At 52.5% G+C, this 183,922-nt stretch carries 172 protein-coding genes, 11 pseudogenes and 1 riboswitch; of the genes and pseudogenes, 38 read left to right on the top strand and 145 right to left on the bottom strand.

Translation table 11 applies throughout. From position 1 onward, the window contains the following. Nucleotides 1-302: 302 nt before the first annotated feature. Complete coding sequence (locus NLX71_RS08445) at nt 303-545, top strand: type II toxin-antitoxin system HicA family toxin (protein ID WP_309248928.1); 243 nt, start codon at nt 303-305, stop codon at nt 543-545. 29 nt (nt 546-574) lie between these two features. Beyond that, complete coding sequence (locus tag NLX71_RS08440) at nt 575-991, top strand: type II toxin-antitoxin system HicB family antitoxin (protein ID WP_254363145.1); 417 nt, start codon at nt 575-577, stop codon at nt 989-991. A 251-nt stretch (nt 992-1,242) separates the two neighbouring features. On the opposite strand, the gene NLX71_RS08435 is transcribed toward NLX71_RS08440, so the two are convergent. The 9 genes from NLX71_RS08435 to NLX71_RS08395 all read right to left on the bottom strand — a co-directional run bounded on the left by NLX71_RS08435 (nt 1,243) and on the right by NLX71_RS08395 (nt 7,482). Next, nucleotides 1,243-2,202, bottom strand: coding sequence for a SpoIIIAH-like family protein (locus NLX71_RS08435; protein WP_254363144.1), 960 nt, complete (start codon nt 2,200-2,202; stop codon nt 1,243-1,245). 63 nt (nt 2,203-2,265) lie between these two features. Continuing rightward, nucleotides 2,266-2,898 carry a stage III sporulation protein AG gene (gene spoIIIAG, locus NLX71_RS08430; protein ID WP_254363143.1) on the bottom strand — a complete coding sequence of 211 codons (633 nt, stop codon included), beginning with the start codon at nt 2,896-2,898 and terminating at the stop codon, nt 2,266-2,268. Nucleotides 2,899-2,903: 5 nt separating this feature from the next. Beyond that, nucleotides 2,904-3,638: a stage III sporulation protein AF gene (spoIIIAF, locus tag NLX71_RS08425; protein WP_254363142.1), complete on the bottom strand. Its 735-nt coding sequence runs from the start codon at nt 3,636-3,638 to the stop codon at nt 2,904-2,906. Nucleotides 3,639-3,667: 29 nt separating this feature from the next. Then, on the bottom strand, nt 3,668-4,894 hold the full coding sequence (gene spoIIIAE, locus NLX71_RS08420) for a stage III sporulation protein AE (protein ID WP_254363141.1): 1,227 nt from the start codon (nt 4,892-4,894) through the stop codon (nt 3,668-3,670). A gap of 63 nt (nt 4,895-4,957) precedes the next feature. After that, nucleotides 4,958-5,347, bottom strand: a complete 390-nt coding sequence (gene spoIIIAD / locus NLX71_RS08415) for a stage III sporulation protein AD (protein ID WP_254363140.1) — start codon at nt 5,345-5,347, stop codon at nt 4,958-4,960. Nucleotides 5,348-5,362: 15 nt separating this feature from the next. Then, nucleotides 5,363-5,566 carry a stage III sporulation protein AC gene (spoIIIAC, locus tag NLX71_RS08410; RefSeq protein WP_010499062.1) on the bottom strand — a complete coding sequence of 68 codons (204 nt, stop codon included), beginning with the start codon at nt 5,564-5,566 and terminating at the stop codon, nt 5,363-5,365. A 34-nt stretch (nt 5,567-5,600) separates the two neighbouring features. Further along, nucleotides 5,601-6,119 carry a stage III sporulation protein SpoIIIAB gene (gene spoIIIAB / locus NLX71_RS08405; RefSeq protein ID WP_254363139.1) on the bottom strand — a complete coding sequence of 173 codons (519 nt, stop codon included), beginning with the start codon at nt 6,117-6,119 and terminating at the stop codon, nt 5,601-5,603. Nucleotides 6,120-6,153: 34 nt separating this feature from the next. Next, on the bottom strand, nt 6,154-7,140 hold the full coding sequence (gene spoIIIAA / locus NLX71_RS08400; protein WP_254363138.1) for a stage III sporulation protein AA: 987 nt from the start codon (nt 7,138-7,140) through the stop codon (nt 6,154-6,156). Between the two features lie 69 nt (nt 7,141-7,209). Beyond that, nucleotides 7,210-7,482 carry a YqhV family protein gene (locus NLX71_RS08395; RefSeq protein ID WP_254363137.1) on the bottom strand — a complete coding sequence of 91 codons (273 nt, stop codon included), beginning with the start codon at nt 7,480-7,482 and terminating at the stop codon, nt 7,210-7,212. 136 nt (nt 7,483-7,618) lie between these two features. On the opposite strand from NLX71_RS08395, the gene comA reads away from it, so the two are divergent. From comA to NLX71_RS08380, 3 genes are read left to right on the top strand one after another with little or no spacing between them, the layout of a single operon-like run. Then, nucleotides 7,619-8,458: a phosphosulfolactate synthase gene (gene comA, locus NLX71_RS08390; protein ID WP_254363136.1), complete on the top strand. Its 840-nt coding sequence runs from the start codon at nt 7,619-7,621 to the stop codon at nt 8,456-8,458. Between the two features lie 21 nt (nt 8,459-8,479). Then, nucleotides 8,480-9,229 (top strand): 2-phosphosulfolactate phosphatase, encoded by a 750-nt coding sequence (locus NLX71_RS08385; RefSeq protein WP_254363135.1) that lies wholly within the window; start codon nt 8,480-8,482, stop codon nt 9,227-9,229. 60 nt (nt 9,230-9,289) lie between these two features. Further along, entirely contained in the window at nt 9,290-9,754 is a 465-nt protein-coding gene (locus NLX71_RS08380) for a DUF441 domain-containing protein (RefSeq protein ID WP_254363134.1), read from the top strand. Nucleotide 9,755: 1 nt separating this feature from the next. On the opposite strand, the gene NLX71_RS08375 is transcribed toward NLX71_RS08380, so the two are convergent. The 3 genes from NLX71_RS08375 to NLX71_RS08365 all read right to left on the bottom strand — a co-directional run bounded on the left by NLX71_RS08375 (nt 9,756) and on the right by NLX71_RS08365 (nt 11,946). Next, complete coding sequence (locus tag NLX71_RS08375) at nt 9,756-11,012, bottom strand: aspartate kinase (RefSeq protein ID WP_254363133.1); 1,257 nt, start codon at nt 11,010-11,012, stop codon at nt 9,756-9,758. A gap of 120 nt (nt 11,013-11,132) precedes the next feature. After that, nucleotides 11,133-11,417, bottom strand: a complete 285-nt coding sequence (locus tag NLX71_RS08370) for a hypothetical protein (protein ID WP_254363132.1) — start codon at nt 11,415-11,417, stop codon at nt 11,133-11,135. 25 nt (nt 11,418-11,442) lie between these two features. Then, the gene (locus NLX71_RS08365) at nt 11,443-11,946 is read right to left on the bottom strand and encodes a GNAT family N-acetyltransferase (RefSeq protein WP_254363131.1); all 504 of its coding nucleotides are present in this window, start codon (nt 11,944-11,946) and stop codon (nt 11,443-11,445) included. Nucleotides 11,947-12,056: 110 nt separating this feature from the next. Between NLX71_RS08365 and NLX71_RS08360 the strand changes: the two are divergent. Then, nucleotides 12,057-12,445 (top strand): annotated as a pseudogene (locus NLX71_RS08360) (MerR family transcriptional regulator). Nucleotides 12,446-12,553: 108 nt separating this feature from the next. On the opposite strand, the gene NLX71_RS08355 reads toward NLX71_RS08360, so the two are convergent. Together NLX71_RS08355 and tnpA are read right to left on the bottom strand one after the other, a co-directional pair. Then, on the bottom strand, nt 12,554-13,660 hold the full coding sequence (locus NLX71_RS08355) for a transposase (RefSeq protein WP_254363158.1): 1,107 nt from the start codon (nt 13,658-13,660) through the stop codon (nt 12,554-12,556). 28 nt (nt 13,661-13,688) lie between these two features. After that, a pseudogene (tnpA, locus tag NLX71_RS08350) lies at nt 13,689-13,964 on the bottom strand (IS200/IS605 family transposase); the annotation flags it as partial. A 168-nt stretch (nt 13,965-14,132) separates the two neighbouring features. Between tnpA and trxA the strand changes: the two are divergent. Then, nucleotides 14,133-14,447: pseudogene (gene trxA / locus NLX71_RS08345) on the top strand (thioredoxin); the annotation flags it as partial. Nucleotides 14,448-14,633: 186 nt separating this feature from the next. Here the strand turns inward: trxA and NLX71_RS08340 are convergent. The 14 genes from NLX71_RS08340 to NLX71_RS08275 all read right to left on the bottom strand — a co-directional run bounded on the left by NLX71_RS08340 (nt 14,634) and on the right by NLX71_RS08275 (nt 34,291). Further along, the gene (locus NLX71_RS08340; protein WP_254363129.1) at nt 14,634-17,765 is read right to left on the bottom strand and encodes a glycoside hydrolase family 2 TIM barrel-domain containing protein; all 3,132 of its coding nucleotides are present in this window, start codon (nt 17,763-17,765) and stop codon (nt 14,634-14,636) included. A 104-nt stretch (nt 17,766-17,869) separates the two neighbouring features. Continuing rightward, entirely contained in the window at nt 17,870-18,679 is an 810-nt protein-coding gene (locus NLX71_RS08335) for a carbohydrate ABC transporter permease (RefSeq protein ID WP_254363128.1), read from the bottom strand. Between the two features lie 25 nt (nt 18,680-18,704). Then, nucleotides 18,705-19,667, bottom strand: coding sequence for a carbohydrate ABC transporter permease (locus NLX71_RS08330; protein WP_254363127.1), 963 nt, complete (start codon nt 19,665-19,667; stop codon nt 18,705-18,707). A gap of 35 nt (nt 19,668-19,702) precedes the next feature. Beyond that, nucleotides 19,703-20,986: an ABC transporter substrate-binding protein gene (locus tag NLX71_RS08325; protein ID WP_254363126.1), complete on the bottom strand. Its 1,284-nt coding sequence runs from the start codon at nt 20,984-20,986 to the stop codon at nt 19,703-19,705. Between the two features lie 165 nt (nt 20,987-21,151). Beyond that, nucleotides 21,152-22,342, bottom strand: a complete 1,191-nt coding sequence (locus NLX71_RS08320) for a response regulator transcription factor (protein ID WP_254363125.1) — start codon at nt 22,340-22,342, stop codon at nt 21,152-21,154. After that, complete coding sequence (locus tag NLX71_RS08315) at nt 22,339-24,192, bottom strand: sensor histidine kinase (RefSeq protein WP_254363156.1); 1,854 nt, start codon at nt 24,190-24,192, stop codon at nt 22,339-22,341. Before NLX71_RS08315 ends, NLX71_RS08320 begins: the two co-directional genes overlap by 4 nt. Before the next feature lie 43 nt (nt 24,193-24,235). Beyond that, a complete protein-coding gene (gcvPB, locus tag NLX71_RS08310) occupies nt 24,236-25,834 on the bottom strand; it encodes an aminomethyl-transferring glycine dehydrogenase subunit GcvPB (protein ID WP_254363124.1) in 1,599 nt (532 codons plus the stop codon). Between the two features lie 34 nt (nt 25,835-25,868). Continuing rightward, entirely contained in the window at nt 25,869-27,260 is a 1,392-nt protein-coding gene (gcvPA, locus tag NLX71_RS08305; protein ID WP_254363123.1) for an aminomethyl-transferring glycine dehydrogenase subunit GcvPA, read from the bottom strand. 23 nt (nt 27,261-27,283) lie between these two features. After that, complete coding sequence (locus NLX71_RS08300; protein WP_254363122.1) at nt 27,284-28,066, bottom strand: SDR family NAD(P)-dependent oxidoreductase; 783 nt, start codon at nt 28,064-28,066, stop codon at nt 27,284-27,286. A gap of 45 nt (nt 28,067-28,111) precedes the next feature. Next, the gene (locus NLX71_RS08295) at nt 28,112-29,806 is read right to left on the bottom strand and encodes an amylo-alpha-1,6-glucosidase (protein ID WP_254363121.1); all 1,695 of its coding nucleotides are present in this window, start codon (nt 29,804-29,806) and stop codon (nt 28,112-28,114) included. A 289-nt stretch (nt 29,807-30,095) separates the two neighbouring features. Beyond that, nucleotides 30,096-30,869 carry a DeoR/GlpR family DNA-binding transcription regulator gene (locus NLX71_RS08290; protein WP_254363120.1) on the bottom strand — a complete coding sequence of 258 codons (774 nt, stop codon included), beginning with the start codon at nt 30,867-30,869 and terminating at the stop codon, nt 30,096-30,098. Nucleotides 30,870-31,014: 145 nt separating this feature from the next. Continuing rightward, on the bottom strand, nt 31,015-32,100 hold the full coding sequence (locus NLX71_RS08285) for a CapA family protein (RefSeq protein ID WP_254363119.1): 1,086 nt from the start codon (nt 32,098-32,100) through the stop codon (nt 31,015-31,017). Between the two features lie 86 nt (nt 32,101-32,186). Beyond that, nucleotides 32,187-33,146 (bottom strand): NAD(P)-dependent oxidoreductase, encoded by a 960-nt coding sequence (locus tag NLX71_RS08280; RefSeq protein ID WP_254363118.1) that lies wholly within the window; start codon nt 33,144-33,146, stop codon nt 32,187-32,189. Beyond that, entirely contained in the window at nt 33,143-34,291 is a 1,149-nt protein-coding gene (locus tag NLX71_RS08275; protein WP_254363117.1) for an aminotransferase class I/II-fold pyridoxal phosphate-dependent enzyme, read from the bottom strand. The genes NLX71_RS08280 and NLX71_RS08275 overlap by 4 nt, the downstream gene beginning before the upstream one ends. 168 nt (nt 34,292-34,459) lie before the next feature. On the opposite strand from NLX71_RS08275, the gene NLX71_RS08270 reads away from it, so the two are divergent. After that, nucleotides 34,460-35,563, top strand: coding sequence for a UDP-N-acetylmuramoyl-tripeptide--D-alanyl-D-alanine ligase (locus NLX71_RS08270; protein WP_254363116.1), 1,104 nt, complete (start codon nt 34,460-34,462; stop codon nt 35,561-35,563). 115 nt (nt 35,564-35,678) lie between these two features. Here the strand turns inward: NLX71_RS08270 and NLX71_RS26540 are convergent, their stop codons facing one another. The 5 genes from NLX71_RS26540 to NLX71_RS08250 all read right to left on the bottom strand — a co-directional run bounded on the left by NLX71_RS26540 (nt 35,679) and on the right by NLX71_RS08250 (nt 38,065). Next, the gene (locus tag NLX71_RS26540) at nt 35,679-35,804 is read right to left on the bottom strand and encodes a hypothetical protein (protein ID WP_302058129.1); all 126 of its coding nucleotides are present in this window, start codon (nt 35,802-35,804) and stop codon (nt 35,679-35,681) included. Continuing rightward, nucleotides 35,789-36,445, bottom strand: a complete 657-nt coding sequence (locus NLX71_RS08265; RefSeq protein WP_254363115.1) for an HAD family hydrolase — start codon at nt 36,443-36,445, stop codon at nt 35,789-35,791. Before NLX71_RS08265 ends, NLX71_RS26540 begins: the two co-directional genes overlap by 16 nt. Further along, a complete protein-coding gene (locus tag NLX71_RS08260) occupies nt 36,435-37,079 on the bottom strand; it encodes a GNAT family N-acetyltransferase (RefSeq protein ID WP_254363114.1) in 645 nt (214 codons plus the stop codon). The genes NLX71_RS08265 and NLX71_RS08260 overlap by 11 nt, the downstream gene beginning before the upstream one ends. Before the next feature lie 211 nt (nt 37,080-37,290). Then, the gene (locus tag NLX71_RS08255; protein WP_254363113.1) at nt 37,291-37,710 is read right to left on the bottom strand and encodes a ribosomal maturation YjgA family protein; all 420 of its coding nucleotides are present in this window, start codon (nt 37,708-37,710) and stop codon (nt 37,291-37,293) included. Then, entirely contained in the window at nt 37,697-38,065 is a 369-nt protein-coding gene (locus NLX71_RS08250; protein ID WP_254363112.1) for a winged helix-turn-helix transcriptional regulator, read from the bottom strand. The genes NLX71_RS08255 and NLX71_RS08250 overlap by 14 nt, the downstream gene beginning before the upstream one ends. Before the next feature lie 207 nt (nt 38,066-38,272). Between NLX71_RS08250 and NLX71_RS08245 the strand changes: the two genes are divergently transcribed. The 3 genes from NLX71_RS08245 (at nt 38,273) to NLX71_RS08235 (ending at nt 40,491) form a co-directional block, all read left to right on the top strand. Beyond that, nucleotides 38,273-38,833 (top strand): NAD(P)H oxidoreductase, encoded by a 561-nt coding sequence (locus NLX71_RS08245; protein ID WP_254363110.1) that lies wholly within the window; start codon nt 38,273-38,275, stop codon nt 38,831-38,833. Between the two features lie 314 nt (nt 38,834-39,147). Further along, nucleotides 39,148-39,732 carry a LysE family transporter gene (locus NLX71_RS08240; RefSeq protein WP_254363108.1) on the top strand — a complete coding sequence of 195 codons (585 nt, stop codon included), beginning with the start codon at nt 39,148-39,150 and terminating at the stop codon, nt 39,730-39,732. A 162-nt stretch (nt 39,733-39,894) separates the two neighbouring features. Next, nucleotides 39,895-40,491 carry a pentapeptide repeat-containing protein gene (locus tag NLX71_RS08235; RefSeq protein WP_254363106.1) on the top strand — a complete coding sequence of 199 codons (597 nt, stop codon included), beginning with the start codon at nt 39,895-39,897 and terminating at the stop codon, nt 40,489-40,491. Between the two features lie 149 nt (nt 40,492-40,640). On the opposite strand, the gene NLX71_RS08230 is transcribed toward NLX71_RS08235, so the two are convergent. From NLX71_RS08230 to tnpB, 9 genes and pseudogenes are all read right to left on the bottom strand, one after another. Next, the gene (locus tag NLX71_RS08230) at nt 40,641-41,195 is read right to left on the bottom strand and encodes an O-acetyl-ADP-ribose deacetylase (protein ID WP_254363104.1); all 555 of its coding nucleotides are present in this window, start codon (nt 41,193-41,195) and stop codon (nt 40,641-40,643) included. 55 nt (nt 41,196-41,250) lie between these two features. Further along, on the bottom strand, nt 41,251-42,015 hold the full coding sequence (locus tag NLX71_RS08225; RefSeq protein ID WP_254363102.1) for an SMI1/KNR4 family protein: 765 nt from the start codon (nt 42,013-42,015) through the stop codon (nt 41,251-41,253). A gap of 32 nt (nt 42,016-42,047) precedes the next feature. Next, nucleotides 42,048-42,620 (bottom strand): DMP19 family protein, encoded by a 573-nt coding sequence (locus tag NLX71_RS08220; RefSeq protein WP_254363100.1) that lies wholly within the window; start codon nt 42,618-42,620, stop codon nt 42,048-42,050. Between the two features lie 427 nt (nt 42,621-43,047). Next, the gene (locus tag NLX71_RS08215) at nt 43,048-43,260 is read right to left on the bottom strand and encodes a helix-turn-helix domain-containing protein (RefSeq protein ID WP_254363098.1); all 213 of its coding nucleotides are present in this window, start codon (nt 43,258-43,260) and stop codon (nt 43,048-43,050) included. 390 nt (nt 43,261-43,650) lie between these two features. Further along, the gene (gene efp, locus NLX71_RS08210; RefSeq protein ID WP_254363096.1) at nt 43,651-44,208 is read right to left on the bottom strand and encodes an elongation factor P; all 558 of its coding nucleotides are present in this window, start codon (nt 44,206-44,208) and stop codon (nt 43,651-43,653) included. Nucleotides 44,209-44,266: 58 nt separating this feature from the next. Beyond that, the gene (locus NLX71_RS08205) at nt 44,267-45,340 is read right to left on the bottom strand and encodes a M24 family metallopeptidase (RefSeq protein ID WP_254363094.1); all 1,074 of its coding nucleotides are present in this window, start codon (nt 45,338-45,340) and stop codon (nt 44,267-44,269) included. Nucleotides 45,341-45,343: 3 nt separating this feature from the next. Further along, nucleotides 45,344-45,790, bottom strand: coding sequence for a type II 3-dehydroquinate dehydratase (gene aroQ / locus NLX71_RS08200; protein WP_254363093.1), 447 nt, complete (start codon nt 45,788-45,790; stop codon nt 45,344-45,346). Nucleotides 45,791-45,988: 198 nt separating this feature from the next. Next, a complete protein-coding gene (locus NLX71_RS08195; RefSeq protein ID WP_254363091.1) occupies nt 45,989-46,498 on the bottom strand; it encodes a YqhR family membrane protein in 510 nt (169 codons plus the stop codon). Between the two features lie 341 nt (nt 46,499-46,839). Further along, nucleotides 46,840-47,950, bottom strand: a pseudogene (tnpB, locus tag NLX71_RS08190) (IS200/IS605 family element RNA-guided endonuclease TnpB). Between the two features lie 212 nt (nt 47,951-48,162). Between tnpB and NLX71_RS08185 the strand changes: the two are divergent. After that, a complete protein-coding gene (locus NLX71_RS08185; protein WP_254363089.1) occupies nt 48,163-49,089 on the top strand; it encodes a DUF1385 domain-containing protein in 927 nt (308 codons plus the stop codon). A gap of 23 nt (nt 49,090-49,112) precedes the next feature. Then, nucleotides 49,113-49,385: a hypothetical protein gene (locus NLX71_RS08180; protein WP_254363088.1), complete on the top strand. Its 273-nt coding sequence runs from the start codon at nt 49,113-49,115 to the stop codon at nt 49,383-49,385. A 47-nt stretch (nt 49,386-49,432) separates the two neighbouring features. On the opposite strand, the gene NLX71_RS08175 is transcribed toward NLX71_RS08180, so the two are convergent. Next, a complete protein-coding gene (locus NLX71_RS08175) occupies nt 49,433-50,422 on the bottom strand; it encodes a patatin-like phospholipase family protein (RefSeq protein WP_254363087.1) in 990 nt (329 codons plus the stop codon). 100 nt (nt 50,423-50,522) lie between these two features. After that, nucleotides 50,523-50,945, bottom strand: a complete 423-nt coding sequence (gene mntR / locus NLX71_RS08170) for a transcriptional regulator MntR (RefSeq protein WP_254363086.1) — start codon at nt 50,943-50,945, stop codon at nt 50,523-50,525. 241 nt (nt 50,946-51,186) lie between these two features. On the opposite strand from mntR, the gene splB reads away from it, so the two are divergent. Continuing rightward, nucleotides 51,187-52,248, top strand: coding sequence for a spore photoproduct lyase (splB, locus tag NLX71_RS08165; RefSeq protein WP_254363085.1), 1,062 nt, complete (start codon nt 51,187-51,189; stop codon nt 52,246-52,248). 3 nt (nt 52,249-52,251) lie between these two features. Here the strand turns inward: splB and NLX71_RS08160 are convergent, their stop codons facing one another. From NLX71_RS08160 to NLX71_RS08105, 12 genes are all read right to left on the bottom strand, one after another. Then, a complete protein-coding gene (locus tag NLX71_RS08160; RefSeq protein WP_254363084.1) occupies nt 52,252-52,959 on the bottom strand; it encodes a cytochrome c biogenesis CcdA family protein in 708 nt (235 codons plus the stop codon). 35 nt (nt 52,960-52,994) lie between these two features. Further along, on the bottom strand, nt 52,995-53,798 hold the full coding sequence (locus tag NLX71_RS08155; protein ID WP_254363083.1) for a metal ABC transporter permease: 804 nt from the start codon (nt 53,796-53,798) through the stop codon (nt 52,995-52,997). A 54-nt stretch (nt 53,799-53,852) separates the two neighbouring features. Continuing rightward, on the bottom strand, nt 53,853-54,629 hold the full coding sequence (locus NLX71_RS08150; protein WP_254363082.1) for a metal ABC transporter ATP-binding protein: 777 nt from the start codon (nt 54,627-54,629) through the stop codon (nt 53,853-53,855). Between the two features lie 32 nt (nt 54,630-54,661). Beyond that, nucleotides 54,662-55,639, bottom strand: a complete 978-nt coding sequence (locus NLX71_RS08145; RefSeq protein ID WP_254363080.1) for a metal ABC transporter substrate-binding protein — start codon at nt 55,637-55,639, stop codon at nt 54,662-54,664. Between the two features lie 168 nt (nt 55,640-55,807). After that, complete coding sequence (locus tag NLX71_RS08140; protein WP_254363078.1) at nt 55,808-56,881, bottom strand: Gfo/Idh/MocA family protein; 1,074 nt, start codon at nt 56,879-56,881, stop codon at nt 55,808-55,810. Nucleotides 56,882-56,931: 50 nt separating this feature from the next. Beyond that, nucleotides 56,932-58,926, bottom strand: coding sequence for a methionine--tRNA ligase (gene metG / locus NLX71_RS08135; RefSeq protein WP_254363076.1), 1,995 nt, complete (start codon nt 58,924-58,926; stop codon nt 56,932-56,934). 363 nt (nt 58,927-59,289) lie between these two features. Next, the gene (yidD, locus tag NLX71_RS08130; protein ID WP_025847146.1) at nt 59,290-59,499 is read right to left on the bottom strand and encodes a membrane protein insertion efficiency factor YidD; all 210 of its coding nucleotides are present in this window, start codon (nt 59,497-59,499) and stop codon (nt 59,290-59,292) included. 175 nt (nt 59,500-59,674) lie between these two features. Continuing rightward, nucleotides 59,675-60,136, bottom strand: coding sequence for a hypothetical protein (locus NLX71_RS08125; protein WP_254363075.1), 462 nt, complete (start codon nt 60,134-60,136; stop codon nt 59,675-59,677). Between the two features lie 93 nt (nt 60,137-60,229). Continuing rightward, nucleotides 60,230-60,907: a hypothetical protein gene (locus tag NLX71_RS08120; protein WP_254363074.1), complete on the bottom strand. Its 678-nt coding sequence runs from the start codon at nt 60,905-60,907 to the stop codon at nt 60,230-60,232. 111 nt (nt 60,908-61,018) lie between these two features. Beyond that, nucleotides 61,019-62,089, bottom strand: a complete 1,071-nt coding sequence (mreB, locus tag NLX71_RS08115) for a rod shape-determining protein (RefSeq protein ID WP_254363073.1) — start codon at nt 62,087-62,089, stop codon at nt 61,019-61,021. Then, complete coding sequence (locus NLX71_RS08110) at nt 62,073-63,542, bottom strand: sensor histidine kinase (protein WP_254363072.1); 1,470 nt, start codon at nt 63,540-63,542, stop codon at nt 62,073-62,075. Before NLX71_RS08110 ends, mreB begins: the two co-directional genes overlap by 17 nt. Next, nucleotides 63,542-64,240 carry a response regulator transcription factor gene (locus tag NLX71_RS08105; protein WP_254363071.1) on the bottom strand — a complete coding sequence of 233 codons (699 nt, stop codon included), beginning with the start codon at nt 64,238-64,240 and terminating at the stop codon, nt 63,542-63,544. Before NLX71_RS08105 ends, NLX71_RS08110 begins: the two co-directional genes overlap by 1 nt. A gap of 286 nt (nt 64,241-64,526) precedes the next feature. Between NLX71_RS08105 and NLX71_RS08100 the strand changes: the two genes are divergently transcribed. Next, a complete protein-coding gene (locus tag NLX71_RS08100; protein WP_254363070.1) occupies nt 64,527-64,868 on the top strand; it encodes a hypothetical protein in 342 nt (113 codons plus the stop codon). Continuing rightward, a complete protein-coding gene (locus NLX71_RS08095) occupies nt 64,855-65,322 on the top strand; it encodes a type II toxin-antitoxin system VapC family toxin (protein ID WP_254363068.1) in 468 nt (155 codons plus the stop codon). The genes NLX71_RS08100 and NLX71_RS08095 overlap by 14 nt, the downstream gene beginning before the upstream one ends. An 81-nt stretch (nt 65,323-65,403) precedes the next feature. Here NLX71_RS08095 and NLX71_RS08090 read toward each other — a convergent pair whose 3' ends face one another. The 6 genes from NLX71_RS08090 to NLX71_RS08065 all read right to left on the bottom strand — a co-directional run bounded on the left by NLX71_RS08090 (nt 65,404) and on the right by NLX71_RS08065 (nt 70,667). Continuing rightward, nucleotides 65,404-66,204 carry an inositol monophosphatase family protein gene (locus NLX71_RS08090; protein WP_254363154.1) on the bottom strand — a complete coding sequence of 267 codons (801 nt, stop codon included), beginning with the start codon at nt 66,202-66,204 and terminating at the stop codon, nt 65,404-65,406. A gap of 39 nt (nt 66,205-66,243) precedes the next feature. Beyond that, the gene (locus tag NLX71_RS08085) at nt 66,244-66,771 is read right to left on the bottom strand and encodes a hypothetical protein (protein WP_254363066.1); all 528 of its coding nucleotides are present in this window, start codon (nt 66,769-66,771) and stop codon (nt 66,244-66,246) included. 11 nt (nt 66,772-66,782) lie between these two features. Further along, nucleotides 66,783-68,069, bottom strand: a complete 1,287-nt coding sequence (locus NLX71_RS08080) for a transglutaminase-like domain-containing protein (RefSeq protein ID WP_254363065.1) — start codon at nt 68,067-68,069, stop codon at nt 66,783-66,785. Between the two features lie 25 nt (nt 68,070-68,094). Continuing rightward, nucleotides 68,095-69,252, bottom strand: a complete 1,158-nt coding sequence (locus NLX71_RS08075; RefSeq protein ID WP_254363064.1) for a DCC1-like thiol-disulfide oxidoreductase family protein — start codon at nt 69,250-69,252, stop codon at nt 68,095-68,097. A gap of 273 nt (nt 69,253-69,525) precedes the next feature. Continuing rightward, a complete protein-coding gene (locus NLX71_RS08070) occupies nt 69,526-70,212 on the bottom strand; it encodes a DUF5819 family protein (protein WP_254363063.1) in 687 nt (228 codons plus the stop codon). 125 nt (nt 70,213-70,337) lie between these two features. Then, nucleotides 70,338-70,667: a hypothetical protein gene (locus NLX71_RS08065; protein WP_254363062.1), complete on the bottom strand. Its 330-nt coding sequence runs from the start codon at nt 70,665-70,667 to the stop codon at nt 70,338-70,340. Between the two features lie 336 nt (nt 70,668-71,003). Here NLX71_RS08065 and NLX71_RS08060 point away from each other — a divergent pair, with 336 nt between their 5' ends. Further along, entirely contained in the window at nt 71,004-71,738 is a 735-nt protein-coding gene (locus NLX71_RS08060) for a WecB/TagA/CpsF family glycosyltransferase (protein WP_254363061.1), read from the top strand. 118 nt (nt 71,739-71,856) lie between these two features. On the opposite strand, the gene NLX71_RS08055 is transcribed toward NLX71_RS08060, so the two are convergent. From NLX71_RS08055 to NLX71_RS08045, 3 genes are all read right to left on the bottom strand, one after another. Further along, nucleotides 71,857-72,651 (bottom strand): ABC transporter ATP-binding protein, encoded by a 795-nt coding sequence (locus tag NLX71_RS08055; protein WP_254363060.1) that lies wholly within the window; start codon nt 72,649-72,651, stop codon nt 71,857-71,859. After that, complete coding sequence (locus NLX71_RS08050) at nt 72,651-73,568, bottom strand: ABC transporter permease (RefSeq protein ID WP_254363059.1); 918 nt, start codon at nt 73,566-73,568, stop codon at nt 72,651-72,653. Before NLX71_RS08050 ends, NLX71_RS08055 begins: the two co-directional genes overlap by 1 nt. A gap of 78 nt (nt 73,569-73,646) precedes the next feature. Beyond that, on the bottom strand, nt 73,647-74,699 hold the full coding sequence (locus NLX71_RS08045; RefSeq protein WP_254363058.1) for an ABC transporter substrate-binding protein: 1,053 nt from the start codon (nt 74,697-74,699) through the stop codon (nt 73,647-73,649). A gap of 253 nt (nt 74,700-74,952) precedes the next feature. Here NLX71_RS08045 and NLX71_RS08040 point away from each other — a divergent pair, with 253 nt between their 5' ends. Next, nucleotides 74,953-75,135: a hypothetical protein gene (locus NLX71_RS08040; RefSeq protein ID WP_254363056.1), complete on the top strand. Its 183-nt coding sequence runs from the start codon at nt 74,953-74,955 to the stop codon at nt 75,133-75,135. A 250-nt stretch (nt 75,136-75,385) separates the two neighbouring features. On the opposite strand, the pseudogene NLX71_RS08035 reads toward NLX71_RS08040, so the two are convergent. The 5 genes and pseudogenes from NLX71_RS08035 to NLX71_RS08020 form a co-directional block, all read right to left on the bottom strand. Beyond that, a pseudogene (locus tag NLX71_RS08035) lies at nt 75,386-75,888 on the bottom strand (ABC transporter ATP-binding protein); the annotation flags it as partial. A 132-nt stretch (nt 75,889-76,020) separates the two neighbouring features. Further along, a pseudogene (locus NLX71_RS27275) lies at nt 76,021-76,113 on the bottom strand (hypothetical protein); the annotation flags it as partial. A 949-nt stretch (nt 76,114-77,062) separates the two neighbouring features. Next, nucleotides 77,063-78,652 carry a phosphoenolpyruvate carboxykinase (ATP) gene (pckA, locus tag NLX71_RS08030; RefSeq protein ID WP_254363054.1) on the bottom strand — a complete coding sequence of 530 codons (1,590 nt, stop codon included), beginning with the start codon at nt 78,650-78,652 and terminating at the stop codon, nt 77,063-77,065. A 223-nt stretch (nt 78,653-78,875) separates the two neighbouring features. Then, on the bottom strand, nt 78,876-80,504 hold the full coding sequence (locus NLX71_RS08025) for a glycosyl hydrolase family 18 protein (protein WP_254363052.1): 1,629 nt from the start codon (nt 80,502-80,504) through the stop codon (nt 78,876-78,878). Nucleotides 80,505-80,687: 183 nt separating this feature from the next. Next, nucleotides 80,688-80,834: a DUF4023 domain-containing protein gene (locus NLX71_RS08020; protein ID WP_254363050.1), complete on the bottom strand. Its 147-nt coding sequence runs from the start codon at nt 80,832-80,834 to the stop codon at nt 80,688-80,690. A 199-nt stretch (nt 80,835-81,033) separates the two neighbouring features. Between NLX71_RS08020 and NLX71_RS08015 the strand changes: the two genes are divergently transcribed. The 7 genes from NLX71_RS08015 (at nt 81,034) to NLX71_RS07985 (ending at nt 88,927) form a co-directional block, all read left to right on the top strand. Beyond that, on the top strand, nt 81,034-82,980 hold the full coding sequence (locus NLX71_RS08015) for a RiPP maturation radical SAM C-methyltransferase (protein WP_302058126.1): 1,947 nt from the start codon (nt 81,034-81,036) through the stop codon (nt 82,978-82,980). A 128-nt stretch (nt 82,981-83,108) separates the two neighbouring features. Beyond that, entirely contained in the window at nt 83,109-83,279 is a 171-nt protein-coding gene (locus NLX71_RS08010) for a hypothetical protein (RefSeq protein WP_254363048.1), read from the top strand. Between the two features lie 116 nt (nt 83,280-83,395). Continuing rightward, a complete protein-coding gene (locus NLX71_RS08005) occupies nt 83,396-84,646 on the top strand; it encodes a M16 family metallopeptidase (protein WP_254363047.1) in 1,251 nt (416 codons plus the stop codon). 16 nt (nt 84,647-84,662) lie between these two features. Then, the gene (locus NLX71_RS08000; RefSeq protein WP_254363046.1) at nt 84,663-85,214 is read left to right on the top strand and encodes a MarR family transcriptional regulator; all 552 of its coding nucleotides are present in this window, start codon (nt 84,663-84,665) and stop codon (nt 85,212-85,214) included. Further along, on the top strand, nt 85,211-86,512 hold the full coding sequence (locus tag NLX71_RS07995; RefSeq protein WP_254363045.1) for an MFS transporter: 1,302 nt from the start codon (nt 85,211-85,213) through the stop codon (nt 86,510-86,512). Before NLX71_RS08000 ends, NLX71_RS07995 begins: the two co-directional genes overlap by 4 nt. Nucleotides 86,513-86,514: 2 nt before the next feature. After that, on the top strand, nt 86,515-87,756 hold the full coding sequence (locus NLX71_RS07990; RefSeq protein WP_254363044.1) for an aKG-HExxH-type peptide beta-hydroxylase: 1,242 nt from the start codon (nt 86,515-86,517) through the stop codon (nt 87,754-87,756). Nucleotides 87,757-87,991: 235 nt separating this feature from the next. Next, nucleotides 87,992-88,927: an MraY family glycosyltransferase gene (locus NLX71_RS07985; RefSeq protein WP_254363043.1), complete on the top strand. Its 936-nt coding sequence runs from the start codon at nt 87,992-87,994 to the stop codon at nt 88,925-88,927. A gap of 192 nt (nt 88,928-89,119) precedes the next feature. Here the strand turns inward: NLX71_RS07985 and NLX71_RS07980 are convergent, their stop codons facing one another. The 6 genes from NLX71_RS07980 to NLX71_RS07955 all read right to left on the bottom strand — a co-directional run bounded on the left by NLX71_RS07980 (nt 89,120) and on the right by NLX71_RS07955 (nt 96,588). Next, entirely contained in the window at nt 89,120-89,500 is a 381-nt protein-coding gene (locus tag NLX71_RS07980; protein WP_254363152.1) for a YmaF family protein, read from the bottom strand. A 104-nt stretch (nt 89,501-89,604) separates the two neighbouring features. Beyond that, complete coding sequence (locus tag NLX71_RS07975) at nt 89,605-90,720, bottom strand: aminopeptidase (protein ID WP_254363042.1); 1,116 nt, start codon at nt 90,718-90,720, stop codon at nt 89,605-89,607. 141 nt (nt 90,721-90,861) lie between these two features. Next, nucleotides 90,862-91,305, bottom strand: a complete 444-nt coding sequence (ndk, locus tag NLX71_RS07970; protein WP_254363041.1) for a nucleoside-diphosphate kinase — start codon at nt 91,303-91,305, stop codon at nt 90,862-90,864. 183 nt (nt 91,306-91,488) lie between these two features. Then, complete coding sequence (gene ppdK / locus NLX71_RS07965) at nt 91,489-94,197, bottom strand: pyruvate, phosphate dikinase (protein ID WP_254363039.1); 2,709 nt, start codon at nt 94,195-94,197, stop codon at nt 91,489-91,491. 343 nt (nt 94,198-94,540) lie between these two features. Then, nucleotides 94,541-95,833: a UDP-N-acetylglucosamine 1-carboxyvinyltransferase gene (gene murA / locus NLX71_RS07960; RefSeq protein ID WP_254363037.1), complete on the bottom strand. Its 1,293-nt coding sequence runs from the start codon at nt 95,831-95,833 to the stop codon at nt 94,541-94,543. A gap of 29 nt (nt 95,834-95,862) precedes the next feature. After that, nucleotides 95,863-96,588, bottom strand: a complete 726-nt coding sequence (locus tag NLX71_RS07955; protein WP_254363036.1) for an FHA domain-containing protein — start codon at nt 96,586-96,588, stop codon at nt 95,863-95,865. A 200-nt stretch (nt 96,589-96,788) separates the two neighbouring features. Here NLX71_RS07955 and NLX71_RS07950 point away from each other — a divergent pair, with 200 nt between their 5' ends. Further along, nucleotides 96,789-98,351: an LTA synthase family protein gene (locus NLX71_RS07950; RefSeq protein WP_254363034.1), complete on the top strand. Its 1,563-nt coding sequence runs from the start codon at nt 96,789-96,791 to the stop codon at nt 98,349-98,351. Nucleotides 98,352-98,491: 140 nt separating this feature from the next. Here NLX71_RS07950 and NLX71_RS07945 read toward each other — a convergent pair whose 3' ends face one another. The 7 genes from NLX71_RS07945 to NLX71_RS07915 all read right to left on the bottom strand — a co-directional run bounded on the left by NLX71_RS07945 (nt 98,492) and on the right by NLX71_RS07915 (nt 105,551). Then, the gene (locus NLX71_RS07945; protein WP_254363032.1) at nt 98,492-99,574 is read right to left on the bottom strand and encodes a VanZ family protein; all 1,083 of its coding nucleotides are present in this window, start codon (nt 99,572-99,574) and stop codon (nt 98,492-98,494) included. Between the two features lie 179 nt (nt 99,575-99,753). After that, nucleotides 99,754-100,197: a GNAT family N-acetyltransferase gene (locus NLX71_RS07940; RefSeq protein ID WP_254363030.1), complete on the bottom strand. Its 444-nt coding sequence runs from the start codon at nt 100,195-100,197 to the stop codon at nt 99,754-99,756. A gap of 18 nt (nt 100,198-100,215) precedes the next feature. Next, the gene (locus NLX71_RS07935) at nt 100,216-100,905 is read right to left on the bottom strand and encodes a metal-dependent hydrolase (protein ID WP_254363028.1); all 690 of its coding nucleotides are present in this window, start codon (nt 100,903-100,905) and stop codon (nt 100,216-100,218) included. A gap of 131 nt (nt 100,906-101,036) precedes the next feature. After that, entirely contained in the window at nt 101,037-101,405 is a 369-nt protein-coding gene (locus tag NLX71_RS07930) for a response regulator (protein WP_090667018.1), read from the bottom strand. A gap of 96 nt (nt 101,406-101,501) precedes the next feature. Next, nucleotides 101,502-101,586, bottom strand: a riboswitch (cyclic di-GMP riboswitch). A gap of 126 nt (nt 101,587-101,712) precedes the next feature. After that, nucleotides 101,713-104,145, bottom strand: a complete 2,433-nt coding sequence (locus NLX71_RS07925; protein WP_254363026.1) for an EAL domain-containing protein — start codon at nt 104,143-104,145, stop codon at nt 101,713-101,715. 190 nt (nt 104,146-104,335) lie between these two features. Beyond that, nucleotides 104,336-104,755: a DoxX family protein gene (locus NLX71_RS07920; RefSeq protein ID WP_254363024.1), complete on the bottom strand. Its 420-nt coding sequence runs from the start codon at nt 104,753-104,755 to the stop codon at nt 104,336-104,338. Between the two features lie 34 nt (nt 104,756-104,789). After that, the gene (locus NLX71_RS07915) at nt 104,790-105,551 is read right to left on the bottom strand and encodes a DODA-type extradiol aromatic ring-opening family dioxygenase (RefSeq protein ID WP_254363023.1); all 762 of its coding nucleotides are present in this window, start codon (nt 105,549-105,551) and stop codon (nt 104,790-104,792) included. Nucleotides 105,552-105,698: 147 nt separating this feature from the next. Between NLX71_RS07915 and NLX71_RS07910 the strand changes: the two genes are divergently transcribed. Further along, entirely contained in the window at nt 105,699-106,043 is a 345-nt protein-coding gene (locus tag NLX71_RS07910; protein WP_254363021.1) for a winged helix-turn-helix transcriptional regulator, read from the top strand. Nucleotides 106,044-106,097: 54 nt separating this feature from the next. On the opposite strand, the gene NLX71_RS07905 is transcribed toward NLX71_RS07910, so the two are convergent. The 5 genes from NLX71_RS07905 to NLX71_RS07885 form a co-directional block, all read right to left on the bottom strand. Beyond that, on the bottom strand, nt 106,098-107,345 hold the full coding sequence (locus NLX71_RS07905) for an MFS transporter (protein WP_254363019.1): 1,248 nt from the start codon (nt 107,343-107,345) through the stop codon (nt 106,098-106,100). Between the two features lie 362 nt (nt 107,346-107,707). Next, the gene (locus tag NLX71_RS07900; RefSeq protein ID WP_254363017.1) at nt 107,708-108,484 is read right to left on the bottom strand and encodes an SDR family oxidoreductase; all 777 of its coding nucleotides are present in this window, start codon (nt 108,482-108,484) and stop codon (nt 107,708-107,710) included. A gap of 34 nt (nt 108,485-108,518) precedes the next feature. Beyond that, on the bottom strand, nt 108,519-109,016 hold the full coding sequence (locus tag NLX71_RS07895) for a secondary thiamine-phosphate synthase enzyme YjbQ (protein WP_254363016.1): 498 nt from the start codon (nt 109,014-109,016) through the stop codon (nt 108,519-108,521). A 16-nt stretch (nt 109,017-109,032) separates the two neighbouring features. Continuing rightward, nucleotides 109,033-109,740, bottom strand: a complete 708-nt coding sequence (locus NLX71_RS07890) for a triose-phosphate isomerase (protein ID WP_254363014.1) — start codon at nt 109,738-109,740, stop codon at nt 109,033-109,035. 8 nt (nt 109,741-109,748) lie between these two features. After that, nucleotides 109,749-110,552, bottom strand: a complete 804-nt coding sequence (locus NLX71_RS07885; protein WP_254363011.1) for a sugar phosphate isomerase/epimerase family protein — start codon at nt 110,550-110,552, stop codon at nt 109,749-109,751. A 253-nt stretch (nt 110,553-110,805) separates the two neighbouring features. Here NLX71_RS07885 and NLX71_RS07880 point away from each other — a divergent pair, with 253 nt between their 5' ends. Continuing rightward, complete coding sequence (locus NLX71_RS07880) at nt 110,806-111,861, top strand: LacI family DNA-binding transcriptional regulator (protein WP_254363009.1); 1,056 nt, start codon at nt 110,806-110,808, stop codon at nt 111,859-111,861. After that, on the top strand, nt 111,858-113,357 hold the full coding sequence (locus NLX71_RS07875; protein WP_254363008.1) for an FGGY-family carbohydrate kinase: 1,500 nt from the start codon (nt 111,858-111,860) through the stop codon (nt 113,355-113,357). Before NLX71_RS07880 ends, NLX71_RS07875 begins: the two co-directional genes overlap by 4 nt. A 79-nt stretch (nt 113,358-113,436) precedes the next feature. On the opposite strand, the gene NLX71_RS07870 is transcribed toward NLX71_RS07875, so the two are convergent. The 5 genes from NLX71_RS07870 to NLX71_RS07850 form a co-directional block, all read right to left on the bottom strand. Beyond that, nucleotides 113,437-114,789, bottom strand: a complete 1,353-nt coding sequence (locus tag NLX71_RS07870) for an extracellular solute-binding protein (RefSeq protein WP_254363007.1) — start codon at nt 114,787-114,789, stop codon at nt 113,437-113,439. A 45-nt stretch (nt 114,790-114,834) separates the two neighbouring features. Then, a complete protein-coding gene (locus NLX71_RS07865) occupies nt 114,835-115,659 on the bottom strand; it encodes a carbohydrate ABC transporter permease (RefSeq protein WP_254363006.1) in 825 nt (274 codons plus the stop codon). Between the two features lie 17 nt (nt 115,660-115,676). Further along, a complete protein-coding gene (locus tag NLX71_RS07860; RefSeq protein ID WP_254363005.1) occupies nt 115,677-116,543 on the bottom strand; it encodes a carbohydrate ABC transporter permease in 867 nt (288 codons plus the stop codon). Nucleotides 116,544-116,789: 246 nt separating this feature from the next. Continuing rightward, the gene (locus NLX71_RS07855; protein ID WP_254363004.1) at nt 116,790-118,625 is read right to left on the bottom strand and encodes a sensor histidine kinase; all 1,836 of its coding nucleotides are present in this window, start codon (nt 118,623-118,625) and stop codon (nt 116,790-116,792) included. A gap of 22 nt (nt 118,626-118,647) precedes the next feature. After that, complete coding sequence (locus tag NLX71_RS07850) at nt 118,648-120,240, bottom strand: response regulator transcription factor (protein WP_254363151.1); 1,593 nt, start codon at nt 120,238-120,240, stop codon at nt 118,648-118,650. A gap of 233 nt (nt 120,241-120,473) precedes the next feature. Between NLX71_RS07850 and NLX71_RS07845 the strand changes: the two genes are divergently transcribed. Genes NLX71_RS07845 through clpP form a run of 3 tightly spaced genes read left to right on the top strand, consistent with a single transcriptional unit; the run spans nt 120,474 to nt 122,020 of the window. After that, entirely contained in the window at nt 120,474-121,085 is a 612-nt protein-coding gene (locus tag NLX71_RS07845; RefSeq protein ID WP_254363003.1) for an ArsR/SmtB family transcription factor, read from the top strand. Continuing rightward, a complete protein-coding gene (locus tag NLX71_RS07840) occupies nt 121,085-121,411 on the top strand; it encodes a hypothetical protein (RefSeq protein ID WP_254363001.1) in 327 nt (108 codons plus the stop codon). Before NLX71_RS07845 ends, NLX71_RS07840 begins: the two co-directional genes overlap by 1 nt. 30 nt (nt 121,412-121,441) lie before the next feature. After that, nucleotides 121,442-122,020 carry an ATP-dependent Clp endopeptidase proteolytic subunit ClpP gene (clpP, locus tag NLX71_RS07835; RefSeq protein ID WP_254362999.1) on the top strand — a complete coding sequence of 193 codons (579 nt, stop codon included), beginning with the start codon at nt 121,442-121,444 and terminating at the stop codon, nt 122,018-122,020. 125 nt (nt 122,021-122,145) lie between these two features. On the opposite strand, the gene NLX71_RS07830 is transcribed toward clpP, so the two are convergent. From NLX71_RS07830 to solA, 3 genes and pseudogenes are all read right to left on the bottom strand, one after another. Then, on the bottom strand, nt 122,146-123,729 hold the full coding sequence (locus NLX71_RS07830) for a DNA-binding protein (protein WP_309248927.1): 1,584 nt from the start codon (nt 123,727-123,729) through the stop codon (nt 122,146-122,148). Between the two features lie 263 nt (nt 123,730-123,992). Beyond that, a pseudogene (locus tag NLX71_RS07825) lies at nt 123,993-124,709 on the bottom strand (tetracycline resistance protein); the annotation flags it as partial. Nucleotides 124,710-124,884: 175 nt separating this feature from the next. Beyond that, nucleotides 124,885-126,087, bottom strand: coding sequence for an N-methyl-L-tryptophan oxidase (gene solA / locus NLX71_RS07820; RefSeq protein ID WP_254363150.1), 1,203 nt, complete (start codon nt 126,085-126,087; stop codon nt 124,885-124,887). 93 nt (nt 126,088-126,180) lie between these two features. Between solA and NLX71_RS07815 the strand changes: the two genes are divergently transcribed. Then, on the top strand, nt 126,181-127,041 hold the full coding sequence (locus tag NLX71_RS07815) for an aldo/keto reductase (protein WP_254362998.1): 861 nt from the start codon (nt 126,181-126,183) through the stop codon (nt 127,039-127,041). Here the strand turns inward: NLX71_RS07815 and NLX71_RS07810 are convergent. From NLX71_RS07810 to lpdD, 16 genes are all read right to left on the bottom strand, one after another. After that, nucleotides 127,038-128,201, bottom strand: coding sequence for an amidohydrolase (locus NLX71_RS07810; RefSeq protein WP_254362996.1), 1,164 nt, complete (start codon nt 128,199-128,201; stop codon nt 127,038-127,040). The genes NLX71_RS07815 and NLX71_RS07810 overlap by 4 nt on opposite strands. Before the next feature lie 18 nt (nt 128,202-128,219). Beyond that, nucleotides 128,220-128,720 carry a GNAT family N-acetyltransferase gene (locus NLX71_RS07805; protein WP_254362995.1) on the bottom strand — a complete coding sequence of 167 codons (501 nt, stop codon included), beginning with the start codon at nt 128,718-128,720 and terminating at the stop codon, nt 128,220-128,222. 26 nt (nt 128,721-128,746) lie between these two features. Further along, the gene (locus NLX71_RS07800; RefSeq protein ID WP_254362993.1) at nt 128,747-129,499 is read right to left on the bottom strand and encodes an amino acid ABC transporter ATP-binding protein; all 753 of its coding nucleotides are present in this window, start codon (nt 129,497-129,499) and stop codon (nt 128,747-128,749) included. Then, on the bottom strand, nt 129,496-130,206 hold the full coding sequence (locus tag NLX71_RS07795; protein ID WP_254362992.1) for an amino acid ABC transporter permease: 711 nt from the start codon (nt 130,204-130,206) through the stop codon (nt 129,496-129,498). Before NLX71_RS07795 ends, NLX71_RS07800 begins: the two co-directional genes overlap by 4 nt. A 33-nt stretch (nt 130,207-130,239) precedes the next feature. After that, a complete protein-coding gene (locus NLX71_RS07790) occupies nt 130,240-130,941 on the bottom strand; it encodes an amino acid ABC transporter permease (RefSeq protein ID WP_254362991.1) in 702 nt (233 codons plus the stop codon). Nucleotides 130,942-130,974: 33 nt separating this feature from the next. Beyond that, nucleotides 130,975-131,829: a transporter substrate-binding domain-containing protein gene (locus tag NLX71_RS07785; RefSeq protein WP_254362989.1), complete on the bottom strand. Its 855-nt coding sequence runs from the start codon at nt 131,827-131,829 to the stop codon at nt 130,975-130,977. A gap of 45 nt (nt 131,830-131,874) precedes the next feature. Next, on the bottom strand, nt 131,875-133,224 hold the full coding sequence (locus NLX71_RS07780) for an LLM class flavin-dependent oxidoreductase (RefSeq protein WP_254362987.1): 1,350 nt from the start codon (nt 133,222-133,224) through the stop codon (nt 131,875-131,877). A gap of 26 nt (nt 133,225-133,250) precedes the next feature. Beyond that, nucleotides 133,251-134,264, bottom strand: coding sequence for an LLM class flavin-dependent oxidoreductase (locus NLX71_RS07775; RefSeq protein ID WP_254362986.1), 1,014 nt, complete (start codon nt 134,262-134,264; stop codon nt 133,251-133,253). 151 nt (nt 134,265-134,415) lie between these two features. After that, entirely contained in the window at nt 134,416-135,306 is an 891-nt protein-coding gene (locus tag NLX71_RS07770; protein ID WP_254362984.1) for a LysR substrate-binding domain-containing protein, read from the bottom strand. A gap of 211 nt (nt 135,307-135,517) precedes the next feature. Then, a complete protein-coding gene (locus tag NLX71_RS07765) occupies nt 135,518-136,534 on the bottom strand; it encodes an acyltransferase family protein (RefSeq protein WP_254362982.1) in 1,017 nt (338 codons plus the stop codon). 198 nt (nt 136,535-136,732) lie between these two features. Continuing rightward, complete coding sequence (locus tag NLX71_RS07760) at nt 136,733-137,146, bottom strand: EamA family transporter (RefSeq protein ID WP_254362980.1); 414 nt, start codon at nt 137,144-137,146, stop codon at nt 136,733-136,735. A 173-nt stretch (nt 137,147-137,319) separates the two neighbouring features. Then, a complete protein-coding gene (locus NLX71_RS07755; RefSeq protein WP_254362978.1) occupies nt 137,320-138,087 on the bottom strand; it encodes a DeoR/GlpR family DNA-binding transcription regulator in 768 nt (255 codons plus the stop codon). 280 nt (nt 138,088-138,367) lie between these two features. Beyond that, nucleotides 138,368-138,877, bottom strand: coding sequence for a C40 family peptidase (locus NLX71_RS07750; protein WP_254362977.1), 510 nt, complete (start codon nt 138,875-138,877; stop codon nt 138,368-138,370). Nucleotides 138,878-139,103: 226 nt separating this feature from the next. Then, nucleotides 139,104-140,216 (bottom strand): RNA polymerase sigma factor RpoD, encoded by a 1,113-nt coding sequence (rpoD, locus tag NLX71_RS07745; RefSeq protein ID WP_254362976.1) that lies wholly within the window; start codon nt 140,214-140,216, stop codon nt 139,104-139,106. Nucleotides 140,217-140,563: 347 nt separating this feature from the next. Further along, nucleotides 140,564-141,640, bottom strand: a complete 1,077-nt coding sequence (locus NLX71_RS07740) for a bifunctional 3-deoxy-7-phosphoheptulonate synthase/chorismate mutase (RefSeq protein WP_254362974.1) — start codon at nt 141,638-141,640, stop codon at nt 140,564-140,566. 455 nt (nt 141,641-142,095) lie between these two features. Further along, entirely contained in the window at nt 142,096-142,461 is a 366-nt protein-coding gene (lpdD, locus tag NLX71_RS07735) for a prenylated flavin chaperone LpdD (protein WP_254362972.1), read from the bottom strand. 412 nt (nt 142,462-142,873) lie between these two features. On the opposite strand from lpdD, the gene NLX71_RS07730 reads away from it, so the two are divergent. Beyond that, on the top strand, nt 142,874-144,046 hold the full coding sequence (locus tag NLX71_RS07730; RefSeq protein WP_254362970.1) for a hypothetical protein: 1,173 nt from the start codon (nt 142,874-142,876) through the stop codon (nt 144,044-144,046). A 67-nt stretch (nt 144,047-144,113) separates the two neighbouring features. After that, the gene (locus tag NLX71_RS07725) at nt 144,114-144,530 is read left to right on the top strand and encodes a hypothetical protein (RefSeq protein WP_254362968.1); all 417 of its coding nucleotides are present in this window, start codon (nt 144,114-144,116) and stop codon (nt 144,528-144,530) included. Between the two features lie 192 nt (nt 144,531-144,722). Here the strand turns inward: NLX71_RS07725 and NLX71_RS07720 are convergent, their stop codons facing one another. From NLX71_RS07720 to NLX71_RS07590, 27 genes and pseudogenes are all read right to left on the bottom strand, one after another. Then, nucleotides 144,723-145,550, bottom strand: coding sequence for an undecaprenyl-diphosphate phosphatase (locus NLX71_RS07720; RefSeq protein WP_302058122.1), 828 nt, complete (start codon nt 145,548-145,550; stop codon nt 144,723-144,725). Nucleotides 145,551-145,674: 124 nt separating this feature from the next. Next, entirely contained in the window at nt 145,675-146,064 is a 390-nt protein-coding gene (locus tag NLX71_RS07715) for an ABC transporter permease (protein ID WP_375377902.1), read from the bottom strand. Next, a pseudogene (locus tag NLX71_RS07710) lies at nt 146,057-146,268 on the bottom strand (ABC transporter ATP-binding protein); the annotation flags it as partial. The pseudogene NLX71_RS07710 and the gene NLX71_RS07715, both read right to left, overlap by 8 nt. A gap of 317 nt (nt 146,269-146,585) precedes the next feature. Continuing rightward, nucleotides 146,586-146,747 (bottom strand): hypothetical protein, encoded by a 162-nt coding sequence (locus tag NLX71_RS07705; RefSeq protein WP_254362966.1) that lies wholly within the window; start codon nt 146,745-146,747, stop codon nt 146,586-146,588. 157 nt (nt 146,748-146,904) lie between these two features. Next, entirely contained in the window at nt 146,905-148,257 is a 1,353-nt protein-coding gene (eat, locus tag NLX71_RS07700) for an ethanolamine permease (RefSeq protein ID WP_254362964.1), read from the bottom strand. Nucleotides 148,258-148,289: 32 nt separating this feature from the next. Then, entirely contained in the window at nt 148,290-149,645 is a 1,356-nt protein-coding gene (locus NLX71_RS07695; RefSeq protein ID WP_254362962.1) for an HAD family hydrolase, read from the bottom strand. 170 nt (nt 149,646-149,815) lie between these two features. Then, complete coding sequence (locus NLX71_RS07690) at nt 149,816-150,835, bottom strand: LacI family DNA-binding transcriptional regulator (RefSeq protein WP_254362960.1); 1,020 nt, start codon at nt 150,833-150,835, stop codon at nt 149,816-149,818. 177 nt (nt 150,836-151,012) lie between these two features. Further along, on the bottom strand, nt 151,013-151,684 hold the full coding sequence (pgmB, locus tag NLX71_RS07685) for a beta-phosphoglucomutase (RefSeq protein WP_254362959.1): 672 nt from the start codon (nt 151,682-151,684) through the stop codon (nt 151,013-151,015). A gap of 40 nt (nt 151,685-151,724) precedes the next feature. Next, a pseudogene (locus NLX71_RS07680) lies at nt 151,725-152,780 on the bottom strand (glycosyl hydrolase family 65 domain-containing protein); the annotation flags it as partial. 208 nt (nt 152,781-152,988) lie between these two features. Beyond that, the gene (locus NLX71_RS07675; protein WP_254362957.1) at nt 152,989-153,168 is read right to left on the bottom strand and encodes a CopG family transcriptional regulator; all 180 of its coding nucleotides are present in this window, start codon (nt 153,166-153,168) and stop codon (nt 152,989-152,991) included. 76 nt (nt 153,169-153,244) lie between these two features. After that, on the bottom strand, nt 153,245-155,218 hold the full coding sequence (locus tag NLX71_RS07670) for a hypothetical protein (protein ID WP_254362955.1): 1,974 nt from the start codon (nt 155,216-155,218) through the stop codon (nt 153,245-153,247). Between the two features lie 219 nt (nt 155,219-155,437). After that, a complete protein-coding gene (locus NLX71_RS07665; RefSeq protein WP_254362954.1) occupies nt 155,438-155,800 on the bottom strand; it encodes a GIY-YIG nuclease family protein in 363 nt (120 codons plus the stop codon). A gap of 65 nt (nt 155,801-155,865) precedes the next feature. Beyond that, nucleotides 155,866-156,345, bottom strand: coding sequence for a DUF6530 family protein (locus tag NLX71_RS07660; RefSeq protein ID WP_254362952.1), 480 nt, complete (start codon nt 156,343-156,345; stop codon nt 155,866-155,868). A gap of 285 nt (nt 156,346-156,630) precedes the next feature. Next, a complete protein-coding gene (locus tag NLX71_RS07655; protein ID WP_254362950.1) occupies nt 156,631-158,007 on the bottom strand; it encodes an extracellular solute-binding protein in 1,377 nt (458 codons plus the stop codon). A gap of 165 nt (nt 158,008-158,172) precedes the next feature. Beyond that, a complete protein-coding gene (locus NLX71_RS07650; protein WP_254362948.1) occupies nt 158,173-160,542 on the bottom strand; it encodes a hypothetical protein in 2,370 nt (789 codons plus the stop codon). A 27-nt stretch (nt 160,543-160,569) separates the two neighbouring features. Then, entirely contained in the window at nt 160,570-162,135 is a 1,566-nt protein-coding gene (locus NLX71_RS07645; protein ID WP_254362947.1) for an extracellular solute-binding protein, read from the bottom strand. 28 nt (nt 162,136-162,163) lie between these two features. Next, a complete protein-coding gene (locus NLX71_RS07640) occupies nt 162,164-163,051 on the bottom strand; it encodes a carbohydrate ABC transporter permease (protein ID WP_254362945.1) in 888 nt (295 codons plus the stop codon). A 13-nt stretch (nt 163,052-163,064) separates the two neighbouring features. Further along, nucleotides 163,065-164,024 (bottom strand): ABC transporter permease, encoded by a 960-nt coding sequence (locus NLX71_RS07635; RefSeq protein WP_254362943.1) that lies wholly within the window; start codon nt 164,022-164,024, stop codon nt 163,065-163,067. A 15-nt stretch (nt 164,025-164,039) separates the two neighbouring features. After that, nucleotides 164,040-165,068, bottom strand: coding sequence for a zinc-dependent alcohol dehydrogenase (locus tag NLX71_RS07630; protein WP_254362941.1), 1,029 nt, complete (start codon nt 165,066-165,068; stop codon nt 164,040-164,042). A gap of 199 nt (nt 165,069-165,267) precedes the next feature. Then, nucleotides 165,268-167,382, bottom strand: coding sequence for a hypothetical protein (locus tag NLX71_RS07625; RefSeq protein WP_254362939.1), 2,115 nt, complete (start codon nt 167,380-167,382; stop codon nt 165,268-165,270). Nucleotides 167,383-167,618: 236 nt separating this feature from the next. Continuing rightward, nucleotides 167,619-168,665: a serine hydrolase domain-containing protein gene (locus tag NLX71_RS07620; protein ID WP_254362937.1), complete on the bottom strand. Its 1,047-nt coding sequence runs from the start codon at nt 168,663-168,665 to the stop codon at nt 167,619-167,621. Between the two features lie 583 nt (nt 168,666-169,248). After that, nucleotides 169,249-169,653 carry a GNAT family N-acetyltransferase gene (locus tag NLX71_RS07615; protein WP_254362936.1) on the bottom strand — a complete coding sequence of 135 codons (405 nt, stop codon included), beginning with the start codon at nt 169,651-169,653 and terminating at the stop codon, nt 169,249-169,251. A 26-nt stretch (nt 169,654-169,679) separates the two neighbouring features. After that, on the bottom strand, nt 169,680-170,267 hold the full coding sequence (locus NLX71_RS07610) for a DUF1349 domain-containing protein (protein ID WP_254362934.1): 588 nt from the start codon (nt 170,265-170,267) through the stop codon (nt 169,680-169,682). A 27-nt stretch (nt 170,268-170,294) separates the two neighbouring features. Next, nucleotides 170,295-170,900 carry a sugar O-acetyltransferase gene (locus tag NLX71_RS07605; protein ID WP_254362932.1) on the bottom strand — a complete coding sequence of 202 codons (606 nt, stop codon included), beginning with the start codon at nt 170,898-170,900 and terminating at the stop codon, nt 170,295-170,297. 124 nt (nt 170,901-171,024) lie between these two features. Further along, a complete protein-coding gene (locus NLX71_RS07600) occupies nt 171,025-171,912 on the bottom strand; it encodes a GNAT family N-acetyltransferase (RefSeq protein WP_254362930.1) in 888 nt (295 codons plus the stop codon). Nucleotides 171,913-171,948: 36 nt separating this feature from the next. Continuing rightward, a pseudogene (vat(I), locus tag NLX71_RS07595) lies at nt 171,949-172,585 on the bottom strand (streptogramin A O-acetyltransferase Vat(I)). A gap of 415 nt (nt 172,586-173,000) precedes the next feature. After that, nucleotides 173,001-173,879 (bottom strand): LysR family transcriptional regulator, encoded by an 879-nt coding sequence (locus tag NLX71_RS07590; protein WP_254363147.1) that lies wholly within the window; start codon nt 173,877-173,879, stop codon nt 173,001-173,003. Between the two features lie 153 nt (nt 173,880-174,032). Between NLX71_RS07590 and tkt the strand changes: the two genes are divergently transcribed. Together tkt and fsa are read left to right on the top strand one after the other, a co-directional pair. After that, nucleotides 174,033-176,027: a transketolase gene (gene tkt, locus NLX71_RS07585; RefSeq protein ID WP_254362929.1), complete on the top strand. Its 1,995-nt coding sequence runs from the start codon at nt 174,033-174,035 to the stop codon at nt 176,025-176,027. A 25-nt stretch (nt 176,028-176,052) separates the two neighbouring features. Then, complete coding sequence (fsa, locus tag NLX71_RS07580; RefSeq protein ID WP_254362928.1) at nt 176,053-176,721, top strand: fructose-6-phosphate aldolase; 669 nt, start codon at nt 176,053-176,055, stop codon at nt 176,719-176,721. 129 nt (nt 176,722-176,850) lie between these two features. Here the strand turns inward: fsa and NLX71_RS07575 are convergent, their stop codons facing one another. Together NLX71_RS07575 and NLX71_RS07570 are read right to left on the bottom strand one after the other, a co-directional pair. Further along, on the bottom strand, nt 176,851-177,852 hold the full coding sequence (locus NLX71_RS07575; RefSeq protein WP_254362927.1) for a hypothetical protein: 1,002 nt from the start codon (nt 177,850-177,852) through the stop codon (nt 176,851-176,853). A gap of 109 nt (nt 177,853-177,961) precedes the next feature. Beyond that, nucleotides 177,962-179,437: an amidase family protein gene (locus NLX71_RS07570; RefSeq protein WP_254362926.1), complete on the bottom strand. Its 1,476-nt coding sequence runs from the start codon at nt 179,435-179,437 to the stop codon at nt 177,962-177,964. A gap of 303 nt (nt 179,438-179,740) precedes the next feature. Between NLX71_RS07570 and fabZ the strand changes: the two genes are divergently transcribed. After that, on the top strand, nt 179,741-180,166 hold the full coding sequence (gene fabZ / locus NLX71_RS07565) for a 3-hydroxyacyl-ACP dehydratase FabZ (protein WP_254362925.1): 426 nt from the start codon (nt 179,741-179,743) through the stop codon (nt 180,164-180,166). 55 nt (nt 180,167-180,221) lie between these two features. Here fabZ and NLX71_RS07560 read toward each other — a convergent pair whose 3' ends face one another. The 4 genes and pseudogenes from NLX71_RS07560 to NLX71_RS07545 form a co-directional block, all read right to left on the bottom strand. Further along, on the bottom strand, nt 180,222-182,342 hold the full coding sequence (locus NLX71_RS07560) for a thioesterase domain-containing protein (protein ID WP_375377903.1): 2,121 nt from the start codon (nt 182,340-182,342) through the stop codon (nt 180,222-180,224). Nucleotides 182,343-182,347: 5 nt separating this feature from the next. Continuing rightward, complete coding sequence (locus NLX71_RS07555; protein WP_254362921.1) at nt 182,348-182,797, bottom strand: cysteine peptidase family C39 domain-containing protein; 450 nt, start codon at nt 182,795-182,797, stop codon at nt 182,348-182,350. Next, nucleotides 182,797-183,261: a lanthionine synthetase LanC family protein gene (locus NLX71_RS07550; protein ID WP_254362920.1), complete on the bottom strand. Its 465-nt coding sequence runs from the start codon at nt 183,259-183,261 to the stop codon at nt 182,797-182,799. The genes NLX71_RS07555 and NLX71_RS07550 overlap by 1 nt, the downstream gene beginning before the upstream one ends. 466 nt (nt 183,262-183,727) lie before the next feature. Beyond that, nucleotides 183,728-183,922: pseudogene (locus NLX71_RS07545) on the bottom strand (IS1634 family transposase); the annotation flags it as partial.

Genomic DNA, 183,922 nt, shown 5'->3' with positions numbered 1-183,922 from the left:
ACGCTCTTACACCTCACACACAACCAGAATAAATGAAGACTCTTTCCATGGAACAAGTTTACAAAAAAATCTCCGCCACGTACAGCAGAGATTTTGGGCGTTTATAAGATACCTGAATAGTTACATTTATTTTTCGTAATTTTTCATGTGCTTAAACTGATTTTGTGAGCAAATTTGTGAGCAGAAATAACAGTTAATCTAAAAGATCCCTTACCAGTTTTTTTGACTTGGAATAAGGACTATTTTTTCGAGACATTAATTACCTTGAACAATACACATGCATTAATTATGCGCATTTTTTATTGACGCTCATAATTAATGCATGTTATAATAAAGACAAGAAAGGAGGATATCGCTTGAAAAGTTACTCTTCTAGGGATTTAATCAAAATGGCTAAAGAGCGAGGTTGGTATTTCGATTCACAAGAAGGTAGTCATCATCATTACAAGCATCCAACATACAAACACAAACTAACGATACCACACCCTAGAAAAGACTTGAAGCCAAAAACTCTGCGTAATATTCTAAAGGACATGGGGCCGTAAGGCTCCTGTCCGAAAGGAGAGAATATAGATTGGATAGATACGTATTTCCTGCTTTGTTTGAGTCTGAGGAAGGAATCGAAGGCTATACGGTTTCGTTTCCCGATCTGTCTGGATGTCACACTGAAGGGGATTCATTGGAAGACGCCTTAACCATGGCTAAAGAAGCGCTTGGCCTCCACCTCTATAGTATGGAGGAAGATGGCGATAGCATACCAGTGCCATCCAACATCGCCAGCCTACCGTCCGTAGAAGATGGGTTTTATACGTTGATTGAGGTCAGGACAGGACCGATCCGGGATAAACAGTTAAATAGGTCTGTCACCAAAAACGTAACATTGCCCCGTTGGCTGGAGCTTGAGGCCACGGCTGCACAGCTCAACTATTCTCAGGTGTTACAACACGCATTGAAACAGGAACTTGGCATTGTGGAAAAGCAACAAAATTAACCTTTAGACTTAGTTCGAATTTTTACGAGAGCTAAATAAAGTACCGCCTAACGATGCCTGCGCGGAACAATTTCCTTCTCTGGGAAGAGCGCGCCGTATCCGGTCCCGTCCGGAAGACGGAAAAGTCCCGCGAATAAGAAAAGTAAATGCCGAAAGCAGTCGAATAATGCAAAAAAAGAAGAGCCGGGTTTCATTCATTCCGGACTCTCCTTACATGCAGATTCTTCTTGTCTACCCGCTTCAGATTCCGGTTAAGGAATCATTTGCACCGATACGCTGTCAGGACCAACGCTCAGTTCTTTGATTGTTTTGTCAATGATGCTGAGCGCTTGGCTTTTCTCCAGCTTGCCTGCTTGGACGGTGACCTTCCACTTGTTGGAATCTTGTGTGACAACAGCCTGCGGGAAATCTTTCGTCAAGCTTTCTTCGAGATTCGTGACTTTGGCTTCCATATCTTCGATTTTTCGCAGCTCTTCCTGCGCCTTGACGGCAGCTTCGGACGTCTGTTTCGGGTCCGCGATAATCGTCAGGAGCTGCTCAGCTTTCTTAGCCATCTCTTCGTTGCGCTTCAACTGAAGGTTTACAAAATAGTCCTTCCCCGATTGGGCATGGGCCTGCGCTTGCACCTGCTGCAGCACTGCGGCGTCCGTTTTGTTTTTGGAGACCGGCTGAGCGGCGATCGACGACGTCTCCGCTCCCGCGCTGCCGGGTTTTTCACCCTTTCCAGGCTTTTGCTCCGGTTTGCCTTCGGGCTTCATCTCGGGCTTCTGTTCGGGCTTCATCTCAGGCTTCATTTCCGGTTTTTGCTCCGGCTTCATCTCCGGCTTTTGTTCAGGCTTCATTTCCGGTTTCATCTCGGGCTTCATTTCCGGTTTTTGCTCCGGTTTCATCTCCGGCTTCTGTTCGGGTTTTATTTCGGGCTTTTGCTCGGGCTTGATCTCGGGCTTCTGCTCCGGTTTCACCTCAGGCTTCTGTTCGGGCTTCACTTCCGGTTTTTGCCCCGGCTTTTGCTCGCCTCTCGGACCGGCGTTCGCATCCGTCGCTGCGGGATGCGTCGCGTCCGTTTGCCCGGCGCTGATCGTCATTTCCTTCGGCGTCGTTCCCGTCACTTCCACGTTGCCCACGTCTTCCGTAAACAGGTAGTAGGCGGACAGCACCACCATCAAACTAAGCATGGATACAAGCCAAATGGTTTGTCTTTTCGAATTCATTGTATATCCTCCTTAACGTTTATCCTTGTTTAAATTGAATGTATCGCACCGGCCTCGTACGGCTTACTGCTTGCGAGGCTGGATCGATATCCGGTGGGCAGGTACATCCAGCCCGCGTTCTACCGCTTCGGTAATCATTTTTTTCACCGTCAAATTTTCCGCGCCCTTGGCGACGACGAGCACGCCGCGGATTTTCGGCTTGATCGTCTTGACGACTAGCGGCTGCTTGCCGCCCGAGATTTCGTAGAGCACAACTTCGCCGTTACGGGTCACGTCGGTGATATGTCTCGTGGCCCCCTGCGGATCTTTTTCATTGGTAATTTGCTGCGTTTCCTTGGTGTTGCGCTCGACGTTCAGTTCCTCCGTCGACTCAATGGTCACAAGCACTTCCACATCGCCCACTCCGACAATTTTCGATAAGACGTCTCTGAGCTCGGTTTCATACGTTTCCTCATAATCTTTGAACAGGCTCCGCTCTTTGCTGCCCTGACCGAAGGCCGGCTTGGTCTGATCGGGAGGAGACGCCCGTCCCGTGCCGATGGGGTCTACCTCCTTCACGGTGATAAACGAGTTCAGAATCATAAGCGCGGCGCCTACGAGCCCGAGCAGCAGCACCCATCGGAACGCCTGCACCCGCTTAGGACGGCCCGGGCCGCCGCCAAGCCACGATTGCATCCTTCTCCGCATCTCTCCCATCCGCATCACCTCCCCACCGCCAGCTCCAGCCGGATTTGCTCTTCGCCTACCTGCCAATCCTGCTCCAACATCAGTAATATTTGCGTCTTTTTCTGCATCCATTCAGGCGGCAGCTTATTTTCATCCGATTCCCTGTTGCTCATCCGGGAAACAGGCTTCGATTGCGGCTGTCCGATGCGGATATCGACACCGGCAACGGGCTCGACCGGTTTGACCGGCTCGATCCCTCTGCCCGGTCTTGAAGCCGTATCCGTAACGGACGTAACCGGCGGCTGCGGCTCCAAGGCAAGGGAGACGCTGCGGATGACAAGCTGGCCTTCGCGATCGGCGGCGGTCTCCACCTGAATGCTTCGCACCTTCACACCGGCCTTCTGCTCGATGCTTCGCTTCATTAGATCGGCAGCTTGCGTCTCCACCAGCTTGCGCGATTGCTCCTGCTGTTTGGCTTTCAGCGCTTCGGCCCGCTGCAGGGTGACGGGCAGCGACTCGACCTCTCCGCCCGCCATCCGTTCCGGGCTCGCGGCTCCGCTTTTGAACAGCGCATCCTTGACGCGCTCATCCAATTGGGAGCGCTGGCCAAGCAGTGAAAAGAGCGGCTGCAGCAGCGTAAGCAGCAGGAACAGGCCGATCACGGTTTTGACGTAGCGCTGCATCGACTGGTTCGGCAGCAGCAGGTCGACAAAGGCGGCAAGCAAGATGACCATGACGATCGACTTGAGCCACCCGCTCAGGAAGTCCAATCGTCATCCTCTCCTTCGTGGGGCGGGGTTCAGCGCATCATGACGGATACGTTGCCGGCGGCAATGACAATGGTGATTGCCAGGAAGAACATCAGTCCGACGACGGCAAGCGCCGCAAATACGAAAATCAAGCTTTTTCCGATGGTTTCCAAACACGAAATCATCGGGTTATCTCCCAAGGGCTGCATCACCGCGGCCGATACATTATAAATGAAGGCAAGCGCCAATATTTTGAGCGCCGGGAACGCGCAGAGCACCAGAAGAATGACGACCCCCGCCAGCCCTACCGCGTTTTTCACCAGCAGCGAGGCGCCGATCACGGTCTCCGAGGCGTCCGAGAACAGCCGCCCGACCACCGGTACGAAGTTGCCTGCAATATACTTGGCCGTCCGGATCGTCACCCCGTCCGCCGCGGCGCTGCCGATGCCTTGTACCGAAACGACCCCCAAAAATACCGTCACGAAAACTCCAAGACATCCTACGCTGACGTTTCGCAGCAAATTGGCGAGCTGGGTCACCTTGTATTTGTCCGACAGCGAGCTGACAATATGCAGCACCGCCGAGAAAAACAGCAGCGGAAATACGATGAAGTAGATCGCCGTCCCGACGGCGTGGATCATGAACACGATCAGCGGGTGCAGGACGGTGACCGACACCACGTTGCCCATCGAGGCGAGCAGCGTAAGCATCAGCGGCACGACGGCAATCATGAAGTGGATCATATCGGTGATCGCCGATTTCGCATAGCCGATCGCGACGCTGAAGCTGTTGACCGCCATAATCATCAGGACGAGAAACGAAATGGCGTAGGCGATCTTGCTGACGTTATTTTTCTCGAAGGAGCTTTGCAGCGTTTCCAGCAGCATGCTGAACACCGTAAGAATGACGATGGAAACGAGCAGCTTGCCATTGTAGAGAAGCTCGTGAAACAAATATTTGAACAATCCCGAGAAAACAGAACCGAGGCCGAAATCCTTGGCTCCGAGCAGCAGCTCCATGAAGCTCGGGGCCCGGCTGTCCGGAAAATATCCGCCGTACTGCCGGGTCAGCCGGCTCCAGAATTGCTCGACCTGATCGAGCGGCAGCCGCTGTGCCTGCTCCCGGATCAGCTCTTCCGCCGGTACGGCGGCATACGCGGCGCCGCAGCAGCCCGCTCCCCCGTCCAGCATGAGCGCCAATGCCATACCAAGCAGCAGTCCGAGCCGGAGCGTGCCACTGGCGGCCAATCTGCCGCACGAATGTCGGAACCTTTGCATCCAGCGCCGCCTCATCGCTTCGCCTCCACCCGCTTTTTCATGCCGAGCCGCCCGTCTCCGGAGCTACGCGGGAAGCAGCTTGACGACCGTTTCGATGATCGCCGAGACGATCGGAATCGCCATCACCATAATGAGAACTTTGCCGGACAGCTCGATTTTGGAGGCCATCGCTTCCTGACCTGCGTCCCGGACGATCTGAGCGCCGAATTCGGCAATGTAGGCGATGCCGATGATTTTCAGAATCGTCTTTAGAAAGATCAGGTTGATATTCGCCTTGTTAGCCAGTTCCTCCAGCACTCCGATCACGCCGGATATTTTGCCGATCAGGAACAGGAAAATCGTAATGCCGGTGAAGGCCGTCAGCAGGAAGGCGAACATTGGCTTTTGCTCCTTGATGATTAGCACCAGCACGGTCGTCACCAACCCGAGCCCTACGATTTGTATGATCTCCACGGGCTTCACCTGCTTTTATTGGAAGAGAAAAATCGTCTTGATCTCTTTAAACAAGCTGTCCAGCAGCCGGACCACCATAAACAGCACGACGACGAAGCCGATCACGGTGACCCAATGCGCCATATCTTCTTTGCCCATCTGCTTCAGCACGGTATGAATCATTGCGATAATGATGCCGATGCCGGCGATCTGGAATATCGCGTTTACGTCCACGTTCATTGGCGGCACCTCACCCTTAAGCCTGGCTCTGCTTCTAATACATTAAAATGACGACTAACGCGCCCATCAGCAGGCCGAGGCTTTTCCACATCCGCTCGTACCGCTCCCGCTCGTCCCGCGCAATGTCCGCTTCCCCTTGCAGGCTGCTGACGGCGAGTCTCAGGTGCTTCACCTGATCATCGCGGTCCGTCAGCCCCAGCGTAGAGCCAAGGTGCAGCAAAATGTCCCGCTCCGCCGCTTTCATCGACGTCGTCTTCCATCCCCTGCTCACCATCAGCTCCCAAACGGCCTGTACGGAACGGCCGCCAGGCTTACCGAGTTCCTCCGCTGCGGCCGCAAACAAAGCGCCCACCGGGGAGTCGTCCGCTCTTGCGGCGCGTCGGAGCGCGTCCGGCAGCGGCGTGAAGCCGTAGACGATTTCCGTTTCCAACCGCTGGAGCATGCGGATCAGCTCGGCGATTTGCCTCGGTCGGCGCGACAATTGGGAAGCTTGGTAAAAGCCGAACAATGTGCCTGCCAGCAAAATCAGCATGGCGCCAAGCAGCTTCAGCATGCGGGCTCCTCGTCCTCTTCGCCGGTTCGTCTCATCAGCTCAGCCCCCCTCTCCAAGCCAGCCTGTCGTCCAGCCGTTTACCCTGCTTGTCATAGACGGCCGTTTCCGGACCCGCTCCTGGCGGTCTGGCCAGCACCACGAAGCGGTCGAACACGCCGTCTTCGAGCAGCTCGCGCAGAATCGGACGACGCCTGAGCTCCGCAGCATCCCGGCCATGGGCGGTAGCGATGACGCCGACTCCGGCGTGCAGCGCTTCGTGGATCGCAAGCGCGTCCTCGGCCCGGCCGATCTCGTCGGCAATCAGCACCTCCGGCGACATGGAGCGAATCATCATCATCATGCCTTCCGCCTTCGGGCAGCCGTCCAGCACGTCCGTCCGGTACCCGACATCGAAGCGGGGCACCCCTTTGACGCAGGCGGCAATCTCGGATCGTTCGTCGACGATGCCGATCTTGAAGGACCGGCGCAAGCCGTTGTCCGCTCCTCCCGTGGCAAGCATGCGGGCCAGATCGCGGATCAGCGTCGTCTTTCCCTGCTGCGGAGGGGAGACAATCAGCGTGCGGTACACCCGCTCGCCGCCCGGTTCGAGCAGATAGGGAAGGACCGGCTTGGCGGCATGTTTCCATTCCCGCGCCAGCCGCACGTTGAAGCCGCTGACATCCTTGATGTACTTCACCTTTCCCTGTTCGAGGACGGTTCGTCCGGCGAGGCCGATCCGGTGTCCGCCGAAGACGGTAATGAATCCCCGCTTCAGCTCTTCCTCGAACGTGTACATCGAGTGCTGCGTCAGCTGCTCCAGCAGCTCGGCGCAGTCCCGGCGCGTCGGCCGGTAGGCTTGCCCGGGATCGGCGCACAAGCCGCCCTTGTCCGATACGAAGCCGCAGCCCGAAGCCCAGACAACTTCCAGAGGCCTCTCTTCGCGGATTCGGATTTCTTGCAGCTCGGCTGCAATGCGGGTTGGTAGAGTTGCTAGGATCTGCCGCATATCGGCAGAGAAGAACGGCAGCAGCGACCGGATCATGGCTATCCCTCCCAAGCTGTCCATCTTTTACAATCATATGTATGATGCAATCTACTGAACTATGACCGATTACTTTTTTAAGATTCCAATAAAAATGCAGCTTACGCCGATAAGCACCCATAGCATTTTGCCCGCCGACAGCTTATCGGCCATGCCCACGAGTCCGATCGTCGTTGTCGTAAGCAGCACGAAAGGCCCGACCAGCGCCAGTCCCGAATTGATCAGGAGCGCTTTCTCAATCTGGTTATAGCGCAGCATAAGCAGCCCCGCCATGATCTCGATGCTCCCCGAGAAGATTCGGATCAGCGCCATGCTGAGGACGATTTTGTTCATGACCGACATGCGTTTCCCCCCTTCGCTTTCCTTATCTCATGTTATGCGGGCTCGTCTCATTTTAGGCTTGCTGGGCACACCATTCGCCCAAAATGCATATGATGACACCGTAATTCAACTTTAAGTTACTGCGAGGCGATAAAAGATGGAGGTTACATCACCGCTGCAGTGGAACACCCTGCTCAGCGATCCGACCGGGCGTCGTACGGATAAGCCGCGAGCCTTAGGCAAAACGATGGTGATCGACAAGGGCCTTGGGCTTCATGCGCTTGAGGATTTGTTGCAGACGGCCGGCGTCTATATCGACATGCTGAAAATCGGATTCGGCACTTCGCCGCTTTATAAGACGGGATTGCTTAAGCGCAAAATCGAAATGGCCAAAGCCCACGACATTATGGTCTATCCCGGAGGCACTTTTCTGGAGGTGGCGATCCGTCAGGATGCGGTCGATCATTATTTTGATATGGCAGCTTACATGGGCTTCAGCGGGGTGGAAGTGTCGGACGGAACCATCGAGATGCCTCGAAGTCTGCGCAGCGAGCTGATCTCCCGAGGCGTGGATGCAGGGCTCACAGTCATCACCGAATACGGGAAAAAAGGGTGGGGCTCCACCATCGAACTGGACGAATTGATTGAAACGGTGATCGTGGATACCGGACTTGGCGCTGCGCTTGTCACGATCGAAGGCCGGGAATCCGGCAAAGGCGTCGGCATCTACGACGCTCAAGGCGCTTGCAAGGATAAGGAAATCGCGCAGGTACTGTGCCAGGTGCCGAGTCCGGGCGTTCTGCTCTGGGAAGCGCCGCAAAAGGAGCAGCAGGTGCATCTGATCCAAATGCTGGGAGCCGACGTTCATCTCGGCAACGTCGCTCCTTCGGAAGTCATCTCGCTCGAAGCGCTCCGTCGCGGGCTCCGTTCGGATACGATGCTAGCCGAAGGGCTGCAGTCCGTTGCCGTCGGCCATTCGTGGGATTGGCAAATTTGAAGCGGAGGAGGTCCGGTTTCCATGAATATTCAAGTGATCGCCTCCATTAACGAAGCGAGGTCCGACGATCTTCAACACAAAACCGTTATTGTCATTGATGTGCTTCGTGCGACCTCTACAATGCTGACAGCGCTAGCCGGGGGATGCCGGACGCTCATCCCGGTGGAAACGGTGAGTCAGGCGAAAAGCTTGCAGGGCCCCGGGAATTTGCTAGGGGGTGAACGTTCGTGCAAAAAAATTCCCGGCTTCGACTTCGGCAATTCTCCGCTTGAGTATACGCCTGATGCCGTGTCCGGAAAAACGTTAATCATGACGACGACAAACGGCACCCGGGCGATTCATAAGGCCCGGAAGGCGGATCACGTACTAATCGGCGCTTTCCTGAACGCCGGGGCCTGCGCCCGCAAGGCGGCTTCGCTGGATCAGGAAATCGTGCTGGTCTGCTCGGGAGCCCAAGACGTATTCTCGCTGGAAGACGGCCTCTGCGCCGGTCTGCTTGTGCGCGAATTGCTCGGGCTGTCCGGCTGCGACCCGGACAGTCCGGCCGCCGCACAGGCGGTCGGCGATTTCGGCCTGGCGATGCTGCACGCCTACCGGCGGGTGCAGGATCGTCTGACCGAAACGCTGCTCTCCTGCGCCGGCGGACGACGGCTGACCAAGCTCGGCTTCCGTGACGATGTGACGTACTGCTCGCAAATCGACGTCTTGTCCTTGGCCCCTATCGTACGTACCGGGAAGCTGGAGCCGGAGCAAGCCTCCGCCTTGCTCTAGTTCTAAACTAAGCCCTCATTCATACACTGGAAAAGAAACCAATGGACAAGGGGCCTGACCATGAACGGAGACATTTTGCTGGTGGCGCTGATCATCATCGGTCTGATCGGCCGCTCCCATATTATTACAACAGCCGCCTGCGTGCTGTTGATTATTAAGCTCATCAGTTTGGAACGGTATTTGCCTACCATCGAACGGCGAGGGCTGGAACTGGGGCTGCTGTTTTTGACGATGGGGGTGTTGGTTCCGTTCGCCAGCGAACGAATTTCCATTAAAGACGTGACGTCGATGTTCACCACTTGGCCGGGGATCTTGGCCTTGGTCGGGGGCGCAATCGCAACGTACATGAACGGCAAGGGCTTGGAGTTATTAAAAATAGACCCACAATTGATTGTGGGTCTTGTCATTGGTTCCATCTTCGGGATTATTTTCTTGAAAGGCATTCCGGTCGGACCGCTGATGGCCGCTGGCATTACCGCTTTTCTGTTTAAGCTGTTTACGTTCATTTTCGATAAGCTGCGTTAGCTCATCTTCTATCGGAAGGACCGCCCACGAATACGGTCTGATCCGTATCGAGGCCGTAAGCGCTGTGCAGCGCCGCGATCACTTCGTTCAAACGGTCGTTTTCAATGACGCAGGACGTCTTGATTTCGGACGTGCTCACCAGCAGGATGCTGATCCCGAGCTCGGAGATGACCTCGAACATTTTGGCCGCGACGCCCGGCGTGCTGACCATGCCCGCGCCGACGATGGATACTTTGACCAGATTGGTTTCCGAAGTCACTTGACGGAAGCCGATTTCCGGACGAATCCCTTCGATGACTTGAAGCGCCTTTTCTTGATCGGACAGCGATACGGTGCAGGAGAAATCGGCGAGACCGTTCTGTACGCCGCTTTGGACGATGATATCCACATCGATTTGCGCATTAGCCAAGGCGGTGAACACTTTAGCCAGTTGCCCCGGCTTTTCTTCCACTCCCAAAATACTGATTCTCGCCACGTTTTTGTCGTAAGCAATGCCGCGTACTACGATGCCTTGTTCCATCGCCGCTTCCTCCTTCACATTCGTGCCCTCATTATGATTGAAGCTGGATCTGACGACCAGCTGTACGTTGTAATTTTTGGCGTATTCCACGGCGCGCGGATGCAGAACCGCTGCCCCGAGGTTAGCAAGCTCCAGCATTTCGTCGTACGAAATTTCGCTTAGCTTGCGCGCGCACTTCACGATCCGCGGATCGGTGGAATAGATGCCGTCCACATCAGTGAAGATTTCGCAGACGTCCGCTTCAATGGCAGCCGCCAGCGCTACGGCCGTCGTATCCGACCCGCCGCGTCCAAGCGTCGTAATCTCGCCTTCCTCCGTCATGCCTTGGAAACCCGCAACGATGACGATTTTGCCGGCTGCGATCGCATTGCGGATACGATCCGGGCGGATATCGGTAATGCGCGCCTTGCCATGAAGCGCTTCCGTGTACATGCCGGCTTGCCAGCCCGTAAACGAAACGGCTTCATGCCCGAGGCTGTGGATCGTCATCGCCAGCAGCGCAACCGAAACCTGCTCGCCTGTCGTCAGCAGCATGTCCATTTCTCGCGCCGGCGGCGTGCCGGGGCACAGTTGTTTGGACAAATCGATCAAATCGTCCGTTGTATCTCCCATGGCCGAAACGACGACGACACAACCGTGGCCTTCAAGCTTTCGTTCCACGATGCGGTTCGCCACACGCTTCATCCGCTCCGCGTCACCTACGGAGCTCCCGCCAAATTTCATCACTATCAGAGACAAAGCTGCTCACTCCCTACGCAAACTTTTACATAACTAGTGAGTTATTATATCATAAGCTCTGTCTCTCTTGAAATAGTAAAATATCAACCCGAGCAGATAGATAAGTTGCCGTCTGTGAAGCTATGACCGGCTCCGTCGATTGACCCATCTCTGCCGCAGGGGCTGCAGAACGAAGGCGTACAAGGCGGCGCTGCCGGTGAACGTCAGCACGTAAAGCCATACGGACGGGCTCGACATCACCCCGAAGGAAACCTGCGACTCCATCCCTTGCTTGCTTGAATAAGCGTCGACGATCTTGGGCACATACCACATGGTGAGAAGCATCCCCGAAACGACTTGCACGATACCATATAGAATGTGAACTGCCGCTGCGAACAAAAAGGCGTTTCTTATCGTTTTAACCATCCGTTTCTCTCCTTGAATCCGTCGTCTATAATTTGCATGCCATCGAGTATTCGTCGAACGACTGATCACCGATTTTCAACGCGTTCGGTTCCGTGCCGAAGATTTCGAATCCGGCCGAACGGTACAATCGGACCGCCGGTTCGTTGACGGTCACCACGGACAAATTAACCTGCTCCAACCCGTCCAGCGAACGTGCCTCCTCCAGCACATGCCGAAGCAGCGCTTTGGCGATCCCTTTCCCCTGATGGGCGCTATCCACATACACTCCCCACAGCATGCCTTTATGAGCCAGATTGCGCGAAGACTCCCGTTGAAAGCCGATCATGCCCATCAGCTCGTTGTTCTCTCCGAACGCTCCCAGCAAAAATTGGTCCGCCGTATTCGGAAAACGGCGGCGAACCTCGTCCATTCCGGTAAGCGACGCGTCCTCGTAGTTCGATCCGAACGATTCCGGATGCTCTTTCAATGATTTTAACCGCAAGCTCCAAAATGCCTCCACGTCTTGAGGCTCCAATTTACGCAGTATCATGACTTACCCTCACTTTTTATATATATGTAAAAAAACGATTGACTCTGACATTAATGTCACGGTCTATACTAGAACTACGATCCGCAATCCATCTGAAGGAGGGATGTGCTCTGAAAATCGGCGAGCTGTCCAAGGCGACCGGAGCCAGCATCCGATCGCTCCGCTATTATGAGAAGCAAGGGCTAATCGCACCGCTCCGCACCGAAAGCGGCTACCGGGAATATCACAAATTTGCCGTGGAGCAGTCAAAACGATCCGGTTGTATCTGAATCTGGGCTTGACTACCGAGCAAATTGCCGGTTTTCTGCACTGCGTGCTCTTGAACAAAGAAGCGTTCTGCAACGAGATATTGCCCGTTTACCAGCAGAAGCTGAAGGAAATCGACGAGCAAATCCAGACGCTGGTCCGGATCAGGTACAATCTGGAGGAGCGCATACAATCTATTGTATCGGAACAAACCGATAACAAATCCATGGGGGGAACGAACAATGAGTCGTGAACTACCCGCCACCTACGCTTCGCTTAGAGGTGGGGGCTTCTAAGGTAATCGTACCCAGCAGTACGAAATTGACTTAGCTATCGAGCCTGTTCCATGCTCTATATATGATTATGCTAACAATCGCAATCCTTCACGCTTGATATTGATCGAAGCATTCCAGTCTCGATCTGCTACAAAACCACATTCGCAGTGGAATGTACGCTCAGAAAGTGATAGAGACTCCTTCACTTGACCGCAACTTGAACAAGTTTTGGATGAGGGAAACCACTTATCTATTTTGATAAGCCTTTTCCCTTGTTCCTCTAACTTGTATTGGAGAAATGTCGTGAACATGCCCCATGCATTATCGGCAACGCTTTTGCCAAAATGAAGGGCTTGTGACATTCCCTTCATGTTGAGATCTTCGATAACCACACAATCATACCGTTTCGCTAATCTGTGTGATTCCTTATGTAGAAAGTCTTTTCTTTGATTTGCTATTCTTTCGTGCAGTTTTGCAACGTTCAATCGCTGCTTATGCCAACGGTTAGAACCTTTCTTTCTGCGTGATAGAATACGCTGTTCCTTCGCTAATTTTTCCAAGGCTCGACGATAGAAATGAGGGGAATTGGCTGTCTTCCCCTCTTCACTTTCAACAAATAAGCCATTCATGGAAAAATCCAAGCCAATAACAGCTTGTACTTCTTTTAGTACAGGTTGATGTTCGTATTCGGTGAGGATCGAAATGTAGTATTTTCCTGTTTTTGTTCGAGAAACCGTACAAGATTTGATGATATGATGTGACGGAATTTCTCGATGCTGCTTCATTTTTACAAGTTTCAATTTCGGTAATTTGATACAGCCATCCAAGAGCATGATGTTTCCGTTGACCACGTTCGTTGTATAGGACTGCTTTGCTTTACGGCTTTTGAACTTCGGAAATTCAGCACGTCTGGAAAAGAAGTTTTGGTATGCCTTTTGCAGATGGAGCTGAGCGTTTGCTAACGCAAGGCTATCTACTTCCTTTAGCCAAGGATGCTCACTCTTGTATTTTGCAGGTGTAGGTAACTTTTGTTTCTTCAACGCATCTGGATCATCCTTGAATTGCTCGTAGGTTTCCTTTCGTTCAGCCAACATTTTGTTGTACACAAAACGAACGCAACCGAAGGTTTTTGCAAGCAGTTGTTCTTGTTGAGCCGTTGGGTACAATCGGAACTTATAGGCCTTGTTTGCTATGTCGAATCACTTCACTTCATCCCTTGTGGAAACTCTTTTTTATCAGCCTCGAGCTTGCACTTTTATAAGCATTGATGAATTTTGACAATTCGGTGTTCGGGCGTGCTTTGAACAAAATATGCACATGGTCCATATCATGATTCCATTCGACTAAGGATATATTATAGTTTTCACCTAATCGAACAAACATTTCTTTCGCATAGTCAGATATGGTATCATCCATCACTTTTCTACGATATTTCACAACCAAAACAAGATGATAATACAAAGAGAACACCGAATGATTATTGTTGTCTAACCTCATTGATATAACAACCTTTTTTTATCTAAGACTGATTATATCTCATCATAGAAAATATGGCAACAAAAAAAGACTTTAGGCTTTGCCTACCGAAATTCATCTCCCACTTTCATCAAGCTTCGCAAGATTTAGAAGTGGGAGACTTCTTTCGGAGGGAAAGTTAAAACAAGCAACGATGCCGAATTTTCCGAGGATATCCGCCAATCTGAATTGACGCTGGTCGATTTTACCGCCGCGTGGTGCCCGCCGTGCAAAAGGCTGAACCCGCTGCTGGAGGAGCTCGGGCAAGAGCTGGGAGAGCGCGTGACGATTCTAAAGGTGGATGTCGACGCTTCGCCGCACATTGCGGCCCGATTCGGGGTGATGTCGATGCCGACGGTCATCCTGCTCAAGGATGGCGAGCCTGTTGAAAGGCTGGTCGGCTTGAGGCCGAAAGAGACCTACCGTAGCTTGATTGCCAAGTATTCGGCTATAGCCGCCCACTAATCAGTTAGGCACCAGTCGTACACCGCCACCCGTTCTTCTTGTTCATCGTACCATATTTTGGCGCATGGTGGAATTCCCGTGCTGTGCTGGATGTGAAGTAACGGCGAAACGCAAACCCGCTTGAATCGACGTCGGGAGACGGTCGTATTTCAAGCGGGTTTGATGCTTGACACGCTTCGATCTCGCTTAGCGCACTTCTCCCGCACGCAGACGTCTGGCGGTTACCTCAAGCGCTGCGCCCTGTTCGTTGACCGGCATCAGCCGGACCGCGAACGTAAATTCGTGCGGCTTCAGCCGGTATGGCGGAAGCTGTCCCTGCCCGCAGCTGGCGCTCCCAAGGCCATTGTGCCGGTAATCGAGGTGCACGGTAATGAAATCCCGTTTGACCAAATCGGTCGTATGCTTCGCTTGCTCGATATCTTCCGGCGTATGCCAGTGTGCGCCGAAATCGAATTGCGGTATCCCGGCAACCAGCAGCCCCGAGCCGTCGCCGCTCAGAAAAGCGGCCCACCGGACGTCCGAGCGGTTGCCGTTCTCTTGAGGGTATACGTACGGGAACGCCAGCCCGTCGACGGAGCAGTCATACCTGCCGAACCGGGCCGCCTGCTTGCTGTCCGGGTACGATTCCCCCGGTCCCCGGCCGTACCAGACGACGCGGTCGTGGTCGCCCGGCAGTTCCATCCGCAACCCGATGCGCGGAAGCATCTCCGGCTGCTTGCCGTACGGCGTTCCCTGGACCCGAAGCTCGACAAGGCCGCTGCCGTGGACCGTATACGTCCATACGGATTCATAGCCCCAGTCGTACACGGGCGGAGCCGTGCGTATACGGCGGGTGCATCGCACCGTACTGGAGTCGAGCCGCTCCCAAGCGAACGAACGGGCGTCGTCACGCGCCAAATGAAGGCACGCCTTGCGCCAATCGGCCACGACATACATGTCGTTGTCGATCGGCGGTCGCCATAGCGTAAGCGCGGGGCTTCGGCGGAGCAGCGGACGGCCCGCGCCGGTCCACGAGCGGATATCGCCGCGCACGAGGTCGAAGCTGAGCGCGAAGTCCGTGCCGCGCAGGACAAGCTCGCCCGAGCGCTCTTCCGCGAGCAGCGGGGGCGGCGCAGGCGCAGCAGCTGGAAGGGCGTGCGGCCCGGCCGCCCAGCCCGGCAGCTCAAGCTGCGCCCAGGCCACTTCGTGGCCGTACGTCGCCCAGCTTGTGTCGAAGGCGAGCACGAAGCGCAGCTCAAGCCGGTACTCCGCGCCGGGCAGCAGGCGCGACGGTCTTTGCAGCGGAAGCGTAATTGACGCTGTGCCGCCCGGCGGCACGTCCGGCAGCGGCTTGCTGCCGCTCGCAAGCGGAGCGCCGTCTGCCGAGACGGTCCATACGAGGTGCAGGTGGCTTAGGTTGAGGAAATCGTATCGGTTCCGGAGCGTGACCGTTCCTTGTTCGGCATCGAACGCTTCCACGGTCACCGGCTCGGTGATCTTTTTGTACTCCAACAGTCCGGGCGAAGGGGTACGGTCCGGCGTGACCAGCCCGTCGATGACGAAGTTGCCGTTGTTCGGCTCGTCGCCGTAATCGCCTCCGTAGGCGTAATACGTCCGCCCGTCCGCCGTTCTGCGGCTAAGACCGTGGTCGACCCACTCCCACACAAAGCCGCCGGCGAGCCGGGGATAGGTGCGGAACGCTTCCTCATATTCGAGCAGCCCGCCGGGACCGTTGCCCATCGCATGCGCGTATTCGCACAGCACATACGGCTTCTCCTCGTTCTCGCGCTGCCCGAAGCCGATCATTTTCTCCACGGTCGAATACATCGTGCTGAATACGTCGCATAGCTTTGCCTCGCGGTCGCCTTCGTAATGAATGAGCCGCGTCGGATCGGCGCTGCGGCACCAGGCGGCCATCGCCTCATGATTGCAGCCGAAGCCGGATTCGTTGCCAAGCGACCAGAACAAGATGCTCGGATGATTTTTGTCCCGCTCGACCATCCGGCGTATCCGCTCGACATAAGCTTTCTCCCATGCGGGATCGTTGCTCAGCCGGTCGGCGTCCCCTACAAGCTCGAAGCCGTGCGTCTCCAGGTCGGTCTCGTCCATCACATACAGCCCGTACCGGTCGCACAGGTCGTAAAACCGCGGATCGTTCGGGTAATGCGCCGTCCGAACCGCGTTGATATTGTGCCGTTTCATCAGGACGACGTCCTGCTCCATCGTCTCCACCGTGACCGCCCGGCCACGCTCTGGATGATGATCGTGGCGGTTCACGCCGCGCAGCCGGATCGGCTTCCCGTTGACGAGCAGCCTGCCGCCCCGTACTTCCACCCGGCGAAAGCCGACGCGCGTCGGCACGACTTCGATCGTGTCGCCGTCCGCCGTCTTGAGCGTGAGCAGCAGGTCGTACAAAGCCGGCGTTTCCGCCGTCCACGGGCAGACGTCGCTTAGCTGCGCCCGGAAGTGCGCCAACGCTTCATTGCCTTCATCGCCTTCATCGCTCCAACCGTCTACAAGGCAAACGCCGGAAGCGGCTTCTTTCCCTTGTTCCCCGTCCGTCAGCCGCCACTCCAGCACGACGTTTCCCGTCATCGTCCGCTCCTTAGCCACCTGCGCCCGTACATGGAACAATCCGGTGCGGACGTCTGCGTCCAGATCGGCGACGACCACGTAATCTTTTATATACGTCTTCGGCTGAGCAACTAAAGCGACATCGCGAAAAATACCGCTCAGCCACCACATATCCTGATCCTCCAAATAGCTGCCGTCCGACCATTGATATACCTGCACCGCCAGCACATTCTCGCCCTCGCGCACAAACGGGGCAATCGCGAACTCCGACGGCAAGCGGCTGCCTTGACTGTAGCCGACATAGCTGCCGTTCAGCCAGACGTGAAAAGCGCTGTCCACGCCTTGAAACTGCAAGAACACGTTCCGGGACAGCCAGCCCTCCGGCAGCGTAAACGTCCGCCGGTACGTCCCGGTCGGGTTATCCGCGGGCACCTCGGGCGGACAGACCGGGAACGGATAGTACAAATCCGTATAATGCGGCGCGCCGTATCCGTGAAGCTGCCAGTGGCTCGGCACGACGAGCCGATCCCAGCCGCTATCGTCGAATTCCGGCATGTAGAACGAGGCCGGAGCCTCCTCGGGGCGTCCGGCGTAATGAAACGCCCACTCGCCGTTCAGCAGCATGAACCGGTCCGAGCTGCCCCGATCGTACGTCAGCGCCGACTCCGCTGCGCCGTACGGAACGAACGAGGCGCGGGCGGGCAGCCGATTCCGCTCTAGCACGCTCAAATTTTGCCAATCCTGTCTTGCCAGATGGTCACTCATGATAAACCTCCTAATAAACATATCTCATCACTCTGTTTTAGTGATGTTGTGCGGCAAAGAATGGGGTTGTTGCCTTCGCTGCCGCATCACCCGCCGTCGTCCCGCTATTTAATCCCCGTCTGTGCAATCCCTTCCACGATGTATCGCTGCGCGCCGAAAAATACGAGCAGCGGCGGCAGGCAGATGATTGACGTCACCGCCATCACGGACGTCATATCGACGCCGTGTATCCCTTTGAACTGGGCGAGCCCCAGCGTCAGCGTATATTTGCTGGAGTCGTTCAGGAAAATCAGCGGCCCAAGGTAATCGTTCCACGTATCGAGCATGTTGAACACGCTCACGAGAATCAAAGCAGGCAGCATCAGCGGGACGATCACACGGATGAAAATACCGAAATCACTGGCCCCATCGATCTTCGCCGCCTCCTCCAGCTCCGTCGGAATCGTCATAATAAATTGCCGCAGCAGGAAAATATAGAAGGCCGAGCCGAACCAGGCCGGGACGATCAAAGGCTTGAGCGTATTGATCCAACCGAGAAAGTTGAATTCCATATACAGCGGAATCATCGTCACGTCCCACGGGATCATCATCGTCGCCAGCACGATCAGAAACAGCGCGTCGCGTCCCGGGAACCGGTAACGCGCAAAGCCGTACGCCACCAGCGAGGAGGAAATCAGCTGCCCGATATTGCACAGAATCGTCACGGTCAACGAATTTTGCAAAAACGTATTAAACGGCTGAATCGTCCATGCTTTGACGAAGTTGCCCCACTGAATCTCCGACGGAATCCATTTGGGCGGGTACATGTAGATTTCGTCCGGTCCTTTCACGGCCGTCGTCACGAGCCAGAAGAACGGCATCAGAAACAGCAGCGAGAACAAGATGAGCAGCGTATACGTTAGCGTTTTTTTCATCTCCGGTCCCTCCTCCCCAGCATCTTTAAGCGGCTTTCCGCCGCGGCTTGCCCGCCCGTTTTGCCTTCACTTCGCCCTCGTAATACACCCACATGCCGGTCGAGCGGAAGACGAGCATCGTCAGCGTCAAGATGATCAGGAACATGATCCACGCATTCGCTGCGGCATAGCCCATATGAAAATACTTAAAAGCATTTTCATAAACGTACATAGCGTAAAAATACGTCGAGTTCGACGGTCCCCCGCCGGTCAGCGTCAACGCCAGCGTCAGCTGCTGGAACGCGCCGATGATCGAGGTGACGAGATTGAACAGCAGCGTCGGGCTGAGCATGGGCAGCGTGATCCGGAAAAATCGGGTGAACACGCCTGCCCCATCGATCGAGGCTGCCTCATACAGATCGCCCGGGATGTTCTTGAGCCCGGCCAAAAAGATCAGCATCATCGAGCCCTGCGCCCACAGGCTCGCGCCGACCATGGCCGCCAGCGCCCAGCCCGGCTCCCGCAGCCAATCCGGTCCGGCAATGCCGACAAGCGACAAAAAGTAATTCAGAATGCCGTACTCCCCGCTGTATACCCACGCCCAAATCATCGCAAGCGCGACGCCGGAGATGACGGATGGCAAATAAAAGATCGTGCGGAATATGCCGCTGCCCCGCACTTTTTGATTCAGCAGCAAGGCGAGCAGCAGCGCTACCGATAAATTCAGCGGCACAAAGATCGCGGCGAATTTGAGCGTAACGCCGAGCGAATCCCAGAAAAGCGGGTCGTCGGTGAACATCCGGGTATAATTTTGCAACCCGACAAACGTACGCTCTCCGGCAATCGGCCAGTCGTACAAGCTGATCACCAGCGAGAACAGCAGCGGCCCCAGCGTGAAGGAAACGAAACCGATCATCCAAGGAAGGACGAAGAGGTAAGGCGTAAGCCAGCCTCTTCGTTTCAGTCGGATGCCCGGCCTGGCAGCCTGTCGAACGGCGGTCGTATCCATAGGTCCATCCTTCTTCCGTTTTTCGCCTGACGGCTTTATTTGAAAAATTTCTCCGAGTCCTTGACGGCCTTGTCAAGCGAATCCTTCCCATTCTGACCGAGCATCATCGTACTGATCGCCGACCTGAGGTTGCGGTTCACTTCGTTCCATTTCGGATTCAGCAGGAACGCCGGCGTGTCGTCGCAAGTCTCCAGCATTTTGTAGAACGATTGGTAGAGCGGGTCTTGGTCGAGCTTTTTCTCAGCTACGACGCTTTTGCGCACCGGCAGGTCGGAGGTCCGCAGCTTAATTGCCTCGTCGGACGCGTAATACTTGACGAATTCCCAAGCCAGCTCTTTGTTCTTGGACGATTTGGAGATAGATACCGCCGATTCGGAGATGACGCCCTTGAGCTTCTTGCCCGGAAAGGCCGGCATAATGACCGTGCCGACGTCGATTTTGGCCTCCTTGAAGCCGCCCAGCGGCCATACGCCGCTTTCCCACATGGCGATTTTGCCCGCTTTGAAGATGTCGTCTCCGGACTGCTGGTTTTTGCCGCCGACAATGACGGCCGTTTTGTCCTTGACCAAGCTGCCGAACAGTTGCAGCACTTCGGCCGTTTCTTTACCGTTCATGAACCCTTCGATCGACTTGCCGTCCGGGCTGATAAAGCTGCCGCCGTTGCTCCAGATCACCCCCTGCAGGTCGTACGGATCGTTCTCCGCCCGGACGCCAAAGCCGTACTGCTTCTTGGCGGGATTCGTCAGCTTCTTGGCCGTTTCCTTGAAGTCGTCCCACGTCCAGCCCGCTTTCGGATAAGGTACGTTCGCCTCGTTGAACAGCTTCTTGTTATAGTACATAACGCGGGTCGTAAACCCGGCAGGCATGCCGTATGTCTTGCCGCCGATCTTCACGTAGTTGAACAGTCCGGGATAAAAGTCGTCCGGCTTCAACCCGGCATCGGCGGACATCATCGCATCCAGCGGTTCGAGGTTCTGGGAGTAGGTCGGAAAATCCCACATGTACATCACGTCAGGCGCATTGTTCGCTCCGATCGAAGCGGCCAGCTTCTGGTCGAAGCCGTCCCCGTACGCCTCCACCTGCACCTTGACGCCGGGGTGCTTCGCTTCGAATTGGCGCGCAATCGTCTCCTGGATTTTGAGCAGATCGCCCGTATCCCACGTCGCAAAACGCAGCGTCACCTGCTTGGCCGGATCGGACGATGGCGTCTGCGCCCCCGCTGAGCCGTTTTGAGGCTCGCTTGGCGGCTTGCTGCACCCGGCGGCCATGATTGAAACGGACAATATCGCTGCCGCAACAAGAAGCATCCTTCGTTTCATTTCGAATTCCCCCTGAACGTCTGTTAGTTAACCGCTTACATGCTTATTGTAACGAGAGTAAAGCGCATACAAAACGGAGGGATGTTCGGAAAATCGTGCCTCATCGGCTGCACGAACGGCTCCTGCCAAGCAAAGGTGTCTTTTCGTTCGATGAGAGCCGTGTTTTTAGATGACGCTTCGTTCTTCACGCCGCTCACTCCGGTATTGGCTCGGCGTTTTGCCGGTGCAGCGCTTGAACCATTTGCTGAAATATTTGGCGTCGGGCATGCCGATCTTATCCGCGATCTCCTGAACGGTAATCCCTTTGGCGGCAAGCAGCTCGCAGGCAATTTTCAGCTTCGCCCGGTACGTGAACGAGACGAAGCTTTCGCCGACCGTCTTTTTGAACAGCGTGCTGAAATGGCTGCGGCTCAGCCCTACCTCATGCGCCACCACGGACACGGACAGCTGAGTATCCGTATGCCGGACGATCAACTGCACCGCTTCGGCAATCGGAGCGGGCCATTGCCCGACGCTGATGCGATACTGCTTCTCCAGCTCCATCTGCCCGCGGGCTTTGCGCACAGCGTCGATCCATGCCTCGCGTCCGGCCAGCGGCGCTTGCCGGGACCAATGCAGCTCCGGCCGCTCGGCCTTGCGCTCGCTCAGCCGGCTGTCCCATTCGCGCTGCCCGGCTTCAGGCACAAACAGCAGCAGATGCGCGTCCCCGAAGGGCAGCACCTCGCAGGGCTCGCCCGGCGCGCAGCCGCGCAGCTCGTGCTCCAACGTCCCGCCGCCGCGTTTCCCGGGCGCGGAGATCAGATACAGCGCGGTCGGCGCATTCATCCAGTTCCACGCTCCTTGAAGCAGCCGGTCCAGCTCGGCTGGAAACCGGTCGCCAACGCCGTACAGCCATTCGAGCAGCAGCCCGGAAATCGCGGGGGCGGCAAACTCGGCGGTGGTGTTCCGTGAAGCTTCTGCGCCGTCCGTGCCGAGTTCCTGACGGAAAGCGCCCAGAAATTCCTCCAGCTCCTCGTCGTTGAACGACGTCTTCAGCAAATAGCCGGAAGCGCCCAGCTTAATCCCCTGCTGCGCATATTCGAAGTCGCGGTGACAGCTCAGCAGCAATATTTTGGTCCGGGGCTCGTATGCTTTCACTTTGCGGGCGAGCTCGATTCCATCCATCTCAGGCATCACGATGTCGGTGATCACCACCTCCGGCCGGTGCTCCAGAAACGCTTCCCAGCCCCGGCTGCCATTAGGCACGTCCGCTACGACGGTCATCCCGTACTTCTCCCACGGCACCGTCGAAATCAGCCCCCGGCGGATGATGACCTCGTCGTCGGCAATCAGCACTTTAATCGGTTTGGCATTCATGCGATTCCCTCCTTGGCTTTGATCGGTAATCGGATAACGATGCAGGTCCCCGCTCCCGGCGCGGATTGAACGGATAGCCCGTAAGCTTCGCCAAAATGCAGCTTGATGCGCTCCTCCACATTGCGCAGGCCGATGCTCCGGCGTTTGCGGACGCCGTCCGGGTGCGGCTGAAGCAGCTGCTGACGCGTGAGCTCGCCCATGCCTTTTCCGTCGTCGATCATGGAGACGAGCACCTCCGCGCCGTCCGCTTCGACGCGCAGCACGATCGTCCCCTCTCCGTCCTCGAACGCGTGAAAAAACACGTTCTCCACCAGCGGTTGAAGCGTCATTCGCGGAATGTCTACGGCGGACAGATCGACTCCGGCGGCTTCGATCCGGTAAGCGAACACGCTGCCGTACCGCAGCTCCTGCAAATTCAAATAATGATCGATCACCTCAAGCTCCCGCTCCAGCGTAACGACCTCCCGGTCGACATTCAGGTTGCCGTCCAGCACGTTGGTTAAATGATAAATCATTTTGTTGACTTCGGCGGCTCCTGCCAATCTGGCCTTCCATTGAATGGAAGCGAGCGTATTGATGAGCAAGTGAGGGTTGATCTGATGGTGCAGCGCTCGGAGCTCGGCTTCTTTTTTCTGGCGTTCGGCCTGTTTCATCTCGTGAAACATCGTCCGAAGCTGCCCCACCATCCGGTTGAAGCTGTGAGCGAGCAGCCCCAGCTCGTCTTCGGTCTGCACGTCGATCCGCGTATCGAGCTTCCCGAGGCTGACGCGCCGGATCGATTCTTTCATTTTCTTGACCCGCCTGAGCAGCGGGGCCGAACACATATATGCCAGCACGAACGCCAGCACAATCGACAAGCTGACCGCAGAAAACGTAAAGGTGCGGATCAGCAGCGACGGCTTATAAAATTGCTCGTACGGCGTCCGCACCTCAATCGTCCAGTCCGTCTCGTCCGAATGCTTCGTCCAGACGACATCGTCATCCCGCTTCGCAAACGAGCCCTCCGTCTGGTAAACCGTTTTGCCCCCGCCGGTGATCGTCAGCAGTGCGCCGGTATCCTGCTCGAATTCGTGAAACATCCGCAGCAGCTTGTCAGCGTTCGTTTGTATCAAAATGCTGCTGTTCTCCAGCACCCCCATCTGATTGCGAATGCGGAACAGCAGGCCGATGACCTTCTCCCCGGGAATGCGGGCCGTATCGTTGTAATGCTTCGGCTCGTACAGGTCGAAGCGATAACCGTCGGCATCGTCACGAAACCAAGGCTCCGCCTTGAGCAGATCGAAGCGGATGATCCGTTCGCCGTAATAGTAGCCCGATTTGGTAATCAGGAAAATGCCTTTCATATCCAAAGACTTATGGGCTTTCAAATATTGCTCAAGCTGCTGCTCTTCTTGGAAGCCCTTGTACGTCGTCGGCACCTCTTCGTGCAGCACCGTAAACTTCGGGTCGAGTAAGTACGACAAAATGTCGCTGACCGTATACTTCATTTGCCCCAAGGTGGAATCGATCTGAAATTGCAGCTGCGAGGCGGAGTTTTCCCCGTAGCGGCCGAATTGTTCGTTGATCGTTCCCGACGATTTGTGATACAAAACGTATCCAAGCGTCAGCAGCGGAATCGCGGCAGCAAGCGCAATAAGCAGCATCAGCTTGGTCTGCAGGGTGGTTCGGACACCCCGCGGCAGCTTCAATCCGTTTCCAGGCAGCATGGATAGCATGGACATCCCCCGCAAGCAGTTGTTTTCGCCTTTTCGTAAGCGCTTTCCGCGTTTATTATACCACGCCCCGAAGAACGCCAGCACCAAGCGCAGGACCAGCGCCTGCCGGAAACTTACCCTTTGCGGGAGCGTCACATGAAGCAAAAAGCCGGACTCCAAGGCGGATTCCGGCTGCTGCTCACATGGTCGGGATCACCCCGGCTTTATTTTCTTGCTCACCGGCCGGGGCGGTCTTTTTGAGATAGGCCCGCCAAGTGATGCACCATTTCGCCGGGTCGTCGAAGCTCGATTCGTCGATCCGGTGCACGGTGCTGTTATGCGGGGCGCTGCGGACGATGTCCGGCTGCTCGTAGGCTTCCTTGGCGATCTGCTCCAGGGCGTTCACGTATTCGTCCAAGTCTTCCTTGGAATACGACTCGGTCGGCTCCAGCGTGAACGGCTGCGGCACGATGTACGGATGATGGCTGGTCCAGTAATGGAGGCCGAAGTCGCACATGCGGCGCTGCACGTCTTCCGTTGTAATGCCGGTTTCCCGGGTCAGCCGCTCCCAGCTATAGCGAACCTGCTCCAGCCGTCCGCCCTCCACGTACGGAGCGCTGGCGCCCGGGATTTTCAGGATGCGGCTGTACAAATAGTTGTTGTTCAGGACCGCCACCTTCGCCGCGTCCAGCAGCCCTTCCGGTCCCAGCGCGCGAATCCACGCGTACGCGCGGAGCACCGTCTGGGCTACGCCTTGGAACATGCGGACTTTGCCGATGCTTTGGGCGGGCGAATGGTTCAGCGTGTAGCGGGTTCCGTCCGTTTCGACGAGCGGGCCGGGCAGGAACGGCGCCAGCCGCTCCGTCACGCCGAGCGCTCCCGTCGCCGGACCCCCGCACATATGAGGGGCGGCAAACGTTTTGTGCAGGTTGAAAAAGCACATGTCGAAGCCCGCTTCCTTCGCCCGGGTAATGCCGAGCAGCCCGTTCGCGTTCGCTTGGTCGTAATAGCATATCCCGCCTGCGGCGTGCACAAGGTCGGTAAACTCGCGAATCCGCGGGTTGAAGATGCCCGTATCCTCCGGATTGGCTACGACAAAGCCTGCCGTTCGCTCGGAGATTGCCCCCCGCAGCGCTTCCAAATCCGGGAATCCATCTTTGTCGGGGTACAGCGTAATGATTTTATACCCCTTCACGGCGGCTGTCGCTGCTTGTGACGGGTGGGAAAATATAGTCGTTATGATTTCGTCCCGCTTGTCGCCTTCGCCGTTCGCCTCGTGGTAGGCCCGGACGATGGACGCCATCGCGAATAGCGCCTGCGTCCCGCTTCCCGGCTGGAACGTGAACCGGTCCATGCCCGAAATCTCGCGCATCGCGAGGTCCAGTCGGTGGTACACCTCCAGCATCCCCTGTACGGTCGACTCGTCTTGCAGCGGATGCAGCTCGGTTATTTTCGGATTGCGGACCAGCATTTCGTTGACCCGCGGAATGTACTTCATCGTGCAGGTGCCCTGCCCGATCTCGACGTTGAAATCCGAGCCCAGCGTCTCCTGCGACAGACGCAGGTAATGGCGCAGCACCCGGGCTTGCCCGATCTCCGGCAAAGCCGGAGCTTGACTGCGCAGCATGCCTTGCGGCACGCAAGCTTCGGCTTTACCTACAGCCTCTGCCACTTCCTCGCTGACGGACGGCGGGATGACGCCCCGCTCGCCCGGCTGGTGCAGCTCGAAAATGACGGGTTCGTCCCATTTGGCCTGATGAAATTGACGCACGTTCCGGTTTCTAGGTATCCGTTTCATAGGTATTCGCGTGGCTCCCTTCTTGCTCTCGGGCTTACAGGACCGCGTTCAGAGCGGTCGCAAGCGTGTCGATATCTTCTTTCGTATGGATTTCGGTGACACAGTAGAGCGCGCATTGGCCCCAGGCCGGAAATTCCCCGGACAAATCCTTGCCTCCGAAGATGCCGCGCTCCAGCAGCCGCTTGTTGATGTCGCTCACCGTGCGCCCCGTCCCGTTGAAATCGACGACGAACTCTTTGAACGACAACGCCTGAAACCGAATCCGCACCCCCTCCAGCTCCGCCAGCCTGCCTGCTGCATAGCGTGCCTGCTGGATGATCGTTTCGCCGACCTCGCACATGCCGTGAGGCCCCATTAAGGCCAGATAGACGCCTGCCGTGATCCCCCACAGCGCGGTCTGGGTCCCGACCGATTCCTTTCCCTTCTCGCGCCTGGCAAAAGAAGTTCGCTCATAAGCGACGTCCCCGAAGCCGTACTCGCCTTCGACCGCGGTCGGAGCAATGCCGAACAGACGGGACGGATATTCCATGACGAATTGCTCCTCGTCGCGCGTAGCGATAAAGCCCGCTTGACCGCCACCATACTGCATGCGGATACCGAGCGGCTGCAGGTCACCGCAGACGATGTCCGCGCCGTACCGGGATGGCGGCTCAAGCAGGCCGAGCGAGATCGGATCGACGCCGACGACGGAAAGCGCGCCTGCCGCATGCGCGAGCTCGGCGAGTTCACGGCCCTGCGTCTCGATATGTCCGATGTAGGACGGATTCTCGATATATACGGCGGCCGTGTCAGCCGACAGCTTCGCCTTCAGGTCGGCCATGTCGAGGAGTCCGGTGTCCGGCGCGTAATCGACGAGCACGCAGTCCATCTGTGGCGACAAATAATTGCGGATCACCCGCAGCCGCTCGGGGTGCATCGTCGCCGGAAGCAGCGCCGTACGGCGGCCGGTGATGCGGCCCGCCATCCGCAGCGCGGTGGAAGCGGCCTGCGCCCAGTCGAACGTCGGCACGTTCACGACGTCCATGTCGACCAGCTCAGCCAGCAGGCTCTGGTACTCGAACAGCGCCTGGAAGCGGCCATGGTCCTCGTAAGGCTCGCCCGCATACGCGGTGACGAACTCCGAGCGCTGGTTAATTTCGTCGCAAACGGCCGGCACGAAATGCTGCCAGCAGCCCGCTCCGAGGAAGCTGACCGTTTCCTTCGCGCTCCGGTTGCGCTCCAGCAGCCGGTCGACGTGACGCTGCAGCTCGTACTCAGACAGCGCGGGCTCCACCTTCAGCGGGCCCGCCAGTCGAAGCTCCTTCGGCACCATGCGGTACAGCTCGTCAATGTCGGAGACCCCGATTTCCTCAAGCATCGCCCGCTGGACCTCGGGCACGGTGTTAGGGATATACGGATGAGACGTTGTTTTTTTAAACGTGGCCATGCGTCGCAACTCCTCCTTTTTCGTTATGCCAGTCCTCCGCCGTCGACGACAAGCACCGAGCCGGTCACCCACGACGACATATCGCTCGCGAGAAACAGCACCGCGTTGGCGATGTCGTCCGGCGTGCCGATGCGCTTCAAGGGCCGTTCGAGCGCCGACGCCTGCACGAACGACTGCTCTTCCCGCTGGAGCTGCTTCGCTTCGTCCCGCAGCAGCGGCGTATCCGTATCTCCGGGGCAGACGCAGTTGACCCGGATTTGCTGTCCGCCGTGGTCGATCGCCATCGCCTTCGTCAGATTGACGATCCCCGCCTTGGCGGCGCAGTATGCGGCGGCCCGGTCGCCGCCCTTCAGTCCCCAGCCGGACCCGGTGTTGATGATGCTTCCTCCCCCGCCTTCGGCCATGAGCGGAACCGCGTATTTCGAGAGCAGGAAAGCGCCCTTGAGCGAAATATCGACTACCGCGTCCCATTCTACCTCCGTCATTTCAACGACGGTACGCCGCCGGATCACCCCGGCGTTATTGAACAAAATATCCAACCGGCCGTAATCCCGGCGTATCGTTTCTACCGCCGCTTCGCAATCGGCCGCAGAGGTTACGTTGCAGCCGATGAACCGGGCTGCGAGCCCTTCGCTCCGAAGCTCGTCTGCGGCCTGACCGCCGGCCTGATCGTTCACGTCGAGGATGACGATGGACGCTCCGTGCCGGGCCAGCTTCCGCACCGTGGCGAGTCCGATCCCCGAAGCGCCACCGGTGACCGCAGCGATTTTTCCATCCAATGCAAGTAATTGTTCTGTCATTTGCATCTCCCTTATTCCCCCTTATCGTCGGACAAGCGCCGTTTAAGCGGCTTACGCCCCATATTCCCGGGCCAGCAGCAGAAAGACGCTGGACGTCCACGTGAACGCCCGGTCCCGCAGCCCGCGCCCTTCGAGCGCGTCGAAGTTTTCGGCCATGCCTGCGGAAGCCGCCATCCGGCAAAAACGCCTCGCAACGTCGGCCGCGAACTGCTCCTCGCCCGCCTCCTTCAGCCCTTCCACGAGCAGCAGCATGACCGGGGCCCAGATTGGCCCCCGCCAATAGCCGTCCGGCGCATACAGCGGGCTTCTGACGCTTTCGGTGGCGAAGCCGTGCGCCGTCAGAAAGCGCCCTTCCTCGCGCAGCCCTTCGATCAGCTTGCGTAGAATCGGCTCCGGCAGCCGCTTGCTCAAAACAACAGGCAAATACAACATCAGGCTGTCGCCTTCGTCGGCTCCGGCATGCGTGCCGGACTGTACGGCCTGGAAGCGGTCGCCGCGCCAAAAATGCTCGATCATCCGCGTCAACAGCTCCTGCGACCGGCGCTCCCACCGCTCCGGCTCCCCGGCGCGTCCCAATTTGACCGCCACCGTGGCAAGCGCTTCCATTTGCAAAATAAGAAAGGCGCACAAATCGGGACTTTCCACGGGAATCGCCGCCAAAAAAACCGTGCTGTTATCCCACCCGGAGTCGTTGCCGTGGTTGTACTGCGGCACGCCGTCGCGGTCGTCGTCGCGGTAATCGAACCACCACTGCGTCCAGCGGGCCAGCGGCTCGTAAATTTCCGCAAGCCGCTCCGGCGTAACGGCCTCGGAACGGTTCATCAGCCATCGCAGCGTCCAGCCGTGGATCGGCGGCTTGCAGCAGTTCCACAGCGCATATTTATCGTTCATGAAATCCGGCAGCATCCCGCTAACGTCCTGCCTGTCAAAAAAGATCGCAAACTGGTCCCAAGCCAAATCGGGCTCGGCTGCGGCAAGCGCCATCGCATTGAAGCAGTGGTCCCAGCTCCAAATGTTCGTCATCCAGTTTTTAGACATATACATCGCGGGCCGGGGCAAGTACCCTTCGGCCTGCACGACGCAGGACCAAGTAATATAAGCGGCCAACTCCTCGGCTTCGGACCAGACCGCGGTAACGGCGGGCATCCGGCTTCGCCAAGCGGCGTACTCGCCGTCCACCTGCGCAAGCCCTTGGTCGAACGATCCGGGGCGCGGCGAACGCGGAACGGTGCGGAATTCCTCCAGCGCAAGCTCCAGCCTCCCATCGCCGTCCGGCACACCGTCGAACGCAAGGCGCTGCGCCTTTACCCCGTCCCAGCGCACATCCTCGCGAATCGATCCGGCCACAGGGGAGAGCAGGAACCGGCGCTCGCGCACGAAGCTGTTGAACTCCCAGCCCCGCTCCCCAAGCGGAAATGCATAATCGTATACGCCGGGCGCGCAGGTCAACCGCACGCCGATACCCTGCGAACGAACACGTATAAAATCCGGCTCCGGTATGCACCACTCGGCTGTCCCTTCCTTCGCTTCAAGCCGCAATAACGTCGGAGAAGCGCTGCAAGTAAAAGGAACGGCTTGGCCGCCTGCGAGCAGCTCGATTCGGAACACGGCGCCGATATCGTGATCACCGCCCCGCACAAGCCTCAAGTACAGACCGGCTTCCCTGTCGAGACGCGCCGGAAGCATCGAAAAGGCAAAATACGAACCGAAACGGCTGAACGGCACGGTATGAAGATCGAACCACATGCGGATTCCGATAGCCCCCTCGTCGTCTTGTTAACGGCTCTCTCAAACGAAAAGAGTAAGAGAGCGTTTACATGAATTATAAGTAAAATGCGTTATACGCAAAACGGCTTTCTGTTCGCTGCTTCGTGTCTGTTTGCGCGTTTTTCTGCAGGACCGTTCCGGAAGCCCGTCAGGGTGTCATTTTGTTCGCAGCGGATCGTAAGTTTATCCGATAACGAACGCTCTTATGTAGCTACAACAAAAATAGAGCAAGCCGGCCGCTCGCTCCAGGTTCCGCACGATCTTACTTTTAGTCCTCTGCAATAAGAATCTCGATGTCTTTCTCTCTCAGCTGATGAATCCAGTCGGCCGGACATTCCCTGTCGGTGATGATCATCGAAATATCTTGCAGCGCCGCAATGTTGGCGAATGTCGTTTTTCCGAATTTCGAATGATCGGCCAATACGATCGATTCCTCGGCCCGCTCGATCATTTTGCGCGAGACGCTCGCTTCGTTCAAGTCATAGTCCGTGATCCCTTCGACGAGCGAGATGCCGCCGACGGAAATGAACGCTTTGTGCACTTTGAACTGCTGAAGCATCGCTTCGGTCAGCGTCCCCCCGACGGATTGCTGATTTACGTTGACCGCCCCGCCGGCAAAAATAATCCGGCCCTTGAACAGCTCCATCGCCAAAAGCAGCACCGGCACGGAATGTGTTACGACGGTCACGTCGGACCGGTGCTGCAAATAACGGACGATCTCCATCGTCGTCGTTCCGTTGTCGATCATGATCGTTTCGCCCTCTTTGACCAACGAAGCCGCCAGCTTGCCGATGGACGTCTTGGCGTCGTTGTTCATTTTCTCCCGCTGGATGAACGGCGGCTCCCAGCTGTCCATGCGGGTTTTGACCGCACCGCCGTAAACTTTTTTGAGCAGGCCTTCCTTTTCCAGCCTGTCCAAATCCCGCCGGATCGTTTCCGGCGACACGTTCAACTGCTCGGCTAGCGCATGCACCTGCACTTTTTCGTCCTGCGTCAGCCGCCCCATAATCGTTTTTTTGCGTTCCTCGAACGTTAATGACACCGCCGCCCCGCCCTTCTTTGATTTATGCTTATTGTTGAATGTTTGTGTTGTTTATTGCTTTATGGTAACGTGCAGTTAGGGGGATGTCAAACGGTAGAACGGCCGAGCATATCGACCTGCCGGGCTATTGAACCCCGATAGCGGCTTACTTCTTTGGATTATACATGTGAAGCGTGCTGCGGTAGGCGCGTTTCATCCGGTCCAGCTGTCCGGCGAAAAAGGGTTCAGGCTGCGCGATGGCCTTCCGAAGCGGCACAATCCGGCACTTTTTTTGCTTGCCATTCCTTGCAATACACACCCATGTCGGGACGTACTCGACCCCTGCGAGCCGGACGGAACCACGGGATGCTTTGCGAATTCGAATACGGACGATCAACCCGGTTACGGTAGCATCCTTACCGTGGAGCCGGGTGGAAATAAAGTTGCCCAGCGAGTAGATCGCGAACCGGTCTCGCGTCCGGCCGTCGACGTCTTTCACCGTGCGGCACACCGCCGGTTGAAGAACATGCGGATGCGAACCAAGCACCACATCGGCGCCTTGGCGAAACAAAAACCGGACCAGCTCCTTCTGGTGAGCGGATGGACTTTGGTGATATTCGTAGCCGCAGTGCATGCACACAATAATGAAATCCGAGATGGCCCGCAACCGCTTCAGATCCTTCTTCATACTCGTACGGACAAGCTTCTTGACGCCGGCCGGCTGGTTCTTCGGAATCGGTATCCCGTTCGTGTCTCTCGTATAGGATACAATGCCGATACGGACCCCCTCGACCTTTTGAACAAAGAGCGATCGGGACTCCTGTCGGTTCCGGTACGTTCCGACATGGGCGATCCCGTTCTTGTCGAGCACTTCAAGCGTCCGTCTGAGCCCGCGGATGCCATAGTCCATGCAATGGTTATTTGCCGTAGCAAGCACATTGAAGCCGGACGCCTTCAGCGCGGAGGCGAAGGCATCCGGACAATTGAAGGACGGATTGCCGGTCTTCGGATTGCGCTTCGTCTTCGTGTAGCCGTCTTCCGGTCCCCCGGCGAAGATGGTTTCGAGATTTCCTATCGTCAGATGCGTATCCTGCAAATAACGGGCGACCGGTTCAAACGCCTGCTCGAAATTATAAAGTCCGCTTTTATTGCCGACGGAGTCACGCGGTTTGTCACCGGTACGCATCAGCCGAATCAGCAGCGGCTTCATCAAAAGATCGCCAACAGCGGCAATGATAATCTCTCGCGACATGCCATCGTCCTCACTATAGCTGGGCTGAAATTCTCTATCCACTATATGCAATACCGCCGGATCGATTCAGCCAAGACAACACGCGATCATTCGCTTTCCGGCCTCTTCGAGGTCAGAAAATCCTCATTCACGATATTCAGCGGCATTCCGCTAACATATGCTCGAATGTTACCCAGCAACTCCTTCATATTGGTTTCCCGGGCGGTGCCCGTATACCACGCCGTGCCGGGCGTAAATACGACGTTATCGAGCTTATACAAAGGATTGCCGGTCACCTGCGCCAGGTCGTCAAGGCCCGCTCCGGCGATTTTCCCGTCCTGAAGCAGGGTGAACAACGCTTCTTCGTCCACCAGACCGCCACGGCTCGTGTTGATGAGCAGGGCCGTCTTTTTCATCAAAGACAGCAGCTCCGAGGTGATCATCCCTTTCGTCTTGGCATGGAACGGCACATGCAGCGAGACGACGTCGCTTCGCCGCATCACCTCATGGATATCCGCCGTCTCCACTCCCGGGACGGCCCTTCCGGACCGGTTCGCGCCGATCACCTGCATCCTGAAGCCCCGGGCGATCCGCGCCACCGCCTGCCCGATGCGGCCTGTGCCGATCAGCCCTAACGTTCGGCCTGCCAGTTCGCCTGCGAGGAAAGGGCCATACACATGGCTCTCGCCCTGCCGGACAAGGCGGTCGGCATGAATGATTCGCCGATTGACCGCGAGCAGAAGCGCAAACACATGCTCCGCGACCGCTTGCGCTGAATACGTCGGGCAGTTCGACACCGAAATTCCTGCGGCTCCGGCCGCCTCGATATCGACCAGGTCGTATCCGGTCATGACGAGGGCGATATGCTTCAGCCTCTGCAGCTTCCCGAACGCCAATTCCCGAAGCCGCGTCCATTCCACAATCGCAATGTCCGCCTTTGACAATCGTAGAGCGGCCGTCGTTGCGTCCGGGCGGTCGTAATACACTTCAAATTCTCCGAGCTTCTCCATCTCTCGCACAAAATTGTCCGGCAGGTAGGTAGGCTGATCCAGATAGATGATTCTCATACCGAATCCATCCTGTTCGTCATCCGTGCCGATTGCAAAATGCTGCAGGCCTCGGCAAACATATCCGGGCACCGGGCAAGCGCAACCCGGATATATCGCTCCCCCTGTCCGTGGTCGTGCCAGTAGAAATGGTCCCCCGGCAAAATCCCGAGCCCCAGTCGCTGCAGGCCGTCCACCATGTCCAAGCTGCGGATGTTGGGGTCGGTGATGCGAAGCCATTCGACGCTGATCGTCGAACCCGGATTGTTCAAGACAACCCCGGAGGAGCGAATGGCTTCCCGCAGCGTCTTGCGGTTCCGGTCAATGGTTTCCCATATGACGGACTGCAATCCGTGCCGCGCGGTATCCTTCAAATATTCGATCAGCAGTCGTAGAATAAATGGCGAGACGTTCAGCAGAATATCGTTGTGAAGCTCCAGCACGTCATCGGCCAAATCTTCGCTCATCGCCAAAATGCTGCATTTCAGATCCTGGGTCGGCCATGTTTTTCCCGTATCCTCCACCATCAAATAGCTGATGTTCGACTTTTCCAGCAGCTCGTACTGATCCCATAAAGGCTTTCTTGAGAAAAATCGGAACGTGCAGTCGACGATAAGCAGCTTGCCGTATTGACCGCACAGCGCAACAAGCCGCTCCCATTCTTCCCGCGACAGCTCGAAGCCCGTCGGGTTGTTGGGAAGTGTAACGAACACCGCATCCGCCGCCAGTCCTGCGAACGTCTCTTCCATCCGGTCGAGCCTGAGTTCCTCCTCATGCAGCGGCGTCAGGGCTACGTTTCTTCTTTGCAGCAGCGTCGCCAGATTGTCGAAGCAGGGATGCAGCAGCGCGGTCGTCAACCCCCGCGAAGCCAAATAGGTCGCGATCAAATCGGTCGACAACGAAGCCGAATAACAAAACAGCGTCCGGGTAAGACCGGCGGCGGTCGGCTGTCCGGCCAAGGTGTAGAACCGACGGCGGAACTCGTCTTCCAGCTCCGCTTGCCTCGCCGCTTCCGCCTGATCAAACAAGTCGGGCAGCCGCCCGATAATTTGCCGCTGCGCTTCGGTTTGCGGCTGATGGGCATGACCGTCGGCTACGTTAAATAACTGATTGATGCCGATCGATTCATACCTCGTCAGATTCGGCATCCGCATTAATGATTTCACTCGTCTCACTCTCCCCTTGCAGAATCGAGGTCTGTCATCTTACACCATATGGGTATCCCCCTGCCGCCGGACTCGTACAAACGCCCATTTTTCCCCACATACCCACTCCATCCGCCTGCGCCCGCCGTAGACTAAAGCATATATTCGCTGTGAAAAGGTGGGATTTGCATGCCTGCTCGAAATATTCCCGTCATCGCCGTCACTGGCAGCGCAGGAAAAACGACAACGAAAGAAATGATCGCTTCCATCCTGCGGAGACGGTGGACCATTTTCAAATCGGTGTCGAACTGGAATTTGCCATTGAACACCCGCAAGCACGCCAAGCGGATTCATGCCCGACACCGGGCGGCCGTCCTCGAATTCGGGATGCTTCGCAAAGGGCATATTCGCGAGCACTGCCGCTTGCTCCAACCAAGCTACGGCGTGATTACCAATGTCGGAACGGCGCATATCGGGAATGTCGGACACCGAGTCCAAGGCATCGCGTCTGCGAAATCGGAGCTGATCCGGCATATGCGGAGGACCGGAACACTTGTCCTGAATGCGGATAACGCGAATTCCAGGCTGCTGTCCGTCAAAGGATTTCAAGGAAGGCTGCTGAAGGTCGGCATCCGCAACAAAGCCCATTACAAGGCGCGTGGCATCCGGTTCTTGGGCCGGGGAGTTGCCTTTCGGGTTCGGCTGAACGGGAAAGAGGAACGATTTTTCATCCCGTGTCTGGGGGTTCATAACGTGTACAACGCGCTGAATGCGATCGCTATTACGCACAGCATGGGATTCACGGCGGGCGAAATCCGCAAGGGGTTGGCGAACTATCCGATTCCGTACCGCCGCTTGGTTCGAACGGAGCTGCCGAGGCGAATCACCTTGATCGACGATACGTTCAGCTCCAATCCCGATGCGACCAAGGCTGCCCTCGACACGCTCGCCTCGGTAAACCGAAAGCACAAAATCGCCATCATCGGCTATATGAAGGACATGGGAAAATACGCCGTCCGTGCTCACGACGAGGTTGGAACATATGCCGCCCGAAAAAGACTCACCCGGCTCTATACGGTCGGAGAGCTCGCGCGGCACATCGCATCGGGCGCCAGAAACGCGGGCTTCCCCGCAACCCGCATCCGCAGCTTCGCGTCCAGACCGCAGCTTCAGCAAGCGCTTGTCGGGACGATCAAGCCGGACACCGCGATTCTGGTCAAGGGCACCCATTTATTAAAGCTGGAGAAGACCGTTTCCTTCTTGAAACGAAGTTTATCCGGGAAGCGGTCCTAAGACAGAACTGGCAAGTCCCGGCGCATGCACAAAAACCGCCTTGCCGCAGCAAGCCGGTATGTTTTTCAGCGGTAGGTGGAGGGGGAATCGCGGTCTCCCCCATGCCAACCACCATTCATAACAAAATAGAACGTTCCCCGAATCTTTCCTCCAACCCCGCGCAAACGATCCGTCTTGCCTGCTCCTGCGTCTTTTCGGTCACTTCCGTCACGGTCAGCATCATGTTCATCCGTATATCCAATCCTGAACCTCCGAAATATGGCCGATTCTCGCGATCGGCCGAACCCCTTTATCCATCATCGCTTCCATGCTCGTCCTGTAGCTGATAAACGGAATGCCGGCTCCGGCCGATGCTTTGCCGTCAATCCATGAATCGCCTACCGATATCCATTCGTCCGCCGCAATGGCGCGGAATTGATTCAAGGCATACGTAAAACCGGAAGGGGACGGCTTCAGCGCTTCCATCTGCTCTCTGCCGATAATGGAGTCGAAATAAGACTTGATTCCCGTTACTTCGAGCGCCTTCAGGGCGGCGGAAAGCGAGTTGTTCGTGACCACGACCAATACGAACTTGCCCTGCAACGATTCGATCAGCTCCGGCACGCCTTTCTCCAGCCCCGCGCCTTCCATCCCGCGCACTTCATGCTTTTCCGCAATGTTCAGGCAGGAGAGGTATAAGGCTTGGTCCATACCGGCTTGCTTGGCGTGTTCGAGCATGGTGGATGTCGTATGCTCATGGAGCGGGAACCGCTCCGTCAAAATACCGTGCCCGACCAAATGCCGGCAGATGTCTTCCTTCATCACCGCAAAATCAATGCGGGATTGCAGCAGCGTATTGTCCATATCGAAAATAATGCCTTTATATTTGCGGTTATCGCGCATCGAAGTTCCCCGTTTCCTGTTTAAATTTTAAGAAAAAATCGACCAAGCTGGAGTAGCAAACACCGATCATTGTAGTACCTTCAATTGCGGCGCAACCGTAACCTTTATTATAAAAATCCTCTTGCGTTTCCCAGAACTGGTCCATGTGAGCATACACAAATTCCCGGTTGAGGAAATCTTGATTTCTCCATTCTTGTGATCGTAAATTAACGGTCCGGAAACTACCATCACTAGAAAAATCTATAGCAGGCGCATCAGAATAGGATAACATGTACACAATTTGATCCCATAGATGCAGTTCCCTCGCAGCAAATAACGAATTCAGGCTCCATCGATCATGATGGCCCGAAACTTCAAAATAGTTCATGCCAAGTTCCCTCATCCTCGGCGCAATACTGTTTCCAATAAAGCCATCAAGCTTGTCGGTAAAAGCATCATTGGATTCGTCTCCGATAAGGTAAAATCCTTTCATCCCCTTGTTCCAAACTAAGGCAGTTCTTGGCGAGTCGATTCGATCGGTAAATATCCACCCCGGATTATTGTTTTCTACAATGGACTGAACCTCCGGATGAGGATGACCATTTTCAAGAAGGGGCGCAATCTTATAAAATTGATCCCGCGACAGTTCATACATAACATCGTGACCCCTTTACTATCCGTTGTACCATGCCCTTATGCAAAAAGAAAAACCGCTCATTGACCCATCATGCATCGATTCGCGGTTATTCCCCGTTCAAAAAAACTACTTTTCCATGATTCGCTTTAGCGTTCGCAAGTCGCTCTCGATCATCGCCGTGTCGTGCGCGAAGCTTTCATCCGACATCCCGGGCGGACATCCGTCAAAATCACGAGCGCTTGCGCCAATGCCAAGCCATGTCGAGCAGGGAAGAGACGGCAATTCCCGCGCTATACCGCACGAGGTCCGCCGTCAAAAAGCCTTTTCCCAATACCAGCACCCCAAGGGTGGTTTCCCGGATCCGATTGATCCAACCAGCCTGGTACAGCTGGCTGAACTCGATCGCAAAGCAAAACGCGAGGCTGCACCACAACGCGAAAGAAATCTTCTTATGTACAAAGCATACGCGAAAACCAAAGTAAATCATGGAGGCCCACAATGCATCGCCAAAATGATCAACTACGAAGACAGGCAAATGGTCGGCGAACGCTCTGGACCCTAAGCCCAACGCCATAGCAGCGAAAACGGCTACGGTATAAGCAATCCGGGCTCTCCATCGCCGTGCGGAGCTCTCGTTAAATGTGCTCATAGGTATAGTCCGGACAATCATCCAAGACGGCCGATCTGTCTCCATAAACTTTATCCAAATGCTTTTCTCCCCATAAACAAAAGCTTTTCAGAACCGTTTTCAGGCTCCAACCGTATTCGCTAAGCTCATACTCCACTTTGGGAGGGATTTCATGGTAAACAATTCGGTGGATGATGCCATCCTTTTCGAGCTCACGAAGCTGCTGTGTCAGCATCTTTTGGGTGATATCGGGAATTAATCTTCTCAGCTCATTGGTGCGCTTTTTGCCGGTTGTCAAATGGTATAGGATGATGCTTTTCCATTTTCCCCCGATGACTTCCAGCGTGACCTCTACTCCAATGCGATATTTCTTCAAGGTTACACTCTCCCGCCTGCCCAAGGTAATAGATCAGTATAAAAAGGATACTACAGTACCTGAAGGTGCCTACTGCACTTTGAAGTGCGTACTTCACACTATATTTTATATCCTCCATAATAACATCTGTAACCGGCCATTGACTACCGCATCGAACCGTTATCCGTTGAAGCCGCCGGGAAATACATAAAGGAAGGTCGTTAACCTATGAGAGCTCTTGTCACCGTTACTCATCCCCGCCAAAATTCGCTTACGCACGCTGTAATGAACCGTTTTATGGAAGGCTTGAAGCAAAACAACCATGAAGTCGATCTGTTGGACTTGTACCACGACGGATTCAATCCTATATATACGGCTGAAGATGAGAAAGATTGGATCAATCCGGACAAAATCTACCCTCCCGAGGTTCGCAAGGAAATGGACCGGATTCTAGCGGCGGACACGCTTGTTTTCGTGTTCCCGTTATGGCAGTACAGCGTGCCTGCGATGCTTAAAGGGTACTTGGACAAAGTATGGAACATGGGGCTGTTCGGGAAAGTGAGTAATAAAAAAGTGCTGTGGATCTGCCTGACCGGCGGGGATCAAGAGCATGTGTCAAAATACAACCGCGAGGAGATGCTGACGCACTATCTCAATGTAGCGGTTTCCGGCTACGCCCGCGTGCAGGAATCCAGGGTTGAGCTACTATGCGACACCCTATCGGAATCGAAGGAGCATATTGCGAGTTTGTTGGAACGCGCTTATCAGTTGGGTCGCGAATACGAATGATAAGAAAAACCTTGCCCCATCAGGCAAGGTTTCTTTGCGAAAAGCTCAGTGCAGTCCACCACGCTTCGCGGGCCGCAGCAGCCGCTGCTTCGGCCCGGATTCCATACTCCGCCATATCCACTGTCCCCTGATCGTCGGCCCGTGCCCAGCTCCAAAGTTCCGTCCATCCTGTTCAAACGCCCACAAAAAAACGCATGCAAACTCCCTTGAAATGACGGTTGTGCAATATAACCTTATTGTTGTATAATCATAACGCACGAATATATGTCATAACATACGATTAATTCACTATAACATACATAGAGGTGCGAATTATGCTTATCCTTCCTTTCCTGTCGTACATCATAGCGACGAGCTTCACGCCCGGCCCCAATAACATCATGGCGATGTCCAACGCGAATAAATACGGGCTAAGAAAAACATTTCGGTTTATTTTTGGCGTCACCGTCGGATTTTTTGCTATTATGCTGTTGTCCAGCTTTTTCAATCTGGTTTTATACAACTATATCCCGCGGATTCAAATCGTGATGAACCTGTTGGGGAGTCTGTATATGGCCTATCTCGCCTTCAAAATTATGAAAGTTCATAAAACGCAAAATAAAGAACAAGTTACCGACACATTAAACTCGTTCTTTACGGGATTTATTTTGCAATTTATTAACCCCAAGGGGATTTTGTACGGGATCACGGCCATCTCCACCTTCGTCATTCCGTTCTACAAGTCCGGCCTTAGCTTGCTGCTCTTTTCCATGCTGCTTGCGTTTGTCGGATTCTTGTCAACGTTCATGTGGGCGGTGTTCGGTTCGTTGTTTCAAAAGTTTTTGTCCAACTACGAACAGCCCTTTCATATCGCCATGGGGTTATTACTGCTGTACAGCGCAATCTCTATCTTTTTATAAGCTGACCGATCGCTGTTCAAACAAACCGCTTGCGCGATTGGCATACGTGCAATCCAAACAATTCCATATTAATACAAAAGAGCCGTCTGCTCCAGATGGACTAAAGTATGGTATACTGGGGAAGAATTATGATCCAATCACCTCTAAGGAACGTGATGCGTTTTGTTTATAGAAGAAGAATATTACGATGAGCACTTTTTGGAGGCCCAATACTCGCAGAAGGAAGTAACCTCGGTCCGGTTCTACGATTGCACATTTACCAAATGCGATTTCAGCGAGACGGTCTTTAAAGACTGCAAATTTTCGGGATGTACCTTTGAGAACTGTAATTTAAGTTTAATTCAAGTACTCGACAGCGATTTCTCCCAGGTTTCCTTCACCCATTCCAAGTTGATCGGTATCAACTGGTCCGAGATGACTCCGCCCCGAAAAATCGGGTCCGGTCTGCTGCGGTTCGAAGAATGCACCCTAAGTCATTCCACTTTCATCGGACTGACGCTGCCGAAGTGCGTAATCACAAGATGCACGGCAAAGAACGTAGATTTCAGGGAAGCCGACCTTACGGAAGCGAACATGAGCTCTACGGATTTCTCCGAAAGTCTATTTGACCGGACGAACTTGACGGCCGCGGACTTCTCCTTTGCAACGAACTACATGATCGACCCGGGACTCAATCCAATCCGGAAAGCCAAATTTACACTGCCCGAAGCGATATCTTTGCTCAATTGCATGGACATCCAATTAATTGACGGCGACTAACCTTAACCTATAGCTAAAACGACCATCTATGGTCTTCTGGCAAGCACTCGTCGCACAGCAAATTTCCATCAACTGTAGCACCATTATTCATTACCGCTTCAAACTTCCATGCACTTCCTTCCCATCTTTTCCGAAAACTCTAAATTCTTTTATGTCACATACTCCCGCAAACGCTCCCGATAAATCCGGTAATTTTCCTCATCGAAGCAGACGAACAAAATCTGCTCTAGACTCGACTCGTGATGGCTACGGATGAAATTGGATACTGCCTCTAATGCAATTTTAGCCGCCAAAGCCTTCGGAAATCGATAAATGCCGGTGCTGATATTAGGAAAAGCGATACTGCGGGCATGATTTTTGCCGGCCAAATTCAATGTATTTACATAGCAGTTCATCAACTTCTGTTCCTCGCCGCTCTTTCCGCCGTTCCACACTGGTCCTACGGTGTGAATCACAAATGACGCCGGTAAATTTCCCGCTGTCGTCACAACGGCTTCTCCGATCTGGCAGCCGCCCTGCTGATCTCTGATCTTCCTGCATTCCTCCAAAATCTGCTTGCCGCCGGCTCTATGAATGGCTCCGTCAACCCCGCCACCGCCAAGCAAACTTGTATTCGCGGCATTCACGATGACATCCGCGGCTATTTTTGTAATATCTCCTAGGAGTAGCTTTACGGTAGTCGATTGCAGCTTTATCTCTTCCATGATCGAACCTCCAAGCAGATATTTTCTATATGAGTTGAACTAAAGACGATAGTATCTATAGGCTTCGAAGGTAACGGGCAAACACTTTTTCCATAAGTTCTTCCGGGCTCTTGGCGAGCGGTTTCACTTTATTCTCCTCATGGGCGTAATAGTAGAAGGTCGTAGCGGTATTACTCCCGGAGCCATCGAACAGAATCAAATCTCCGTCCGCTTCTTTCCAAAACTCGCCGAGGACGCCATATCGTTTGCCTGACAAATCGAGCATATACACATCGCCCAGTACAATTTGAATACCTTCCAATGAAATTCGCGAAACGGTCAGGAAAAAATTAGCCACGTCTTGGGGCAACTGAATGTTCATCAAACGCTCGCATTCTTTTATATCCTGGATGGTTGCGTTCGCTTCGAAGCTGTCGTCTTCGGAAAAACCGTTTTTTAACGAATTTGCAAATTTGGGATACGCTTCGATAAGCCGGGGGTGCTCCTCCTGCAACTGCTTCCATTTCCGTTTATTTCGTTCCTTTTTCGCCTTGACGAATTCGTCCAGCTCTTTCTTGTAGTTCTCCTGATACCGATCGGATTTGGCGAATGGAATGTTGTTGCTTTCCAAATATTGAACGGCGCCATTTTGACTGGCCAGTATAGATACCCAGCGCATGCCGTGAGTGCGGGGTTTGATTCGCAAATAGTCGCCTCTGCTCAAGAACACTTGCAACTGCTCGTCGTGATCGTTCCACCAGGTCATCCAGTCTTCGGGAGAAAGCTCGCAGGACGCCAGTTTGGTCAATTGGTCGATCAAGCTTTGTTTGTCAATCGGCATGGAATCCATCCTTTTCTTCCTTTTTCGTTAAGTCACCGAATAGCCTGCACGTCTTCGAAGAAGCTCTTTTTATTAGCCTTGATATAGGCAATTAGATGATTGAATATATTATCTTCCTGACTATCAATAGTTAATTTCTCAGCGGCGTACTGGATTTTTGCGAAAAATTCATCATCCACATTAGCATGGGCTTGCTCGAAATGATTGATTTCATACAGCTCCAAGTCCTGCAGATTGCGATGCAGCCGCCCGGTGCTCAAATTGTAGTCTTCAAGAATCCGTTTGATGTCTATCAATGCGTTCGCATCATGAACCGCTCCGATGCGCTCCAGCACTTCGATTGTCTCGTTAAGATATTTTCCGGTCGAGTTTTCCAAAAATCCCAGCATGCCGTTCATATTTAGTTCCGTATCGAAATCGACGAGCAGCACAATGTCCCGAAGTAGAGCCGGAAGCTTGAAGAAAACCTCTTCATCCTTGAGTTGAATGTTTTCCCGGCTGTACATATTTGAAGCGACGTGATCTATTATTTCATCAGAAGATGTAATTAAAAGCTCCTTATCGTCAGGCAGCAATCTTCGTAAAATGGATTGATGGATATCCATTATTGTCCTCCCTTACTTGATTCGTAACGTTTTCCGAGGTTCCGCCGCGCGAATGCAGCGTAGTCTTTATTCCCCGCACAGTCTTACATGGCTTATATCATCCTTTCGACCATAGAGCAGACTCGAGAAATTGTTTAGGAAAGCACCAGTCCGCCAAATATTTCAAATCCTTTGCACTGCCCAACTTCTTAAGCAAATTCCCGAATGACCGTCTTGGCCGTCTTGGCCGTCTCCTCGTTAATTTCTGCTCTTCCGCCGGGCAACACCCATACGTTGCTTTACGTTCCTCCTCTGACGTAGTCGTCACTGGGTTAAACTGGCCGATTGGATATCGCAAAATGTCTTCATTCATCTTCTGATTAACCTTAGAAAATATTCATGCTGACCCCGATGTAGAGCCGCAGGTTCTGCTCCGAAAATTTCCTTCTTACTTATTCGCTTCTTCACCTATATATTCCAGCAACTCTCCGGGCTGACAATTCAATGCTGCACAAATTTTATCGATTACCTCTAATGATACATACTCGTTGGTGTTCAACTTCGCCATGGTCGCAGATGAAATCCCTGTCCTCTTCATTAATTCTTGCTTTTTTATATCTCGATCGATCAGTAATTTCTGTAACGGCTTGTAGCTTATCATTCATTTATTCCTTTCAAAAATCTAAACTTTTCTTCAATTATAGCGACTAAAATTTAGTTTATCAAAATTATTTTCGTGTTCTCTTGACATAATTACCCGATGATTCCAAAATGTTTCTGTACGAATATGGATGAAAATCCAATATCCTGCAAGGGCTCGCCGAAACGATCATGTATGAGCAAGGTCTCAAAGACGGAGTTTCTTTAAGCAAAATCTTGTCCGGCGGTTAAACCGTCAGATTTACCTGTTCTTTTGAACATACGAGTCCCTCTCGCCAGAACAGGGTTCACATATCCTCTTCAACAAGCATGCTGTATAATTCCTAGCGTCTCTTCATACAACAAAAAATCCTTACCTCTCCAAAGAAAGGTAAGGATTTTCCACCGCTCATTAAGCGCGGGAAATGTATTGGCCCTCGCGGGTGTCGATCAAGAGCACGTCGCCTTCGTTGATGAAGAGCGGCACGTGAACGTTCAAGCCGGTTTCGACTTTCGCGCTCTTGGTCGCGCCTTGCGCCGTGTTGCCTTTGATGCCCGGCTCAGTTTCGATAACCTTCAGCTCAACGCTGTTCGGCAGGTTGATCCCGAGGATCTCGCCTTGGTAGCTCATGATGTGGATGTTCATGTTTTCTTTGAGGAAGTTCAGTTCCCACTTGATTTGCTTATCTTCCAGATTGATCTGGTCGAACGATTCCGTATCCATAAACGTATGCTCTTTGCCGCTGGCATACAGATATTGCATTTGACGGTTTTCGATGTGAGCGCGGCTCACGTTCTCACCGGCGCGGAACGTACGCTCGACGGTGTTGCCGTTGCGCAGGTTTTTCAGCTTGGAACGGACGAAGGCAGCGCCTTTACCCGGTTTAACGTGCTGGAAATCGACAACGGTGAACAAATCGCCGTCTACTTCGATGGTTAAGCCTGTTTTAAAATCGTTAACTGAAATCACTACAAAAACCTCCCTAAAATGTGAGCAGACGACAGTGCCGCTACCAAGTTGCATAAAGTTATGGTATCACAATCAAGTCTTTGCTGGATTGCGTTAACCTCCGATTGCCTGTTTCCGTGATGACGATATCGTCCTCGATCCGAACGCCGCCGAAGCCCGGCAAGTAAATACCTGGTTCCACGGTAACGACCATGCCTGGAGTCAGTACGACATCGCCCTGCACCGACAGCCGCGGCGATTCGTGAACCTCCATCCCGAGCCCGTGACCGGTGCCGTGGCCGAAATAGTCGCCGTAGCCGTAACGCTTGATAATATCGCGTGCGACGGCATCCGCTTCAGTGCCGGTCATTCCCGGCTTGATGCGCTCGAGCGCTTCCATTTGCGCTTCGAGAACGATCTTGTAGATGTCGCGGTGTTTATCTGTCGGCATACCAACGATCACCGTACGGGTAATGTCGGAACAGTAGTTTTTGTAATAGGCTCCGAAATCGAGCGTTACAAATTCGCCGGTCCCGATAATTTTGTCGCTGGCTTTGCCGTGCGGCAGCGCAGAGCGTTCGCCGGAAGCGACGATCGTTTCGAACGAAGTCGAAGCGGCGCCATGCTTGCGCACGAACATCTCGATTTCGAGTGAAATGTCCAGCTCTTTGAGCCCGGACTTCAGCAGCCCGAGAATGTGGACAAACGTGCGGTCCGCCAGATCGGCCGCCTGCTGCATGATGGCGATCTCTTCGTCGTCCTTGACCATGCGCAGCAATTCGACCAGCCCGCCGGTCGGCACGAATTCGATCCCGCCGAGCGCTTCGGCGTAACTGCTGTAGGTACCATAGCTGAGGTCAGTTTGCTCGAAGCCAAGCTTGTTAATACCCCACTTGCGAAGCAGATCGTTAATCGATTCCACGACCTTGGGTCCATGCTCGATGATCTCGTAGCCGGCCGCTTGCTCCGATGCCTGTGTCACGTAACGAAAATCGGTCAGCAAAACGGCCCGATCGGCCGTCATGAGCACGTAGCCTGCCGATCCGGAGAAGCCGGTCATATATTTCCGGTTCGTCGCATTCGTGATGAGCAACGCCGGCAAGCCTTTTTGTTCCAAGAGGCTGCGCAGCCGCCCGATTCGTTGTTGCTGCATTTACTATCCCTCCGCACTATCAATATACTGGACCAGCGCACGCAAGCCCAGCTCGTAGCTGTTCGCGCCGAAACCCGCGATTTGGCCCACGGCTACCGGGGCGATTACCGATACGTGGCGGAAAGCTTCCCTTTTATGAATGTTCGAAATATGTACTTCAACCGTCGGGATGCCCACAGTGCTGATGGCATCGCGGATCGCATAGCTGTAATGCGTGAACGCTCCCGGATTGAACAAGATGCCGGCTTTCTTCCCGTAGGCGGCATGAATGCGGTCGATCAGATCCCCTTCGTGATTCGACTGGTAGCATTCCAATCCGACCCCGAGCTCCTCCGCCAGCCTGGTCAGCCTGTCCGTTATCGTTTGAAGCGACAAGCTCCCGTAGATGCCGGGCTCCCGGATGCCAAGCATGTTCAAATTCGGCCCGTTCAACAACAAAATGTGCTTCATCCGTGAAACCTCCCAACCTGATAAATCCGCACACACTTAGCCATTTTACCATAACCTTCCCCGGTTTGAGAACTTTTTTTTGCGGGCTCAGGCGGCCGAATAAAGCGGTTTACCAATGTTTAGGTGATACGAAATGCACATCAATGCACGGTAGATGCGAAAGCGTACAGCCTGCGACAGTCCGCAAGCCGCACGAGTTCATGTTAACTCCGGCTCGTCCCGGCCTCCGGCAAAAGGCTCTCGCTCCTGCTCGTCCGTAAATTCGAAGCTGATCGAATAGCCGATAAACAATCCCCATAGCACGAACAGGCACGCTTGGGTCACCACCGTGTTCAGATCCAGATAGGCAATCCAATGCATCATCCCGGTCACCGGTCCTAGCAACAGGAACAAGAACGCCCACCAGGCGACGCCATATCCGATTCCACACCACGGGCCGAACGCTTTGGCGAATAACATCGCATACAATATAGCGGCAACGACGGACAGGGCGATAAATGCCAGCCACCCCAGCAAATATCCCCGCCATGTCATCAGGTAAGAATGCTTGTACAAGGGCTCAAGTAAAAATCCCGGCGATAACGAAGTAAAATGAAAATAGTTGGCCAGTATTTGCACCCCGCCCCAGATCAGCCCGGCGAAAAAACCGATATATACCGCGAAATTCCATCGATTCGTACGTGGCTTCTTATCGCTTTGGCGATTCATGCCCAAATCCTCCCTCGATTTCGGATATCCACTAGTATGTGCAAAAGTTCCACTGTTGAACACTCCCACCACCTGCGCTAATGGCGCTGAGGTGGGGGATTCTTGCGAACAGAGAAGCATCCTTCCCTTCTTGAGCAAGCGATCCCTGCGGTTCCCGCAGTTCAGCTGGTCTTCGCCAACAAACGCAGTCCTTTTTGCATTCGGATATCCACTAGTATGTGCAAAAGTTCCACCGTTGAACACTCCCACCACCTGAGTTAATGGCGCTGAGGTGGGGGATTCTTGCGAACAGAGAAGCATCCTTCTCTTCTTGAGCAAGCGATCCCTGCGGTTCCCGCAGTTCAGTTGGTCTTCGCCAACAAACGCAGTCCTTCTTGCAAGATGTTCATGCTGGCATTGTGGTCACGGTCATGGTGCGTGCCGCATCCTGAACACGTCCACGCTCGCAAGTTTAGATTTTTCACTTCGGGGTTACGCGATTGGCAACCATGACAAAGCTGACTGCTTGGATAGTTTTTGGCGACCATGCTGATCGTGCGACCATACCACGTTGCTTTATATTCCAGCATCGTGCGAAGGGTTGACCAGCTTGCTTCAGCAATGGACTTGGCTAACTTGTGATTTTTCATTAGACTTCGAACCTGCAAATCTTCCAGACAGATCGTTTGGTTTTCACGGATCCACTTGGCCCGGAGCTGATGTAGAAAGTCTTGCCGAGCGTTAGCGATTCGCTCATGCATGCGAGCGACTTTTTGTTTCGCTTTTCGATAGTTCGATCCACCTTTTAGGCGACGAGACAAACGTCGCTGCCAAAACGCAAGTTGCTTTTCGTAGGTGCGCAGGGGCTTGGGACTCGCAACGCTTTCTCCGCTGCTGCAAACGGCAAACGACTTGATGCCGAGGTCTATGCCGATGGCGGTACCCACGTGAGGAAGCGGCTGGATGTCTACTTCACACAGGATCGAAGCGAAGTACTTGCCTGTGCCGTTTCGACGCACCGTAGCAGACAAAATCCGTCCTTCGATTTCACGGGACTTGGCCAAGCGCACCCATCCCAGCTTCGGAAGTTTCAAGCAGATCACGGGCAACGGCAATATTGCCGTTCGTAAACTTCGTGGTGTAGCTTTGGACGGGATTGCGTTTGCTCTTGAAACGAGGCGGATCGTTTTGTTTTCGAAAGAAGCGATCAAAAGCATCCGCCAGGCTGCGAACGGCGGATTGCAAAGCAATGCTGTCCGCGTCCTTGAGCCAAGGCCATTCCTTTTTCAACGCTTGCAGCCCGGTTGCACAGCTCTGGTAAGACAAGCCTCTGCCTGTTTCTTGGAAGGTGTCGTTCCACCTCGCAAGGAAGTGGTTAAAGACAAAGCGAGCGCAGCCAAACATCTGATGGATCAGCGTCGTTTGCTCCTCTGTAGGGTAGATGCGAAAGCGAAAAGCTTTATGATGCAACATGCGAGACTTATCTCCTTTGGTGATTTCATGACAATTATAGCACATATGTTCGCATGCGTGCACAAGAGATGCTGATTCATCTCCCCCTTATCGAAGAGGGAGTCTTCTCAGCCTTAACGATAAACAAGTGGCAATATGACGGCGGATTCGCTAAAATACAGATATGGCATCATTTATCGTAATTTATTCATAGTAGAAGAAGGTGTATCGTATTGTCGGAAAAGAATCAACCCAATGCCGTTTACGGTGGCCAAGCCGTGATTGAAGGCGTCATGTTTGCCGGCCAGAAGGTGAACGTTACGGCGGTACGCCGAAAAGATAATACCATCCATTATCTTGAGGTACCCAGAAAAGAAATCGGCTGGGTCCAGACGCTGAAGAAGATCCCGTTCGTCCGGGGAATTGTAGGTATTGTAGAAGCAAGCGCCAAAGGGGCGCAGCACTTGAATTTTTCGGCGGAGGTGTTTGCCGAGGAAGAAGGTGTCGTTAAGGAAGAAAAGAAGGAATCGGTGACTGGTAAAATTTCCATGATTCTCGGGGTGGCGGTCGTCGGGATTTTATCCTTTTTATTCGGCAAGTTCGTGTTCACGCTTGTGCCGCCGGCGATTGAGCAGGTGCTGTTCGGAAGTTTGTTCCAGAACCAGATTGGGCATAACCTGATCGAAGGCTTGATCAAGATTATTTTGCTTGTCGGGTATATTTATTTTATTTCGCTTACACCAATGATCAGACGTTTATTTCAATACCACGGAGCCGAACATAAAGTCATTAGCGCTTACGAAGCAGGTCTGGAGCTGACCGTACAAAACGTGCAAAAGTTCAGCACGCTGCATTACCGGTGCGGCAGCAGCTTCATCGTCTTTACGGTCCTCGTCGGAGTCGTCATTTACTCGTTCTTTCAATACGATTCGTTTCTGGAGCGGGTCATTCAACGGATCGTGCTGCTTCCGCTTGTAATCGGCGTGTCCTACGAAGTTTTGCGGTTCACCAACAGCCTGCGGGACATTCCGGTGCTTCGTTTCCTCGGCTATCCCGGTCTGTGGCTGCAATTGCTCACGACCAAAGAACCGGACGATTCCCAAGTGGAAGTCTCCATTGCCTCCTTCAACCGGATGCGGGAGCTCGACCGGCAAATTTGACCTAAGATAAGGAGGGGTCCTGCATGAGAAACCGCAACAGTACGGTCGCTTACGTGATCTTCGGCTTGATCGCCATCGGGATACTGGCTAGCGTCTTGTCCAATCCGGGCACGTTTATTATCCCGATTCTCGTATTCGGCGTGATTTTCTTCCTGTACAAGTTCCCGCCGAGCCGATGGAGACAACCGAAACAGCCGTCCTCCTCCCGGTTTCAAAAAGGGAAGCGGCGCAACGCAACGTTCCGCGTCATTCAAGGCAATAAGGACAGCTCGGACGAACCGCCCAAATACCATTAATTTAAAGCGGCAGCCTCTTCTCAAGAGCGCTTGCCGCTTTTGTTTTTTCATGCTTTCTTGGAATAGCGGTTCGGAACCCGGCAGACGTGGGTCAAATAGTTGTGCTTGTACTCGGTCATCTTCCAATGCGAGAAAAATGAGTGCGTCGCCCGCTGCCCGGATTCGAATAGCTTCAGGCTCTGTTCGGTCGATATGTCGAAGTCGGTGATGCTAACGCCGAGCGTCGGAATTTTAACCGTACGGAACCGGTTCGTCTCTTGGATATAGCGGTCGTCGTGTGCCTCCAGCATGGTCGAGAACAAGGCCCGCATCATGCTGACCGGACCGTGAATGGCGTTCGGCTGCCCGGTGCCGCGGCCCACCATTTGGAAGCCGATGGTCGGGATCATCTGATCGATCGGCGGCGCTTCCGTCGAATCGAAGATCCAAAGCGGAAAGTTGCTCAGCAGTCCTCCGTCCACGATATATACGAACTGATCGATGAACTTTTCTCCGGGCAGACGGTGCTCGAACGATTTGCGGATGATCACCGGATCGAAGAAGTAAGGAATCGCCGTGCTCATCCGAACGGCTTTCGCGATCATGAGCCGGCGGGGATCGATGCCGTAATGGGCGATGTCGTCCGGCAGGACGAGCAATTTGCGGCTGGAGATGTCGGAGGCGATAATGCGAAGCTGATTCGACTTCAGATCGCCGAACGTGCGGATGCCCTTGGCTAGCAGCAGCTTATGAATCCAATGCTCCAGCGCTTCTCCGGAATACAGGCCTTTTTTGACAAACAAACGGGCCAACGGGCCGACCAGCTTCGTATCGAAGACTCGGGAACGCTGCAGGAACGCGCGAAAAGGCGTCGCTTCGATAACCTCCTTCATCTCGTCCGCACGGTATCCCGCCGCTACCAACGAAGCGACGATGGCCCCGGAGGACGTCCCCGCCACCTGATGAAACGAATGTCCGAGCTGCTCTACCGCCGACACGGCCCCCGCAAGCGCGATTCCCTTCACGCCGCCGCCTTCAAACACCGCATTGATTCTCACCCCGCATCCCCTCTTCCCGCAAAGTCTCTCCAAGAGTATGTATGAGGGGACGAATTGTCCTTATGCCTGAAAAAGAAAAAAGCCCCCATATTTCGGAGACTTACGATTCTTCCAGCTCTTTTCGGAGGCGCAGCAGTTCTTCGCCGCGGGTAGTGTCACGCTTGAAATATTCCACCAGCGTTTCGATGCATGTGATGGAGTCCCAGCTCAAGTGATGCTCGATGCCTTCGACGTCCTTATAAATATTTTCATCCGATACGCCGATCATCGTCAAAAATTCTTCCAGCAGGTGATGGCGGTCCACCAGCCGCTTTCCGACCTTTTGCCCTTTCGATGTCAGCACAAGGCCGCGGTATTTTTCATAAATTAAGTAGTTGTCTTTGTCGAGCTTTTGAATCATTTTCGTCACCGAAGACGGATGGACCTCAAGTCCTTCGGCGATATCGGAAACGCGCGCATACCCTTTCTCATCGATTAATTTATAAATGCGTTCCAAATAATCTTCCATACTGGGCGTAGCCATTCCGCGTTCCTCCCGTGTTCCAAAGACGAATCTCGGTACTTTTATGATACACCGTCTGATTTATGCAAAGCAAGCTTTGCTGTGAAGGACAAAACCTCATGTGCAGCGCAGCAAATTCCCATGTGTGCGCAGAGCGCCGATGAAGCATCCTAAGGTCAATTATAAGCGTTTTTAACTATATCACAGCCACATTCCGTAAGCAAGTCCGATACAATTCGTACCATCAGGAGGGATTTCGCACATGGCCACGGAGCTGCTCACACCCCCGATCCGCCAGACGCAAGTGTTTGTCCCGGAGCTCGTCTATTTCGAGCCCGCCGCCTTGGACTACCCCAAAGGCAAGCGAATCCACGAATGGGCGCTGAAGGAAGGGCTTCCGATCCGCATGACAACCTCCCACAACCGGATCACAAACCTTCCGGGTGAGAGCGATCTGGAGAAATACCGGATTGCCAAACGGACGCTGGTCGTCGGAATTCGCAAGACGCTGAAATTCGATACGTCCAAGCCGTCTGCTGAGTATGCCATCCCGATTGCGACAGGCTGTATGGCGCACTGCCATTACTGCTATCTGCAAACGACGCTCGGGGCGAAGCCTTATATCCGGGTCTATGTCAATACCGACGATATTTTGAAGCACGCCAAGCAGTATATCGAAGAACGAGCGCCGGAAATTACTCGCTTCGAGGCCGCCTGTACGTCGGACCCGGTCGGGCTTGAGCATATCTCGGGCTCACTCAAGGAATATATCGAATTTATGGGGCAGGAACCGCTCGGCAGACTTCGGTTCGTCACGAAATTTCACCACGTGGAACCGCTGCTGGATGCCAAGCATAACGGTCATACCCGGTTCCGGTTCAGCGTCAATGCGGATTATGTCATCAAACACTTCGAACCGGCGACCTCCAGCTTCTACGAGCGCATCGAGGCGGCCGGCAAAGTCGCCAAGGCCGGATATCCGCTCGGCTTCATCATCGCTCCGATTATCTGGCACGAAGGCTGGGAAGAAGGGTACGGCGAGCTGCTGCACAAATTGAAAGAGGCCCTTCCGCCGGAAGCGACCTCTGATTTGACATTCGAATTGATTCAACACCGCTTTACGAAAACGGCCAAAAACATCATTCACCAGCGCTATCCGAAGACGAAGCTGGAGATGGACGAAGCCAAGCGGAAATACAAATGGGGACGATGGGGCCAGGGCAAATACGTCTATCCTGACGAACAGGCCACGGCGCTGCGCGAATTCATCAGCGAACGCATCTTCGCCCATTTTCCGAAAGCGAAGATCGATTATTTTACCTGAGCGTTAGCCCATCCAGGAAGGCGTAATGCCCTGCAGCCAGATCGTGATCCGGGTCATTTGATCCGTGTACAGCAGCACGGCCACGGCAAGCATCACGGCTCCGCCTACTTTCATCATGGCGGCGGAATACTTCAAGATCCATTTGGTTGATCCGATGAAGAACGCAAGGACGAAGAACGGGATCGCGAAGCCAAGCGAATAAGCGGAAACGAGCGGCAGCCAGGAATTCGGTTCGGTTGCCGCCAGCATCAGCATCGCGGACAAAATCGGGCCGATGCAGGGCGACCATCCTGCGGCGAAGCCGATACCGATCAGCAATGAGCCGAGGTAACCGGCAGGCTTCGACTTGAGCTGCAGCTTGCGCTCGCGCATAAGCCACTGCGGTTGAAAAATGCCGAGCAAAAACAGTCCCATCACAAAGATCATGATCGCCGAAATTTGCCGGAGCAAATCGCGGTAATCGATAAAGGCGTTGGCGATGACGTTCGCCCCAAGTCCCAGCGTGTAGAAAATAATGGAGAATCCAAGAATGAAGAAGAGCGTATGGGTAATCAGCTTGAACCGGATTTCTTTGTTACTCTGCTCATCCTTGAGCTTCCCGACGGAAACACCGGTTATGTAGGACAAATACGAAGGATACAGCGGCAGGCTGCAGGGCGATATGAAAGAAGCGAAGCCAGCCCACAGCGCGATCCAAATGTTAAGTTCCACAGCTACCGTTCACCACCCTTTTTTATTCTTTCTACTTACATGCGAAGTCCCCGTTTTACCGTCAAAATGCCGACGAGCATCGCGATCAGCAGCAGCACGACCGTCGCTCCCGGCGCCAAATCCCACACACCTGCGGAGACAAGCCCGACAATGACCGCAAGCTCGGAGAACAGAATCGACCAGAAGATCGAGTGCTTGAAGCTGCGGGCGACGAGCAGGCTGCAGGCGACCGGAATCGTCAGCAGCGAGGAAACGAGCAGCGCCCCCACGATTTTGATCGAGACGCTGATGACCAGCGCCGTCAGCATTGTGATCATAATATTATAGAAGCGAAGCGGCAGACCGCTTACGCCGGCCGCGTCTTCGTCGAAGAACAGCAGGAACATTTCTTTGTAATTGATGAGCACGAAGGCTACGACGATGGCCGCAACGCCGCCGACGACCCAGAGGTCGGTATTGTCCAGCGTGTAAATGCTGCCGAAGAAATAGCTCATAACGTTTATGTTGAAGCCTTTGCCGATTGTGAACAGCAGGGTAGCAAGCGCAACGCCGCCCGACATAATAATCGCGATCGACAGTTCGGCGTAGGTCTTGTACGCTTTGCGCAGCCGCTCAATCCCGAACGAGGCCAGCAAGGCGAATAGCAGCCCGACGCCGATCGGGTAAACGTTGATCAGAAATCCGAGCGCAACACCCGCGATCGATACGTGCGCAAGCGTGTCTCCGATCATCGACAAGCGGCGCAGCACGAGAAATACGCCCATAAGCGGAGCAGTCAAGCCGATTAACAAGCCGCCGATCAGCGCCCGCTGAAAAAAGTATTCGCTAAAGATGTCCAAAGCCAGTTCTCTCCTATCTTCCCGCTGCATCCTGCCGTCGTTATCCGGTCAGGGTTATACTTCAATTGTCTCTCTAAGCTGCTGCATCGAGTGGGTCAGATCGGTTTCGCGGCAATTTTCCGGCTCGTGCGTATGCTTGACGTAGAACGATAGGCCGCCGCTCTTCTGCACCGAGTCCTCCCCGAGATACGACTGGATCATATCCATATCGTGCGTTACCATGATAAACGTGATGTGATGATGCTGGTGCATATGCCTGATCATGCGGAAAAAGCCGGCCTGCGTCTCGGCGTCGATGCCGACGGTAGGCTCGTCCAGAATAAGCAGCTCCGGGTTGTTAATTAGCGCCCGGGCGAGGAATACCCGCTGCTGCTGGCCGCCGGACAATTGGCCGATCCGCCGGTCCGCCAAATCTTCGATCCGCATCGCGTAGAGCGCATCGTCCGTTTTGCTGCGCTCCTGCTTGGTCAGACGGCGGAACATATTTTTCTTGCCGAACAGTCCGGAGGTTACGACTTCGCGGACCGTAGCCGGGAACAGCGGATTCAACGCATTTTTCTGCGGCACGTACCCGACGCGCTCCCAGTCGCGGAATTGGCCGACCGGCTGGCCGAAGAGACGGATTTCGCCGCGGGCCGGCTTCAGCAGCCCGACGATCATCTTGAGCAGCGTCGTCTTGCCTGCGCCGTTGGAACCGACCAATCCAACGAAATCGCGCTCCAGAATCGAGAAGTTCAAGCCGCTGATCACGGATTTATTTTCATAAGAAAAAAAGATTTCATCGATCGTCACGATCTGTTGATGACATCCAAAGCAAGCATTCGTTTGCATGACTAAGCTCCTTATACGGAAGGTCTCGCTTCTTATTGTAATGCTTTTATTAAATTATTCAAATTGTTTTCCATTAGGGACACATAATCGTCACCCTTTGTGGCCTGCTCTTCGGTCAACCCTTCAATCGGGCTGAGGACAAGCGTTTCGACTCCAGCGTCCTTCGCAAGCGTCTTGGCCAGCTTGTCGGATACAAGCTCCTCAAAGAATATATATTTGACTTGATTGTCTTTAATGAATTGCAAAATATTTTTCATATCCTTGGACGTCGGTTCGGCATCCGGAGCAAGACTCATAATCGCCTTCTGATTCAGTCCGTAGGCTTTGGCCAAATACCCGAACGATTGGTGCGTCACGACAATGTCCTTCTTGGACGTCTTGGAAAGCTCGCTCTTGTACTTGCCGTCCAACTGGTCAAGCCGGTCGGCAAGCTTCTTGAAATTGGCTTCGTAGTCGGCTTTGTGCACACCGTCGACTTGAATCAGCGCGTCTTTGATGTTGAGGGCCATCTGCTTGGCATTGAGCGGGCTCAGCCATACGTGCGGGTCCGTATTGCCGTGATCGTGATCGTGACCGTGATCGTCTTTAGCTTGGGCGTTCGCATCGCCGTGTTCCTCTTCCGTGCCGGGAAGCAGCTTGATGCCGCGGCTTGCTTCGACCACAACGGTCTTGTTGTCTTTCTTCAAGCTGTCGAGCGTGTCCTTTACCCAGCCCTCGAAGCCGGCGCCCAAATAGACGAACAATTCCGATTTGGCTAAATTCTGGATGTCGCGGCTTTTCGGCGACCAATCGTGGGGCTCGACGCCAGCCGGTACCAGATTGACGACGTTGACATGATCTCCGCCGATTTTGGAGGCAAAATCATATAAAGGATAAAAGCTGACTGCGATATTGATCTTGCCGTTCACAAGCGCAGGCTGCGAACGTCCTCCGCAAGCGGACAACAGCGTGGAAATCAGCAAAACCAGGATCACGGGAAGGATGGTCCGTTTGATGAATGTTGGCTTCATGAAATAATACCTCCGAGACGTAAATCGTAATTTTTTTCATTAACAACGACGATTATACGCCCCGCCCATCCGCTTGTCAACGGTAAATGTAGAAATTACGATAAAGCCAAAAATACCCCTTTGCGCCTGATGATGGCAAAGGGGTATTTCGATCTATACGGTTATAAGCTACTCGACGCGAACCGCTTGCTGCTGGGCTTTCAAGCACAATTCGGCCGCTTTGAAGGCATGCTCCTGCGTCATCGCGTTCTCCGTTCGGTGCATGCAATCGAGGATCAATTGCCCGAAGAACGGATAGCCGACTTCACCATGAACGGAGAAATGCCGCTCGCCGTCCTTGTTCACCAAATACACGTGATCGCCCTGCTTATCCCGGGCAATATCGATATATTTGCGCAGCTCGATGTACCCGTCCGTGCCGACGATGAGCGTCCGGCCGTCGCCCCAGGTGCCGAGGCCATCCGGCGTCAGCCAGTCGACGCGGAAATAGAAGGTTGCGCCGTTATCGCCGGTCAGCGTGGCGTCTCCGAAGTCTTCCAGCTCCGGGTATTGCTTGCTGTTATAGTTGGCTACCCGGCTGCTAACGACCGTGGCGTCCTTGGAGCCGGTGTAGAACAGGAATTGCTCGATCTGATGGCTGCCAATGTCGCACAGGATGCCGCCGTATTTCTCCCGCTCGAAAAACCACTGCGGACGGCTCGGCGCATTCAAACGGTGCGGGCCCCAGCCCATCACATGCACGACGCGGCCGATCGCGCCCTTCTGAATCAGCTCTCCGGCGAACACGGCGCTTTCCACATGCAGCCGTTCGCTGTAATAGACCATGTATTTCCGGCCCGTTTCCTTTACTTTCGCACGGGCGGCTTCAAGCTGCGATAACGCGGTGAACGGCGTCTTGTCGGTAAAGTAGTCTTTTCCCGCGCTCATGACACGAATCCCAAGCGCTCCGCGTTCCGAAGGGATGGCCGCTGCCGCTACGAGTTGAATGCTCGGATCGCGCAGGATTTCTTCCTCCGAGGCAGCGGCCTTGGCTTGCGGGTACCGCTTGACGAACGCTTCGACTTTTGCCGAGTCGGGGTCGTAGACGGCAACCAAATCGGCTCCCGCTTCCATCAGGCCGTTGCACATCCCGTAAATATGGCCGTGATCCAGCCCTATCGCGGCAAAAGCAAACTCGCCCGGCTTCACGACCGGATTCGGTTTCCCCTGCGGCGCATAATTCATTCCGTCGTTCTTCTGCATACAAGAAGCCTCCCACCTTGGTATCTATCGATTGTTCACGTGAACAATCCTTATTTTACCACAGATCCGTTCGGAATTGAATCGGAAACTGTCGCGAGAGTCAACCGGTCTCCTTGCGATGCGGCCAAAATCATGCCCTGCGACAATTCCCCACGCAGCTTGACCGGCTTCAGGTTCGTGACGCAGATGACTTTGCGGCCGACCATTTGCTCCGGCGTGTAATATTTGGCGATGCCGGACACAACCTGGCGCTGCTCGTAGCCGAGATCGAGCTGCAGCTTCAGCAGCTTGTCGGCGTTCTTCACCGGTTCCGCAGCGATGACTTCGGCCACCCGCAGGTCGACTTTGAAGAAATCGTCGATCGAGATTTCAGGGGAAGCCTCCGGCGCCGGTACGGCAGCCGTCTCCGCTTTCGCATCCGCAGCCTTCGGCTCTTCGGACTCCGCCGCAGGAGCCGTTCCGCCGCTCATCGATTCCGCGATGAACGCAATCTCCTTGTCCGCCTCCAGGCGCGGGAACATCGCTTCGCCCTTCGCCACGCGCGTGCCGGCAGGCAGCGTCCCGAATGCGTGCACCGTATCCCATGCGGTGAGCGGGCCGGCTTCGATGCCAAGCTGCTGCCACATGCGGCGCGGCGTCTCGGTCATGAACGGCTGAAGCAGCACGGACGAGATGCGCAGCGATTCGGCCAGCACGTACAGTACGGACCCGAGCGTCCCCCGCTTCGTTTCATCTTTGGCGAGATTCCACGGCTGCGTCTCGTCGATGTATTTGTTCGTGCGGCTGACAAGCTGCCAGATCGAGGAGAGCGCTACGGAAAACTCCATTTTTTCCATCGCTTCCTCGACTTTGGCGACCGTCGCTTCGGCCGTCTCCAGCACGGCGGCGTCGAATTCGGTCGCTCCGGCGATATACGGCTGCACCTCGCCGCCGAAATATTTGTCGATCATCGCCACGGTCCGGCTGAGCAGATTGCCGAGATCGTTCGCCAGATCGAAGTTGATCCGCTCCACGAAGCTTTCCGGCGTAAACGTGCCGTCGGAGCCGAACGGCACTTCCCGCATCAAGTAATAACGGAGCGCGTCGAGGCCGTAGCGGTCGATCAAAGTAACCGGGTCCATGACGTTGCCTTTGGATTTGGACATTTTGCCGTCCTTCATCAGCAGCCAGCCGTGGCCGATGACCTTCTTCGGCAGCGGAAGACCAAGCGCCATCAGCATCGCCGGCCAGATGATCGTATGGAAGCGCACGATCTCCTTGCTCATCAAGTGCACGTCCGCAGGCCAGTACGTTTGGTAGCGGCTGTCATCCTCGCTGCCGTAGCCGAGCACGGTAATATAGTTGGAGAGCGCGTCGATCCAGACGTAGATTACGTGCTTCGGATCGCCCGGCACGCGGATGCCCCAGTCGAACGTCGTCCGGGAGACGGCCAAATCTTCCAGACCGGGCTTGATGAAGTTGTTGATCATCTCGTTGCGGCGGGATTCCGGATGAATGAACTCCGGGTGCTTTTCGTAATGCTCAATTAACCGGTCGGCATATTTGCTGAGCCGGAAAAAGTAGCTCTCTTCCTTCACCCATTCTACCGGGCGTCCGCAGTCCGGACATTTGCCGTCAACCAGCTTGTTTTCGAGGAAAAACGACTCGCACGGCGTACAGTACCAGCCTTCGTAATGGCCGAGGTAAATATCGTCCTGCTCCATTAGCTTCGTAAAAATTTTCTCAACGGCCTGCTTGTGTCGCGCGTCGGTCGTACGGATGAAATCGTCGTACGAGATGTCGAGCTTTTTCCACAGGTCCTTAATTCCGGCGACGATGTCGTCGACGAACTGCTGCGGCGTCTTGCCTGCCTCCTGCGCTTTGCGCTCGATCTTCTGCCCGTGCTCGTCGGTGCCCGTCAAGTACATGACGTTGAATCCGCGCAGCCGCTTGTACCGCGCCATGACGTCACCCGCCACCGTCGAATACGCGTGGCCGATGTGCAGCTTGTCGCTCGGGTAATAAATGGGCGTCGTGATGTAAAAGCTTTTCTTGGTTTCAGACATGTTCAAATGACCTCCTAGTGAATTGAAAATGCAAAAAAGCTCTCATCCCTATGGGACGAGAGCTTCGAACTCACGCGGTACCACCCAACTTCCCCCGTTCGAACGCAATGTGGAACAAAGCGCCGTTCGAGGCTTAACGGTCAATCGCTGACCATCCGTTAACGCCGGAGCTACGATGAAAGCTTACCGCCTGCGGCCAGCTTCGACCGCGAGCATGGCTCGCCCTCATATCCTCCCGGACCATCTTCCTTCGCATCGGCCGACCGGTTCGCAGCGTCTCCGGCTCTCTGTGCGGCTTCCGTCAAAGTACTTATCCGTTCATAGGATCATTAAGCCAAATATATCGAAAATGAACCGCCCGTGTCAAGGGACATGATCCACTCCCCCGGGATGGAACGGATGACATTTGCAGATCCGTTTCACCGTAAGCCAAGAACCGCGGGCCGCGCCGTGCTTCTCCAGCGCTTCCAGCGCGTAGGCGGAGCAGGTCGGGTAAAACCGGCAGGTCGGCGGCTTCAGCGGCGAAATCCATTTGCGGTAAAAGCGGACGCCTCCTTGCAGTACCCGTTTCACGTGGACGCGGCTCCTTTCCTTAGCATGTTTCTATCATCATGCCTGAACGGGGGGACCGGTGTCAAACAGGAAACGTAACGAGTCGACCATGCGATAGAAAAAAGATCCGCGCCGCGTCCATCTTGCGATGGTTTACGGGCAGACCTTTGCAGACTTGGATGGGAGTAACTAGCGACTAGCTGCTCTTCTTCGCCTGCTTGCTCGCTTTGTGCTCTTGCTTCTTCGCCTGCTTGCTTGCCTTCTGCTCCTGCTTCTTCGCTTGAATCTCCTTGGCGAGCTCTTGGGCGGTTTTGCCTTGGGTGGAAATGCCCAGCTTCTCCGCCTCGGCTTTCCGCTTGGCCAGCGCATCGGCGCGCTTCTGCTCGGTGAGCGCCTTGCGCTTCTCCTGGATGGCCGCCTTCAGCTCCTTCGCCGTTTTGCCGTCGGTCGCGATCCCGAGACCCGATGCCGTCTTTTGCAGCTGCGCGAGCTGCTCGGCCTGCAGCGACGCCTTGGCTTGCTTATGCTGAGCCTTGGCCTCCTTCACGGCAGTCTGGCTCGGCTTTTGCGTGGCAGCCGGCGCAGCGCTTGCGGATACCGCTCCGCCGAGCAGCATGGCGCAGGCAATGCTGACCGTTACGAGCTTGTTCATCTTCATGTTCATTTCCTCCTAAAAGCTTTGGTCGTATGTAGTGTTGCAAGAAAAATGTACCATGGATTTATTACGTAACTATGACAAGACCGGGCCGCGTTACCGCAGCTCCTCCAGCCTGCTGCGAAGCGCCTGCATCGGCGAAAGCACCCGAGCGCCGGACGCCGCTTCGGCTCGTTCGGCCGCATCCGTCATCGACAATTGAGCCGCTGCGACCGGGGCGGACGAATGATGTATCAAGTCCAGCAGGAACGCTTCAACCTGCTCCGTATACGCCGCTTCCTGTCCTTGCAGCAGCATTTCGAAGCAAGCCGGGTCGGATACCGCTATCTGCCCCTTGAACACCCTGCCCTGCAGCCTGGCATGGGCATGCAGCCGCTCCATCGTTCCTTCTACAGTGGCTAGGTTCGTGAAGGCGACGACCGCCTCGTCCCCGAGCTTCAGCAGCTCGTCAAACCACGGCTCGTCGATCGCGATGACCGGAATACCGCCCGTCGCTTCGAGCGCTTGCTCCAAGGGCGACAGCGCGGCGATGTAATTCGTGCACGTGATGACAATGGCGTCTACCCCGCAGCCAGAGATCCATTCCAGTTGGCCTCGCAGCTTCGTTTGCACCTGCCGCGCCTCCGCTTCCGATGCCGCCGCGCGGGTCAGCCAATGGATCGCGCCGGGATCGACAAAATGCAGGCAGGAAAACGCCTCGCGAGCCAGGCCTTCCTCCAAATACCGGATGTTCGAATGATGCGCATGCAAGCAGCCCAGCCGCTTTACCGCCATGACAACCGCCTCCTATGAGCCCAAGCTTTTTTCATAGCTTAGCGGCAATTCCGTGAACGGTCAACGGCTTATATTTCGCCCGCGCAGCAGCTTCTGAGCCTGAGCCGCCTTCTAAGCGTCCTGCCGCAGAGGCTCCTCTTCCGCCTGCGCGGCGATATTCCGACCGGGGATAGCCGTCCCGCGGCTCCAGCCCTCCCGCTTAAAATCGATCATCATGCCCGCTCCCAGCGCCGTGCAATCCTGCGGCTCCGCCGCCATATGGACGGGGACGCTGGTCTCCGCCTGAATGCGCTCGACCAGCCCGTGAAGCAGCGAGCCGCCTCCGCACAGAAGAATGCCCCGCTCCACCACATCCCCGGCAAGCTCCGGCGGACAGTGCTCCAGCGTCACCCGGATCGCGTCCAAAATAGTCACCAGAAAGTCGTCCATCAGTCCGAAAATTTCGCCGGAGATCAAGCGGAGCGACCGGGGCAAACCGTCGATCAGATCCCGGCCTTTAATATCGATGGCCTTGTCCTTCTGCCGCTCGACGACCGACCCGATCTGCTTCTTGATTTCCTCCGCGGTCCGTTCGCCGATCGCCAAATTGTACGTCTTTTTGACGTATTCGATGATATCCCGATCGAGCGACATCCCTGCGCGCCGTACCGTATGGCTGACGACGATGCCTCCGAGCGACAGCACGGCCACTTGACTCGCTCCCCCGCCGATATCGAGCACCAGACTGCCGATGGGCTGGTCGACCGGAAGCCCGGCCCCAAGCGCCGCGGCCAGCGGCTCTTCCACGGCTATCGCCTTCTTGGCGCCTTTGTGCACCATCGTCTCTTCGACGGCGCGCTTCTGCACGTTCGTAATGCCGCACGGTACGGAGATATACACTTGCGAGCTGCGGAACCAGGGGGCCCGGCCTTGAATTTTTTTAATAAAATGCTGAAGCATCGCGCTCGTAATGTCAAAGTTGGCGATCACCCCGTCCATCAGCGGGTAAATGATGTCGATATTGCCAGGGGTCCTCCCGATCATCGCCTGCGCTTCCGTACCGGCTGCCACCATCTCGCCCGAATCCTGCCGGATCGCCACGACAGATGGCTCCCGCAGGACGATGCCTTTCCTGTGCTGGTAAATCACCGTATTCGAAGTTCCCAAATCAATGCCGTACAGCGTATCAAATCGCTTTAACATGTTGTCTTCCTCCTTCGTGTATTGCGCTCTGAGCCGCCGGCAGCCGGAACTCGAATACGGTTCCTTGGCCGACTTCGCTGCGGACGGTAATCGTCCCGCCATGCAGCTCTACCAGTTCCCGGACAATGGCCAGTCCGAGCCCGGTACCGCTGCTTTTTTTACTCCGGCCGCGGTCCACCTTGAAAAAGCGCTCCCAGATCATCTCCTGATCTTCGGGAGAAATTCCGATGCCGGTATCCGCCACGCGAATCACAAGCAGCTCGCTGTCCGCACGGGCGCTCAGCAAGATTTTGCCGTTTTCCGTGAATTTTACGGCATTCTTCACTAAATTTTTCATAATTTGCTCGAAGCGGTCCCGGTCCGCATATGCGTCCGGCAGTCCCTCTTCCGCCTGCGTTTCGATCGTCGTGCTGCGCTCCGCGGCTTCCGGTCCGAACATGGCGGCGATGTGAGCAAATAACTGCTGCACATCCACCGGGCTGCGGGACAAGGCGATCTCGTCGTTTTCCAGCTTGATCAGATCGGCGATGTCATCCACCAACCGGTTCATATGAAGCGTTTCTTTGTAAATGATGTCGTAATATTTCGGCTTGGCCGCATCGTCGATCAGATCATCCTGCAGCGCCTCCAGAAACCCTTGCATGGCCGTCAGCGGCGTCCGCAGCTCGTGGGATACGTTCGCCAGGAAGTCCTGGCGGATTTGCTCCTGCTTGCGCTTGTCTTCGTCCGTCCGCTGCAGCTTGTCCGCCATCTGATTGATGGTGGCGGCCAGCTCTCCGATCTCGTCGTTCGACGAAATCTCAATCCGCTCGCCGTAATCCCCGTGCCCGATGCGCAGCGCCAGCTTGTCGATCCGCTGCAGCGGCCGGGAGATAGACCACGATAAATACGACGCTGTCGCCGCCGAGAGCAGCACGCCCACGAGCGTGACCCACAGGATCGTTTCGCGCATTAACGTGATCGTTTCGTTCATTCCGGCGACCGAGGCGTGCAGCACGATTCCTCCGTATACCTCATTGTCCTTGCCCCACGGGACGACGACGGACAGCATCGACTCCTTGAGCCCCTCGAACCGCGGCTCGTTCAGCTGCGCCTCTTCGCCGTTCAAGATTTTGCGGACGACGGCAGGGTCGACGGATTTGCCGACGTACACCTCGTCCTTGCTGGAGGTGGCGGCGATTTTGCCATTACGGTCGAACAGCCAGATACGCGCGTCGAACGTCTGGTCGAAGAACAGTAGCAGCTCCTTGACGCGATCGTCCGGGACGACGACGGTTTGCACCGCCAAGTTGACCCGCTTCGCCTTGCGCAGCAGCTCTTCCTTTTGCGAATTCACGATATAGCCCTTGGTCAGCAACGAAAGCAGAAACCCGACGACGCACAGGCCCAGTAGCATGGTGAACATATGGCCGAACAGCAGTCGGCGGAAAATGCTTTTGCCGATGCCAAGCATTATTTCTGGACCTCGAATTTATACCCTACGCCCCATACCGTATGAATACAGTCGCTCCGGTACGGGAGCAGCTTCTCCCTCAATTTTTTCACGTGCACGTCGACCGTCCGGATATCTCCAATAAACTCGTAGCCCCACACCTGCTCCAGCAGCTGCTCCCGCGTATACACCGTCCCCGGCGACCGGGCCAGATGCGTCAGCAGATCGAACTCCTTCGGGCGAAGAACGATCCGCTCCTCCCCGGCCAGTACCTCGCGGCGCTCCGTGTTGATCGAGAATCCCTCGAACGTGATGGCGACCGGTTCATCCGATTCTCCCGGCAATTTGCGGCGCTGCATCCGGCGGAAGATCGCCTTGATCCGCGCCACCAGTTCCCGCGGACTGAATGGCTTCGTGACGTAATCGTCGGCGCCGAGCTCCAGCCCCAGCACCCGGTCGAATTCTTCCCGCTTCGCCGTAAGCATGATGACGGGAATATCGAATCGTTTCAAAATTTGGCGGCAGGCTTCGAAGCCGTCCATCTTGGGCATCATGACGTCGAGAATGACGATGTCCGGCGCTTCCTTCTCGACAAGCTCAAGCGCCTCCACGCCGTCCTGCGCCTCAATCATGCTGATATGCTGTTTTTCAAAATAAAGCCGAATGATCTCCCTGACGTTCGGGTCATCGTCGGCGACCAGTACTTTCCAAGAATTCATGCAGACAATGCTCCTTTTGCCGGTAAAGATACTATAGCATTCTCCCGCCCCCCCTATTTTGCGGGGGGATTAGCCGAAAAAGGGGCCGTACTCGCTAACGTTACACGAAAAATTTGAGCAAATGATGTTCAAAATCGGACCAAACGGTTAAATATCTGTGATTAAAGCATGAGCGCGTTCAAAAACAGCGAAAAGCCCCTAAAAACGGCGGTTTTCACCGAACAGTATAAGAAGTCGGCTTGCGCATTCAAGCCCGTATAAAATTGTGTTGTGGAAGGTGACGCCCGTGAGCAGTTCTAAGGAATTCATGCAAAGCCAGCTGAGGAAATGGAAGTCCGCCGCATCCCAGCTCATTTCGACGGAGAGAGAAGCCGTCGAGACCGCCGCTATCGAGCTGGAGCCTGAGGTTTACGATAAGTGCAGACGAATGGCCGAAGCCGAACAGACGACCGTCAGCGCCGTAGTTCACTATATGATCGACCAATATTTTGCCGTGCGGTCCCATGAAATGACGTTTCAAGCGACGATGGAGCAGAAGGAAAAAAATCCTCTGCTGCAGCTCGACAGCTTGACGAAGCGGAAAGAACGGTATACCGGCGAGGAGGTGCATAGCTTTGATCGCACATGATTCCGCAGCCTTGCAGCAGGCGATCTTTCTGGAGCAGTCCGCTCTGATGGCGTTTATGAATCCGGAGGACCCGTATTATTTGAAGGCCCGGTCGCTATTCTTCGACCTGGACGATATGGATCGGCATTTGGCTACGACGAACTATGTGATCTTCGAAACGCACCAATGGCTGCGCAATCATTTTGACTATTCGGATGCGCAGTTCTTCTTGAATACGATGGAAAAAGCGGTCCAACAGGGCGTGCTGACGATCGTGCCGGGGACGCCGGACCTGGAACGGGAATCGAAGCGGCTCATTATCGATTTTCCGAACTACCGCTTCTCGCTGAGCGAAGCGATGACGGCCGTGGTGATGCTATCCTGCCAGATGAAACGGATTTTCACCTTCAATCCGAATTATTCGTTCCTGCCCAAGCTGGATCGTGAAATCAAGGTGCTGCCAAGTATTTGGTAAGCTAACGAAGCGTGGAAAAAAGAAAACCTGATGGCCAGCCCGCTTGGGGCTGTGCACCGTCAGGTTTTTTCTCCTCCCATTCTACCCGCCAAGTCCCGTCTGCACCATGGAAAGCAGACTCTCCAGACGGTCTGGAGGGCAGGCGACGATATACGGCTCAGGGTTCATGCCTTCAAACGGTCGACCGTTGAAGTCGACGACCGCCGCCCCTGCTTCCTTCGCCAGCAGCAGACCCGAATACAGATCCTCGCCTTCCGAATTGTACAGCACGATGCCGTCCAGATCGCCGCGCGCGAGCATGCTCCATAACAGCGTTGGCGCCCATAGCGACAGAACCCGTTTGCTGTGCGCATCGAGATGGTTTTTCAGCGACGTGGCTTGTCCGCCCTTGCCGACATCATGCCCCTGAATCCAGCCCAAGGTCATTCGTCCGGCGGCTGCGGACGCTGCGACACGAATCGGCAGCCCGTTGCACAAAGCTCCCTTTCCCTGCTCGGCAACGTACAATTTTTCCAGATGCGAATCGTAGATGACCCCCAGCCGTGGCTCTCCCCGGTAAATCAGCGTCAGCGACACGCCGTACGTCGGAAGCCCAATCGCGTAATTGTTCGTTCCATCCAGCGGATCGACCAGCCACAGCCAGTCGCTGTCCGCTCCGGACCAGCCGCTCTCCTCGCTGCGAATCCGATGCTCCGGGAAGCGATCTTGTAGCCGATTCAAAATTTCCTTCTCAGCCAAATGATCAATCGCGGTCACCAAGTCCCCTTGATTTCCTTTGGCCATCACTTCTTTATCCCGGTCAAAATGCTCCTTCGCCAGCCTCCCCGCGGCAGCAGCCGCTTCGCAGGCGACCTCCCGGGCGAACCTCAACGTCTCGTCCATCAACAAGTTGTCTTCCTCCCCTCCGCTCAATAAGGGAAATTATACCTGATCCTCCCGTACAGCCTCAACCGGCGTAAGCTGTTTATATTTATAGGGTACATAAACCGCAAGCACGAAACTTAGCAAATACAACATCAGCTCAAAGATTTGGATGGGACCAAGAGAGGATGGTTGCTTTGCAGAAATTAGACTGGTTGCGATAAAAAACAACCAGGGAATGAGACTAATGAGCATGCATGCGATCAGATTACCCTTAAATTCCACGCGGCCTGCTTTTTTTATGGATCGACGAACGATATAATGAAAAACAATAAAATTGCAAAAAATTTGAAATCCATGCATGATTAATTCGCTTGTTTCCGATACCGGAAGTGATGCAGCTTGCCAAATTTGGTTTAACAACGGGTCAAGTAACGGCTTAAGAAGTTGAAACCCGACGAAGCCAACGATGAATAAAGACCAGCTCAGCACCGATCCGATAAGGGTATGGGCGATTACCCTTCCAATATTCACCCGTTCCCCCGCGTCCCACCATTGCCTCGTTTGTCGACCATAATCGCTCATCATCGAAAAACTCCTTATTTGACAAAAAGACTCAATCCTCGAAGCGCGCTAAGCAGCATGAGCCCAAACAGAATATACATCACATAATAAGCTTCTTTTCTAACAATCGACACAAGCAGAAACAAGCAATAACACAAGGTTGAGAATAAATTAAGCCATTCCAGCTTGGCAAAAGTCCAAGACAAAACGTAGTAGGTGCCCCAACATAGCATAGACGCAATAAAGGCTGCATATTTCAGCTTCAAGGATAAGGCCTGGATCAGACCGGTTTCCTTGACATGCCAAGAGCCTAAATAATCCTCCGTGGTTGGTCCGGGACCAACGGGAGAAGTGAATTGGGTGTACGCAGGCTGCAAATACGGCGCAGTTCCGTGTTGGGCCTGAAACCCCCAGGCAAACATTTCTTCACCTATGTTTAGCAATTGCTCCTGACTCGTTGCCGCAAGCTGAGATCCTTCCGGAAACGGCGGGAACAGCGGCACGTTGGGGTCCAGACTGAAAACAATCCGTTTACCTTCCAAGTTTCCAAAGTAATAGTGCTTGGCATTTCTCGCTCCGTACCCGGTAACGAATGCTAGCTTGTTCCATTGACTTTTCATGCTAACCTGTACACTTGCATCTACAGGTACCCAGCCTACACCCTCTACGAAAAATTCATTCCAAGCGTGCGCCCTAAGCCTGCCTGTCGCCCAAGAACCGAAAACGGTGCGGCAAGGAATATGGAGCGAACGACAGTAAGCGGCAAACAAGAAAGAAAACTCGCCGCAATCTCCCCGTTGATTTCGACGCATAGCAGACGCTCCCCGTTCCTTCGGGGGATAAATATATTTATAGTGTTGAATTAAATGAAAAAATAGCTTTCGCGCCTGTTCAATCGGTTCCTTGCTATCCCCAACAATCCGGACGGCTTCTTGACGAATTTCATCCGTCAAGGGAACAAGTGGAGTTGAACGCAAATAAAACTGGCGTTCGTCCTCCGTTAATTCCGGTACTTCTGCTTTATTATCCTTGTTCTTGTTTGGATCGAATGGAACCAACCGGGTTTCATAACTATCAAATAAGTAGGAGTAAGCAACGTTTTCGCCTGGAAGCAGTTCATAGTAAGCCAGCTGATTGCCTGTTGGCAGCAAATTCAATTCTTTAGGCGTCGTTTGCTGCAATATCCGAATGTTTCGCTGCGTCATACTGTCAGCGGGTAAAGACAGCCATAAAGAAACGGGCGAATCCTGTTTGTTGAAGTACGTATAATCAACCCGGTATGTTTTAATGAAATGATATTCGATCCGATACAATGGTTTCATGATGCTCCTTTTTATCACAGTCATTTTATTGAGATTTAACGGATGTGCGTGCTGTTGGCAAAACGCATGTGTCGTCGCAGCCGCCTGCCGGAATGATCGATCGGCGAGATGCGATAAGATCATACGTTTTTTGTCCGATCCCACAAATCGCAGCCAAATAAAGCAGCGGCACAAGCGGCCAAAGCGGGACAAGCCGCTTGCTGATCTGGATGAACGCATAAATGCCTTCGTGGGATTTAGCTTCCGTCTTCCGCTTGCTGTGCATTCGCTTTTCTAATTTATTCAAATCGAGTTGAAAGGTGTTGCAAACATTCGGCTCGCGGAACGATACGAAATGAAGGAGCCGGAACCAGTCGAGCTTCCTCAGATTGCGAATCGAAGCTTGGCAGAAGGGGCACCACCCGTCATAAAACACGATAACGTGATGTGTTTGCGGGATTGACTTCCTCCCAAAGCTGCGCGTTCGTGTCCGAAACGCATGAAGAAAGAGCCGCCGCAAACGAATCAGCTTGCGGTGTATTTTCTTATATTCTTCATCCGATATGAGCATAAAATCAATAATGCACATGATGAGCGAGAAGGTGATAAGTCCCATGGCGATGCCGATGCCTAAATGAAAAGAAACGACACAAATCACAATGAAGTATTTGGTGTATCGGTTAAACAGCAAGAACGGAAAAGCAAGCTTGATGATCACGGATGAGTAAGTGAAAAGAACGATGAAGAAATCGTTCTGTATAATCAGGTTTCGAAAGAAAGGATGGCTAAATTGATTCACTTGCATAATATAATATACAGCAGTTCCACTATGCCACATTTCACCCATGATTTGATATAGTCCGGAAGTCAGATACATGATGCACAGGTTGATAATGCAGAACAGTACGGCAAAGTTGTGAAAAACAGCTTTGACCTTGTACCATGTCCCCTCTTCCGCTGCCGAACGTTTCTTCCAATACTTTTCGGCATCCACGGAAAAGTAAGCTGTTGTATTGGCAAAGATCATATAGCAAAGAAGGACGCGAAGAATATTGTCGCCGCCATCTCCAATAAGATAATTCCGGTCCAAAAGCGAATACGTAAAAATAAAGAAAAGAATGGACATCAATCGGCCTTTCCAACCGATGACATAGAGGATCGTGACCATGATCCCTATATGATACACGATATCGAAATACAGCATCGAAGGGCTCCATGCGTATAACGATAACGAAAATCCTTTCGTCGTTGTTAAATAAGTAGCGTGATCAATTAAGCCTTGATCGGACCAGAGAAGATAGCGCTGCGCATAATGGATCAAATACATGTAAAGAAGAACGAGACCAAAGCCAATTCTGGCAAGAGACGTTCCTATCAAAAGGTTTTCGCGATAAAACCATCGCAGCCAGATAGAACGGTTTACATTTGCAATAGCTTGCATGCAAAAGCACCTTCTTTTTCAGGTAGTGAGCAGCTTTTAAATGGAGGGAATCACCGGGATATAATCCTTCCAATGGTAGTCCACATATTGGGGAACCGTCTTATAGTCGGGATTGTTGCGTTCCGAAAATGGTTTAACCTTTGCAAAGGTGACGCGCATGCGAATGGAATCCACCTGTTGATTCGGAAAATATTTGGGCACATTAGAGTATCCCATACGGTACATCAGATTAATTCCTTGCGAACGGAAATCTTCCAGTAGCTTTTGGTTTTCCTTAGAAGTCGTTAAATCTTGTTTATTAAATTTTTGTTTTTTCACTTCTAACTTTTCCGCTAGTTCATCTTGATGAATTGTTTGCATAAACGAATCCGTACCAAAACGCATGAGGCGGTTCACAGGAGAAATGTACTGCTCCCAATTGGAAGTAATCATTGGAGTGGTAAGGTCGATCCACTCGCTCTCCACTTGCTCATGATTGGCATTCTGCAGCTTGGCTTGCATATAGATCGTATAGTTCGTACTAATCGGATCAGGTGCGAACAGATGCCAGTTTTGATAAAAAACAGTCGAGGTGTACCATCTAACCAAACCATTGAACTTGGATGTCATCGGATTAAATGGGAGAACATGCATGAAAATGATGCTGAAGTGAAACACCATAAATCCGACTAACAAGAAGGGGAGGAATAAGAGCGCACCCCGCTGAAGCTTTCCGGTTTTCACGAAAGGCACCGCCTTTCCGTTAAAAATATAGTAATGGATGAAGAGGAAGAGAGAATCGTTCTGCAAATGAACGTAATCTCTCTTCCAACTTTAAATAACGATAAACGTTATACTTTTACCTACGACTAGTTGTCGAACAAGATGTCCGATTCCTGGATGTGGGGTGCTGGATTGCTAAAACCAAAAATGCGATCCAGACCCTTCCCGACAGCCCAACCAACCGCAGCGCTGGCCACAGTTGATGCCGCCGCTCTCACTGCAGGTGTAGCGGCAAGACGTGCTGCTGCTGCAGCTACAGCAGGAATTGCTGCAGGCTCTACAAATTCCTCCCTGTCAATAGAAGCAAAGTTCGTTGTTGTTTGCGCGTCCGTAGTGGAAGCGCCGGCAGAAGCAGACAACAGACCTGCCGAAACCAGAGACAAGGACAGAACAATAACAATATATTTCTTTTTCATAAAACGAAATGCCTCCTTTACTCTCACGATTGGGATAATCGAACCATTCCTGTTGTCGATCGGTTTCGCAACCAGGGCGAGCTGGCCAGCTTTTTTTTCACACCCAGATTTATGCGAGAACGAAAGACTTTCAAAAATGGCTTATATCAACTATAAATCAGATAGGTAGAATTGTAAATATTTTCTTTATTAAGTTTATATTAATATATTTTAAATTAACTGGAATTTTACTTTTGATTATCTCATGGTTTGTTTTTTAGTCGCAATTTAGCGAAAGATTCTTCTTCCCGGCGATTCTGTGGTAAGATGGAGGAAATGAACGTAGAGGGGATACTGATGCAAACCGTTTCCATTTTAGGCGTACCATTCTCCAAATTATCTTTAGACGAAACCGTAAGCGAGCTGCACCGCCGGCTGGACCGCAACGATTCGCGGCTGTTTCACTTGATTACGGCCAACCCCGAAATTGTGATGAATGCAAGAAAAGATAGCGAGCTGCGGCAAATTGTCGAACAGGCCGACATGATTACCCCCGACGGCATCGGCATCGTCCTGGCTTCGCGTTACAAGGGCGAGCCGGTGCCCGAGCGCGTGACCGGCTACGAAATGCTTCTCCGGCTTCTGGCGCTCGGCCACGAGAACGGATGGTCGTTCTACTTCTTGGGAGCCGACGAAGAAACAAGCAAGAAAGCCGTCGACCTGATCGCGAATCAATACCCGGGCCTCAAGGTCGCCGGCCGGCGTAACGGCTTCTTCACCGCTGACGACGAACCGCAGCTCGTGGAGCAGATTGCAAGCGTGAAGCCTGACCTGCTCATCGTAGCCATGGGCGCGCCGCTGGCCGAAAAATGGATCTTCAAATACAAAAACCGGTTATCCGCCAAGCTCGCAATGGGCGTCGGCGGCAGTCTGGATGTCATCGCGGGCAAAGTCAAGCGCGCCCCGGTCGTCTGGCAAAAGCTGAATCTGGAATGGCTATATCGCTTGCTGCGGCAGCCTTCCCGCTGGAGACGGCAATTGGTGCTTCCCCGATTCGCCATCCTGTTTCTCTTGAAGGGTCGCAAGAGTTAACATTGCAAAAGGCCACCGAACCTTATCGGTTCGATGGCCTGTCCATCCTATCGGTTATACGGAACGCCTCGCCTGTTGCGCGGGGCGTTTTTTTCTCGCCTGATTGGGCCCGCCTGCCTTAACCGAGCACGACGCGGTCGTCCGCAAGCTTGACGCCGCGAATCCGCTCGAACTGTTGCAACAGCCTTTCGATGGTCAGCCCCCGCTTCTCCTGCTCCGGCACATCCAAAATAATGCGTCCTTTATCCATCATGATCAGCCGGTTGCCGAGCCGGATTGCTTGATCCATATTGTGCGTCACCATGAGCGTCGTCAGCCTCAGCTCGGCGACGATCTGCTCGGTCAGCGATGTAATCAGCTCCGCCCGCGAAGGATCGAGCGCCGCGGTATGCTCGTCGAGCAGCAGAATGCGCGGCTCGGTGAAGGTCGCCATCAGCAGGCTGAGCGCCTGCCGCTCCCCGCCCGAGAGCAGGCCGACCTTGGCGTTCAGCCGGTTCTCCAGCCCGATGCCGAGCCGGCTGAGCTGCTCGCGGAACATCGTCCGCTTGCGCCCCGTAACGCCGATGGCGAGCCCTCTGCGCTCGCTGCGCTTATAGGCCATGGCCAAATTTTCTTCGATGGTCATCGTCGGCGCAGTACCGGCCATCGGATCTTGGAACACCCGGCCGATCCATGCACTGCGGCGATACTCGGGCATCGATCCGACCTCGTTTCCGCCAATGACGACCTTCCCGAGATCCGGCGTCATCACGCCCGAGATGATATTCATGAGCGTGGACTTGCCGGCGCCGTTGCTGCCGATCACCGTGACAAAATCGCCCTCCTTCAATTGGAGGTTAATATGCGATAAGGCGAGCTTTTCGTCCGGCGTCCCCGGGTTAAACAGCTTGGAAACATGTTCGACGCGTAACATTATCGGCCACCTCCTGCCGAAACGTTCCGTGCGCGGGAATGTTCGAGATCGGCCGCCCGTTGGCGGATGACCGACTTTTGGCGCAGCTTGCTCCGCACCATCGGGAGCGTCAAGGCGATAATAACGATGAGCGCGGTCATCAGCTTCATGTCCGTCGATTCCAGTCCGACGCGAAGCGCCAGCGCCACGATCAGCCGGTAGATGATCGCGCCCAGCAAGACGGCCAGCGTCGCGCGGATGACCGTCTTCGCGCCGAACAGCGCTTCCCCGATAATGACCGAGGCAAGCCCGATCACGATCATGCCGATCCCCATGGAAACATCCGCGAAGGCCGAATGCTGCGCGATCAAAGCGCCGGAGAGCGCCACGAGCCCGTTCGACAAGCTGACGCCGACGATGACCGTATTGTCGGTGTTCACGCCGAAGCTGCGGATCATCCGGGGGTTATCTCCGGTTGCTCTGAGCGCAAGGCCCAGGTCCGTGTGCAGGAACCAGTCCAACGCGAATTTAATTGCCAGCACGACAACCGGCATCACCCAAAGCAGCGGCAAGCCAGTAAGCAGCGTATCTTCTCCGAGCAGCGAAACGTTTGCTTTCTTGTCCATAATTCGAAGATTGATCGAATACAGCGCAATCATCATCAAAATCCCGGACAGCAGCGCATTCACTTTGCCTTTGGTGTGCAGCAGTCCGGTGCACGCTCCGGCTACGAGGCCGCCTCCGAAGGCCGCCAGCGTGGCAAGTAACGGGGATACGCCGGAAGAGATCATGACCGCGGCAATCGCGCCGCCGGTCGTAAAGCTGCCGTCCACCGTCAAATCGGGAAAATCCAAAATGCGAAACGTCAAATAAACGCCGAGCGCCATAACGGCATACAGCATGCCGAGTTCCAGAGAACCTGTAAATGCATCATACATATGTCCATCCTCCTGCGAAGAAATGCAAAAGTGACCTTTGATCCGTTCGGAAGGTCACTCTGCCTGGGTCTTACGAAATTATTTTGCCGAACCGCTGAGCAGGTTTTTCTTATCCTGTACTTTATTTTTCATAGAATCGGTTACTTCTACGCCCTGCTTTTTGGCGGCATCGAGGTTGATGATCAGGTCAAGCTTGTCCGGATAGCTGACTTTCATGTCGCCCGGCTTGGACCCGTTCTTGAGAATCTCGACGGCCATTTTGCCCGCTTGGTAGCCGTGATCGTAATATTTGAAGCCGTAGGTGGCGAGAGCTCCTTTTTCAACCGAATCGCGGTCGCTGGAGAAGAACGGAATTTTCTTGTCGTTCGCCAGCTTGATAATCGAATCGACGGCGCTGACGACCGTGTTATCCAGCGTGGTGTAGATCGCGTCGACGCGTCCCACGAGCGATTCGGCGGCCTGCTTCACTTCGGAGCTGTTCGCAACCGACGCTTTGACGACCTGAATGTTATGCTTCGCAAACGCCGCTTCCGCCGTCTTCACCATGAACGCGACATTCGCTTCGCCTTCGTTCGCCACGATTCCGATCTTCTTGACCTTCGGGAAATCGGAAGCGATGAAGTCGATCAGCTTCGGAATAGCGTCCGGATGCGTATCGGCGGCGCCGGTCACGTTGCCGCCCGGCTTGTCCAGACTTTTAACGAGCTTCGCGGATACCGGATCGGAAACAGCCCCGAACAGTATCGGCGCGTCTTTTACGTTCTGCACGACGGCTTGGGCCGACGGTGTGGCGATAGCGAATACCAGATCTTTTTTGTCGGCGGCGAACTTTTGCCCGATGGTCAGGTTGGCCGTGGAGTCGCCTTGCGCGTTCTGGTAGTCGACCTGCATCGTTTCTTTGTCGACGAAGCCGCCGTCCTTGAGCGCGGCCAGGAAGCCTTCGCGCGTCGCGTTGAGCGACGGATGTTCGACAATTTGGGAAATGCCGATTTTGACAACTTTCTTGTCCTGAGGCTTGGAAGCGTCTCCACCTCCGGACGGATTGGCGGGCGCCGGTGCTTTGGTCCCGCAGCCTGCGATCAAAAGCGGTACGGCGATCAGCAGGGATAACAGTTTAGCGGATGTTTTCAATGATTTCGGACCTCCTAGTTTAACGTGTATATGCTTTAAAGCGATAATGTTATCATAGTATGGGGGTAGTCATCCGTCAATCCATAATTGAACGTCTGCTGAATTTAACAAATTCTGAAATAGAGCGGCTGTACCCGGATTGAAACGCCCATTGGGATCATTTACCACTCGCTCCGTACGGCAGGTCTTGATACTTGAACAGCGAAGTTTATGTCATTGTCGAAAATGATGTCAGCCCCGGAGGCGAATACCCGTGAAAATTGCAATCATGGTTGCGCTGCTGCTGTTATACCCCCTTTTTTTGCGTTGGGTGCATATTACCGATCTGCGCGCCATTCCGCTTGTCGTCCCGTATCTGCTCGGCGCGATGTCGGTCATGATCCTGCTTACGGAGCTTGGCAAAGGAGCCGCCCGCCTGTTCCGCAGAAAAAAATAGCTTGGACATACTCGTACTTGCAGGCACGAGTCGAAATAAGTCCTTTTTTGTAATCAAAGGGTATATTTGGTAGTCACTTCTCCATCAAAACAGATTTTCCGTTCTGATTCAAGTTTTTTTTGTGATTTTTATAAACGCGGTCGAGTACCCGACCGGTCGCTGAAAAAAAGGCATCCCTCCAGCTGTGGCAGGCACGGCATCGGATTGGAAATCACGGTTCGCAGCGCCATGGTGATCAGTTCCGTCGTTCTCATGCCGTTACACCCGCCGCTCCGGCCGGAATCTGCGCCAGTCGCTCGTCACGGACGATCAGACCGTCCCGGATCGACACCACGCGTTTGGCGTTCTCGGCGATATGCAAATCGTGCGTGATCAGCACGATGGTATTGCCCTGCTCGTTGAGCCGGATAATCAGCTCCAGCACTTCCTTGCCGGTCTTGGAATCCAGCGCTCCCGTCGGCTCGTCGGCCAGCATCAGCGACGGCGACACCGCCAACGCTCGCGCAATCGCTACCCGCTGCTGCTGTCCCCCGGACAGCTCGCTCGGTTTATGGTGGCCGCGTTGGCCCATCCCCAGCAGCTCCAGCATCCTGAGCGCCGTCTCGCGGCGCTTCTTGGCCTGCACGCCCGAAGCAAGGGCAGTTCCACATTTTCCAGCGCGGTCAGTTTCGGAAGCAGATTGAACTGTTGAAAAATAAAGCCGATTTTTTTATTCCGCAGCTCTGCGAGCTGGTTGTCCGTCATCTTCTCGGTAGCGCCTTGGAACTGCTGGCGCAGCCTGTCGATCTCGGTCTGGCTTAAATTATGCCGCTGCTGCCGCACGGGCACGACGACTTTGTCGCCTTCCTTGAGCCCTTCGGTAATCTCCACATCGGTTTTGCTGCGGATGCCGATCTTGATCTCCTTCTCCTCCCGCGTGCCGTCCGCCCGTTCCACGGTAACGAGCCGTTTGCCTTTTTGCTGCTGGAGCGCCTCCATCGGCAGGACGAGAATGTTCTTTTTGTCCTGGATCAAAATGTTCGCCGTTCCCGTCATGCCATAGCGCAGGTCGCCCGTATTTTTGACCGCCACGACGGCGTCGTAGAACGTCACTCCGTTGGTCGTCGTTCCGACCGTGGACACCTGGGTCACTTCTCCTTCGAATTTGCGCCCCGGCAGCGAATCGACGCTGCGTCCGCCGATCGCCGCCGTCCCTTTCACTTTCATCCCGGCATCCAGCGTCCCGTCGTTCGCTGCGGTCACTTCGACATCGACCAGCTTGCCGCCGGAGCTGTCCGCTCTTGTTAATGTCCCTACCGACGCGATCGTTCCCGTCTTCGTCAACAGGAAGCCATCGGGAGCCAGATCGAGCGTGTCGCCCTTCTTCAGCTGCGCCGCATCCTCCAGCAAAAACGGCAGCTTCACCGTGAGCGAAGACAAGTCCGCAATCGTGCACACGCGGCTCGATTTGGTCGTGTTCGAGCCTGTGTCCAGATTGCCGGGCAACGTCAGCTTGCCGCTGATCGGGGCGGCAATCCGCATATTCCCTTGCTGGGTCCGCAGATCGTTCAAATCATTTTCCATCTGCCGAAGGCTCGTTTGCGCCTCCTGCAAGTTCGTTTCGAGCGTCGGATCGGCGATGCCGACTTTTTCGGTTTTTGTTGCAAATATACATACGTTCCGGCTCCGACCACCAAAAGGCCAAGGATGCCGATGATCCATTTTTTGTAGCGCAGCCACGCCATCCGCGTATCTCCTTTCTAAATCGATGTAGCGTTGATCACCTCTTTCAATGTAGCACCCGTTTGTAAAAAAAAGTGAAATGTCGCTTAATCCCAACTTAAAGTAAGAGCGGCGGCCCGATGCTGCTAAGAAGGAACGCCAAAAAGCCCGCAGCAACGACAAAATCGTTGATGCAGGCTAATGCTGGTGTATTCAAAATTCAGCTTTAGCTCAAACGAGGACCGGCGGCGCGAACCGCCTCAGGCGCATCCGCAAACTTCCCGAAGTTGCTGACGAACCGTTCGGCAAGCTCCCGGGCTTTGGCGTCGTAAGCTTGTTTGTCTTCCCACGTGCTGCGCGGCTGCAGCACTTCGTCCGGCACGCCGGGAACGCGGCTTGGCACCAGCACGCCGAATACCGGGTCCGGGGCAAATTCCGCTTGCTCCAGCGTGCCTTCCAAGGCCGCCGTGACCATTGCGCGGGTGTACGCCAAATTCATCCGCTTGCCCACACCGTAAGGTCCTCCGGACCAGCCGGTGTTCACCAGGTAGACGCGGGCTTCGTGCCGGTCGATCTTGCGTCCCAACATCTCGGCGTAGACGCTCGGACTGAGCGGCAGGAACGGCGACCCGAAGCAAGCGGAGAACGTCGCTTCCGGCTCCGTCACGCCACGCTCCGTCCCGGCCAGCTTCGACGTATAGCCGGACAGAAAATGATACATCGCCTGCTCCTTCGTCAGCTTCGCGATCGGTGGCAGCACCCCAAACGCGTCGGCCGTCAGGAAGACGATCGTCTCCGGATGCCCCGCCGTACCGGGGATCACCGCATTCGCAATCGATTCAAGCGGGTAAGCGGCCCGCGTATTTTCCGTACAGGAACCGTCATGGTAATCCGCTTCCTGTGTGCCCGGCCGCAGCACCACATTTTCCAGCACGGCTCCGAACCGGATCGCATGCCAAATTTGCGGCTCCTTCTCTTCGGTAAGCCCAATGCATTTGGCGTAGCAGCCGCCCTCGAAGTTGAACACGCCGCGGTCCGACCAGCCATGCTCGTCGTCGCCGATCAAGCGTCGGTTCGGATCGGCGGACAGCGTTGTTTTGCCCGTGCCGGACAGTCCGAAGAACAGCGCCACATCGCCCTTTTCTCCGACGTTGGCCGAGCAGTGCATCGGAAACACGCCGCGGAATGGCAGCAAATAGTTCAACACGCTGAAGATCGACTTCTTCATCTCGCCCGCATATTCCGTGCCGCCGATCAGTACGATGCGCTTCTCCATCGAAACGGCGATGAACGTGCCGGAGTTCGTCCCGTCTGTGGCAGGATCGGCCTGCAAGCCGGGCAGCGTAATAACCGTAAATTCCGCTCGGTGCTCCTTCAATTCCTCCGCCGTCGGACGAATAAACAGCTGGCGCACGAACAGATTGTGCCACGCATATTCGTTCACGACGCGAATCGGCAGCCGGTATTCTTCATCCGCACCGGCGTAGCCGTCAAACACGTACAGTTCGCGTTCCTTCATATATTGTGCGGCTTTGGCTAATAAACGATCGAAGTGCTGCTCCGCCATCGGCTGGTTGACGGCTCCCCAAGCGATGTGCCCGTCGACGGAAGTCTCCTGTACGATATATTTGTCCTTGGGCGAACGGCCCGTAAATTTTCCGGTGAAGGCCCGCAGCGCCCCGCTGGATGCCAGCTCCCCCTCCTGCCGCTTCAACGCGGCTTGAACCAAAACCGGCACCGGCAAATGATATTGAACGTTCCCCCCGGCCAGAAGCGCCGCAGCCGCAGTATCGAAGCTGTACTCCGACGTTTTCATGAAATGCCCCAACCCTTTCTATCTTCAAGTCATTCTCCATTTATTGTACACTATTCTTTTGTATATTGTATACTAATTGATCAAAAAGTTCGCGGTTTTTACTAATAATTCCGCAACATAACTAAACTTATAGGCATTATTAAAAAAAGAGGGGCTCTAGCCCCGCGCAAGCCAAAAAGGCTGCCGCCCGACGATCTGTCCGTCAGGCGTGCAGCCTTTTGCCTTATTGCGTCTTAGCGCGCTTCGCTATCGTATCCCAATCGGCTGCGGTCACATTCCCCATATGCCACAGCGAGACGCCTTTTAGTCCGTAATACTTGGCCAGCCACAGCTTTTTGGCGATGCTGTCCGCATCCTCGTAGTAGATCGTATGGCTGCCGCGCTCATCTTGAAAAGCGATTTGCTTCAGAAAATAAGGATAAGTGCGGTTCAATGCGATGCCCGGGGAAGCCATCCGCTTCTCCACCTCTGCAATATCCGGCTGCGCCAGCGCAACCTTCCCTCCCGTCGTAACCCACTGATTCGCCTGCTTCGAGATGCCCAGCACCAGCTTCTCTTTAGGAACGGAGAGGAGCGCTTGCTTCACCGTATCGCTGACCAGCGGCAGCGGAGCCGAAGGCAGCCCGGAATCTTGATGGGTGAAATCGTAAGCCATCAAAATGATACTGTCCGCGACCTCGCCGATTCCGCGCAGATCGTACCCTTTATAGTAGTACGTCGGCGGTACGGCTACCGTTAGCGTTTTGCTCCCGAGGCCCGCCTTCACTTCACGCAAAAACGCCACATAGTCCGCAGCAGCGTCCGCTTCCTTCAGCCCCTCCAAGTCGAGACAAACTCCCGTGAACGCCTCTCCCGATTCGGACAGCACGGATTTCAGCGATTCGACGAAGCTTTTCCTCGCCGCGGCATCCCGGAGAAACTCCTTTACGCGGTCGCGCGGCTCGGTCGCGAAGATCATCAGCTCCTTGCCGAGCTTCGCCCGAGCAGCTGCATTGATCGGCTCCTGCCAGCTGTCCGGAAACCGGTACTCCGTCGACTTCGTATCCAGCTTCGCGCTTCCGCCGCCCTCGTAGTATAAACGGGACCAGCCGAACGCGACGCGATCGAGCAGCGGCATCCGCTGGATGGCGGGGTACGAACGGATCGCATAGAATCCGGTCACTTCAAGCTTTCGCTGCGCGATTCCGGCATTCAGCAGCCGGTAAATCGTCGCGGCAGCTTCCTTGCGAGTCAAAGAGCTTGCAGGACGAAACCCGCTCGCGTCCCCTTCCATGATCCCTTGGTGGACGGCAAAATAAACGTAGGGCGCAAGGCTCTCACCAATCGCCCCATGATCGGAAAAGCGCCGCAGCTCCCGCTCCTTCGTCCATTCGCCTTCCGTCCAGCGCTTCGCGACATCAGACGTTTCCAGGCTCAGCAAATATTTTCCGATAGCGGCGGCCACTTCCTCCCGCTTCACCGCAAGTTCCGGACGGAGCGCACCCGATGCATCCGGCATAAAATCGATCCACTGCTTATTCAGCGCCGCGTTAATGTAAGGATAAGACCATCGCTCCGCCGGCACATCCGTCAGCTTCGCGCCCGCTTCGCTCGGAACGTTCCCGGCATCCGGACGCGCCGCGTTCACGAGCAGCTTGATGAACGCTTCGCGTGACAACGAATCGTTCGGGCGGTACGTCAGGTCTTCGTAGCCCTCGATCACCCCGAGCGCCGACAAGGAGTATACGGCGTCCTCGGACCAGTCCTTGAGCGCCAGATCCGCGAACGGCTTCAACTGCGCCTCGTAAGCGGAGGCCGTTCCCGCAGCCGCGAGCAGCAGGCCTGCCGCAAGCAGCGCCATTTTCTTCATCATTCCGTTTTCCCCTCTCCCAAAGTAGCGTAAAGTTATACGCCACGAAGAGAGCGGAGGTTGCGCTCGTACCGGCTGACAAGCATCTGACAACTGACTGACACCAAGCTGACGTTCCTATCATACGCCGCGACAGCGCAAAGCCCGACGGAGCGTTGCTTCCGACGGGCTTTTAGTCGCTTGATCTCAATCTTGGTTGCTTTTCTGCTTTGTCGGCAGCTGCTTCCCGGGATGGCCTTTCCCCTGATGCTCCCGGTTTTTCTCATCCTTCTCCTGCGTTTCGTGCAGCTTGTCCAGCCAGGCTTCCGTATCGCCGGCCAAGTCGTCTCTCATCTTGTGCAATCCCTCCTTTCGTCGTCGCTATTATGCCCTTGCCGTCGAAAAAATATGGAGCAAACGCCAGACATTAACACTAAAAAACATTATTGACAGCGTTTACAATAAGAGGTATGATAACTCTCAACAATAAACAATAACATAATATAGGTTTCGATTTAGTAAAAAGTAAATAATGTAAAAGTCAGGTGATCCTATGCGAATTGTTCTTATTAATATGCCTTTCGCATCCGTGTACAGACCTTCAATCGGAATTGGCCTTCTTCAATCCGCGCTTGAGAAGCGGGGGATCGCATGTCAAAGCCTTTATTTGAATCTTGAATTCGCTTCGATCATCGGGCTGGAAGCCTATGATCACCTCTCCGAATATACTTCCTACCCGACCAATGCGCTGGCGGGAGATTGGATATTCACCCAGTCCCTGTTCGACATCGACAACTTTGACGAGTACCGCGACTATCTTCTTACAACCTTCCCTCATGCTCGCAGAAAGCCGGATGCCCCGGACCGCTCCTTCCAAAGACTGTTGGATATACGCAGCCGTGTGGAAGCTTTTCTTGAACAAGCTGTCGAAAAATACGATTGGCACAAGTATGATGTCATCGGATTTACGACCGTGTTTCAGCAAAATACGGCTGCGCTTAGTCTCGCCAGACGTCTGAAAAGGAGATTTCCCGATAAATTTATTATTTTCGGCGGGGCTAACGTGGAAGGGCCTATGGGACTCGGCACATTAAACGCCTACGACTTTGTGGATGCGGTCTGTTCAGGCGAAGGCGACAATTCGTTTATTGCATTTATCGAAGCGCTGAGGGAGAAGCGTAACCCTGCTCTTTGCCGGGTGCCCGGCATTACGCTGCGCGCCGACTTCGGTGCGGCGCTTCCCCCGGAACCGTCCTCGGCGGTGCCTGTTCATGATATGGATTCCCTTCCTTACCCCGACTACGACGACTATTTTGAGCAATTTGAATCCTTCGACTTGCCCGAGAACGAGCGAAAGAGGCGTCTGCTGTTCGAAGCTTCGCGCGGATGCTGGTGGGGGCAGAAATCCCATTGCCTGTTTTGCGGATTGAACGGCTCCACCTTGAAATTCCGCAGCAAGTCCGCCGAGCGGGCGCTGGAGGAAATTTTGTACTTGCGGGAACGGTACCATGCTTACACGAACAAGATGACCGCCGTGGACAATATCATTGACATGGACTATTTCAAAACGCTGCTTCCGGAAATCAGGGACCGGAATCTGGATTTGGATATGTTCTACGAAACGAAAGCGAATCTAACCAAAGAACAGATCCAGCTCTTTCAACAGGCAGGCTTCCATTACGTTCAACCCGGTATTGAAAGCGTTATCACTTCCGTGCTCAAGCTGATGAGGAAGGGAGTGAGCATGCTTCAGAATGTACGGCTGCTCAAATGGTGCGCAGAATTTTCGATCACCCCATTGTGGAACTTCCTATACGGTTTTCCTGGCGAGAATGCGCAAGAGTATGATGAGACTTCCTACCTTATTCCCAGCCTGACCCATCTCATGCCACCAGGCAGCGTCAGCCCGATCCGGCTCGACCGCTTCAGCCCTTACTACACCTCGGCAAGCCAATACGGGATTCATAATATTCGTCCCTTGCGTTCTTACGAACTCATTTACCCTTCTTTGTCCTCACAAGACCGCATGAATATTGCCTATCATTTCGATTTTGACTATGTCCATGAACAACATCCAGCTGTCTACACAATGCGTATTACTCAAGCGATCCGGAAATGGCAGTCCGAATACGAGCAGAGCGAGTTTTTCTCCGTGATGAAAGAAGGAAGCCTCATTCTGGTCGACACCCGATCGGTGGCCCTTCAGCCGACCACGCTGCTGTCTCCGTTTGAGACCGCCGTATATCTGGAATGCGACAATATGATTTCCAGTCTGAATGTGACCATCCGCCTGAAAGAAAAGGGCATGGATGTCAGCAAAGAGGACGTTCATCAATGTTTGATGAAGTTCGTTCGCAGGAGCTGGATGTTAACCGAAGGCGACGTCTTTTTGAGTCTGGCCATTCCTCTTGGGAACTACTCTCCGAAAAAAGCGGGATTGCAGCGTCTGATGGACATCACGAGCCCCGTACCGCAGGCTGTTGTTCGTACAAGTTCATAGTCTTCATGATCTTGTTTACATCATACATTGTGCGAATAGTTTAAACCGACAGGAGGTCGAGAGCAGAGCACGAGAAGCATCGTCTGTCTTTTCAATACGTTTCTAAATTTGATGAAGGAGTGAACAAAATGGCAACTGAAAAAAAGCAACTGCAATTGAACCCCGATGCATTTACGGTTAACGAAAACGGTGAAGTCGTCATCAATAACGCGGAGCTGGCTAAAGCGATTATGCAGACGACCGAGACCAATCAAGTCGGGGAACAAGGCGTACAGGTTAGCGTTTCCGTATCCTTCTAGAACATGGCAGGAGCGGTCAGCCGCCGGCAGGCGGCTGGCCGCTCTTTCTCCCTATGATGGGCGGGCCCGCAATAAAGCAAGCAGCAGATCGTCGGAAAGGGGCGGAGCTAGATCAGATGTTCTCCGAACTTGTAACGAAGGCCGTCTTTGAAAATTGTCTTCAAGTCACCATTCGCAAAATTCCACACGCCAGGACGTTGAATATTGGCTTATTTATTAATCACGGCGTAAAGGATGAAGAAAATCACGTCAACGGAATTTCCCATTTCATTGAGCATATTGCGTTTAATTATGCGAATATGAGCCCTTATGTCCGTTCCCTTCTTGGGAATTTAATGGATAACGGCGCTTTGTACGAGGCGTTCACAGGCAAGGAAATGACCCGGTGCACCTTGTCGGCGCAAAGGGAGCATATGCCGCTCATGATCGAGACGCTTAGTCAAATCATGATGAATTACAATGTAAGCGAAAAAAGTATGGAGCATGAACGCGCCATTATTTTGCATGAAGCGGAAACGTATTTTTCTTCCGGCAAAGTCAAGGAAGAACTGGTAGAGCAAGCGCTCTGGGGCAACCGCTCCCTCGGCCAATTCGTGATCGGCAGCCTTGAAAACATCAGGACGTTTACATTCAACCAGCTCGAGGAACGTATACATCAATATTACATACCGAATAATACCCAGCTTATCGTGCAGGGGAGCGTTGAACCGGAAGAGGTTATTGACAAAATAGGTACTTATTTTAGGAAATGGAAGCATGAAGGGCGTCAGAAAGATGTGCTGATTGAAATCGAACCGAGCGTTGTCGGTCTGCCGACCGGTCATTCGCGGGTCGACTTAAGCATTTCCTTTGTCGGAGCTCCGTTTCATTCTCATGAGCGGCAGGCGATGAGCATGCTTTCTTACATTCTCGGTACCGGACTGAAGTCGCGGCTGCATGTGGAGCTGCGGGAGAAGCAGGAGCTGGCCTATATTGTGTATGCCTACACGCAGAGCTATGCGCTTAGCGGATATTTGACGATCAACGTCAACTGCCGTAAGGATCAGTTGGCGGAAGTATACAAAGTGATCCGCTCCATTTTGGAGGAATTGCGAACCGTAGAGGTCGGAGAGGAAGAATTGCAGCGGGCGAAAGCGGCAAGGATCACGAATCTCATGCAAATTCCCGGGAATGATGCGAAGCACTTGCAGATTACGGGACGGTATGCGCTGCTTAACAAAGATTTTTTTGTCGATCTGGAGAAAGTGGAGATTGAAGCGTTGACCGCGGAGGAGTTGAAGACATTCGCCCGGGATCTCTTTACGGAAAGCCGTATGGCGTTGTCGGCCATTGGAGCCAGTTCTGAAGAATTAGCTATGTTACTCTGAAGGAGGTTTCAACCGCATGAAAACAACGCAAAATACGGAACTTACCGAAAGGCTCATCAAAGACCGCGGAATGGAAGTGTTTCTGAATTTGATGGAAGCACCGGCAACGGCCGGCGAATTGTCGGACCGTCTCGGTTTTTCCCGGGCGAAGATCAATTACATCCTCGATACGATGCTGAAACAAGATTTTATAGCTTTGCATTCCGAAAAGGTGAACGGCTCCGTAGTCGAAAAATGTTACACCTCCAACGCAAACACGTTTCATCTGTTTTTCGGACGGGATAACAGCGAGGCGGATAAAGTATCCGCCATTTTATATATGCTCGATACGATGAAATCGAACTTGATAGTCAACTTAAACAACCAGGATTCGTTTCACCTGGGCATGGTCCACGCGAAGATTCCTCCGGAAAGAGCTCGGGAATACATGGAGCGGCTGCGGCAGCTGCAGGCGGAATTCGATGACGAGAATCTGGTTTCCGACGACCCTGATTGCAGGTGGTATACCATGGCAGTTTCTTTATTTCATGGTCCGACGCCAAGCCTTAACCTGGATGAAAGGAATTGATCCGTTTGGTTTCCCATGAACATGCGAAAGAGGATTCGAGCCATCAGCCCTCTTACCGGAGCTTGCTGGCGCTTCCCAACTACCGGCTCCTGCTGTTGTCCCAGATCGTGTCAGCCATCGGCGACGGCGTCTATGCTATCGCTCTCATTTGGCTAATGAAAATTCTTACCGGCAGCGCCCTTCTGATGTCGATTCTGCTTGCCGCAGAAACGGTGCCGCTGCTGTTGTTTGGCTTGTTTGCGGGCGTTATCGTCGACCGGGGAAGCAAGAAAAAAATCATGATGTTATGCGATATAGCCAGGGGAACCATTGTTGCTCTTCTGGTTCTGCTATGGGTGAACGGCTGGCTTCTGCCTTACATGCTCATCATCGCGGCGGTATTGTTATCGTCATTCAGCGCTTTCTTCGGCCCTTCGCGTGTCGTGGCCATCCGTACGCTGGTGCCCGAGGATCACATGGTGCAGGCGCAAAGCTTGGCGCAGCTTGTTCAGACGGTCGTCGGCCTGAGCGCTCCGGCGATAGGGGCGTGGCTTCTGTATTACGGCACATCATTTGCTTTTATATTCAACGCGGCGACGTTCTTCGCTTCCTTTCTGTTTATTTGGCTCATTCGGAACGAGCGGTTGACCGAAACCCGCGTCACGACGTTGAATCGCCGCAGCTTTGTCGTGGAATTCAAGGAAGGTATCGTAGCCGTTACTTCCCACGCTCTGCTGCGAAGCCTGATTCTATATATTGTGCTCATCAATTTTATGCTGGCGCCTACCACATTGCTATTTCCGCTCATTGTGGACGATTCGTCCGAGCTGGCGCTACTTCAAATGGCGTTTTTCGTGGGTATTACCGCCGGCGTATTTCTTCTCGGCTTGGTGAAAAAATGGCGGCGCATCGCCGCACTGGCCACGGGCATCGGCTTGATGCTTGTCGGCTTAGGGATGTTGACTTGGGTACACGGGCTGTACGCGGGGTTATTGTGCGTTTTTGTCGCCGGTCTGGGTAGCCCGCTGGCGAACGTGACGCTGCAAACGCTGTTTGTGCTCAAAGTGCCCAAAGAGGTGCTCGGAAGAGCTTCCAGTCTCATGAAGGTGCTTCTGGAATCGTCCCGGCCCCTCGCTATGCTGTTGACCGGGGTGTTGCTCGCATGGATTCCCGTCCGGTTATTTTTCGGGATCATGGGGCTGTTTGGCGTGCTGCTGGTCGTTACAATGGTGCTGAATCGCAGCATACGCAAGGAGCAGGATGAGCCGAAGCCCGGGCGGATCATCGGCGACAATTCGGCCGTGAAGGAGGTACAGTAATCATGTTTAAGTATTTGGCGCCATCGGAGATGAAAAATGATTTTGTCTACGACTTCGTTAGCAAAAAGCGGCTGGAATCGCTAAAACAGCATTTGATCGCGTGCAGGCAAGCGGCGAAAGAGGATGGGAATGGGGATCTGGAAGGACTGCTGACCGAGGAGCTCTGGCGCGAGGCGAATCATCCGGTGCTCATTTATTGGATGAGCACCAGGCTGCTTCCCGCCTTTCAAGGCGGCCCGCCTTCGGTGGAGGAAGCGCGGACATTGCTTGAGCAATTCCCCCGTTTTTTTCTGATTCCGCTATGGAGCAGAGGGTTTGCTTTGCCCCGCCTTCGCGTTCGGCTGGATGAAGGAGGCCGTCTGTATTTTCCGGGACATCCCGTCCATCTTGCGCTTGGAAAAGAATACGCGCATGTCACGGTTGAAGTCGAGACGGCGGGCCAGACGGTCCGCCTCCGCACGAATCGCCTTGATGACGCCGTGCCGCTGCCGGAGTTGCTGGATACCGCTTATGGAGAGTCTAAGTGGCTGAGGCGGCTGGACGTGTGGAGCGAGCGGACCGTCGTGTTCGGAGGAGCCGATCCGCTAATGGACGAATTCCTTGGCGGAGGGCTGCCCCGGCTGATTCAGGAATACGGCAAGCAGGCTGCGCCTTTCGAGCTGATTTCCTCTCTCTCGCTTGGACAGCAATGGTATTATGCCAAAGCCATGAGCCTTATCAAGCAATATTGGCCGAAAATGTACGGGGAGGCGGTCGGACATATCCGCATGATCGCGCTGCTGAAGGGCGATTCCATTGGCGCGCTGACGCACTCCTGCTTCCAGGGAGGCATATTTCTGACGCACCGGGATGATCTGATGTGGACGGCGGAAAATTTGATCCATGAATTTGGCCATTCGCGTTTGGATCAATTGTTCGAGCTGGACGATCTTATCGGCAATGGAGAAGAGGAGCGCTACCGGTCTCCATGGCGGGACGACCCCCGTCCGGTGAAAGGGATCGTCCACGGCTTGTTCGTATTCGCGCGCATTGCCTTATGGTACGAGCTGCTTCTGGCTTCCGGGGAGAAGCACGGCGAAGTAAGAAGGAGATTAACCGTCGTCTTACGGCAAACGGGCGAGGCGATCGACGTTCTCCGCTCGCATGCGGTATGGACGCCGATCGGACAAGGACTCTTTGACGAGCTAATCGGCGAATACGAACGCTTGGCGGCCATCTTCCCGCTTGAACGGGCGGTCGGCTAATTATAATTCGGCGAGCAAAAGAACGGCCTGTGACCGGCAGCTTTGATAAGAAGCTGTCAGCATCACAGGCCTGATTGCATTTATAAAGGAAGAAAAAAACTGCCTGACGCAATCCTGATAAACCGATGACTACGCTTTGTCCCGGTCAAGGCGTGTGATATAATGGGAAATCATGACTAATCGAATATTGACGGAATGTGGAGGGATTTTTATTCTTTACGCGGCAGCGTTTCTCATGTCATTTACCATCGTATTCGTGCTTATCCCCCCGCTGCGCCGCTTGGCGTTTCGCATCGATTTTGTGGACAAGCCCAAAGTCGATAACGAGAGGAAAATACATAGAGAACCGATACCACTGACGGCCGGTCTCGCGATCTTCGCCGGGTTCGTGATCACCTACTTGTGCTTCGTGCGGGACGATTGGAAGCAGTCCGCCGCCATCCTGGCCGGATCGCTGCTGATTCTTATCATCGGCATGGTGGACGACTGGTACAAAACCCGCGGCAAGGAACTTGCCGCGTGGCCGAAGCTGATCGTGCAGCTTTCCGCAGCCGTCATCGTGTACAGCTCCGGCGTCGTCTTTTATGGGTTCAACAATCCGTTTACCGGAAGTGACGTCATCCTGCCGGTCTGGCTGCAATTTTTTCTGACGGTCATGTGGATTTTCGGGGTGACGACCGTCATTAACTTTACGGACGGCATGGACGGGCTGGCCGGCGGCTTATCGGCGATTTCGGCGGTCACGCTGTTCGTTGTCGCGCTGGCCAAGGCAAAGTCCGATTCGGCAATGATCGCCATCATCCTGGTCGGAGCGGCGCTAGCCTATTTGAAATACAACAAGCCCCCGGCCAAAGTATTCATGGGCGACGCGGGCGCGACGCTGTTCGGCTTTCTGCTCGGCGTCATCGCCTTGGACGGGGCGTTCAAAGGCGCGACCGTGTTGTCGCTGCTCGTTCCGATTCTGGCGCTCGGCGTACCGATTTTCGACAACTTGTTCGTCGTGTTCAAGCGGATGATGACCGGCAAGCCGATCTATCAGGCCGACGCCAGCCAAGCGCATTACCGGCTGCTGCGCAGCGGCTTGAATCCGAAGCAAGTCGTGCTGTTTCTTTGCTTGATCAATACGTGCTTTAGCCTAACCTCGATCATTTTACTATTGCTTACGGTATAATCCATCGTCATTATTGTTCATACGGAAAGTCGCAAAACAAGCCTGCCGCATCATTACGGCAAGGCTTGTTTTGTTTTTGTGACGTGTTTCCATTTCAAAGCCAAAGCCGGCTCCAGCGCCTAAACTTATGTGCACCCAAAAAAACGCCTGCTCCGAGCTTGCGCCGGAACATGCGTTTTTTTGGTACGGGCGTTATACCTCGTTGCCGGTGTTGCCTCTGTACGCGTGGGAGTGCGGTCTCATGCCGTTTACGGTCGTATATCCTTCGAAATAATGATAATGTCCTCTGCCGGGTAGTGGAATGGCCGGACCTGTTACGCCCCGGATCGTATGGGTATGACCGTCGTTAAACGAAGTGACGGCGTAATAGCCATGAACATGCCGAGGGCCGCTCGGCGCGGGCTCAGTCATGCCGGCATAATAATGAAGATGCCCGTCATTGTACGAAGTCGCTCCCGAAAAGGGATGAACGTGAACGGGCCGACCGTCCCACGACGTAATATAAAGCCTGTGCGCGTGACGAGGATCTTCGCCGTCAGAATGAACCACGAATCCCGTTACGGGAATGTCCATATGCACCAACCTCTTCTCCATGAAGAATCGTACTCCATCGTATGAGAAGAAAGCTTGGGCCGTATGGGCGTTCGTCTAAGAGTGGAAACGGGCCGCTGCCCGCCCTATTTCAGATGCTCGGGATTCAGCTTCTCCAGCTCTGGCACGACAAAGCGGCCGTCCTTGCGGATCAGACGATCGTCAAAATAAATTTCGCCGCCGCCGTATTCCGGACGCTGGATCAGCACGATATCCCAGTGAACCGAAGACCGGTTGCCGTTATCCGCATCCGTGTAAGCGTTGCCCGGCGTAAAGTGGATGCTGCCGTCGATTTTCTCGTCGAACAAAATGTCTTTCATCGGATGCTGTATGTACGGATTGACGCCGATCGCGAACTCGCCGACAAAGCGTGCTCCGTCGTCGATATCCAAAATTTCGTTCAGCTTGGCGGTATTGTTCGCCGTCGCCTCGACGATCTTGCCGTTGTCAAAGCGGAGCATGATGTTCTCGAACGAAGTACCCATATAAATCGTCGGAGCGTTATAAGAGATGACGCCGTTGACCGAATCCTTGACGGGCGCAGTGAATACTTCGCCGTCCGGAATATTGAACTGACCTGCGCATTTGATCGCCGGAATGTCCTTGATCGAAAAGCTGAGATCGGTGCCCGGTCCGACGAGCCGCACCTTGTCCGTCTTGTTCATCAGCTCGACAAGCGCGTCCATGGCCCCGGACATTTTACTGTAGTCGAGGTTGCACACTTGGAAATAAAAATCTTCGAACGCCTCGGTGCTCGTATTCGCCTGCTGCGCCATCGACGGGTTCGGGTAACGCATCACGCACCATTTCGTATGATTGACCCGCTGGTCGACGACCGGACGCTGATACACCTTCATGAATAAGCGCAGCTTATCCTCAGGCACATCGGACGTTTCGGTGATATTATCGCCGCTGCGAACGGCAATGTACGCTTGCATCTGCTTCATGCGGTCCACCTCAATGGCCGCCATCCGCTCGTACAGCTCCTGGTTGCCGCCAAGCATCAGCTTGCGCGTAACTTCGGGATAACGGAACTCGATGAACGGATGTCCGCCTGCCGCGTACACCTCTTCTATTAAACACTTGGTCAATTCCTGATCGCGAAGGCCGATCATTTCGATCAGGATGTTCTCGCCCGGCTGAAGGTCGACGGAATATCGTACCAGGTTTCTCGCAAACTGCTGCAATCGTGGATCTCGCATCTTCTTCTCTCCTTTGGGGACAGCATCTGAACTCACCTTCTCAACGTACCAAATTTTCGCGGAAAGTTCAAACCCTAATGAAGGTTTTCGGACAAAAGATCGCGATTATTTTACATTTTGAGGAATGCTATCGCCGGAAGGCTAAATCCAGCTTTGCAGCGCCCGGTCATAAGCCAAAAGCTCTTCCGCCTTGAAAAAGTTAGCAATTTCCCGTTCCGCGCTTTCCGGAGAATCGGAGCCGTGAATGATGTTATTGCCGGTATGAACCGCGTAGTCGCCGCGGATCGTTCCCGGCGCCGCGTCCAGCGGTTTCGTCTTGCCCATCATGGCGCGGGACAGCGCAATGACGCTATCGCCCTGCCATACCATCGCAAAGACCGGACCGGAGGTAATAAATTGAACCAGCTCGCCGAAAAACGGCTTTTCCTTATGCTCGGCATAATGGGTTTCCGCCTGCTCCTTCGTGATGACCATCAATTTGGAGCCGATCAGTTGAAAGCCTTTATCTTCAAAGCGCTGTACCAGCCTGCCGATCAACCCCCGCTGTACGCCGTCAGGCTTGATCATCAAAAATGTTTTTTCCATGTTCGTTTTACTCCGTTTCTACAATGATAGATTGCTAATCTTACACCGGAAGCTGTGTGCATCCCAGTATAACCTTTTCCTTCATTTCCCATGCCTATGGGTTTCCAGAACAAGACACAAGAGCGCCGCCTGCACCCTTGCCCATGCAGGCGGCGTATGACCTCGTTCGATCTGCCTTGTTGCTTAAGCGCTCCGGCCGCCGGACGTGACGGGTTCTTCCGAAGCCGTCTCCGGCGACGTTGCGCTTCCCAAGGCCAGCTGCGCTTGCGCAGCGGCGATTCTGGCGAGCGGCACCCGGTATGGCGAGCAGCTGACATAATCCAGCCCCACTCCGTGGCAGAAGAAGATCGACTGCTTGTCGCCCCCGTGCTCGCCGCAAATGCCGGTCTTGAGCTGCGGCTTCACGGCGCGTCCGCGCTCGACCGCCCACTCGATCAACGTTCCGACGCCGTCCCGGTCCAGCACTTGGAACGGATTGTCGGGAAGCAGCTTCGTCTCCACATAATGCGTCAAAAATTTGCCTTCGGCATCGTCCCGGCTGTAGCCGAACGTCATCTGCGTCAAATCGTTCGTGCCGAACGAGAAGAAATCGGCGTGCTGCGCAATATCCCCTGCCGTAACGGCGGCCCGCGGCACTTCGATCATCGTGCCGATGCGGTAGCGGAACGTGCGGGCGAACTCGCCGAGCACCTCGTCCGCCTTGCGGGTCACGAGCTCGCGCATCCGCTTCAGCTCGTTCGCATGGCCGACCAGCGGAATCATAATGTCCGGCCGAACGTCGAGCTTCTCGCGCAGACAACTGAGCACGGCGCGGAAAACGGCCTCAATCTGCATCTCATAAATGTCCGGCAGCACGAGTCCGAGACGGCAGCCCCGGGTACCGAGCATCGGGTTCATCTCATGCAGCGCTCGTACTTTGCGCAGCAGCTTCTCCAGACGTTCCTTTCGGTCTGGCTCCGCATCCGGTTGGCCGTTCAAGCGCTCGCGCTCGACGACCAACTGCTCCATATTCGGCAAAAATTCGTGCAGCGGCGGGTCGAGCAGGCGAATCGTCACCGGCAGTCCGTCCATCGCCCGGAAAATGCCTTCGAAGTCCTCCTGCTGCATCGGCAGCAGCTTCGCCAGCGCTTCCGTCCGCTCTTCCTCCGTCTCCGCCAAAATCATCGCTTGCACGACCGGCACCCGCTCGGCGCTCATGAACATGTGCTCCGTCCGGCACAGCCCGATGCCTTCGGCGCCGAAGCTGCGCGCCTTGGCCGCATCCTCCGGTGTGTCGGCGTTCGTATACACCTCCAGCGTGCGAATCTCGTCCGCCCAGGCGAGAAGCTGCTCCAGCTCGCCCGTCAGCTCGGGCTCGCGCAAGCTGACTTCGCCGAGGATGACCCGTCCGGTCGCGCCGTCGATGGAAAGCGCCTCGCCCTCGCGTACCGTGACGGTTTCTCCGTCAGCGGTCATCACGGCAAAGGCCCGGTCCGTCAACCGCACCGCTTCGCAGCCGCAGACGCACGGCTTGCCCATCCCGCGGGCAACGACCGCCGCATGGCTGGTCATGCCGCCCCGGCTGGTCAGCACGCCTTCGGCCGCCAGCACGCCGTGAATATCCTCCGGCGTCGTCTCCGAGCGCACGAGGATGACTTTGCGGCCCGCGCGGGCCCAAGCCTCGGCCGTGTCCGCGTCGAACACCGCGACGCCGGAAGCGGCTCCCGGCGACGCCGGCAGGCCGGCTGCCAGCACATGCAGCGGCTTGTCGGTATTGATCGCGCGATGCAGCAGCTGATCCAGATGAAACGGCTCGATGCGGTTGACCGCTTCGCCAGTATCGATCACACCCTCGCGCACCAGATCTACGGCGATTTTGACCGCAGCTTGGGCCGTCCGCTTGCCGTCTCGCGTTTGCAGCAGGTAGAGCTTGCCCTGTTCAACCGTAAATTCGATATCCTGCATATCCGTATAATGCCGTTCCAGCTTTTCCGCCGTCCGCACGAGTTGTTCAAAGACAAGCGGCATTTCCTCGCCGAGCTTCGCAATCGGAACAGGCGTCCGTACGCCGGCTACGACGTCTTCCCCTTGCGCGTTCATCAAGTATTCGCCGTACAGCACGGGTTCTCCGGTAGACGGATTCCGTGTGAACACGACGCCTGTCCCGCAATCGCTACCCATATTGCCGAACACCATCGTCTGAATGTTGACGGCCGTTCCTTGTTCGTCGGGAATCTGGTGCACCTTGCGATATACTTGTGCCCGCGCATTGTTCCACGAACGGAATACCGCTTCAATGGCCAGCTCGAGCTGCTCCTCCACCTGCTGCGGAAACTCGCGTCCCGCTTCCTTGCGGATCACCGTCTTGTACTCTCCGATCAGCTCCGTCCAGCCTTCAGCGCTTACTTCGCTGTCCTGGCTTACCGCTAACCGCTGCTTGAGGTGGTGCAGCAGCCGTTCGAATTGATACGTTTCGATGTCGAACACGACGTTGCCGAACATTTGGATCAAACGGCGGTAACAATCGAACGCAAATCTCGGGTTGCCGGTCAATGCCGCAAGCCCTTGCACCGTTTCGTCGTTCAAGCCCAGGTTGAGAATCGTATCCATCATACCGGGCATCGAAGTCACCGAGCCCGACCGTACGGACACGAGCAGGGGCTTGGCCGGATCGCCGAAGCCTTGACCCTTCGCTTGCTCCAGCTCCCGCATCGCTTGGTGGACCTGCTCCATCAGCCCCGCCGGAAGCTGCTTGCCTGCTTCGTAGTAGGAGCGGCACACATCCGTCGTAATGGTAAAGCCTGGCGGCACCGGCAAACCGGTGTTCGTCATCTCAGCCAGATTGGCCCCTTTACCGCCAAGAAGCTGCTTTAAGCCAGCATGACCCGAATGAAACGGCACTACACTTTGCATGATTGATAATCCTCCCGTCGTTTTAGAACCTACGGTACGCAGACCGCGAGCACACACATGAAGTGTTATGGATGTTTAATGATGTATAAAACATACCATAGCTTTTTTCCATTGTAAATAGTGTGTATTATTTATATTTAATACGCACTATTTAGTGTGACTTCTGCGGTCCCGGACTCGGTCGGAAAAGTAACGGCGTCCGAAAAAGTAGCAGACCGGATTGGAGATGAAATAATCCGACATGTCCTGTCGGCGGAAGCGACCGCGAACAGCAAAAAACCTCTCCGCAGAGAGGTTTCATTGAGGCATAATAAAGCTTGCCCAATCCGTTTCGATGATCTGCTCACGCCATCTCGGCAGCCCGGCCATCCTGCTCCGTCTCCCGCTCATGCAGCGAAAGCTCGGCGCCCAGCGCGCGGAAGCTGCCGATCACATCGTCGTAGCCGCGCTCCAGATGCTCCACGCCCGTAATGCGCGTGCGGCCTTCGGCTGCGAGTCCCGCCAGCACCAGACACGTGCCCGCGCGTACATCGGTCGCATGCACCCAATCGCCGACAAGCGGCCGCCCACCTTGAATAAAAGCACTTTCTCCGCGGACCTCGATCTCGGCTCCCATGCGCCGAAGCTGCGGCACATGATTGAACCGGTTCGGGTACACCCGTTCCGTGACGATGCTCTTGCCTTTGGCCTGCGTCAGCAAAGCCGTCATCGGCTGCTGCAGGTCCGTAGCGAAGCCCGGATACATCGTTGCGCGGACCCGGGTCGCGCGGATCTGGCCGGTACTGCGTGCGGTAATGCTGTTTTCGTCCCACTCCATCTCAAGCCCCGTCTCGCTCAGCTTGGCGATGCACGCCCCGAGGTGCTCGGGAATGACATCCTTCACGGTCACGCTACCGCCGGTGATGCCCACACTCATCAAGAATGCCCCGGCGACGAGCCGGTCGGGAATCACGGTATGCCTTCCCCCATTCAGGTAAGGCACGCCCTCAATCCGTATACGGTCCGTCCCTGCGCCATAAATGCGCGCGCCCAGACCGTTCAGGAACGCTGCCGTATCGACGACCTCCGGATCGACTGCGGCATGATACAGATTCGTCCGGCCTTGAGCGCGGACCGCCGCCAGAATGGCGTTGATCGTTGCGCCCGACGTCACGGTGTCGAAGTAAATATCCGCCCCGCGCAGCGTTTTTGCCTCCACAATATAGTGGTCCTCGCGGAGCTTCACCGTCGCGCCCAGCGCTTGGAACGCCTTCATATGCTGGTCGATCGGCCTAGAGACAAAGTTGTCTCCCCCCGGAAACCCGACCGTTACCCGACCGAATTTGGCAAGCAAGGCTCCGGCAAAATAGTAGGAAGCCCGGTAAGCGGACGCCTTGCCCGGATCGATGATGGCGCTGTGGATGTAGCGCGGGTCCAGCACAATTTCGCCGGATGGCCGGCGGGTGATTGCCATACCGATGTCTTTGCCGATCTGGGCAATCAATTTCACATCGTCGATATTCGGAATACCCTCCAGCGTCACCAGACCGTCCGCCAGTGAAGCGGCGGCCAACAAGGCGAGCGAGCTGTTTTTAGAACCGGGAATATGTACGCAGCCGTTCAGCGGGCCGGCTGGTTCCACTTCAATCCATCTCATTGACCCTTACCCACTTTCCGATGATGTCGTTAGTTGTTATGAAGCTCCAGCACGTATCCGCTGCCGCGAACCGCGCTGATGAGAAAGGTGTCTTTGCCGTATTTTTTGCGAATCCGGTACACCAGCGCATTCAATTCGTCCATCGTCACATCCGGAATCCCGTCCTCGCCGACCGAGCGCTCCGGCCATACAGCCTGCTTGATTTCGGCAATCGGCACGAGCCGATTGGCATGATCGTACAACAGCTGAATAAGCAAAAATTCTTTCTCGGACATTGAAATCCGCTTCCCGTCAACCACGCACTCCCGTTTCTCCCAATGGATCGTCAGCGGGCCGCTCGGCTCGTCCCACCGCTGCGTAATGCTGAGCGGCTCGAGCTCCAGTGTCTGATCGGCGAAAAGATACGAGAAATGCAGTACAGTCATTCCTTTAGCCAGCTTGATAATATCAAACGATTTCAGCGGATACGGTTGATTCGGTTCGACGATCACACCGTTGATTTCCGTGCCGTGCATGCTGCCCAGATCGTACAGGACCGCACGCTCCTCTTCTTGTCGGATCACTATATGTTTACGGGAAATAAACGCGTTCGAAAAAGCAAAGTCCGGAGAATACGAGTTCGATGCCCTGCCGATAACCGTTTCGGCGGCGGTCAGATTGAGGCACGTTCCCGAGCGGAAAGGCTCTCCGCGAATCACATAAAGACAAGCGAATGTATCCAGTTTCGTTCCCTCCGAATGCTGCACAGCGGCCATTCGTCGTTGTGCGGTCGATAAAAATATGTTGACCTCCTATCATCATAGCTTATTTCAGCCTTGAAGGAAAATAGGCTACGCTGACGCAACAGTTATATTTCGGTAATACGACCTTGATGCGCCGCACTATCTACAAGACGAATGTCCATGATACAATAACACTAATGTAACGAAAACACATTCAAACAGGAGATCCGCCTATGCCTTTGTTTCTTCGCCTAACGGCTTTGACCTGCGGCTTATTTCTTCTTATTATTTTGCAAGCTTCGGGCTACACTCGACCTTCCGTCCCTCTGCCGCCGCCCGAGATTGAAATTCAAACCGGGCGGGCGCCCGAAGAGCTGCAAAAGCCCCCGAACATCATCATCCTGCTCAGCGAAACATTTTGGGACATCACTCAAATCAAAAGCCTGCAATTCAGCAATGACCCGGCGCCGATGTTCCATGCGCTGCAGGAGAAGTTCACCCATGGCACCCTGCTTTCCCCGATGTTCGGCGGCGGTACGGCCAACGTCGAGCTGGAAGTGCTGACCGGGCATTCGATGCGCTTTTTCCCGGAGAATTCCATTCCTTACGAACAGTACATCAAGCAGCCGACCGCTTCGCTGGCCAGTCTGTTGTCGGGACAAGGCTATACGACGACGGCAATCAGTCCGTTTTACCATTGGTATTTCAACAGCTCGGAGGTTTACAAGCATCTCGGATTTTCGCGCTTCATCAGTCTCGAATATTTCAATCCGAATGAGTATGTCGGTCCTTATATCGGAGATCATGCCGTCGTGCGGCGCATCATCGAGGAGACCGAACGAAATCCCGGCCCAAACTTCATTTTTGCCAATACGATGGAAAACCATTACCATTACTGGCCGGGCAAGTTTAAAAAGAACCATATCGAAGTGAAAGGCAAAATGTCCTACGCGGCCACAGGCATTGCCGAGACATATGCGCAAGGCTTGTCGGGCGCCGACCGGGCGCTGCAGGAGCTGGTTATGCATTTCAACAAGGTGAAGGAGCCGACGATCATTGTTTTTTTCGGCGACCATCTGCCGTCCTTGGAAAAGCACTTGGTTTATAAGGAATCGAACTACATCAGCGGCGAGGACGACCCCGACTTTTTGGAAAAAATGCATAACACTCCCGTCGTCATCTGGAGCAACTACTTGCCGAAGGAAGCGAAAGAGGAGCTGCATATGAGCCCGTCGTTTCTCGGGCCATACATTTTGAATCTGGCGAAGCGGCCGGGCAGTCCATACATGGACTATTTGTCCGACCTGTACCGAAAAATGCCGGTGCTGCCGCCGAAAACATACTATGAAGCGATGAACATCGACGTGAATCTGGCGCAGCAGTACGAGGCTAGGCAGAAGGCCATCCTGGAACTGGAGAAGCAGGCGTCCGCAAGCAGCGGAAGCTCAAGCTCGGCGGGCGGGAATACGAAAGGAAATCCGTTTATTCTAGGCTATGGCGAACCGCTGATCGAACGGGTAAGCCCCGCTTCTTTAACCGTCGAGGGCAATGCTTTCGGAATATCGCAGCTTACCGTACATGGCGGAAGATACGGCCTTGGCAGCACCGTGTTCATCAACGGCGAACCGCAACAGACGATTTGGCAGAGCGAATCCTCGCTTAGCGTTAGCCTGCCGAAGGCACTGACGGCCAAAGCCGCAATGCTTGACGTCCAGGTCTGCGTTGTCGATTCCAAGAACCAGGTGCTGGCAGCCTCGCGAACCGTAAAGGTACCTGTGCAAGAGAATAAGCATTAAAAGCCGAGCATATGTATTGTAGAACCTTGTCGACTCCTGCGCTTGCCCGGGAAATGGACGAAGCGCAGCAGTCCGTCCGGGCAAGCGCCGCTTTGCCGCATTCAACAACGGCGCCCAAGGCCATCTTCAAAATCAGGTTTCTATGTTATCGAATGCTTCGTCCCGCTCCACCGCTCGTAGAATAGCATCGTGTCCCGCCGCACGAAGCAGAGCAGCGCATGGATGCCGAAGACAAGGTTCAGGAGCCCTGCGACAAGCAGCAACGGGATCATCACCATCGAAGGGAGGTTGCTCATTTCGCCGCTGATAAACAGCACGTTAGGACCGCCGATCACAAAATACAAGGAAACGCAGCGGACCAAAAGCGCATGCAGCGTCAACCCGCCAACCTTTCCGTTCAGGCGAATGCGCACGATCCGCTTGCCCAGCGTCCTGCCTTCGGTCAAGTATGGCACGACGACAAAATAGAACAGGACGACCCCTGCAATGGGAAGCAGCGTATGCCGCCCGAGGAAAAATAGAACGAACGGCGACAATACCGCCCAGTCGATCAGCCACGCGACAAATCGACGCGTGTAGCTGACACGTGTAACGGACAGATCGACGCCTTCGTCCAGTGTATCGCTTTTGGGCATAAAGGCCGTTAGCCATGGAGCTACCGCATAACCGACCAGGCCGCCTGCCGTATTAAGCATCAGATCGTCCACATCGAACAGACGGTAGGGGCAATCGTAAATCCCGTACAGCCCTGTTCCCTGCGTCACTTCAAAAAACAGCGACACTAGAAACGTCGTAACCGTCGTCCGGAGAATGCGACGCCGGAAATAATAGCGCAAAAATACGCCCAGAGGGACAAGCAGCAGCACATTGAACGCTACTTGCAGAAAAGCCCGTTCCCCGAACACCTTAAGATAGGTTGCCGGATTGTTCCACTGCAGACCCGTTTCCCGCAGAAAATCGCGCACAAACTGGAACGGTACCCACAGATTGAACGAGCTCGGCGTCCCGGAGCAAGTATGCCGGGTATCCGGCAGCGGCAGGATGACCAAATACAAGGCGCACAATAAATACAGTAGAAAAGAATACAGGACAATGACGCGTATTTTATTGACGTAGCCGTATTTCCGGTACTGCACGATCAAAAACGGCAGCGTAAAGACGAATGCCAGCAGCGGAAACGTCTGCAACGCGTAGCCGATTGGAAACAAATAAGCTTGAAACATTGTTGTTCACACCCATGCTGTAGTATTGATAAAAATTATATCGGAAATACGGCGGTCTTCCTATAGATTCGGCTTGCAGGAGTGACATTATTGTCACCCTGTACACGCAAAAAAACACGCTGAAAACCAGCGTGTCATGCGATTTTGTACAAAAATGGCCTGTCCCGCTAAAACCTTTTTTACAGCTCCTTACGCATACGTATGTGCCAGATTCCGGCGTCGAGGAACGGCTCGGTCGAAACCGTTTTGTAGCCTAATTTCTCGTAAAACGCCTCCGCATGGGTCTGGGCGTCCAGAATGATCACCGGAACGCCCTGCGTCCGGACATCCTCTTCCATCGCTTGAATGATCTGACGTCCGAGCCCGTATCCGCGGTACGGCTTCATTACGGCAATCCGCTGGAGCTTGGCCGTCTTCCCGTCGTACATGATCCAGCGGGCAGCCGCGGCGGGCTCATTTCCGTTCTTGATCAGAAAGTGCCTTGCGGCGCTTGGCGAAGCATCGTATTCGTCTATCTCTTCTTCCGGTGAAACCCCTTGCTCCTCCACGAACACGCGAACACGTACGGCAAAGCAGTCGCGAAGTTGTTCTTCCGTATGTACTGGCATAATACTCAAATCCATGATGTCTTTTCCCCCAAGCTATAACGTAAGTTTTTCTCCCGGCTGCAATGCCCGGCTCTGGATGCCTTTATCCCGAAGTCCGGCGGCGAAACGGTCCGCATCCTGAACGATCGGCGGGAACGTATTGAAATGAAGCGGCACGACCGTTTTCGCGCCCAGCCACTCGGCGGCTAAGGCCGCATCGTCCGGTCCCATCGTAAATACGTCGCCGATCGGCAGGAACGCCAGATCGATCTTGTGGCGCTGGCCGATCAGCTTCATATCGGAGAATAACGCCGTGTCCCCGCTGTGAAGAATCGTCAGCCCGTCCCACTTGATCACATATCCGCCGGGCATCCCCGCATAGATGATTTTCTTCTCTTCTTCCAGTACGATTCCCGAGCTGTGGATCGCTTGAATCATCTCGATCTCCGCAAATCCGATCGACCCTCTGCCGCCGATATTCATCGCGAAGGTGTTGACGCCCTGCCAGCTCATGTACGTCGCCAGCTCGAACGTGGCAATGACCGTTGCATTGTTGTTTTTGGCGATGGGTACGGTATCGAGAATATGGTCGGTATGTCCGTGTGTAAGGAGGACATATTCCGCCTTCACATCCTCGGACTTGGTTGTCGCCAGACGGTTCCCGGAAATAAACGGATCGATGATTAAGGAATGTCCTCCATGAGTCAATTGAACGCAGGAATGACCGTGATACCAAATCTCCATACGACCAGCTCCTTCTTTTGATTCGAATAGTTGCTTTCACACGCATTCTATTGTACCAAAGAGATGACGCGAAACTCAAAAAAAAAGGCCTCCGTTTCTGACGGCCCTTTCGCGGCTGCACCTATGCATCGTCAATCCTGGCTCGCAAACGCCTTCTTCAAAGCCTCCCGGACCCGATCCTTGCTGAACGGCTTGACGATAAAATCGCTTGCTCCCATTGAGACGGCCCGGATCAACAGCGCCTGCTGGCCCATAGCAGACACCATGATTACTTTGGCGTCGGGGTCCATATTCTTGATCTCCTCCAGCGCCGTGATCCCATCCATTTCGGGCATCGTAATGTCAAGCGTAACAAGATCCGGCTTCAGTTCAGAGTATAATGTCAGCGCTTCCAGTCCATTGCTCGCCTCGGCTACCGTTTCGTAACCCAATTCCTGAATTACGTTTCTCAGTATCATCCGCATGAATAGCGAATCGTCCACGATCAAGATTTTTTTCACGCCGAATTGCCCCCAACCCGTTGTTTTTGAATACAAAAAAATAAGACCACCCCAAACGCCAAAAGGGAGGCCGTGTTCGACTATTTCCTCTTGTCCTTCGGCAGCTGGCTGACATTGGTGTTACACCTTAGTCCCTATAGCTTTGCGTCCTTGACTTTCGCCAAGTTTGCCATGTCGGTGACAAAAATCGACTGTAAATTGTATTATAAGCATCCGGGGGGGAAAATACAAGTACAGAACAAAAAGACCTCTTCGCAACGTCTCCAGCCACTTGAGAGTTTCGTTTGAAAGGCCTTATGCTTTGGGATTACGCAGTCTCAGCCGAACGGTCCATGTTCTTTAAGAATCGTTCAAATTCATCCGGCGGCAGCGGCCTGCTGTAATAGTAGCCTTGCACTAAATCGCATTTTTTGTCGCGTAAAAAGTCGATCTGTTCCTGTGTCTCCACGCCTTCCGCGATGACTTGGAGGCCGAGATGGTGCGCCATGGCTACAATCGTAGCGACAATCGACGCCCCGCTGGACCCATGGGCAATGTCGCGTACGAACGATTGATCGATTTTCAGCTTGTCGATCGGGAACCGGTTCAAGTAGCTGAGCGAGCTGTAGCCCGTGCCAAAATCGTCCATGCTGACTTGCACGCCGATTTGCTTCAGCCGGCGCAGCGTCGTTTCCGCATTCTTCGCGTCCGCGGCCATCATGCTTTCCGTAATTTCCAGATCGAGATATTTCGGCTCCAGACCCGATTCCTGCAGCGCTTCCCGGATCGATTCGATCAAATGCGGCTGCTCGAACTGCTTGTTCGACAGGTTGACGGAGACGGGCATCGGCGAGAATCCGGCTTCCTGCCACAATTTGTTTTGCCGGCAGGCCCTACGCAGCACACATTCGCCGATCCGATGAATCAGTCCGCTTTCCTCAGCGACCGGGATGAATAGTCCCGGCGAAACGAGACCTTGCTCGGGATGCCGCCAGCGCACCAGCGCCTCGGCTCCGATCACCCGGCCTTGCATATTGACCTGCGGCTGATAGTGCACCTCGAACTCATCCCGCTCCAGCGCAAGCCTCAAGCCGTTTTCAAGCGCAAGCTTCTGTTCGGATGCTTCGTCCATTTCCGAGGAATAAGCTTGTACCCGGTTGCGCCCTTGTTTTTTGGAATAAAACAACGCCGAATCGGCATGCTTCAACAGCATTTCTCCGTTAGCGGCGACAGGCTGTACCGCGTAGCCGATGGTGAGGCTGAGATACACTTTGTGCGCTCCCAGCGTAAAGGGACGCTGGAGCCTCTCGTGAAGCCGCAGCGCTTCTACGGCCGCTTCGCTCTCTCCTCCTGCAATCCCGCTCAGCAGCACGGCAAACTCGTCGCTGCCGATTCGCGCGATAACCTTGTCTTCGCCGGCGGCGTGATACAGACGGTCCGACAGCTGCCGCAGCAACTTGTCCCCTTGCTTCTGCCCGATGGAATCGTTGATCAGCTTGAAGCGGTCGATATCGATGACCAGAAGCGCCTTTTCGGTTTCTTCTTCCGCCTCCGTCAGCACGTTCAACGTTTCCAGCAAATAACGGCGGTTCGGCATCCCTGTCAGATCGTCCCGGTAAGCAAGGTCGTTAATCCGGCGCTCCGCTTGTTTCTTCTCCGTGATGTCTTGACATATCCCGAACAGTCCGGTGACCTCCCGGTTGACGACAATGGGAACGCAGGTGATGCTGAGATCGATAGCTTGCCCCTGCTTATGCGTGATGGTCATTTCGAACTTCTGGGGGATGCCTTTTACGGATTCCGCAACCCTCCAGCCAAGCTCATCGGTATTCCAAAGCTCCGAGATGCCGCTTAAGCTGCGTCCAACGGTCTCCTCCGCCGAATAGCCCGTAATCGCCTCGACCGCCGGATTCGCGGCGATGAACCGCCCTTCCAGATCAATGGAAAACACCGCATCCGTATTATAATCAAACAGCGATTGAAAATGCTGCTCGCTTTCGTGAAGCTTGGCCGCATGGTACGCAAGCCGCTTGTCCACGAACGACGTCACAAGCGCAATCCCCAGCAGCAACAGCGTCATCATGACGATCACATAAGCGATCAACGACGTTTCCACGCTCAGCTCGTTATTCATCCAATGCATATGATCCAGACTGATGAAGCGGGCTGCCTCCATCCCCGTGTAATGCATGCCGGAAATCGCCGCGCCCATAACAAAGCCGCTGCCGATTTTATAGTAAATGCGGGACCTGCCGATGTCATCGCGAAAATGAAAGGTCAGCCACATCGCAGCCATGGACGCGATCACTGCGATGACAACGGATAGGACCAAGTATAGCGGGCTGTACTGAACGACCGCGTTCATCTTCATCGCCGTCATTCCCGTATAATGCATGCCTACGATGCCGAAGGCCATAAACAGACCTCCAACGATCCAATTCCGCCATCCAAAATGCCTTCCCCCGACCGCGGCCAAAGCAATATATGAAGCGATGACGGCAAAGATCATCGAAAGCAGAACAAGGGAAACGTCGTAATGGACCTCCATCGGCATCCGGTAGGCAAGCATTCCTACAAAATGCATCGACCAGATCCCTAGCCCCATGGCCAGCGCCCCGCCACTAAGCCATATTAACCGGGTACGCCCCCGGGCCGCTTTGACTCTGCCTCCCATATCCAATGCCGTGTAAGAAGCCAGGACCGAGATCACATAGGAAAGAAAGACCAAAAACCAATCATAGGTGCCAATCATTTGCTGCATAGTCTTTACCTTCTTTCCAATTCGATCCTATTCTTTTCTATATTATACCTACGAGGCCTATATACCGTCTACATCTTTTTGTCGAAATAACTCGAATTATAATGAAGATGCCGGTAAGAGCGAATTTCTGTTCGATGGCATGCAAAAGAAGCAGATCTGCGCAGACCTGCTTCTCTCTTTGATCTGTTATTTACGCGGCGGTACGTTTCGATCTGCCTGCGGACAGCAAGCCGTCGAGCGCCAGCAGCGAGCTCCCGGCAATGGCCAAGGCGAGTGCCATGACGAAGAACGCCAAATCCAATTCGTACCCGGCCATCTGCGGACTTCCCAAAAATCCGCCGGCCCATTTCGCCTTCACGATCGCGCCGATCATGATCAATGCGAACAAAGAAGATACGATCCGGGTACCAAGGCCCAGGATCAAGGCGATTCCTCCGACCACCTCAATAATTCCTATGACATAGGCGGCGAAGCCCGGAAGACCTATACTTTCGAACCAACCGGCGATGTTGCCAATGCCGCTCTGAAATTTAACTACGCCATGAACCAAAAAAGAAATGCCAAGCACAAGCCGGATCAACAGCAGACTCACTTCATAGTTTCTATTCAAAAGTTCTCTCTCCTTATTTTCGTGTAGATATCGTTTAAAATTGCAAACACATATAGCTGAGCGTGCCTAAGTCGTAGCTCCGATGAATCACCTGAGCTTGTTCTTCCCCGCTTCCCATCGCGATGAACAGCGGCACGAAATGCTCCGCTCTCGGCACGGCCTGACGGGCATACGGGGCTTGTTCCTCATAATGGAACAACGCATTCAAGTCGCTGGACTGCAGCTTCTCAAGCAGCCAGTCGTCGAAGGCAACCGCCCACGGCTCCGGCGTCTTCTGGCCCCAGTTCAGCATCCGGAGGTTGTGCACGGTTACCCCGCTGCCGATCACCAGGATGCCTTCCCGTCCCAGCCCGCGAATCGCCTCGCCGATCCGGTATTGCCGCTCAGGAGCAAGATATGGATTCACCGATACTTGGACTACCGGAATATCCGCCTTCGGATACATGCGATGAAGAAGCGTCCAAGAGCCGTGATCGAGCCCCCTGACCGAATCGGTGCGAACTTCGATACCGTTTGCCGTCAGTTTTTGCTCCAGCATCGCCGCGATCGCTGTGGACCCTCTGGCCGGGTACTTAACCTGATACAGTTCATCCGGGAACCCGCCGAAATCGTAGATCGTATCGTAGACATCGTCCGTCGAAGAAATCATTAGCGTCTCGCTTTCCCAATGCGCCGTAAAGATGACAATCGCCCGGGGCTCGTACTGCTCACCCAATTTCGCCAAAAAATCGGTATAAGGCGTCTGCTCGATAGCAAGCATCGGAGAGCCGTGCGCTAAAAATAACGCTGGAATCATCATGGTACCCCCTAAGTAATAAGGTTACTTTATGTAAGTAAGTATATGATGATAAATGAAGTATGTCAAGTAACTATATTTTTGTTTGCAACTATACTAATTCATTGGATCATGCGGTATAATAGAACTAAAGCGAGGTGACGGGATATGAATCAGAATTCAGTATGCCCCAGATTTGAAAAAGGCATGCGGATCGTCAGTAAACGATGGGCCGGGCTTATCATCCATCAGCTGCTTAAGGGCCCTCAGCGGTTCTGTGCCATAGAGACCGCCCTTCAGATCAGCGGAAGATTGCTATCGGAGCGATTAAAAGATTTGGAGCAAGAGGGGGTTGTCAAGCGGGACGTGTATCCGGAAACTCCCGTTCGCATCGAGTATTCTCTCACGGACAAAGGCCGCGCTCTGGCTCCCGTCTTCCGGGAATTGGAGAAATGGACGAGCGCCTGGGTAGAGCTCGACGAGGAACCTTCGGCCGATCCGCATGTGCCATAAAAGCAAACAAAAAGGCGCCATTTGGCGCCTTTGCGTGTTTATCATTTTGTCGGATTAAGTAATATTTTTAGGAACCTTCTCAGGCTCATCCAGGAAATTAGTAAGCAAGGCACCTATAAAATAAAGTATAGCAACTACCCAAGTGACACCGCTTGCACCAATGTAATTTATGAATAGACCAACTATTGCCGGGCCAATAACAACAGACAAACCTGTTCCCAGGTTCAATACTGACATGATTGCCCCTTTATCATTTTCAACCATATTAGCTGACATTGCATCTAATGGTATATAACCTGCTACACCTGCTCCCCAAATCATCCCAAGTATAAGTACTATAATGTAGTTTGCTCCAACCAGTTGTGGAGCAAAAAATAGAAGCAAAGATGCTACTCCAGTCAAAACTCCACCACACCAAATAATAGTTCTTTTATATCCTATTTTGTCTCCAACTATTCCCCAAATCAAATTAAACAAGATATTACTAGTAAAAGCAGTTGCCCATATGCTTAGCCATTCGGAGGTAGTAAAACCTTGAGATATCATATACATAGGCAAGTAGACAGGAAAAGCATACTGAGAAAGTGAATTTATAATTCGAAGGATACAAGCTATAAATAGCTTGGGATGTTCTTTAAGAATTGTTATTCCTTTTAGAACCTCTTTAATTTTATCCATTGTACTATTATTACTTTGAGGGCTAATATTATCGCGATTAAGTACGAGCGCAAAAAAAGCGCCAGTAATAATAAAAATGAGCGTAGTCCATAAAGTATTAATATGACCCAGTTGATTGATAGCCCAACTAGCATAAAAAGTAGCCAACACTTGCATCCCGCCTGAAAAGACAAAGTAAAACCATCCATATGCTGTACTTAGTTTTTCGGCTGGGCTTCTATATGCAATCCAAACTGAAAACGCATAGGCAAAAAGAGGATATCCAAACCCTTTTATGGCCTGTGTAATCAATAATATCGAATAAGACATTTCTTTTAACCCTAAGCTTACGAAACCTACTGTACCAACGACACAAAAAATTACTCCTAATAGCATTGTTCGTTTAGCACCAAATGTTTCAAAAAATACGCCGGCAAACCAGGATGATATCGCTACAGTCACACCATACATACTAAATAAAGTAGAAACTTGTTGAATACTTAATCCATTATCCTCCAAATAGGGACTTAACCAGCCTATTTCGATCCCATTACCAATCATAAATACTAAAACACCCAAATAACTCCACGATAAGACACTTGGTATACCAATTCTATCAAAAAAGCTCTCTCTCCCAGCCTTCATCCTATCCCCACCTAACTAATTTATACGAGCCGGTCAAGTAAACAATCTGTACGGAAATAGTGTTTAGTAAGGGTTTTCATTACTTAGAAGCACACGGAACTGGATTACACTTTTGGGTTGATTCCCTGGGGCAAAGTCCATTGACTGCCATGATTATAAGCTTTCGAAATTTAATAAGGAATTGTAACCGCATTCATTCAAAGTCAATAAATCTTTGCTTCTAAATAATCGATTGACCCGGATTTTGGAATGTTGACAAATGGCTTTTTGTGCAGCGCCTATGGCACTGCACAAATTAAATGCCATAACCTACATTTTTTGATGCCATAAACAGGTGAATCCCTCTCTGAAACTCTTTTACCCTAAAAACAAGTGTAAGCTCCATCAATGCGGAAGTCCGCCCCTGTTGTATAAGAACTCATATCTCCTGCTAGATAAACAGCAATAGCTTCCAACTCTTCCGGTTTTCCCATTCTATGCACCGGAATCAACTTTTCCCACTGACTGATCAATGGCGTCAATCCCGGATCATTCAGTGTCATCTCCGTCGCCATATATCCCGGGCTGATCGTATTGACACGCACATTTTTATCCGCCCACTCCACAGCCATATTTCTTGACATGGCTATCACACCTGCTTTCGATGCCGCATACGAACATTCTTTCTGAGGAACGTTTGTAATATGGGCTGACATTGAGGCGGTATTAATAATCGAGCCTCCTCCTTGTTGTATCATCACTCTCCCGGCTGCCTGCGCGGTTAAGAAAGTTCCATTTAAGTTTACGTTGATGACTCTGGTCCAATCTTCCAGCGTATCCTCTTCTACCGGTACCACATGTCCGATTCCTGCATTACAAAAGGCTACATCCAGTCTGCCGAATTCTTTTAGAATCGTCTCAATCATCTTATTCACTTCGTCAGGCTTGGTAATATCCGTTTTAATGGCAATCGTTTTATTATGATTGGCCTGTGCAATTTCCTTTGCGGTTTTCTGTGCCTCTTCCAAATCAACATCAACGATGGCCACATCTGCCCCGGCTTCGGAAAGTGCGATTGCAAAGCGTTTTCCGATTCCTCTTGCACCGCCTGTAACAAATATTTTCTTCCCGTCCAATCTCATTTTTTCTAAAATTCCCATTTTCTTTTCCTCCTCTTATTTTAAAATTCCCAACTTATTCGCCAATAATCTGCACACGCACCATGCGTGTACGCTCTCTCGTCTGATCCATATCCGAAAAATAGATTCTTCCGAACTCACCTAAAGTCATTTCACCTTCCAAAAGCGGAATTGTCTCCGACCGCCCAAGCAAAACAGAACGTAAATGTCCGTCTGTGTTCAGCAACCATTCCGGCTTTTCATCCCTTAATTCCATTGCATTTTTTGTATGAATCGGACCCGGATGCAGGTATTGCCCCTCATACTGACATGTCGGAATGATTTTCTCCAATGCGTTTATCATATCCTGAAGGATCAGCGGAGTGTTCCAAAAAGTAACATCCTCTGAATCCTCCTGTAGAAATACGCTGCAGCTTGTGTGCTGTGAAAAAACATTGACAAGCCCGTTTTTAATTCCTGATTTTTTTACACATTCCTGTACCTGTTCTGTAACGTCATCAAAACTCACTCTTCTGCCTGTTTCAAGTTTAAATACTTCATGAAATACTGCCATAATATGAATTCTCCTTTTATTTTTTTCTTATCTTCCATGCTTCTGCCACTGATGCAATCATCTTTTCCATCATTTCTACTGGCTTCTCTGCCTTTAGGATTCCGCTGGTTGAACCCGTGGCATCAGCTCCAGCTTTAATGATTGCGTAAACATCTTTTTCATCGGTTATTCCCGCTCCATGCAAAATCAGCATATTAGGATTCACCTGGTGTATGGCATGATTGATTTTTGCAATCTCTTCCATATCCTGAGGACCGCGTGCGCCCTTCCCTATGAGTGCGGGTGATTCAGCTAAAATAATATCCGGGTTCAGACATGCTACTGCGGCCCCTTCTTCAGGGCTTCCAGCACATACTAATGTTGCCAGACCCACTTCATGTGCTCTTTTTATACTTTGTGTCAGCACTTCCATGGTCAATGGTTTCTCCGCATGATTCAAAAGAACGCCAACCGCTCCTGCTGCTTTTACCGCCTCAGGCAAAACCGCTCCCACTCCTCTTCCCGGATAAATGGGGTCCATGTGCTGCGCAAATACTTTAATGTATTGGGTTGCCCTTGAAATCGGCTCAATATCTGTATACTGAGCAGTAAAAATGATATCAACTTCATATTTTTCACAGAGTCTGTCAGCTTCTACTGCCAGTTCTACCGCTTCTTTTCCATAGAGATATGTCTTGGGGCCAATTTCGAAAAATGGCTTGCTTATTTTAAAATCATTTGTCATAACATCACCTACTTCAACATCTTCTTTAAAAACTCCGCGGTCTCGGGCAGTGTCTTCGATGGATCTCCGCAGGTGCTGCATTCTAAATTGAGAAAGCCATTGTAACCAACCTCTTTCAACGCATTGAAGCACGCCTTCCAATCGATTGCTCCGTAGCCCGGAAGCAGACGGTTATTGTCGCCTAAATGAACATGTTGAATCGAGTCTCCTGCGTATTTAATGCTTTCAACCATATCCGTCTCTTCTATGGACATATGGAAGAAATCTGCTAAAACTCCGGAGTTATCTATGTTTAATTTGTCAATGACATCCTTGCAGTCTTTGATACTGTTTAAGTATGGGCTTTCATATCTATTAATCCCTTCAAGCAGCATCCTGCCCTTGGTCCCCCTAAGGGGTTGGGCCACTTCTTTGTACATTTCCAGAAACTCCAGCTCTTCCGCTTCGGTCATTTTTTGATAAGGATGAAACAATGGCAGCGGATTCTGCGGACCGTATGCAAATTCAAGCTCTGTGACTGCTCCGATTTCACCACTGATTTCAGCCGCCAGCTTATACATTTCCCTGCTCTTTTTTCTGAGTTCCATATTGTCATCCATTAAGCGTCCGTAAATCTCGTCTCCAAAGGCAAACTCACACGGGATGATTCCTGTTCTTTCCTGCAACGCAAGTATTTCCTGGTGCAGTTCTTCGCTCCATTCGCTATAGTTCACAAATATCGCGATGCCATCGTAACCCCATTTGTACAGTTGGCTGGCCTGCTCGGTCAAACTGTTTCCCGGCAGCATTAAATTCGTACATGCTATCTTCATTTTAAGCCTCCTTTTACAACGTTGTAATTTTTAAACAAAAAAATTTAACGCTTACATGTTTTCTTTTGTTTGTTTTCCAACGTTGTAATGATCATATTAGCTTTTAATCGTTTTGTCAATCACTCTTTCGAATTCGCTTTTCGTGTCTCGAAGCTCATTGACAACGTTGTAAATATATTGTACTCTGTTCTAGATATTTATCCACACAACCTTCCGCGTTATTGCTCCTCATTGAAGAAAGGAGTATCCGGCAATGACAGATACAAACAAACCGATTACGATTAAAACCATTGCAAAGGAATTGAACATCTCATTTTCAACTGTATCTAAAGCCTTGAACAACAACCCTGCCATTAAAGAAGAGACCCGAAAGATGGTTTTAGATAAAGCAAATGAAATGGGCTATACTCCGAATTCACTAGCCAAAGGCCTGCGAAGCAATTCTACCAAAACCATTGCAATCATTTTTAATGATATCGAAAACCCTGTACTTACCTATATTTTCCGCATCATTTCGATCAAGATGGCTGATCATGGATATACCACGATGATTTTTGATTCGCAGTTCAGTGAAAAAATTGAACGCGCCAATATACTGACTGTTCTTTCCAGACAGCCGGATTTTATTATTCTCGAACCGACATCCATGAACTCAACTAATTTACAGCTGTTATCAGAGATGTCCAATCGGTTAATCCTTCAGGGCGTTCGCTACGAGACAAATTGTCACCATGTTCATGTTGATTATGCGCATGGCGGATATCTTGCAGCTTGTAAAATGCTGTCCAATGGACATCGGGATTGTTTAGTGATCACAGAGCCCTTATCCTTTCCCACGAGTGAACAGTTTGTATTAGGGATCGAACGGGCTTACAGCGAATATCATATTCCGTTTAACAGAGATATGGTTAAAACAACACATTCATCCATCGCAAACGGCTTTCAGACCATGCAGAAATTATGGGATTACGACACGAATGCGTTCAGTATTCCGTTTACAGGTGTACTGACCTTTGATGATACGTTGGCTCACGGAGTATACAAAGCTGCTATGCAGTACAATTTTAAAATTCCGGAAGATATCAGTGTTATTGGATTCGATGATAATCCTCTTTCAGCTTTTTCCATGCCGCCTCTGACCACCATACACCTGCCCAAAGAAAAAATGGCAGAGAACTACATCAGGATTTTACAATCGGCGTTATTGGAAGGACGTACTGAAACATGCTTTTTTTCTTCTGACCCCATCCTCGTTTCCAGAGATTCTGTAGGCAATTTGTTAAAAAAAAACAGGAGGAACGAAGTATGAATATCATATCGATTGATTTGGGTACGACGAATATCAAAGTTTCTGTATACGACAAGCATCTGACTCCGCTTACTACACTTTCAGAAACCGTACATTATAACCGCAGTGGCGATTTTGTAGAATTTGACCCTGACCAGTATTTCACATGCATTAAAGAAATGATCTGCAAAACGGCTGCAATCGGAAAAACTTCAAACAACGAAGATGTCATCCAGATTGTCCTGACCGGGCAGGCAGAATCTCTTATTTTACTGGACGAAAACAAAACGCCCGTACATCCCGCAATCTCCTGGTTGGATATGCGCTCCCGCAAAGAATGTGAAGAATTATCTTCTGTATTTGATTCCGAGCTGTGCTACCGCATTACAGGCCAGCCCGAATTAATCCCAACATGGCCGATTACAAAGATGCTTTGGATGAACCGAAATAAACCCGATATATTCAATCAGACTGCTCATTATTTATTGCTGAAAGATTATATCATCTATCGATTATGCGGCCGCATAGCCGGAGATTACTCTATCTATAGCTTTTCTCATTATTTTAACATCACAGAAAAATGCTACTGGGAAGATATCCTCCATTACTGCGGCGTGAAGACAGAGCAGTTGCCTGAAGTGCTTCCTTCCTGCAGTATTGCCGGGACCCTTTTATCGGCATGGATTGATTCCGAGATCGGGTTGACTTCTGATACGAAGATCAATGTAGGAACATTGGATCATTTTGCCGGCATGATCGGAACCGGAAACATCAAAGAAGGCGTCATCAGCGAATCTGCGGGAACCGTTTTATCTATCGCTACTCTGGTAAACGCCCCTCTTTTCAGTGAAAGCCGGATTCCGCTGAATTGCGGACCTTTCCCGGATACTTACGTCCTGTTACCGGTATGCGAGAGTGGCGGATTTAGTTTGGAATGGTACAAGAATGAGTTTTTGGAAGACATTTCATTTACAGATATCAATGAGACCCTTATGCAGCGACCCCATCGTATACCGCCTGTATTTTTACCATACTTGACAGGAGTAAACGCTCCTGACTTTAATGAAAATGCTTCCGGCGTCTTCTTCGGTATCCATGCTTCGCATGATAAATACGATTTCGCACTGGCTATTATGCAGGGTGTTGCCTGTCTGCTGAAAAAGAATCTGGACTATATGCGCGATTCCGGAGTCAACATAAATAAAATCATTTCCACCGGTGGCGGAGCAAAATCGCCTTTGTGGACCCAACTGAAGTCAGATATCACAAAGCAGGTCATTGAGCTTCCAGAAAACGAAGAGGCTCCTTGCTACGGCGCTGCCATGATTGGCGCCGTATCAGAAGGGTTTTTCCCGACATTCAAAGATGCTGTGGATCATTGTGTCGTCATGAAGAAGAGATATGAACCTGCTGAACGTATGGAGTATGATAAGACCTACGCTGTTTTCACTGCCTTGTATCATTCTCTGAAAGATGTATATGAGTTGAATGCACATGAAAGAATGAGGGATTTTTAACAGGTTTTAAAACAAGCTTGAGGCCATCGGGAGTATTGCTCCCGTGGCCTCATTTTCTTGTGCGGCAATGACCGGACTGCTATTTTATTATACTTTCAAACTTTGCTTGTAATTTATCCAATGTATCCTTAGGGCTGGCTTGTTTCGTTACGGCTTTATGAAGCTCCTCCGACATGGCCGAATCCATTTCTCCCCATTCCGAGATTCTGGGGCGCAAATCGCTTATTTTAAGAGCTTCAAGCGTCATTGGCATGTATTCGATCTTGCTGATTTCCGGATCTTTAAAGACGGATTCTCTTGCTGGAATCCCTCCGAGCAACGTCCATTTTTTCTGCGTCTCCTTGGATAGCGCCCATGTGAAGAACTGGTAGGCCTCCTTCGAATGTTTGGAATTGGCCGGAATCATGTAGGTCCACGAGCCATAATTGGCTGTTGGACGATCATTGGCCGGTTGTAGAGCGTATCCCATTTTTCCGGCTACTTTGGACTTGGATTCATCGAGCAGATTTGGAATTTGATCGTTATAGTTAATGGTAGCGAAGGTCAAATCCTGCTGCATCGCTGTCGTCACTTCATCCCAGGTATAATCCACACTGCCCGGCACGGCATAATCGAACAAGGACACATAATACTTGAGCGCCTCCATGTTTTTATCGGAATTCATCACGATTTTTCCGCTTTCATAGCCTTTATCAAATATACCGCCACCATATGCCCATGCCCAGCTCAGCCAATCCGCTGAGAGTGCCGAGTGCCTTTTGGCCATAATCGACATCCCGTAGAAATTGTGGTCCAGTGCCTTGCCCGCCAAAGTTTCGCCTTTCTTGCGGGTAAAAAATTGTGCCATATCCTTCATTTGTTGTGGCGTCTTAGGCACACTTAATTCATATCCGAAGCGTTTGAGAAACGCTTCTTTCTCGGACGAGTTCTCCAACAAGTCTTTCCGGTACCACATGAACGTAATCGTAGGATTCGATGGAAAACCGTACATCTTGCCTTTCCAGTTAGCGCTTCCATTCCACATGGCAGGAATAATGTCTTTCGCATCAAAATCATCTGGTGTTAAAGTCTTGTCGTTCAAATATTCATCGATTGACTTGACATACCCTTTATCGACCAGCCGCCCCAAATATTCGTAGGGTAATGATACTGCATCGTAAGATCCCGTGCCGGAAGTAAAGTCCAGCATCGTTTTCTGCACGACCATATCGTATGGAAGCTTTTCAAACTCTACCTTGATGCCCGTTTTTTGAGTAAACTCGGGAACCAGACTCTCCAAGGCGTCCGTTAATCCCGAGGCCTCAGCAACAAACCGAATCGTCGTATCGGACGCTTTATTCTGATTCTCTGTCGCCTGCTGAGTACAACCGACAGAGGTGAGCGTAAATATGGAAACCAACGAAACTGCAAGTAATTTGCTTCTAAGCTTCATTTATTTTCCTCCTTGATCGAATTCGTTATCATGATCGTTGGCTGGTTATTTCACAGCACCCATAGTCATTCCTTTGACCAAATGGCGTTGAACGGCGAGCGTAAATATCGCGATCGGTACTGAAACCACTGTTCCGACAGCGCATATTTCCCCCCATAACGTACCACTCGAGCTGATTAGGCCTGGAATTGCGACTGGCAATGTGGCGGTACTTTTTCCTGTTAAAACGCTGGCTAACAAATATTCATTCCATGAGGTGATAATACACAGGATGGAGGATGCGCCAAGCCCTCCGAGCACAAGCGGCATCACGATTCTGAAAAAAACCGATATGTTTGTACAACCGTCTACTGCGGCCGCTTCTTCAATTTCTTTGGGAACGGTATCAAAAAAACTTTTCATCATCCATACCATAAGTGGAATGGTCAATATAGAGTGGGCAAGCACCGCACCCGTCATTGTATTCATCAACTTCAGCTTTACCATCAACACATAGAATGGAATTGCGATGACGACAGGGGGAACCATTCGGGTAAGCAATGCCATCATAAGTAACAGCCCATCCCCCTTTGCTTTGGAACGCGATAAAGCATAAGCCCCCGGCACACCGATTAAGATCGCTATTCCCGTGGAAGTGACAGCCAGTTTCACACTGTTCATCAAGTTCTGCAGGAAGGACTTGTGAACAAACGCTTCTGTATAGTTGGCCGTCGTAGGGCTGAATACGAATTTTGGGGGAATGGAGAAAAGGTCCAGCCTGCCCTTCAACGAGCCGAGTAGCATCCACAAATAAGGGAATAGCGCCATAATAGATAAAACGCATAGGACAGTATAGGTCATGAACATTTCTCTTGTTCGGATTTGCCGCATTTCGTAAAATCCCTCCGCTAGGTCTCTTTTCTTGTTAATTTCAGAGACAATAAGCTCATAAGCAACACCATAATCAAGGTAATTACGCCGATGCTGGCTCCGTACCCCATATCCCAATTATGGAAGTTTACTTTGTAGGTAAGCATCTCGACTGACTCCGTACTGGAACCAGGACCTCCCCCCGTAAGCACCAATATTTCATCGAATATACGGAACAAATCGATGGAACGAAACAGTACGGCGGTAACTAAAATCGGCTTCAGTAAAGGCAAGGTTACGTACCATACCGTTTGCAGTTTGGAGGCGCCTTCCAACTCAATTGCTTCATACGGCTCTACTGGAAGCGATTGCAAACCTGCTAACAGCAGCAAAGCGACATAGGGCGTCCAATGCCAAATATCCAATAGAATGATGGAAGCAAGCGCAGGTATGCGCTGACCCAGAATAGAACCTCCAAGATCGATGCCTAGATACTCCAAATACCATGAGACCAGACCGAATCTATCAATGAGCAGCAATCTCCCGATGAGTCCGACTACAATGGGCGCAATGGTCATCGGAAGAAAAATAAACGAAGAAAATATTTTGGTCCCCCGCAAATTTTTGGCAAGCAGCCCGGCAATGAAAAAGCCGGCAACCAACTGTGCTGGAATAACGAACAGGATGATCGTGAATGTAACGCCCAGCGAGCCCCAGAAGTTGGGATCAAGCAAGGCCCTTGTATAATTGTCCAATCCGATAAACTGGCCCTCATATCCCGGCAAAGCAAAGCTGAACTTGCGAAAGCTCAAATTAACGGTATACAGAATCGGAAAACCTGCTACAAGTAGCATATAGACCCAAACCGGGATTCGAAAATAAAAATTGACAGATTTTTTTAACATTGCATTCTCCCTTGCTATCCATTATGCCATTTATGGCTTTTACCAAATAAAGCACTTTCAAATCGTCATATCCGTTTTTTGCTTTTTCACCGGCATGCCTCCTCTGTTGTTTCCTCCACAGTTCATTCTTCCAATGGCTTGTCATGCGGGATATTTCTATTGTATGAAGTTTTGGTCAGGCGTGAGGTAGGTAAATGGATAGTTAAGGTGTCTTATCTTACTGTATTTCTACTAAAAAACAGAATATCAGGAATCCTTGTAGGTCACGGCTGGAAAAAAGAGCTCCACGCAAGTGCCTTTCTCCGGTTCACTGTCAATTTTTATGCCATATTCTTCTCCGAAATAAAGCTTGATTCGCTGCGTTATGTTTTTTAATCCGTAGCTGCCACTATGATTGTCGGCTTCAATAAGCCCCGCTTCCAATTTAACGACCGTCTCCCGGTCCATACCGGCGCCATCGTCTATAATTCGCAGCTTAATGATTTGACCATCCTTAAACCCCACAATGCGGATTACACCCTTCTGGTCGGGCTTCTTTTGAATACCGTGAAATATTGCATTTTCGACGATAGGCTGAAGTAAAAGTTTTATTGTGCTGTAGCTGTAAAGCTCCGGGCAAATATCGAAATACGCCTCTATGTCGTCCTCGAATCTGTTTTTCTGAATATCGATGTACGTTTTGATATGTTCGATTTCATCCTCGATATTGACAATATCCCTGCCCCCATTGAGGGATAGCCGGTAAAACCTGCTGAGCAACTGAGTCATGTGCATAATATCGCGCGCTTTATATTTAAGAGCCATCCAGTTAATCGTATCCATCGTATTATACAGAAAATGAGGATTGATTTGTGCTTGAAGGGCCCTCATTTCCGCTTCTTTTTTGCTTACTTTTTCCTGGTACACTTCTTTGATCAATGTACGGTTGCGGGCCACCATCTTATTGAAAGAAATCATCAGACTACTCAGTTCGTCATTATGCTCTACCTTGAGTTCATAATCATCGTCCTCGATATCCACTCTCCTCACATACTCAATCAATTGAAGAACCCGTCCTGTCACATTTTTGGATAACAGTACGGCCAACAGGATGGATAATAGGAGGATGAGTGCGAATGATTGGAGCAGAAATTTCAAAATAATTACGTTCTTTTCAGAAATGCTTTCCATCGGGATAACCGAGACGATGTTCATATCTAACGATTCAATAGGTTTCACCTGAACCAATGAGTTTTTGCCCATGACATCAGCGCGAACAAATTTTTTTTCATTCAGCGACTTTTCATTCAGCGACTTTTCATTCAGCGACAAATGCTCGAATCCTTTCATCGTGTATATCGATTTACCAATTAGTGCGCTATCTCGGTTGGATAAAATTGTGCCACTGCCATTCACGATAAACAGCCTTCCGTTAACGACTTCCTCCGTTGCCTCCAATATCTTGAAAATATCTCTTTCCTTTAAATCAATGCTGACATATCCAAGGCGCTTGTCCAACTGCTTAAGATCGTTGAGGACGCGAACACAGGAAATAATATTTTCCTGCCATGCATGATAAAACTTGTATGGATAGGTGCTGGTCCAGACAATTTTGCCGTTGCGCTCATTTACATCCTTATACCAAGGGGCCGAAGCCGCCTGCTCCATCCCAAGCAGATTCACTTTATTACTCGAATAGAAGATAGGGGTATCGAAAAAAATCCGTATTTTAAAAACTTCCTGCTTGTAAGGAAAAGACTGGATAATATCATTGATCTTTCTGAAATCTTCCATACTTTGTTGAAAATCGTCGTCCGTAACCGGTCGTGTTAAATACTCTCGAATATTCGGATTCGCGCTGATGGAGTCGGATACTTGTCTAATACTATCCGTCAGGTTCACTACATCGATCGCTACTCTGGACAATGTGTTTTGAATATTTTTCGCCGTTTCCTCCTGCATGATCTGAGTCGATTTCCAATAATAGATCGTGCCTAAACTCGACATAACAATCATGTTAATAATGAGAAAATAAATGATGATCTTTGTCCGCAGACTGTAACTGCCGTATTTTTTTGTAAAGAAAGCTAACTCTATTTTCATCGTTCGGATCTCTCCATTAGCATCATTTATATTCTGAGGGGCTCAGGCCGGTTATCTTCTTAAACAGTTTGCTGAAGTACTTTGGGTCCGAATAACCAATGTCGAGACAGATTTCATACAATTTGCTTGAGCCCTGCCGCAGCAGTTCCTTTGCTTTTTCAATTCTGACACGTGTCAAGAAGCCGTTAATGGTTTCCCCCGTTTTTTGTTTAAAAAGAAGACTTGTATAAGCAGGGGAAAGAAATACTTCCTTGGCGATCAGCTCAATGGTTAAATTTTCGGCATACCTCTCTTCGATCAAGCTTTTTATATCATCAACAATTTGGGATTGCCGGTCACGACCAGTGGCGACATAATGGCATACTTTTGCGCAATGAGTTAGCACAAACTGCTTCATATCTTCTATAGTTTCTAACCTGAACAGTTCATTGGCAATGGTAAAAACGTCCAGCGCAGGATTCTCTGATCGGTCGTCCGCATATTCAGCATAGATACGTTGAAAAACAGCAGTGAACTGCAGGCATACACTCTGAACGTATTGCAGGGAGCATGAGCGGTTCAAATGTTCAAATACATCCTCGATCCGGAGCCGGGCTTTGTCCATATCCCCCGCTTTTAAAGCAGCGTAAGTCTGTTCGTAGATTTTGTATCCGAAGGTTGCGTCTTTTTCATGAAGGATCGACACGTTATCGGCGTAGATGATATGATTTTTACCTCGATGCAGCTTTTGATTTACGGCATGCACGGCCCTGTAATAAGAAAAACTTATTTTCTCGACACTGTCCACCCATTCCCCGACGCCGATGGTAACGCTTAAATCAAGATCCCGATTCAGACCGTTCTGGAGCGTTTGCATCCATTCGCCTGCACTTTCGGCTATAGCCTCTCCATGCGCAGTACGAGAGGGGATAATGCCAGCTAACTCACCTTCGGTCAGTTGAACCATGATTCCCTTACCATCCATCGTTTTCTGGGCCATACTGATTATTTCCATAGATAGTAGTTTCAACTCAAACGGCTGTTTATGCGAGCTAATCACAGAGTAGTCATCAACATCGACAACAAAAACAAGATAACCGGTATCTTCGACTGGAAGATCGATAGCAAGATGTCTCATCTTTTCATCGATCAAATCCTTTTCGCCGATCTCACCCAACACGAGCATGGAAAGAAACTGGTCCCGAAGCACCGGAATGCTTTCGTGAAGCCTGCTTTCCAATTCCAGTCGATTCTGCTCTTTCTTTTTTTCGATTTCGCAAAGTTCAGCCGTCTTCCTGATGACACTTTCCAACTCGTCTATATCTATAGGCTTTAGTATATAATCGATGATGCCTTCCTTGAAGGCTGACTTCATATAGGAAAGATCCGAGTAACCGGTAATAAAAATGATTTTGGTTTCCGGTAGAAGCTGTCTCAACTCCCTGGAAAATTCAATGCCATCCATGACAGGCATCCGGATATCTGTCAAAACAATATCGGGCCTTACTTGAACGGCCAGGTCTAACCCGTCGCTCCCATTCCTTGCTTGTCCTGCAATTACAATCCCGTAATCTGTCCAATCGAGGCATTCCTTAATGCCCTCAACCGTTTTTTTCTCGTCATCAACAATAATCATTTTTAACAAATGAACCACCTCGCCTAGATTGGGATAACGATTTCATAAAAATATAACAACGATTCGCGCGACTTTATTCTGTCATGGATACCGCCTTTATTTGTTCATTTTACTTATTCCACTCATTTTTGCAACCGTCTTCATTTATCCAATTATTTACCCATTGACAACGATTCATTTACGTAATAATATATTTTTACGTGGTAAATACTGTTTTACGGAGATGAACCATTGTGACCGAAGACATATTGGAAAGCCTGCGGATTGAAGCCCCGGAGCAGGCGATGGCCCTGCTTAATCCGCTGCGGGCGGATATTGCCGCACGGCTGGCGTCGCCCGCTTCCGCGGCGGAAGTGGCCCGAGCGATCGGCGAAGCGCCACAGCGGATCAACTATCACTTGAAGGCGCTGGAGAAAGCCGGTCTGGTGCGCCGGGTCGGTACGAGGCAGGTACGCAACCTGGTCGAGGTGCTTTATCAAGCCGTCGCCAAGACGTTCATCCTGTCCGATCAACTGGGAATGAAGCCGGAAACGGTCCGCCGCCTCAAGGACCAAGGCTCGCTGTCCCATCTGGTTCAAACGGCGGAACGCATCAAGCAGGATGCGCTGCTCCTGATGGAGCATTCGGACGAAGGCCAAGACATTCCAAGCGCGTCGCTGCAGTTTCAAGTCTCTCTCCGGGATGCGGAGGAGCGGCAAGCTTTTGTCGAGGAGTACGCCGCCCTTGTCCGGCAGTTGACCGCCAAGTACCGCAAACCGGCGAACGAAGCGGAACCCGCAGACCCATATCAGGTCGTGCTGGCCGTGTATCCGCAAATTAATCAAACCTCGGGAGGGAATGCGTAATGGAACGTGAACTGGAGCGCAAAGCAAAGCAGAGCGGCGATGCCGAAGCCGGTGGAGAAAACTCCCCGGCCGTCGTATGGCAATGGTCGGAGCCGCAAAAGGACCGGGAAGCCGAACGAGGCTGCCGGCCAGTAACGCAATTGGACGACTACCGGCAGGCCGGAACCGATCGCTCGGAAGCGACCGTGACCCGCTGGGCGCTGCCTTCGCGAACCGGAGCGCCGGGCGGCGAGGAAGTTCTCATCATGGTCTCCTCGGGCTTTACTGCACGCAGCCAACGCGGCGTGAGCCGTGGAGACACAACGATTCAAGCGCTGGCCGCGTAAGCGGTCTGAGCCACAAGGAGGGCATCAAGTATGAACTATGTACCGGTTGTCGTGGAACAAACCGGCCGTGGGGAGCGTTCCTACGATATTTATTCCCGCTTGCTGAAAGACCGCATCGTCTTTCTCGGAAGCGAGATCGACGATCAAGTCGCCAACTCGATCACCGCTCAGCTGCTGCTGCTGTCGGCGGAGGACCCCGAAAAAGACATTCATCTCTACATCAATTCGCCGGGCGGCTCGACCACCGCAGGCTTCGCGATTTACGATACGATGCAGTTCATCAAACCCGACGTATCGACCATCTGCGTAGGCTGCGCCGCTTCCTTCGCCGCCGTTCTGCTCGTCGCCGGAGCCAAGGGCAAGCGATTTGCGCTGCCTAACGCCGAGGTCATGATTCATCAGCCATGGGGCGGGATGAAGGGGCAAGCGTCCGATATGAAAATTCATGCCGACCGCATCCTCGATACCCGGGACCGGTTAAACCGGATCGTCTCCGAGCGCTCGGGCCAGCCGCTGGAAAAGGTGGCGCGGGATATGGACCGCGATTACTTCATGTCCGCGGACGATGCGGTGACCTATGGTCTGATCGATAAGATTATGCAGCCTTGAGGCAGCGATCCCTAACCAAAAAGCACTTTTCGTCCCGTACGACGCGCATGGCGCAGTCGACTGGCGAAAAGTGCTTTTTTCATCAGAGGCCTTTACGTTCGGTTAAGCTGCGGAAACGCCGAGGTTTAAGGCAGCGGCTCTGCAGAACCATCCGAGATGGTGACAGTCTCCGTCTTCAAGTTGTCGCTCGCTTGTCTAAGCCGGAGGCTCGCCGAACCGTTCGTTCCCGGCTTAATCTGAACCGTCAAATCTTTCGTAGCCTTTCCTTGACTGTTGGCCGTAAGCGAAAAATTCGCGCTATAACCGTAGTCCGTCGGCCACGAGCCGTCCGCATTGCGGATCTTCGCCACTTGGGTTCCGCCTGTCAAGTAAATGCCCAGTTTTAAGTCCGACACCGTGGCTCCGGGAGCCAAGTTGTCCACGACGACACGAATCTGGAACTCTTCGTCGTTCGGGAGCGGCTCCTGTTTGACGAAGCTGTATGTCGGATTGTCGACCTCCGGCCCGGACCCGTACCCGTACGATCCCGGCTTGAACGTCGAACGGTCCCACCATTTATATCCGGGCGCCGGCGCTGCCCACGGCTCGGGCTTCGGCTCGGTCGAGCTTGCCGGGTTTTCAAACGGCAGCAGCGCAGTTGGTTGGTCCAGCTGCAGGTTCGGGACTTGGTCGAGCCGTGTGTAGCTTTCCTTTTTGGCGAGCCAGTTTATGACATTCACCAGCAGCTCGCCGTCGTTCTGCTCCTCGAATCCGTCATAAGTCTTCTTGACTTGTCCCGTTTCTTCGCGGCGGTATTTCGGCGTGGCATCCTCAACCGGCGACGAATCGCCAATGAACGCCGCCTTCCCGGCAGCCACTTTGGCGACAGCCGCGTACGGCCCCTCCGCCTTCCCTCCGCCGTTATATACGCCTTGATCCACCGCATTCGGCCACGCGGCGTTCGTCTTCGGCAAATACACGATGCCTTTCGCCTTGAGAGGATCGATGATGGCAAGAGTCGAACCGGCATGCATCGCGACCGTCGAGACGCCCTGGGTAATGCCGAACGCCTGGTTAGGCGGAACGATCTGGTTGGCCGTAACGTCCCCCAGCGCATTGTAACGGAAACGGACGCCGAAATTCGTGGCGAGCCAATCCGAGCCGGCCACTCCCTGCATGGCCTCGGAAGCGCGCTCTTCGGCGCTCATGCCTTTCGCCGGATTGGTCCAGGCTCCTCGCCGGTAGCCGTTCATCACCTCCGAAGCATCCCAGCGGTTTTTGTTACGGTCCGCGTTATAATGGTCGGCGATGAAAAAGATGCTGCCGCCATTCCGGACGTACTGCGCCATCGCGTCCTGCTCGCTTGTTTTGTAAGGAATGTTGGCTTCTCCAATCACGAACACGTCGTAACTGCTCAGGTCGTTCAGTGTGATCGGCGACGTTTTGCGAAGCTCCTTCACATAGTAGCCGTTGTTCGCGAGCGCATTGGCAAAATCCGAGAACGCCCCGTCGATGACCCAGTCGGCAGCTCCGGCCGTCTGGCCGTGCGTGTTGTCGAACAAAATTTTTTTGCCCGCATTCTCGTTCACAACCGTAGGATTAAGGAACGGGGCAGGGTCCGTCGGTCCTTCCGCCAGCGCCCTTGGCGTCTCCCCTATCCACCCCGGCAGCGAAAGGAGAAGCGAAAGCGCCAGTGCCGTTTTTGCAAGAACAGCTTTAAAGGATCTCATTAGTTACCTCCATTATTTTCTATATTGGGGCATATAACCCAGATCCATTTTACCATTTTGTCAAAGCTTGGGAGATTAAGTTTTCGTAAAAATCTGGATGAACAACGGTTCACAGTTCGGTGTATGAAAACAAGACGCCGCCCCTTCGTCCCGGATACGGCAGTTTTGACTGCGGCTATCCCGAGGCAGAAGGAGCGGCGCTTCGGCATCGACGTCCTGCGGCAGTGTCGGGCAATAGGTCCGCTGCGCGCTAGAACAGATTCGGCGACCATCAATACAAGGGGGACCAGCTTTCTAAAGTCGCCCGCCGCCGATACCGTACTGAAATAACCGGTATGGGTCAAGGTCACGACAATATCGGTAACCTCCCAGCCGTACAGCCCTTGTTTCAAGGTCTGGTGGACCGTCTCTTCAATGGCTTTATGGAAGGCCAGCGGCAGCGAGCCTAATTCGACTTCCATGCGGTAGGCGATTCCGCTTCCGGGCAAGCCGGGCTCGACTCTGAACCCTACGGTCGCATAAAAAGGATTATCGCCTTCCTCGATGATCTCCAGCGCCTGACCCGTTCCTTCCGGCTTTTCCAGGCAAACCGTTCGGGTCTCCGAAAACCTGACTTCCAAATCGTACTGTTCCTTCAAGGCCGCTTCGATCACTTCTTTTTGCACTTCGCCAAAAATGCGGATATAAAGCTCTTGATGAACATCATCTTTCATCACCTGAATTAGCGGATCTTCCTCCGACAGGCCGATAAGCGCCTTGTACAGCAGATGGTCCTTGCTTGGGCTTGGCTCCGCCGTTTCGATTCGCGACTCCATTTGAGGGACTGCGAAGCTGAAATGCTTGATGAGAGGAGACTGCTCGCCGACGACATCCCCGATCCGCACGTCTTCCAGCCCCCATACTTTGCCTAAATCCCCCGAGGTTACCTTGGCGGCGGGAACCATCTCTCCGTTTATCAAGGCATGAAGCTTTTTGATTTTGCAGGTGCGCGCTTCGAATTCGCTCTCCCCGTTTTCCGCTGCAGCTTCACTTGCTCCCTTAGGCTTAAACTAAGGAGAATAATATGAACGGTGAAAAGAGGATTTTAACATATGCCTACTATGAATATAGGGATTCTGGCGCACGTAATGAGGTTAAGTTGCCGGTTTTGACGGATTATTCCAACGAATGGCGCTTATGTCTTACGATCGGATATGCTATCCACCGAACGTTCTCCACCTGCTGCTTCTGAAACCGGGATAGCCGGAACATGCTTAGATCGAACGCGTCGGGTTTTCCTTCGATCCGGTCCGCCAACATTTCGCCGACGACGCTGGCAAACTTGAAGCCGTGACCCGAAAAGCCGCAGGCGATCTGAATGTTCGGCTCGCACGGCGCTTGGTCGATGATGAAATGTTCGTCCGGCGAAAGCTCGTATTTGCACACCCCGCCGCGCAGCAGAGCGCCCGCCGCAGCCGGCATATACGTCTCCAGCGCCCGGCGGACATCGCCTTCGTCCTCCGGCAGCGTCCCGAATTCAGCCGGCTGCCCGACCGGCGAGAGCGGAAGACCGGTCTCGTGCCGACCGATCTTCACGCCGGACCCTTGTATGCTCGGAAAGCCGTAAAAGCCGCCCTCCGGAGTGCTTAACGTGAATCCCGGGAACCGCTCGGAAGCGAACAGCGCTTCGTCAGCCTGAAACCAAGCGACCGCTTTGCGGACCGACGCCACGGGCAGCTCAAGCGACGGAAGCAGCACGCTGCCGATTCCCGCGCCCGCGCTGACAATAAGCCGGTCCGCGTGGAAGTCGCCGACCCCGGTTTTTACAGTGACGCCTGCGCTCCCCGTCACGACCTCCGTTACGCGCGTGTACGGAAGCAGCACCGCCCGGTGCGCCAGCGCCGTCTCGCGGTACGCCTGCACGCATTGCTCGCTGAGCAAATAGCCGGCCTCCGGCTCGAACAGCCCCGCATAGTCGTCCGGCAGTTGAACGCCCTGCCAGCGCTTGGCAATCTCCTCCGGCCGCAGCAGCTCGACCGGCAATTGAAGCGCAACCGACGATTCGAGCTTGTCGCGGAGTCCCGAATGCCCTGCCGGCGCCATATTCAGCACGCCGCTGCGAAAGAACAGCTTCCGGCCGCTTTCCTCCTCCAGCTCGTTCCAGAGCCGGTGCGCCCGGACCGCCATGGCCGCGTAAGGGCCCCCTCCGGAGTAGGCATGACGGAGCAGTCTCGTCTCCCCGTGATGGCTGCCTCCCCCATGGGGCGGGTCGAACGCGTCGATCAGCAGCGTGCTTATCCCTCTCCGCGCCAAATGCGCCCCCGCACTCATGCCCATGGAGCCTGCGCCGATGACGATGACATCGTAAGACGTACGGATAACGGTCACTCCTTTTCAATCGTATATTAAACCGCCTTATAATTAGGTATAATCAGACTATGAGCACCTACATTCCCGAAGGAGTGAACTTTTTTGGAACATAGACCTTTCGGCGCGTCCGACAAGCAATTTCCGATTCTCGGCTTCGGCGCCCAGCGCATCGTGGACGAGCATCAATGTACGGAGGAGGAAACGATACGCATCGTTAACCGGGCGATCGACGAAGGCATCACCTACTTCGATACGGCCCCGAGCTATTCCGACGGGCAGTCGGAGGAGCGGCTGGGCAAAGCGCTCCGGCACCGCCGCAGCGACGTCTGGATCGCAACGAAGACGCACGACCGGACCAGAGACGGCTCGTGGCGTCTGCTCGAAGCCAGCCTGAACCGGCTGCAAACCGACCGTGTCGACGAATGGCGTCTGCATAATCTGGTGACGATGGACGATTTGGAGCAGTGCTTCGCCAAGGGCGGAGCGATGGAGGCGATGCGCGAAGCGAAGGAGCAGGGCATCATCAAGGCGATCAGCGTCAGCGGGCATACGAACCCGGAAGTGCAGCTCGAAGCCATCGAACGGTTCCCCTTCGACAGCGCCTTGGTGGCGCTATCCGCCGCCGACCACTTCATCTACAGCTTCGCGCACGAATTTGTTCCGCGGGCCGTCGAGAAAGGAGTCGCCGTGATCGGCATGAAGGCGATGGCGCTCGGGAAGCTCGCCCCGTGGTACGAGCAGGCGCTGCGGTACACGTTCTCGCTACCCGTAGCCACGACCATTATTGGAATGGAAACCATGGAGCAGCTGGAGAAAAATCTCGCCATCGCCAAACAATTCCGCCCGATGTCCGACACGGAGCAGCTCGGCTTTTTGAAAGAAATCATCCATCTCGCCACGCCGGACGTGCTGCGCTGGAAAGCGAGCGAGTGGATGTCCGGCGAGTGGTACCGACGCGACTAACCTCGGAGACGGTCCAAAGCGTGAACCGCCGCAAGCGCAAATAAAGCCGCACCCGGCGCCAGCGCATCCTCATTCAGCGTAAATTTCGGATGGTGCCATTCCTCCGTTCCGCTCGTGCCCATCCAGAAGTAGCAGCCCGGCACCTGTTCCTGGTAGTGCGCAAAATCTTCGCCGCCCGTGGAACGCCGGGCCTCCGTCACCTGGAGGCTCAAAGCTTGCGCCGCTTCGCGGACGATCTCCACCGCTTCCGGATGATTCGCAACCGACGGAATTCCCGCATACCAAGTCAGGCGCGCCTCCGCGCCGTAGCCCGCAGCGATGCCGCTGGCGATGCGCCCCAGCAAGTCCGGCAGCTTCCGCCGGACCTCCGGGCGGAACGTCCGCACGGTGCCGTCCAGAACGGCATTGTCCGGGATAACGTTCCACGTGCTGCCCGCATGAAAGCTGCACACGCTGACGACCGCGCTATCGAGCGGGCTGATGCTGCGGCTGACCGCGGTTTGGAGGCCGCCTACAACCGCGCTGGCGGCGACGATCGGGTCAATCGCCGTATCGGGAATGGCCGCATGGCCGCCCTTGCCGGTCACCGTCAGCTTGAAGCCGTCGACGCTGGCCATCAGCGGCCCCGAGGCCAAGCCCACGGTGCCGACCGGCAGCTCAGGCTTGTTATGCATGCCGAAGATCGCCTGCACGCCTTCCAAAGCACCCGCTCCGATCATCGCTTTCGCTCCCGTGCCCTTCTCTTCCGCCGGCTGAAACAGCAGCCTCACGGTTCCTTTCAGCTCTGCGGCATGTCGCTTGAGCAGCAGCGCCGCGCCGACCATCGCCGCGGTGTGAAAATCGTGCCCGCAAGCGTGCATTTTTCCCGGAATTTCCGAGGCGAACGGCAGCCCGGTTTCTTCCGTCACCGGCAGCGCGTCGATATCCGCCCGCAGCGCCACCGTAGGCCCGGGCTCGGCCCCTTCGACCTCCGCCAGCACGCCGACAGGCAGGTCGAGCGGCAGCAGCCGGATGCCCGCTCCGCTTAACGCTTCCCGGATTTTGCGGGTCGTCTCCACCTCCTGCATCGACAGCTCCGGATGGCGGTGCAAGTCGCGGCGAAGCCGCACCAATTCGTGCTTCAGTTCCTCGGCCTCGTGAAGCAATCGTTCAGGGTTCATGCGCAGCCTCTCCTCGTTTCAGCCTGTGGTGGCGCGGACTTCAGGCAGCAAATTTTTACGCAAAAAGACAAGCTTGTCGTCCCGTCCCAGCTCCCGATCATAGAAGCGCACATAGCCTTTACGTTCGTACATGGGCAGCAGCCAAGGATGCTTCGCCGAAGTCGCGAGAACAACAGCCGGCGAAAGCAGAATGTCCCGTACGACCGCTTCCTCCGCATAGGCCAGAAGCTTGCTGCCGACGCCGCGGTTCGCATACGCCGGATCGACGGCAAAGTTGTACAAGAACGGCAGATCGGTTACTTCCGGCAGCGACCGGAGCGAAATGGTCGCGACGATCGTCCCATTGATCTCCAGCACGTAGCTGGCATACTCGGCGATATTCGTCCGCACCATCTCCAAATCCGCATGGACGGCCGCAAATTCGATTTCCAGCTCCCCGATGCTACGATAAGCTCTGCGAATCACACTCAGAAGCCGCTCGGCATCGTCCAGAGTCGCTTGACGGTACACCTCGTTCACGGAACTCACCTCACGATTTTGGCTATTTATATCACATAACTCCATTCCGGCGTAATTCGTCTTAAGAACTGCTTGGTGCGCTCTTCCTGGGGGCGGGAGAAAATGTCCTCCGGCTTGCCCTCCTCGACGATGACGCCTTCATCCATAAACACCACGCGGTTCGACACTTCGCGGGCAAAGCTCATCTCATGCGTCACGACGATCATCGTGATGCCTTCACGGGCAATTTTGCGGATGACGGACAGCACCTCGCCGACCAACTCGGGATCAAGCGCCGACGTCGGTTCGTCGAACAAAATCACCTCGGGATTGAGCGCCAAAGCCCGGGCGATCCCGACCCGCTGCTGCTGCCCGCCCGAGAGCTGGCTGGGGTAGGCATCGACTTTTGCCGCGAGGCCGACCTTCTCCAGCACCTGAAGGCTGCGCTCCCTCGCCTCTTCCTTCGGCACTTTCTGCGCAATGACGAGGCCTTCCATCACATTTTCCAGCGCCGTCTTGTGCTTGAACAAATTGTAATGCTGGAACACCATCGCCGTTTTGCGGCGCAGCGTCAAGATGTCGCGCTTGCTCGGATGCTTGCAGTTGACCGTAAAATCACCGATCGCCACCTCCCCGTCCTGCGGGCGCTCCAGCAGGTTGACGCAGCGGAGCAGCGTCGTTTTGCCCGATCCGCTGGGCCCGAGAATGACGACGACTTCCCCTTTGTCCACCGACAAGTCGATCCCTTTCAGCACCGTCTGCTTGCCGAACGACTTTTGAATGTTCGTCAGCCGTATCATGTCACGCCTCCCCGATTGTATTTGGTTACCCTTTTCTCCAAATAAGCCGTCAGCCGCTCCGCCACGACCGTAATTCCCCAATAAATCAGCGCCGCCGCGATAAAGGCTTCCAGAAACTTCAAATTGTTCGACGCCACGACGCTGGCTTTGCCAAGCAGCTCCATCTGCGAGAACGTGAACGCAAACGTCGACGTATGCAAAAATCCGACGAACAGGTTGCACAGATTCGGCAAAATGACCCCGATCGCCTGCGGCAGCATGATGCGTCTGAGCGCTTGCGGCGTGCTCATGCCGACGGAGTAAGCGGCTTCGATCTGACCGCGGTTTACCGCCAGGAGACCGGAACGGATGATCTCGGACATATAAGCGCCGGCCGTCAGGGAGAACGCCGTCAGCACGAACGACAGGATCGGGATCGAAGCCGTCTTGATCCCCCATCCGTAATGCGTCGACAGCTTGTCGATCAGCATCGGCAGTCCCCAATAAATGAGGAATACGTGCAGAATGACCGGCGTTCCGCGCAAAAAGGAAACATAGGCGTCGGCGATCCGGTGAAGCACCTTCACCTTGTACATGCGGATCAGCGCCGTCGCCACGCCGATGACGAACCCGAACAGAAGCGGGACAATCGTAATGACCAGCGTCAAGGGCAGCGCGTCCAATAGTTCAAAAAAAGCCGTCACAATAAACCCGATGTCGATACTCATTCGTTCTCACTCCATCCCCGGACCGGCAGCCGGTCATGCGCTCGCGATTTTTTGTTCGTGCCGCTGCAATCGGATTTCCGTCAGCGCAAAGCCCTTCTCCAGCACGAGCACGGTCAAATAGTATATGATCGTCAGGCCGATATACACCTCCAGCGTGTGGGCGGTCGTCGCAATCAGCGTCTGTCCCCGTCCCATCATGTCCATAACGCCGATGGAGTACGCCAGCGACGTATCTTTCAAAAAGCCGATCACCGTGCTCGCGAAGTTCGGAAAAGCAACGACGAACGCCTGCGGCAGGACGATCCGGAAGAAGGCCTGTGGCCCTGTCATGCCCACGGCGTACGCGCCTTCAAGCTGGCCGCGGTCTACGGCGTTGACCGCCCCGCGGATCACCTCGGAGATCGAGGCGGCGCTGCCGAGCGCATACGTAATAATGACGAACACGATCGGATTCATCCGCGACATGTCGAAGTTCACGAGAAGCAGCAGCGCAGGCACCCCGTAAAAGACGAGAAACAATTGGATCAAAATCGGTGTTCCACGGACAAACGAGACGTAAACGGCGGCGATCCGATTCAGCACCGGAACGTCGTACAGCCGGGGCAGCGCAATCAGCAGTCCCAGCAGCACGCCGAAGAAGAGCGAAGCAGCCAAAATAAACAGAGTAATGTGCAGGTAAGACAGCAGTATAGGAAGGAACTCCCCTATGAGCGCGGCGTCGAACGATTTCCCCATTCCTACCCATACCTTTCTGTAAGGAGATTTGGTTTACTTCTCTACGGTATAGTCGTCGCCCAGCCATTGCTTGCTCAGCTTCGCCAGCGTCCCGTCAGCCTTGATCGCCTTCAACGCCTCGTCGATCCTGCTTTTCAGCTCGCCTTCGTCCTTGCGAAGCATGAAATACACCTTCGAATTGGAGAGCGTCTCGCCGACCGTTTTGAGCTGAGCGTCCACGCTTTTGTTCAAGTAGTCAATGGCAAACTGCGTGCTGATCATGGCGTCGACCCGCCCGGTTTTGACTTGCGCGCTCGCGTCTTCGCCTGCGCCGGTATAGACGATCTGGATCGGGTTGCCGTGCTCCTTATTGTATTTTTCGGCCAGCGCCGCCGCATTGCTCGTCGCGGTTGCGATCAGCTTCTTGCCCTTCAAATCCGCAATCGACTTGACGTCGTTATTGTCCTTGTGCACGATGATTTTATTCGGGAAAATGTTGTACGCTTCGTCGTTATACAAAAATTTCTTCTGTCTCTCCTCGTTCACTTCCATTTGATGCGCGATAAAATCGATCTTTTTCGTTTCCAGACTCAGCAGCAAATTTTTGAACTCCATCGTTTTTAACTCGAACTCATATTCCGGCAGACGCTTGTCGATTTCTTTGACGAGCTCCACGTCGTACCCGGTCAGCTTGCCGTCCTTGTCGATGAAGCAAATGTTCGGAAACTGCGTGCCCGTGCCGACGATCATTTTTTTCACGGCCTGGCCGCCCGCGGAAGCCGGTGCGCTTGAGCTGCCCGCTCCCCCCGCCGCTTCTTTGTTCCCCGCCCCTCCCGTAGAGGCTTGAGCGCCGCAGCCTGCCAGAAGAAGGACAGTGAGCAGTGACGCCGAAAGAAATCTTTTTTTCATATGGTACCCCCCATAATCATGATGAATTGCCAAGAACGAATCCGCTCAGGAGCTTTTCACAAAATCTTGCGGTGCTCGTCTGGCGAGCGTATGGCGGTTTTCCGGCTTGGCGAGGCCCAAATTCCCGCGCAGCGTGTCGGACTCGTACGCCTCCCGGTATATTCCCCGCTCCTGTAGGATCGGTACGACCAACTCGACGAAATCGTCGAGTCCTCCCGGTACACTCGAATGAATAATAAATCCGTCGGCCGCCTTCTCCTCGAACCACTGCTGGACAAGGTCGGCCACCTTTTCCGGCGTCCCGATGAACCGCCCTTTCGGCGTCGCCGTCTGGAGCGCCACCTGTCGCAGCGTCAATTGCTGCTCTTTGGCCGTCTGCTTGATTTTGTCCGTCGTGCTGCGGAAGCTGTTGCTGCCGACATCGCCCAACTCGGGGAAAGGCTCGTCGAGCGGGAACGGCGAGAAATCGAAATGGTCGAAGAAGCGGCCGAGGTAGTTCAGCGCGTTCTCGATCGTCATGAGGTTCGCAATCTCTTCGTATTTGCGCTCGGCCTCCCCCTGCGTCCGCCCGACGATCGGCCCGATGCCCGGAAAAATGAGGATATCGTCGGCGCTGCGGCCGTATGCGGCTGCTCGCGTCTTCACATCCTGGTAAAAGCGCTTGGCGTCCTCGATCGACTCGTGCCCGGTGAATACCGCGTCGGCCGTTTTGGCCGCCAAGGTGCGGCCGCTGTCCGACGACCCGGCTTGGAACACAATCGGGTGCCCCTGCTTGGAGCGGGCAATGTTCAGCGGACCCTGCACGGAGAAAAATGGCCCTTGATGATCGAGCCGGTGCATTTTGCCCGGATCGAAGAACACGCCCGAAGCTTTATCCCGCACGAACGCGTCGTCCTCCCAAGAGTCCCACAGCCCGCGGGTCACCTCCAAAAATTCCTCGGCGATCTTATAGCGCAAGTCATGCGACGGATGCTCTTTTTTGCCGTAGTTGAGGGCGGAGCCTTCCAGCGGAGAGGTGACCACATTCCATCCGGCCCGGCCTCCGCTGATATGATCGAGGGAAGCGAACTGTCTGGCGACCGTGAACGGTTCGCTGTAGGAGGTCGACAAGGTGCCGACGAGACCGATCTTCGAAGTGACCGCGCCGAGCGCGGATAAAATCGTGAGCGGCTCGAACCGGTTCAGAAAGTGCGGGATCGACTTTTCGTTAATGAACAAGCCGTCGGCGATAAACACCAGATCGAACTTGCCTTCTTCTGCCTTGCGGGCTTGCTGCGTGTAAAACTCGAAGCTGACGCTGGCGTCCGCCTGAATTTTCGGATGTCTCCAAGCCGCCATATTTCCTCCGACGCCGTGGATGATTGCGCCCAACTTCAGCTTTCTTCCGTTTGCCATTCCGATTCCTCCCTCGTTTTCCACGTTTATACGACCGACTCAGCGAATGCTTCCTTGAGCTGCGACAGCGCCTGAAGCCGCTGTTCGAATTCCTTCAGAGCGAAAATCAGAATGAGTTCGTCCACGCCGTACTTCCGCTGGATGTCCAGCAGCTTGGCGCGCACGGTTTCCTTGGAGCCGTGCACGACGTCCGCATCCTTGACTTCGATCGTGTATTCTTCCTCGCTTTGCCGCCCGAATTGTTCCGCGTGCTCTACGGTTTTCACGGTGATCGTCCTTCCGCTTTCCAAGTGAATTTTCACAAGCTTGGCGTCGGCGGCAAGCCGCTTCGCTTCCTCGTCCGTATCCGCCACAAGGACCGAAAGTGCGAGAATGACCTCCGGCCGGAGGGACTTCCGGGGAGCAAACCGGTTCCGGTACGTGTCCAGCGATTGCCGGACAATCGCCTCGTCCCCGTTAATAAACTGCGCGAACACGTAGGGAATGCCCCGGCTCGCCGCAAGCTCCGCGCTGGCCGGCGACGTTCCGAGCAGGTACAAGTCCGCAGGCTCGGCCGGAACCGGAATCGCTTTGAGCCCATGAAGCGGATGGTCCCCGGGGATCGTATCGGTCAAGTACTGCTCCAGCTCGATCAGCTTATCCGCCAGCGGTCTGCTTTTCCCGGCCGTCTCCTGCTGGAGCGCCTTCGTCGAGAGGGGAAGCCCTCCCGGCGCCCGGCCGATGCCGAGGTCCACCCGTCCCGGGGCGAGCGAGGCGAGCACGTTGAAATTTTCCGCCACCTTGTACGGACTGTAGTGCTGCAGCATGACCCCGCCCGAGCCGATGCGAATCCGCTCGGTCTGCGCCAGCAAATGCGCGATCAGCACCTCCGGGGAAGAGCCTGCGACGGCCGCCGAATCGTGATGCTCGGATACCCAGAACCGGTGGTAGCCGAGCTCCTCCGCTTTGCGTGCCAGAGCCACCGTATGCCGGAACGCGTCGACGGCCGTTTTTCCTTCGTCCAACGGACTTTGATCCAAGATGCTTAGCTTCAGCCCCATCGCCCATCCCTCCTGTAATCCGGCTATTGAATTTAGTAAAATCCAATAGGTTTTGTTGGTTTTATTGGTTAAAAAAAGTCTATCACCGCCCCTGTCGTCCGTCAACGGGGTTCGTAATAGAGGATTTCTATTCTTAAATCGAACAATTCGATTAAGCATTTCGTTTCCAATCGATCTCTCGGCTGAGTTCCAGCGCCATTTTGCCGAGAGCCGAGCCTTCCCCTTTGAGCGAAACGAGATTGGTGCGCAAGGTGATGCCGGCGAGGGAAGGAATGTCGACCGGCCAGAGCAGCCCTTCCTTCACTTCTTTGCGTACGCACAGCTCCGGCAGGAAGCTGATTCCCATTTCTTTCAGTACCAGCTTCTTGGCCGTCTCCAGGTTATCGAGGTGCAGCTCGATATTCGGCGGGCGGTCGAGCGTGTCGAACAGCCGATGAATTTTCATCCAATCGAGAGCCCCGCATTCGAAAAACACGATCGGCTCGCTTCCGATATCCTCCAGCGCAATGCGCTCCTGGCTCACAAACGGATGCCCCTGGTATACGAAAAGGCGGATCGGGTCCTCGTAGAACCGGACGGAGTCCACATGCGGATGCGTAATGTTGCGCACAAGTCCGACGTCCACTTCCTTGTTCAGCAGCTTTTCCAAGATGATGTCGCTCGAAGCCGTCACTAATTTTAGCTGGAGATCGGGGTATTTTTGCTTGAAGAGAGGCGCCAGCTCCGGGATCATATAATTGGCTGCCGACGCGGTGCAGCCGATCCGAAGCTCGTGAGGCGCGGCGTTCATTTGCTGCAGCTGCTGCTTGCCTTTCTTGTAGGTCTGCAGCACTTGCTGGGCGTAGGGCAAAAACTGCTTGCCCTTGTCCGTCAGCGAAAAATGTCGGCCCTCCCGATCGAAAAGCTTGACGTCCAATTCGCGCTCCAGCGACTGGATTCTGGCGCTAATGGACGGCTGGGACAAGAACAGCGCGTCGGCTGCTTTGTTAAAGCTGTTGAAATGAATGACATAGACGAACGCCTCGAGATTCTCAATATTCACGAGCGCTCCCTCCTCCTTCCAGCTCTTGACGAACTTGTAAAAATCAATATATCATAAGTATTCCATTAGGAATAGTATAATTTATGCGCGGACAAAACGATGATCTGGTACGGCGAGGGCGGCGATACGTACCAGGCATCCGAACGAACAAAGGCCAGCCCGGAGGCTGACCTTCAGTGTTGAGAAAACAGTTCGACAAAATGAGATAAGCTCAACCTGCCGCCTTCAGCTTGCCTTGGAGTTTCTCCTTCCTTCCGAAGCCCTGCTGACCCAAGAAAAGCATGGACAGCAAGGACGATTTGGACATGATCCAAGCCACCCCTAACGGAAGCACCACGCCGGCAAGCGTAAAGACAAACGAACCGTACTCCATGCCTAAACCGAACTTTAGCACGATATTGACCGGAATGTGCAGGTACATGATCGAGATGGTCACGGTCCCCAAAAATGCCAGAATGGAAGACACCCGCCAACGCGAAATCCAGTAGCACAATTGAAGCACGACGAGGACGCACGCCAGCGGAACGATGAGATCCAGCACCGGCTGGGTGTAACCCTTCATTTTCATATCCATACGAAAAATCCAGATTCGTTCTATATTAAGAACAATTGCAGCTGTCGAAATCAGCAGCGCCGGAATGAACCAGGTCCTCCGCTCCAGCCATGAAGCCAATGGAGATTTAACCGTATAGCCCAGAAAAAAGAACGCAACCGCCATAAGCGCCACATCCGCATTCCAAGGGATATCCTTTTCGGCGAAAGGCGTCATGCTGACGAAATGAGCGGCCGTATAGGACACAAGCACCGCTGCTGCTTGTACCTTAACCGGATATCGGGTAAGAAACCCCATCAAAAGATGCACAAGCAGCAAACAGGTGATGAACCAGAAGACGCCGTACCACCCGCCTAGCACCGTTCCCCCATAAATAAGATTACAAATATCGCGGGAAACGGATAACGGATCTCTCTGCTTGGCTGCAACCAGTATGGCAATGCCAATCCCGTAGGCGAAATAGGGAATCATAAACGTTCGAATACGTTTCAGCGCCCACGATATGTACTTGTCCGGCATAACGCTTTTGAACAAAAGCCCGCTGACCAGAAAAAACAACGGCATACGGAACCAACCGAAATAATGGTCGATCCATTCATTCCCCGAATGCCCCAATACGACCAAAATGATGCTTACCCCCCTGGCGACGTCAATCCATTTTCTGCGCTCCTGCATAACCGCTCCTCCTCCCAGTTTCGTAACTCAGCTAAAACGATACTAGATTTGGAAAGCGGATAAAATGGGTTCATTTGTCGAAAACTGTAGGCCTTCCGGATGGAATATGGACAGCCCCCGGCAGCGGCTCCCCACTCAGACGCAGAAAGCTGCTCCAAATGGCTCATTCATTTTACCGTTCGCGCAGCCGATAATCCGCTACCCGGAACCGGCGATCATGACGATCCCTGCGATGACGATGACCGATGCGGCGAGCCTTCTTGCCCCCTGTCGTTCGTTGAGTACGATCAGGCCCAGCAGCGTGCCGAAGACGATACCGATTTCCCGCAGCGGGGCAATATAGGACACTTGAGCGTGCCTCATCGCCAGCAAAAACAACAAATACGAACCGGGAGACAAAAGCGATCCGAGCAGCACGATCTTCCACCGCCCGCGTACCGCCCGCTTCAATCTCCCGGAGGCCAGAGCGGCCGGAATCAGACCGAGCACGAATCCGATATTGGAGACCCACAGAAACGCGCTTTTGTCCTCGCTTTGCTTGGCGAACAAATTCCACACCGCGTGCGTCATGCCCGATCCGATCACAAGCAGCAATGAAAGTACAATGTTCAAGCACCTCAGATTTTCAATTTTTCCAACATAATAACACACATATACACATATATACAACGACTTATTGTTCTTTACATAAACGAAGACCGCCGCATCCAAAGCAAAAAGTCCCGGACAAGCTCCGGGACTCCAGACTTACTGCGTATGTTTTGTAGCTGGCGGAACGGCTCCCACTATTGGTAGACGATCTCGATGCCATGCTTGTTATATTTGTCCACGATGGCCGGATCGATGTTCGAATCGGTCACGAACCGTTCGATCTCCGCGCAGCCGCACACTTTGATCAGCGAAACCGCCTCGAACTTGCTGCTGTCGGCCAGCGCAATCGTCCGTTTGGCGTTCTTCAGCATAATTTTCTTCATCTGCACTTCGCCGAGACCATAGTCTGTAACGCCTTCGGTCAGCGTAACGCCGCTCATGCTCATAAAAAACAAATCGGCATGGAACCGGGAAGTGAACTCCTCGGCCAAATCCCCGATCATGCCCTGCTCCTCGTTGCGGATTACGCCCCCGATCAAAATGATCGTGTACCCCGGCATATGAACCAGCTCGTTTGCAATGGGCAGCGAATTAGTAATGACCGTCAACCGTTCGATCTTTTTTTTCAGCACTTTGACAAACTGGGTATTGGTCGTGCTTACGTCCAGCGCGATGGACTGCCCCTCCGTCACATACCGCGCGGCAATTTCGGACAGCTCGTTTTTCCCGTTCAAATGGACCTTTTCCCGGACCGTCATCGAAATTTCTTCGCGGTAATCCCACTCCTTCAGGATTGCGCCGCCATGGACGCGCTTCAAGTACCCCGCCTTCTCCAGATGCTCCAGATCGCGCCGGACCGTTTCGAACGATACGCCGAACAGCTCTATCAGGTCCGACGCTTTGATCGACTTCTCGCGGTTTATTTTTTGAATAATCGCTTGATGCCTTTGCTCTGCGAACAATCCCGCCCCCTCCTCTCCGTGAAATGCCGGACACCGCCGCATTTCCATGCAAGTAGTCTACCACAAATAAAAGTAAACACAAACATTTGCACATCGAACGAAGAGCTGCTTACGGCGGGAGCGACTGTCTCCGGGCAGGCTTGTATGACGGTATCCGTTTCTGGAGACAATACTTCTATCATTTCCGCTTAAAGCAAGAAAACCCTTGATTTTCTCAAGGATTTTCCTGTAGCGGCTTATTTGACAGCTGCTTGCATGCTACCGGCACGCCGTCGCTGTCTTAGCGAATAACGCGACGAGCGGTAACGAAAGTCTTGTCCCAAGCGCTGCCTTTAAAGTTGGAAATGGTAACGCCGACGCCGACCCGATACGTATGGAGCAGCTTACCGTTCCCAATATAAATGCTCACATGATTGATTTTTCCATCTCGATTCGTGTCCGAGAATACCAGATCGCCAGGCCGCAGTTGACTCTTGGCAACCTTGGTGCCAACCGTAGCTTGTTGTCTGGAGGTACGAGGAAGATTGATTCCGTGCCGCTTGAACACATATTGAGTAAAGGAAGAGCAATCAAATACATTCGTTCTTCCCGCAGGCGCCCCGAACTGATAGCGGACTCCTAAATAACGCTTCCCCGTAGCTATGATTTTATCTGCAACTGATGCACGGGATACGGTAGCTGCTTGAGCCGACTGCGGCACTGCAAGCATGTTTCCCGTGACGGCAATCGATAGGCTCATCGTTATTCCAAGTATCGCTTTCGCGATCCGGCTTTTCTTCGTGTTAATCATGATGACTTCCTCCTTGGTTTGGCGAATTGGGTAAGTACCTCAAAACCACCATAACACAAATAAAAAGTACACGATTTACCAGAAAATCATTTTTTCCGCGCCCCGCCTGCTGTAAGAAGCTATTATTAGAAATCAATGAGAAAATTTTTAACTTAAACTTGTTGACAAAAAAAGCCGCGCTCCGGGAGAGGAGCACGACTTCCTGCGTTCACTGTACGAATAAAGATCAATCCATAAAATCTTTCAGCCGCTTGCTGCGGCTCGGATGTCTGAGCTTGCGCAGCGCCTTGGCTTCGATCTGCCGGATGCGCTCCCGGGTCACACCGAATACCTTGCCCACTTCTTCCAGCGTTCGCGTGCGCCCGTCATCAAGACCGAAACGAAGACGCAGCACGTTCTCTTCCCGCTCCGTAAGCGTGTCGAGCACATCTTCAAGCTGCTCCTTCAACAGCTCGTAAGCTGCCGCGTCCGCGGGGGCAAGCGCCTCCTGGTCCTCGATAAAGTCGCCCAAGTTCGAATCGTTTTCCTCGCCAATCGGCGTTTCGAGCGACACAGGCTCCTGTGCAATCTTCATAATTTCCCGCACCTTATCGGGCGTCAAGTCCATTTCCTTCGCAATTTCTTCCGGGGTAGCTTCCCGGCCAAGCTCCTGCAGCAGCTGTCTGGACACGCGTACGAGCTTGTTGATCGTTTCCACCATATGTACCGGTATCCGGATCGTTCTCGCCTGATCGGCAATCGCACGCGTAATTGCCTGACGAATCCACCATGTGGCATACGTACTGAATTTGAAGCCCTTGGTATGGTCGAACTTTTCTACCGCTTTGATTAAACCCATATTGCCTTCCTGTATCAAATCAAGAAACAGCATACCCCGGCCGACATAGCGTCTCGCGATACTGACCACCAGACGGAGGTTCGCCTCGGCCAGTCTGCGCTTCGCTTCTTCGTCCCCCTGCTGAATCCGTTCCGCCAGCTCGATTTCATTATCCCCCGAAAGCAGCGGCACCCGTCCGATCTCCTTCAGATACATACGCACCGGGTCATTGATCTTGATCCCCGGCGGAAGCGACAGATCGTCATGCAGCAGCTCGTGTTCCTCATGATCCGGTCCGAACACAGGCTCCCCGTCCGACTCGCTACCCACCTCGATACCAAGCTCACTAAGCTGCTCGACGAACTCGCTGATTTGTTCCGGATCGGGATCGAACGGAGCGAGTTTCTCCGTAATTTCTTTGTAAGCGAGCGAAGCTTGCTCTTTGCCCTGCGCGATGAGTTGCTGTTTCACCCGATCAATCGTAAGCTCTGTCTCCGCTTCCTTGTGCTGATCGTTCGCCATACGCTGCCCCCTCTTCTCCGAACCCACTCTTTATTAATTCTTGACAAAGCCGTAAAGATATGATAGTATAGAAATGGATATTAGTGATAAATATCACATTGCTTCAACCGCTACCCATCATTTTAACACAAAAACGATTAACATTCAACTGTTTCAATTAAACCGGTATCCGCCTTGGCGGACGCCGGTTTTTCGCATCTGTCGCCAATATGAGCAAGGCCTGTCTGGGCTAAACGATTTCCCAACGAACGTCAATTCATCAAGCCGCGTTAGGTTGCGACCCAATAAGGATAGGAAAAAACCGTCTGGACATTTCCAGACGGTTTTGCTTTGCCAACTGAAATTATCTATCCAAGAAGACCGGACTCCCGCACTTGAGCATAAAAATTACCGAACTCTTCGATATTGAGCTGCTGGGCGGCATCGGACAATGCCGTGGATGGGTCCGGATGCACTTCGACCATGACCCCGTCGGCCCCGGCGGCTAGAGCCGCTTTAGCGCATGGGGCAAGAATGTCTTTGCGTCCTGTCGAGTGCGTGACGTCGACAAGCACCGGCAGATGGCTTTCTTGCTTCAGGATCGGCACGGCGGAAATATCGAGCGTATTGCGGGTCGCCTTTTCGTACGTGCGAATACCGCGTTCGATGAGCATGACCTGCGTGTTGCCGCGAGCCAATATATATTCAGCCGCATGAAGGAATTCGTCGATCGTTGCCGCCAGCCCGCGCTTGAGCAGAATCGGCTTGCGAACCTCGCCTGCCGCTTTCAACAGCTCGAAGTTTTGCATATTGCGTGCGCCGATCTGAATGACATCGATATACTCGCATGCCAATTCCACATGAGCGGGATCTACGATTTCGCTGATCGTTTTCAGACCGAATTCGTCGCCGACTTCCTTCAAAATTTTCAGCCCCTCGATGCCCAGCCCCTGAAAATCGTAAGGGGAAGTTCTCGGCTTAAACGCTCCTCCGCGCAGCACGGTAACCCCCGCCTGCTTCAGCGCCGCGGCTACCGTCCGCGTCTGATCGTAGCTCTCCACTGAGCACGGTCCCGCAATTAGAACGGGACTTCCTCCGCCGACCTTCACATCGTCTCCCAACGTAACGACGGTATCTTCCTTCTGCTTCTTCCGGCTGACCAGAAGCTGCTTCTTGTGATCGGTTACCTGAAGATTCAGCGAAGCCTGGAAAATTTGCTTGAACAGGTGCCGGATCGTTTCGTCGGTGAAAGGCCCTTTATTGCTGGCCACCAGATCCGTCAGCATTTCCTTTTCCCGAACAGGGTCGAATTTCGGAATGCCCTGCTTCTCTTTGACGTTCCCAATTTCCTGGGCAATCTTGGCGCGTTCCGACAACAGCTCCAGAAGCTGGCGGTTCGTTTCGTCTAATTTTTGGCGTAAAGGTTCTAAACTTGGTTGGTTCATTTCTCATCCGCTCCTTGAATTGTTTTTTTGTTGGAACATAAAAAAGGCCCCCCGTCGCAAGGGACGAGGAGCCGTGGTACCACCCTTATTAGAAGCGCGCTCCCTTCGCAAAACGAACCGGAGTGCTCTTCTCACTTTCTATCCTTTAACGCAGGACCTTACGGGTAACCCTACCGAGAAGCCTTATTGATTCAGGCCGCTCATCAGGCACCAGCTCCGGAGTGAACTTCAGCGCAGTGCTTCTTCGGGTGCTCTCAGTCGCCGGCACACCGTCCCTGGCAAGAAGCGTTCTTCGCTTACTCTCTCCTTCATTGCTTGTCAGAATTTAGTTGATTTAATTAAGATGCATTTTATAACGAAACAAACATGAATTACAAGAGCATGATTTAAAGCGACTTTGCTTTATAGCAGCGAAGCGTTTTAGTTTATACAAGGCGGATTGATTAACAGAGCCGTCACAGCTTCAACTGCGCGGCCCCGTTTTCATGGGTACAGCTTTCGAGAGCGGCCCTCATCTTCGCATGTACGAGAGCGATAATTTGTGCAATATCCTGCTTCGTCGCGTGATCGATATGGATTCCCATAATCACGACGGCACGATGGCGAAGCTTCGATGCTGCGTTTTCGGCCAGTTCCTTGACCAGCTCCCCTTCCCGGTGCCCGGGTACCGATATCGTCTCCGACCGGAGTCCTCCTTCGTGCCAGTAAGCGCAAGCGACCGCGCCCACATGCGCTTCTCCCCCGGTTATCAGAAACACATAATCGTCCCCCGCCCGATACGAATTGATTCGAATCCCGTAGTCGTTACCGTTATTTTCCATAGCCTTTTACCCCCTCAGATGCATTTACCCTACTCCATTTCGTCCCCGCAAGCTATGAACCGGATCACGAAAGAAGGAAGCGTCGTCTTTTATGATGGAAATGCAGTACATGGCGATTCCTCCCAAGTTTGTGCTGGAATCCCATCTGGAAAAATCCATAATCTGCTGTTCATAGCTCATTTTTCCAATAATATCCATTCTGATCATTGTTATGACCATAGAGCTAGCAAATATTATACAAAATTAGGTACTTTATACTCATTTTGATTGATATTTACATCTGATATAATAGGGAATATATTACATTAAAGGTGTTGATTGTGATAAGCCCACGTAAATGCATCGTTCGTTCAACCTAGTCAGATTCTCAGAAAAGTATGTCCAAATTAATCCTAAAGGAGAGATTGTACCAATGTTCAAAAGATTTGCAGCTCTTACTCTAGTAGGTGGACTTTTTGTTGCAATGAGTTCAAGCGCTCTTGCTACCGAAAACGTAAATGGAAAAATTTCACCTGGCTCGACAATTCCTGCTGATGTTAAAGCGAAGTTGGACCGTAAGGATGCCAAAGGAGATATCTTTTTCGATGCTAATGTTTCAGCATCAGATAAAGTAAAACTCTCTCAAGTTATGGCATCCTTGGACAAGGAAGATCGCGAGAATGTTCTTTTCATTGATCAAGACGGTAGTGTGATTGCGAATAGACCGGAAATAGTTGAAGAGTTTAGAAAGCAAAACAAAGATAAATTCGATTCAAACGGAAAATTAAAAATAAAGGATGAAAAGCCACTTAAGGAAACAAATCCAGACGATAAATGTAAGATTGACGCTACTAATCTCATGACAATAGCTGGCGCCGGTTGGAAAAACGCTGAATATAACTGCGGAACTGTTGATAGAACTGGCCCCTATCGTCGCGTTATTTCAGACAAGGGATATTCTCGTTTCCACACTAATATATATCTTCCATCTAAGGCCAGTGGCCTTTATATCAACCCTAATTCAACAAAGGGAGATACAGCTCATATTTACACAGGAGCGACTGATAAGGATGGGGATAGCGTAGATATTGGGCTGCAATATAATAATCCTACCGGGAATAACTTTCCGTGGGACGATACATGGGCCATGTTCCTTCGCGGTGCAGGAAATGTCAACGTGCCAACATACGCTAACTTCCGACCGGGACAGTGGGTGGTAATGAAGTTTTATGTACCTTCCAACAATTCCGTTGCTTTAAATGTTACCGGATACGATACTACCGGGGTAATAAGATCCTCTACGATCACAGGTACACTGGGTTGGTTTAGTGACTTTAAGGCGGATGGAACAGGAATGAACATTAAAAAAGTGACATCAATGGCGCAAATCTCTCCTGATGATTTGACAACGGGATCTCAACTTGGCTCGACAACAACACCAGTAAAATGGGAAAATGGCAGAATTGGAAAGGGGAATGATGTAAATTCCCTTGCTCCGATGACAGTAGGATGGTTTTGTGGGTATAATATAAATAATGTTCTTGTTGATTTCATAGACCATAACAATGAGAATGTTGTTGTCGGAACTAAGACTTTTACCCCGTAACCACCTTAAATATCTTCAAGTAATAGGCGGTCTGTCGCCTTGCCTTAGTAGGAAGGGTTTGGTGCGATTGAAAAAACGTTATTACATCAGCCTTGCTGCGCTTTTGGTTCTCGCGGGATTTATCTTTTACAAGTATTACTATGTGAATCCTTACGCAGATCATAACATCGTACAAAAGGAACTCTTAAATTCTTTTTACGGTGCTTTCAGAACGAAAGATTACGGGTCGATAGCGGATCTTATGTCAAATCACAATCCACAAATGGTGATTACCGTAAGGCATTGGTACGGCGAGGTAACCAGCTTTCAGATAAAAGAAATTCGGAAAACTTCTGCTACTGAGAAAAAAGCAGTGGTATCTGTAACAAGCCGTCGGAATAACGAACAGCATGTCAATACTGATTACCTTATACTCACAAAAGGTATAGAAGGTTGGAAAATTAGATCGTATGAGTCCGACCTTGATTACAAACTGCCTGGTTAGTATCCAAACAAAAACAAAAGAAACCGTTCCTTGGTGAAATGGAAGTGTGATCAACCATTACAAAAGGAGACGGTTTCTTTGTACATTCAATATTACGGGGATCAACTTTGATTCCCGCAAGTCACCTCGTTCGCGTGATAAACGCCGCCGTCAATCATCTCGACGCGGGCTTGCCCTCCAGTAACCCTCCGATTACAGAAATACAAAATAAATGATAGCCGCAAGCACCAGGCGGTAGATCGCAAACGGCGCGAGCTTGATGCGGTTGATCAGCTTCAGGAAGAAGCGGATCGACAGGAGCGCGAAGATGAAGGCGCTAATAAATCCGACGACGAAAAACGGAATAGTGCTCGCCGTGATCGAGTCCCAGCTCTTCAAGAGCGACAGGAAGCTTGCCCCGGCCATAATCGGCACCGCCATAATGAAGGTGAAATCCGCAGCCGCGCGATGGCTCATCCCAAGCAGGACCCCGCCGGAGATGGTCGATCCGGAGCGGGAAAAGCCCGGCCACAGCGCCAAGCATTGAAACAATCCCATAAAAAACGCCTGCTTGTATGTAACTTGGTCGGCCGTCTCCGTCTTCGGGCGGCGGGGCCGGAACCAATCGGCCGCGAGCATGAGCACAGCTCCGAGCACCAGACCGACGATGACTGTCTTGGTAGAGAACAAGTATTCATCGATTTTTTTATTGAACAGTACCCCGAGAATGCCGGCGGGAACTAAACCGACGAAAACCTGCAGCAGATTCAAGCGCGGGCCGGAAGGCGTTTGTCCCGGCAATTTTTTAAGTCCGAGCAAATTCATGAACCGGTCCCACATCAGGACGACGACGGCCAGAATCGAACCCAATTGGATCACGACCTTGAACGTATTCGCTACGCTCGGGGAAAAGATGTTCTTGGACTGGAACAAGAAATCGTCAACAATGATCATGTGACCGGTCGAAGAAACCGGCGCGAACTCGGTAAGGCCCTCCACGAGTCCCAGAATAAAGGCAACAAACATTTCCCACAAATTCAACAGCTCCACACTCCTATTTTCTTGTCTGCATATCTATATCAATGAATATCTACCTTTTTGAAGTAGATAATCGTTGCCGCAAGTCCTATTCCGATTCGGAAAGCACCACGTTGGCCATCGTGACCTAAGTCGTAAAGATGATGGTGGGAACGTAACTTTTGAACAAAAAGGTGATCAACATCGTCGGCGTGCACAGGAGAAACAGAAGCGTGCCTCCCACGACGCATTGTTTCAAGGATTGGAGCACCAGAGCCGAAGTCAAGCCTTCAAACTGTCCGATCAGCCTCAGAATCAGCGTCAACAACCACATGATGAGCGTCAGTACCGTAATCCACAGGAACAGCAAAATCAGCTTGCTTACGATCAGACTAACTCGGGATACCGGGATGGTCAACAAGTTTTTCAGCAAGGCGAGAAAGATCATGATAGGGGCCGACACGGCTCCGAGCATGCTGACCATAAACATCTTGGCCCGCTTCAGTTTGATCAGTTCCGTATAGAGCAAGTTAACCAATCGTCCCGCCCCCTATCAATTTTATAAAGTAATCTTCCAATCTGTCTACACTCATTGTCATTTTTGTGACTTCTATCCCATGCTCCACCAGCATCCGGTTGAGTTTCCCTGCTCGCCGATATGGCTGTATACCCGGATCACCCGTTCGCCATGAACCTCATAATCCGTAATGCCGAAGTGCTTTTCCAGCGGCCCCGCTCCCTTGAGCGGAAGGATTCCTTGCCCGGTCCGTCCGGTACATTCGTTCGAACACGCGGGGCAAATCGCCCGCCAAAAAGCGGCGTTCTTCCTTGAACACAAAAAAAGCTTGATTTCTCAAGCTTTATCATTCAAACGGAGGCGCTTCGATAAACTCCGTAATTAACTCCAGCTCGTCATGCACAAACGAGCGTTCCCGCCGCTGTTGCTAGGTCATGTAGGTTTTTTTACGCCGATTTCGTCAGACCTGCGGCAGTCAAGCGGCGGACAGCCTCGCTTCTGCAAAATGTCCATCGCAAGCGTCGGACCCTGTTTGGAAGATACTATTCCTGCTCCAAGACGCCGGCCGTTTCCTGCGATGCCATTTGCTTCTGCGCGGTGGCAACCGGATTCCGGTTATGCTCGAATTCGTTTATTTCGCTAAATGATTCCATGCCGCTTTCTTGCGTCTGCTTCTCTTTGTCGGAGGCTTTGAATTCCGCCATTGGCTTCCCTCGCTTGTCGGGTTATTGGGGCTTCCACATGTATAGAATATCCAGCACGACCCGAATCGTATGCACGGCCTCCCGCGCTTCACACCGAAGCGGCAGCCTCATAATTGGTGAAGTCGCCGCTCGATCGGAACCGTCAGCCTATCGAATTCTAATCCAGCACGGTGCTCTCCCCCGCAGGGGCATTCGCCGGCCTTGCACGGACCAGGTAATAAAGAATGGCTACCGCAAAGATGACGACAACGACGCCCCAGAGCGGAACACTCAAGCCGAACAGCGGAAGCGAGGTCGTCATGAGGCTGTAGCGGATCACGCAATAGAGGAACACCAGCCCCAGAATTAGCGCAATCGCCGGAATGATGGGAGAGGCCACTTTAAAAGGCCGCTCCATATTCGGTTCTTTCACACGCAGAATGAACAAGGAAATCATGCTGAGACAGTACATGACGACGGCGCCGAATACCGAAAGCAGGACCAAGGCGTTGGCAAAAGTCGCCGAGCCGGCGCAGATCACGCCGATCACGCCCGGTACGATGAGCCCCCATACCGGCGCGCTTTTGGAATTGAGCCGGGTCAGAAACTTCGGGAAGTAGCCGGCGCGAGCCAGCGCGTATGTCTGCCGGGAATAGCCAATAATAATGCCGTGCAGGCTGGCAATCAGGCCGAACAATCCGATAACCGCCACACTCATGGCAAGCAGGCTGCCTTCGCCGTAAACGCTTCCAAGGGCTTGGGGAAGTGGATAATCTGCCGGTTTTCCGATGCCTCCACCTAGACCGGCTGTCACGAACAACGTCAATAGCGTAGCTGTGGCTAGCGTTAAGATGCCGGAGATAAAGCCGCGCGGAATGTCCCGCTTCGGATTCTTGACTTCTTCAGCCGCCATCGCGCCGCCTTCGATTGCGAGGAAGAACCAGATCGCAAACGGAATGGCCGCCATGACGCCGCCGCCTCCCCCGATAAACGAGTTCGCGTTCACCAAATTCTCAACCTTCACATGCGGCAGTCCCGCTACGTAAAAAATCGCAAGTCCGATCAGCGCGGCGATCGTCGCGCAAAGCTCGATTAACGCGGCTCCTTTCATGCCCACCAGGTTTATCAAAATAAAAAATACGAACACGCCGATGGTCACATAGACCGGTTGAACCGCCGGAATCAGGAAGTTAACGTACGCCCCCGTCGAAACCGCAATAGCCGGTGGCGCAAACACAAACTCCATCAGACACGCAATTCCGGCAATAAAACCGCCGAACGGCCCCATCGCCCTTGCCGCGTACGCCGAAGGCCCGCCGGCGTTAGGAATGGACGTGGACAGCTCGGAATAGCTGAATATAAAACAGGTAAAAAATACGATGACGAGCAGCGAAGCGATCGCAAGGCCCATAATTCCGCCTTTCTCAAACCCGTAGTTCCACCCAAAATATTGACCGGAAATGACCATCCCGACCGCGATTGCCCAAAGATGAATCGGCTTTAACGTTTTTTTCAATTCATGATTTTCCATCGTCAGTTCTCCCTTCATGTGGGCTATGAGGACTATTTTAACAATTTCTCTTCGGTTGATCCTAAACTCACGCTTTTTTCGGTATTTCGGAAGGCTCCCGTATTATCGTCCCTTCCTTGCAACAAATATTTGGCGTTTCCTGTGCCTATGCCGTTAGCTGCCGTTTTCGACAATTCCCCGATTTCCCCTCCCTTCAACCGATTGACGATCAATCCCAGCTTCATGTCTTTAAAATCCGTCAGCATCGCCGTATCGCCATCGCTGTCTCCGGCCACGAAGATCGGCCCGTGCCCGTATTTGGATACCAGAAAACGTTCGATCGTCTTCGTCTTTCCTTTGCCCTGCGTCTGGTCGTACCCCTTGCGATATTCCGACTGGATGACCCCTGCGGCATCCCGTTCCAGCTCCATTGCCAGGACGTGATCCTCCGGGAGAGAGTAGCCGTATTTCGGATTCGACGCAAATTGTTTGACCACATCGATGAAGGAAGCGGAGCATATATAAACATCGATTCCGTTGTCCATGAACATTTTATACAGATTTTGCTGCTCGGCGAACGCCCGCAAGCCGGTTTTTATCTTCACTTCGACAACGCCCGCTTGACCCGGCAGCTCGCTTGGACTGGTCAGCGTTTTTTCGCCGATGGCGTCCTTGAGATTGTAATCGATGGAGGCTCCCGCCAATTGACGCACTTCCTTTTCCGTCATGCCGGAGAACAAATACGTCACCCAAGGATAGCTTACATCCGGGCTGAAGGTTCCCCCGATCGCTTCGTAAAGATATCTGGCCTTGGCGACAAAATCTTGATATTGCGGGGCTGCTTTTATTTCCTCCAACGATTTGGTTCCCTTGAACCCTTTGTAGTTTTCGTAAAGATACTTGTAATCCGAGTTCAAATCTTCACTGATAAGATCGATCCGGACAGGCTTCCCAGCCTTATTATTGAATTCTTTCTTGAAATTATCCTTCGGGATATTCTTTTTGATTGCGCTTACAAATTGCTCCGGCGTCATTTTAAACTGCAAGTTCGTAAGCTGATACGTTAACAAGGTTTCTTCGACGTCGTTGAATGCGGAGGTATTGTCCCAATCGAAGACGGCATATGGCCTTTTGTCCTTGTTATAGTTTTTGCTGCGGATGCCGAAGTCGTCGATTAAGGCTTGAATCGCTTTGTGATTGGCCGGGGCCCACTGCAAAAGGGCCAGTTGTTGCGAAGGGGATGGCGCAGGTTGTTCCGTTTGGGTCTTGACTTCCTGCCGCGTTGTGGTCGATGGGCTGCAGCCTGCCGACAAGCTTACGAATGCGGCCGCTAAAATCAAAGTAACCATTTTGGGCAATTTGGCGCTGCCCGGTGGTCTTGCCGTTCTCTTTGGTTCGACCAGCCTCATGCTTATCTCCCGCCCTCCTTTTTCGATCCCAATCCTTCCGGAAACAAAAAAATGCCTTGGAACAGAAGCGTAATCGTACACTTCTGCAGCCATGGCACCGTTGCCCTGTGTATCCACTTGTATAAAATGATATTAAAACCAACCGCCTGAATTTGCAACCTAAATTTTTTTTAGAAAATTTCGCCACTTACATTTTTTACTGTATCACGGACGACGATTTGATGCGGAAGATACGTTCTGAGTGTGGGCGGACCCGCTCCGTCCAGCACTTCTTGAAGCGTTCGGACGGCCTTGTAGCCGATCTCGTAAATCGGCTGGGCGACGGTCGTCAACCGCGGCAGCGACATATTAGCGATTCTCGTGTTGTCCAGCCCAAGGACGGATACGTCATCGGGCACCCGGATTCCGCTTCGATAGAGGAAATAAATCGCCCCGAGCGCCATCTCGTCACTTGCCGCGAATACGGCGGTCAGCTCCGGTTTTTTGTTCCACAGTCTCTCCATCGCCGCATAGCCGTCGTCATAACGGTAGTTCCCGAACTCCACAAACTGGCTGGAATCGAACTCAAGCTCGTTTGTTCTCATCGCTCGCATGAAGCCCTGCAGACGGGACATGCCGGCGATCGGGTCCAGATGTGGCCCGCTAATCATGGCGATCCGCCGATGCCCGCAATCGATCAAATATTGCCCCGCATCGAAGCCGGCCTGCTCGTCGTCGATTTTGACGGAAGGGATGGCGTACTCCAGGCTTTGCGTGGAAGCCAGCACGACCGGCAAGCCGAGCTGATGGAAGATGTCGTAATAATCGGGATAGACCGGCTCGCTGGTGAACACGAAGCCGTCGATTTGCTTTTCCTTCATGCTTCGGAGCGCCGTGATCATCCGCTGCTTGTCCTTATCGGTGTTGCAAATGATAATGTTATGCCCGAATTCCTGCGCCGCATCCTCCATGCCCCGGAACATTTCGGCATAATAATAATTCGAAATATCAGGGATCAGGATGCCCAATGTTTTCGTCTTTTTATGGATCAGACCTCTGGCCAGTGCATTGGGGTGATATTTCAATTGGTCGATGGCGCGGAGAACCCGTTCCCTTTTGTCCTTCGAGACTTTGTCCGGCGCATTCAACACCCGCGAAATGGTGCTGATGGACACACCCGCCAGTTTTGCAACATCTTTTATCGTAGCCATGATCTTGTTTATCTCCCGATTCAGGGGAATGTGTATGAAAAGGTTTTCAACCTGTTTTATTGTAAATGATTTGCCATCCTTCGTCAAATCGCCCGAAAGTCGCACAAAAATAAACCTCCGGCTCCATCTTCACAGCGGCTTCGGAGGTTTATTTTGCTTTATTCGGCGACTGCCTGTTTATCGAACTCGAACTTGCGGCAATATGGCTTCCAAGGAAAGCTCGGCCGTGCTTTTGTACACCAGATCGGCATGGCCGAACAGCTCCTTCGCGCCGATCGCTACCGCGAACATGCCCGCTCCTTTAATCGCTTCTACTCCGGCCGCCGCGTCTTCGACGCCAATGCAAGCGCCGGGCTCCACTTCCAGCAGACGAGCGGCTTTTAAAAAAATTTCGGGGTCCGGCTTGCCGCGCTGCACCGTCTTGGCATCGACAATCGCGTGAAACTTGTCCTTGAGACCGAGCGACTCCAGAACCGCAAACGCGTTTTTGCTAGCCGACGCCAGTCCGATCTTAAGCCCTTGAGCTTGAATCTCGGCAATAAATTCGCTGATACCCGGCAATACGTCCGCAGGAGTAATGTTTTGAATCAAGGTCAAATAATGCTCGTTTTTTTTGTTTGCCAGCGCGATTTTTTGTTCCTCGGTAACATCGTGCGCTTTGCCGCCGAGAACGAGAATTTTTTCCAACGATTCCATCCGGGAGATCCCTTTCAGCTCCTCGTTGAATTCGCGCGTAAACGGGATGGACAGCTCCTCAGCCAGCGCCTTCCACGCCTCGTAATGGTATTCGGCCGTATCCGTAATGACGCCGTCCAGATCGAAAATGACTGCTCGCACCGGTGTGTTCATGTCTGTTTCCCCTTTCAAATGCCAGGCTTAGGCCGCTCGGTTAGTTTGCTTTCAAGGCGCGTTCCAACAGCCGATTATGCTGCACCGTCACGTCGTCCCCGTACAGCTTGAGCGTCAGCGCTTCGCCTGCTTCCAGCGTAAGCCGGATGCTCTGACGGTCGATATCCACGGCGAGTTGGCGTCCGCGGTATTGAAGACGGAACGAATACCGGTTCCACTGCCCCGGAATCGCCGGTGCTAGCGACAGCCCGCTCTCTTTCAAACGGAGGCCGGCAAAGCCGTAAACGATCGACATCCAGGTGCCGCCCATATTCGCCATATGCAGGCCATCCTTGGTATTGCCGTGCGTATTGTCGAGATCGAGACGGGCCGTTTCGATAAAATAATCGTAAGCTTTGGCATCGTACCCCAGCTTGGAGGCCATAATGCTGAAGATGCAGGAAGACAGCGACGAATCATGGGTCGTGATCTTTTCGTAATAGGTATACGAGTTGCGGATCGTCTCCAGCTCCTGCTCGTCCTCCAACAGGAAGTGAGCGAGTACCGTATCCGCTTGCTTGCACACCTGGTAACGGTAGAGCGTCAACGGATGGTAATGCAGCAGCAGCGGGTAGTTTTCTTCCGGCGTGTTTTCAAAATCCCAAACCGCTTTTTGCAGGAACGTATCGTCCTGAGGGTTAATGTTCAGCGTCGGATCATACGGCAGGTACATGCATTCCGCTGCTTTTTGCCATGCCTCCGCTTCCTGCTCCGCCACGTTCAGCCGCGCGCAAATCTCCGGGGCGATGTCGGCCAGCAGCCGGTAAGCCTTGGCCGCCCACTTCAGATTATGCTTGGCCATCACGTTGGTATAGTAATTGTTATTGACAACGCACGTATATTCGTCGGGGCCGGTCACGTTGTCGATCCGGAACTCTCCGTTCAAGTAATGGCCCATATCCAGCCACAGACGTGCCGTTTCAAACAGCAATTCGGCGCCGTACGTTTTCATGAATTCGTCGTCCTGCGTGCCGAGATAATACTGAATGTAGCTGTAGGCGATATCCGCGCTAATATGATACTGGGCCGTGCCCGACGGGAAGAACGACGAGCACTCCCGGACGTAAATTAATTTGAAAAGCTTTTCAAATTCGCGATCAAAGCAAAACTTCCAGCATAGAGAACCATTCCACTCTATTATTAATATGATTTTGGGCTATTGTAAAGTGGTTTTTTGTGAAAAGCTTTTCAAATGACATCCTATATTATCCAGAACGGAATAACCCGCCAATTTGAAATTGACGGGTGAAGAACAAGCTCCTTCTTTATTTTTGGAGATCGTCATACATCTTCTTAATCCCTTTACGAATAATATCCGAACGGGTCGTATCCAGCTTCTCGGCGCAAGCATCAAGCATATTCAAAATGGCTTGATCGGCACGTACTCGAATCAATTCGATTTTGGGATTGTCAGATGGAGGACGCCCCAGCTTTTTGGACGACATTGCCTCACCCCCACTTTTTGTGTCCATAACAAGTATATGGGTGTAGCAACAAAAAGTCAATTCGATTTTTCACCGCTCACATGTCGAAAATCATATTTTTGCGTTTAATTAACTCCCGATTTTCCCATAGAAGCATGCGCAAATTCGACTTAGATCCTTGAATGACAAAATGCGGAATTTGTTTTTGCTTTGCAATTTCAACGCAGCTCCAGGTAGCTCGGTGCGATGTGGCCGTCAGTAGAAAGAATAAAGCATCGGCTTTGCTTAAATCCGCGTGAATTCGCTCCGGGGCATCGCCGCTATCATGTATGAGTATTGCGCCGGTCTCCGCCACAACCCCCTCGAACCATTTCCGCAGACCGCCGACTATAACAATTTTACAGTTTTCTAAGAAAGGATCAGGCTTTGTCTTCTTAATTTGCCCCCTAAGTAAAGATGGCTTTTGCGTTTTTATTTCTTGCTCGGCTACAGACTGTTTTGTTTTCCGGTATAAGCGAGATAATCGGGCAAAATGCCCTTCGTTAGCAATATTGAACAGACATGGATCTCCGTCGTTCGGCCGTTGGATTTCAATATCTCGTTGATGCAATGGATATCGGTTTTGAGAATCGTTCATATCTACACAGTACCAAGTGAAATAATCTCCGAGCTTGATATATCCAACAAATTGACGGACCGGAGCATAGGTATCATCTCCTTGAAGCAGGAGCTCGATATCATATAGTGTCGTTCCGTTTTGTTGCTTGCCCGGCGAACATTTTACTTCGGCTTCATGCTCAAGACCGTGCTGATGGACGATCGATTCCGTAACGTTAAACGCTTTTCCGTCCTCCAGCACGACGTAACCGCCATGATCACGACGATAGAACGTACCAACACAAGATTGCCCGCTCACCTCTGGTGCGCTTGGAGCTGATTCAAACGAATGATCGCTTAGCTGTACATGATCATTAGATCGCGCTTGCCCATGTTCAAGCTGAAACTGCTCCAAAAAATCAATCAAGTCAAAAATTTTCCTTATTTGAGCTCGAAGAGCAGGCGCGTTCTCCGGATTTCCTTGCCGAAGCTCCTGTAAAAGCTTGTCTGACTCCGATAATAAGGATTTTGCAAGAAGCACGATCAGATCGTGCGTGTTCCTCTGTTCCTTCATCTCATACCGTTGTTTCCATTTTTCCAATTCTTGCTCCACTTTCACCACAGTGGCTTTCATTTTCTCGACTTTGAATTCCGCTTCTTTCACCAGATCTTGCAGTTCGTTTTTTTCCTTATTCAGACGATGCAGCCGACCTTCCAGCTGATCCCGAAACACTTCCGCTTCCGCTTTTTGCTTCGTCGCTTGTTCTTTCACAATCGTTAATTGCGCCGCGAATTGCTTCTTGTCGCTTTCTATTTTTTCCAATTTTTTTGTTTGAATTCCAAGTTCCTTGCGCAGCTGCTCTACTTCCTTTTCCCTTGTCTGGCGTAAGGCAAGCTCGCTCTTCAGCTTTTGCTCAATAACCATAAGCTTTTCGTCGCTTGAACGGGCATCTGGCAGGCTCTTCGCTTCCTGAGCCTTTCCTTTTAATCCTTCTTCAAACTCTCTCATGGCCTCTTCCCAAGATGTTCTTCTTGTCGCGCGACCGGGATGGAACCGGAGAGCCCAATAAACATGCCATTTCCCAAATTTTAAGACGTTATCCTCTTTCGCAGCCAGAAATGTTTCCAGGGAGCCGGGAGATTCGTTTTTCAACACATCTAACACTGTAAATATGATAACCCAATAAAGCCGTTCTCGATCGGAGATGAGATACTGTTTTTGTAGTTGGAGGAGCAATTTATGAAAGAGAGCATCGGGAAATTTTTTATACTTGGAGAAAACAATGGGGAAATGTAAGAAATGGGCTATCGCTCGTTTTTGTGGAACGGATAGTTCACTAATTAAATACCTGAACTTATCGCTGGGAAAAGGAAGACTTATCTCTTCTTGTACAGCTTGCATAAAATTCGGCTTTTGTTCCTCATCTCCCTCAGCTAAGGAGCTAAATTGACGGACTTCGGCCTTCTCGCTCATAAACACCCTCCTATATAATGAATTATTCTCCATTATTTAGGATTCGATGTTCACCTTCTATTTCCTCCGAATTTCTAAAAAAAAATTTATGTTCCAGCTAAAATTTCCTGCATGACCGAATCCCCGCAAAATGTCCGGATTCACCTTCCTTGATTCAACCTCGCTTTGCGGGGCGGTGCAGCGACCGTAAGTGGCTTCCCCACTCCTGTCTCTAATGAACTATCCCTGCCTTGGCGGCTTGTTATATCCTTTGTCCCCGTAGGGCTGCAATTTCTCCAGCCACGGTTTTTCTATCATTTTGAGCTCCCACTTCATATCCGTCACATCATCCGTTTTCTTTTCCTCCAGCACTTCATAGGTGAAGGCTTCGGCCCCGAACTCCTTCCAATCCTTTTGCAGCTCTAAATTGGCGAATCTCCCCATATCCAGCTGCATCTTGATGGTCATCCATTTGTTTTTCAGATTCGGATAGCTGTCCACGTAAATTTTTCCGTTGCCTTTGTTTGTAATTTGGATGACACCCATGTAAGTCTTCATCTGCTTAAATTCCTCCAGCAGCTCCTTGCGCTTGTTCTTATCCATCTTTTTTCTCTCCCTTCACGCCCCGGCATCCACCTCAGACCGATGACCACTTCCCCTAATCCAAGTTAATACCCCATATCCTTCAAAATTCCGGATAACGTGCGCAGCCGTTCCCCGATCAGTTCGCCGTCATCGCTCAAAGCCTGATTGAACAGCTTGATATCTTCATTGATTCTTTCGTTGTCCGTACAGATGGCCACGGTCATGGCATCCCCTTGCAGACCGACCCGGTCGATGACCGGCTCCTGCGGATCGTACAAATGCTCATATCGGTAAGCTTCACGAAGATGCGCCATCGTCCGGCATATCAAAATGGACAAATCTAGAACGCGGTGGAGAGGCATCTCCTCCGATTGCCGGGACCATTTTTCTCCCGTGTACCGCCATACCTTGGCCGAAATATCGATTTTCCCCCTGTCGTTCCATTGGGCCAATCCCAAGGAAAGACCTTTGGCATCCGTATTGCGGGCGAACCGTCCGTCAACCTGCTCGTAATTTTCGGAAACGACAACGGGCTTATGCTTTAACGTAGTCGGTATTTTCATAGGATATCCTTCTTTCCATTTTACTAAATTACTGATTTACTAATTTACTAAATTACTAAATTACTAAATTACTAAATCGCACTCTCATTTTATCCTGCACTTGATCGAATGTCAATCCGTTGGTTGACCTGCTGCCGCCAAAAGAAAAAGAGCCGTATCGGCTTCCCTTATTATGGGGAACCCCGGCTCACTGTACTATTCCGAAAATTAGAAAACGGAGCCCGCAAACCTGCGTGACTCCGTTTTGGTTGTTGCGTGAATGCCCGGATTGCGGACAACCCCCACTCATGACAAGGAACCGACCGCCAGGCGGTCTTCGATTAGGGAGCACAGTGCCTCCTCGGTTTCCAAACCGGCCCAATACGTCTTAAGCTCCTGGTTGATGACGGACAGCTCCCTTGCGCTGATCGCCAGATCCGTAAAATACCGAAAGCCGGGAATCGTTTCGCGAAATAGTGAAAATCTCGACGGAAGATACCGTTTTTCTTCCCCTACCCACTCGGCGGCCGATTTTCTGGCTGGAAGACTGTACGTGTTCTGCCGAACGAAAAGCTGGGCATTGTTACCGGTCAAAAATTCCACCAGCTTTGCGGCGGCAGCCTTGACGTGCGACTGGCGATTAATCGCAAGCCCAATGTTCAACAGCATCGTCATCGGTGTGCCCCTATGCGGTACGGGCGCAATGTCAAAGGATACCCGCTCGCCAAGCAAATAATTCAAATAAAAATAACTGGTCATGGTCATCGACGTTTTCCCCTTGGCCAGAAGCAGCTCCGATTCGCCGGTCCTAACTCCTTCCGATAAAGAGGGAATACGTTGCTTCATCTCTCCGCAGTAGCGGAGTGCGTCCATCATCGGCGTACCGGCAAGCTTAAGGCGGCCGCCTTCATAACGCTCGAACTTCCCTCCGGTTTGCAGCAGCAGAAGAGGCCAGCGGTTCGACGAATACAAGTCGCAGTGAAAGCCGAACCGTTCGCCCGGAATCGCGAGCCGTGACGAATATTCGATCAGATCGTTCCACTGCCAGCTGCTGTCCGGCTCGGATAAATTGGCCTCTCGAAAATGTTCCCGGTTATAGCAAAGAATGAGCGGGGAAAAAATAAACGGCTGCACGAACTGGCGGCCGTTCACTGTAAACGCGTCCGACAGGAAGGAATACAACTCCGGATTGCGTTCCATCGGCTCCAGCAATCCTTCGGTCCCGTTCTCCACACATTCCTGAAAATTCATAAAGTTCATCATGACCACATCGAGAATGCCGCCGGACATGTACTCGCTGATATAATTGGTGCTGGATGTAGGCACGGCTTGTACCCGAATATGCGGGTTTTCCTTCTGAAAGACGGACAGCAACTGATGTATCCCCGCTTCTCCGGTGATGGAGCTGTGAAAGCCCAGCTTCACGGTGACGAAAGCTCCGTTCTGAGGACCGACAACCTTCGTTCCGACGCGCGGTATTTTTTCGATCAGCCCCTCTGAAACTAGAACGTCCAGCCCTTTTCGCACCGATTGATTGCTCAACTGGAATTGCGCGGCGAAAGATTTTTCCGAGGGCAAATAGTCTCCTACCGGCCGCTTCCCCGTCAATATGTCTTCCCGCAGCGTACTGACGAGTTCACTCAGCCGCTCGCGGGACGTTTTGTGACTTGTCCTTTCTTCCATTCTAAGACCTCATTTCCATCCGATACACAGTAAAAAACAGAACATAGGGAGTAATCCTATATCCGCTCTACTAGTTGTTATTATAGCAATGTTCCACTATTCCATGTCAACGTACGAAGGATTCACGGCATAACGATTACCGCTATACCGTGAATCCCGTCAAGATCAAGCCATCAAAAAGTTGCCGGCGCTGTGTTTCACCGTATCGTTTTCCGCCGGTAGCGCTGTCCGGTTGACCTTCTCTTCCAAGCACGAGGTCATGAAGAAGTACCCTCCGCTACCGAAAGCGCCGCCCGCCGCTTCATACTTGCCGCCCGTGAAATGAGAGCCGACGGCCTTCAGTTTGTTCGTTCCGCCTTGGATGTGAAAATGTGCCGTGTTCGCGTCCGCAGCGGCGCTCCTACAGTTTCCGAAGCTCCACGTAATGACGTTCGCCGGATCGACGCTCTTCAGGAACGCCTTCTCGCCGTTCGTTCCGCCGAATACGGCGCCGCCGTCGATCGTGATCGATTGGTCGGGTTTATTCTTCGCATTGTTGACATCGCCAATCTTGTCCCACGCGCCGGTGAACAACAAGCAGCAATCTATAAGTCCGCCCCCCTGCATGACGATTTCACGCGTGCCGATCTTGACCGTGCCTCCGGCCTGAGGCAAACCCTTGAACCACGTATTGATGAGCGTCAGCTTATCGATACTCCCGAGGTTGACGTCCTCGACGTTGTAAAACTCGCTGTTGAGAATCGTCAATTCCCCATTGCACGGCGTGTAGCCGACTTGGGTCGTTCCCGTGCGGATCGGACGGGCGATTTCATATCCTTTCAGCATACCGAAGGAACAGCTGTCGATCATATTTTTCCTTTTGCCCCGGGAGGTGCCCTTCGAAATCGTTATCATCTCTTGCGCCGTGCAGCCTCTCATCTGCAGGCCATCCATGTTGACCCAGAACGAGCCTGAATTCGCCATTTTCACACCGGGCTTCGTATACGTTACGACCGCATGGCAATCTTCTAGCGTCAGATCGGTGATCCGCTTGTGCGCGACAATCCGCGAAGCGATATGCTTCTTGACGGTCACCCGCTTGGCGCTGTCGCCCCAAGTCGAGCCGCTGTTCGCGAACGATAACAAGCCGGAGTTGTTGATATACGTCAGATCGTGCTCGAATTGACCGTGCGTGACGAACGGGCCGTACTCGTCGCCGTCTCCGTGGCAGTTCTCGACCATGCAGTAGGCTGCGCACGTAAAGTCGTTCAAGTGACGGGCATTGCTCGAATTGCAATCCCTGACGTGACCGTACAGCACGTTGATCTGCTGCGTCAAGTAGCCGGTGCCACCCCAGTCGCGTTCTTCCGGGTTCATCAGCTGGCAGCGTTCCGTCACATAATGAGTGTTGTATCTCCGCATGACGACCGGCCAGAACACTTTGGTCGCCTTGATGCCCGATGCGTCGCATTCGACCGCGAATTCGTACGCGACCGGATTCGATCCGATCTGGTCCCAGGTCGGGAACGGCCGGGAGCTTGTGCCGTTAGTCGGCACCGGGATGCCCGTAAAGCTCATATTCCGCACGTGGCAGCGGAAAGCCGGGTTGATCTTTCGGTAGGTCAACTGGCGTCCCTTCGCCAGCGGCCAGCCGAGCTTATAATTGAACCGGACATGGGTAGCGTCAAGAATTTCCGTTACCTGGATCAGGTAATCGAGCTCGCGCTGCGCGCTTCCGCCCGGATTGTTCTTGATCTGGGCATGCCACCAGCTATTCACCACGAAGATGGACGAATTGGCGACCTCGAAAATATCCGAGTACTCCGGCAGCTCTTCGGTCAGCGTCACCGTGTGGACCATGTCGGTTTTGATCCCTTGGAAAAACATAACCGCGCCGAACGGATTGTCTACCGTGTTCAGCTCGATGCCCTCGGTCGTTATGGTATGTCCCTGAAAATCAATCTCGATATCGCTGCGGTGAAATACATGGCGCTTGACGAAGTTCAGATCGGAGTACGCTTCGATACGGCGGATCGACAAATCGTTGACCAGCGCATCCAGCGCCCCGTCCGCATTCGTCTTCGCATCGAAAATGCCGAACCAGCGAAACTCCCCTACCCCGTCATGCACGACTTCAAAGCAGCCTTGGCCTTTTAACGGCTTGTGTACCGTACCGCCGTTATCGGCCTTGGCGCTGCCGGCCATATAGCGAACAAGCTTGCCTCCCCCGTCGCCGCTCATGTAATAGCCGCCAACGAACACATGCAGGCCGTCCTTGAGTTGGCCGGGCGGGAGGGACTTCAGCTCCTCCACGCTGGCGACCCACATGACTTGACGCTCCCCCTTGTCGCTGGATTGCAGACTTTCTGCCGAGGCAAACCGAGAACCGCCGAAGGCGGTACCGGCCAATATGGCCCCGCCGATTCCTAAGGTTTTCAGCACTTTTCGTCTGCTGATCGCTTCGTTCGCCTTACCGTTCATACCGATCGTTCCATTCTCCTCGCTGGTTACGTTCGCTGCATTCGGCTTTCCCGTCTTGTTGTCTGAGAAGAACATCGTTCAACAGCTCCTTTTCGCTGGGTATCAGTTTTCTGCTTTGAACTTGATCGTCTTGCCCTTTGCTGCGGAAGTAAGCTCGGCATAGTTGTCGAAAAGCGCTTTACCGCCGAATTTCGTCATGATTTCTTGGCGGTATTGCGGCCAGTTGGAAGCATCCTTTTCTTTAAACACGATTTGAACATGCTGCTCGTTCATACGCTTGCGCATGGCGCTCAGGTCCATGCCTTCCTTGACCGTGAGAGCGGTGCCGACGGACGGAAGCAATTTGTACGAGTTGATTTTCTCAACGATTTTTTTATCGCGCTCGGTCACTTTCGGGTCGACAACGTCAAGTCCGAACACTTCCGGCTTACGAGGCGTGAACCAGCCGTATACTTCAATAAAGTTGTTGTTGTCGGTAATGTCCTTTTGATAAGCGTCCTGAATGATTTCGATCTTGTTGCCGCTGCGCTTGTAATGAACCCCTTCTTTGCCGTAGCGCGTCAGGAGAAAGCCTTCTTCGCCCGCGAGCCAGTTGAGAATTTCGACCGAGCGCTGCACTTTCTCATCGGAAGCTTTGGAGCTGATCAGGAACGGATTGTTCGGAATCGTTTCGACCCATGTGCCGGTTTTTTCCCAAGGATGGAACGGCTGCCAGTTGGCGGTCGTTTGACCTGCTTGCTTCGATTTCATCTGGAGGCCGGCGGGATTGTTGTCGAAGGCGATATCCCGGCCTTGGCCGACCACGATACCGGCTTTGCCCTGTGCCGCTTTGTCGAATTGCTGACCGTTTTTGTTCAAGAACCAGTCCGGATCGACGACTTTCAGATCCAGCAGCTTCTTGATATCGCCAAGCACGTTTTGCATGCGGATGTCGCTGCGGACATCAACGAACTGATCGCCTTCTACGTACGTGTCGCCGACCAGCCCGTTTTTCAGGTATTCCGGGAAGTCCATCGGAATGCTGGTACCGCTGCCCGCCGCTGTAAAACCATAAGTATCGTTCTTGCCGTTGCCGTCCGGATCTTTGAATGTGAACGCTTTCATAACGTCGACCAGCTCGTCGTAGTTCGTCGGCATGCTCATGCCCAGCTTGTCGAGCCAATCTTTCCGAATATAGAATGTCCGGTAGTAGTTCGTTTCGTACGGGACGGGAGCGCGCTTGAATGCGCCCTGTATCTGGTATGATTTCAGATTGGCCTCGGTCATCCAATACTTGAAATAGTTCGGCATTTTATCCGGTGCAACGACACCGGTCAAATCGCGTGCGACACCGTCGCGGATGTAGTTGTTGGACGATATGCCTTCCGTGTAGAAAACGTCCGGAATGTCGCCGGATGCGATCATGGTATTCAGCTTGTTCGTATAATCTTGACCGAGCGGCATATAGACCATTTTCAGATTAACGTTGAACTTTTCTTCGATTGCCTTTTTCACGAAGTCTTTGTCAGGCGAAGGAAGCTGGGTGCTCGCGTCCGCGATGACCATCCATTTCAGGTCCAACTTACCCGTGCCTCCCGACGAAGCAGTCTCTTCTTTCGCGCCCGAACATGCGGCAAGCACAAGCGAAGAAGTCAATAGTACGGCAGTCATTTTAGATAACGTTTTCAAAGTAAACCCTCCCTATTTTTTCCGGATCTTATCCTTTCACAGCGCCCAGCAGCATGCCTTTGACGAAATATTTTTGCAGGAACGGGTACACGATCAGAACCGGCACAATCGCCACCACGACGGTTGCCATCTTGATCGTTTCCGGCGGCATCGCGTTCAGCGCCGATTGAGGAACGGCAAGCTCCTGGCTGACGGCCGGCGACACGATCATGTTGCGAAGCACAACCTGCAGCGGATAAAGACTGCGGTCATTCAGATACATGACCCCTCCGAAGTACGCATTCCAGTGATTCACGCCATAAAACAATCCGAGCGTCGCCATAATCGGCAGCGAGAGCGGCAGCACGATCCGGATCAGCGTACCGATGTCACTGCAGCCGTCCACCTTCGCCGCCTCCTCGATTTCGTACGGCAGCCCTTCGAAAAAGGTTTTCATGATTAGTACATTAAACGACGATACGAGACCCGGTATGATAAGAGCCCAAAGCGTATCCATCAGCCCGGTCGCTTTGACCGTCAAATAGGTGGGGATCAGTCCGCCGGAGAACAGCATGGTGAACACGACGCCCAACAGGACGGCGTTCCGCCCCGGCAAAAATTTCTTGGACAACGGATACGCCAGCATGGTCGTCACCGCCAAATTGCACGCCGTGCCGACGACCGTGATGAAAACCGTCACTTGAAGCGCTTTCGGAACGGTGTTGCTGGAAAAAATCGTTTTGAACGCTTCGAACGTGACGGTTTTCGGAAAAATGACAAAGCCGCCGTTCTTGAGCACTTCCGTATAGGGCGTGATTGACATAACGAATACAAAGATGATGGGAAACAGCGTTGCCAAACAAAAAACGGTAAGCACCGTGAAAATCACAGCGTCTATGATGCGGTCTGACTTGGTTTTCTTGAGCGCGAATGGCATGATGAGGCCTCCTTTACCAGATACCGGAACCGCCGACTTTTTTGGCCAGTTTGTTGGCCCCGATCACGAGCGCCAGACCGATCACCGATTTGAACACGCCCATAGCCGCCGGCACGCTAAATTCCATTTGTTCGATCCCGCGACGGAAGATCCATGTGTCGAGAATGTCGCCGACATCATACACGCGGGCGTTCAGAAAAATATAGACCTGCTCGAAGCCGGCATCCATAATATGACCGATCCGCAGGATCAGCAGCAAAATGAACACTTCGCGAATGCCCGGCAGCGTAATGTGCCATAACTGCCGCCATCGGCCCGCGCCGTCGACGACGGACGCTTCGTACAGCTCGTGATTGATTGAGGACAGCGCGGCCAAATAGATGATGGCGCCGAAACCGGTGCTTTTCCAAATATCCGTCGACACCAGCAGCGAACGGAAATATTCCGAGTTCGCAAGCACATCCAGCTCGCCCCAGCCCAAATCGCGGAAAAACGTCGTCACCAACCCCGCGCCGGGCGCAAAAAACGAAAACACCAGGCCGTACACGATAATCCATGACAAGAAGTGAGGGCCGTACGTGATCGTCTGTACGATGCGCTTAAACCAGTTAACGCGAATCTCGTTCAGCATAAGAGCCAGCAGCACGTCTGGAACCATGTTGAACAAAATGCGGTACACGCTGATCAGGATCGTATTTCGCAGCAGGGAAGGAAATTCCGGCGACGTAAAGATCGTCCGGAAATTATCGAAGCCGACCCACTCGCTTCCCCACATCCCTTTCATCAGGTTGTACTTCTTAAACGCAACCACAAGCCCGAACATCGGGACATAATGAAAAACGAGGTAATAGACGATTCCCGGAACCATAAGCAAATACAGCCATTTGTAGCGGAGAAAAGTTTTCCAGAAACTAGAATTACTCCGTTTTTTTAAGATAGGCTCGCTGGAAACCGCAGTAGCGTCCGCTCGCATATGCCATCGCCTCCTTTACCCTTTATCCAAGGAACCCGTTGCTTGAGCGGAGCCGGGTCCGGCATAACGAACGACAATTCCCATCGCTTCCTGCGGCTTTTCCAAGCAGCTCCCGTACATCGCGGGCAATTCGTCAAGCGCGCATTCGTGGGTGATGAGCGATTGCATGTCAATCCGCTTCTCCGCTATCAAGCGTAAAAACTCGCCCATATTTCGACCTTCCGTCCATCGCACGTAGCCGATCGGATAGTCGACTCCTTGCTGCTCGTAAGTTTCCTCATAGCGGCCTGGGCCGCCTGCGCGTGAGATATGTATGCTCGCTTCTTTCATAAAAAGCAGATCCCGATCGAATTCCGTTCCCGTATCCCCGACAATTACGACGCGGCCACGGTCGCGAAGCCAGCTAATCGCATCATCCACCATACTGTTCTTCCGGCTGCTCGCACAAAGCATGACGGCATCCGCGCCATGGCAGGACGTGTCGGATTTAACGGCCCTTTGCAGCTCTTCTTGAGAGCGGCAGGCGATCGCTCCGATCGCTTCGAGCATGCGGCGGCGCTCCTCCATCAGCTCAAGACCAATCACCCTGTAGCACGCGGCATGCGCGATTTGGGCGATCGCCTGCCCTAAAATGCCTAACCCCACAACAATGATCGTTTCCCCGAATCTCAGCTCGGCTTGGCGCAGGGCATGAACCGCAATCGCGCCGATGCCGACAAACGCCGCCTCCTGCTGCGTGACGCCTTCCGGCACCGGCACTACCAGATGCTTCGGCACGAGCAGCAACTCCCGGTGGGCCGGCACCCCGTAACACGCAACCCGTTGCCCGGGAACGACGTGGGTCACTCCCTCCCCCACTTCCACGACAACGCCGCTAGCGCTGTAACCCAAATTCGCATCCTCGTTACTTCGTATCATCAACAGTTCGGTCCCTACGCTCACGACGGAATAATCGGTTCTCACTTTGACGAATTGAGGAAGCGCTTCCGGGTTTGGAAGCTCCAATACTTGCGCTGTCCCGTTTATACCTTTTACCGCTCTCACAACACCGGCCCCTTCCTAGTGGTTTAATTCTGATTAAATCTATTCATTTATGAATGCAAAATTATTCCACTAATTTGTTTCTAGTTTGTTTTTTTCATTATAAATAGCAAATTCTAATATTGTCAATCATTTTTGTAATCGCTTACTCTTTAAACTTCACAAGAAAGCCTGTCTTCCGAAAGACAGGCTCCCGTAATGATTAGGCCAGGATCATGATTCCCGCCTCGTGTTTCACGACATCGCTTTCCGCCGGAAGAGAGGAGCGGTTCACGCCTTCCTCGATGCAAGCCGTTATGAGCAAATACGAGCCGCTGCCAAACGATCCGGCCGCAACTTCATACCGACCGCCCGAAAACCGGGAGCCGACCGCTCTTAATTTGTTGCAGCCGCCTTGGATGCTAAAGTGGGCCGTCTCGGCATCCCGCGCCGAGCTGTTGCAATCGCCGAAGATCCATGTCATGATTCCTGCCGTATTGCTGCTCTTCAAAAACGCCTTTCCCGCATTCGTTCCACGGAACGATGCGCCGCTGTCTACCGTAATGGACTGGTCCAGCGTGCCCGTTACGGACGGGTCAAATACGCCCGTCAGCTCCATGCCGCTATTCACGAAGCCGCCGCCCTGAACGATGACCTCGGCACACCCGACACGAACCGGGCTCGCTTCCGGAGAAGCGCCTATAAACCATGTGTTCGTCAACACAAGACGGTTTATGCTTCCGATCACGTTATTGTCCACGTTGTGAACTTTGCAATTTTGCATGACAAAATCCGTTATGACCGGACGAAAGCCTGCATGGGGGACGCCGGGACGCCGGGCGATTTCGGCATCCCTGGTCATCCCAAAGTAGCAGCCGTCCGCGAGATTGCCCCGCTTCGAGCGGGATGAGCTCTGCGAGAGCGTAAGCATCGTGTCGGCGGTGCAGCCCCTCATGTGCAAGCCGTCCGCGTTAGCCCAAATCGTGCCGGAATCGACCAGCCCTTCTTTCCAGACCGCATGAACATCCTCCAGCGTCAAATCGGTAATTCGCTTATGCGCAACCACTCGCGGGCCGACATGCTTTTTAACCGTAATCCGTTTGGCGCTATCTCCCCACGTCGTACCGCTGTTGGCAAAAGAAAGCAGCCCCGAGTTGCCGACATACGTGAGATCATGCTCATATTGGCCATGGGTAACGAACGAACCGTGCTCGTCGCCATCGCCATGGCAGTTCTCCACCATGCAGTAAGCGGCGCATGTGAAATCGTTCAAGTGGCGCGCGTTGCTCGTATGGCAATCGCGGACATGTCCGTACAAAACGTTTAGCTGCTGCGTCAGGTAACCGGTGCCGCCCCATATCACTTCCTCGGGGTTGATTAACTTGCAGCGCTCCGTTACGTAATGGGTACAGTACCGCCGCTCAACGACGGGCCAAAACACCTTCGTCGCCTTGACATCGACGACGTCGCATTCTACAGCGAATTCGTAGGCAATCGGATGGGAGCCGAGCTGATCCCAGTGATCGAATGGCTGCTCGGTCGTAGACCCATTCTCCGGCACCGGTACGCCGATAAAGTTCATATTGCGCACATGGCTGCGGAAGACAGGATTCATCTTCGTGTAAGTGATTTCCCTCCCCGGAGCCAGCGACCAGCCGAGCTTGTAGTTCACTCGAACATGGGTGCGGTCCATGATTTCGGTGATCTGAAGCAAATAATCCAGCTCGCGCTGCGCACGGCCTTCCGGGTGATTGTTCACCCTGGCGATCCACCAATCCCCTACCTCGAAGGCCGACGATTCCAGCACCTCCAGCACATCGGTCTGCTCCGGGAGCTCCGCGGACAGCGTAACGGTTTGCGTTGCGCCAGCGGCCTTTCCTTGGAAAAAAATAACCGCTCCGAACGGATTGCTTTTCGTATTTAACTCGATGCCTTCCGTAGTGACGGAATGTCCGTAAAAATTAAGCTCGATATGGCTGCGGTCGTAGGTATGACGGCGGACAAAGTTAAGATCCGTATGCGCCTCGATCCGGTGAATCGAAGAATCGTTCACCATCGCGTCCATCGCATCGTCCGCATGTTGGGCCGGGCCGAATAGTCCGAACCACCGAAAATCTCCCACTCCGTTATGTACAGTTTCCCAGCGGCCGCTGCCGCCGAGGCCAGGATCATGAACCGTCCCGCCGTTGTCGTCTTTGGTGCTGCAAGCGATCCAGCGGACAAGCTTGCCGCCCCCGTCCCCCTCTTGATGGTATCCGCTTACATAAACAAGCTGTCCGTCATCCTTAGGAGAGGGTCTATACGCAAGCAGCTCTTCCAAGTTTGATAGTTGGATCATCGCATGGCCTCCGATTGCTCATCTGGTTTTATTCTGATTTATATTCATGGAATAATACCTGAAATTTCACATTGCTAGTTTGTTTCAGGTTTATTTTATATGTCCATCATTCATGAATTTGTAATCGTTGTCAATCATTTTTTAAAAATGCAGCATAAAAAAAGGACTTCACCCCGACTTGGAGAAGTTTTCAAGCGGTCAAGCCCGAAAACAACCAAGGAAGTGAAGTCTCTTGTCTATTCTTCCGTTTTTTCTAAAACAATTTTCGCTATTTTATGAGCATACTCGTCAGGATCAAGTTCGTCGCAGTTACTGAATACTGCAACAGACAAACGATCTTCCGGGAACCGTATGAAGTATGAGCTGTACCCTGCCCAGCCCCCTGAATGTTTCAAGCATCGACAACCAAAATCTTCTGCATGTATCAGTCCAAAAGCATAATCCTCATTGTCTATAATCGTCTCTCCAGTTGGAGAAATTCGGGGACCTGTTTCACTCATTCTTTGAACAAGCTCTTTTCCGCCAACGGTACCTGTAGTTAAATTTTCTCCCCATTTTACCAAGTCTTCAACCGTTGTATGAACCGCCCCATCCCCTGTATGTTCCCAAGGGCTTTCATAGATTTCATAGGCTCCTTGCTCGTTCTTCAAATATCCGCTAGCAATGAACATCGTCGTTGGATAGCAATCGACAATTGTTGTGTCGTTCATATGTAAAGGTTCAAAAATACGCTCCTTCGCAAACTCACGGTGAGACTTGCCGCTTGCTTTCTCTATGACTTGCGATAATAAAAAATAGCCTGTATTGCTATACTCAAATTTCGTTCCGACCGGAAAACTTGCTGCTTGATGGTTTATAAGGTGTTTCAGCGATTGTTCCGCAGTTAATTTATCCGTATCTTTAATATTCGCCGCTTCAGCCAATTCCATATAATCAACTAATCCACTAGTGTGATGAATGAGATGTCTCAACGTTACAGGCTCAGCATAGGCCCCTAAGGAAGGCACAAACTTTAAAATAGAATCATCCAGACTCAATTTTCCTTCTTGCTCTAAGAGTAGAATGGAAAATGCCGTGAATTGTTTGGAGACTGAAGCAATATTAAAAATTGTTGTTGTGGTGATCGGCAGGCCTTCCTCTATCGAAGCTAAGCCAACTGCGCCTTTATAAGTTACTCCGCTATCGAAACTGGCAATATACGCACAACCGGGACCTTCTGGTGAAAGCTTGTTCAATAATTGTTTAATCGACGCATGTGTCTTTTCACTATACGTATGATTCATTAAAATCCACCCCCTGGCTAATTATAACCCAAGAAGGTCATACTTTTCCACTTTCGCTAGACTGTCGGCTTGAGTTGGATAAGCAGTTCAGCTTCTCGCTGGGATGAAACGTTTTACAAAAACTGTAGCCAGCAATCCCAACAGCAAGCAGCCCGCCAAGCTTGAAAACGTAAGGACATAATTGCCGGTCCCGAGCAACTGAATAACCAGGATGGGTCCGATGGTAGCGCCTAAATTCACAATTACCGTATAGATGGAAATCGCTGCACCTCTTGCAGCTCCCCCCTACGGATCGCACATATAATATCTGTTCATTCGAGAATCCGAAAAGAGGGCTGCTTAAAAATTGTCCGACAATTCCTGCCATAAGAAAACCTGCGCTCATACAGCTAAGGGCGAATACTTTTTTATTTTGCGGGAACAACTCCATCACATAGGGAAGCACGATGGGAGAGAAGGTAGCCGCAGCCAAGCCTTGTATTCCTTCAGAAACCGAAAACTCCTTTGAAAAGACGGAGATTAAGGGGATCGTGGCATAGAAAACACGACTATGTCAAGCTGTACTTTTTCTTAAGACTGCAATTTATCGAATGAGCTTTCTTGTCATTCCAACCGTAAATTTCTTGAATCCAAAAGACGCATAATAGGATTCCAAGCTTTCTGTACACATAAGCTGGGGAATGACGCGATTGCGCTCACAATGGTCAATCATTCGATTCAGCATTTCTTTGCCGATCCCTTTGGACTGATAACTCGGCAGTACGCACAGTCCACATATCAACCCAGTAATCACTCCATCTGAAATAATACGTCCCATCCCCACCAATTTTTGATCATCAAAAGCATAAATTGCGTACCAGCTTTGATTACACATTTTTTCTAAATCATCAACGGATAAGTTAAGTGAATTCCATCCTAATGATTCATAAAGGGAAAGTAATTGCGCAAAATCTGTAGGGGGTTCTGTTGTAAAATGAATCTTGTTCACGCTATTGCCTCCAATTCATATGTGGATCATTCATGTGTTTTCCATTGGCATTCTGTTATCTTCATCTCGCTAAAAACAGAAGTAAATGAGGAATTTTCCGGACTACATGCATAGATTCCCAGTTGAATTTCGCCTTTACCTTCAAACAAATGAAAAATGCGCATTTGTTTATATTCGATGCCATCGTATGAATTCTCGATGCAGAAATCACTCTCGCGGCGGCTAACTCTGTAAAACATACTTTTAATATTCGAATCAATATCTGTCGTCGCCCAATCTGAAAATCCATGGTTCGTCACAACGCTTCCTAATCGTTGATACTCTTCATTTTCATACTCAATTGAAGCCTTGAACCAATTATCACTATTCTGGTAAATAATGACACCACATTGATCAAAACGATGTTTGCTATCGAACTCTGTTCTGACTACGAAAGAAAAGTAGGGTTCATTGATCTTGAATAACAAGGCCGGAGCATTATCGTTTCTAAACCCGTAGTATGTACGCTGCCAGAAGTCCGTGCCAGGGTCAGTTGTAATCACAATCTCATCTTCCTGAATCGAATAACTCACGGGTTCATTTACCCAAAATAAATTGTTCGCATCGTAGTTCATTAAACGTCCCTCCTGCACTTTTCCCAGCTATTCATTCATGCTTTTTTTATATTTATTCTTATCTTCATCCGTGATTTCCCTCAGCACACGACAAGGATTTCCAACAGCGATTACACCTGAGGGAATATTTTTTGTGACAACACTCCCGCCGCCAATAACGGTATTGTCGCCTATTGTTACTCCCGGCATAACAGAAACATTCCCCCCGATCCATACATTGTTTCCGACTTTGATCGGATAGGCATATTCCAGCCCCATATTACGCTGTTCCACGTCCAGTGGATGACCTGCTGTATAGAACCCGCAGTTAGGAGCAATGAACACATTATCTCCAAAGGTAACCTTTGCACCGTCTAATATCACCAGATTATGATTAGAGTAAAAATTCTCTCCTATTTCAATGTTATACCCATAATCACAATAAAAAGATGATTCGATCAAAAAGCTATTCCCCGTTTTGCCAAATAACTTTTTTATGATATCTTTTCTTTCTTCCGCTCTTGAGGGGGGAAGCTGGTTATACTGAAAACATATCTCCTTCGCGTATTCTCGTTCTTTAATGAGCGACTCGTTGCCGTTCGCATCGTAAAGCAACCCGAGCTCCATTTTTTCTTTCTCCGTCTTATTCATCATTGTCGTTTATACCTCCCGCTATATTCCTTACATATTCCCGGATTCAGGCGAAGATAATCTCTGAACGACAGGTGTCGTTCAAGCAGAATGTCGATAATCAAATTTTAAGTTCAATAAATAGTTGCTACGCATGAGAGGTAAGCGGAAATCTAAAATGTTTCCCTTCATCCAGGGCAAACGGTCGAACAAACAACGTATCATCCGTCTCTGTGATCAAGGTGGATTGGATGTTCTCATTGTCACTGTCAGGCACAAAGTAAAAATGAACAAACTCCGTCTTTTCAGAAATGATGTGACTGACAACTTTCTCTAAATCGACTTTCCTTTTACTTACGATATCATAAACATGCAACGTATTCTCTTTTTGTTCAAATAGAAGTATCGCATCCTCATCATGGTCATAGTAGATGGCATCACGAAAAACAACAATAAAGTAAACCATCAACAAATGCTCATTATTCTTTACGCCAAATGCTGACGATACAGGTATTCTTTCAACTGCAAACTCCTTCATCAGCTCGAAGTCCGCCGGATTGTCGACATCCAACTTGCGCAGAGCCGGCTGCACCACTTGCTTTTTCAAATCCGAGACTGCCAGAGTGTAGCTGCTTTCATGGACCTTCTCAAAGCCAAATTTCGGATAAAAATCCAGCACCGTTTCATTCGCAAACAAATAGATAAAATCATATTCCGTTTCATATTTTTCTAGGATATGGTTCATCAGCTTAGCCGACAACCCTTGATGCCGATATTCGGGATGGGTCATGACCGTCCCCACTTGGATGGCCTTATATTCTTTGCCATTTGACGTAAGAAGCATCTTATTGATCGAAGCATTTGCAATAATCGTATCCCCGTCTACGAATGAATAACAAATATAATCATCATTCCAACAACCCTTATCATACCATTCTTTAAAATCAAGCCCAAAGGTCTGCTTTGCAAGTTCATTAAAGCTCTCTTTATATACTTCGTTCTGCTTGTAGTCACTAATTAGTCGGTACTCTCTCATCGTAACTCCTCCATTTTCTTTTGAGGCGACCATGGGTCATCGGCGAGTTTTCATTTTCCTTAACGATTCCATATCCCCGCTTACGATCGCCTCGATATGTTGATTGATGATTTCAATATCATTATCCCACCAACGGATTTCCAACAACTCCTCAATGATCTCCGGTGAATAACGATTTCGTATTTCTTTTGCAGGGTTTCCGCCAACGATCGTGTATGGCTTCACATCCTTTACGACTACCGACTCGGCGCCTATGATGGCTCCATCCCCAATACGTACGCCCGGCATAATGGTTGCACGTCTGCCTATCCAGACGTCGTTGCCAACAACCGTATCCCCTTTAAGCGGCAGTTGTTCCAATGTAGGGGTATAAGCTTCCCAGCCGTTACCGAAAATGTTGAATGGGTAAGTTGAGCCATCCATTCGATGATTACCGCCCCCCATAATAAATCTGGTTTCAGGAGCGATCGAACAAAACTTTCCAATCACCAGTTTCGTACCCAGCACTTCATAATGGTAAAGCACTTGGTCCTCAAACGATTCTCCATGCAATGCATCATAGTATGAATAATCCCCAACGATGATGTTGGATTTTGTGATCGTATTGTTGATGAACTGTACATTTTTATTCCCCGGTATAGGGTACTTCTCTGATTGGATTTGGTCCTGGCATAGGTGATCATCCCTTCTTCTGAGCAAATTTGTCTTAGACGACGAAAAAAGGCTGCGAATGCAGACGCACTCGCAGCCGGTTAGACTATAAAAGCCACAGCATAGTACACAAATATGCCTAAGTAAACTTGGACTTTACAATTAAAGTAAAGTTTACGCTCGTCGTGGTTTTCCAGTCTTCGTCTCCAACATGAGTTATCTGAGCAATTAGGGATGGGTACACCATACCTAATGCGGCTACCGTCTTCGTAGCGCCTGCATTCCGTATCCTTTTGTTAGGGATTAGGAAGCGATCAGATAGTACATGTTAGAACTGGATACCACCTTTCCTTGAGATATTCATTAATATACTGGATTTATCCACGTTTGGCAACTATGAACACTATTTTCAGGCGAGTTCATCATAAAGGAAAGGACTATTCAACCAGCTTCATAAACTTGCTTGCAGCAGTAGAAAGCGGCATGTTCCGCATAATCATAATCCCCACGTGAGCTGGCGGCAGCTCCACGTCTAATTGAACCTCGAAGAGGGAGCCCTCTTCCAGCTCCTTCGCAACAAATTCTCTGGTCACGTAGGAGATCCCAAGACCTTTCCGCGCAAACTCGATGAGAAGATCCACGCTTCCGACCTCGATTTCAGGTTTGAGTAGATAGCCGTAGCTTTGAAATAACTCCGTAATGGCCATTCGTGCCCGGCTATTACGCGAGAATAGGATAACGGGGTACTGGAGCAGCATATCAAGCGAAAGCACCGCGTCCTTAAGCTTGGCATAACGTCCCCCCGCCACAAAGCAATCTTGCAGTTGGATACTCTCCCTCACCTCAAGCAAAGGATCGGCGATAGGCATACGAACGACGCCCAAATCAATTGTACCTTCTTTCAAGTAAGCAATAATTTCCGGGGTCGTTCCATGATTCAGGTAAAGCTTGATGCCGGGATGCTGCTGATGAAAGTCCTCCAAGTATGGAAGCAAATAATGCTTGAATAGCGAATCGCTTCCGCCGATCCGCAGCTCGCCGCTGTCCAAATTTTTAAGCGCCACCATTTTTTCTTCAGCCAGAGATATTAAGATTTGAGACTGTTCGATATAGGAATACAGGACGGCGCCCTCTTGCGTCAGCGACACTCCTTTAGAGTTCCGGTAAAACAAAGTGATGCCAAAGCTGTCTTCCAGTTGTTTGATAGCGTAGCTGACGCTCGGCTGGGTGAGGTATAGAGCCCTCGCAGCCTGAGTCAAGCTGCCTGTCTTCGCAGCCCAATAAAACACTTTATATAATTCGTAATTATTGTTCATAGACACAGTCTATAGCTCCTGTGAAATATATTTATTACTTGTATAGGTCATAATCGTATTATAGTGGAACTACGAAAGAGAAACCATACCCCTTTTCCGGATTGGAAAATTCATATGAACAAAAAAACGAAATGAAAGAAGGAGAAGAACAATATGTCTGCAACTCAAACTATTGATCAATTAGCTATCGATACGATCCGAACACTGTCGATCGACGCCATCAACTCCGCGAATTCCGGTCATCCCGGGCTGCCGATGGGTGCCGCGCCGATGGCATACACCCTTTGGTCCAAACTGTTAAATCATAATCCCGGTCATGCAAAATGGTTTAACCGCGACCGCTTCGTTCTGTCCGCAGGTCACGGTTCGGCCCTGCTGTACAGCCTCCTGCATTTGTCCGGATACCAGGTCTCGCTTGAGGATTTAAAACAGTTTCGCAAGCTGAACAGCAAAACACCGGGACATCCTGAATTTGGACATACGGATGGCGTAGACGCAACAACAGGACCTCTGGGACAAGGAATCGCGATGGCCGTCGGGATGGCGATGGCTGAAGCTCATCTGGCCGCGAAATTCAATCAAGACAATTTCCCAGTTGTCGACCATTACACGTATGCGCTTGTCGGAGACGGCTGCTTGATGGAGGGCATCTCTTACGAGGCGATGTCCATGGCAGGACATATGAAGCTTGGCAAATTAATCGTATTGTATGATTCCAACGACATCTCGTTGGACGGAGAGCTTAACCTTTCTTTCAGTGAAAATATACAGAAAAGAGCGGAATCAGCCGACTGGCACTATATACGGGTTGAGGACGGTAACGATATTTCGCGAATTGCCGAAGCGATCGAAGCAGCCAAGTGCAACGATTCGCAGCCGACTCTGATTGAAATTCGGACGGTTATCGGATACGGCAGCAAGTTAGCAGGAACGAACAAAGTACACGGCAATCCGCTCGGTAAAGAAGAGGCCAAGGCCACCAAGGAAGCTTATGGTTGGAAGTATGAGGAAGAGTTTACCGTTCCGGAAGAAGTGCGAGCTCTTTTCGAGCAGCTTAAACATAAAGGCGAGGCCAAAGAAGAAGAATGGAACCAATTAGTCGCTTCCTATCAAGCGCAGTATCCTTTGCAAGGCAAAGAGCTTGAGCAAGTCATTAACGGTTCCGTTTCGTTAGATGCCGCAGACATCCTTACGTTTGATGCTTCCAAAACGATTTCTACGCGCGTAGCAAGCGGTGAAGCCATTAATCATTATGTAAAAACCGTTTCTTCGATTTTTGGAGGAAGCGCGGATTTATCGCATTCTACGATGACGGATATTAAAGGGGAGCAAAAATTCGCTTTCGAATCCTACGCGGGACGGAATATTTACTTTGGTGTCCGCGAGCATGCCATGGGCGCGGCTGGCAATGGAATGGCCCTGCATGGAGGCGTAAAACCATTCGTAAGCACGTTCTTCGTATTCAGCGATTATTTGCGCCCGTCCATTCGTTTAGCCGCTCTGCAAAAGCTGCCCGTGATTTATGTGTTTACCCATGATTCGATTGCCGTCGGAGAAGATGGACCTACGCATGAGCCTGTTGAGCACCTGGCCGCGCTGCGCACCATCCCGGGACTTACGGTCATTCGTCCAACCGATGCCAACGAAACAGCAAGTGCATGGGCGTATGCCTTGCAGCAAAATGAAGGGCCCGTAGCGCTGATACTCAGCAGACAGAACTTGCCTGTATATGAAGCGACCAAAGCCAATGTTCAAGAGGTGGCCAAAGGAGCGTATGTTCTGGCGGAAACAAACAATAAGCCGGATGTCATCCTGATCGGAACCGGGTCCGAGGTCACTCTGGCCATGAGTGCCAAAGCAGAGCTGGAGCAGGAAAACATTTCCGTACGCGTGGTCGCTATGCCGAGCAGAGAACTGTTTGATCGTCAGCCCGAAAGCTACAAGCAGAGTGTTCTTCCGGATTCTGTTTCGAAGCGGATTGCCATGGAAGCCGGCATATCGTTAGGCTGGGAGCGTTACACGGGACAAGGCGGAAAAGTGTTGTCGATCGATACGTTCGGCGCTTCAGGTCCCGGTACGGAGGTCATGGAATACTTTGGTTTCTCCACGAATCATGTGGTTCGTTTGACGAAAGAATTACTGAAGTAAAATGAACATACGGAGGTAGTTAGCCATGAAATTTTTTATCGACACCGCAAATCTGGAAGACATCAAAAAAGCGTATAAAATCGGCGTCTTATCCGGCGTTACGACAAATCCGTCTTTGGTCGCCAAGGAAGGGGTTAAATTCGAAGATCGAATCGCCGAGATTTTGCGGGAAGTACCTGAGGTTGAATCCGTTTCTGCCGAAGTAACGCCAGATGCGGTTACAGCCGAAGACATGATCGCGCAAGCGAATGAACTGATCAAAATCAATAACGGTGATAAAAACATCACCATTAAGCTTCCCATGACGCTGGCAGGTTTGGAAGCTTGTCGTTACCTGAGTAAAAAAGGCGTGAAAACAAATGTAACGCTGATCTTCACGGTTAACCAAGCCCTATTGGCCGCTCGCGCGGGCGCTACCTATGTCTCTCCGTTCCTCGGCCGACTGGATGATATTTCGGAAGATGGCGTACAGCTCGTTTCGAAAGTCGCTGAATTGTTCCGTATTCATAATTTGGATGCCCAAATCATCGCTGCATCCGTCCGCCACCCGGATCACGTGACTCGCGTAGCGATGGCAGGCGCTCATATTGCAACGATTCCCTTTGCCGTCATCGAACAAATTTCAAAACATCCTTTAACAGATCAAGGCATGGACAAATTCGCGGCCGATTGGGCAAAATCAGCTCAGCTTTAATAAAGGGAAGCTTTCACAGCAACATGGGCACTCTTTCGGATAAAAGAGTGCTTTTTCTTTTTTACTTGTATAGTTTTGCTAATCAATATTCCGTTTTTGCTCCTTTAACATTTAAAGATCGCAGCACGTTCAATATACATCTTTCTCAAGGGCTGAAATTGCATACTGAATAATGCTTTCGCGAATTTTCTCTGGTAAATTTATATTCCCATGCATATATGCAAACTCATTCACACTTACTTCCTTGCCGTCTCGTTGTAACCTTTTAACCAACGAGGACAACGTATCCAATGGATTTACCGGCGTGCGTAACAGTGATGAAGTTATTTCAACCAGCATCTTATTTCGATCTATCTCTTGAAAATGAAGGCGGCCTGCCGTCTTTTCAATATGTACTTCATAATGATCATAATGTTCACGAACTTCCCAATTGGGCCACAGCTCTTTCATTCTCTGAATCACGTTTGGAAAAAAGTCTGCATGCCACATGTCGATTTGCTTGTTCTTGAAGTCAAGATGAAGCCCGGAAGATGGAAAATCTGTTGTCCAGTCTCCAACACGAAATTCTGTGAAACCAAAGGATCGATCACAACTCTGTAAGACCTTCGGTCCATGCAGCAAAAATCCTTCAATGTTACCATATAGAGGGAAAATCAGTGTTTCCTCGTCAAACGTAATACTTATAATAGTATCAATCCAATCTTTAGCCTCTGGTGGCGCTAAACTGATATCAACTAAATCATCATCTTCGCTTGCTAAAACCACTTCTCTTGGGACTCCAACATATTCTGCAATATCGATGATACCTTCGTTTGCCCACCGGAGATCCCATTCCTCCCAAACTTTTTGCATTAAACTTAGGAAGATTCTTCTGTACGGAATATTATATAGCTCTTCTTCGCCGCCAAAAAATAAAAGCAGCTTTTTCTCCGCATCAAGGACAACTCCGCCTTCAGCCCAAATATCGTTCAACCAATCTGTCTCGTCTACCTTTGCTTGAGCCTCTATAAATGAAATCGCATGTTGCGGTCCCCAAAATAAATCTCGTGGAAGAGTATTAGCACACCAGTGATTATAATAAAGATCGTATCCACCTTGTTTCGTGATAACTAGATTGGCTCGTTGCCCCATCGATACTATCTCCTTTATCTTGTTTTACACCAAGTTATCTCAATCATATTCTCCCCCCACATTATACCATGAGTTTAATATTTGTTCTGTTCCGCTATTCTGAGGGAGCTTAGCCCATATCTGGCGGACGCCGGAAAAGTGTTGCCTGCTCAAAACTATAGGCGATGCTAATTAGCGTGGGTTCACTAAAAGCCTTCCCGGAAAAGACAACGCCAAATGGACCCTGCGTCGAATCGCCATCCGCATCAATTGTTCCTTTGGCTGAATAACCGGCAGGCACCGTAATAAGGGGATACCCTAACCGGGCAGCAATGTACATGCCATCAATGTCACCGGGTAACATGAATGCATCTAGGCCGTGTTGATCGAGTACATAGTCAATCCCTTGCGTTACGGCCGGATGACTATATTCTTGACGTTTAAGTTGATAGGTTGTCTCGTTTAGCGCATTTTGTTCCGAGCGAATCAGATTGTCTTGGCCAAACTTCAATGCGGAAGCAGCGTGTTTCTGATTATAAGCTATCAGATCTTGAAGAGAATGCACGGGCATATCCGAATTCAACTTCGATAAATAGCGATTCAGACCTGTTTTGAATTCGTAGCAGATAACATCATTGTTCCATGGATGCTGTTCCATATGGAGGTCCACAGGATCGACAACTGTAGCACCTTGCTCACGCAGAACATCAATGGCGGATTCCATGATGGAAAGTCTTTCTTCATCCAACGACCGATAGTATTGTCTGGGAATCCCGATACGAGCTTTATGCAGAAAATCTCGGTCGAGATAAGTTGTGTAGTCGTGAAATATACGATGCGGGCTAGCCCAAGTTGCTTTATCGTTTTCGTCAATCCCGAAGAGTGCCCCAAGTAAAATCGCTGCATCAGTGACTGTCTTGGAAATTGGCCCTGGCGTATCCTGACTTATGGAGATCGGAATAATGCCGCTGCGGCTCGCAAGTCCTACAGTAGGCTTTATTCCGACGAGAAAATGTTGGCTGGCCGGCCCAATAATCGAACCTGCGGTTTCTGTTCCGATCGCTGCTGCTGTCAGGTTGGCCGCTACGGCTGCAGCCGATCCTGAACTTGACCCGCTGACAAAAAGCTTGCCAGGTCCATATGGATTCAACACATATCCGCCTCTGGAACTGTACCCAGCTGGCATACGATTGGACATAAAATTCGACCACTCGGTCATATTGGCCTTACCCAAAAGAACTGCGCCGGCAGCGCGAAGCTTTGTGACTATGAACGCATCTTCAGGAGCAAACGACTCCGCCAATGCGATTGAACCAGCGCTCGTATGCATCCGGTCGTGCGTATCAATGTTATCCTTGAGCAGGATTGGAATTCCGTGCAGCGGCCCCCTACTACCTGTTGTATTTCGCTCAAGGTCAAGATTCCTTGCGATTTCAAGCGCATCTGGATTGATCTCTAATACGGCATTGATCAAAGGATTATACCTATGAATGCGTTCGATATATGCAAGAATGAGGGCTTCGGAAGTGCATTCACCCGTAGTCATTGCCTTCTGCATGCTCACCAAATCGGCTTCTTGAATCCAATCTTGCAAGTTGATGCTCATATATTTAGTACCCCCGACACTGGTAGATTTTCAGACAGCAATAACATGGTAACATGCTGCCTTACCAAGGGTATAGGGAAAGTTTCGATTAGATTAGAAAGTATCGGTTGGGCATTGCAGTAGAGCTTACTTTCCCGAATGTCAAATACAGGCCGCCATTTCAGGCCACTGGAGCAGCAAATTTCCGAAGGTGTTCTCACCCCAATAATCCTGATCACTTCCACTTCCTTCTTTTCTCTTTTTGTGAATGCTATAATACTCATATCCATTACCAGATATCGTATAAAAGGAGGGCACCCGTTCATGAACGCGAACCAAATTCTCGAAACGTTGCCGCATCGCTATCCGCTCCTGCTTGTCGATCGAATTGAATCGGTTGAGGAAGGTCAAAAGGCGGTCGGGATCAAGAATGTCAGCATCAACGAACCGTTTTTCCAAGGGCATTTCCCAGGATTTCCGGTGATGCCGGGGGTGCTGATCGTCGAGGCGATGGCACAGGTTGGAGGCGTCGCGATGTTGAGCGTGCCGGACTTTAAAGGCAAGATCGCCTTCCTGGCCGGGATTGACGGTGCTCGCTTCCGCCGCCAAGTCGTTCCGGGCGACCAACTGCGCATTGAAGTCTCGATCACGAAACTCAAAGGCGTCATCGGCAAAGGACGGGGCGTTGCTTATGTCGACGGCGAGCTGGCCGCTGAAGCGGAACTGACCTTCGCGATCAAAAAAGACTAATTTTGAAGACAAAAAAAGGGATTCTCACGACCCGCGTGAGAATCCCTTTTTGGCGTTATGAAGTGGTGCCGACGAGACTGCGATGCTCGTGGGCAAACGTTTCAAGGAACGTCGGGTCCAGGCCGAATGCGGAGTAGAGCTCTTGGCAGAAGGCAAGGATCGACGCAGCTGCTTTTGGTTCCGAGAGCAGCATCATGTGGTTGGACGAGTCGATGTCGAACAGGTGGAAATCGTCGATCTGACGTTCAAATTCGGCCCAATAATCCCCTTGGTCGAATACGGGGCTCGTCTTGACTTTGAAGTACGGTTCCAGCGCCCCGAGGAACGAGCCGCTTTTGTTGCGGAAGAAATAGGCGCTGACCTCTTGCGGATTGGGCAACGGCAAGATGGTAAATCCGCTGCGGTCGAACGCTTCCTGCACGTCAGAACTACTCTGAATCATGGTGTTCAGGTAGTCTTCCGTGCGCTTGTAGCCGCGCTCGCGGGCCAGGGTCAGCAACTGCTTGGAATATTCCTCATCCGAGAGCGTCGGGTCCAGATCATCACGGTGAATCAATGTGGTCGGAATCTTCTCCGGCTCGTGCTGAATCTCGGTGAGCAGGGTCATGTTGAGCGATTGCAGGATCGCGGTTTTTCTATTGAACATCGCTTCCGGCAACATGGTCTTGGTGTAGATTTTGTCCGAATACAAGGTGTCGAGGAACACGATGGAGTTCACTTTTTGCCCCAGTTCCTGCAACTGACGGGCCACTTCGAAGGCGAGGAGGCCGCCGAGCGAATAGCCGCCGAGGTCATACGGCCCTTCCGGCTGCACGGTCTGAATGATGTGCACGTAATACGCGGCCATCGCGTAGATGCCTCGGATCGGGGTGCGGTTGCTCATCCAACCACGCGCTTGGATGCCGTAGAAGGGTCGGTTGCTCACTTTGGCGATCATCGAGTAGATGCCGACGCCGCCTGCCGTCCCGTGCATCCAGAAGATCGAACGACCTTCCGTGGCTTGGTTCAGCAGGACGAGTTCCGGGAACTGCGGCAAGCTGGTCTGCACGGGCTTGTGGGCCGGCGGTGCTGCGAGCGGTGCTTGCGGCGGTGCGGGAGTCTGGGTCGCTTTCGGTTTCGCCTTGGTCGCCCCATTGGGGACCAGCTCTCGAATCAGGTCTTCCATCGATCGGCATTCGCTCAGTTTGACGAAGGAGAAGGACGGGTCGATCTGCGTTTGTATCTGCTGTAGCAGCTGCATGAACAGAATCGAGTCAAACCCGTAGTGGTCGAGCGGCTTGTTCACCTTCAGCTCCGCAGGCGTGAGGCCCACCAGTTCGGAGATGATGCCGATGACTCGCTCCCGCAGATCCTCCGCGATGGCGAGGTCCTGTTCCTCACAGACGGGAACCGCCTCGGAAGCAAAAGCTGCAGCGACTGCTGGCAGGCTCTGCGTTGTCAGCTCTCGTCTTGCGATTGTCGGAGCGGTCAGCCAGCAGCGGCGGCGCTCAAACGGATAGGTCGGCAAGGAGATGCGACGGGCGGACGCTCCGCCTTGCAGCGCTTCCCAAGGAATCTTGCCGCCTTTCGCCCAGTAGAGGGCTAATTTTCCAAGATTGCCCTCTGCCAGCAAGGCTCGAAGAACGGTCTCTCCGGTGATCCCGGCTAGAAGATCGAGGATCTCGGAATGAGACTCGTTCAGGTCGCCGAGATAGAGCGCGATGGGCGCGTCGCCTTTTTTCAAATAGCCTCGCAGACCTTGCATCAGCTCGTCGCGGCTTTGTACCACCATCGCAAGTCGCGCCTCCATCTCGTCACGGCCGACTTGCAGCGTGTGCGCGATGTCAGGCAGCTTCAAGCTCTCGTCGGCCTCTTGGAACGCGAGCAGTTGTGCGGCAACCTCGTCCAGACGCTCGCGATTCTTCGCGGAGAGGACGATGATCTGCGGTGCATCCGTCGGTTCGTGATCGACCGCCTCTTGCTGCGCCGGGATGTATTCTTCGACCACAAGATGCGCGTTCGTGCCGCTGATGCCGGTCGTGCTGACTGCACCGAGGCGCGGGCGCTCATCGGCCGTGGTCCACGATCTGTTCTTGGTATGAATCACGAACGGGCTGTCTGTCAGGTTGATGTAGTCGTTGCTCGACTCATAGTTGTGCAGAGCCGGAATCGTCCGCTCTTTCATCGCCATCAGCATGGAGATCAAGCTGACGACGCCGGATACGGCGAACGTATGCCCGGAGAGATCCCCTCCGTTGGAGACATTTCCAAGACGACGGAGCTGTAGCTCTCCTGGAATTCTTCCCAGGTAACCTTCCGCCTACCGATGGCCGGATCAATAATTTTAACGCTGTTTTTGTTGATTTTGTCTACAACTACGTAATGACTTTCGTTCCAGTAGGCTATGGCTGGTAACCGAACCTGGGAAAGCTGATTTAGATCCATTCGAAACACTTTTGCTTCGAATCCTAACCGAACCGCCAAATTCCTCATCGTAAAGAGCGTTACGCCATCGCGCCCGATACCTGCCATATTCCGCAGTTCCCGTAATGTTCTGTTCGCATTGTATTTCCCTGCTATCATCGAAATACAGCAGAGCCCGCATTCCGTCTGCTGCATTTGTTCCACGAACGGTGTTCTTTTTACGAACATCAATCCACCCCATGCAACGGGATGTCCAAAGCAAGTATTGATGGTACACCGGCATCGCAGAGTCGCAGCATACCGAAAGCGATGCCACTTAAACCAGTAAACAAACCGAGCGATTCGATAGAGGGATGCATACCAATCCGCCAAATCGATTCTGGCGTTTTCCGCAGCAGCGTCCATTTTTCCGCATCGTCTGGTTCACGGCCATGAATCAGACGATGCACATCCAAAAGAATGCTGCGATTGCCTAGTTCACCATGACACAGCGAATGTCCGATCGTTTCCTCCGATTCGTCGAGTTCATCCAACAATCGGTCAATCAATAACAGATCGGCCGGTAAATCAGGAAGCAGACGAAAAATATGAGTGCGGGCTAGCAAAATACCGTAAGAGCCGTGACACCAATAATTAGAGGCTAACGAATGACTGTTTTCTCGTAAATCAAGCCACTTCTTCTCCGACTCCACAGGGGTTGAAGCCGACGGGAGAGGTAAAGCGGAAGTGTGGAACGGCCATATATGGATTAAGCTCTACGACATTTGCGAAACAGCACCTCGTAAACCGGCAATCGAAAGCAACTAGCGGTAATAGAGTAAGCCCTCGCCGTGCAATAGGGACATGCTCTCGCTGTGGAGATGTGGTGACCAGGAAAAAGAACTTGTATCAGGGTATGTGCGATTATTGCCGAGAACGATCTTTATCGAGGAAACCAGCAAGGGCGCTCTTGAATTATTACAGAGTTGTGTTAACGATAAGTCCTGATATCTTATTTTGGATCCCACATTTCGCATGTCAGTAAATGAAAATGAATAATAACAACCGCTGATGCGGTTCAAGAGGAACTGTCTTAGGCTTGGAGGGAGAATGGTTGCCTAAATTCGACATCATTCCCCCTATTTCGACAGCGGATTATCATACGGTGTCTGTATGGACTTAGCGGCTTGTGATTTCGACAGGATTCGCGGTGTAGATGGTCATGTCGTACCCCGCCATTTCCACCACCCGGCAGGCAAGATCATCTGCATTGTCCGTCAGCACGCGCTCAGTTCGGTCGGCATATCGAATCAGCATCACTTTGATTTGCTGCAGCATGACAAGCAAGACTTGACCTGTCGGCTTGTAATCCCG

This window comes from Paenibacillus sp. MZ04-78.2 (assembly GCF_024213375.1).
Classification (GTDB): Bacteria; Bacillota; Bacilli; order Paenibacillales; family NBRC-103111; genus Paenibacillus_G.
This window is presented reverse-complemented; position numbering and strand designations above follow the sequence as displayed.

What these genes read in the sequence shown, in the direction of transcription:
- NLX71_RS08435 (WP_254363144.1), bottom strand. Translation starts at nt 2,202, where the DNA reads ATGAATTCGAAAAGACAAACCATTTGGCTTGTATCCATGCTTAGTTTG.
- spoIIIAG (WP_254363143.1), bottom strand. Translation starts at nt 2,898, where the DNA reads ATGGGAGAGATGCGGAGAAGGATGCAATCGTGGCTTGGCGGCGGCCCG.
- spoIIIAE (WP_254363141.1), bottom strand. Translation starts at nt 4,894, where the DNA reads ATGCAAAGGTTCCGACATTCGTGCGGCAGATTGGCCGCCAGTGGCACG.
- spoIIIAC (WP_010499062.1), bottom strand. Translation starts at nt 5,566, where the DNA reads ATGAACGTGGACGTAAACGCGATATTCCAGATCGCCGGCATCGGCATC.
- spoIIIAB (WP_254363139.1), bottom strand. Translation starts at nt 6,119, where the DNA reads ATGCTGAAGCTGCTTGGCGCCATGCTGATTTTGCTGGCAGGCACATTG.
- spoIIIAA (WP_254363138.1), bottom strand. Translation starts at nt 7,140, where the DNA reads ATGATCCGGTCGCTGCTGCCGTTCTTCTCTGCCGATATGCGGCAGATC.
- NLX71_RS08395 (WP_254363137.1), bottom strand. Translation starts at nt 7,482, where the DNA reads ATGTCGGTCATGAACAAAATCGTCCTCAGCATGGCGCTGATCCGAATC.
- comA (WP_254363136.1), top strand. Translation starts at nt 7,619, where the DNA reads ATGGAGGTTACATCACCGCTGCAGTGGAACACCCTGCTCAGCGATCCG.
- NLX71_RS08385 (WP_254363135.1), top strand. Translation starts at nt 8,480, where the DNA reads ATGAATATTCAAGTGATCGCCTCCATTAACGAAGCGAGGTCCGACGAT.
- NLX71_RS08380 (WP_254363134.1), top strand. Translation starts at nt 9,290, where the DNA reads ATGAACGGAGACATTTTGCTGGTGGCGCTGATCATCATCGGTCTGATC.
- NLX71_RS08370 (WP_254363132.1), bottom strand. Translation starts at nt 11,417, where the DNA reads ATGGTTAAAACGATAAGAAACGCCTTTTTGTTCGCAGCGGCAGTTCAC.
- NLX71_RS08365 (WP_254363131.1), bottom strand. Translation starts at nt 11,946, where the DNA reads ATGATACTGCGTAAATTGGAGCCTCAAGACGTGGAGGCATTTTGGAGC.
- NLX71_RS08340 (WP_254363129.1), bottom strand. Translation starts at nt 17,765, where the DNA reads ATGAGTGACCATCTGGCAAGACAGGATTGGCAAAATTTGAGCGTGCTA.
- NLX71_RS08335 (WP_254363128.1), bottom strand. Translation starts at nt 18,679, where the DNA reads ATGAAAAAAACGCTAACGTATACGCTGCTCATCTTGTTCTCGCTGCTG.
- NLX71_RS08330 (WP_254363127.1), bottom strand. Translation starts at nt 19,667, where the DNA reads ATGGATACGACCGCCGTTCGACAGGCTGCCAGGCCGGGCATCCGACTG.
- NLX71_RS08325 (WP_254363126.1), bottom strand. Translation starts at nt 20,986, where the DNA reads ATGAAACGAAGGATGCTTCTTGTTGCGGCAGCGATATTGTCCGTTTCA.
- NLX71_RS08320 (WP_254363125.1), bottom strand. Translation starts at nt 22,342, where the DNA reads ATGAATGCCAAACCGATTAAAGTGCTGATTGCCGACGACGAGGTCATC.
- gcvPB (WP_254363124.1), bottom strand. Translation starts at nt 25,834, where the DNA reads ATGAAACGGATACCTAGAAACCGGAACGTGCGTCAATTTCATCAGGCC.
- gcvPA (WP_254363123.1), bottom strand. Translation starts at nt 27,260, where the DNA reads ATGGCCACGTTTAAAAAAACAACGTCTCATCCGTATATCCCTAACACC.
- NLX71_RS08300 (WP_254363122.1), bottom strand. Translation starts at nt 28,066, where the DNA reads ATGCAAATGACAGAACAATTACTTGCATTGGATGGAAAAATCGCTGCG.
- NLX71_RS08295 (WP_254363121.1), bottom strand. Translation starts at nt 29,806, where the DNA reads ATGTGGTTCGATCTTCATACCGTGCCGTTCAGCCGTTTCGGTTCGTAT.
- NLX71_RS08285 (WP_254363119.1), bottom strand. Translation starts at nt 32,100, where the DNA reads ATGTCGCGAGAGATTATCATTGCCGCTGTTGGCGATCTTTTGATGAAG.
- NLX71_RS08280 (WP_254363118.1), bottom strand. Translation starts at nt 33,146, where the DNA reads ATGAGAATCATCTATCTGGATCAGCCTACCTACCTGCCGGACAATTTT.
- NLX71_RS08270 (WP_254363116.1), top strand. Translation starts at nt 34,460, where the DNA reads ATGCCTGCTCGAAATATTCCCGTCATCGCCGTCACTGGCAGCGCAGGA.
- NLX71_RS08265 (WP_254363115.1), bottom strand. Translation starts at nt 36,445, where the DNA reads ATGCGCGATAACCGCAAATATAAAGGCATTATTTTCGATATGGACAAT.
- NLX71_RS08260 (WP_254363114.1), bottom strand. Translation starts at nt 37,079, where the DNA reads ATGTATGAACTGTCGCGGGATCAATTTTATAAGATTGCGCCCCTTCTT.
- NLX71_RS08255 (WP_254363113.1), bottom strand. Translation starts at nt 37,710, where the DNA reads ATGAGCACATTTAACGAGAGCTCCGCACGGCGATGGAGAGCCCGGATT.
- NLX71_RS08245 (WP_254363110.1), top strand. Translation starts at nt 38,273, where the DNA reads ATGAGAGCTCTTGTCACCGTTACTCATCCCCGCCAAAATTCGCTTACG.
- NLX71_RS08240 (WP_254363108.1), top strand. Translation starts at nt 39,148, where the DNA reads ATGCTTATCCTTCCTTTCCTGTCGTACATCATAGCGACGAGCTTCACG.
- NLX71_RS08230 (WP_254363104.1), bottom strand. Translation starts at nt 41,195, where the DNA reads ATGGAAGAGATAAAGCTGCAATCGACTACCGTAAAGCTACTCCTAGGA.
- NLX71_RS08225 (WP_254363102.1), bottom strand. Translation starts at nt 42,015, where the DNA reads ATGCCGATTGACAAACAAAGCTTGATCGACCAATTGACCAAACTGGCG.
- NLX71_RS08220 (WP_254363100.1), bottom strand. Translation starts at nt 42,620, where the DNA reads ATGGATATCCATCAATCCATTTTACGAAGATTGCTGCCTGACGATAAG.
- NLX71_RS08215 (WP_254363098.1), bottom strand. Translation starts at nt 43,260, where the DNA reads ATGATAAGCTACAAGCCGTTACAGAAATTACTGATCGATCGAGATATA.
- NLX71_RS08205 (WP_254363094.1), bottom strand. Translation starts at nt 45,340, where the DNA reads ATGCAGCAACAACGAATCGGGCGGCTGCGCAGCCTCTTGGAACAAAAA.
- aroQ (WP_254363093.1), bottom strand. Translation starts at nt 45,790, where the DNA reads ATGAAGCACATTTTGTTGTTGAACGGGCCGAATTTGAACATGCTTGGC.
- NLX71_RS08195 (WP_254363091.1), bottom strand. Translation starts at nt 46,498, where the DNA reads ATGAATCGCCAAAGCGATAAGAAGCCACGTACGAATCGATGGAATTTC.
- NLX71_RS08180 (WP_254363088.1), top strand. Translation starts at nt 49,113, where the DNA reads ATGAGAAACCGCAACAGTACGGTCGCTTACGTGATCTTCGGCTTGATC.
- mntR (WP_254363086.1), bottom strand. Translation starts at nt 50,945, where the DNA reads ATGGCTACGCCCAGTATGGAAGATTATTTGGAACGCATTTATAAATTA.
- splB (WP_254363085.1), top strand. Translation starts at nt 51,187, where the DNA reads ATGGCCACGGAGCTGCTCACACCCCCGATCCGCCAGACGCAAGTGTTT.
- NLX71_RS08150 (WP_254363082.1), bottom strand. Translation starts at nt 54,629, where the DNA reads ATGCAAACGAATGCTTGCTTTGGATGTCATCAACAGATCGTGACGATC.
- NLX71_RS08145 (WP_254363080.1), bottom strand. Translation starts at nt 55,639, where the DNA reads ATGAAGCCAACATTCATCAAACGGACCATCCTTCCCGTGATCCTGGTT.
- NLX71_RS08140 (WP_254363078.1), bottom strand. Translation starts at nt 56,881, where the DNA reads ATGCAGAAGAACGACGGAATGAATTATGCGCCGCAGGGGAAACCGAAT.
- metG (WP_254363076.1), bottom strand. Translation starts at nt 58,926, where the DNA reads ATGTCTGAAACCAAGAAAAGCTTTTACATCACGACGCCCATTTATTAC.
- NLX71_RS08125 (WP_254363075.1), bottom strand. Translation starts at nt 60,136, where the DNA reads ATGAAGATGAACAAGCTCGTAACGGTCAGCATTGCCTGCGCCATGCTG.
- NLX71_RS08120 (WP_254363074.1), bottom strand. Translation starts at nt 60,907, where the DNA reads ATGGCGGTAAAGCGGCTGGGCTGCTTGCATGCGCATCATTCGAACATC.
- mreB (WP_254363073.1), bottom strand. Translation starts at nt 62,089, where the DNA reads ATGTTAAAGCGATTTGATACGCTGTACGGCATTGATTTGGGAACTTCG.
- NLX71_RS08110 (WP_254363072.1), bottom strand. Translation starts at nt 63,542, where the DNA reads ATGCTTGGCATCGGCAAAAGCATTTTCCGCCGACTGCTGTTCGGCCAT.
- NLX71_RS08105 (WP_254363071.1), bottom strand. Translation starts at nt 64,240, where the DNA reads ATGAATTCTTGGAAAGTACTGGTCGCCGACGATGACCCGAACGTCAGG.
- NLX71_RS08090 (WP_254363154.1), bottom strand. Translation starts at nt 66,204, where the DNA reads ATGGACGAGACGTTGAGGTTCGCCCGGGAGGTCGCCTGCGAAGCGGCT.
- NLX71_RS08085 (WP_254363066.1), bottom strand. Translation starts at nt 66,771, where the DNA reads ATGATGAGCGATTATGGTCGACAAACGAGGCAATGGTGGGACGCGGGG.
- NLX71_RS08080 (WP_254363065.1), bottom strand. Translation starts at nt 68,069, where the DNA reads ATGAAACCATTGTATCGGATCGAATATCATTTCATTAAAACATACCGG.
- NLX71_RS08075 (WP_254363064.1), bottom strand. Translation starts at nt 69,252, where the DNA reads ATGCTGTATTTCGATATCGTGTATCATATAGGGATCATGGTCACGATC.
- NLX71_RS08065 (WP_254363062.1), bottom strand. Translation starts at nt 70,667, where the DNA reads ATGAAAAAGAAATATATTGTTATTGTTCTGTCCTTGTCTCTGGTTTCG.
- NLX71_RS08060 (WP_254363061.1), top strand. Translation starts at nt 71,004, where the DNA reads ATGCAAACCGTTTCCATTTTAGGCGTACCATTCTCCAAATTATCTTTA.
- NLX71_RS08055 (WP_254363060.1), bottom strand. Translation starts at nt 72,651, where the DNA reads ATGTTACGCGTCGAACATGTTTCCAAGCTGTTTAACCCGGGGACGCCG.
- NLX71_RS08050 (WP_254363059.1), bottom strand. Translation starts at nt 73,568, where the DNA reads ATGTATGATGCATTTACAGGTTCTCTGGAACTCGGCATGCTGTATGCC.
- pckA (WP_254363054.1), bottom strand. Translation starts at nt 78,652, where the DNA reads ATGAAAACGTCGGAGTACAGCTTCGATACTGCGGCTGCGGCGCTTCTG.
- NLX71_RS08025 (WP_254363052.1), bottom strand. Translation starts at nt 80,504, where the DNA reads ATGATGAAGAAAATGGCGCTGCTTGCGGCAGGCCTGCTGCTCGCGGCT.
- NLX71_RS08020 (WP_254363050.1), bottom strand. Translation starts at nt 80,834, where the DNA reads ATGAGAGACGACTTGGCCGGCGATACGGAAGCCTGGCTGGACAAGCTG.
- NLX71_RS08015 (WP_302058126.1), top strand. Translation starts at nt 81,034, where the DNA reads ATGCGAATTGTTCTTATTAATATGCCTTTCGCATCCGTGTACAGACCT.
- NLX71_RS08010 (WP_254363048.1), top strand. Translation starts at nt 83,109, where the DNA reads ATGGCAACTGAAAAAAAGCAACTGCAATTGAACCCCGATGCATTTACG.
- NLX71_RS08005 (WP_254363047.1), top strand. Translation starts at nt 83,396, where the DNA reads ATGTTCTCCGAACTTGTAACGAAGGCCGTCTTTGAAAATTGTCTTCAA.
- NLX71_RS08000 (WP_254363046.1), top strand. Translation starts at nt 84,663, where the DNA reads ATGAAAACAACGCAAAATACGGAACTTACCGAAAGGCTCATCAAAGAC.
- NLX71_RS07990 (WP_254363044.1), top strand. Translation starts at nt 86,515, where the DNA reads ATGTTTAAGTATTTGGCGCCATCGGAGATGAAAAATGATTTTGTCTAC.
- NLX71_RS07985 (WP_254363043.1), top strand. Translation starts at nt 87,992, where the DNA reads ATGTCATTTACCATCGTATTCGTGCTTATCCCCCCGCTGCGCCGCTTG.
- NLX71_RS07980 (WP_254363152.1), bottom strand. Translation starts at nt 89,500, where the DNA reads ATGGACATTCCCGTAACGGGATTCGTGGTTCATTCTGACGGCGAAGAT.
- NLX71_RS07975 (WP_254363042.1), bottom strand. Translation starts at nt 90,720, where the DNA reads ATGCGAGATCCACGATTGCAGCAGTTTGCGAGAAACCTGGTACGATAT.
- ndk (WP_254363041.1), bottom strand. Translation starts at nt 91,305, where the DNA reads ATGGAAAAAACATTTTTGATGATCAAGCCTGACGGCGTACAGCGGGGG.
- ppdK (WP_254363039.1), bottom strand. Translation starts at nt 94,197, where the DNA reads ATGCAAAGTGTAGTGCCGTTTCATTCGGGTCATGCTGGCTTAAAGCAG.
- murA (WP_254363037.1), bottom strand. Translation starts at nt 95,833, where the DNA reads ATGAGATGGATTGAAGTGGAACCAGCCGGCCCGCTGAACGGCTGCGTA.
- NLX71_RS07955 (WP_254363036.1), bottom strand. Translation starts at nt 96,588, where the DNA reads ATGGCCGCTGTGCAGCATTCGGAGGGAACGAAACTGGATACATTCGCT.
- NLX71_RS07950 (WP_254363034.1), top strand. Translation starts at nt 96,789, where the DNA reads ATGCCTTTGTTTCTTCGCCTAACGGCTTTGACCTGCGGCTTATTTCTT.
- NLX71_RS07945 (WP_254363032.1), bottom strand. Translation starts at nt 99,574, where the DNA reads ATGTTTCAAGCTTATTTGTTTCCAATCGGCTACGCGTTGCAGACGTTT.
- NLX71_RS07940 (WP_254363030.1), bottom strand. Translation starts at nt 100,197, where the DNA reads ATGGATTTGAGTATTATGCCAGTACATACGGAAGAACAACTTCGCGAC.
- NLX71_RS07935 (WP_254363028.1), bottom strand. Translation starts at nt 100,905, where the DNA reads ATGGAGATTTGGTATCACGGTCATTCCTGCGTTCAATTGACTCATGGA.
- NLX71_RS07925 (WP_254363026.1), bottom strand. Translation starts at nt 104,145, where the DNA reads ATGCAGCAAATGATTGGCACCTATGATTGGTTTTTGGTCTTTCTTTCC.
- NLX71_RS07915 (WP_254363023.1), bottom strand. Translation starts at nt 105,551, where the DNA reads ATGATTCCAGCGTTATTTTTAGCGCACGGCTCTCCGATGCTTGCTATC.
- NLX71_RS07910 (WP_254363021.1), top strand. Translation starts at nt 105,699, where the DNA reads ATGAATCAGAATTCAGTATGCCCCAGATTTGAAAAAGGCATGCGGATC.
- NLX71_RS07905 (WP_254363019.1), bottom strand. Translation starts at nt 107,345, where the DNA reads ATGAAGGCTGGGAGAGAGAGCTTTTTTGATAGAATTGGTATACCAAGT.
- NLX71_RS07900 (WP_254363017.1), bottom strand. Translation starts at nt 108,484, where the DNA reads ATGGGAATTTTAGAAAAAATGAGATTGGACGGGAAGAAAATATTTGTT.
- NLX71_RS07895 (WP_254363016.1), bottom strand. Translation starts at nt 109,016, where the DNA reads ATGGCAGTATTTCATGAAGTATTTAAACTTGAAACAGGCAGAAGAGTG.
- NLX71_RS07890 (WP_254363014.1), bottom strand. Translation starts at nt 109,740, where the DNA reads ATGACAAATGATTTTAAAATAAGCAAGCCATTTTTCGAAATTGGCCCC.
- NLX71_RS07885 (WP_254363011.1), bottom strand. Translation starts at nt 110,552, where the DNA reads ATGAAGATAGCATGTACGAATTTAATGCTGCCGGGAAACAGTTTGACC.
- NLX71_RS07880 (WP_254363009.1), top strand. Translation starts at nt 110,806, where the DNA reads ATGACAGATACAAACAAACCGATTACGATTAAAACCATTGCAAAGGAA.
- NLX71_RS07875 (WP_254363008.1), top strand. Translation starts at nt 111,858, where the DNA reads ATGAATATCATATCGATTGATTTGGGTACGACGAATATCAAAGTTTCT.
- NLX71_RS07870 (WP_254363007.1), bottom strand. Translation starts at nt 114,789, where the DNA reads ATGAAGCTTAGAAGCAAATTACTTGCAGTTTCGTTGGTTTCCATATTT.
- NLX71_RS07865 (WP_254363006.1), bottom strand. Translation starts at nt 115,659, where the DNA reads ATGCGGCAAATCCGAACAAGAGAAATGTTCATGACCTATACTGTCCTA.
- NLX71_RS07860 (WP_254363005.1), bottom strand. Translation starts at nt 116,543, where the DNA reads ATGTTAAAAAAATCTGTCAATTTTTATTTTCGAATCCCGGTTTGGGTC.
- NLX71_RS07855 (WP_254363004.1), bottom strand. Translation starts at nt 118,625, where the DNA reads ATGAAAATAGAGTTAGCTTTCTTTACAAAAAAATACGGCAGTTACAGT.
- NLX71_RS07850 (WP_254363151.1), bottom strand. Translation starts at nt 120,240, where the DNA reads ATGATTATTGTTGATGACGAGAAAAAAACGGTTGAGGGCATTAAGGAA.
- NLX71_RS07840 (WP_254363001.1), top strand. Translation starts at nt 121,085, where the DNA reads ATGGAACGTGAACTGGAGCGCAAAGCAAAGCAGAGCGGCGATGCCGAA.
- clpP (WP_254362999.1), top strand. Translation starts at nt 121,442, where the DNA reads ATGAACTATGTACCGGTTGTCGTGGAACAAACCGGCCGTGGGGAGCGT.
- NLX71_RS07830 (WP_309248927.1), bottom strand. Translation starts at nt 123,729, where the DNA reads ATGAGATCCTTTAAAGCTGTTCTTGCAAAAACGGCACTGGCGCTTTCG.
- NLX71_RS07810 (WP_254362996.1), bottom strand. Translation starts at nt 128,201, where the DNA reads ATGAACCCTGAACGATTGCTTCACGAGGCCGAGGAACTGAAGCACGAA.
- NLX71_RS07800 (WP_254362993.1), bottom strand. Translation starts at nt 129,499, where the DNA reads ATGATACGGCTGACGAACATTCAAAAGTCGTTCGGCAAGCAGACGGTG.
- NLX71_RS07795 (WP_254362992.1), bottom strand. Translation starts at nt 130,206, where the DNA reads ATGAGTATCGACATCGGGTTTATTGTGACGGCTTTTTTTGAACTATTG.
- NLX71_RS07790 (WP_254362991.1), bottom strand. Translation starts at nt 130,941, where the DNA reads ATGGGGAAATCGTTCGACGCCGCGCTCATAGGGGAGTTCCTTCCTATA.
- NLX71_RS07785 (WP_254362989.1), bottom strand. Translation starts at nt 131,829, where the DNA reads ATGAAAAAAAGATTTCTTTCGGCGTCACTGCTCACTGTCCTTCTTCTG.
- NLX71_RS07780 (WP_254362987.1), bottom strand. Translation starts at nt 133,224, where the DNA reads ATGGCAAACGGAAGAAAGCTGAAGTTGGGCGCAATCATCCACGGCGTC.
- NLX71_RS07775 (WP_254362986.1), bottom strand. Translation starts at nt 134,264, where the DNA reads ATGGGGCTGAAGCTAAGCATCTTGGATCAAAGTCCGTTGGACGAAGGA.
- NLX71_RS07765 (WP_254362982.1), bottom strand. Translation starts at nt 136,534, where the DNA reads ATGCAGGAGCGCAGAAAATGGATTGACGTCGCCAGGGGGGTAAGCATC.
- NLX71_RS07750 (WP_254362977.1), bottom strand. Translation starts at nt 138,877, where the DNA reads ATGATTAACACGAAGAAAAGCCGGATCGCGAAAGCGATACTTGGAATA.
- rpoD (WP_254362976.1), bottom strand. Translation starts at nt 140,216, where the DNA reads ATGGCGAACGATCAGCACAAGGAAGCGGAGACAGAGCTTACGATTGAT.
- NLX71_RS07740 (WP_254362974.1), bottom strand. Translation starts at nt 141,640, where the DNA reads ATGAACCAACCAAGTTTAGAACCTTTACGCCAAAAATTAGACGAAACG.
- lpdD (WP_254362972.1), bottom strand. Translation starts at nt 142,461, where the DNA reads ATGGAAAATAACGGTAACGACTACGGGATTCGAATCAATTCGTATCGG.
- NLX71_RS07730 (WP_254362970.1), top strand. Translation starts at nt 142,874, where the DNA reads ATGTTCAAAAGATTTGCAGCTCTTACTCTAGTAGGTGGACTTTTTGTT.
- NLX71_RS07705 (WP_254362966.1), bottom strand. Translation starts at nt 146,747, where the DNA reads ATGGCGGAATTCAAAGCCTCCGACAAAGAGAAGCAGACGCAAGAAAGC.
- eat (WP_254362964.1), bottom strand. Translation starts at nt 148,257, where the DNA reads ATGGAAAATCATGAATTGAAAAAAACGTTAAAGCCGATTCATCTTTGG.
- NLX71_RS07695 (WP_254362962.1), bottom strand. Translation starts at nt 149,645, where the DNA reads ATGAGGCTGGTCGAACCAAAGAGAACGGCAAGACCACCGGGCAGCGCC.
- NLX71_RS07690 (WP_254362960.1), bottom strand. Translation starts at nt 150,835, where the DNA reads ATGGCTACGATAAAAGATGTTGCAAAACTGGCGGGTGTGTCCATCAGC.
- pgmB (WP_254362959.1), bottom strand. Translation starts at nt 151,684, where the DNA reads ATGAACACACCGGTGCGAGCAGTCATTTTCGATCTGGACGGCGTCATT.
- NLX71_RS07675 (WP_254362957.1), bottom strand. Translation starts at nt 153,168, where the DNA reads ATGTCGTCCAAAAAGCTGGGGCGTCCTCCATCTGACAATCCCAAAATC.
- NLX71_RS07670 (WP_254362955.1), bottom strand. Translation starts at nt 155,218, where the DNA reads ATGAGCGAGAAGGCCGAAGTCCGTCAATTTAGCTCCTTAGCTGAGGGA.
- NLX71_RS07665 (WP_254362954.1), bottom strand. Translation starts at nt 155,800, where the DNA reads ATGGATAAGAACAAGCGCAAGGAGCTGCTGGAGGAATTTAAGCAGATG.
- NLX71_RS07660 (WP_254362952.1), bottom strand. Translation starts at nt 156,345, where the DNA reads ATGAAAATACCGACTACGTTAAAGCATAAGCCCGTTGTCGTTTCCGAA.
- NLX71_RS07655 (WP_254362950.1), bottom strand. Translation starts at nt 158,007, where the DNA reads ATGGAAGAAAGGACAAGTCACAAAACGTCCCGCGAGCGGCTGAGTGAA.
- NLX71_RS07650 (WP_254362948.1), bottom strand. Translation starts at nt 160,542, where the DNA reads ATGTTCTTCTCAGACAACAAGACGGGAAAGCCGAATGCAGCGAACGTA.
- NLX71_RS07640 (WP_254362945.1), bottom strand. Translation starts at nt 163,051, where the DNA reads ATGCCATTCGCGCTCAAGAAAACCAAGTCAGACCGCATCATAGACGCT.
- NLX71_RS07635 (WP_254362943.1), bottom strand. Translation starts at nt 164,024, where the DNA reads ATGCGAGCGGACGCTACTGCGGTTTCCAGCGAGCCTATCTTAAAAAAA.
- NLX71_RS07625 (WP_254362939.1), bottom strand. Translation starts at nt 167,382, where the DNA reads ATGATCCAACTATCAAACTTGGAAGAGCTGCTTGCGTATAGACCCTCT.
- NLX71_RS07620 (WP_254362937.1), bottom strand. Translation starts at nt 168,665, where the DNA reads ATGAATCATACGTATAGTGAAAAGACACATGCGTCGATTAAACAATTA.
- NLX71_RS07610 (WP_254362934.1), bottom strand. Translation starts at nt 170,267, where the DNA reads ATGAACTACGATGCGAACAATTTATTTTGGGTAAATGAACCCGTGAGT.
- NLX71_RS07605 (WP_254362932.1), bottom strand. Translation starts at nt 170,900, where the DNA reads ATGATGAATAAGACGGAGAAAGAAAAAATGGAGCTCGGGTTGCTTTAC.
- NLX71_RS07600 (WP_254362930.1), bottom strand. Translation starts at nt 171,912, where the DNA reads ATGAGAGAGTACCGACTAATTAGTGACTACAAGCAGAACGAAGTATAT.
- NLX71_RS07590 (WP_254363147.1), bottom strand. Translation starts at nt 173,879, where the DNA reads ATGAACAATAATTACGAATTATATAAAGTGTTTTATTGGGCTGCGAAG.
- tkt (WP_254362929.1), top strand. Translation starts at nt 174,033, where the DNA reads ATGTCTGCAACTCAAACTATTGATCAATTAGCTATCGATACGATCCGA.
- fsa (WP_254362928.1), top strand. Translation starts at nt 176,053, where the DNA reads ATGAAATTTTTTATCGACACCGCAAATCTGGAAGACATCAAAAAAGCG.
- NLX71_RS07575 (WP_254362927.1), bottom strand. Translation starts at nt 177,852, where the DNA reads ATGGGGCAACGAGCCAATCTAGTTATCACGAAACAAGGTGGATACGAT.
- NLX71_RS07570 (WP_254362926.1), bottom strand. Translation starts at nt 179,437, where the DNA reads ATGAGCATCAACTTGCAAGATTGGATTCAAGAAGCCGATTTGGTGAGC.
- fabZ (WP_254362925.1), top strand. Translation starts at nt 179,741, where the DNA reads ATGAACGCGAACCAAATTCTCGAAACGTTGCCGCATCGCTATCCGCTC.
- NLX71_RS07560 (WP_375377903.1), bottom strand. Translation starts at nt 182,342, where the DNA reads ATGCTGATGGCGATGAAAGAGCGGACGATTCCGGCTCTGCACAACTAT.
- NLX71_RS07555 (WP_254362921.1), bottom strand. Translation starts at nt 182,797, where the DNA reads ATGTTCGTAAAAAGAACACCGTTCGTGGAACAAATGCAGCAGACGGAA.